Raw genomic sequence first — 224,517 nt, forward strand, 5'->3', positions numbered from 1 at the left:
GCAGGGTTCGCGTTTCACGGCGTTGGCCTGCGGCAGCATCTCCTTGATCATGGCGATGCCCTTGGCCACGGTCTTGGCCGTGCCGCCCGTGTCCTGGATGCTGAAGACGCGCAGGGTTTCACCCTCGCGCAGGCTGCCGTGGGCCAGCCAGGCGTTGATCTGGTTGGACTCGCAGCCCAGGCCTACCACCAGCACGCCCGCGAAGTTGGGGTGCGTGGCATAACCGGTCAGCGTGCGCTGCAGGATCTGCAGGCCCAGGCCGTCGGAGTCCATGCCGCAGCCCGTGCCGTGCGTGAGCGCGACCACGCCGTCGACGTTGGGAAAGTCTTTCAGCGCCGAGGGGTTGTTCTGCCGCGAAAAATGGTCGGCGATCGCGCGCGCCGCCGTGGCCGAGCAGTTGACGCTGGAGAGTATGCCGATGTAATTGCGCGTGGCCACGCGGCCGTCGGGCCGCTTGATGCCCATGAAGGTCGCCTCGCGCCTGGCGGGCGCCGGCTTCACGTCGGCGCCGAAGGCGTAGTCGCGCGCGAAGTCGCCTTTGTCGGGCCCCATGTCGAGGTTGTGCGTGTGCACATGCTCGCCGGGCGCAATCGGCTTGCTCGCGAAACCGATGATCTGGTTGTAGCGCCGCACCGGCTCGCCCGCGGCCAGCGCGCGCGTGGCGATCTTGTGGCCGGAGGGGATCAGGCCGCGCACGGTGATGTTTTCGACCTGGGTGCCGCCCACCAGCTGGGCTCGGGCAATCAGGACGTCGTCGGCGGGATGGAGGCGAATAAAGGGCGTGGTGGTCGTCATGGAAATCATCGTGGAGGTGATGGGGCGTTGTATCCCCGGTTGTATCGCATTCAGTAAAACATCTTCGGCAACCAGAGTACCAAGCGGGGGAAGTAGGTGATGATGCCCAGGCTCAATAGCAGCGGCACCAGCCAGGGCAATATGGCCACGGTGGTGCGCTCCACCGAAAGATTGGCCACGCGCGCCAGCACAAACAGCACCATGCCCATGGGCGGGTGCAAGAGGCCGATCATGAGGTTGAGCACCATCACCAGGCCGAAATGCACAGGGTCTATGCCCAGCTGCGCGGTGATGGGCAGCAGGATGGGCACCAGGATGGTGATGGCGGCGGTGGGCTCCAGGAAGCAGCCCACAAACAGCATCAGCAGGTTGGCCAGCAGCAAAAACACCCAGGGGCTCTGGGTAAAGCCCAGCACCCAGGCGGCGATCGCGGTGGTCACGCCGGTGGCTGTCAGCATCCAGCCGAAGATGGACGCGGCCGCCACGATGAACAGCACGGTGGAGGTGGTCTCGACGGTGTCCAGGCAGACCTTGACGAACATCTTGAACTTCAGCGCCTTGTACCACCAAAAGCCCAGCACCATGGCCCAGACGCAGGCCGCGATCGCGCCCTCGGTGGGCGTGAAGAGGCCGGTCGTCATGCCGCCTATCAGCAGCACCGGCGTCATGATGGGCAGCACGGCCTCGAATTTAAAAATCTTGTCGAGCACAAACAGTGCCACCAGCCCGGCAATCACCGTGGCCTGCGCGGGCGCGCCCGCCATGGTGATCAGCGCCCACAGCACCAGCGGCCAGGCCGCCACGACTGCCAGCTCGACCAGGGCCTTGGCCAGCTTGCTGCCCGAGAACTTGATGTCGGCGCCCCATTTGTTCTTGTGGGCGAAGTAGGCTACCGTCAGCATCATCAGCACCGCCATCAACAGGCCCGGCAGCAGGCCGGCCAGGAACAAAGCGCCAATCGACACATTGGCCATCATTCCGTAGATCACAAAAGGCAGGCTGGGCGGGATGATGGGGCCCAGCGTGGCCGAGGCGGCTGTCACGCCGACCGCGAATTCCGAGGAATAACCGTGCTCCTTCATGGCCTTGATTTCAATGGTGCCCAGGCCGGCCGCATCGGCGATCGCCGTGCCGCTCATGCCGGCAAAGATCACCGAGCCCAGCACGTTGACGTGGCCCAGGCCGCCCTTGAGCCAGCCCACCAGCGCCAGCGCGAAGTTGTAGATGCGGGTGGTGATGCCGGCGTTGTTCATCAGGTTGCCGGCCAGGATAAAGAAAGGCACGGCCAGCAAGGGGAAGCTGTCTATGCCCGACACCATGCGGTGTATCACCACAAAAGGCGGCAGGTTGCCGGTGACCAGGATGTAGACCAGCGAGGCGCCCGCCATGGCGACGGCGACCGGGATGCCGGCGCCCATGAAGATCAGGAAAAATATTTTGAGCATGATGGTGAGGGGTCTGTCGCGTTCAGCGGTCTTGCATGGTGGATTCGGGGCGCTCCAGCACGCTGTAGCCGCGGCGGTAATGGATCAGCGCCACTTGCAGTGACCGGACCAGCATGGCCGCAAAGCCCAGCAGGCACAGGCCGTAGACGATGTTCATGGGCAGGTCCACGATGGTCATGCGGGTCTGGTTGCCGATCTTGGCCATCATCTGCCCGGTCATGAACACCGCCGCGCCGTAAAAGGCGATGCGCAGCAGGTCCGTCAGCGTGGACATGGCGCGGCCCATCTTTGCCGGCATGTGGCGGTAGAAAAAATCCACCTGGATGTGGTTGTTCTTGGCCACGCCTATGGCCGCGCCTATGAAGACCACGGCGATCAGCTCGTAACGCGCGATCTCCTCGGTCCAGGCGGCCGAGTCGTTGAAAACATAACGCGTGACGAACTGGTACAGCACCGTGGCGCCCAGCAGCCAGAAAAATGCCAGGGCCACCCAGCCCTCGGCCGTGGTGGTGGACAGATCCACCGCCTCGTCCTCGGTGTGGAATGAACCGTCGTCGCTGATGATTTTTTCGGTCATCGTGTTTCCTTAATCTTTCTCTTTGTGCAGCAGGGCGCCGGTAGTCACCCGGAAAGCGTAGCGAGCGGCCAGAGGTCGCGTCGAGAAGCGCAGCCGTACTTCCGTACGGCGAGCATCACAGGCGCGAGATCTGGCCGCGCAGTAGCTTTACGGGTGGCTACCGCAGATTGATGATGCGGTCGTAGTCTGCCTGGCGGTAACCCTGGTCCGCAGGCGTGGTGCTCTTGAGCACCGCCGCGCGGAAGGCGTCCTTGTCGACCGTGATCACGTTGTTGCCCTTCTTTTTGAACTCATCGACCAGCCGGGCCTCGGAGGCGATGATCTCGCGGCCGGTCTTTTCGGCGGCTTCCAGCATCACGTCGCTGAAGATCTTTTTCTCGTCGGCGGTGAGCTTGCCCCAGAGCTGGCCCGAGACCACGGTCAGCAGCGAATCGACGATATGGCCGGTCAGCGAGATGTTTTTTTGCACCTCATAGAACTTCTTGGCTTCTATGGTCGGCAGCGGATTCTCCTGCGCGTCCACCGTGCCGTTTTGCAGCGCCAGGTAGACCTCGGCAAAGGCAATCGGCGTCGGGTTGGCGCCCAGCGCCTTGGGAAAAGCCATATAGGCCGGCGCGTCGGGCACGCGGATCTTCAGGCCTTTCATGTCTTCAGGCTTGGTGATGGGGCGGGCCGCGCTGGAGGTCACATGGCGCGCGCCGTAATAATTGAGCGCGGTGATGTGGTTGCCGCTTTTCTGGTCGTAGCCGGCGGCCAGCTCCTTGAACACGTCGCTCTTGGCGAACTTGAGCTGGTGCTCGGCGTCGCGGAAGATGAAGGGGAAGTAACCGATGGCCAGCGGCTGGTAGGTGCGGCCGGCAAAACTCGCGCCGGTGAGGATGATGTCCACCGTGCCCAGGGTCAGGCCCTGGTTGATGTCGGCCTCCTTGCCCAGCGTGGAAGCCGGGAACACCTGGATCTCGTACTTGCCGTTGGTGCGCTTCTTGATTTCGTCACCGGCCCAGACCGACCATTTGTGGAAGGGCTCCGAAGTTTCATAGACGTGCGCCCATTTCAGCTTCGTTTGCGCCGAGGCCATGCCGGAAAAGCCCAGGGCGCTTGCCATCAGCGCGCAGGCGGCCAGGGTTTTGACGGCGAATCGTTTGGTGTGGAAGGTATTCATGGTTGTCTCCTCAAAGGGTGTGCTGGCATGAAAGGGAAAACCGGCCGTGCGCGCCAGCGCGCAGGCCGTGAAGCCTGCTGCCTCAGTTCTTCAGGTTGAGCTTGGTCACCAGTTGCTTGAAGGTGTCGTTGTCGCGCACCATCTGCGCCTTGAAGGCGGGGCCGTCGGCATAGGCATAGCCCAGGTTGAGCTTGTCCATGACTTCTTTCATGATGGGTTCGTCGGCGGCCTTTTTGGTCATGGCGCGTATGTAGTCCACCACTTCCGGCGGCGTGCCCTTGGCCACGCCCAGTCCGCGCCAGGTGCCTATGGACAGGTCTATCTTGCGTTCCTTCATCGTGGGCACGTTCTCAAAGCCCTTGACGCGCTGGTCGGCCATCACGCCCAGGATCTTGAGCTTGCCGGCGGCCACGTGCACCGCGACTTCGGCCGGGCTCACGCCCACGGCGTCCACGTGGCCGCCCAGCAGGGCCAGCACGGCGGGGCCCGCGCCCTGGAAGGGAATGTGGTTGAACTTGGCGCCGGTTTTCTCTTCGAGCGAGGCGGCGGCCAGGTGCCAGATGGAGCCGTTGCCGGCGTTGCCGACCTTCACGTCGCTGCCGGTCTTTTTGGCGGCGGCGAGGAAATCCTCAATCGTGTTGTAGGGCGAATCGGCGCGCACCGTGATGGCGGCCGGGTCGGCGTTGAGGCGGGCGATCGGGATGAAGTCGTCCTGCGTGATCTTGGTGATGCCCATGTGCGGGAGGATGGTCACCTCGACGAAGAGCATGGCGATCTTGTAGCCGTCGGGCTTGGCGTTCACCACATCGGCCAGGCCTATGGCGCCGCTGGCACCGGGCTTGTTATAGACCACCAGCGACTGGGTGGTGTATTTTTTGGCTGCTTCGGCATAGGCGCGCGCCAGCGAGTCGGTGCCGCCACCGGGCTGGAAGGCCACCATCACTTCAATCGGCTTGTTCGGGTAGGGCTGGGCCGTGGCGATGGCACACAGGCCCGTGGACAGCAGCAGCGCCGCGGCCAGTCGCTTGGTGTGGGTCAGGAAATTCATGTTTGTCTCGCTTTCTTTTGTTGTAGTGCCAAGTTGCGGTTGAGGGAAATCTCCGGGGGCGGGAATGCTTCTTCTTATTTTTTGGGAGTCTTCTGGTGCTTGGTCCGGCGCCAGCTCACGCTGAAGCGTTTGTGCGAATGGTCCATGTGTTCATGCATGGCCGCGCGCGCGGCATCGGGGTTGCGGTCGCGCACGGCTTCAAAAATTGCCTGGTGCTCCGCAATGGCCGATCGCCAGGATTCCACGGTTTCAAAATGGCCGCCCAGGCGTTCGAACAGCGGGCCGCGCCGCGAATCCCAGAAGCGCTGTACGGTTTCGATCAGCACCACATTGCCGCAGGACTCGACGATGGCGCTGTGGAAAGCCCGGTCGCCTTCCAGTGGCAGCACGCCCCGGTCGGCGTCGGCCTGCATGCTGGCGATGGCCTTGGCCATCGCCTCTATGTGCTTGCGCTTGGCCTGGGTGGCGGCCATGGCGGCGACTTCGCCCTCCACCACGCGGCGCGCGCGTATCAGTTCCAGCGGGCCCCATTCGTCGGGGGGTATCTCGCCGGCCCGGCCGTTGCCGGTACTGGGCGCGCCGCTGCGGTCCAGCACATAGACGCCGGAGCCGGTGCGCACCTCGACCCAGCCCTCGACTTCCATCGCGATCAGCGCCTCGCGCACCGAGGGCCGGCTCACACCAAGCTGGCGCGCCAGGTCGCGCTCGGCCGGCAGGCGCGCGCCCACGGCCCACTCACCGGCGGAGATCAGCGTGCGCAGCTGCTCGGCGATCTGGCGGTACAGGCGTTGCGGTTCGACGGTCTGCAGGGGCATGGAAGGCGATGCGAAAGGGGGTAAAGAGAAGAATGGGCGGCTTAAGGGTAAGCCAGAATTGGACAAGTGGTCAGACCAATTGATAATCCCATGAAACCCCCGGGACAACATCCGGCAAAACCCTGTAGGAGCACTGATGAGACTTGAAGGAAAGAAGGCACTGATTACCGCAGCCGGCCAGGGCATTGGGCGCGCCAGCGCGCTGGCGCTGGCGGCTGAAGGTGCGCAGGTCTGGGCCACCGACCTGAACCCCAAGCTGCTGGAAAGCTACAAAGGCGTGGCTAACATCACCGCGCTGCCGCTGGACGTGCTCGACAAGGCCGCCATCCACAAGCTGGTGGGCGGCCTGCCGGCACTGGACGTGCTGTTCAACTGCGCGGGCTTTGTGCACGGCGGCACGGCGCTGCAGGCCACCGACGAAGAACTCGAGTTCGCCTTCCAGCTCAATGTGCGCGCGCAGTTCTGGATGATCCAGGCCGTGCTGCCGAAAATGCAGGCCCAAAAACGCGGCAGCATCATCAACATGGCCAGCGTCTGCGGCAGCATCAAGGGCCTGCCCAACCGCTTTATCTACGGCACGACCAAGGCCGCGGTGATAGGCCTCACCAAAAGCGTGGCGGCGGACTTTGTGGCCGACGGCGTGCGCTGCAACGCCATCTGCCCCGGCACCGTCGACACGCCCTCGCTGCAGGACCGCATCAACGCCAATGCCGACCCGGTGGAGGCGCGCAAGGCCTTTATCGCGCGCCAGCCGCTGGGACGCCTGGCCCAGGCGCATGAAATCGCGCCGCTGGTGACCTTCCTGGCCAGCGACGAATCCGCCTTTGTGACCGGCCAGGCCTACAACATCGACGGCGGCATCACCATATGAACCAGCTCGACCTGAAAGGTCGGCACGCGGTGATCACGGGTGGCGCGGTCGGCCTGGGTTTTGCGATCGCAGAGCGCATGCTGGCCTCGGGCGCAAGCGTCACCTTGTGGGATATCAAGCCCGAGGCGCTGGAAAAAGCGAAGTCCGGCCTGGGCGCCGGTGTGCACACCGTGGCGGTTGACGTCGGCAGCCATGCGAGCGTGGTGGAGGCGGTCAAACAGACGGTTGCCCACAATCCGGTCATAGACGCGCTGGTCAACTCGGCCGGCATCACCGGCCCCAACGTCAAGCTCTGGGACTACCCGCCCGAGCAATGGATGCAGGTGCAGCAGGTCAACCTCAACGGCCTGTTCTTCTGCTGCCGCGAAGTCCTGCCGCACATGCGCGCGCGCAACTACGGGCGCATCGTCAACATCGCCTCGGTCGCCGGCAAGGAGGGCAACCCCAATGCCAGCGCCTACAGCGCCAGCAAGGCGGCGGTGATCGCACTGACAAAATCGCTGGGCAAGGAGCTCGCCGACACCGGCGTGCGCGTCAACTGCGTGACGCCGGCCGCGGTGAAAACCCCGATTTTTGAGCAGATGACACCCGAGTTCATCCAGTTCATGCTCTCGAAAATCCCCATGGGCCGCTTCGGCACGCCCGATGAGGTGGCGGCCATGGTCAGCTGGCTGTGCACCGAGGATTGTTCTTTTTCGACAGGCGCGGTGTTTGACCTCTCCGGCGGCCGTTCAACATATTAACTTTTAACCTGATTCATCCAAAGGAAAAACCATGAAACTCGTTCGTTATGGCAACCCCGGCAAGGAAAAACCCGGCCTCATCGATGCCAATGGCAAGCTGCGCGACCTCAGCAGCGTCATCAAGGACATAGGCCCCGACCAGCTCGGCGACGCCGCGCTGGCCAAACTGGCCAAACTCAAGACCGACAAGCTGCCGCTGGTCAAGGGCTCGCCGCGCTACGGCAGCCCCATCACCGGAACGCGCAAATTCATCGCCATAGGCCTGAACTACGCCGACCACGCCGCCGAATCCGGCTTGCCGATTCCGGCCGAGCCCGTCGTCTTCATGAAGGCCACCAGCTGCATCCAGGGCCCCAACGATCCCATCATGCTGCCCAAGAACTCGGTCAAGACCGACTGGGAAGTCGAGCTCGGCGTGATCATCGGCAAGCAGGCGCGTTACGTCTCGCAAAAAGAGGCGCTCAACCACGTGGCCGGCTACTGCACCATCAACGACGTCAGCGAACGCGAATTCCAGATCGAGCGCGGCGGCACCTGGGACAAGGGCAAGGGCTGCGACACCTTCGGCCCCCTGGGCCCCTGGCTGGTCACGCGCGACGAAGTGCCGAACCCGCAAAAGCTGTCCATGTGGCTGGAAGTCAACGGCAAGCGCGTGCAAAACGGATCTACCAAAACAATGATCTTCAGCGTGGCCAAGATCATCAGCTACGTGAGCCAGTTCATGACCCTGGAGCCCGGCGACGTGATCACCACCGGCACCCCGCCCGGCGTGGGCCTGGGCATGAAGCCGCCGGTTTTCCTGAAAAAGGGCGACACGATGTCGCTGGGAATTGAGGGCTTGGGCGAGCAGCACCAGACGGTGGTGGCGTTCAAGCTTTAATGGTCTTGAGTCTGCGCTAGGAATCTAGTGCTTTTGAGCGGTGAGTTCGCGAGCGCGAACTCACTCAATGCCAAAGGCCATCCCGGCGAGTTCGGGGGTCTCGATTTTTGATTGAATGTCCCATGGTTCGCGCATCCTTTGCGCGTCCACGGACTCGTCTTTCCTGACGGAAATCCAGGCCCGCCCTTTGCACATCACAAAGAGCTCTGACTTTGTCAGCTTGGGAGCGACGGCTTTGTTGATATAAATCGGCTCTGCGTAGGTGTATGTCTCCTGTTTCGCGAGAAACATGTCTTTGCGAAGAAACAAGTAGTCTGTCTGCGATTTCCCGTTCTCTCCATAGTCCGTCCGACGCAGGAAAGTCACTCGGCCCCGTTCGCTTTTGATGAGCCAGGACGCGCCTTCGGTGGAGTTCACTTCACTCGCGGCGAGTACGCGGCCTCGGGTTTTCGGTTCATTCAGACTCAATATTCGCGCGACCTCCTTCGCGGTACAGCCGGCCCTTCCCAAGGACAGCGCTTGTGTCGGGAGAGTCGCGAGCATGACCAGTAAGCAGAGTGAAATTCCTCTGCTCATACTCAGCACGATCGCAGGACAAATAGCGAGATTTGAGGTCATTGAATAACTTGCTACCGGGTACGAACTTTCCGTTCGAAGTGCGGTTGGTCTTTAAACGACTTCCAATTTCCACCCCACTCGAAGTCGTATCTATTCAGAACTGCGTTGACTGCACCATAGTTGATTGACCAGCTAATGCTACCGCCTGCCATCCGTCCGGCAACGTCGAACGCCAGTCCATAGTTGTGGTTGCTTCGTCCGCCCGGAGCCATTGTGACGATAGCGCCGGGCTTTGTTCGGCCTGAAGCGTACAGATCGTCTTGCTCTTGCCATGTACGAAAACCTTGAACAATGCGTAGGTCGACCCCCATTTCACTAGCGACTGCATTGATACCGGAAACCGTATCAATTTTCATGCTGGGATCAAAATTCCAAGGGTCAAGTTTCCAAATTCGCGCGTTGGTAATCTCGTCGTTGGTTGCATAGCCCGCAGAGTAGTACCGTTGATCCGTCGTTCCTGCTGTGTGTTGCAATTCGTTATAGAGATATCCAAAAGCCGCGGTCACGGCCCCATTCTCAAACTTCCCGCCACCAAGCACCGAAGCACTACCACCGATAACGGCACGTGCTGCCACATTGGCCGCGCGGGTATCGAACTTGACATACGGCGTAGCCAGCTCAGCAACCCCTGCAGACAGTGCACCCGATTTGCAATTACTGCCACTGGCGACACTGGAGACGCAACCCACAGCCGCATGGGCGGCAATGTTTTCAGGCGTACCGGCACCAAGCTGCATGCCGCCAACGGCAATGAATGCCTGCGCCGTTCCGTAACTGACTGCTGCAGCCTTCAACCCTTGCTTTAAAGATCCTGTTTCATAGGTAGTGCGTGCGCCTGTATATATTGCTGCGGCTTCCGGGCCTACGGTCGTGGCAATGAAGATTGTCGCCACCGCCTGAAAAAGCGTGCTGCGCCAGACATCACGCCAGGCACTTGCCAGGGCGCTTCCCAAATTAAAATAACCGCTAGGGTCCGTGTAGGCCAAGGGATTGTTCATCACATAGGCATACCGGTTGTGGCTCTGCAAGTCTTCCGGGCTTTGAATGAAGGGATCGGCACTCATGAACCGTCCGATAAGTGGGTCATAGACCCGCCCATTCATATGAATCACCCCCATCTCGTCAAGGTGCTCATGCAGGGTGTAGCCGCGGTCGGTGTTGAATCCGACGATGGAGTCCAGCACGTCCGGCGTGCCGTTCACAAAGCGCCGCTTGCCCCAGGGATCAAAGGCCATGCGCTCGACCACGGCGCCCGTCTGGTCGCTGACCGCCACAATGCTGCCCAGATGGTCGTGGTGGAAGTAACTGGTGGCCGTCGCGGGGCTTGAGCCCAGCGTTCCCGTTCTTTGGGTGAACAGCGCAAACACCAGGCCGCCGGCGCTCACGTAATGTTTGTTTTCCGTGATGCCCGTGGCCTTGACCTCTTTTTCGTAGGAGAGGCCCAATGAGTCCTCGCCATTCAAGTACCAGGTGGTGCCCGGATTCGGCCCGCCCGTGACAGTCTGTTTGATGCGCTGGTGCTCAGGGCCGTAAACAAAGGCCAGGCTCTTGTCGGTGGTGGTGGCCGTGGGATTGGCCGCATTGACCAGGGCGCCAAACTCGATCCTGGCGGGCATGTTGAAACTGGTATAGCCCTCCCAGCGCACGGTCCGCCTGTTGTTCACCGCATCCTGGCTGACCGTGTACCAGAGGTTGCCGTTGCCCAATGCCGTTCCATTGACCGTTTGCGCCCCGCTCTTGTAGTCATCAAAGGCATAGGCCAGGGCCCGGGTTCCTGTCAGCGCCACCTGCGCACCCGGCGCCGTCTCCAGCGTGATACCGGTCATGCGGTTGGGCCGCGCGCCGTCATACCAGTAGCGGCCCACATCGCTTTTGTAGCTGATGTTGCCCCTGGCGTCGTACATCACCTCCGTCGTGCTCGGCGGGCTCACGGCCCCGCCCAGCACGGTTGCCAGCGTCAGCCGGTTCAAGCTGTCATAAGCAAAGCTCTCCTGGGTGCCCACGCCGGGCGAGTTGTCGGCCCGGGTCTTGAGGTTGCCCAGGGAGTCATAGGTATAGCTCTGGCTCAGCACATTGCCGCTGGCCTGTCCGTCCCGGGTGGCGGTCTGGCCGGTCAATTTGCCGGTGGCCTCGTTGTAGGCCCTGACGGTGCTGACCTGGTTGCCCTGCCTGTACTGGGTGATATGGCCCTGGGCATCCATGGCCAGCACTTCGTAGCTGACGGTCTGGGTAAAGCCATTGCTGCCGCCGCCGTTGACTTGTTTCAGGTAGCCGGTGGCGCTGTAGACATAGCTGGCCTGGTAGCCCGTGGGCCAGGTCTTGCCGGCCATGCGGCCGGTGACGGCGTCATAGGCAATGCTGACCACCGCTGGCGTGGCTGGGTTGTCCAGCACGGTGGCGGTGCTGCTCGGGCGGCCGAGTGCATCATAGGTGTGCACGCGTTTGTAGCCGTTGTCGGCGGTGGCCTCGCAGAGTTTGCCGACGCCCTTGCCGCAGGCATTGCCGTCAAACCTGGTGTCGTAGCTCCAGCGGCTGACCAGGTCGGGCTCGCTGCGCTGGGTCATGCGGCCCAGGCTGTCGTAGGCCATGGTGACGACCTGGCCCAGGCTGTCGCGCTGCCAGACGAGCTCGCCAAAGGCGTTGTAGCGGTACTCCCAGGCGCCCATGGCGGGGTCGGCCATGCTGGTCTTTTGCCCGCGCTGGTTGTAAGCCAGGGTGGTGATGGAGCCGGCGGCGTTGGTCTGTATCAGCTGGCCCAGCGCGTCATAGGTGTAGCTGACGATGTTGCCTTGGGTGTCTCTTACCTCAATCACCTGGCCCTGGGCGTTCCTGGTGGTGGTTCTGGTTTGGCCTTTGCTGTTGGTGACCACCGTGGTCAGGCCGCTGTAGCTCTGGGTGGTGACGGCGATGCCGCCCGGGGCGTCGGGGTCGGGGGATTCTTCGCGAATCACGCGGCCGAGTGCGTCGTAGGTGTAACTTGCCCAGTAGGCGATGCCGCCGACCAGTTTGTAGACATTGGATTTGCGGGCCACGCGGCCCAGGGCGTCGTATTCGGTGTCCTGGACCAGGGTGGGAGCGGCGCCTGTGCCGTCAAAGCCCGCTGTCTGGCTGCGCACGACGCGGTTCAGGGTGTCGTAGTAAGCGCGCTTCTCGGGGGCGTTGACGGTGGCGTTGGCCGCATAACTTTGTTCGATGGCGACCCACTTGAGCACAGCCCCGCCCAGGGGGCCGGGGCAGCTGATGCCGGCGTCGGTGCAGAGTTTGTAGGCCCAGCTGGTGTAGGTGCTGTCGGCACGGGTTTCTTTGCTTTTCCTGCCGAAGTCGTCGTATTCCCAGCGGGTGGCCAGGTTGTTGGGGCCGATGAGGCTGGACGTCGCGCCGAAGCGGGCGTCGTACTGCTTGGTCTCGCTTTGCCCCAGGACGTTGCTGGTGCTGAGCGGAAAGCGGCCATCGCTGCCGTAGCTGCTGCTGGCGCTGCGCGGTGTGGTGGCGCTGGAGATTGCGTAGCCTGTTGCGCCCGCGCAGGCCGATGTGGTGACGCTGCTCTTGTTGCCGAAGCTGTCGTAGCCGTAGCTGGTTTGCAGGCAGTCGTTGGGGCTGCCCGGTTCGACCACTTCCTTGACCAGCAACCCGCTGGCGTCGTATTCGAAGCTGCTGGCGCGGACTTTGGTGTCGGCCCAGGCCGCCTGGCTCCCGCCGAGTGCGGCCAGCATGGCAGCGGCGGCAACGCCCCTGTGAATGTGCTGTTTCATCTTTGCTCCCTGCCCTCTTTTACTTTTGACTGGTTCGGTTTTGGCCCGTGGATTATTCGGGCCTGGGCGGGGCAGTTCAGACGTGTTTGCCCGCGGCCGGACAATGTCTGTACAAAATCTCAAATCACGGGTGGCGCTTATCCAAAGCCTTGCGTCCCTCGGCCTGGCGCAGTGAGAATTGCCTGACCTGTGCGTTGCGCGCAGGCTGTCGCGCCTCTGAAGGCGGCCAAGGGTTTACCCGTGCCACGGTTAGTACGGGGCCCCTATAAGCAGGCAGCCAACAACCCCGGCTTGCCCATGGTCATCAAAGTGTTGCAAAATAGAACGACCGTTCGTTTTATTTTGTAGTACCTCATGCCCGTCACAGAACTTCCCGCCAAAGCCTCCCGCGTCCCCGTCGCGGGCAGCGCCGTAGCCAAAAGCCAGCAAAAAGGCCAGCAGACCAAGGCGGCCATTGTGGATGCGGCCCTGGGCCTGGCCACGCAGATCGGGCTGGAGGGCCTGAGCATAGGCGCGCTGGCCGAGGTCATGCGCATGAGCAAGTCCGGCGTGTTCGCCCATTTTGGCTCGCGCGAGGAATTGCAGATCTCGGTGATCCGCGAGTACCACGTGCGTTTCGAGGAAGAAGTCTTCTTCCCGGCCCTGCAGCAGCCGCGCGGCCTGCCGCGCCTGGCGGCGCTGTTCCACAACTGGATGAAGCGCACCTCGCTGGAAATCGATTCAGGCTGCCTCTACATCAGCGGCGCCGTCGAGTTTGACGACAGGCCGGGCCCGGTGCGCGATGCGCTGGCCGGCTCGGTGCGCACCTGGCTGGCGGCCATGTACCGCGCGGTGGTGCAGGCCAAGGAAGCCGGCCATCTGCGCCCCGACGCCGACGAGCACCAGATGGCTTTTGAAATCCACGGCCTGATCCTGGCGCTGCATTACGAGGCCCGCTTCCTGAAGACGCCGGGCTCCATGGACCGCGCCAACACGGGCTTTGCCAACATCCTGGCCCGCTACGGCGACGCAACGGCCGCTTCTTCCACTCCTTCTACCGCTTCGCCCAAAAAATCTTCGGGCAAAGCCTCCCCTTCCAAACCGGTTTAACGCTAAAGGACCTACCGACCATGCCCCAGTACAACCCACCCTTGCGCGACATGCAGTTCGTCATGCACGAAGTGCTCAAGGTCACCGATGAATTCAAGGCCATCCCCAAGCATGCGGAGGTCGATGCGGACACCATCAACGCGGTGCTCGAGGAAGCCGGCAAATTCGCCGCCGAAGTGACCTTCCCGCTGAACATCAGCGGCGACGAAGAGGGCTGCAAGCTCGACAAGGCCACCCACGAAGTCACGCCGCCCAAGGGTTTCAAGGAAGCCTATGCCAAGTACGTTGAAGGTGGCTGGGCCGCGCTGAGCTGCGACCCGGAATACGGCGGCCAGGGCCTGCCTTTTGTGGTGAACCAGTGCCTGTATGAAATGCTGAACTCGGCCAACCAGGCCTGGACCATGTACCCGGGTCTGTCGCACGGCGCCTACGAAGCCCTGCATGCCCACGGCACCGACGAGCAGAAAAAACTCTACCTGCCCAAGCTGACCAGCGGCGAATGGACAGGCACCATGTGCCTGACCGAGCCGCACTGCGGCACCGACCTGGGCCTCCTGCGCACCAAGGCCGAGCCGCAGCCCGACGGCACCTACCGCCTGACCGGCAACAAGATCTTCATCAGCGCCGGTGAACACGACATGGCTGCCAACATCGTGCACCTGGTGCTGGCCCGCCTGCCGGACGCGCCCCAGGGCAGCAAGGGCATCAGCCTGTTCGCCGTGCCCAAGTTCAACATCGGCAAGGACGGCGCCATCGGTTCGCGCAATGACATCTACTGCGGTGGCCTGGAGCACAAGATGGGCATACACGGCAACGCCACCGCGCAGATGGTGCTGGACGGCGCCGTGGGCACCATGGTGGGTGCGCCCAACAAGGGCCTGGCCGCGATGTTTGTGATGATGAACGCCGCCCGCCTGGGCGTGGGCAACCAGTCGCTGGGCCTGACCGAAGTGGCTTACCAGAACGCGCTGGCCTACGCCAAGGACCGCATCCAGATGCGTTCGCTGTCAGGCGTCAAGGCCAAGGACAAGCCGGCCGACCCCATCATCGTGCACCCCGACGTGCGCAAGATGCTGCTGACGGCCAAGGCCTATGCCGAAGGCGGCCGGGCCCTGGCGATCTACTGCACGCTGCTGCTCGACAAGGAGCTGAACCACCCCGACGAGAAGGTGCGCAAGGACTCCGGCGAGATCGTCGCCCTGCTCACGCCCATCGTCAAAGCCTTCCTGACCGACAACGGCCACATTGCCACCAATGCCTGCATGCAGGTTTTCGGCGGCCACGGCTTTATCAAGGAATGGGGCATGGAGCAGTTCGTGCGCGACAACCGCATCAACATGATTTATGAAGGCACCAACACCATCCAGTCGCTGGACCTGCTGGGCCGCAAGATCCTGGGCAACAACGGCGCCACGCTGAAGAAGTTCGGCAAGGTGATCGCCGCGCTGATCGCCGAGGAAGGCGTCAACGAGAAGATGGCCGAGTTCATCAACCCGCTGGCCTACCTGGCCGACCAGATGACCAAGTTCACCACTGAACTGGGCTTCAAGGGCTTCCAGAACCCCGACGAAGTGGGTGCCGCCGCCGTCGACTACCTGCGCGTGGCCGGCCACCTGGTGTTCGGTTACTTCTGGGCGCTGATGGCGCAGACCGCGCTGCGCGAAATCGCCGCCGGCAACACCGACAAGTTCTACGTAGCCAAGCTGCAGACCGCGCGTTTTTACTTCGCCAAGCTGTTCCCCGAAACCGCGACGCTGATGCGCACCGCGCGCGCCGGCAGCAAGTCGCTGATGGACACCGACGAAGCGCTGGCCTGAGCCTCTTGAACAGATCGACGGGAGAGACCATGAAAAGAAAATTGTTGATGATCGTTCTGGGCCTGATGGCCATCCCGGCCTTGGCCCAGAACACGCCAGTGGGTTTGTGGCGCGGCTTCGACGAAAAAACCGGTGATCCCAAATTCGAGGTCCGTATCACTGAAGCCGGCGGTGTGCTCAATGGCAAAGTCGAAAAACGCATGTCCCCCGGCGTCAAGCCCGACGACATTTGCACCGAATGCACCGATGACCGCAAGGACAAGCCACGCCTGGGCCTGGAAATCATTCGCGGCGCCAGGAAGTCGCCCGACGGCGATGTCTGGGAAGGCGGCAAGATCCTGGATCCGGACAGCGGAAAAAGCTACTCCCTCAAGATGACCCCGATTGAAGGCGGCAAAAAGATGGAAGTGCGCGGGTCCATCGGTCCCTTCGGCCGTACCCAGACCTGGACGCGTTTGCCATGAATGCCATAAAAGCGAGGGGCTGCCATGGGTGAAGCAATTTCCCGCCTGCGGTCCATGACTTTTGGCGACGCTGCAAGCAGCCCGCCGGCCGCGCGCCGCTGGTATGGGCATTACCTGCTCAAGAAGCCGTTTTTCGGCCGCTTCATGAAACCCTGGCGCTGGCCCGCCGACGTGCCGCAGGAAGGCTGGGAGCGGGTGCACATCACCAGCCGCAGCAGCAGCCGGCTCGAGGCCATCGTGGCGCGCACGCCGCTGCCTCCGCGCGGCGTCGTGGTGTGCGCCCATCCCATGGGTTATGCCTGCAAGGGTTTCTGGCTGCGCCACGGCCATGCCCAGGCACTGCTCGATGCCGGCTTTCATGTGGTGGCTTTCGACTTCAACGGCTTTGGCGAAAGCCCGTCGACCAATTTTGATTTTCCCGGCGATGCGTTGTCGGTGGGTAATTGGGCACGCGGCGCGTTTGCCGGCCTGCCGGTGCATGCGCTGACGGCCTCCTTCGGCGCGATGAACACGCTGAGCGCGATCGCCGAAGCGGATTTCCCCTACGACAAGGTGGTGGCTGAAGGTTGCTCGCCCACGCTGCCCGATTTCTGGAAAGCTTACCCCTTTGCCCACGCGGTGCTCAATATCAGCCGGCGTATCAGTCCGCAGGCCGAGCTGCGCCTGCGGCCCGTGCACCACCTCGCCAATATGCGCGACGTGGACGTGTTGCTGATCCACAGCCGGGCCGACCGCTGGACGCCGGTGCATTTCGGCGACGCCCTGCAACAGGCCGCCTCCAGGCCGGAGCGCATCCAGCGCGTGATCCTCGACAAGGCCGAGCACACCCACGGCATGCGCGACGAGCCGCAGCGCTACTGGAGCGCGGTGCTCGAATTTTTCAACCAGTCATCCCCAACAAGGTCTTAACCATGTCACGATTCCAAGTCAAAAAAGTCGCCGTGCTCGGCGCCGGCGTCATGGGCGCGCAGATCGCCGCCCACCTGGTCAACGTCAAGGTACCGGTGATCCTGTTCGACCTGCCCGCCAAGGAAGGTCCCAAGAACGGCATCGTCATCAAGGCGGTCGAGGGCCTCAAAAAGCTCAAGCCGGCCCCGCTGGGCGTGCCCGAGGACGCGGCGCTGATCCAGCAGGCCAACTACGAAGAGAACATGGAGCTGCTGCGCGAATGCGACCTCGTCATCGAGGCGATTGCCGAGCGCATGGACTGGAAGACCGACCTGTACCACAAGATCGCGCCCTTCATCGCCGACGGCGCCATCGTGGCCAGCAACACCTCGGGCCTGTCCATCACCAAGCTCAGCGAGGCCTTGCCCGAGTCCATCAAGCCGCGGTTTTGCGGCATCCACTTCTTCAACCCGCCGCGCTACATGACGCTGGTGGAACTGATCAATACGCCGACCACCGAACCCAAGGTGCTGGACGACCTGGAAGCCTTTGTCACCAGCGCGCTGGGCAAGGGCGTGATACGCGCCCACGACACCCCCAACTTCATCGCCAACCGCGTGGGCATCGCCAGCATGCTGGCCACCATCAAGGAAGCCGAAGCCTTCAAACTCACCTACGATGTGGTCGACGACCTGACCGGCAAGAAGCTGGGCCGCGCAAGCTCGGGCACTTTCCGCACCGCCGACGTGGTGGGCCTGGACACCATGGCCCATGTCATCAAGACGCTGCAGGACAACCTGGGCCCCGGCAAGGTCGAAGACCCGTTCTCGGACATCTACGGCACGCCGCCTGTGCTGGCCAAGCTGCTGGAATCCAAAAGCCTGGGCCAGAAGACCGGCGCCGGCTTTTACAAAAAACAGGGCCGCGACATCCTGCGCCTGGACCCGGAGAGCATGGAGTACGTGCCCGCCGGCGCCAAGGCCAATGAAGTTGTCGGCCGCATGCTCAAGAAGCCCGCGGGCGAACGCCTGAAGCTGCTGCGCGAAGCAGAGGGTGCGGAAGCGCGCTTCCTCTGGGCCATACTGCGCGACCAGTTCCATTACGCCGCAGTGCACCTGGAAAGCATTGCCGAAACCGCGCGCGACATCGACTTCGCGATGCGCTGGGGCTTTGGTTCCAAGCAGGGCCCGTTTGAGCTCTGGCAGCAGGCCGGCTGGAAGCAGGTCGCCACCTGGATACAGGAAGACATTGACGCCGGCAAGGCGCTGTCCAAGGCGCCGCTGCCCGAGTGGGTGTTCAAGGGCCCGGTGGCCGAGGCCGGCGGTGTGCACACGGCCGAAGGCTCGTGGAGCGCGTCGGCCAAAAAATTCATCCCGCGCCGCAAGCTGCCGGTGTACGAGCGCCAGTTTTTCCCCGAGGACGTGCTGGGCTCGAAGGCGCCCGCGTTCGAAACCGCCGGCACCACCTTGCATGAGGACGACGCGATACGCCTCTGGACGCTGGGCGGTGCGAACGATGATGTGCTGATCGCCAGCATCAAGACCAAGATGCACGCCATCAGCCCCGACGTGGCCGAGGGCCTGGCCATGGGCGTGGACCTGGCCGAGAAAAGCTACAAGGGCATGGTCATCTGGTCCAACGACGAGATGTTCTCGGCCGGCGCCGACCTGCAGGCCATGCTGCCGGCCTTCATGATGGGCGGCGCCAAGGCGATTGAGGGAGCCGAGGCCGAACTGCAGAACGTGATGCTCAAGCTGCGCTATGCGGCCGTGCCCGTGGTGTCGGCGATTCGCGGCATCGCACTCGGCGGCGGCTGCGAAATGGCGGTGCATTCGGCCAAACGGGTGGTCGCGATGGAAAGCTATATCGGCCTGGTGGAAGTCGGTGTGGGCCTGGTGCCCGGCGCCGGCGGCCTGGCTTACATCGCGCGCCGCGCCGCGGAAAACGCCAGCACTTCGACCAACAAGGACATCCTGCCTTTCCTGACCGAAGGCTTCACGGCCGCCGCGATGGCCAAGGTCGGCACCAGCGCGATTGAAAGCCGCAAAATCGGCTATTTGCTCGACAGCGACGTGATCGTGCCGAACAAGGATGAATTGCTCTTCGTCGCGCTCAACGAGGCGCGCGCGCTGTTCAACTCGGGCTACCGCGCGCCGCACAAACGCCAGTTTCCCGTGGTGGGCCGCAACGGCCTGGCCACCATCAAGGGCCAGCTGGTCAATATGCGCGACGGCGGTTTTATCAGCGCCCATGACTTCCACATCGCCGGCCTGATCGCGGGTGTGGTCTGCGGCGGCGACGTCGATGCCGGCAGCCTGGTGACGGAAGAGTATTTGATGACGCTGGAGCGCAAGGCTTTCTGCTCTTTGCTCGAACACCCGAAAACGCAAGAGCGGATCATGGGAATGATGAGCACCGGCAAACCGGTCCGTAACTGATGAACGATCAATCACCCAACCGCCTGGCGCGGCAACTGCAGCGGCTCGATGAAGTGCCGGCTTTTGCCCGCCCCTGGTTTCGCAGCGTGGTGCTGCGCCGCGCCGTGCCCTTCACCGGTACCGCCGGCCTGGACTTCCTCGAGATGGGCACGGGCCGGGTCGAGATCGGCATCAGGAACGAGAAGAAGGTGCAAAACTACATAGGCGGCGTGCACGCCTCGGCCATGAACCTGCTGGCGGAAACCGCCACCGGCATGGTGGTGGGCATGAATGTGCGCGACGACTGCATCCCGCTGGCCAAGGAACTCAAGATGGCGTTCAAAAAGCGCGCCACCGGCGCCCTGCGCGCCGTGGCGACGCTGAGCGATGAGCAGCGCGCAGCCATGCGGGCCAGCGACAAGGGTGAAGTCAAGGTGCCGGTCGTGGTGACCGATGAGGCCGGTGTGAACCCGGTGGAATGCGAATTTGTCTGGGCCTGGATTCCCTCCGGCCCGCGGAAAAGTTAACCGAGAAATTGAAGGAAACCATCATGGCCAAACAAGTCCAGGAAGCCTACATCGTCGCCGCCACGCGCACGCCCATAGGGCGCTCGCACAGGGGCTATTTCCGCAACACGCGGCCCGACGACCTGCTGGTCAAGGCGCTGCAGGCCGCGCTCGCGCAAGTGCCCTCGCTGGACCCCAAGGCGATTGAAGACATCATTTGCGGCTGCGCGATTCCCGAAGGCCCGCAGGGCTTGAACGTGGCGCGCATAGGCGCGGTGCTGGCCGGCCTGCCGACCAGTGTGGGCGGCATCACCGTCAACCGTTTCTGCGCCTCGGGCCTGTCGGCCATCCAGATGGCGGCCGACCGCATCCGCGTGGGCGAAGCCGACGTGATGATTGCCGCCGGCACCGAAAGCATGAGCATGGTGCCGATGTCGGGCAACTCGCCTTCGCTGTCGCCCAATATGTTCATGAACGACGAAAACGTCGGCATTGCTTACGGCATGGGCCTGACGGCCGAGAAGGTGGCCCAGCAGTGGAAGGTCTCGCGCGAGGCGCAGGACCAGTTCGCGCTCGAGTCGCACCTCAAGGCGATCAAGGCCCAGCAGGCCGGCGAGTTCAGCAATGAAATCACGCCCGTCGAAGTGACCGACCGCACGGCCAACCTGGAAACTGGTGAAGTGGTCGCCAAGACCCGCACCGTGAGCCTGGACGAGGGCCCACGCCCCGACACCTCGCTCGAAGGCCTGGCCAAGCTCAAGACGGTGTTTGCCGCGCGCGGTTCGGTCACCGCCGGCAACAGCTCGCAGACCTCCGACGGCGCGGGCGCGCTGGTGCTGGCCAGTGAAAAAGCCGTCAAACAGTTCGGCCTCAAGCCGCTGGCGCGTTTTGTGAGTTACGCCGCCAAAGGCGTGCCGCCTGAAATCATGGGCATTGGCCCGATTGAGGCGATTCCCGCCGCACTGCGTTATGCCGGCCTTACGCAGGACGACATGGACTGGATCGAGCTGAACGAAGCCTTTGCCGCGCAGTCGCTGGCCGTGATCAACACGCTCAAGCTGGACCCGGCCAAGGTCAACCGCATGGGCGGCGCGATTGCGCTGGGCCATCCGCTGGGCGCGACGGGAGCGATCCGGGCGGCTACCGTGATTCATGCTTTGCACAGGCATCAACTGAGATACGGCATGGTGACCATGTGCGTGGGGATGGGACAGGGCGCAGCCGGCATCTTCGAGCGCGTGTAGCGTGGGGCTACTGCGCGGGCGCATTGCGTCGTTGCAGCCCAAAGAAAATCCTCACGACCCTGAAGGTCGCTCCGGTTTTCTTCGGGCACCCGCGCCTCGCACTGCATCCCGCTCGCTACGCCCTTGAGGCTGTTGCGGGGGGGCGTGGCGCCGAGTTAGTTGACGGTAATTGCTGATACTTTCAGGAGACATCGATGCAAATCCAGACTCTGGCCACCGGCACCGCGCAGCTCTCGCTGCGGGTTTATGACGTCACGCAAGCCGCCCACACCAGCGTGGTGATAGGCGGCGCCATGGGCGTGCGGCAGCATTACTACGCGCCGTTTGCGCAGTGGCTGTCCAGCCAGGGTTTTCGTGTCACGACCTTTGACTACCGCGGCTCGGGCGACTCGTTGCCGGCCACGGCCGGTGGCAGCCTGCGCGGCTTCAAGGCCGACCTGCTGGACTGGGCCGGCGACTACGAGGCCGTGGTCGATGCCGCCAAGGCGGCCTTGCCCGATGCGCCGCTTTACCTTTTGGGCCACAGCCTGGGCGCGCAACTGCCGGGTTTCTTCAAGAACCAGCACAAGGTTGACGGCATGGTCAGCATTGCGGCGGGCAGCGGCTACTGGCGCGACAACGCACCCCAGCTCAGGCGCATGATTCTGTATTTCTGGTACGTGCTGGTGCCGCTGGCGACGCGGCTTTTCGGCTATTTCCCGGGCCGCTCGCTGCGCAAGGTCGGCGACCTGCCGGCCGGCGTGATGATGCAGTGGCGCAAGTGGTGTTTGAACCCGCAGTACAGCGTGGGCGCCGAGGGCGAAAGCGCGCGCCTGAGTTACGGCAAAGTCAGCTTTCCGGTCACGGCGCTGTCCATCGCCGACGATGAACTGATGACCTGGCGCGGCACGCAAAACCTGATCAACCTGTATGCCAATGCGCCGCGCACCTTTGAGCGCATCACGCCGGCGGACCTGAAGGTCAAGCGCATAGGCCATTTCGGATTCTTTCGCGAGCAGTTCAACAACACCCTGTGGCCGCGCGCCCAGCAAATCATCGAAGGCATGGCCGGCGTCGCCAGGACGACGGCCTGAGTCGCGAAGTTCGTGCAAACTTGCCGGCATGACAAGCATGCATTCTTTTGACCAGGCGCTGCGGCTAACAGCCGCCGGCGCCGACAGGCCGGACACCTGGCTGGGCCACAGCAGCCCCGACTACTGGAACATGGTGGGGCCCTTCGGCGGCACCACGGCTGCCACGGCCCTGCGTGCCATCCTGCTGCACCCGGCCTTGCTGGGCGAGCCGGTGGCGCTGACGGTGAACTATGCGGCGGCCATGGCCGAAGGGCCTTTCAGCGTGACGGCCAGACCGGCGCGCACCAACCGCTCCACCCAGCACTGGACGGTGGAGCTGTCGCAGGACGGCGATGCCGCCGGTGCCGTGATGACAGCCACGGCCGTCACGGCGGTGCGCCGCGAAACCTGGAGCCTTGACGACACACCCATGCCCGCGGTGACGCTGGCCGATGCGACGGGCCGCTTGCGTTTTGCCACGTCGGCCTGGACCAACCGCTACGACATGCGGCCGGTGCGCGGCGTGATTCCGCAGGTCTGGGACGGCAGCGGCGTGGACAGCCTCACGCAGTTGTGGGTGCGCGACGACCCGCCGCGCCCGCTGGATTTCCCGGCGCTGGCCGCCATGTCCGATGTGTTCTACCCGCGCGTCTGGCTGCGCCGCGCCACGCGCGTGCCGGCCGGCACGGTCTCCATCACGACTTACTTCCATGCGGACAGCCGGCAGCTTGCCGAATGCGGCGACGGCTTTTTGCTGGGCCAGGCCAAGGCCCAGGCCTTTCGCAACGGCTTTTTCGACCAGACGGCGCAGCTGTGGAGCGAAGCCGGCGTGCTGCTGGCCACCAGCACGCAGGTCGTCTATTACAAGGAATGAGACACTTGAGGTCTTGACGGAAACACCATGAACACTCCCACCCCTATCCCCGAAATCCTGAGCCATGTCGACGCCGGCGTGATGACCATCACGCTGAACCGCCTGGACAAGAAAAACTCCATCACCTCCGCCATGTACGGCGCCATGGCCGACGCGCTGGAAGCCGCCAACCACGACACGGCGGTGCGCGCCGTGGTCATCCAGGGCCATGAGACGATTTTTTCGGCCGGCAACGACATTGCCGACTTCCTGAACAAGCCGCCCGCGACGCAGGACTCGCCGGTGTTCCGCTTCCTGCGCGGCATCAGCAGCTTTCCCAAGCCGCTGGTGGCCTCGGTGTGCGGCCCGGCCGTCGGCATAGGCACCACGCTGCTGCTGCATTGCGACCTGGTGTACGCGGGCGACAATGCCGCTTTCTCCATGCCTTTTGTGAACCTGGGCCTGTGCCCCGAGGCGGCGTCCAGCCTGCTGGTGCCCCAGCTCATGGGTTACCCGCGCGCGGCCGAGGCGCTATTGCTGGGCGAACCCTTCATGGCGGAGACCGCGCTCGAAATCGGCTTGATCAACCGCATCGTGCCGCCCACCGAAGCCAATGCGCTGGCGCAAAGGCAGGCGCAAAAGCTGGTCGCCAAGCCGCTGAGCGCGCTGATGGAAACCAAGCGCCTCATGAAAAAAGGCAACGCCACCCTGGTGGCCGAGCGCATGGCCGAAGAAGGCGCGAGTTTTGGCCGCATGCTGGGTGAGCCGGCTGCGCGCGAGGCGTTTTCGGCCTTTCTTGAAAAGCGCCGGCCAGACTTCAGCGCAGTCTGAAGTCTGCGTCCGAAGGACGGCCGCGAAGCGGGCTGGCGGTTTCGTTAAAAGCGCCGGCCAGACTTCAGCGCAGTCTGAAGTCTGCGTCCGAAGGACGGCCGCGAAGCGGGCTGGCGGTTTCGTTAAAAGCGCCGGCCAGACTTCAGCGCAGTCTGAAGTCTGCGTCCGAAGGACGGCCGCGAAGCGGGCTGGCGGTTTCGTTAAAAGCGCCGGCCAGACTTCAGCGCAGTCTGAGGTCTGCGTCCGAAGGACGACCGCGAAGCGGGCTGGCGGTTTCGCTACAAGCGCAAGCCGGATTTCAGCGCAGTCTGATTCTTGCTCCTTTCCCCAGCGGGGGAAGGACTCACGCCACGCTGCGCCGCCTGGCCGCCGGCTTGCGAGCCTTGGCCTGCGGATCGGATTGCCGGATGGATTCCGCGGTCAGGCGCAGGCAGGCCATCAACTGCTCGCTGCTGGGCGTCAAGCGCCGGCCCCGCACGGTGATGAGCCCTATGGGCGGCAGTTCGATCGGAACCTCGATAGCCAGGACGTCGAACAAACCTTCCCGCTGGAAGTGCAGGGCGACCGAGCGCGCCAGGAATCCGGCCGCGTCACGCTGCTGCACAAAGGTGCTGAGCGCCAGGAAGGACGATGTCTCGATGATGTCGCTGGGCGGGTTCAGGCCGTGGCGAAAAAAAGTCTGTTCGAGCTTCACGCGCAGCGATGCCCAGGGCGGGGGCAGCACGCAGGGCATGCCGGCCAGGTCGTTCCAGCCCGGTTTTTTCTGGCGCATGAGCGCATGGCCGTGTTTGACCACGGCCACCATGGGCTCGTCGAACAGCGCCTCCGTCACCAGGTCGGGGGCGGCGTAGCCTGGCTCCAGGCGGCCGACGAACAGGTCCAGCTCGCCCATGCGCAGCCGCGGCAACAGCCGCGTCAGGTCACCTTCCTCGACCAGCACGGTTGCCAGGGTTGAACGCTGCTTGAGCAGCTTGACGGCGCCCGCCAGCAGCACGGGCATGGCCACCACCATGGCGCCCACACGCGTGCGTCCGGCCGCGCCGCTGGCCACCGCGGAAATCTCGTCGCGCGTGCGCTCATATTCGGCCAGCACCGAGCGGGCAAACCGGATCAGCGCCTGGCCGCTGGAGGTCGGTTCTGTCCCTCGGGTGGAGCGGTCGAACAGGGTGAGCTCGAGCATGCTCTCGACCTCGGAGAGCATTTTCGAGACGGCGGGCTGGCTGACCGACAGGAACTCGGCGGTCCGGCCCAGGTGGCGGAACTGGTCCAGCGCCACCAGCAGCTGCAGATGGCGCAGCTTGATGTTGGAACGCAGGGCGCGGTCTATCTGGGTCATGAATCATGTTAACCGAAAGGCTATGAAGCGATTCTGAAATTCGATTAGATTGTTATGAGGAAGCCGACAAGAATCGGGGCACAAGAAATGCGCAAAGCAGCAGCCATCGCCGTGGCGAATACCGCGCACATCCACCCAGAGGCAGACAAACCCGATGAAAACGACCCCCCAGCTTCCCCTTGTTCCCGTCAACACCAGGCGCCGCAGCCTGCTGATCGGCGGCGCCGCGCTCGGCGCCGTGGCGCTGGCCAAACCCCTGGGTGCCGCGGCCCAGGGCTATCCCGAGCGGCCCCTCACCTTCATCTGCCCCTGGCCCGCGGGCGGCACCGCCGACCAGTCCATGCGCGCCCTGTGCCAGGTCGCTTCGCGCGTGCTGGGCCAGGCCATCGCGGTGGAAAACAAGGCGGGCGCTTCCGGCATGATCGGCACCCGGGCCATGGCCTCCGCCAAGCCCGACGGCTACACCATCGGCCAGATCCCGATTTCCGTCACGCGCTTTTCGCAGCTGGGCACACTGCAATTGGACCCGCTCAAGGATTTGACCTACTTGGCCCGCACCTCGGGCCAGACTTTCGGCATGGCCGTCCCCGCGGAATCGCGCTTCAAGTCCTTGCAGGAGCTCGTCGCCTTTGCCAAGGCCAACCCCGGCAAGCTGACTTATGCCCACGCGGGCGTCGGCGGCGCCACGCACGTGGGCATGGAAGAGTTCGCGCTGGCCGCGGGCATCCAGTTCAACCATGTCCCCTACAAGGGCGGCGCCGAGGCCCTGCAGGCCGTGCTCGGCGGGCATGTGGACCTGCTGGCCGATTCCAGTTCCTGGGCGCCGCATGTTGAGGCGGGCAAGCTCAGGCTGCTGGCCACCTGGGGCGAACGCCGCGCTTCGCGCTTCAAGGACGCGCCCACGCTCAAGGAGTTGGGCTACAACGTCGTGGTCGATGCGCCCAACGGCATAGGCGCGCCCAAAGGCCTGGACCCGGCCGTGGCCATGAAGCTGCGCGAGGCCTTTCGCGTGGCCGTGGCCAGCCCCGAGTTCAGGCAGGTGGCCGACAGGATAGATGCGCCCGTGCTGTATCTCGACGGCCCCGACTACGAAAAATACGTGGCCGCCATGTACCAGAAAGAAACCACCCTGATCGATAAGCTCAAGCTCAAGGAATTGATGAAGAGCTAGAAGCCCGGCGCCGAGCGCCGAAAGAAACCATGACCACCACCACGACCGCTTCTCTCCCCGGCTCCCCCGCCGCCAGCCCGCTGATACGCCTGCACGCCAACGACAACGTGCTGGTCGCCAAAACCGCGCTGTCGCTGGGCCAGGAACTGCCGGAAGCCGGCGCGCGCGCGCGGGCGCAGGTGCCGGCGGGGCACAAGGTCGCGGCCCGCCGCATCGCGCGGGGCGAGCGCATCCTGAAGTACGACACGGTGATCGGTGTGGCCGCCCGCGACATCGAGGCGGGCGACTATGTGCATTCGCACAATATGGCGCTGGTGGATTTTGAGCGCGACCCCGCTTTCGGGCAGGACGTGCGGCCGGTGGACTATGTGCCGCAGGCCGAGCGCGCCAGCTTCATGGGTTTTGTGCGCCCCGACGGCCGCGTCGGCACCCGTAATTTCATCGGCATCCTGTCCTCGGTCAATTGCTCGGCCACCGTCATCAAGAATATCGCGGCCCACTTCACGCCTGAGCGGCTGGCGGCCTTCCCCCATGTGGACGGCGTGGCGGCCTTCGCGCAGACCAGCGGCTGCGGCATGTCGTCCCCCAGCGAGCATTTCGACGTGCTGCGCCGCACCCTGGCCGGCTATGCGCGCCACCCCAACCTGGCCGGCGTGCTGATCGTCGGCCTAGGCTGCGAGCGCAACCAGGTGTCGTCGCTGGTGGAGTCGCAGGGCCTGGAGACCAGCAAGCTGATGCGCACGATGGTGATGCAGGAGGTCGGCGGCACCCGCGCCACGATAGAGGCCGGTATCGCCGCCGTTCTGGAGATGCTGCCTGAAGCGAATGCGGCCAGGCGCCAGCCTGTGCCGGCGAGCCACCTGAAGATAGGCCTTGAGTGCGGCGGCTCGGACGGTTTTTCCGGCATCACGGCCAACCCGGCGCTGGGCGCGGCCATGGACATCCTGGTGCGCCACGGCGGCACCGCCATCCTGTCGGAGACCCCTGAAATCCACGGCGTCGAATACATGCTCACCCGCCGCGCCGTCACGCCCGAAGTGGGGCAGAAGCTGCTGGACCGGCTGGCCTGGTGGGAAAAATACACGGCGGGCCACAACGCGCAGTTCAACGGTGTGGTCGGTCACGGCAACCAGGCCGGCGGGCTGGCCAATATTTTCGAGAAGTCGCTGGGCTCGGCCATGAAGGGCGGCACCACGCCGCTGCAGGCGGTCTATGAATATGCCGAGCCTATCACCCAGAACGGCTTTGTCTTCATGGACTCGCCCGGCTACGACCCGGTGGCCTCGACCGGCCAGATTGCCAGCGGTGCCAACCTGATCTGCTTTACCACCGGCCGGGGCTCCATGTTCGGCTCCAAGCCGGCGCCCACGATCAAGCTGGCCAGCAACACGGCCATGTTCAAGCGCCTCGAGGAGGACATGGACATCAACTGCGGCGCCATCCTGGACGGCGAGCTCGACGTCGCGCAGATGGGCCGGCGGATTTTTGAGGAGATCCTGCGCCACGCCTCGGGCGAGCCGACCAAGAGCGAGGCGCTGGGCCTGGGCGACCACGAATTTGTGCCCTGGCACCTGGGCATCGTCAGCTGAGTGGCGCAACAGCTGTCGACTGCGCTTGAAGCATCCCGCCAGGGGCTGCCCGACGGGCGGCACATGGCAAGCGGCCGGAGGGCCGGCCGAGGCGATCCGCCTGAAAGGCCCTCGAAGCGCCAGACCGTTTGAAAAATACACAAGGAGACAATGACCATGCCAAGCCTTACTCCCACCGTGCGGCGCATCGCCCGCCGCATGCTGCTGCTGGCGGCCCTGGCCGCCTGCGCGCTGAGCCCGGCGGCCCACGCGCAAAGCGACTATCCCAGCAAGCCGCTGACCCTGCTGGTGCCATACCCTGCCGGCGGTGCCAACGATGCCGTGGCACGCCTGGTGGGGCAAAAGATGGGCGAGAGCCTCAAGCAGCCGGTCGTCATCGACAACCGCCCCGGTGCCGGCACCACCATCGGCACCGCCGCGGCGGCCAAGGCCGCTCCCGACGGCTACACGCTGGTGCTGGGCTCGCTGGCGAGCCACGCGGTCAGCCCGCATCTCTATGCCAAGCCCGGTTATGACGCCATCGCCGACTTCACCCCCGTGGGCACCATAGGCGTGGTGCCCATGGTGCTGATCGTCGCCAAGGAGTCGCCCTACACCGACCTGCGCTCGCTGGTCGAAGCCGCGCGGCGCCAGCCGAATACGCTGAACTATGGTTCCGCCGGCAACGGCTCGCCGCTGCACCTGGCGGCCGAGCTGTTCAAGCAGAGCGCGCATATCCAGATCAGCCATGTGCCCTACAAGGGCGGCAACGCGCACACCATGGACCTGTTGGGCGGCCGGCTCGACATGATCCTGGATACCTTGACCAGCGCCGCGCCGCTGATCAAGGGCGGCAAGGTCCGGGCCCTGGCTGTCGCGGCGCCCTCACGCCTGCCCGAGCTGCCGGGTGTCCCCACTTTTTCGGAGGCGGGCTACCCCGGCTTTGAAGTCAATGCCTGGTATGCGCTGTACGCACCCGCCAAGACCAGCAAGGAAGTCATCAGCCGCCTCAACGCGACGCTTGTCGCCGTGCTCAAGCAGCCCGACGTTCTGGAAAAATTCGGCAACCTGGGCGTGCGGACCCAGCCCGGCGCGCCGCAAGACCTGGCCCGCTTTACCCAGGACGAATGGGACCGCTATGGCAAGCTCATTACCGCCAGCGGCATCCGCATAGACTGAGCCCATGGATTCCAACTTCCAGGTTCTCGTCACCGCTGCCCACTGGGCCTCGTCCGCGCAAGACATCGTGCGCGGCGCGGGCGGGCAGATCACTTTTCTGCCCGATCCCGTCACTGAAGACGTACTGGCGGCTCAGCTGGCGGCCACAGGCGCGCAGGCTGTGGTGCTACGGGGCTCCAAGCCCATTTCGGCGCGCGTGCTGGCCGCCGCCCCGGCGCTGAAGATCGTCGCCAAGAACGGCGCGGGCGTGGACAGCGTGGACCTGGCCGCCGCCCGCCAACGCGGCGTCGCCGTCGCCGTGGCGCCCGCCGCGAATGCCGATGCCGTGGCTGAGCACGCGCTGGCGCTCATGCTCTCGCTCACACGGCAATTGCCTTTGCTCGACAACATGGTGCGCGGCGGTCGCTGGGCCGACGGCAGTTGGCAAGGGCGCGATTTCCGCGGTGCCGTGGTTGGCATCGTGGGCTACGGCAGCATAGGCCGCAGCACGGCGCGGCTTGCCGCCGCGCTGGGCGCCCGGGTGCTGGTGTTGCGCCCCCATGGGCAGGCGGACAGCCATGCCACAGAGCCCGACCTGGACCGCTTTCTGGCACAGGTCGACATCCTGAGCCTGCACTGCCCGCTGACCGAACGCACACGCGGCCTGATAGGCCGGCGCGAGCTGTCGCTCATGCGGCGCGGCGGCCTGCTCATCAATACGGCGCGCGGCCCCGTCGTGGACGAAGCGGCGCTGCTGGAGGCCTTGCAGTCCGGCCAGCTGGAGGGTGCCGGGCTGGATACCTTTGACACCGAGCCGCTGCCGGCCGGCCACCCGCTACTGGCGTTGCCCAATGTGCTGCTCACGCCGCATGTCGCGGGCGTCACCCGCGACGCGGCCCTGCAGGTGGCGAACATCACCGCGCGTAACATCGTGGATTACCTGGCCACCGGCACCTTGCCCGCCCATCACCTCGTGGCGGCTTGAGCCGGTCCGGCCGCTCCTTTATTTCCCGACCCGACCCGACACTTCCATGCCCGCCAACAATCCCTTCAAAACCGCTCTCGCTGCCCGCCGGCCCCAGGTGGGTCTGTGGCTTTCCATGGCCGATCCCTACCTCGCCGAGGTCAGCGCCACGGCCGGCTTCGACTGGCTGTTGATCGACGGCGAACATGCACCCAACGATGTGCGTAGCACACTGGCTTCGCTGCAGGCCGTGGCGCCCTACCGCGCGCAGCCCGTGGTGCGCGCGGTGGCCGGCGAGGTGCCACTGATCAAGCAATTGCTGGACATAGGCGCACACAACCTGCTGATTCCCATGGTCGACACGGCCGAGCAGGCGCGCGCCATGGTCAGCGCCACACGCTATCCGCCGCTGGGCATCCGCGGCGTCGGCAGCGCCGTGGGGCGTGCTTCGCGCTGGAGCGCGCGCACCGATTACCTCGACGCAGCGGACGACGAAGTCTGCCTGCTGGTGCAGGCGGAAACCGTGACAGCCCTGGGCAACCTGGAGGCGATTTGCGCGGTGGAGGGCGTGGACGGCGTTTTTATAGGACCGGCCGACCTGGCCGCCTCCATGGGCCACCGCGGCAAGCCTGGCCACCCCGAGGTGCAGGCTGCGATCGAGGGTGCCATGAAAACCATCATCGCTTCGGGCAAGGCGGCGGGCACACTGACCTCGGACCCGGCGCTGGCCAGGCGTTACCTCGCGCTGGGCTGCACGTTTGTGGCCGTCGGCGTCGACGTCCTGGTCTATGCCAACGCCGCCAGGCGCCTGGCTTCGGACCTTGTGCCATCCGGCGCCGTGCAGCCGGCCGGGCCCGGCGCGGCCTACTGACTAGATATCAAATATCAAAGCGTATGCCCTGGGCCAGCGGCAGGCTTGAGCCGTAGTTGACGGTATTCGTCGCGCGGCGCATATAGGCCTTCCACGAATCGGATCCCGACTCGCGGCCGCCGCCGGTTTCTTTCTCGCCGCCGAAGGCGCCGCCTATCTCGGCGCCGCTGGTGCCTATGTTGACGTTGGCGATGCCGCAGTCCGAGCCGCGCGCCGAGGTGAAGAGCTCGGCCTCGCGCAGGTCCTGCGTGAAGACGGCCGATGACAGGCCGTGCGCCACCGCGTTGTTCATCGCGATCGCGTCCTCAAAGCTGTCGTAAGGCACGACGTAGAGGATGGGCGCGAAGGTCTCGTGCAGCATGGGGCCGGCCTGCTCTTTCAGTTCCACAATCGCAGGGCGCACATAGTGGGCCGTGCCCTCGCCGGGCTGCTTGTCGCCGAAGTGCACCTGGGCGCCCAGCTTTTTGGCTTCGGCCAGGGCAGACTGCATGGCGTCGAACGCGCGGCCGTCTATCAGCGGGCCGACCAGCGTGCCGTCTTTGAGCGGGTTGCCTATGGGCAGGCGTTCAAACACGGCGACCAGGCGTTTGACCAGTTCCGGGTAGATGGAGCGGTGCACGATGAGGCGGCGCAAGCTGGTGCAGCGCTGGCCGGCGGTGCCGGCGGCCGCGAAGGCTGCGCCGCGCACCACGAGTTCCAGGTTGGCCGAAGGGGCGACGATGGCCGCGTTGTTGCCGCCCAGTTCCAGCAGCGAGCGCTTGAACAGGCCCGCGCAGGTGATGGCCACGTTTTTGCCCATGGCGGTGGAGCCGGTGGCGCTGACCAGTTTCACATGCGGGTGATTCACCAGCGCCTCGCCGGTGGCGCGTTCGCCTATCAGCAACTCGCTCAGGCCTTCGGTGGCCAGGCCCAGGTCTTTGGCCGTCTGCAGCAGCAGGCCGTTGAGCGCGATGGCCGACAGCGGGGTTTTTTCCGAAGGTTTCCAGGCCAGGGTGTTGCCGCAGACCAGGGCCAGCGCGGCATTCCAGGCGAATACCGCCATCGGGAAGTTAAAGGCCGAGATGATGCCGACCACGCCCACGGGGTGCCAGGTTTCCAGCAGCTTGTGGTCGGGGCGCTCGCTGGCAATCGTCAGGCCGTACAGCTGGCGCGACAGGCCCACCGCGAATTCGCAGATGTCTATGACCTCCTGCACCTCGCCCAGGCCTTCCTGCAGGATCTTGCCGGTTTCCAGCGAGATCAGCTGGCCCAGCTCGGCCTTGTGGCGGCGCACGGTTTCGCCGAAGGCGCGCACCAGCTCGCCGCGCTTGGGCGCGGGCACGTTGCGCCACTGGAGAAAACGCTGCTGGGCGGTGTTGAGCGCGCTGTCCACCTCGGCGGCGCTGTGCACGGCCACGCGGGCCAGCTGGCTGCCGTCTATGGGTGTGGCCACGGTGATGGCCGAGGCCGCCTTGCTGTTCAGTTCAGCGGCGAGGCCCAGGGCTTTGAAGAGGGATGAAACGTCGTTGGCGTGACTCATGATGAAGTCCTTTCTTGGTGTGTCTTGAAATCAGTTGTTCGCGGCTTTGGCGGCAAGCTCGCGCAGGCCGCGGCCCAGGCGTTCGGCGCCCTGCCGCAGCGCCTGGTGCGCGGGGTTGGCAAAACTCAGGCGCAGCCAGGGCTGTGCGGCGCCGCTGATGCTGAAGGCCGCGCCCGGCACCACCAGCACCTGGTTGGCGAGGCCGAAGTCCACCCAGGCCTGGGTGGACAGCAAGGGCATGCTCGCGGGCAGCTTTGCCCATATGAACATGCCGCCTTGCGGCTTGTCAAATTCAAGCAAGCCGCCGCAATGCGTGCGCAAGGCCTGGTCCAGCGTATCGCCTTTCGCGGCATACGCCGGGCGCAGCATGTCCAGGTGCGATGCCAGGCGTCCGGAAGCCAGCATGAGCGCCAAGGTCAATTGCTCCAGCGATCCGCTGTGCACATCGGCCGCCTGTTTGGCCAGCACCACGCCGCGCGCGATGTCGGTCGGCGCAAGCAGCACACCCAGGCGCAGGGCCGGGGCGACCACCTTGGAGTAGCTGGTCATGTAAGCGACCTGCGCGGGCGAGCCGGCCTGCTGGTTCAGTTGCGCGAGTGAGGGCGGCGGCGCCGCGCCAAACCAGAGTTCTCCGTAGGGATCGTCCTCGAGCAGCGTCACGCCGTATTGCGCGGCCAGTTCCAGCAGGCGCAGGCGGCGCGCCAGCGGCATCACGGCGCCGGTCGGATTGGCGAAGTTGGGAACCACATACAGCACGCGCGGGCTTTCGGCCCGCAGCAGGGCTTCGAGCTTTTCGACGTCCATGCCTTGCGCATCGGTCGGCACTTCCACGAGGCGCGCGCCCGCGAAGCGAAAAGCCTGCAGTGCGGCGGGATAGTTAAAGGATTCCACGGCCACGCCTTCGCCGGGCTCGACCAGCACCCGCGCGAGCAGGTCTATGGCCTGCTGCGAGCCGGTGGTGATCAGCACGTCCTCCGTTTGCGCCGTGAGGCCGCGTCCCTGCAGCAGCGCCGCGCTGGCTTCGCGCAGCGCGGGCAGGCCTTCGGTCGCGCCGTATTGCAGGCTGCGGCCTTGCAGCGTGCCCGCTACTTCCAGCAGCGATTCGCGCAGCCACTCGGCCGGCAGCAGCGCCGGGTCGGGGTGGCCGCCGGCCAGCGACACCATGCCCTCACGGCCGGCCAGCGCCAGCATGGCGCGTATCGGCGAGCCGCTGGCCTGCGCGTAGAGCGGGCGCAGCGGCCCGCGCGCGGCCGTCATGCGCGGGCGGCCGTCATGCCAAAAATGCCGGTGGCATTGCCGGCGTCAAAGGCCAGGTCCAGGCGCGGCTGCACCGGGTCGTTGGCCGCGCCGGCCGTGTGCAAGGTATCACGCGTGATGAATTCATAAAACGAGCCGGGCACTTCGCGCCAGACGCGGCCTTCGGGCGTGATGAAGTCGCGCTGCACGCCCGCGGCGCGAAAGGCCGTCTGGCGCACGCGGCCGCTGGCGGAGACTTCGACCTTGTCCTTGATGGGCCGGCCCAGCGCGCGCTGGCGTGCCGCCACCGCGTCCACGTCGTCTACGCGGTCGGTCGCGTGGTTGAAGGCATTGCCCTCGGTGGAAATCCAGGCCATCTCGGCGGATTCGGCCAGCAGCAGTTCGTAGTCGTCCATCGCGAACACGCCGTGCTGGCGGTCAAAGCATTGCAGCAGCTGCGGCAGCAGGCGCAGCGCCTGCGCCAGCGGCAGCACGCCGTCGCGCGTGAGCTGCTCCAGGTCGGCAATGTCCTGCGGGCCCAGCGGGTCGCGCGAGGTCGACAGCACGCGCGTGACGGCGGACTGGAAGGGCGCGGAGAACTGCTCGGGATGCAGCTCGGAGACAAAAAACTGCGCGATCTCTTCGGGGAAATCGCGGTGGCTGTAGGCGCGGCCCGTCATCTTCAGGCGCGGCAGCGGGTAGGTGCCCTGCAGCTCAAAACCCAGCGGGCGCAGCACGCGCGTGAAGGCCGCCTCGCCGGCCGGCAGGGCGCCGCTGGGCCAGCGCACGGTGCGCAGCGCGCCGTGGTCGAACACCACCTTGCGCTGCTGGCCCAGCACGTCGCTGGCGATGTAGTCCTGCCCGGCCGGCACCCGCTGCACCAGGCCGTGGAACAGCGCCATATTCAGTGCCTGGGCCAGCTCCGCGCGGCTTACGCTGCCCGTCGCGGCTTGCTGCAGGCCGGGATGGACGTACATCTGTTCATGGATGGCTTGGACGGCTTCGGGCGGAAGGCAGGCGGCGAGCAGCTTCTGGAGGTGGGTCATGTCAGGCGTATTTATGGTGGGTGAAAGCCGGATTTTCGGCAGTTTCAACCATGCGCACAAAGGATCAATTTCGATGGATGCATGAGATATATTCATGTCATGCGCCGAAAAATCCCCTCCACCCAGGCCCTGCTGGCCTTTGAGGCAGCCGCCCACCGCGGCAGCTTTACCCTGGCGGCGCAAGACCTGTCGGTCAGCCAGAGCGCGGTCAGCCACCAGATCCTGGGACTGGAGCAGGAACTGGACGTGAGCCTGTTCCGCCGCCTGCCGCGCCAGCTGGAATTGACCGACGCCGGCCGCTCGCTGCTGGCGCGGGTCAGCCCGGCGCTGGATGCGCTGGAAGCCGCGATGCTGGACCTGGTCTCGTCCAAAGGCGAGGGCGGCACGCTGGAGCTGGGCGTGGTGCCCACTTTTGCGACCAAGTGGCTGATCCCGCGCATGCCGTCTTTCCTGAAGGCGCATCCGCATGTGACTTTGAACCTGGCCACGCGCTTGCAGCCCTTCGACTTTTCATTGACGGGGCTGGACGCCGCCATCCACTACGGCCGGCCCGACTGGCCGGGCACGGAATCGGAATACCTGATGGGCGAGGACAGCGTGGTGGTCTGCAGCCCGGCATTGATCAAGGAGCGCCGGCTGCGCGAGCCGGCCGACGTGCTCAATTTCACCCTGATCCACCAGAGCACGCGCCCGCACGCCTGGCGCGACTGGTTCCAGCTGGCCGGCATTGACGACGCGCAGGGCGCCGGTGCCGGCCCCAAGTACGAGCTGTTCTCCATGATCGCGCAGGCCGTCAAGGCCGGCCTGGGCCTGGCCGTGCTGCCGCGCTTCCTGGTGGCCGACGACATCGCCGACGGCACGCTGGCCGTGCCCTTTGAGCTCTCGCTGAGTTCGGACTTCGCCTACTACCTGGTCTGGCCTTCGCAAAAGACCAGCTGGCGGCCCTTGGTGCAGTTGCGAGAATGGCTGCGCGAGCAATCGGCTTCGTTGAAGTGAACGAACGGCGAGCAGGTCGCCGCGTGCCTGGGCCGGTCTTTAATCGGCTTTCTTTCCCGATGTCCATAACTGCACGAGGCCGAGCATCAGCAGCAGCGTCCCCAGGGCCATCCAGATCCCGACAAGTCCACGCGGCCCCATCACCTCGAAAGTCCAGGTTTGTGTCCAGGCCCATTTACCCATAAAGGGCGGAACGGAAGGTGTGAGCCATTCCGCCCAGGCCAGGCAAAACGAGATCGCCGCAAGCCCCAGCTTGAAGACTGCCCATTCTTTGACTGAAAGGATCGCACGTTGCTGCTTGGCGAGTTTGTTGTCGTTATCCATGAGGCCTTTCCATTCTTAGTGGCGTGGAGAAGGATTGCAACGTCAAGAGTGTCTCAGGCCTTGTCGGCCGGGGCCAAACTCTGCGCGGGCCGCCGCAAGGTGCTGTCAAACGGATTGATCTGCGCGCCTATGGCCGTGGCCTCGCGCTTGAGCAACTCCACCACCGTGGGCAGGCGGTCCGGGCTCAGGCGCGAGGAAATCGTGCCCACGCTGAGCGCGGCGACGGCGCGGCCGTCGCGATCCAGCACCGGCACGCCGACGCCGGCCATGCCGTCCAGCAGGTTGGTGTTGCGCCCGGCGTAGCCGAGCTCGCGCACGCGCTCGATCTCGGTGCGCAGGTAGACCTCGTCATACACGCCGAACTCGCGCACGCGCGGCAGGTTGTAGCGGATCACTTCCTCGCGTTCGGTTTCGGGCAGAAAGGCCAGGATGGCCAGGCTGCCCTGGCCCATGCCCAGGGCCACACGCCCGCCTATGTCGCCGGTGAAAGAGCGTATCGGGAAGGGCCCCTCGCTGCGGTCCAGGCAGACCGCGTCAAAGCCGCTGCGCACCAGCAAAAAGATGGTGTCGCCCAGGCTGGCGCACAGGCGCAGCATGGACGGCCGGCACAGGCCGCGCAGGTCCATGGCGTTGCCGGCCTGGGCGGCCAGCGCAAAAAATTCGATGCTCAAACGGTAGAGCTTGGAGCCGGCTTCCTGCTCCACCACACGCTCGGCCACCAGGCTTTGCAGGATGCGGTGGGTGGTGGCCTGGGTCAGGCCCGTGGACTTGGCGATGTGGGTGATGCGCCCGCCCTTGGCCTGGGTCGCCGCCAGCGCGCGAATGATGGAAAAGGCGCGCTGCACGCTGCTGGAGCTATTGTCTTCGTCTTTCACAGCCTCTCCTTTGGCGGAATCCGTATTGTCCCAAGTGTATATAAATTCCGTTAAACGGAATAAATCAAATAAAGATATCTCTATACGGAATAACCTATTGACGATTTTTTCGTACATGCCCTAGCATGAAGTCATCAAGGTGTCACCGTTTTGTACGTCGTTTGGTACGTGCGGCGCTGGCCACCCCCTTGTTGCAGAGGTGCTCCCCATGTCCTTTTTGACCCTGGCGAATGTGAACAAGTCCTATGGCGCGACGCGTGCCGTGGCCGACATGAACCTGTCGGTGGACAAGGGCGAATTCGTCTCGCTGCTGGGCCCCTCGGGCTGCGGCAAGACCACCACCTTGCAGATGATCGCGGGCTTTTGTGAGGTCACGTCCGGCCAGGTCACGCTGGACGGCCGCGACATCACCCATGCCAAACCCAATTCGCGCGGCCTGGGCATCGTGTTCCAGAGTTATGCGCTGTTCCCGCACATGAGCGTGTACGACAACGTGAGCTTCGGCCTGGAGATGCGGCGGGTTCCCAAGGAAGAGCGCACCGAACGCGTGAAGGCCGCGCTGGCCCTGGTGCACCTGGAGGGGCACGCTCATCGCTACCCGCGCGAGCTTTCGGGCGGGCAGCGCCAGCGCGTGGCCTTGGCGCGCGCCCTGGTGATTCAGCCGCCCGTGTTGCTGCTCGACGAGCCGCTGTCCAACCTGGACGCCAAGCTGCGCGAAGAAATGCAGTTCGAGCTGCGGCAGATCCAGCGCAAGGTCGGCACCACCACCATCATGGTCACGCACGACCAGACCGAGGCCATGTCCATCAGCGACCGTGTGGTCGTCATGGAAGCCGGCCGCGTCACGCAGATCGACCAGCCGCACCGGCTCTATGAACACCCGCAGACCCGCTTTATCTCGAACTTTGTCGGCAAGGCCAATTTGCTCGAAGGCCGCGTAGCGGCCACCGGCCCCTGGACCACGGTGAATGTGGGCGGCAATGTGCCGGTCGAAGTCGAGGCCGCCGGCGTGTCGCAGGGCGATGCGGTGGTGCTGAGCCTGCGCCCCGAAAAAATCCGCCTGGTGCACGAGGCCCAGGGCCGCATAGGCGGCACGGTCAAGGAGCGCTTCTTCCTGGGCAGCCAGTGGCTCTACCAGGTGTCCACCGCGGCCGGCCAGCTTGCGGTGGTCTGCCCCAACGACGGCACTGCGCCGGCCGAAGAGGGCGCCAACGTGGGCCTGGACTGGGCCGCGCAACAGGTGCGCCTGCTGCCCGGCGCGCAAGGGGTGCCGGCATGAGCGGCGCCGCCGCGGCTGCTGCGCCCCGGGCAAGCGCCTCGCGCGCGCCCTGGCTGCTGTCGGCGCCGGCTTTCACGCTGTTCGCCTGCCTGCTGCTGGTGCCGCTGGCGCTCACGGCGGTGCTGTCCTTCCAGGTCTTCGACCACGCCACCGGCGTCAAGAACAGCTTCACGCTGGCGCATTACGCCGCCGTGCTGACGGACGACTATTACCACGGCATCTTCTGGCGCACGCTGTGGATTTCGGCGCTGACCACGCTGATCTGCGTGCTGGTGGGCGCGCCCGAGGCCTATGTGCTGAGCCGCATGCGCAGCCCCTGGCGCTCGATTTTGCTGCTGGTGGTGCTGGCGCCGCTGCTGGTCTCGGTGGTGGTGCGTGCCTTCGGCTGGAGCATGCTGCTGGGCCCCGAGGGCGTGGTCAACCAGCTCATGCGCGCCGTCGGCCTGCCGTCCATGCGCATCCTTTACACCGAAGGGGCCGTGGTCATCGCGCTGGTGCACGTGATGCTGCCTTTTATGGTGATCCCGGTGTGGACCTCGCTGCAAAAGCTGGACCCGGGCGTGGAAGACGCGGCGCTGTCGCTGCAGGCCTCGCACTTCACCACCTTGCGCCGCATCATCTTTCCGCAGGTGCTGCCGGGCGTGCTCTCGGGCAGCCTGATCGTTTTCGGCCTGAGCGCCAGCGCCTTCGCGATCCCGGGCCTGCTGGGCGGGCGGCGCCTGAAGATGGTGGCCACCGTGGTCTATGACGAATACCTGCACGAACTCAACTGGCCGCTGGGCGCGGCGATCGCGCTGACCCTGCTGCTGGCCAACCTGGCCATCATGCTGAGCTACAACCGCGTGCTCGAGCGCTCCTACAAAAAATCACTCGGATAAGGAGCGCGCCATGTCCAAAAACGGTCCCCTCGCGCTGCTCTTCAATGCGCTGGTCATCGCCTTCATGCTGGCGCCGCTGGTCATCGTCTGCGTGGTGGCTTTCACGCCGGGCAACACGCTGGCCATCCCGACCACGGAGTTTTCCCTGCGCTGGTTCCGCGCGGTGTTCGCGCATTCGGACTTTGTGCAGTCCTTCAAGAACAGCCTCTGGCTGGCCTCGATTTCGGCCACGCTGGCGACCGTGCTGGCCGTGCCGGCCGGGCTGGCGATCGCGCGCCATACTTTCCCCGGCCGCGATTTCCTCAACGGCCTGTTCCTCTCGCCGCTCATCATTCCGCACCTGGTGCTGGGTGTGGCGCTGCTGCGCACCTTCTCGCTGATAGGCGCGACCGGCAGCTTCTTCTGGCTGGCGCTCGCGCACGTGGTCATCATCACGCCCTATGTGCTGCGCCTGGTGCTGGCCTCGGTGGAGGGCAGCGACCGCAGCGCCGAGCAGGCGGCCCTCTCGCTGGGCGCGAGCCAGGCCACGGTGTTCACCCGCGTCACGCTGCCCATGATTTTGCCCGGCGTCACCGGCGGCTGGCTGCTGGCCTTTATCAACAGCTTTGACGAGGTGACCATGTCCATCTTCGTCACCGCGCCTTCCACCGTGACGCTTCCGGTGCGCATGTATATGTACGCGACCGAGTCCATAGACCCGCTGATGGCGGCGGTCTCCGCGCTCATGGTGGCGCTGACCGCGGTGGCCATGCTGGTGCTGGACCGCATCTATGGCCTTGACAAGATTCTGGTGGGACACAAATGACGCCATCCGACGAAACCCCCGGTGCGGCCGGGAAATCCAGGGCATTGCTGCAGCGCGTGGCCGAAGGCGGCCGCAAGCCCGTGGGCTTTGTGCTCAACGGCCAGCCGCTCACGGCGCTGGCCGGCGACACGGTGCTGACGGCGGTGCTCACGCACAGCGCGCGGCTGCGTTTCAGTGAATTCAGCGGTGAGCCGCGCGCCGGCTTTTGCCTGATGGGCGCCTGCCAGGACTGCTGGGTCGCCACCGAGTCGGGCAAGCGCCTGCGCGCCTGCGGCACCTTCATCGAAGAAGGCATGCGGCTGGTGACCGGCGCGGAGGGGCTGGCATGAGCGTGCGGCCTGTCATTGTGGGTGCCGGCCCGGCCGGCGTGCGCGCGGCCCAGGCCCTGGTGGCGCACGGCCTGCGGCCGGTGGTGGTGGACGAAGCACCGCGCTGGGGCGGGCAGATTTACCGCCAGCCGCCCGAGGGGTTCACGCGGCCCAAAGAGGCGCTTTATGGTTTTGAGGCCGGGCGCGCCCATGCGCTGCACGGCGCGATGGCGGCCATCCTGGACAAGGTCGACTACCGGCCCGACACCCTGGTCTGGAGCGCCGAAGGCGGCAAGCTGGACCTGTTGCACCAGGGCGCGATGAGCACCTTGCCCTATAGCCATCTCATCGTCGCCACCGGCGCGACGGACCGCGTGCTGCCCTTTCCGGGCTGGACGCTGCCCGGTGTCTACACGCTGGGCGCCGCGCAGGTGGCGCTCAAGTTCCAGGGCTGCGCCATCGGCTCGCGCGTGGTCTTTGCCGGCACCGGACCGCTGCTGTACCTGATCGCCTACCAATATGCCAAGGCCGGTGCCAAGGTCGCGGCGGTACTCGATACCGCAAGCTTCGCGGACAAGGCCGCCGCCGTGCCCGCCATGCTGCGCCAGCCGGCGCTGCTGGCCAAGGGCCTGTATTACCTGGGCTGGCTGCGCGCACACGGCATTGCGGTGCACCAGGGCGTGGAGCTGGCCGCTGCCGAGGGCGGCGAGCGCGTGCAGGCCATGCATTGGCGCAAGGCCGGCCGCGAGCACCGCATCGCCTGCGACGCCGTGGGCTTTGGCTACGCGCTGCGCTCGGAGACACAGCTGGCCGACCTGCTGGGCTGCCGCTTTGCCTATGACGACCTGCAGCGCGGCGCGCTGCCCGAGCGCGATGCGGCCGGGCGTTCCAGCGTGGCCGGCGTTTACCTGGCCGGCGACGGCGCCGGCATCATGGGCGCCGATGCGGCCGAGTGGGCTGGCGAGCGCGCGGCGCTGGCCCTGCTGGCCGATACCGGGCAGCTCATGGACAACTCGCGCGCCTTGTGGCTGGAGCAGCGCCTGGCGCGCGTCGCCGCGTTTCGCCGGGGGCTGGAGCGCGCCTTTCCTTTTCCGGACGGCTGGGCCGCGGCCGCGCCCAATGAGCTGGTGGTGTGCCGCTGCGAGGAAATCACGGCGGGGCAATTGCGCCGCTGCGTGGCCGATACCGGCGCGCGCGAGATGAACCGCCTCAAGGCGCTGACGCGCGTCGGCATGGGCCGCTGCCAGGGCCGCAGCTGTGGTGTCGCGGCCGCCGAGATTCTTGCGCAGGCTTGCGCCGTACAGCCAGGTGCCGTGGGCCGCCTGCGCGGCCAGTCACCGATCAAGCCCTTGCCGTTTTCGGCCATGGCCGCGCCGGCGCCCCGGCAGGAGGCCGCATGATGGAGCGCATCACGGCTGACGTGGCGATTGTGGGCGGCGGCATCATGGGTGCGTCGGCCGCGCTGTTCTTGCGCCGCATGGGTTTTACGGTGGTGCTGCTCGAGCGCGACCTTTGCGGCTCGCGCTCCAGCGGCGTGAACTACGGCGGCGTGCGCCGCCAGGGCCGGCCGGCCAGCCAGCTGCCGCTGTCGCAGCGCGCGCAAGGCCTGTGGGCGCGCCTGCCCGAACTGATAGGCACGGACGGCGAATACATCCAGTCCGGCCACCTGAAGATCGCACGCAGCGAGGCCGATCTGGCTTCGCTGGAAAGCTACCGCGAGCGCACCCAGGAATTCGGCATGGATTTGCGCATGCTGTCCACGCGCGCCTTGCGTGAGCGCTGCCCCTGGCTGGGCCGGGCCGCCGTCGGCGCCTCGCTGTGCCCGGGCGACGGCCAGGCCAACCCGCGCCTGGTGTCGCCGGCCTTCGCGCTGGCCGCGCACAGGCTGGGCGCCCACATCCGCGAGCAGACCCGTGTGGACGAGGTCGCGCGCGACGGGGAGGTTTTTGTGCTGCGCTCGGGCGATGCGCTGGAAGTGCGCGCCAAACATCTGCTCAACTGCGCCGGCGCCTGGGCGGACCGCATCGCCGCGCAATTCGGCGAGACCGTGCCCATGGAGTCCGGCCACCCCGAGATGGCGGTGACTGAGCCGCTGCCCGTCTTCATGGACCTGAGCCTGGGCGTGGAAGGCGGCGGCGTCTACGCCCGCCAGGTGGCGCGCGGCAACTGCGTCATAGGCGGCGGCCGGGGTTATGCGCTGGACGACCAGCGCGCCCGCGTGCAGCGCAGCGGCCTGGCCGGCCTGATGCAGCAGACCGTCGAGCTGCTGCCGGCGCTGAAGAACGCCCACATCATCCGCACCTGGAGCGGCACCGAAGGCTACCTGCCGGACCGCCTGCCGGTGCTGGGCCCCAGCGCCACCACACCGGGCCTGATTCATGCATTCGGTTTTGCCGGCGGCGGCTTCCAGCTGGGGCCGGGGGTTGGTGCGGTGCTGGCCGACCTGGTCTGCGAAGGCCGCAGCGCCACGCCGATAGACGCTTTTTCGATTCAACGTTTTTCCGCCAGCCCGCGTGCGGCAACCACCGGGCCTGCCTCTTTCACTGTTGTCTAGTTTTTTCTTCACCCACGCCACCAGGAGTTTTCCATGAACATCTTCCCGCGATTCCCGACCGCCCGCGCCACCGCCGTGTCGCTTGCCGTTCTTGCCGGCCTGGCCGGCGGCAACGCCATGGCCCAGACCAAGACGCTGTACATAGGCATGAACGGCGGCACCATGGAAAAAACCTATACCGAGCATGTTTTCGGCGCCTTCGAGAAAGCCAACAACGTCAAGGTCGTGGTCGTGCCCGGCACCTCCTCGGACATCCTGGCCAAGGCCCAGGCCAACAAGGACAACCCGCAGATGCACGTGATGTTCCTGGACGACGGCATCATGTACCGCGCCATCGGCATGGGCTTGTGCGAAAAAATGCAGGCCAGCCCGGCGCTGAACGACCTGTTCCCGACCGCGCGCTTCAAGGGCGACATGGCCGCCGGCGTCAACATCGGCATGACCGGCATCGCCTACAACAAGAAGATGTTCAGCGAAAAAGGCTGGGCGCCGCCCACCTCGTGGATGGACATGGCCAACCCCAAGTACAAGGGCAAGGTGGTGTTCCAGTCGCTGTCCTCGTCGACCTTCGGCCTGCACGGCTTCCTGCTGTTCAACCGCATCCAGGGGGGCAACGACAAGAACGTGGAGCCCGGCTTCAAGGCCTGGCCCACCACCATTGGCCCGAATGTGCTGGAGTACATCCCGAGCTCGGCCAAGCTCGCCGAAATGGTGCAGACCGGCGAAGCCGCGATGTTCCCGCTCACGCCCACCGCGGTCGGTGTGCTCAAGGACAAGGGCCTGCCCGTGGAATACGTGCAGCCCAAGGAAGGCTCGGCCGTGCTGACCGTCGGTGAATGCGTGATCGCCAAGAACAGCGAACCGGCGCTGGCCCACAAGCTGGCTCAGTACCTGCTGTCGCCCGAAGCCCAGGCCGCCGCGCTGGAGTTCGGCGACCAGATCCCGTCCAACCCCAAGACCAAGGCCGGCGGCAAGGCCGGCGCGCTGGTGGCGCAGATGAACGAGTACATGAAGACCGCGACCACGGTGGACTGGGACGCGATCAATGAAAACCGCCCGGCCTGGAACGCGCGCTGGAACAAGACGGTCGAGCGCTAAGCTTTCAGCCGGGACCCGCCTGTTTCACAGGTGAAGAAAAACCCGGAGCGGCATGCCGCTCCGGGTTTTTCTTTGAGCCCTTCTTTCTTTATTTCTTCTTTAAGCCCGCCGGCGCAGCAGCCGCAAGCCGTTGCCCACCACCAGCAGGCTGGCGCCCATATCGGCGAACACTGCCATCCACATGGTGGCCGTGCCGAACACGGCCAGGACCAGGAAGATACTTTTGATGCCCAGCGCCAGGCTGATGTTCTGCCACAGGATGGCGTGCGTGCGCTGCGACAGGCGCACGGTTTCGGCCACGCGCTCCAGCTTGTCGTTCATGATGACCACGTCGGCCGCTTCCATGGCGGTGTCGGCGCCGGCCCCGCCCATGGCAAAGCCGATGTCGGCCTGGGCCAGCGCGGGCGCGTCGTTGATGCCGTCGCCCGCCATGCCGGTGGCGCCGTAGCGCTGCTGCATCTCGCGAATCGCCTCGAGCTTGGCTTCGGGCAGCAGGTCGCCGCGGGCGTCTTCGATGCCGGCCTGGGCTGCAATCGCGCGTGCCGTGGCGCTGTTGTCGCCGGTCAGCATCACGGGCGTGACGCCCAGCGCCTTGAGCTCGGCAATCGCCTGGCGCGAGCTTTCCTTGAGGGTGTCGGCCACCGCGAACAAGGCCAGCACGCGGCTCTCGTCGGCCAGCAGGGTGACGGTGCGGCCCTGCTGTTCGTGGCGGGCCAGTTCGGCTTCCAGTTCCGCGCCGCACAAACCCATTTCATGGATGAGCCGGTGGTTGCCCAGCACCAGGCGCCGGCCGCCGGCTGCGCCCGAGGTGCCGCGCCCCGGCAAGGCCTTGAAGTCCTGCACATCGGCGGCTTCGCTGTTCAAACCGGCCGCGATGGCTTTGGACACCGGGTGGTCGGAGCGCGCGGCCATGCCGGCGGCCAGCTGCGTGAGGTTCGCGGGGCCGGCGCTGCCCCAGGCGCGCCAGTCCACCAGCTGTGGTTTGCCTTCGGTGATGGTGCCGGTCTTGTCGAGTGCGACGGCCCTGAGCAGGCGCGCCTGCTCAAGATAGGTGCCGCCCTTGACCAGGATGCCGCGCCGCGCGGCGGCCGACAGGCCGCTCACGACGGTGACCGGCGTGGAAATCACCAGCGCGCAGGGGCAGGCAATCACCAGCAGCACGAGTGCCTTGTAAAGCGACTCCTGCCAGTTGATGCCCGCGAGCAACGGCATCAGCAGGGCAACCGCGACGGCGATGGCAAACACCGCGGGTGTGTAAACGGCTGCAAAGCGATCGACAAAACGTTGCGTGGGCGCGCGGCTGCCCTGGGCCTGCTCGACGGCATGGATGATGCGCGCCAGCGTGGTGTTGCCGGCCGCCGCGGTGACGCGGATGCTGATTTCGCCGGTTTCATTGATGGTGCCGGCAAACACCGCGTCGCCGATATCCTTGTCGACGGGAATGCTTTCGCCGGTGATGGGGGCTTGGTTGACGGCGCTGCTGCCCTGGGTGACCACGCCGTCCAGCGGCACACGCTCGCCAGGGCGTATGCGCAGCACTGCCTGCAATGGCACGGCGGCCACCGGCGTGACAGTCCACGTGCCGTCCTCGCTTTGCATCAGCGCCTCTTCGGGCGCCATGTCCAGCAGGCCCTTGATGGCGTTGCGGGCGCGGTCCACCGCGCGTGCTTCGATCAGCTCGGCAATCGCGTAGAGCGCCATCACCATCGCGGCTTCCGGCCATTGCCCTATCAGGAAGGCACCGGTGACGGCCACTGACATCAGCGCGTTGATGTTGAGCTTGCCGCGCAGCAGGGCGGCCAAGCCTTTTTTGTAGGTGTCCAGGCCGGCCAGGGCAATGGCCAGGGCGGCCACCGCCATGCCGGCGATTTTCCAGGCCAGCAGGTCCGGGGCGAAAAAGGACAAGGCCTCGGCGCCCGCGGCCAATACCAGGGCCGCGACCAGGCGGGTCGCGCCGCCAAAGGGGCTGCCATGGCTGTGCGCATGGCCGTGGTCATGGCCTTCATGGCTACCCGTTTGCGAGGCGGTGGACTGGGCCGGCTGCGGGTCAAAGCCCGCTTTGCGGATCGCGTCCAGGGCAGGTGCATAGGCTTCTTCGCCGGCGTCTATGCGCAGTGTGCGCGCGCCCAGCTGGAAGCCCAGCGAGCGTATGCCGGCGATGGGCTCCAGTGCGCGGCGTATGTCTGATTCCTCGGCGCTGCAGTCCATGGTGGCGATGCGAAATAGCCGGCCCGCGGCACCGGCCGCCATGGGCGCCGGGGCATGTGCGGCATGGGTGCTGCCGCAGCAGTCGCCGGTAGGGGCATCCAGGGTGGAAACAAGGTGTTTTTCAGATTTCATGGCTTAATTGGAAACCCTGTAGCGGCCTTAGAGTCAAGTGACCCTGACGCCGTGTGGGACGGTATTGAAGGAGGTCGCCATGAAAATCGGGGAACTGGCCAAAACCGCGCAAACCCAGACGGAAACCATACGCTACTACGAGCGCGAGGGCTTGCTGCCCGAAGCGGCGCGCACCGGCTCGAACTACCGCATTTACGACGAAAGCCATCTGCAGCGCCTGGCCTTCATACGTCACTGCCGCTCGCTGGACATGACGCTGGCCGAGATCCGCACGCTGCTGAACTTCAAGGACGCACCGGCCGGCAGCTGCACCGACGTCAACACCTTGCTTGATGAGCACATCCACCACGTCGCCACGCGCATACGCGAGCTCAAGGCGCTGGAAAAAGACCTCAAGCTGCTGCGTGAGCAATGCGCCAGCGGCCAGGCCGCCGGCGACTGCGGCATCCTCAGCGGCCTGGAAAAAGCCGCGCTGCAGCAAAGCCGGAACCGCGCGCCGGCCGAACGCGGCCCTGCGGCGCACATCCACGGCGCGCACCCGCAGGTGGGCGCGCCCGCCGGCGGCAAGGCGGGCGGTTCACACAGGTGAGCCGGGCCGGCCTGCGGTATTTTTACAAAGCGCTTGCTTGCTAAAAATAGTGGATTTTGCTATGGTCCATCCTCATGGACAAACCCGCCGCGCGTTCGCGTACCGCCGCACGCGCCCCTCGCCCTTCAAAAACGCCCGCTGCCGCCGCTGAAAAACGCCCGCGCGGCCGCCCACGCAAAACCCTGGACGAACGCGACGACGGCAATCGCCGGCTCGAACTCATCACGGCCGCCGCCCGGCTGTTCCGCAAAAAAGGCTTTGACGCCACCAGCACGCGCGACATCGCGGCCGCCGTCGGCATGCACAGCGGTTCGCCCTTCTACCATTTCAAAAGCAAGGGCGCGCTGCTCCATGCGGTGATGGAGGAGGGCATGCGCTCAGCCCTGCAGCGCCAGGCCCAGGCGCTGCAATCGGCCGGGCTGCCCGATGGCGATGCGCCGGCGCTGCTGCGGCTGCTGGTGCGCAACCACTTCGGTGTGCTGCTGGGCCCCGGCAGCGATTTCATCCCGGTGATGCTCTATGAATCGCGTTCCATCACGGCCCGCCAGCGCGCCGTGCTGACCAGGCTGCAAGGCGACTATGAAGCCGTCTGGGAGCCCGTGCTGCAGGCGCTGGCCCGGGCGGGGCAGCTCAAGGGCCCGGTGAAGCTGGCGCGCCTCTTGATGTTCGGCGCGCTCAACTGGTCGGTGCAGTGGTTTGACGCGAAAAAGCCTGCCACGCTGGACGACCTCACCGACGCGGCCATGGCGCTTTTTATCCACGCTCCCGCGCAGGGAAAATCTTCAAAGGCTTTGGCATGAGCTACCAATCCGTTTTCCGGCCTGGCCTGTTTGCCGGCCAGGTCATCGTCGTCACCGGCGGCGGTTCGGGCATAGGCCGCTGCATCGCGCACGAACTTGCTGCGCTGGGCGCGCATGTGGTGCTGATAGGCCGCAAGATCGACAAGCTGCACGCCGTCGCCGGTGAAATCGTGGCGCAGGGGGGGCGGGTCAGCTTCCACCCCTGCGACATACGCCAGGAAGAAGCCGTCAAGACCACCATCACCGCCATCGTGGTGGCCCAGGGCCGTATCGACGGCCTGGTCAACAATGCCGGCGGCCAGTACATCACGCCGCTGGAAGCCATCAGCGCCAAGGGCTGGGAGGCCGTCATCAACACCAACCTCACGGGCGGCTTCCTGATGGCGCGCGAGTGTTACCTGCAGGCCATGCAGGACAAGGGCGGCAGCATCGTCAACATCGTGGCCGACATGTGGGGCTCCATGCCCAGCATGGGCCACAGCGGCGCGGCGCGCGCCGGCATGGTGAGCTTCACCGAAACCGCCGCGGCCGAGTGGGCCAAAAGCGGGGTGCGCGTGAATGCGGTGGCACCGGGTTATATCGCTTCCAGCGGCATGGACCACTACCCGCCCGAGGCTGGCCCCATGCTGCGCGAGATGCGAAACACCGTGCCGCTGGGCCGCTTTGGCACCGAAAGCGAAACCTCGGCTGCCGTGGTGTTTCTACTCAGCAAGGCCGCGAATTTCATCAGCGGCACAACGCTGCGCGTGGACGGCGCCAGGCCGCAGGTGCGCATGGGCTGGCCCATGCAGCGGCCCGATGCTCAGGCGCTTCAGCGCGATGCCGTCAAGCCCTTTGACGGCTTTCACCTGGCCGAAACGCCGAAAGTCTTTCAGCCATGACGCTGTTCCAGTCGGCGTGGAATGCGCAGTCGCCGCAGGCCTTGCGGCGGCGTGAGGCCATGCTGGCGCGCATCGCGGCGCTGCGCGCGCTCGAAGAACGCAGCGCCGCCGCTTCGGCCACGTCGCGGCCCGCCTTCGACAAGCGCGGCCAGCTCTTGCCGCGCGAGCGCGTGGCGCTGCTGCTGGACGCCGGCGCGCCCTGGCTGCCGCTGTGTTCGCTCGCGGGCTATCTGCAGGACAACAAGGACGCGGCGCAGTCGGTGCCGGGCGGCGGTGTGGTGGCCGGCATAGGGTTTGTCAGCGGCGTGCGCTGCATGGTGGTGGCCAGCGACTCGGGCATAGAGGCCGGTGCGGTGCAGGCCATGGGCCTGGAAAAAATCCTGCGCGTGCAGGAGATCGCCTTGCAGGGCAAGCTGCCCTTTGTCCACCTGGTGGAAAGCGCGGGCGCCAACCTCATGCGCTACCGGGTCGAGGGTTTTGTGCAGGGCGGTGCGCTGTTTCGCAACCTGGCGCGCCTGTCGGCGGCCGGCATTCCCGTCATCACCGTGCAGCACGGCTCGGGTACGGCCGGCGGCGCCTACATGCCGGGCCTGAGCGACGTGGTCATCATGGTGCGCAACCGTTCGCGCGCCTTCCTGGCCGGCCCACCGCTGCTGATGGCCGCCACAGGCGAAGTAGCAACGGAAGAGGAACTGGGCGGCGCGCTGATGCACAGCGCGGTGTCCGGCCTGGGCGAGCAGCTGGCTGAAGACGACCGCGAGGCACTGGGCCTGGCGCGCGAAGTTGTGGCCCGCACCGGGTGGGCGCAGGCCGCTGCCAGGGACAAGGCACCAGACCCGCTGTACCCGGCGGATGAATTGCTGGGCCTGGTGCCCGACGACCTGCGCCAGCCGCTGGACATGCACGAAGTGATCGCGCGGCTGGTCGACGGTTCGGATTTTTTGCCCTTCAAGGCGCTTTACGGCGCGGCCACGGTCTGCGTGCAGGCGTCCATCAGCGGGCATGCCGTCGGCATCCTCAGCAACAACGGCCCCATCGACGTGGCCGGTGCCAACAAGGCCGCCCATTTCATCCAGCTGATGTGCCAGCTGGGCCACCCCATCCTCTACCTGCAGAACACCACGGGCTATATGGTGGGCAAGGAAAGCGAGCAGGCCGGCATGATCAAGCACGGCTCCAAGATGATCCAGGCGGTCACCAACGCCACGGTGCCGCAGATCACCCTCCAGTGCGGCGCCTCCTTCGGCGCGGGCAACTACGGCATGTGCGGCCGTGGCTACGCGCCGCGCTTTCTCTTCAGCTGGCCCAGCGCCAAAACGGCGGTGATGGGCGGCGAGCAGGCCGCGCGCACCATGCAGATCGTGGGCGAGGCGGCGATGGCGCGCAAGGGCATCGCGCCCGACCCGGCCCAGTCGCAGGCCCAGTACGACAAGATCGTCGCCATGTTCGAGGCCCAGGCCGATGTGTTCTACACCTCGGGCCTGGTGCTGGACGACGGCGTGATAGACCCGCGCGACACGCGCGCCGTGCTGGCGCAGTGCCTGGACATCTGCGCCCGGGCCGAGGCGCGGCAACCCAGGCCCATGCAGTTCGGCGTGGCGCGCATGTAGGCCGCGCGAAACAAAAAAAGACGGAGACAAAAAATGCAATACAGCCACGAACACCTGGAAATCCAGAAAACCCTCAAGCGCTTTATAGATGCCGAGATCAATCCGCACGTCGATGAATGGGAGGCGGCCGAGATATTTCCCGCGCACGAGGTTTTCAAGAAACTCGGAAACCTGGGCCTGCTGGGCTTGACCAAACCCGAGGCGTTTGGCGGTGCCGGCCTGGATTACTCCTACGGCATGGCCATGGCCGAAGCGCTGGGCCATATAGACTGCGGCGGCGTTCCCATGGCCATAGGCGTGCAGACCGACATGTGCACGCCGGCGCTGGCGCGCTTCGGCAGTGACGAGCTCAAGCGCGAGTTCCTGGCGCCCGCGATTGCCGGCGACACCGTGGGCTGCATAGGTGTGAGCGAGCCCGGCGCGGGCAGCGACGTGGCCTCCATCAAAAGCCAGGCGCGCAAGGACGGCGGCGACTATGTGATCAGCGGCCAGAAGATGTGGATCACCAACAGCCTGCAGGCCGACTGGATGTGCATGCTGGTCAATACCGGCGAGGGCCCCGCGCACAAGAACAAAAGCCTGGTGATGGTGCCCATGCGCGAGAACGGCAAGCTGCGCAAAGGCATTGAAGCGGCGAAGAAGATCAAGAAGATCGGCATGAATTCGTCCGACACCGGCCTGATCTACTTTGACGAAGTGCGCGTGCCGCAGCGTTACCTGATAGGCAGCGAAGGTTCGGGTTTTGTCTACCAGATGATGCAGTTCCAGGAAGAGCGCCTCTGGTGCGCGGCCAGCTGCATCCAGTCGCTCGCCAACTGCATTGAATGGACGGTGGAGTGGGCGCATGAGCGCAAGCTCTTCGGCGCCGCGCTGGCAGACCAGCAATGGGTGCAGTTCAAGTTGGCCGAGATGAAGACCGAGGTCGAAAGCCTGCGCGCCATGACTTACCGCGCCTGTGAGCTCTATGTGCAGGGCCAGGATGTGACCGAGCTCGCCTCCATGGCCAAACTCAAGGCCGGGCGGCTCAACCGCCTGGTGCCCGACACCTGCCTGCAGTTCTGGGGCGGCATGGGCTACACCTGGGAGAACAAGGTGGCGCGCATGTTCCGCGACGGCAGGCTGGCCTCCATAGGCGGCGGCGCCGACGAAGTCATGATGGGCATCATCGCCAGGATCATGGGCGTGGCCAAGTCCGGCAAGAAACCCGCCTGAAACGGGCGGCCGCATGACAAAAAGCATCAGGACCCTGCTGGTCGCCAACCGCGGCGAGATTGCCCGCCGCATCCTGCGCACCGCCCACGCCATGGGCATGCGGACGGTGGCCGTGTATTCGGACCCCGATGCCGGCGCCCTGCATGTGCGCGAGGCCGGTACGGCCTGTGCGCTGGGTGGGGACAGCTCGGCCGATACCTATTTGCGGATTGACAAGCTCATTGCCGCGGCGCAAGCCTGCGGTACTGATGCGGTGCATCCCGGCTATGGCTTTCTCAGTGAGAACGCGGCCTTTGCCGAAGCGGTGATCGCGGCGGGACTTGCCTGGGTGGGGCCGCCGCCGGCCGCGATCCGGCAACTGGGCAGCAAGTCGGCCGCCAAGCAGCTGGCGCAGGCGCAAGGTGTTCCCTGCCTCCCGGGCTACCAGGGGGCGGACCAGTCCGACGCGCGTTTTGAGGCTGAGGCGGGCCGCATAGGCTATCCCGTCATGGTCAAAGCCGTGGCTGGTGGCGGCGGGCGCGGCATGCGGCTGGTAGAGGCTGCGGGGAATTTGCGGGCGGCTTTGCACAGCGCGCGCTCGGAAGCTGCATCGGCGTTCGGCAGTGAGGAGCTGTTGATTGAAAAAGCCTTGCTGAACCCCCGCCATGTCGAGGTGCAGGTGTTTGCCGACGCACACGGCCGCTGCATCCACCTGGGCGAGCGCGATTGCTCGGTGCAGCGGCGCCACCAGAAACTCATTGAGGAAACGCCAAGCCCCGCCGTCGACGCGGCCCTGCGCGCGCGCATGTGCGGCGCTGCTGTGGCGCTGGCCCAGGCGGCAGGTTATGTGGGCGCCGGGACGGTGGAGTTTCTGGTTGAGGGCTCGGAGTTCTTCCTGATGGAAATGAACACGCGCCTGCAGGTGGAGCATCCCGTGACCGAGGCGGTGACCGGGCTGGACCTGGTCGAGTGGCAGTTGCGTGTGGCGCAGGGCGAGGCCTTGCCGCTCGCGCAGGACGAGGTGGTATTTACCGGCCATGCCGTTGAAGTGCGCCTGTGCGCCGAGGATGAGGACTTCAGGCCCTACACCGGGGTGGTCCAGCGCTTTCGCGAGCCGGGCGGCATCCGCTTTGACCATGCACTGTTTGACGGTCTGGTGGTGCCGCCGCACTATGACTCCATGCTGGGCAAGCTGGTGGCGCATGCCGCGACGCGGGGTGAGGCCGTGGACAAGCTTGTCGCGGCGCTGGGCCGCACCGAAGTGCTGGGCCTGCCGACCAACCGGGCCTTTCTGGCCCGCTGCCTGGGCCATCCGGTGTTCAGTGCCGGCGATGCGCTGATTCCTTTTTTGGCCGAGCAGGGCGCCGGATTGCGGGAAGCACTGCAAAAGGAACAGGCGAAGGCGATGGTGCCGCTGGGGCTGGCGGCGCTTTTCCACGGGACGGCCTCCGATTTGCCTTGCCCCTTTCCCAAACCGCTGAGGTTGCGGCATCGCGGCGAGCTGCTGGACCTGCGCGTGCGCGAGCAGGGCCGGGGGCGCCTGGAAGTCGAGGCCGGCGGCCGGATGCTGCAGCTGGCGCTGGCGATGGAGCCTGGCGATGCCGTCACGGTGCGTATGGGCCAAACGCAGCAGCGCGTGGCGGCCGTGCGCCTTCAGGGCGCCGTGGGACAGGCCGCCAGGCGCTGGCATGTGCAGGCGGACGGAGTGGACCTGTTCCTGGAAGACGCGAGCTTTGACGCCGCAGCTTCGGGCGGCGCGGCGGCCTTGCAGGAGCTGCGCGCGCCCTTTAACGGCAAGGTCATCACGGTGCATGCCGCGCCCGGCCAGGCCGTGCGGCGCGGCGACACCTTGCTGGTGATCGAATCCATGAAACTGGAACACGCGATCAACGCCCCGCATGACGCGGTGCTGGCGGCCGTGATGGTGGAGGCCGGCCAGCAGGCCGCGCCCGGCCAGGTCTTGCTGAAGTTTGAGGCATGAGCGCGCCCCACCCAATCCCTGGCGAGAGTGGAGAAACGATCGCCGCCATGGCCGATGCCGTACGGCGCTTTGCCGAGCGCGAGATCGCGCCGCATGCCACGGCATGGGACGAAGCCGGCGAGTTTCCGCGCGCGCTTTACACGCAGGCGGCCGGCCTGGGATTGCTGGGCCTGGGCTATCCCGAGGCCTTGGGCGGCACACCGGCCTCCTGGCGGCTGCGCAATGCAGTCACGCTGGCCCTGTGCCGTCATGGCGGCAGCGGCGGTGTCATGGCCAGCCTGTTTTCCCACAACATCGCGCTGCCGCCCGTGCTGCGCCATGGCAGCCCGGCATTGCAGCAGGAAGTCATCACACCTGTGTTGCGCGGTGAAAAAATCGCCGCCCTGGCGATTACCGAACCCGGCGGCGGCTCGGATGTGGCCGCGCTGTGCACCACGGCGCGGCGCGACGGCGGCGATTATGTGATCGAAGGCGAAAAAGTTTTTATCACCTCGGGCATGCGCGCCGACTTCCTGACCGTGGCCGCGCGTACCGGTGAGGCCAAAGGCCCCGCCGGCATTTCCCTGCTGGTGGTGCCGGGCGATGCGGCGGGCCTGTCGCGCAGCCTTTTGCAAAAAATGGGCTGGTGGTGTTCGGACACGGCGCAGCTGCGTTTTGACAATGTGCGTGTGCCGGCCCGCTACCTGATCGGCGAAGAAGGCGCGGGCTTTCGCATGGTCATGGGCAACTTCAACGGGGAGCGCCTGGCGCTGGCCGTGGCCGCGCTGGGTTTTGCTGAGGCTTGTTATGACGAGGCCCTGGACTGGGCGCGCCAGCGCAAGACTTTTGGCGCGGCCCTGGTTGAGCGCCAGGCGGTGCGCCACAAGCTGGTGGACATGCAGATGCGCATCGCTTCCACCCGCGCCTGGGCCGACGCGCTGGCGCTGCGCGCCGATGCGGGTGATGAGGTCTCAGGCAACCCTGACTGGGTGGCCCAGGTCTGCCTCTTGAAGAACCACGCCACACAAACCATGCAGTTCTGCGCCGACCAGGCGGTGCAAATCCTGGGCGGCATGGGTTATATGCGCGGCACCAAAAGCGAACGCATTTACCGCGAGGTCAAGGTCATGATGATAGGCGGCGGCGCCGAGGACATCATGAAGGACCTCGCTGCACGACAATGGGGACTATGAGCAAAACACAGCCCACCCCCGCAGGCGCGATTGAGTTCGAGCCGGAGTTCGTCGCCGGCCTGAAAGACCTGTTCGAGGAAAAAATCGTTTTTAACAAGCTGCTGGGACTCAGGATCACTTCCGTGACGGCCGAAAGGGTGAGCGCCCGCATAGACATGCGCAACGAACTGATAGGCCACTACGCCCACAACCGCATACACGGCGGCGTGATCAGCGCCGGGCTGGACGCCATGGGCGGGCTGGCCGTGATGGCGGCCATAGGCGCGCGCCACATGGACGAGCCGCCGCTGCAGCGGCTGCATCGCTTTGCCAAGCTGGGGACGATTGATTTGCGCATCGACTACCTGCGGCCGGGGATCAGCGAGTACTTTGAACTGCGGGCTGAGGTGATGCGGCTGGGATCGCGCGTGGCGAGCACGCGCATGGAGTTTCTGGGGGCCGACGGCAAGCTGTTTTCGACTGGCGCCGGGGCCTATATCGTTTCTTAGCCGGGTCTTGCTCCGGCGGGTGCGCCTCCCCCTCCCCACCTTTCTTCCTTCACCGCCCTCTGCTCGGACCTGCTGGCCGGGGGTTGCCCGGCGGCAACTCACTTTTCTTTTGCTTCGCCAAAAGAAAAGTAAGCAAAAGAAAAGGCGACCCTGGTTGCTGCGTCCCTCCGCTTCGCTGCGGGCAACCTGCGGTGCTCGGTCCAGCCGGGGTCTGGCTAAACTCGCTACGCTGCGCTTCGCTCAGACAACGCCAGCCCTGATCCGTCTGGCCCTGCGCTCCTCGGCGCATCCACAAGGGGTGGGAGAAAAATACCAATACCGAAAACAACAAGGACACGCCACGGCGTGTCCTTGTTTGTATTTATCTTCTTGGTATTTCGGTATTCGGTTCCCGTACCCGATTGCCCCGTCCTGGCTGGGCCGAGGAGCGCAGACGTAGGCGGATCAGGGATCGCGCTTGTCTGAGCCGAAGGCGAGTTTGCGCGAGACCCCGCCGTAGTCGAGCACCGCAGGTTGCCCCGTAGCGAAGCGTAGGGGACCCAGACTGCGGGTCGCCTTTCTTTTGGGTACTTTTCTTTGGCGAAGCAAAGAAAAGTACCTCGCCCGCCGGGGCGAGTCCCGGCCAGCCGCCCTCAGCAGAGCGGGCAGAAAGACGAAGAGAGGAGAAGGAGAGAAGAGGGAGAGCGCGCCCGCCGGAGCAAGACCCGGCTCAAACCCCGGCATCAACTAAGCCGGCCCCTCAAAACCTAACGCATTCAAAAACTCCCTCCGCCACCAATGCACATCATGCTCACGGATGTTCTTGAGCAGCTTCTGGTGCCGCGCCTGGCGTTCCTCCAGCGGCATCTGAAGCGCGCGTTGTATGGTGTCGGCCGTGCCGTCGATGTCATAGGGATTCACCAGCAGCGCGTCCTCTAGCTGCTCGGCCGAGCCCGCGAAGCGCGAGAGCACCAGCACGCCCGGGTCGGCCGGGTCCTGGGCGGCGATGAATTCCTTGGCCACCAGGTTCATGCCGTCGCGCAGCGGCGTGACCAGCGCGACCCTGGCCACGCGGTACAGGCCCGGCAGGCGTTTGCGCGCCACGTTGCGGTGGATGTAGCGTATCGGCATCCAGTCGAGCTCGCCAAAATTGCCGTTGGTGGCGCCGCACAGGCTTTCGAGTTCCTGCAGCAGATCGGTGTAGGTGCCCATGTCTTCGCGGCTGGGGGCGGCGATCTGGATCAGGGTGGCGCTGCGGATGTTTTCCGGGTACTTCGTCAGCAGGGCTTCAAAGGCTTTCAGGCGTTGCGGCAGGCCCTTGGAATAGTCGAGCCGCTCCACGCCCAGCAGCAGCTTGCGGCGTGAATACTCCTCTTTCATGCGCTCGTACATGTCGCGCGCGTCCTGCGCATGCGTGAGCGCGGCGAATTCGTCCACGTCTATGCCTATGGGAAAGGCGCCCGCGCGCACCGTGCGGTGAAAGGCCCTGAAGCGGTTGCCGCCCAGTGCCACGGCGCCGGCCTCGGCCTGCACATAACGCGAGAAGTGCAGCAGGTCGTTCTCGCTCTGGAAGCCCACCAGGTCGTAGGCGAACAGCGCGCGCATCAGCCACTCGTGCTGGGGAATGGCGGCCAGGATCTGCTGCGGCGGCAGCGGGATGTGCAGGAAAAAACCGATGCGGTTGTTGCAGCCCATGGCGCGCAGCTCGGCGGCCATGGGGATCAGGTGGTAGTCGTGGATCCAGATGATGTCGTCGGGCTTGAGCAGGGGCATCAGCTTGTGCGCGAACAGCCGGTTCACGCGGCGGTAGGCCTCGATAAAACCCGTGTCGAAACGCGCCAGGTCCAGCCGGTAATGGAACACCGGCCAGAGCACGCCGTTGCTGTAGCCCAGGTAATAACCGGCATGGTCCTCGGCCGACAAATCCACCGTGGCAAGTTTGACGTTGCCGGCCTGCTGCACATGCAGCTCGCCTTCCCCCGGCGCGCCGCCTTCGACGACGTTGCCGCTCCAGCCGAACCAGAGCCCGCCGGTGGCGCTCAGCGCATCGCCCAGTGCGACGGCCAGGCCGCCGGCGGCGGCCTTGCGGGGATCCGCCACGCGGTTCGAGACGACCACCAGCCGGCTCATACTTGGGATTCCCAGGGCGTGGATAACCTTACCGCCGCGTTAATGATGCCGACCATGGAATAAGTCTGCGGAAAATTACCCCACATCTCGCCGGTCAGGGGATGGGTGTCTTCCGACAGCAGGCCCACATGGTTGCGCGCGGCCAGCATGGTGTTGAAGATTTCGCGGGCCTGCTCCTTGCGGCCTATGCGGGCCAGCGCGTCTATGCGCCAGAAGGTGCAGATGTTGAAGGCGGTTTCGGGTTTGCCGAAGTCGTCGGGCGCCTCGTAGCGGCGCATATAAGGGCCGTCGCACAAATGGGTTTCCAGCGCGTCCACCGTGGCGATGAAGCGCGGGTCTTTCGGGTCGATAAAACCGACCTCGATCATCAGCAGCACGCTGGCGTCCAGGTCGCGCCCGCCGAAGCTTTCGGCAAAAGACTGGCGTTCCTCGCTCCAGGCCTCGCGCAGTATGCGTTCCTGCATGACCGAGGCATGGCCCTGCCAGTAGGCGGCGCGCTCCGGCTGCTTGAGCACCAGCGCGATCTTGGCCAGCCGGTCGCAGGCGGCCCAGCACATCAGGGCCGAGGAAGTGTGGATGCGCGCGCGCGTGCGCAACTCCCACATGCCGGCATCGGGCTTGTCGTAGTTGCGCACGGCCTGCTCGCCGACGTCCTCCAGCCGCTTGAACTCGGCAAGGCCCGCGCGGTGCAGCAGGCGGTGGTCGTGGAAGGACTGGGCCGCGCCCAGCACCACATTGCCGTAGACGTCATGCTGGAAGTGCTCCTGCGCCTGGTTGCCGACACGCACCGGGCCCATGCCGCGGTAGCCGCCCAGGTGCACCATGATGGATTCGGGCAGCTCGCGCTCCAGGCCTATGCCGTAGAGCGGCTGGATATGCCCGCCCTTGGACTGCACCACCACATTGCTGAGCCAGCGCAGGTAGTCCTCCATGGTGCCGACTTCCGAAAGGCTGTTGAGCGCGCGCACCACAAAAAAAGCGTCGCGCAGCCAGCAGTAGCGGTAGTCCCAGTTGCGCTGGCTGCCGGGCGCCTCGGGAATGCTGGTGGTCATGGCGGCGACGATGGCGCCGGTGTCTTCAAACAGCGAGAGCTTGAGCGTGATGGCCGCGCGTATCACGGCCTCTTGCCACTCCAGCGGAATGTGCAGGCGCTGGCTCCATTTCTTCCAGTAGGAAATGGTCTCCTGCTCAAACAGGCGCGCGGTGTCGGCAATGCCGTCGGTCAGCGATTCGTCGGCGCCCAGCAGGAAATTGTGCTCGCGCGTCAGCACAAAAGGCTGTTTTGACAGCAGGTGCGAAAGCGAGGCATCGGTGTTCAGGCGCAGCGTAAGTTCATCGCCCACATAGCGCAGGTGGTTGCTGCCCTGGGTGACCAGCGGCTTGCGCCGGCCCCAGTCGAAGCGGATGTCCAGCGCCACGCGTATGCGCGGCGCGCCGTTGATGGGTTTGACCCGGCGCACCAGCGTCATGGGTCTGAAAAAGCGCGAGCGGCTGAAAAACCGCGGCGCGAAGTCGGTGATCTCTATGCCCTGGCCGCGCTTGTCGAAGAGCTGGGTGCGCAGCACGGCGGTATTGGGTTCATACCACTGCCTGGCTTCGGCGAAGTCCTCGATCTCGATGGCGAAGGCGCTGGACTGCGAGTCCTGGATGCCGGGCATGGTGGTTTCGCCTTGCTCCGGCTGGGGTTCGAGCAGCGCGTTGAAGACCGGGTCGCTGTCAAAGCGCGGCAGGCAGCACCAGACGATGCGCCCGCGCGCGTCAATCAGGGCGCTGAAGCCGCAGTTGCCGATCACGCCCATGGCCAGGGAGGGCTTGGCGGGTGATGTGAAGTGCAGGGAATCGGCGGCGACGTTCATGGGCGGCCTCCCGGCATGGCGGCCGGCGCATCATCAGTTTCCAACGACCTGCCGCCAAAGGCCGCGTGCAGCCATTCGCGCAGCGCGTCGGGCGATGCGCAGCGGTGGCGCGCCACGGTCGCGCCTTCGCCGACCTTGATGCCTTCACCGCCCAGCGACTGCACGGCGGCAAAGCCGGCTTCGTCGGTGGTGTCGTCGCCGGCGAACAGCGGCAGGCGGCCGGAGAACGGGGACTCGCGCATGAAGGCCTTGATCGCCAATCCCTTGCTGACATTGGCCGGTTTGACTTCAAACACATACTTGCCGCACAGCAACTCGACGCCGGGTGTGCGGTCGGCGGCTTCCTGCATGACCCGCAGGCACAGCGATTCCAGCTCGGGCGCATGGCGGTAGTGCAGTGCGACGGCGGCCTGCTTGATTTCAATGCGCAGCCCGTCGTGCTGGGCTGCGAATTCGGCGGCGCTGCGCGCGAGTTCGCTCAGGTCGGGCTCCGCGAGGCTGACGATCCGGCCTTGTATGTCGCGGCGCTGCGCGCCATGCTCGCTGGCCAGCGGTAGCTGCAGGGGCGCAAGAAAGCCATCCAGGTCGGCCAGCCTGCGGCCCGACACAATCGCCAGGGCGCCGCCCAGCTGGCCCGACAGCCTGAGCAGGGCCGGGATCACGCCTGACACCAGCTGGACCGCGTCGGGTTCGGGCGCCAGGTCGGCCAGTGTTCCGTCAAAGTCCAGGAAGAGGGCTGTCCGCGCGCCTATGGCCGGCAGCTGCCCGGGAGGCGCCGAACACGATGAAGGCGGGGCCGGCGATGGGGAAGGTGATAACTGCATCGCCATTCACCTTAGCAGGGCCCCTGTCAAATCGCTGTAGGCCGGCTTCGCTTTTTCAGCTTCCGGGGGCTGGTGGCTGCTGTGTCGCGGTGCCGGCCAGGCTGTCTTGCACCGCTTTGACGCGCGACCTGTGGATGACCTCGCCAATCTGCTTGCCGCCGTGCCCCGCGGCCTGCGCCGCTTGCGCCAGCGGCTGCGTTTGCACCGCCTGGGCCGCGGCCAGGGCCGCCAGCAGGCGCGGGCGCTGCGGGTAGGGTGAATCGTGCAGGCCCAGGCGTCCGCGCGCATCGCATTCGCAGGCCAGCAGGATGTCGGCGAAGCGCTGGGGCTTGCGAAACGCATCGCAGCGCTCCAGCAGCCGCACCAGGGCTGCGGCGCCCAGGCTTTCGCTGCGGTGCACATTGCCGTGCTCGCGCGCCACCACGTCGGCAATCTCGCGGCAGTCCACCGGAACGCGCAGGCGTTCGCACACGCCTTTCAACAGGCGTGCGCTGCGCTCTTCATGACCGATGTGGCGCGGCAGCACGTCGGCCGGCGTCGTGCCCTTGCCCAGGTCGTGGCACAGGCAGGCAAAGCGCGCGGCCAGGGGCGCCTGGAGCTGCGCCGACATGTCCAGCACCATCATCAGGTGGACGCCGGTGTCGACCTCGGGGTGATGGGCGGCGGGCTGGGGCACGCCCCAGAGGCGTGCCACCTCGGGCAGCAGTTTTTCGAGCGCACCGCTGTCGCGCAGCACCTCGAACATGCGCGAGGGCTTGTCCTCCATCAGCCCGCGCGCGAGCTCCTGCCACACGCGTTCGGGCACCAGCGCATCGACCTCGCCCTCGGCCGCCATGTCCCGCATCAACGCCAGGGTTTCAGGCGCCACCGAAAAGTCGGAGAAGCGGGCGGCAAAGCGGGCCAGCCGCAAAATGCGCACCGGGTCTTCGCGGAAGGCGCCGGTGACATGGCGCAGGACTTTGGCCTGCAGGTCTTTTTGCCCGCCGAAGGGGTCTATCAGCGCGGCAAAGTCGGGCTCGAAGCGGCCGGGCGCGTCGTCGCCGCGGGCCGGGGCGGCGATGGCATTGATGGTCAGGTCGCGCCGCGCCAGGTCCTGCTCCAGCGTCACGTCAGGCTCGGCATGCACCGCAAAGCCGCGGTAGCCACGCGCTGTCTTGCGCTCGGTGCGGGCCAGCGCGTATTCCTCGCGGGTCTCGGGGTGCAGGAAGACCGGAAAGTCCTTGCCGACGGGCAGGTAGCCCTGGGCCGCCAGTTCCTCGGGCGTGGCGCCCACGACCACCCAGTCGTGGTCCTGCACCGGCAGGCCCAGCAAGGCATCGCGCACCGCGCCGCCGACCATGAATATTTCCATGAAGCCAGTTTAGCGGCTAGTGGCCGGATCGAAGCCGGCCTTTAACTTCAGGAAAACACCGGCCGGAAGAAGCTGCGCTCGTAGCTGATGATGCAGCCTGTGGTTTCGGCGTACTTGAAGGCAGCCAGGCATTCCTGGTCCGCAAACGAACGCTGGCGGTAGCTCTCATAGGCCGCCAGGCTGTCGAAGGTGAACAGAGCCAGCGCGATGTTGTTGGCGCCTTCGCTGGGCATGAAGTAGCCGTGGTGCTTGCCGCCGAATTTTTCGACCAGTGGAATCCACAGTTTGCCGTAGTGCTCGAACTCCTTGAGTTTTGCGGTGTTGAGCACGTAGCGCAGGTAAATCGTGACCATGGGAGCTCCGGCTTCAGCGCTTGACGCGGTAAGGCTCTTCAAATTCGCGGAAATCGTTCTCGGCGAGCGCGTCGTCTATCCAGGCCTTGACGCCGGGCAGCGCGCTGACACGCTGGATGTAGGCGCCGATGGCCGGCGGAACGGGGAGGGCATAGCGGCTCAGGCGCATGCAGACAGGTGCGAAGAAGGCATCTGCAATGCTGAACTCGCCAAACAGCATCGGCCCCTTGTGCTGCTCCAGCAGCTCGGTCCACATCTCGACGATGCGCTGAACGTCGGCGCGCACGGCCGATTTATCGCGCCAGATCAGCTGGCCCATGTCGGACAGGTCGGCCTCGATGTTCATGGGGCAGGCCGAACGCAGCGCGCTGAAGCCGCTGTGCATCTCGGCGCAGATGCTGCGCGCCCGCGCGCGGGCCTTGGCCTCCTGCGGCCAGAGTTTTTTCTCGGGAAAGCGCTCGGCCAGGTATTCGGCGATGGCCAGCGTGTCCCAGACCACAAAACCGTCGTCGTCCAGCGCCGGCACGCGGCCGGCCGGGTTCACGCCGCCGATTTTTTCCTTGAAGCTCGAGTTGGCGTCGAAGGAGTCGAAGCGCAGCTTGATTTCTTCAAAGGGAATGCCGGCCTGTTTGAGGAGTACCCAGGGGCGCATGGACCAGGAGGAGTAGTTTTTATTGCCGATGTAGAGCTTGAGCATGGAATCCCCGTCTGCTGGTGATGATGGTGAAGGTCAAAATGAAACGACCTGTGATGCTACAACCCCGCTGGCGCGCCATTGATGCAAAAAAACCGCAAAATTGATGCTGCTCCTGGCGGCGCAAGGCGACAGCCCGCCACCCCCCTGCGTTGGCCGCCAGTAAAGGATTTTGACGTGCAAATCGCGCTACAGTGAGCACACTGTCAACCCGTCGGTAGCTGCTGCCGGTAAAAAAGGTTTAACCATGATTCTGGGCGATTTGTTGCGCGCGCTTTGGAGTGAGATGTTCCGGGGCCGCCGCCGGGGCGCACCCTCAAAACAGGCTGTTTCCGGCCCACTTCCCATTCTTCCGAAGTATTCGGCACCCGAAAAAAGCAATGTGCCCAGTTTCTTTTTTCCCCTTTTCTGGGGCACGACCGACGACCGTGGGGTGTCCGAAAGCATGAAGTCGGTGACCCAAAAACTGGTGGGCGGCTACTACTTCGCCGACAACCTGCTGACCTGGGCGCGTAACCTGTCCATGTTCGATGATCGCCCGTTCGTGGAAGCATGGCAGGACAACGTTGAGAGCGACTCCGACAAAGCCATCGTGTGGCGGCGCTATGTGCTGGCGTGCGCGGCCTACCATTGCGTGCACCTGGACGGGGATTTCGTGGAGTGCGGCGCCTATACCGGGGTGGGGGTCAAAACGGTCGTCGACTACCTCGGAGGCCCGGCGTTCCCGAAAACCTTCTGGTGCTACGACCTCTTTGAGCACGATAGCAGCATGCTCAACCACGCGATGCCGGAGCACGGCAAAGACCTGTATGCGCGCGTCTGCAAGAAATTCATGCATTACCCCCAGGTCCAGGTCATGCGGGGGAAAATCCCCGAAGTGTTTGCGAGCGGTTGCCCGGAGCGCATTGCCTACCTGCACATCGACTTGAACCAGGCACCCGCCGAGATCGCGGCGCTGGAGCATTTGTTCGACCGCATGGTTCCGGGCGGTATCCTGATCCTCGACGACTATGAATGGGCCGGCGCCTACCGCGGGCAAAAGCTCGCCGAGGACGCCTGGTTTGACGCGCGGCAGTACCGCGTGATGCCGCTGCCCACAGGTCAGGGACTGGTCATCAAGCGTTAGCCTCTCAGGGGTTGCACTCTTAAAACCTTCCCGCCGTCTTGCGCTTGGCCGTCAGCCCGCTGCGCAGACCTTGTTCGCCCAGGTAGGAAGGCCCCACCGCCTCGAGTGATGCCGGTCGTATGCCCAGCGCCTGCAGGCCGGGCAGCTTGCCGGTGGCCACGTTGTCGCTGACCATGGCATCGAGGTTGTCCCGGCTCAGCATGGGTTCGCCGGGGGCTAGTTCCATGAGGCCGGCCTGCAGCCGGGCCAGCGGCGCGGGCAGCGCGATCACGGGCCGGCCCTTGCCGCCGTTGACGCCGGCGTAGCGGCCCGCCAGCTTCACGAGCTGCCGCAGCGTGAACACCTCCGGCCCGCAGACTTCGTAAATCTGCCCCACGGTGTCGGCATCCCGCAGGCAGTGCACGATGGCGTCCGCCACGTCCTCCACCCAGACGGGCTGGAAGCGCGCATCGGCGGCGGCCAGCGGGATCATGGGGAATACCTGCTGCAGCCGCGCGAAGGTGTTGAGGAATTTGTCTTCGGCGCCGAAGATCACGCTGGGCCGCAGCACGGTCACGTCCAGGCCGGTGCTCAGCATCACGGCCTCGCCGCGCGCCTTGCTGCGCTGGTACATGGACGGCGAGCCGGGCGAAGCGCCGAGCGCGCTGATGTGGACAATGCGCCGCAGGCCGCTGGCCTCGCAGGCGCGGGCCAGTTCCAGCGGCAGCTGCACATGCGCCTTGTCGAAGGCGGCCTGCGAGCCGTGCAGGATGGCGACCAGGTTGACAACGGCATCGTGGCCGGCCAGCAGCGGTGCCAGTGAGCTGCTGTCGTGGGCGTCGGCTTCGACCACGTCGACCAGCGGCAGCATCTGCAGGTGGCGGGCCTTATCCTGCCGGCGCGTGACCACGGTGACGCGGCATTGCAGCCGCGCGAGTTTTTCACACACATGGCGTCCGACAAAACCGGTGCCGCCCAGAAGAAGAATTTTGTTCATAGGCCCCTAATTTAGCGCTTTTGCCTTGCCTTGCGCTGAAATCCGGTCTTGGCCTACACGCCCGGGACGGCCGGCTCCGCATACTTTACCGATGAATATCTTTGAAGCACTGCGAACCAGTCACGACGTCCAGCGTGCCCTGGCCGACCACCTGGTGAGGACGCAAGGCGATAGCCAGGACCGGAAATCCCTGTTCAAGGAACTCAAGCGCGAACTGGCGGCGCATGCGGCGGCCGAGGAGCGGTTTTTTTATGTTCCCCTGATCGCGCACGACATGACCCAGGAACCTTCACGGCACGGCATCGCGGAACACCACCAGATGGACAAACTGGTGGAAACGCTGGAGAGCACCGACTTCAGCTCGTCGGCCTGGCTGGCCACGGCCAGGGAACTGCACCACAAGATCCACCACCATCTCGAGGATGAAGAGCAGGGCATCTTCCAGCTCGCGGGCAAGGTGCTCAGCGAGGCCGAAAAGCTGTCGCTGGCCAAGGGCTACGAAGGCGAATTTGTCTCGCAGCGCACCAAGGGCTGAAGCGATATGGCATGCAGGCCGCGTCCCTTGCGGCGCTGCCGCTTCGGCCGTTTTCAGGGATAGATTTTTTCACCACGCTGCAGCATGGCGAAAAACAGCGCGAGCCGGCGTTCGCGCGTCTCGGCTTTTTTGGCGGTCTGCAGCCTGAACAGGATGGCGAAGCGGTTGCGCGAGTCCAGGGATTCAAAAAACGCCCTGGCCTTGGGCTTTTTCGCCAGCAGGGCCGCCAGGTCCTCGGGCACGGTGATCTTGCTCTGCGCGTCATAGGCCGCGTCCCAGCGGCCGTCGGCCTTGGCGCGTTCGACTTCGGCCAGGCCCGCGGGCTGCATGCGGCCAGACGCGATCAGTGCCATGGCCTTGTCGCAATTGATCTTGGACCAGGTGCTGCGCGCGCGTCGGGGCGTGAATTTCTGCAGGAAGAACTGGGCGTCCATCGCGTTGCGCTGGCCGTCTATCCAGCCCTGGCAGAGCGCGGCCTCCAGCGCCTCGGCATGCGTGGTGGAGGCGATGCCCGAATCCTTTTTGGCGATCTGCAGCCAGACGCCGGGGCTGCTGGCATGGTGCCTGGCCAGCCAGGTTTCCCAGCTTTTGGTGGTTTTGCAGTGGAGTGTGGCGAGGGTGTCGGGTGAGACGGGCATGCGGCATTGTGCGTGACGCGTCCGCACGGCGGCAAGCCCAGGGCGCATGAAAAAACCGCCCGAAGGCGGTTTTGCGTGAAGCCGCAAAGGCCGGTCACGGCGCTCAGTGCGTGATGTAGTCCGACACCACTTTCCAGCGCCCGTCCTGCAGCAGGGACAGGCGCGACTGGTTGTTGCCCAGGCGTTTTTGCGGGCCGAACTTGCCTTCGGCGCTGCCGAAGATGTCGGCCGGGATCACCATGGTGTCCATGGCCTTGATGAAGCTGTCGGTGCTCAGGTTGGCACCGGCTTTTTGCGAGGCGCGGATAAAGCTGTCGACCACCGTGTAGCCATAGACCGAGAACACCGTGGGGTCTTCATTGAAGGCGGTCTTGTACTTGTTGGCCCAGAAGCGTATCGGCTGCGAGGCCTCGTCCAGGTAGGGGTTTTGCACCGTCATGGTGGCGTAGAGCCCGTCCATGGCCTTGCCGCCCAGCTTGTGGATCAGGTCGGTGTAGGCGGCGCTGGAGCCCAGGAAGACCGGGTTGTAGCCCAGCTTGCGCGCCGTGCCTATGCCGCCTATGGTTTCGCGGATGATGGTGCCCAGCACCACGAGGTCGCATTCGGAAGCCTTGAGCTTGGCGACCTGCGACGAAAAATCGGTGGCGCCGCGCTTGAAGGAGGTTTTCTCGACCATGGTCATGCCCAGGGTCTTGAGGCCGTCGTCGGCGCCGCGCTGCACTTCCAGGCCGAACTCATCGTCCTGGTACATGGAGCAGACCTTCTTGGCGTTTTTTTCCTTGACCAGCTTGGGCACGGCGGCCTTCATCTGGTCGTAGTAGGTGGCGGCAAACGAATACTTGAGCTTGTGGAAGGGCTCGTACATCTCGCGGGCGGCCGTCACCGGGAAGAAGTTGATGACGTTTTTCTCGAATTGCACCGGCATGGCCGCCAGGTTTTGCGCCGTGCCCAGGTGGCCCACCATGGCGAAGATCTTGTCCTGGTTCACCAGCTTCTGCGCGGCCAGCACCGCCTTCTTGGGGTCGTAGCCCGAGTCTTCGACGATGAGCTTGATCTTGCGGCCGTTGATGCCGCCCTGTTCGTTGAGCTCGTCCACGCGCAAGGTCATGCCGTTGCGTATCTGCTTGCCGAAGCCCGCCAGCGGCCCCGACAGGTCCTGGATGGAACCCAGCGTGATTTCGGTTTTGCTCACGCCCTGGCTTTGCGCCAGCGCCGGCGACGCGGACAGGGCGGCGGCGCAGGCCAGCGCGGAAAGGGCGGCGATTGACTTCAGCTTCATGGTTGTCTCCTTAAAGGTTTTTTATCCACTCGGTGCTCAATACATGGCCTCGATGTGCGGGGCGTATTTTTGTTCTACGAGCTTGCGCTTGAGCTTCATGGTCGGCGTGAGTTCTTCGTCCTCCGCCGTGAGCTGCGTGTCGAGCAGGAAAAATTTCTTGATCTGCTCGACCCGCGCAAACTTCTTGTTGACCCGGTCGATCTCCGACTGGATCAATTCTTGCACTTCGACCGCCCGCGTCAAGCTGGCGTAATTACTGAAGGGTATGTCCGCATCCTGGGCGAATTTCTCGACGTTTTCCTGGTCGATCATGATGATGCAGGTGAGGTAGGGCCGCTTGTCGCCTATGACCACCGCGTCGGTGACATAGGGCGAAAACTTGAGCTCGTTCTCAAGCTCGCTGGGCGTCACGTTCTTGCCGCCGGCCGTGATGATGATGTCCTTCATGCGGTCGGTGATCCTGAAATAGCCGTCCTCGTCCACCACGCCGACGTCGCCGGTGTGCAGCCAGCCCTCCGCATCCAGGGTTTCGGCGGTTTTTCCGGGCTGGTTCAGGTAGCCCATGAAGATGTTGGCGCCGCGCACCAGGATCTCGCCGGTAGCCGGGTCCAGGCGCATCTCGTTGTAGCCGGCCGCCGGGCCTATGGAGCCGGGCTTCATGCGGCTCGCCGGCACGCCGCTGGCGGCGCCGCAGGTTTCCGTCATGCCCCAGACCTCCAGCATGGGCACGCCCAGCGCCATGTACCACCTGACCAGGTCGGGTGAAATCGGCGCCGCGCCCGTCACGCAAAAGCGCGCGCGGTGTATGCCGATCAGCTTTCGCGTGTTGTTGAGCGCCAGCCAGCGCGCCAGCGTGAATTGGAGCTTGAGCCCGGCGCCGACGGTCTTGCCCGCCAGCACGGTGTCGGTGATGCGCATGCCCACGCCTATGCTCCAGGCGTAAGCGGCCTGCTGCAGCCAGCTGGCTTCCTTGAGTGCGATCATCACGCCGGAATAAAACTTTTCCCACACCCGGGGGACGGCGGTGAACACCGTGGGCGCGATCTCGCGCACGTTCTCGGGAATGGTCTCGGGGTTCTCGACGAAGTTGAGTTTGGCGCCCGCATACAGCGAAAAATACTCGCCACCCATGCGCTCGGCGATGTGGCACAGCGGCAGAAAGCACATGCGTTCGTCGTTCTCGTCCTGCGCCACCAGCGTGTTGTAGCCGCGTGCGGTAAACACCAGGCCGCGCTGGCTGTGCATGGCGCCCTTGGGCTTGCCGGTGGTGCCCGAGGTATAGACCAGGATGGCGAGGTCTTCCGGCTGGCACTCGGCGGCGCGTTCTTCCACCGCATCGGGGTGCGCGGCCAGGTAGGCGCGGCCCAGCGCGCGCAGCGCGTCCAGGCTCATCACGCCCGGGTCGTCCAGCTCGCGCAGGCCCTCCATGTCGAACACGATCACCTGGCGCAGCAGCGGCAGCTGCGGCCGCACCTCCAGCGCCTTGTCGAGCTGCTCGTCGTCTTCGACAAACAGCAGCGTGCTGCGCGAGTCCTCGCACAGGTAATGCACCTGGGAAGCCGCGTCGGTCGGGTAGATGCCGCTGCAGACGCCGCCACAGCTCAGCACGGCGAGGTCGGCCAGCACCCAGTCGACCACGGTGTTGGAGAGGATGGAGGCGCACTCGCCGCGCGCAAAGCCCAGGCTCAGCAGGCCGGCCGCGATCTCGCGCACGGCGTCGCCGGTCTGCGTCCAGCTCCAGCTGCGCCAGATGCCCAGCTTTTTCTGCCGCATCCAGGTCTTGGGGCCGCGCTGCTCCACCGCGTTCCAGAAAATCGCGGGAATCGTCTCGCCCGGCATGACGATGTCATATTCGGGCTGGATATGGCTCAAATCCCAAAGGTTGCTCATTCAAACCTCCATTGCCGCGACCCAACTGAGTGCGTGCAAGGATGCCGCGGAACCGGCTTTGCCGGGCCGCCAGCATCGTCCCCCAGTGGGGGGAGGCGGCCGAAGGCCGCTAGGGGGGGCGTCGTAATCATCGCCAGGTTTTCTTCTTTTTCCAGCGTCGTTCCCCGCGTACCCCGTCTTCCTTCATGCCGAGGTAGAACTCCTTGATGTCGTCCTTCTCGCGCAGCCGGGCGCAGGTGTCTTCCATCACGATGCGGCCGTTTTCGAGCACATAGCCGTAGTCGGAGGCGTTGAGCGCCATGTTGGCGTTCTGCTCGACCAGCAGGATGGTGGTGCCGCGCTCGCGGTTGATGCGCACCACGATCTCGAAGATCTCCTTGGTGAGCTTGGGCGACAGGCCCAGGCTGGGCTCGTCGAGCAGGATCAAATCGGGCGAGGCCATCAGCGCGCGCGAGATCGCCAGCATCTGCTGCTGGCCGCCCGAGAGCAGGCCGGCGTCCTGCAGCGCGCGCTCCCTGAGGATGGGAAAGTAGCCGTAGACCGCTTCCATGTCCAGCGCCACACCGTCGCGGTCCTTGCGGGTGTAGGCGCCCATCAGCAGGTTGTCGCGCACGCTGAGCAGGGGGAACACCTCGCGGCCCTCGGGCACATGGCTCAGGCCCTGCTGCACGATGAAAGCCGGGTCCTGCGCCGTGATGTCCTGGCCCTTGAAGTCGATGGAGCCCTTGCGCGGGTCCAAAATGCCCGAGATGGTTTTGAGGATGGTGGACTTGCCCGCACCGTTGGAGCCCAGCACGGTGGCGATCTCGCTGCGCCGCACCTGCAGGCTCACGCCGCGTATGGCCTTGATCGGGCCGTAGGCGCTCTCGACGTTGAGCAGCTTGAGGACCGGCTGGTCGCTGACGGGCGGCGGGACCGCGCTCATGCTGTTCTCCTCAGGGAAGACACTTCGTCGACCGAACCCAGGTAGGCCTCGATCACGCCGGGGTCGGTCTGCACCTCGCGCGGCGTGCCCACGGCCAGCACCTCGCCCTGGTTCATGGCCAGCACACGGTCGGAGACGCGCGAGACCAACGACATGTCGTGCTCGACCATCAGCACCGTGATGCCCAGCTCGTGCTGGATGTCCTGTATCCAGAAGGCCATGTCGCCGGTTTCCTCCAGGTTGAGGCCCGATGAGGGCTCGTCGAGCAGCAGCAGCCGCGGTTCGGTGCACAGCGCGCGTGCCAGCTCCACCACCTTGCGCACGCCGTAAGGCAGGCCCGCCACCATGGCGTCGCGGTGGTGCTGCAGGTCCAGGAAGTCGATCACCTGCTCGGCTTTTTCGCGTGCCTGCAGTTCCGCCTCGCGCGCCTTGGCGGTGAAAAAAAGGTCATGCAGCAGGCCGGTCTGGCGGTGCGTGTGCCGGCCTATCAGCAGGTTGTGCAGCACGGTGGCGTGTTCGAACAGCTCGATGTTCTGAAAGGTGCGCGCAATACCCAGCGCGGCGATCTTGTGCGGCGGCTGGGCCGTGAGCTTTTCGCCGCGGTATTCGATCTCGCCGCTGGTCGGCGTGTAGATGCGGCTGATCAGATTGAACACCGTGGTCTTGCCCGCACCGTTGGGGCCTATCAGCGTGAAGACTTCGCCTTCTTTCACGTCAAAGCTCACCTTGTTGACGGCCAGCACGCCGCCAAAGCGCACGCTGAGGTTTTGGGCGGAGAGGAGTGTCGTGCTCATAGATTGAGCGACGCTGGGCCGCCCCAAGTCGCGAGGGCCCCCTCGGGGGGCAGCGTAGTACACGAAGTGACAAGCGTGGGGGTCATTTCAGGCGGTCCGACTTCTGGAAGGATTTCTGCCGCTTGAACAAGCCCTTGCGGTAGAAAGGAAACAGCTGGAAGTAGGTGCGCACCTTGAGCCAGCGGCCGTAAAGCCCCAGCGGCTCGAACAGCACAAAAGCGATCAGCACGATGCCGTAGACGGCCGCCTGCAGGCCGGGGGCCTGGCCTATGGCGGCGGGCAGGTGGTCCTTGCTGAGGGCGATCACCTGCGGCATGGAGATCAGGAAGATGGCGCCCAGGAAGGCGCCGTGCACCGAGCCCACGCCGCCTATGACGATCATGAGCAGCAGGTCTATGGACTGCAGGATGTTGAACTGGTCGGGCGAGATGAATTGCAGCTTGTGCGCATAGAGCGCGCCGGCAATGCCGGCCAGCGCCGCCGACAGCGCGAAGGACAGGGTCTTGTAGCGCGCCAGGTGTATGCCCATGCTTTGCGCCGAGATTTCGGAATCGCGTATCGCCACAAAGGCCCGGCCCGTGGGCGAGCGCAGCAGGTTGAGGATGGCCAGCGTGGCGGCCACGGTGATCAGCAGGCAGAGGAAATAAAAGGACTCGCCGCTGGCGAGCTTCCAGCCGAACATGTCGGGCACCTTGATGTGGATGCCGGCATTGCCGCCGGTCACGCTTTCCCAGCGCGCGAACACCTCTTCAACGATAAAACCGAAGGACAGCGTGGCCATGCCCAGGTAGATGCCCTTGACGCGCAGCGCCGGCAGGCCCACAACCAGGCCCACGGCGGCCGAGAGGCCGGCGGCGCAGGCCAGTGCAATTGGAAAGGGCAGGCCCGCGTTGGTCAGCACGGCCTGGGTATAGGCGCCCACGCCCAGGAAGGCGGCATGGCCCAGCGAGAACAGGCCGGTAAAACCCGCCAGCAGCATCAGGCCCAGGCCGGCGATGGCGTAAATCATCACAAAGGTCAGCTGCGCGAGCCAGTACTCGGCAACCAGCCAGGGCGCGGCCAGCAGCGCCAGCATCAGCGCGCCATACCAGAACACATGGCCCGGGTGTTTGGCAAGCTTGATGTCCTGCGCATAGTCGGTTTTAAAAATGAAGCGCATGACGGGTCAGACTTTCTTGCGCAGCTTCTCGCCGAACAGGCCGCTGGGCTTGACCATCAGCATGATGAGCACCACCACATAGGCGGCGACGTCCTTGAAGCCGTCCGGCAGGTAAAAACCCGAGAGCGATTCGACCAGCCCTATGACCAGGCCGCCGACGATGGCGCCCGGCAGGCTGCCGAAGCCGCCGACCACCGCGGCCGGGAAGGCCTTGAGCCCGATAAAGCCCATGTTGGCGTGCACAAAGGTGATGGGCGCCAGCAGCAGGCCGGCAATCGCCGCCACGGCGGAAGCCAGGCCCCAGACCAGGCCGTTGAGCCGCTTGACGGGAATGCCCATGTAGTAAGCGGCCAGCTGGTTTTGCGAAGAGGCCTGCATGGCGATGCCCAGCTTGCTGTACTTGAAGAGCGCGAACAGCGCCAGGCACAGCACCGCGGTGCTGGCGATGATGGCGACCTGCTCGACGTTGATGACCAGCGCGCCGGCGCTCCAGATCTGGTCCTTGTACGGCACGGGCAGCACATAGGTTTCGGTGCCTATGCCGGGAATCATGGTGATCAGGCCGCGCGCCGTGTAGCCCACGCCTATGGTCAGCATGACGATGGAAAAAGCCGGCTGGCCGAGGATGGGGCGTATCACGAGGCGTTCGAGCAGCATGCCGAACAGCGCCATGCCGGCGATCGCGCTGAGCACCGCGAGCCAGAAAGGAAAACCCAGCAGGCTCATGCAGGCCAGGCCGGCGAAGGCGCCCAGCATCATCAGCTCGCCCTGCGCAAAACTGACCGTCTCGGTGGCTTTGTAGATCAGTACAAAACCCAGCGCGATCAGCCCGTAGATACAGCCTTGGGCGATTCCGCTGATGATCAGCTGCAGAAGTTGCAAATCGCGTCCCCCGTAATGAGCTTTGGTTATAGCTGTCGCCTAAAGCTCTGTCGCTAGGGGTTGTTCCGAATACGTGTCGCATTGGCGATCAAGCGTAATCCCCTACATGAGAGGAAATGTCCGGATAGGCGCAGGCCTGGGTTTCTACGGCGACGCGTGGGAACCTGTGGCCGCGAGCATAGAGCGCGGCGGCGTGCATTACATCGCGAGCGACCATCTCGCGGAACTGACGCTGGCCATCCTGCAGAAAGACCGGCAGCGCGATGCGGCGCTGGGTTATGCGCGCGACGTGGTCCCCATGCTGATGAGGCTGTGGTCCTTGATGCAGGCGCGCGACGTCAAATTCATCTGCAATGCCGGCGGCCTGAACCCGGCCGGCGCGGCGGCGGCCCTGCGCGCGGCGTTCGCGGCCAAAGGCTGGAAGGCGCGCATCGCGGTGGTCACCGGCGATGAAGTCCTGCCGCGGCTGGCGGCGCTGGCGCCGCCGCATATGTTCAATGCGCAGCCCTATGAGACGGTGCGCGAGCGCATGGTGTTTGCCAACGCCTACCTGGGCGCGCGGCCCATCGTGTCGGCGCTGCAGCAGGGCGCCGACATTGTGGTCACCGGCCGCGTGGCCGACGCGGCGCTGTTTCTCGCGCCGCTGGTGCATGAGTTCGGCTGGAAGCTTGAGGACGCCGCCACGCAGCCCGAGCTGGGCCGGCTGGCCCAGGGGCTGGCGGTCGGGCATTTGCTCGAGTGTTCGGGCCAGGGCAGCGGCGGCAACTTCGGCAGCCAGGGCGCATGGAAGTCGATTCCCGACCTGGCGCACATCGGCTACCCCATTGCCGAGGTCGGCGAGGACGGCTCGGCGCTGATCACCAAGGCCCCGGGGACGGGCGGGCGCATCAACTTCGACACCGTGCGCCAGCAGCTGCTTTATGAGGTTCACGACCCGACACGCTACATGTCGCCCGACGTGGTGCTGGACCTGTCGGCGTTGAAGCTGGAGGACCTGGGTGAGGACAGGGTGCGCATGACGGGCGCGCGCGGCCATCCGCGGCCCGCGCAGCTCAAGCTGGTGGGCGGCTTTCGCGAGGGCTACAAGGCCGAGGTGACCTGGGGTTTCAGCTGGCCCGATGCCTGGGACAAGGCACAGGCGGCCGTCGCCATGGTGAGGGCCCAGCTGGCCGACAGGCGCATGGCGCATGACGAGCTTTTCGTCGAATATCCGGGGCTCAACTCCGCCCACGGGCCGCTGGCGCCGCTGCCCGCGCCCGAGGCGCTGGCCGAGCTCAACGAAGTCTGGGTGCGCCTGGTGGTGCGCACGCCGGACAAGGCGGTGGCCGACGGTTTTGGCCGGCTGTTTCCGTGGATGGCACTGAGCGGGCCGGCTTATACCTGCGGCTTTCACGGCTTGAACAACAGCAGCGAGCTGCTCGGCATCTGGCCCGCGCTGGTCGGCCGCGAGGCGGTCGAGGCGGCGGTGCGTGTGGAGCTGCTGTCCGCATGAAAGTGCAGCTTGTCAAACTCGCGCATGCGCGCAGCGGCGACAAGGCCGACTGGGTGGATTTTGGGCTCTTTGCCTGGAATGAGGCGGGCTACCGCCTGATCGCGCGCGAAGTCACGGCCGAACGCGTGCAGGCGCATTTCGCGCCCTGGCTGCCCGGCACGGTGCAGTGCTGGGCCCTGCCCAACATCCTGGCGCTCAAACTTGTGCTTCAGGGCGCGCTGCAGGGCGGCGGGGCGCGCAACCTGCGCATGGACAACCTCGGCAAGGCCATGGCGGCGGCCTTGCTGCGCATGGAGATCGAGGTCAGCGCCGCCGAATTCGCCGAAGCCTGCGCCGCGCCGCGTGTGGGCTGGTGGCCGGAGGCGCCATGAGCATTCATCTATCAAAGGAAGGGCCCGTCACCGTGGTCACGCTGGACCGGCCCGAGGTGCGCAACGCGGTGGACGCCGAAACGGCGCGCGCGCTGCACGAAGCCTTCATCGCCTTTGACGAGGATGAAGAAGCGCGCGTGGCGGTGTTCCACGGCGCCCACGGCCATTTCTGCGCGGGCTGGGACCTGCAGGCCGGCGCGCGCCTGGCCGGGCAAACCGGTGGCGACCAGCTGTTGGGACAACTCGACTTTTCGCCTGGCGACAACAAGCCGCCGGCGCCCATGGGCCCGTCGCGGCTGCTGCTGTCCAAGCCGGTGATTGCCGCCGTCAGCGGCGCGGCCGTGGCCGGCGGCATGGAGCTGGCGCTGTGGTGCGACATGCGTGTGATGGAGGAAGACGCCTACTTCGGCATCTATTGCCGCCGCTTCGGCGTGCCGCTGATAGACGGCGGCACGGTGCGCCTGCCGCGCCTTATCGGCATGGGCCATGCGATGGATTTGATCCTGACCGGGCGCAAGGTGGAGGCGACCGAGGCTTTACGGATGGGGCTGGCCAACCGCGTGGTGCCCACGGGCAGCGCGCGCGATGCCGCGCTGGCGCTGGCGCGGCAGCTCAGCGGCTTTCCGCAGGCCACGCTGCGGGCCGACCGCCTGAGTGCTTACCGGCAGTGGGACCTGCCATTGGAGGAGGCCTTGCACCAGGAGTGGGAGCGCGGCAAGCAGCGCCTGCCGGATGCTTTTGCCGGTGCCGCCCGTTTTGCCGCGGGGCAGGGGCGGCACGGGGGGGTTGAATAAGCCTCAGTCCTTGGCGATCTTGCGGGGTTTGCCGAAGTCGTCAATTGCCACATAGGTCAGGCTGGCCTCGGTGACCTTGATGTAGCGGCCCTGGGCCCGGAAGCGCTCGGCATAGACCTCGACCTGCACCGTGATGGAAGTGGTGCCTATGCGGGTGAGGCTGGAGAAAAACGACAGGATGTCGCCCACACGCACCGGCTGCTTGAAGATGAACTGGTTGACCGCCACCGTGGCCAGCCGGCCGTCGACATGGCGTGCCGGCACGACGGAGCCGGCCAGATCGACCTGGGCCATGACCCAGCCGCCGAAGATGTCGCCGTTGGCGTTGCAGTCGGCCGGCATGGGGATGACCTTGAGCACCAGCTCCTTGTCGGTGGGCAACTGGACGTTCAGGGCGTCCTCGGCGTGAATGTCCGTATGGGAGCTTGATTCGGTAGACATAGGCACAATCTAAAAAGTCAAAAGTTATTACAACAACATTCACGATTGTCCCCTATGCGCTCCCGAGCTACCGCCGCCGATTCTTCCCTTGCCCTGCCCGTGGCCGCGACGGCCGGCGACGGCAAGGCGCCGGTGCCCCGGCGGTCCGACTGGGATACCCTCAAACGGCTGTTTCCCTACCTCTGGGACTACAAATGGCGAGTGCTGGCGGCGCTGATCTTCATGGTGGGCGCCAAGCTGGCCAACGTGGGTGTGCCGCTGCTGCTGAAAAACCTGGTCGACACCATGAGCTTCAAGCCCGGCGACGTGCAGGCCGTGCTGGTGGTACCGGTGGCGCTGCTGATGGCCTACGGCCTGCTGCGCCTGTCGACCACGCTGTTCACCGAATTGCGCGAGCTGGTGTTCGCCAAGGCCACCGAAGGCGCGGCGCGGCGGATCTCGCTGGAGGTGTTTCGCCATCTGCACGCGCTCAGCCTGCGCTTTCACCTGGAGCGGCAGACCGGCGGCATGACGCGCGACATCGAGCGCGGCACGCGCGGCGTGCATTCGCTGATTTCATACTCGCTTTACAGCATCATCCCGACGCTGATCGAGGTGACGCTGGTGCTAAGCCTGCTGGCCGTCAAGTTCGACGTCTGGTTCGCCGCCATCACCGGCATCGCGCTGGTGTTCTATATCTTCTTCACCGTCACGGTGACCGAATGGCGCACGCAGTTCCGCAAGACCATGAACGAGCTCGATTCGTCGGCCCACAGCCGCGCCATCGACTCGCTGCTCAACTACGAAACCGTCAAGTATTTCAACAACGAGGAGTTCGAGGCCGCCCGCTACGACGAAAACCTGCTGCGCTACCGGCGCGCCGCCATCAAGAGCCAGAACACCCTGAGCCTGCTCAATGCCGGACAGCAGCTGATCATCGCCATCGGGCTGGTCGCCATGCTGTGGCGCGCCACGCAAGGCGTGGTCGACGGCCGCATGACGCTGGGCGACCTGGTCATGGTCAATGCCTTCATGATCCAGCTCTACATCCCGCTGGGCTTCCTGGGTGTGATCTACCGCGAGATCAAGCAAAGCCTGACCGACCTCGACAAGATGTTCGTGCTGATGGAAAAGGAGCGCGAAATCGCCGACCTGCCGAACGCCCGGCCCATTGCCATCGAGGGTTCGCCGGCGGTGCGCTTTGAGAACGTGAACTTCGCCTACGACCCGGCGCGCCCCATCCTGCACAACGTGAGTTTTGAGATCCCGCCGGGCAAGACCGTGGCGGTGGTGGGCTCCTCGGGGGCCGGCAAGTCCACGCTGGCGCGGCTGCTTTACCGCTTCTACGACGTGCAGCAGGGCCGCATCACCATCGCCGGCCAGGACATCAAGCAGGTGACGCAGTCCAGCGTGCGCCAGGCGATCGGCATAGTTCCGCAGGACACGGTGCTGTTCAACGACACGGTGGAATACAACATCGCCTACGGCAAGCCGGGCGCCACCCACGAAGAGGTCGAGGAGGCCGCGCGCGCGGCGCGCATCCACGGCTTCATTGCCTCCACGCCGCTGGGCTACCGGACCATGGTGGGCGAGCGCGGGCTCAAGCTTTCGGGCGGCGAGAAGCAGCGCGTGGCCATTGCCCGCACCCTGCTGAAAAACCCGCCGGTGGTGATTTTTGACGAGGCTACCTCGGCGCTGGACTCGGCCAACGAGCGTGCCATCCAGACCGAGCTGCGCGCCGCCGCGCAGAACAAGACCACGCTGGTGATCGCACACCGGCTTTCCACCGTGGTCGACGCGCATGAAATCCTGGTGATGGACGGCGGGCGCATCGTCGAGCGCGGCACGCACGCGCAGCTGCTAGAAACCGAAGGCGCTTATGCACGCATGTGGGCGTTGCAGCAGAGTTCTTCCGAGGCCTGAGCGGCGCGCCGCGAGCGGGTTTGTATTTCTGAGGACATTTCGCGCCGGGTATTTGCGGCGAATGCGGCTCCATCGCCCGGCCATGGGATTCCCCGTAGGCCGAAATGCCTCACGGGCTCGCATAATCGGAGGACCCGGCGGCCGATGTTGACCGCTTGGTTTGCCTTTTGGAGCCTGCATGAGCCTTCACGCCAGTGACTTTGAACGCCCGCGCCCCGTTTTGCCGGCGCGCGCCATGACGACCCGCCCGGGCGCGTCCAACCGCGGTCGTTAGGTCTATGGAAACCAAATGGCTGGAAGATTTCGTCAGTCTGGCTGAAACCCGCAGTTTCAGCCGCTCTGCCCAACTGCGCCACGTCACCCAGCCGGCGTTTTCACGGCGCATCCAGGCGCTGGAAGCCTGGGCCGGCACCGACCTGGTGGATCGAAGCTCTTATCCCACGCGCTTGACGCCGGCCGGCGAAACCCTGTACAGCCAGTCGCTGGAAATGCTGCAGGGCCTGCAATCCACCCGCGCCATGCTGCGCGGCCACACCTCGGCCGGGCAGGACGTCATCGAGTTCGCCGTGCCGCACACGTTGGCTTTCACCTTTTTTCCGGCCTGGGTCAGCAGCCTGCGCGAGAAATTCGGCCCCATCAAGAGCCGGCTGATCGCGCTCAATGTGCACGACGCGGTGCTGCGCCTGGTCGAAGGCAGCTGCGACCTGCTGATCGCCTACCACCATGATTCCCAGCCCTTCCAGCTGGACCCGGACCGCTATGAGATGGTGTCGCTGGGCCAGGAAGTGCTGGCGCCCTTTGTGCGGGCCACCGCCTCGGGCGACCCCGAGTACAGCCTGCCGGGGCGTGCCGGCCAACCGCTGCCTTACCTGGGTTATGCGCCCGGCGCCTACCTGGGCCGCATGGTGGACATGCTGCTCAAGCAGTCCAGCACGGCCATCCACCTGGACCGCGTCTATGAGACCGACATGGCCGAGGGCCTCAAGGCCATGGCCCTGGAAGGCCACGGCATCGCGTTTTTGCCGCTCAGCGCCGTCAAAAAGGAGCTGCGGGCCAAAAAACTCGTGAGCGCCGGCGGCAACCTCGAAATGACCATGGACGTGCGCGTTTACCGCGAGCGGCCGACCTCCCGGGAATCCGCCAAAAGCCACGCCCAGGCCTTGTGGAGCTACCTGCAGGCGCAAACCAGCAGCCGGGAAAAAGCCGCATCGCGAGGGGGCGCCGGACCGGTCGCCCGATAGCATTGGATACATACACTAGTAGTAACCCTAGGTGGTTATAAGAAAAATGCATGGAAGATCGTTGAAACAGCATTGGTGTTTTGAGACCCGCAAATTTACAGTTCGTGACGTTCAAAATTTGATGGTTGCCCGTGCCCCCAGACTCCTCCCTCACCCCGCTTGCCGAGCCCGCTCCCACTCCCGCGGCGGCCACGCGCACCGAGCACGACTTCCTCGGTGAAAAGCAGATCCCCGTAAGCGCGTACTGGGGCGTGCACACGGCCCGCGCGGTCGAAAATTTCCCGATCTCCGGCACCCGCATCTCGGCCATGCCCGACCTGATACGCGCGCTGGGCTTTGTCAAGAAGGCCGCGGCGCGCACCAACCAGCAACTGGGCACGCTGGACGCCAGGCGGGCCGCCGCCATCATGAGCGCTTGTGAAAAGCTCATTGCCGGCCAGTACCACGACCAGTTCGTGGTCGACGTGATCCAGGGCGGCGCCGGCACGTCCACCAACATGAACGCCAACGAGGTCATCGCCAACCTCGCGCTCGAAAAGTTGGGTGTGGAAAAGGGCCGCTACGACGTGCTGCACCCCAACGACCACGTCAATGCCTCGCAAAGCACCAATGACGTCTACCCCACGGCGGTGCGCATCGCCCTGTGGTTTGCCATCGAGCGCCTGCTGGCCTCCATGGCCGTCCTGCGCGGCGGCTTCGAGGCCAAGGCGCATGAGTTCCGGGACGTGCTCAAAATCGGCCGCACCCAATTGCAGGATGCCGTGCCCATGACGCTGGGCCAGGAATTCCTCACCTATGCGGTGATGATCGGCGAGGACGAGGCCCGCCTGCGCGAAGCGCGCGCGCTGATCCAGGAAATCAACCTGGGCGCCACCGCCATAGGCACCGGCATCAACGCGCCGGCCGGCTACGCCGACATCGTCTGCCGCCATCTCGCCGAAGAGTGCGGCGTGCCGGTCGAAAAAGCCGCCAACCTGATCGAGGCCACGCAGGACACGGGCGCCTTCGTGCAGCTTTCCGGCGTGCTCAAGCGCGTGGCCACCAAGCTCAGCAAGATCTGCAACGACCTGCGCCTGCTCTCCAGCGGTCCGCAGGCCGGCTTCGGCGACATCCGGCTGCCGCCGCGCCAGGCGGGCTCGTCCATCATGCCCGGCAAGGTCAACCCGGTGATCCCCGAGGTCATGAACCAGGTTGCCTTTGAAGTGATAGGCAACGACATGACCGTGACCATGGCCTCCGAGGCCGGCCAGCTGCAGCTCAACGCCTTTGAGCCCATCATGGGATGGAGCCTTTTCAAGAGCATCGAACACCTGAGCCAGGCCTGCCTCACGCTGCAGACCCATTGCGTGGCCGGCATAGAGGCCAACCGCGAACTGCTGGCCAAACGCGTGCGCGAATCGGTGACCCTGGTCACGGCGCTCAACCCCATCATCGGCTACGAAAAGGCCGCGCTCATCGCCAAGACGGCCATCGCCACCGGCGCGCCGATTGCCGAGATCGCGGAGTCGCTGGGCATCATGACGCAGGCCGAGGTCGAAGCCCTGCTGGTGCCCGACAAGCTCACGCAACCCCTTCCGCTGGTCGCCTGAGAGGCTGGCACAAAGACTGCTTGTATCTGCCGTATAGTTCCGGACTTCTTGTGCGCGCACCACTTTGGAAAAACCCGGGAATCGCCGCTTCGCGCGGGTTTGCCGCCAAGCACCGCCCGCGCAGTCCGCTTTCCCCCGTGTGAGAGGCCGGGTAAACCTAGGCCAGTCCCGGGTACCATCTCTCTAGAATAGTTCGCTAACCGTTTCATTCATTACAGGAGATTCCATGAAACTCAAGCTTGTCGCTCTGTCCGTCGCCTTGCTCGCCACCGGCGCCGCATTTGCCGACACCCTTGCCAAAGTCAAGGCTTCCGGCGTTGTCACTATGGGCGTTCGCGATTCTTCGGGCGCGCTGTCCTATACCCTGGGTGACGGCAAATACACCGGCTACCACGTCGAGATCTGCCAGCGCATCCTGGCCAACCTTGAGAAGGCCGCCGAACGCAAGCTGGAAGTCAAATACCAGCCCGTGACCTCGCAGAACCGCATCCCCCTCGTGCAGAACGGCACGGTCGACATCGAGTGCGGCTCCACCACCAACAACGCGACCCGCCAGAAAGACGTGGCTTTCGTCGTGACCACCTTCGTCGAGGAAGTCCGCATCGCCGTGAAGGCCAATTCCGGCATCACCTCGGTGGCCCAACTGAGCGGCAAGACCGTGGCGACCACCACCGGCACCACCTCCGTGCAGACGCTGCGCAAGAACAAGCGCGCCACCGGCGTCGAGTTCAAGGAAATTTTCGGCAAGGACCACTCCGACAGCTTCCTGCTGCTCGAGTCGGGCCGCGCCGATGCCTTCGTGATGGACGGATCCATCCTGGCCGGCAACATCGCCACCGCCAAGAAGCCTTCGGACTTCAAGATCGTCGGTGAAGTGCTGAGCGTTGAGCCCATCGCCATCATGATCCGCAAGGACGACCCTCTGCTCAAGCGCCTGGCCGACGACACCGTCAAGGGCATGATCAAGTCGGGTGAAATGAACAAGCTGTGGACCAAGTGGTTCCTGTCGCCGATTCCTCCGAAGAACACCAAGGTCGGCCTGGCCCTGAGCGCCAGCACCAAGGCGGCTTGGGACAACCCGAACGACAAGCCCATGGAAGAATACGCACAGAAGTAATTCTGGCCAGGTAAATTGAAATAACCCCGCCGGTCGCCTTGCACTGGCGGGGTTTCCCGTTTACCGTCGCAGGGAAAACAACACAACAACCATTTGCTGGAGCCGTGATGACTTGGGATTGGCAGGTATTTTTGAATGATGACGGTAGCGGTCGAACCTACCTGCAGTGGATGTTTGATGCCTGGGGCTGGACACTGTCCGTCGCCGGCGCATCCTGGGTGATCGCCATGCTGTTTGGCGCGATCATCGGCACGCTGCGCACCTTGCCGAGCAGCCCCTGGCTTGTGCGTTTCGCCAATGCCTGGGTCGAGCTGTTCCGCAACGTTCCCCTGCTGGTCCAGATTTTCATCTGGTACTTCGTGGTTCCCAAGATTTTCCCCGCCATGAAGGAGCTGCCCAGCTTCATCCTGGTGGTGTTTGCCCTGGGCTTTTTCACTTCGGCGCGTATTGCCGAGCAGGTCAGGGCCGGCGTGCAGGCGCTGCCGCGCGGCCAGCGTTACGCCGGCATGGCCATGGGTTTCACGACCCTGCAGACCTACCGCTACGTAATCCTGCCCATGGCTTTTCGCATCATCATTCCGCCGCTCACCAGCGAGTCGATGAACCTTTTGAAGAATTCCTCCGTGGCTTTCGCGGTGTCCATCGCGGAGCTCACCATGTTCGCCATGCAGGCGCAGGAAGAGACCTCGCGCGGCATTGAAATCTACCTGGCGGTGACGGCGCTGTACGCCGTCTCGGCCTTCGCGGTCAACCGGGTCATGGCCTTTGTCGAGAAGCGGGTGCAAATCCCGGGCTTCGTCGTCGCCGGCTCAACGGGCGGAGGTCACTGACATGCTTGGACTCGACATGAGCTTCCTGAACTGGGACATGATCTCCCAGTTCGTCGTCAAGGGCTTTATTTTCAGCATTGAATTGACCGTGATCGCCACCATAGGCGGCATCATCTTCGGTACCGTGCTGGCCCTGATGCGCCTTTCCGGCAAAAAATTTCTGACCATCCCCGCGACCTTTTACGTCAACGGCATGCGCTCGATTCCGCTGGTCATGGTGATCCTGTGGTTCTTCCTGTTGGTGCCGGCGTCGTTTTACAGCCTGATTCCCGGCGGCAGCAACTACCGCGCCGAAATCTCGGCCATCATCACCTTCGTCGCTTTCGAGGCCGCTTATTTCAGCGAAATCATGCGCGCGGGCATACAGTCCATCTCGCGCGGCCAGGTCAACGCCGGGCGCGCCCTGGGCATGACATATGCGCAGAACATGAAGCTGATCATCCTGCCGCAGGCTTTCCGCAACATGGTGCCCATCCTGCTGACGCAGACCATCATCCTGTTCCAGGACACCTCGCTGGTTTACGCGATCGGCGCTTACGACCTGCTCAAGGGCTTCAGCACCGCCGGCAAGATCTACGGCCGTCCTGAAGAGGCCTACCTGCTGGCCGCCGTGATTTATTTCGTGATCTGCTTCGGGCTGTCCTATATGGTCAAGCGCCTGAACAGCAGAATCGCCATCATTCGCTGAGAGCGCGCTTCGTCAAGACACGCAAATCTCAAAGAGCACACCGGAGAAGAACATGATTGAGTTGAAAGAAGTTTCCAAATGGTACGGCGACGTGCAGGTCCTCAACAGCTGCACCACCAGCATCAAAAAGGGTGAAGTGGTTGTGGTCTGCGGGCCTTCGGGTTCGGGCAAGTCCACCCTGATCAAGACCATCAACGCGCTGGAACCCTTCCAGAAGGGCCAGATCTTCGTCGACGGCAAGGCCGTGCACGATCCCAAGACCGACCTGCCCAAGCTGCGCAGCCGCGTCGGCATGGTGTTCCAGAACTTCGAGCTGTTCCCGCACCTGAGCGTCACGGAAAACCTGACGCTGGCGCAGGTCAAGGTGCTGGGCCGCAAGGTCGACGAGGCCAAAAAACACGGCCTCAAGTACCTGGACCGCGTGGGCCTGATGGCGCACAAGGACAAATTCCCCGGCCAGCTCTCGGGCGGCCAGCAGCAGCGCGTGGCGATCGCCCGCGCGCTCAGCATGGACCCTATCGCCATGCTGTTTGACGAACCCACTTCCGCACTGGATCCCGAAATGGTCGGCGAGGTGCTGGATTGCATGATGGGCCTGGCCGTCGAAGGCATGACCATGATGGTGGTGACCCACGAAATGGGTTTTGCCCGCAAGGTCGGCAGCCGCGTGATTTTTATGGACGTGGGCGGCAAGATCCTGGAAGACTGCTCCAAGGACGAGTTCTTCAACCATCCTGAAAACCGCAAGGCGCGCACCAAGGACTTCCTCAACAAGATCCTGTCCCACTGAAAAAAAAGCACGGGGCGCGCTGAAAGATCACCGCAACTGCCAAAAAAGAAGAAAAAACCAAAAAAGCCCCGCATGCGGGGCTTTTTTCATGGCGAGTCGTACCGGCTTTGGCGGCCCCGGGCGGTGCGACAATTCAGGCCATGACCTCCGCCCGTACCCCCGTTTCCACCCTGACCCTGACCCGCCCCGACGACTGGCACCTGCATGTGCGCGACGGCGAGGCCTTGCTGACCGTGGTGCCGCACACTGCCGCGCAATTCGGCCGCGCCATCATCATGCCCAATCTGCGCCCGCCGGTGACCACCGCGGCCCAGGCCGCGGCCTACCGCGAGCGCATTCAGGCGGCCGTGCCAGCCGGTGTGAAGTTCGAGCCGCTGATGACGCTGTACCTCACCGACAACCTGCCGCCCGAGGAAATTGCCCGCGCCAGGGACGCTGGCGTGGTTGCGGCCAAGCTCTACCCGGCCGGTGCCACCACCAACAGCGACGCCGGCGTGACCGACTTGCGCAAGACCTATAAAACGCTGGAAGCCATGCAAAAAGCCGGCATGCTGCTGCTGGTGCACGGCGAGGTGACTTCATCCGACATCGACCTGTTCGACCGCGAGGCCGTGTTCATAGACACCCAGCTGATTCCGCTGCGCCGCGATTTCCCCGAACTCAAGATCGTGTTCGAGCACATCACCACCCGGGAAGCGGCGCATTATGTGCGCGATGCGGGCAAGTTCACGGGGGCGACCGTCACGGCCCACCACCTGCTCTACAACCGCAACGCGATCTTCACGGGCGGCATACGCCCCCACTACTACTGCCTGCCGGTGCTCAAGCGCGAAACCCACCGCCTGGCGCTGGTCGAGGCCGCCACCAGCGGCAACCCGCGCTTCTTCCTGGGCACCGACAGCGCGCCGCACCCGGCCCACCTGAAGGAGCACGCCACCGGTTGCGCGGGCTGCTACACCGCCCATGCCGCGATGGAGCTGTACGCCGAGGCTTTCGATGCGGCCGGCGCGCTGGACAAACTCGAGGCCTTCGCGAGTTTCAATGGCGCCGACTTCTACGGCCTGCCGCGCAATACTGGCAGCATCACCCTCAGGAAGGAAAGCTGGCATCCGCCCGAAAGCTATGCCTTCGGCGAGGCCGAACTCAAGCCCCTGCGCTCGGGCGAAAGCCTGCCCTGGAAGCTGGATGCCCCGACGCGGGCATGATGGACCGCCAAGCTGTCAGGACCTGAGCACCATGGCAAGCCCGCCGCTGCCCCCTATCGACTGGGAACGCCCCTGGCTGCAGGCCTGGCGCGAACCCGGCCAGCGCGCGGCCTGCGCGGTCACGGCGGGCGTTGCGCTGCACCAGGCGCTTAACGCGGTGCAGCCGGCGCCGGTGTGTTTCGCGCCCCAGTGCAGCCTGCCTTCCGGCGAGGCCTACGAGAGTTTTATCGCCAGGACCCGCCTGTGCCCGACGCGCGAGGGCGCCCACGATTTTTTCAACGGCCTGTGCTGGATGCGTTTTCCGGACACCAAACGCAAACTCAACCAGCTGCAAGCCGCCGAGATCGATGCCGCGGGCATAGCGCCCGTGCGCGGGCCGGTGCGCGACGCCCTCACCGTGTTTGACGAAAACGCCGCCTTCCTGTCGGCGCCACAGCCGCTGTGGGACGCGCTGCTTGCTCGCGACTGGAAAACCCTTTTCATCACCCACAGGGCGCTGTGGCAGCAGGCCAGGCTGGTGCTGTTCGGCCATGCCCTGCTGGAAAAGCTGCTCACGCCCCGCAAAGCCATCACCGCCCACGTCTACCTGGCGCAGCCGCCCATGGGCACCCTCGCCGAGCTGGACGCCTGGGTGGCGGCCGACCTCAGCGCGGCCAGGCTGGCCGCCAAGCCTTTTGCGCCTTTGCCGGTGCTGGGCGTGCCCGGCTGGTGGCCCGAGAACGAGAACTTTTCCTTTTATGATGACTCCCTTGTATTCCGGGCACCGAGGCGGTCATAAATAACAGATAAAAATCAGCGACTTAGGCGCGGGCGCCGCTTGAACCGGGCCCGCGGGCCCTCATATCCTGCGCAAGGCGGGCTTTTTTACCGACCCCACGGAGAACCCATGAAACGTATTTTCCTGTTTGTCCTGACCAATATCGCCGTTGTGGCGGTGCTGGGCATCGTCGCCAGCCTGCTGGGCGTGAACCGCTACCTCACGGCCAACGGCCTGAACCTGACGGCGCTGCTCGGCTTCGCACTGGTCATGGGCTTTGGCGGCGCCATCATCTCGCTGCTGATCAGCAAGCCGGTCGCCAAATGGAGCGCCGGCGTGCGCCTGATCAACGAGCCGCAGAACGCCGACGAGGCCTGGATCGTCGAGACCGTGCGCAAGCTGGCCGAGAAGGCCCAGATCGGCATGCCCGAAGTCGGCATTTTTGAAGGCGAGCCCAACGCTTTTGCCACCGGCGCCTTCAAGAACTCCTCGCTGGTGGCTGTCTCCACCGGCCTGCTGCAAGGCATGACCAAGGAAGAAATCGAAGCCGTGCTGGGCCACGAGATCGCCCACGTCGCCAACGGCGACATGGTCACCATGACCCTGATCCAGGGCGTGATGAACACCTTTGTGGTTTTCCTCTCGCGCGTGATCGGCTACGCCGTCGACAGCTTTTTGCGCCGCGGCAGCGACAACAATTCCGGCCCCGGCATCGGCTACTACGTCAGCACCATCGTGCTGGACATCGTGCTTGGCTTTGCCGCGGCCATCGTCGTGGCCTGGTTTTCGCGCCAGCGCGAGTTCCGCGCCGATGCCGGCGCCGCGCAGCTGATGGGCCGGCGCCAGCCCATGATGAACGCCCTGGCCCGCCTGGGCGGCATGCAGCCCGGCGAGCTGCCCAAGGCCGTGGCGGCCATGGGCATCACCGGCAGCATAGGCAAGCTGTTTGCCACGCACCCGCCGATCGAAGAGCGCATCGCGGCCTTGCAAAACAGCCAGGCTTGAATATCAAATCAAAGGGCGCCCCGCACAGGGCGCCCTTTTTTTCTTCACAGGAGTGAAAGCATGAAAAGCTGGCTCAGGCAGAACCGCAGTTTTCTGGTGTTGCTGTTGTTGTTCGGGCTGTTCCGCACCGCGATCGCGGACTGGAACCCCATTCCCTCGGGCTCGATGCGGCCCAACCTGCTCGAAGGCGACGTGGTCTTCGTCAACCGGCTGGCCTACAACGTCAAGATCCCGCTGACCGACACGGTGCTGGCGCGCACCGCCGACCCGAAGCGCGGCGACGTCGTCACCTTTTCCTCGCCGGTGGACGGTGTGCGCCTGATCAAGCGCCTGGTCGCCGTGCCGGGCGACGTCGTGGAAATGCGCGCCAAGGTGCTCATCATCAACGGCCAGGCGGCGCGCTATGAGGCGCTGGACACGGCGCTGGAGCCGGCCGGCCCGGTGGGTGTGCTGGTGGCCACGCACCTCAAAGAGACCACGGCCCAGGGCCAGCATGAAATCCAGTGGCTGGCCGGCGTGAAAGCCAAGGACGACTGGGGCCCGATCACCATTCCCCCCGACCAGTTCCTGATGCTGGGCGACAACCGCGACAACAGCGCCGACTCGCGCTACATAGGCCTGGTGCCGCGCCAGCTGCTGATAGGCCGGGCCGAACGCATCCTGGTGTCGGCCGACATTCTTGAAAAGTGGCAGCCCCGCTTCGAGCGTTTCGGCCGCTCGCTGTATTGACCGGGCCTTATTGAGGCTGGGCCGCGCCGGCCCGCCGCGTGCGCTCCACGGCCTGGGCGACGTCGGCCGGGTTCATGCCGTACATCTCGGCAAACTGCTCCACGGTTTTGCCGCTGGCCTCGAAGGCGCGCATCAGCGCTTCACGTTTCGCCGTCTGCACCGCTAATTCGGCAAAGGCCTCATCGAGCAGCGCATTGGCGGCCTCATCCTGGGTGCGGGTGCGCTCGGCGTATTCCTCGCGGCTCAGGCCCGAGGCCTCGATGGCGGCGACCAGGCGGGCGCGCACCTTGGGGCGCAAATCATCTTTGGAGCGCGCCTGGCGGCGCCGGAACACTTCCATGATGGCATGGTGCACATGTTCGGGCGCCACCGGCTCCACGGGCTCACCCTGCAGGTTGTGGCGCGGAAGGCCGGCCGCCACGCACTCGAGGTAGCGGGTGGAGCGCGCGTGCAGGCCCAGCGCGATTTTCAGCTCGTCGCGCTTGAAGGCGTCCGGGTTCTCGGCGAGCAGGTCCTGGAAGGCGCCCAGCTTGAGCGGCAGGAACTGTGCGCCGAACATTTTCGGATAGAGCTCGAACAGCTTTTCCAGCACCGGGTGGACTTCGCGCGTGCGCTGCGGCGGCGAGGCGGCGGGCCGGGAGCGCTGCTGCTGGCTGCGGGGGCGCTTGGCGCGCGGGGTGGGTGTGGTGGTGTCGGTCATGTGTGTGGGATGAAAAGGTGGAATGCCGGGTGTTCAGGCCGCTAGCGCGGCCTGAACATGCGAAAGAGGTTGTCGGGGGTGACGGCGAAATAATCGGCCGGCCCGCCGCCGCGAAGAATGGGCTGGGCGGCCGCCGTGTCGTAAATGCCGTCCTTGAGCAGCTGCCTTGCAATGTACACGCCCACGACTTCGCCCAGGACCAGCCAGGTGGGCACAGGCACGCCGTCGGCGCCCTGCAGCTGCAAAATCTGGGTCAGCTTGCACTCGAAGGACACCGGGCTTTCCAGCACGCGCGGCGCGGCGATGCGCTGCGAGGCTGTGGGCGTGAGGCCGGCCAGTTCAAATTCATTGACTTCGGGCGGCACCATCGCGCAGGACTGGTTCATGGCCTCGGCCAGCGGCCGGGTCGCCAGGTTCCAGCCGAATTCGCCGGTTTCGCGGATGTTGCGCAGGCTGTCCTTGGCGCCAATGCTGGCAAAACCGATGATGGGCGGCGTGTAGTTGAAGGCGTTGAAAAAACTGTAGGGCGCCAGGTTGAGCCGGCCCTTGGCATCGCGCGAGGAAATCCAGCCTATGGGCCGCGGCCCCACCATGGCGTTAAAGGGGTCGTGCGGCAGGCCGTGGCCTTTGGCCGGCTCGTAATAGTGAAAACCTTCAGATCCGCTCACAAAACCCTCCTGGCGTTGTTGCGCCGCCTTGCCGTGCTGGTGCACTGTCTGCGGCGGACGCGCCTAGCCAGGACCGCTTCGCTGGGTTTTGTGAGCGGCTCTGGGTAGCCATCATGCGGCCACCCGCTGCCGCTCGGTGTCCTGCAGCACGCTGCGCGCCACGGCTTCGGCGACCTTGATGCCGTCCACGCCGGCTGACAGGATGCCACCCGCGTAGCTGGCGCCTTCGCCGGCCGGGTAAAGGCCGCGCACGTTGATGCTTTGCAGGTCGTCGCCGCGGCTGATGCGTATCGGTGAGGAGGTGCGTGTTTCCACGCCGGTCAGCACCGCGTCATGGGTGTCAAAGCCCTTGATCTTTTTGCCGAACACCGGAAAAGCTTCGCGCATGGCGGCAATCGCATAGTCGGGCAGTGCCGACGACAGGTCGCCCAGGGTCACGCCCGGCTTGTAAGACGGCGTGATGCTGCCCAGCGCGGTCGAAGGGCGGCCGGCCAGGAAGTCGCCGACCAGCTGCCCGGGGGCGCGGTAGTCGCCGCCACCCAGCACAAAGGCGTGCGACTCGAGCCGGCGCTGCAGCGCGATGCCGGCCAGCGCGTCGCCTGCCTCAAAGCCGGGGTAGTCGCGCGGGTCTATGCCGACCACGATGCCGGCATTGGCGTTGCGCTCGTTGCGCGAGTACTGGCTCATGCCGTTGGTCACCACGCGGCCGGGCTCTGAAGTGGCCGCCACCACCGTGCCGCCCGGGCACATGCAAAAGCTGTAGACCGATCGGCCGTTGCTCGCATGGTGCACCAGCTTGTATTCGGCCGCGCCCAGCGAAGGGTGGCCGGCATGGCGGCCCCAGCGCGCGCGGTCGATGATGCCCTGCGGGTGTTCCACCCGAAAGCCGATGGAAAAGGGCTTGGCCTCGATGTACACGCCGCGCGCATACAGCATGGCGAAGGTGTCGCGCGAGCTGTGGCCCAGCGCCATCACCACCTGGTCGGCGCGCATTTCGTGGCTCTGGCCCGTGGCCTGGTCCAGCACCGTGAGGCCGCGCAGCTGTTTGCCCTCGGGTCCGTCCTCGATCAGCACGTCGGTCACGCGCTGCTCGAAACGGATCTCGCCGCCCAGCGCGACGATTTGCGCGCGCATGTTTTCGACCACCTTCACCAGCTTGAAGGTACCTATGTGCGGATGCGCCTCGAACAGGATGTCGGCCGGCGCGCCGGCCTTGACAAATTCGTTCATCACCTTGCGGCCCAGGTGGCGCGGATCCTTGATCTGGCTGTAGAGCTTGCCGTCGGAAAAAGTGCCGGCGCCGCCTTCACCAAACTGCACGTTGGACTCCGGGTTGAGCACGTTCTTGCGCCACAGGCCCCAGGTGTCGCGGGTGCGCTGGCGCACCGTCTTGCCGCGCTCCAGCACGATGGGCTTGAAACCCATTTGCGCCAGCAGCAGCGCCGCGAACATGCCGCAGGGGCCGAAACCGACGACAACGGGGCGCAGCGGCAGGCCGGCGGGCGCCTGGCCCACGGTGCGGTAGGCCATGTCGGGTGTGGGCAGGATGTGCGGGTTGCCGGCAAATTTGGCCAGCAGCGCGCTTTCCTGGGCGGCGTCGGCCAGCGTGACGTCGACGATGTAGACCTTGAGCAGGTCCGCCTTGCGGGCGTCGAAGCTGCGTTTGTGGATGTGGATGTTCTGCAGGGCGGCCGCGGCGACGCCCAGGGTCTGGGCCACCAGGGTGGGCAGGGCATCTTCCGCGTGGTCCAGCGGAAGTTTGAGTTCGGTCAGGCGAATCATGGCAAGGGGCTCGTGTTGATCAAGCAGCCCGCATTTTAAAGGGCGCCACGCCATGGCGTCTTGCTGGCGGATAATAGGCCCCGTGAAGCACGCCAGGCCGCCGCTGGTGCAATCTGGGAAACCAGGCACTGGAGGAACGTCCGGACTGCACAGGACAGCGTAGGAGGTAACACCTCTCCACCGTGAGGTGAGGATCAGAGCAACAGAGACGAGTCGGCCTTGGGGTAACCCCAGGCCGGGTGAAACGGGCAATCTCTACGCGCAGCAATACCAAGTAGGCCAGCGTTGATGTGGTTCCGCAGAGCTGGCGGGTAGGTAGCATTGAGCCGTGGGGGCGACCCCCGGCCCAGATTAATGGCGGTCACGCCGGGCTTTCTCCAAGGGGGTCCGGTGCACAGAATCCGGCTTATCGGCGGGCTTCACACTTTATTTGCACGGCCTTGGCGGCCTCGGCGCATCCAGAGCTGGAACGCCAGGAAACCCACAACGCCCACATTGAGCAGCAGCACGCCGGCGTTGATGGCGCCGGGCCGGTGCGCCAGGTGGGCCACTTCGAGCGGGATGTAAAGCGCGCCCGACAGCGCGCCCAGCCATTCGGCCCAGGTCTTTTCCTTCCACAGTCCCCAGGCTTCCAGGAAGCGCACGGCGATATACGCCAGCGCCACCGGCGCGAGCGTGCGCAGGTTGATCGCACTCAACAGGTCGGCGTAGTGCAGCAGCAGGGTGGGGTAGGGCAGCGCCGGGTCGAGGTGAAAGCGCCATAGCAGTGCGACAGCCAGCCGGTGGATGTCGTGGTGCAGCAGCTCCAGCAGGCCTATGCCGGCCGCCAGCGCGGCCAGGCCCTTGGCGGCCTCAAAAACGGCAATGGCGCGCAGGGCGCGCCTGCGGCCGGACGGCGGGATCGTATTGCCGGGAGTCATGCAGGCGCCGCGCAGGGGTAAAACCGGCGGCGCCTGAGGCGAGTGGCCTTATTTCGAGGCGGCGGACGCGGGGGCCTTGGCGGCTGCCGCGGCAGGTGCGCCGAAGTACTGGGTGTAGATCTTGTCGTAGGTGCCGTCGGTCTTGATGTCGGCCAGGCCCTTGTTGAGTTTTTCCAGCAGTTCGGTATTGCCCTTCTTGACGGCCAGGCCGTACTGCTCGGCGGCGAAGCTGGCATCGCTGATGGTCTTGAAGTTCGCGCCGCTGTTGTTGTTGACGTAGTGCACCACCACGCCGTTGTCGGCCACCACGGCGTCCACGCCGCCGGCTTCGAGTTCTTTCAGCGCCAGCGGCGTCGATTCAAAACGCTTGATGTTGGCGCTGTCCTTGCCTTGCAGCTTGGACACCACTTCATCGCCCGTGGTGCCGTTCTGCACGCCGACCTTGAGTTTTTTCAGGTCGTTGAACTTGGCGATCTTCGAATCCTTCTTCACGGCGATCAGCTGCTGCGCGTCGAAGTAGGGCGTCGAAAAATCCATGGTCTGCTTGCGCTCGGCCGTGATGGTGATGGACGACACCAGCAGGTCGCGGTCGCCCTGGGCGAGGGTGTTGAAGATGCCTTCCCACGGCGTGTTCACGAATTTCACTTCGATACCGGCTTTTTGCGCCACGGCCTTGACGACCTCGATGTCGAAACCGACGATCTCGCCTTTTTCGTTCTGCGATTCAAAGGGTGCGTAGGCGGCGTCGGTGCCCACCAGGTAGACCTTGGCAGCCGGCGCGGGCGCGGAGGCTGCGGGCGCCGATGCGCCGGCGGCGGGCGCTGGGGGTTCCTGCTTGCCGCAGGCTGCCAGGACCAGGCCGGCCAGCAAAATGCCGGCGCTTTGAAGGAAATGTCGGGTCGAGATGGAAGACATGAAAACCTCGCTGAGTGTTGAAATATGTGAGTTCAAATCCCGCGGAAAGACGGGCTGGTGGCCCGGTTCCCGGCAGGTATGAGAAAAAAAGTATAAACCGTGACCGCCAAAAGCCAAGCAATTGGTGTGCCTGAGGCGACTGGCAGGCTTGCGGGAGCGGTCGCGCAGCCTACACCTACAGATTGGCAAAGCCCTGCGCCTCAATGCGCTCCACGTGCGCGAGCAGCGAGCGTTTGGCCACCGGCCAGATGCGCGGGTCCACGTCGTCGTAGGCGGCCGCGACCCAGTCGTCCATCGTGCCGTCCGGCCGGGCCCGCATCACGCCGATGATCTTGGCCTCGCGCTTGAGGCGGTGCGCCTTGAGCTGGGCAATCGCGGTTTTGGCCGCGCCGATCACATAACCGTGCGCCGGGGCGATGAATTCAATCCGGTGTTCGTCGCAGGCCGCGCTGAGCGCATCCAGCGACTCGAGGTAGGCGTTCATGTCGCCGTCCGGCGGGTCGATCACGGTGGTGCTGCCGTTGAGGATGTGGTCGCCGCTGAACAGCAGGCCGTCTTCCTCCAGCACCAGGCAGACATGGTTGGCCGCATGGCCGGGCGTATGCAGCGCTTTCAGCGTGTGGGTGGTTGTTTCACCGTCCGGCCCTTTTCCTGAGAGCGTGAGGCGTTCCCGGTGTTGCAGCGCCCTGTCCGGCGTGAAGGCGCTGGCGCTGCGCGCGGTGGGCGCCGAAGGCAGGCCCAGGATGGGCGGGGCCGTGCGGCACAAGGCCTGCAGCGGTTTGGCCCCGGGGGAATGGTCGGGGTGCGAGTGCGTGCAGACAATCATGCGGATATCGCCGCCGGCCGCCTGCCAGAGGCGCTGCAGGTGTTCGTGGTCGGCCGGGCCCGGGTCGATCACGATGTAGCCGCTGCCTGGGTCGCCGACAAGGTAGCTGTTGGTGCCCGGCCCGGTCATCACCCCCGGGTTGGGGGCGGTCAGGCGGCTCACATTGCGCAGCAGCGCCACCGGCTGCGCGCTTTGCCAGTCCAGCGTGTGCACGATCTGCCCGTCGGGGCAGGTCAGCGCGAGTTCGCCATAGGGCGCCTCGTGTTCCATATAGCGCGCTTCCTTGCCCGCCAGCAGGCCGGCGCGCGGGCAGGAGGTCCAGAGCGGGATTTCAGACGCGCAGGCGGCCAGCACGGCGTCGACGTCGGCATGGTGCTGCAGCTTCTCCAGCGTGCGTATGGTGGGAAAGATGATGAAAAAGTCGCCCGCCGCGTGCCGCGCCAGCGCCTCGGCCGGCCGCACCCAGACCGGCTCGAACTGCTCGGCCTCGTCGGCCACCGGGCTCTGGCCCTCGGGCATGCGCGCCACCAGAAAAGGCACGTCAAAACGCCGCGGCAAGTCGCGGTCGGTGATCCAGTGCGCCAGCACAAACACCTCGTCACCCGCCAGCGTGAGGCCGCGCTCGCGGCACTGCGCGGCAAACGGCGCCTTGCGATCCAGGGCCGCGATGTCCGCCGTGCTGGCATGGCTGCCATCCGCATGGCGCGCCAGCAGCACGCCCAGTTCCTCAAAACTTTCCCGTATCGCCGCGATGGCCTGGGTCAGGTGCAGATCGCTTTGCGTGGCCCGCCGCGTCGACTGGGCGTGCGCCTGCGCGTCCGCCGCATCAATACCGCCGCCGGGGAAGACATAGGCGCCAGGCGCGAAGCTGGCCGTCATGGAGCGGCGCGTCATCAGCACCTCGATGCCCTGGGGCGTGTCGCGCAGCAGCAGGACGGTGGCTGCAGGGCGCAGCGGGGCGGGGTCGCGGTGGGGGTGGAGTTGTTGAGAGGGGCGGGGCATGGTTTGGATTATGGCTTTTGGAGGTGGTTCTTGCTGTGGCGGGGCGCTCCCGGCAGAGAAGCACAGATAATCCGAAGAATGCGAATCCGATTCACCAAAATGCAAGGCGCGGGCAACGATTTCGTCATGCTCGACGAAACCCGGGGCCCCCTGGGCCTGAGCACCGCCCAGTACCGTTTCCTGGCCGACCGCCATTTCGGCGTGGGCGCCGACCAGATCCTGACGGTGCGGCCTTCGCCCGCGGAAGGCATTGATTTCGAGTATGTGATCCACAACGCCGACGGCGGCGAGGTGGAGCAGTGCGGCAACGGCGCGCGCTGCTTTGTGCGTTTTGTGCGCGAGCAGGGGCTGACGAGCAAGGACGTCGTGAGGGTCAAGACCCTGAGCGGCATCATCGAGCCGCGTATGCAGGCCGATGGGCGCGTCACGGTCGACATGGGGGCGCCGGTGTTTGAGCCGGTACGCGTCCCGTTTGACGCTGCCGGCCTGGCGCCCGTGGCGCAAGGTTCATGGGAGAAATGGCCGCTGGCATTGCCGGGGCAGGCGCAGGCGGCGCCGCTTTTCATAGGCGCGCTGTCTATGGGCAACCCGCACGCGGTGCAACTGGTGGATGAGGTCGATACCGCGCCGGTGCTGCAGACCGGCCCGCTGATCGAGAACCATGCACGCTTTCCGCGCCGCGTGAACGCCGGCTTTATGCAGGTGGTCTCGCGCGGGCAGATTCGCCTTCGGGTGTTTGAGCGCGGCGTGGGTGAGACGCTGGCCTGCGGCACGGGCGCCTGTGCGGCCGTGGTGGCGGGCATACGCTGGGGTCTGCTGGATGCGAAAGTGGATGTCATGACGCGGGGCGGCCAGCTGACCATCGAATGGCCGGGCACGCTCGATGCGCCTGTCATGATGACGGGGCCGGCGACCACGGTGTTCGAGTCCGAGATCGAAATTCCCGACGGAGTCTGAAAACGGTCTTTCCACGAAAGCGGATGTAACGCGGGCACCCTGCGCCTTTGCGTTCGCCACAAAACTGAGGACAATCCCCGACATGAATCCAACCGAACATCCCATCACCGAAGACGACATCGCCAATTTCCTGGCCAACACGCCCGACTTCTTTGAGCGCCACGCCGAGTTGCTGGCTTCGGTGCAGCTGTCCAGCGGCCACGGCAACCGCGCCGTCAGCCTGCAGGAGCGCCAGGCGCTGATGCTGCGCGAAAAAATCAAGGGCCTGGAAACACGCATGGTCGAGATGATCCGCCACGGCCAGGACAATGTCGGCATCGCCGACAAGATGCAGCGCTGGACGCGCAAGCTGCTGCAGGCCGCGCAGGCGCGCGACCTGCCGGGCGCGGTGGTCGAGGGCATCACCACCGAGTTCCTGATCCCGCAGGCCGCGATCAAGGTCTGGGACGTGAACGGCATTTTTTCGGACGAAAGTTTCGCCACCGGCGTGAGCGAGGACGCCAAGGCCTTTGCCTCCTCGCTGGGTGCGCCTTATTGCGGCGTCAATTCGGGCTTTGAGGCCGCCGGCTGGCTGCCTGAGCCCGCGGTGGCGCTATCGATGGCGATGATCCCGCTGCGCGCCGCGCCGGGCGCGGAGGCCTCCGGCTTGCTGGTGCTGGCCTCGCCCGACCCCGAACGCTTTCACAGCGGCATGGGCACCGACTTCCTCGAGCGCCTGGGCGAACTCGCCAGCGCGGCGCTGACGCGGCTTCGGCCCCAGCCGGCGGCCGCCGAATAAACACCACGGCCATGGCGCAGGCACCCTCTCCCGCGCCGGACATTGCGTCCGAAGCCGGCGGCCCGGTGCCGCCCTCACACCCGCTGGTCGAGCGCTACCTCGAGCATGTGCGCGTCGAAAAACGCCTGGCCTCGCGCACCGTGGAGCTGTATGCGCTGGACCTGCAAAAACTCGAGGCCAACGCCGGCCAGGCCGGCGTGGCGCTGACCGAGGTGCAAAACATCCATATGCGGCGCTGGGTGGCGCAAATGCACGGCGCCGGGCGCAGCGGCCGCGGCATCGCGCTCATCCTCTCGGGCTGGCGCGGTTTTTATACCTGGCTGGGCCGCGAGGGCCTGATCAAGGGCAATCCGGTGCAGGACGTGCGCGCCCCCAAGGCCGCCAAGCCCCTGCCCAAGGCGCTGAGCGTGGACGAGGCGGTGCAGCTGGCCGCCTACAACGCCGACGCCGCCCAAGGCGACCCGATGCTGGCGCTGCGTGACCAGTGCATCACCGAGCTGCTCTACGGCTGCGGGCTGCGCATCGCCGAGCTTGTGGGGCTGGATGTGCAGGCCAGTGCCCAGGCGCGCGGCTGGGTAGACCTGGATGCGGCCGAGGCCCATGTGCTCGGCAAGGGTTCCAAGCGGCGCAGCGTGCCGGTGGGCCATGCGGCCTTGCAGGTGCTGCGGCAGTGGCTGACGGCGCGCGCCGGCTGGGCGCGCGAGGACCACGCCCTGTTCATCAACCAGCGCGGGACGCGCCTGACGCCGCAGCACATACGCGTGCGCCTGAAGCAGCGCTCGCTGAAGGCCGGGCTGGCCACGCCGGTGCACCCGCACATGCTGCGCCATTCCTTCGCCAGCCACGTACTGCAATCCAGCGGCGACCTGCGCGCGGTGCAGGAATTGCTGGGCCACGCCAACATCACGACCACGCAGGTCTACACGCGGCTGGATTTCCAGCACCTGGCCAAGGTGTATGACGCGGCGCATCCGCGGGCGGTGTCCAAGGCCGGCACGGGCATGCCGGCGCCGGCGCTGCCTGTTGAAGCCGGCCATGCCCCGACAGCGGCCCAAAAAGCCGCGAGCCCGGCCAAGGGCAAAACCTGAGCGGGCCGTTCAGGCCGCCTTGGGCCGGTCGCGCCGCACCGGCCGCAGGGGCTGCGGCTCCCCGAGCATGAACACTGCGCGCTTGCCCTCGGCGGGCGCGGCGGCCAGGCGCTCTTCAAGCTGCGTCAGCAGGCCCTGCGCATTGGAGCCCTGGTAGGGCACCAGCGCATAGGCCACGTGCACCTGCGCCACGCAGTCCACATGCAGGCCCTTGTAAGGCATCAGGCAGCGCGCCACGATGCGCGGGCCCAGCGTGCCGGCGTCTTCGGCGTTGAACGGGCCTTCGACCAGCATGCCGAAGCGTCGCTCCGACAGCCGCGCGGCGCTGTCGATTTCGCGCGCGGTGGACAACAGCCGCTCGGCCACGCGCAGCGGCAGTTCCTCGGCCGCCTTGCGCCCGAAGTCGCGCTGGATCTGCTCGGTGTTGACCAGGTCGATGATCATCACCGCGCTCTGGTGGCGCAGCCGCTCGGAGCGCGCGATCATGCGGATCAGTCGCTCGGCGAACACATGGCCGTTGATCAGGCCGGTGGCCGGGTCGACCCGGTCCAGGCCCTGGATGCGGCGTATGTTTTCGCGGCGCTGCTGGCTGCGCAGCATCAGCACCAGCATGACGATGGGCAGGTGCAGCGCCACGCCCAGCTGCATGCCGTGCTGGGTCAGAAAGCCTATGGGCACCAGCTCGGCGTTGCGCGCCATGGTCCAGCCGGCGGCGACCAGCACGGGCACATAGGCCAGCATCAGCCAGGGCGCAAAGCGGTCGCCGCGCCGCCAGGCCCAGCCCATGACCAGCATGCCGCTGAACTGCAGGATCAGCATGATGGGGATGAACACGTCCATGCGGGAGGCGGCCGGCAGCAGTGCCAGCAGCACCGCCACCAGCGCGCCCAGCGCGGCCTGGCCCACCATCAGCCAGTGCAGGCGCGGCGAGCGTTCGGGCAGGGCCACGGCCGCGGAAATGAAGAGCAACGTGGCCGAGACCGTCAGCATGGGCAGCACCGAGGTCGCCACGTCGCTCCAGCCGGGCCAGGCCGGCCACAGGTGCAGGCCGGCGATGCCGGTGACGGTGGCCTGGGTCAGTGCCAGCAGGGTCACGCACAAGGCGTAAAAGCCATACGCCGTGTCGCGCAGCGATACGGCGCCCAGCGCGGAAATCAGCGCGGCCAAGCCGGCCAGGCCGAAGAAAATGCCCAGGATCAGCGAGACACGCTGCTCGGAGTAGCTGAGCCGGCCTTCGCTGATGAACTGCAGCGGGGCGCTGAAGGCGTGGCCGTTTTCCAGGCGCAGCAGGTAATTGGAGGGGGTTTCAGCCGACAGCGCGATGGGCAGCAGCGGGTGGCGGTGCGGCACCGGCCATGTGTTGACCGCCACCAGGTCGCCGGCGCGCTGCTCGTTCCACTGGCCGGCGCCGTCCAGCGTATACAGCGACGCGCGGTCTATGGACGGGTAGGGCACCTCGAGGTACCAGCGCTCGCTGTCGGGCGCGGGCGGCACGTTGAAGCGCACCCACATCGAGGAACCGCTGGTGACCGGGTAGATCGCGTCGGCGCGCGTCGGCTTCCAGGGGATGTCGGGCGCGGCGGCGACCTGCTCGGGCGTGAACTTGCCCGTGCTGTCTATCCAGTAGTCACCCCAGTCCTGCAGGGCCACCGGCTGTATCTGGGCGTCCAGGTCCAGCACCGTGCGCGAGCGGGCGTCCAGGCTGGTGAGCGCCAGCAGCGAACCCATCAGCAGGCTCATCGCCAGGCCCAGCAACAGGGTGCGTAGGGCCGCGGGCCTGCGAACCACAGCGCCCGTAAATGGCCTGGTTTTCTTGAGTTGCAGAAAAAAGTAATCAAAAATCATTAATTTACGATTGTCGCAAACTTTCCGGAAAACGACCGCCACGAGTTTAGAGAGCTGTTTCGATGGCTGTTTGTGCGAGGGATGGCGCGGTCGCACAGGGCTTGTATAGCCTGCCGCGACAATAGCACCATGAAAACACTTCGATTGCGCGATGGCAAGGAGCGCTCCCTGCTGCGGCGCCACCCCTGGATTTTTGACGGCGCCATCGCCAAGGGCGGCGGTGATGCCGGTGAAACGGTGCGGGTGGAAAGCCACGCCGGCCAGTTCCTGGGCTGGGCGGCCTTCAGCCCGGCCTCCAAGATCCGCGCGCGGGTCTGGAGTTTTGACGAGGCCCAGCGCATAGACGCGGCGTTTTTCGCGGCTCGCATTGCCCAGGCCCTGAAGGCCAGGGAGCGCTTCGACATCCAGAGCGACGGCCTGCGCCTGGTCCATGGCGAATCCGACGGCCTGCCGGGCCTGGTGGTGGACCGCTACGGCGACACCCTGGTGGCCCAGTTTTCCAGTTGCGGCGCGGAAAAGTGGAAAAGCGTGATCGTCGACGCCTTGCTGGCCCAGACCGGGCTGACCCGCCTCTATGAGCGTTCCGACGCGAGTTCCCGCGCGCTGGAGGGCCTGCCGGAAGTCACCGGCTGGCTGAAGGGCTCGGGCGAAACCGGCATCACCATCACCGAACACGGCTGGAGGCTCAGCCTGGACATCGCCGAAGGCCATAAAACCGGTTTTTACCTGGACCAGCGCGACAGCCGGCAGAAGTTCGCCGCCTATACGCGGCGGTTGCAGTTCGGCCAGGTGCTCAACTGCTACTGCTACACCGGCGGCTTCACCGTGGCCGCGCTGGCCGGCGGCGCCGGGCACGTCACTTCCATTGATTCGTCAGCCCCGGCGATTGAGCGGGCCCGGGCCAATGTGGCGCTCAACGGCTTTGACGCCGGCCGCACCACCTTGCTCGACGCTGACGTGAACGCCTCGCTGCGCCAGTACCAAAAGGAGGGCCGGACCTTCGACGCTATCGTGCTGGACCCGCCCAAGTTCGCGCCCACCGTGACGCACGCCGAACGCGCCGCACGCGCCTACAAGGACATCAACCGCCTGGCGCTGTCCATCCTGTCGCCGGGCGGCGTGCTGTTCACCTATTCGTGCTCGGGTGGCATCAGCGCCGACCTGTTCCACAAGATCGTGGCCTCGGCCGGCACGGACGCCGGCGTGGATGCCTTTATTTCGGAGCGCATGGGCGGCGCGCCCGACCACCCCATGACGGTGGCCTTCCCGGAGGGCGAATACCTCAAGGGGCTGGTGCTGGTGAAGCGGGCGGCTGGCTAGGGCTTGACAGCCTCTGTAAAGTAACTGTTAGCCGAGGTGGTATTCGCCGCGCCCCTGTGAAGGGCTTGAAGCCACCGCTAAACTCCCCAGCTTGGGTTTTCGCGGCCCGCCCGCCTTCCCGCAACCTTCCGTTTTTAGGTAGACACCATGAGCTTGATCCCCGTCACCATACTCACCGGCTTTCTGGGCTCCGGCAAGACCACGCTGCTCAAGCGCGTGCTGACCGAGGCGCACGGCCAGAAGATCGCCGTCATCGAGAATGAATTCGGCGAGGAAAACATCGACAACGACATCCTGGTCAACGACACCACGGAAAACATCATCCAGATGAACAACGGCTGCATCTGCTGTTCCATCCGCGAAGACTTGCGGGAGACGCTGCAACTGCTGGCCGCCAAGAAGCGCAAGGGGCTGCTCGACTTCGACCGCGTGGTGATAGAAACCACGGGCCTGGCCGACCCCGGCCCGGTGGCGCAGACCTTTTTCATGGACGAGGAAGTCGCCGAGCAGTACCTGCTGGACTCCATCCTGACCCTGGTGGACGCCAAGCACGCCGCCGGCCAGCTCAACGACCGCCAGGAGGCCCGCCGCCAGGTCGGTTTCGCCGACCAGATCTTCATCAGCAAATCGGACCTGGTCGCCAAGGACGAGGTCGACGCCCTGATGCACCGGCTCAAGCACATGAACCCGCGCGCCCCGCAGACCGCGGTGCATTTCGGCGAGGTGGCGATCAAGGACGTATTCGACCTGCGCGGCTTCAACCTCAACGCCAAGCTGGACATAGACCCCGATTTCCTCAAGGAAGACGAGCACGCCGGCCACGACCACGACCATGAACACGGCGAGCATTGCGACCACCCCTCCCATGCCCATGACGGGCATGAGGGCCACGGCCACCATCACCACCATGACGACGACGTCAAGAGTTTTGTCTTCCGCTCGGACAAGGCCTTCAGCCCGGCCAAGCTCGAGGATTTCCTGGGCGCGGTGGTCAATATCTACGGCCCGCGCATGCTGCGCTACAAGGGCGTGCTGAACATGGAGGGCACCGACCGCAAGGTGATCTTCCAAGGCGTGCACCAGCTCATGGGCAGCGACCTGGGGCCCGCCTGGGCCGAGGGCGAGAAGAAAAACAGCAAGATGGTGTTCATCGGCATCGACCTGCCCAAAGATATTTTTGTGCAGGGCCTGGAGCAGTGCCTGGTTTGAGGTAGGCTGTCCGCCTGTAGCCTAATAAAAGGCGGAGGGCTTCATGTTTGTCTCGATTCTCCAACGATTTGTTTTTTGGGTGTCACAGGCCGCTGGCGAGCCGCTACAATCGCGCGCCGACCAAAATACCCGAAAAATCGAATCGGGAGGCCAATCAGGTACAAAACCGGTTAAAAAGCGGGTTGAGGGCCGCGATTTAGCGGTTTTCAGGACTGGCTGGCGGCAGACAAACCAGGAAATCTGGCTACAGCTAGGGTTGGACTGCCGCACTGCGGCAGTCTGGCCAGGAAGCCGCCCTAGAGGCCTCAGGGCCGTTCCAAGGCTGCTTTCCAGAGGAGACACATTGTGAAAGCCCCAGCGAAGAAGACCAAGACACCCGCCAAGGCTGCAGCCAAACCGGCCGCCAAGACAGCCGTGAAAGCCAAGCCGGCGCCCAAAGCAGCCGCCAAGGCCGTGAAAAAAGTTGCCAAGCCTGTCGCCAAAGCCAAGCCGGCGCCCAAACCCGCCGCGAAGAAGGCCGTCAAGCCGGTACCCAAGGCTGCAGCCCCCAAAAAACCTGCCGCAGCCGCCAAGAAAACCGCTGCCAAGCCTGTGCCTTCCAAGGCCAAGGCCGTCGCCAAACCCGCAAAGCCAGTGCTCAAAACCACACCGAAACCCGCCGCAAAACCGGTAGCCAAACCCCCTGTGGTGAAAGCCGCCGCCAAACCCGCGGCCAAGCCAGCCGTGGTTGCCCCCGTGCCGGCGCCGGCTCCCGCTCCCGCGGTGTCCGGGCTCATGGCCCCGCCTCCCCTGAAACCCGGGCGGCGCAGCTCGGCCCGGGTTGCCACCCAATCACCCCCTCCCGCACCCATGGTGCCAACCCATGCGCCCGACGCAGCCAAAGCCAGTTACTCCACAATGACCGAACGCGTGATCGCGCCGCCACCCCAGGCGGCGGCCAAAAAAGACCCCAAGCTTGCCAACAACTGGAAGACCAAATCCGCCGAGCAGCTGACGGACGACGAAGTCAAGGCCATGCCCGACTCCGAGTACATGAACGAAAAGCAGCTGGCCTTCTTCCGCCACAAGCTGTCGGTGCTCAAGCAGGACATCCACAACAGCGCCGGCGAAACCACCGAGCACCTGCGTGAAGACACCGTCGTGGTGCCCGACCCGGCCGACCGCGCCACCATCGAGGAAGAGCATGCCCTTGAATTGCGCACCCGCGACCGCGAGCGCAAGCTGCTCAAGAAAATCGAGCAATCCATCGCCCGCATCGACTCCGGCGACTATGGCTACTGTGACGAGACCGGCGAGCCCATCGGGGTGGGCCGGCTGATCGCCCGCCCCACGGCGAATCTGTCCCTGGAAGCCCAGCAGCGCCGGGAACTCAAGCAAAAGATGTTTGGCGATTGACGCCAGGCTACCAATAGAAGTATTTTTAGTCGTCCGACCATGTCCAAAGAAGATACCGCTTCAGGCCTGCTGTCCAAGATGGTGAAGTTCGTCCGGAATCCGGCCACGAACTGGGCCGACCTGGACGCGGCGGCCACGGACCGGGACGATGCCATGAGCAAGCAGCTGCTCAAGGAAATGATAGAGCGCAAGCGGCAGAACGATTTCGTGCGCAAACGCGAATTCGACATGCTGCGCAAGATGCGCAAGCGTGAGGCCATGGTGGGCGTGGGCCAGGATCCGACCGGGCGGCCTTCCTTCTTCCAGAGCAGCATGCCGTCCAAGCCGGACGACAGGGCCACCACGCTCAAGAAGATCGACGAGATCGAAGCGCAGATGTCCATGCAGTGGTGGAAAACCAAGAATGGCGGGATTCCAGACAGCACTCCTCCGCATGCCTCGCCCACGGGCGCCAGGAACCCCTCGGTGCAGGCGCCGCTGCTGGACAACGCCTTGCCGACCGCTTATCGGGCCACGGCCCCGGCGGGCCTGCAAACCCCGGGCTTTAAAAAACCCGAGCCGACGGAAGCCGCGCCGCTGGACGCTTCGCCCACCGCGCCCGATTCCTTGTCCATCGCGCTTGCGGAAGCGCGTGCCGGCGGTGCGTCAGCGGCCAGGCCGCCCGCCCCAAGCCCCGCTCCTGCCCCCGCCGCTCCTCCCGCGCCCGTTGGCTTGCCCGGTGGGCTGGCGGGTATCAGCGCCCGCAGCGACGACGGCAGCTCCGGTTTTTCGCATTCCAAATTCAGCGCCGTCGATGTCGATGAAGGGGTCGAGCATGACGCCGAACTCGAAGAGGCGGCCATCCGCTTTGCCAATGGCGACGACGCCGGGGCCGAAGCCGGACTGCTCGAAATCCTGGCCCCGAACGGTTCGCGCGCCGGCCATGCCGATACCTGGCTGACGCTGTTCGACCTGTACCGCGCGACGGCCCAGCAAGACAAGTTCGAAACAGCCGCTATCCAGTTCGTCGAGCGTTTTGACCGGTCGGCGCCGCAGTGGTTTTCCATGCCCGACATGGTGAAAAAGCTCACCGAACCGGCAGGCGGCAAGTCCAGCAACGGCCCCGCCGCCGACTGGGTATGCCCTTCCACACTGGGCATACAGACGGTGGCCACGCTCAAGGCGGCCATGGCCAAGGCGCCCATGCCGTGGCGGCTGGACTGGAAAAACCTCAAGACCATCGAGGCTGCCGCGGTGGAGCCGCTGTACAAGGTTTTCAGCAGCTGGGCGGCCCAGCCCGTCCAGCTGCGCTTCATGGGCGATGCGCAGCTGCAGAAGGTGCTGCAGGACGCCACGCCCTCGGGCAGCCGCGACACGGTCCAGGCTTGGTGGCTTTTGCGCATGGAGGCGCTGCGTGTCACGCACCGGCCCGACGACTTCGAACTCGCGGCGCTCGACTTCTGCGTCACCTATGAAGTCTCCCCGCCGGCCTGGGACAGCGCACGCTGCGAATACAAGCCCATAGACGCCCAGGGCGGCGTTTTGAGCGGCCAGGCCATCATCGGCGACGTCTACCGCGATTCGGTGCCTTCCAGCCTCAGCGCCATCGAGGGCGACACTCAGATGGATGCGCCGAGTTCGCAGATGAGCAACCTGCTGTCGGTGGAGTTGTCCGGCCAGGTGCAGGGCGACGCGATCGCGGTGCTCGACAAGCTCGAGGCCAAGCTGATGGGCGCGGACATGATGCTGATCTCCTGCTCCAAGCTGATCCGCGTTGATTTTTCCGCGGCGGGGACGCTGCTGAACTGGGTGTCGGCCCGCGAAGCCGAGAACCGCGCCGTGCAGTTTTCCGATGTCAACCGCCTCGTGGCCGCTTTCTTCAATGTGATCGGCATCACCGAGCACGCCAGGGTCATGGTCCGCGTCGACTGACGCAGTCCACGGTGTCTGGAGCCCCTGCGCAGGGGCTGTTCAACCGGCTTTGACGGCCCGAGTCACCCGCAGTGAGCCTGGCGCTGCCCGGGCTTTCCCTCTTTCACTCCTGATGGCGCGCCTCGCGCCGTGTTTTTTCGCGCTTGCCCGCGGCTGTCGCGCGCTATATGGCCGCGAAAAGGGAAATAGTCCCGCTTTGCGCACCGTTGTCTCCGCCTGGGGACTCCTGCCTTAAAGCAATACTTTCATTGCATCGGCTAAGTGCTTAATTTAGAACACTTTTTGATTTTGACTTCGCATCCAAAGAAGCTTCTAAGTCCTTGATTTCATTGAAAAAATTTGTTTCAAATCCCTTGTTTGCAAATGGTTTCCTGCTAAAGTGGGAAGAAGTGCAATTTAGTGGTGAAAAGTGTTTTCCAAAGGTTTGTAGCAGTGTTTCAAGGCGCCTCATCGTTAGCTCTCGATACCAAGGGTCGGCTCTCCGTGCCGACCCGGCATCGTGACGTGCTGAGCGCCACCGCTTCCGGCCAGCTCACCATCACCAAACATCCGCACGGTTGCCTGATGATTTTCCCTCGCAACGAGTGGGAAAAATTCCGCGAGCGTATCGCCTCGCTGCCGATGCAGGCACAGTGGTGGAAGCGCATCTTTCTCGGCAACGCCATGGACGTGGACATGGACGCCACCGGCCGCGTGCTGGTGTCGCCCGAACTGCGCGCGGCGGCGGGCATCAGCAAGGATACGGTGCTGCTGGGCATGGGCAGCTACTTCGAGCTCTGGGATGCCGCCACCTACGCGGCCCAGGAAGCCGAGCAGATGAAGGGCGAAATGCCCGATGTCTTCAGAGACTTTTCGTTCTGAAAGAAGACGGTGAACGGCACATGGATACACCGTACCGTCCTGTTGAACGAAGCCATAGCGGCGCTTCTTGTCAACCCGGACGGCCACTACGTCGACGCGACCTTCGGGCGCGGCGGCCATTCACGGCTGTTGCTGTCGCAACTCTCGCCCCAAGGGCGGCTCACCGCCTTCGACAAAGACCTCGACGCCATCGCCGAGGCGCAGACCATCACCGACCCGCGCTTTTCCATCCGCCACGAGGGTTTCATGCAACTGGGCCAGTTGCCCGCCGCCAGCGCGGACGGCGTGCTGATGGACCTGGGCGTGAGCTCGCCGCAGATCGACAACCCGGAGCGCGGATTTTCGTTTCGGCAGGAGGGGCCGCTGGACATGCGCATGGACACCACGCGTGGCCAGAGCGTGGCCGAGTGGCTGGCGGATGCATCCATAGAAACCATGGCGGAGGTGATTCGTGAATATGGCGAAGAACGGTTTGCTCAACAGATTGCAAAGGCGATTGATCGTCGCCGACAGGAACGGGGCCCTCTTCGAACCACCGCTGAGCTGGCCGAAGTCGTGGCTGGCGCGGTCAAAACCCGCGAGCCGGGCAAGGACCCTGCAACGCGCACATTTCAGGCTCTTCGGATTTTCATCAACGCCGAGCTTGAAGAGCTGCAACAGGCGCTAGCCGCGTCGCTGAAAGTTCTCCGACCGGGAGGCCGTCTGGTGGTGATCAGTTTTCATTCGCTCGAAGACCGCATCGTCAAACAGTTCATCGCCGCGCATTCGCGCGAGGTGTTCGACCGCCGCGCGCCTTTCGCCGAACCCAAGGCCATGCAGCTCAAGGCCCTGGGCCGCACCAAGCCCAGCGAGCAAGAGGTGGAAGGCAACCCGCGTTCGCGCAGCGCGGTGATGCGCGTTGCCGAACGCACCGAGGTGGCCGCATGAAAGCCGGAGCACAGTCATGGCCAGGCTGAACCTCGTGCTGCTCCTTGCCGTGCTGGCCAGCGCGCTGTATCTCGTGCGCACCCAGTACGAGTCGCGCCGCCTGTATGTCGAGCTTGAAAAGGCGACGGCCGAGGCGCGGAAAATCGAAATGGACAACGAACGCCTGCAGGTGGAAAAGCGCGCCCAGGCCACGCCCCTGAAGGTCGAGAAGCTGGCCAAGGAGCGCCTGCAGATGCGCACGGTGACGCCGGCCATCACCCAGTACGTGACCTACAAGGACGCCCCGGCCGCTGCGGCCGTGGCGGCCTCCGCAGCGGAAGGCACCAAGCCATGAGCCGCAGCGTGCTTTATTCGTCCAGCCCCCTGCTGGCCAGCAAGACACCGGTCTGGCGCAGCAAGTTCATCGTGGCCGGCATCGCGCTGGCCTTTGCCGGGCTGGCCGGCCGGGCGGCCTACATCCAGATTTTCGGCAATGAGTTCTTCCAGAAACAGGGTGAGGTGCGTTTTGCCCGCACGCTGGAGCTGCCCGCCAACCGCGGCCGCATCCTGGACCGCAACGGCCTGATCCTCGCGTCCAGCGTGCCGGCCTCCAGCATCTGGGCCATTCCCGAAGACGTCCAGGCCAGCAAGGCGCAGCTTGCCGAGCTCGCCACGCTGCTGGAAATGCCGCTGGCGGACGTCAACAAGAAGCTGGGCGACGAGGACAAGACCTTTGTCTGGCTCAAGCGCCAGGTCGACGAACCGGTGGCGCAAAAAATCCACGCCATCGGCATCAAGGGCATTTACCAGCGCAAGGAATACAAGCGCCAGTATCCCGAAGGTGAAACCACGGCCCACGTGGTGGGCTTTACCAACGTCGAGGACCGCGGCCAGGAAGGCATTGAGCTGGCCTTCAACAAGGACCTGGCGGGCAAGGCCGGTTCGCGCCGCGTGATCAAGGACCGCCTGGGCCGTGTCGTGGAGGACGTCGGCGAGCAGATGCCTCCCGTCGAAGGCAAGGACATCCAGCTCAGCATAGACAGCAAGGTGCAGTTCTTCGCCTACCAGAAGCTGCGCGACGCGGTCATCGCGCGCAAGGCCAAGGCCGGCAGTGTCGTGGTGCTGGACTCCACCACCGGCGAGGTGCTGGCGCTGGTGAACTATCCCAGTTACGTGCCCGACAGGCGGAAAAACCTGACCGGCGAGCAATTGCGCAACCGGGCCCTCACCGACACCTTCGAACCCGGCTCCACGATGAAACCGATCACGGTGGCCATGGCGCTGGAAGCCGGGCGCATCAAGCCGCAAACCATCATCGAAACCGGTCCCGGCCGCTACAACCTGGGCGGCTTCACCATCAGCGACACCCACAACTACGGGACGCTGACGGTGGAGGGCGTCATCCAGAAATCCAGCAACGTCGGGGCGCTGAAGATCGCCCAGAAGATGAGCCCGCAGGAAATGTGGGAAACCTATATGGCGCTGGGTTACGGACAAAAACCGCAGATCCAGTTCCCCGGCGCGGTCACGGGGCGTGTGCGGCCCTGGAAAACCTGGCGTCCTGTCGAGCAGGCGACCATGGCCTACGGCTACGGGCTGTCGGCCTCGCTGTTCCAGATGGCGCACTCTTACACCGCGTTCGCGCACGACGGCCAGATCATTCCCGTCACCATGCTCAAGAGCAGCGAGCCCGCGGTGGGCGTGCAGGTGTTTTCCGCGGCGAATGCGCATGCCGTTCGCCGCATGCTGCAGATGGCCGCCGCCCCCGGCGGCACCGGCCCGCTGGCGCAAACCGTGGGCTATTCGGTGGGCGGCAAGTCGGGAACCGCGCACAAGCAAGTCGGCAAAGGTTATGCCACCAACAAATACCGCGCCTGGTTCACCGGCATGGCGCCCATAGAGGCCCCGCGCATCATCGTCGGCGTGATGATCGACGAGCCCAGCGACGGCAACTACTTCGGCGGCGTGGCCGCCGCGCCTGTTTTCAGCGAGGTCGTGCAGCAGACCCTGCGCATGATGGGCGTGCAGCCCGACATGAGCGTCAAGCCGCAAATCACCACCCAGGCCGTGGAGGAGTCGTTTTGAGCACGCAGCTCCACACCCCTGAGCAGGCCGCCGGCTGGCTGCGCGAGCGCGTGAGCGGCAGCCTGCGCACGGACAGCCGCAAGCTGGCCCGGGGCGACGGTTTTATCGCCTGGCCCGGCGCCGCCACCGACGGGCGAAAATTCGTGGGCGCCGCGCTGGAAGCGGGCGCCGCTGCCTGCCTGGTCGAGCAGGAGGGCGCAGCGGCCTACGGCTTCCAGGACGCCAAGGTCGCGGAATATGCCGGCCTCAAGGCCGCCACCGGTCCCATCGCCGCGGCTTATTTCAATGAGCCCAGCCGCCAGCTGCGCATTTGCGCCGTCACCGGCACCAACGGCAAGACCTCCACCGCCTGGTGGTTGGCGCAGGCCCAGGGCCGCCTGGGGCGCAAATGCGGCCTGATCGGCACGCTGGGCACGGGCGAGCCCGGCGCCATGGTTTCCAACGGCCTGACCACGCCCGACCCGGTGCTGCTGCAGCAGGAATTGCGGCGTTTCGCCGACCAGGGTTTTGTCGCCTGCGCGCTCGAAGCCTCCTCCATAGGCGTGGTCGAGCACCGCCTGGACGCGACCGCCATCGAGGTCGCCATCTTCACCAATTTCACGCAGGACCACCTCGACTACCACGCCTCCATGGAGGCCTATTGGGAGGCCAAGGCCGCGCTGTTCGGCTGGCCCGGCCTGAAGGCGGCGGTCATCAACATCGACGACGCCAAGGGCGATGAACTCAAGGATTCCCTGGCCGGCAGCGGCCTGGATATCTGGACCGTCTCCTGCACGGAGCCGGCCCGCCTGCAGGCGCGCAAGATAACGCACGGCAGCGACGGCCTGAGCTTTGAAGTGGCCGAGGGCGCCGAAAGTTATATGCTGGCCACGCGGCTGGTGGGCCAGTACAACGTGTCCAACCTGCTGGGCGTGCTGGGTGCCTTGCGCGCCATGGGGGTGCCGCTGGCCGACGCGGTGAAGGCCTGCACCGACCTGCTGCCGGTGCCCGGCCGCACCGAGACCCTGGCCGTACCAGGCCGGCCGCTGGTGGTCATCGATTACGCCCACACGCCCGACGCGCTCGAGAAAGTGCTGCTGGCGCTGCGGCCGGCGGCGGTGCGCCGCGGCGGCCAGCTCTGGTGCGTGTTCGGCTGCGGCGGCGACCGCGATGCCACCAAGCGCCCGCTGATGGCGGCCGTGGCCGAAAAAAATGCCGACCAGGTGGTGGTCACCAGTGACAACCCGCGCAGCGAGAACCCGCTGGCCATCATCTGCCAGGTGCTGCTGGGCCTGAGCCACCGCGACGCCGTGCATGTGCAGGCCGACCGGGCGGCAGCCATCAAGCACGCCTTGAGCCTGGCCGGTCCCGACGACGTGGTGCTGCTGGCGGGCAAAGGCCACGAAAGTTTCCAGGAAATCGGCGGCGCCAAGCTGCCATTCTCCGACCGCGAACATGCGCAGGCGGCACTCGATGCCCTGGCCGCGGCGCCGCAAGGGGGCCGGCCATGATGCGCCTGCAGCAAGCCCTGGATTGGCTGCCCGGTGCCCGGCTGGTGGGCGATGCCGGCGTGCAGGCCTTGCGCGTCAACACCGATACGCGCAGCCTGCAGGCCGGCGACCTGTTTGTGGCGCTCAAGGGCGAACGTTTTGACGCGCATGACTTCCTCGCCCAGGCCAAGGCGCAAGGCGCTGTCGCGGCCGTCGCCCACCATGGGCTGGCGCAGGCCGGCTTGCCCGGGCTTGAAGTGGCCGACACGCGCCTGGCGCTGGGGCAACTGGCGGCCGGCTGGCGCTCGCAGTTCCGCCTGCCGCTGGTGGCGGTCACCGGCAGCAACGGCAAGACCACCGTCACGCAAATGATCGCGGCCATCCTGCGTGCCTGGAAAGCCGACAAGGCCTTCGCTACCGAAGGCAACCTCAACAACGACATCGGCGTGCCGCTCACGCTGCTGCGCCTGACCGCCGCGCACGAGGCGGGCGTGGTCGAGCTCGGCATGAACCACCCCGGCGAGATCGCCTACCTGGCCGAACTCAGCAAGCCCACCGTCGCGCTGGTCAACAACGCGCAGCGCGAACACCTGGAATTCATGGCCACGGTGGAAGCGGTGGCGCGAGAAAACGGCTCGGTGTTCCAGTCGCTGGATGCGGCCGGCACGGCGGTCTTCCCGGCGGACGACGATTACACCCCGCTGTGGCGCGAACTCGTGGGCCAGCGCAAGGTGCTGAGCTTCGCGCTCTCGGGCCCGGCCGACGTCACCGGCAGCGCGCAATGGGAAAACGGCTGCTGGAAGGTGGCCGCCGCCACGCCGGCCGGTGCGGCGGAATTTTCGCTGCACATCGCCGGCCGGCACAACGTCAAGAACGCGCTGGCCGCCACGGCCTGCGCACTGGCGGCCGGTGTGCCGCTGGCCGCCATCTGCGCGGGGCTCTCGGCCTTTGTGCCGGTCAAGGGCCGCTCGCGCGCGATTGCCGTGGCCCTGCCGGGCCGGGTGCTGACGCTGGTCGACGACAGCTATAACGCCAATCCCGATTCCATGCACGCTGCGCTGGAAGTCCTGGCCGAGCTGCCCGGCCCGCGCCTGATGGTGATGGGCGACATGGGCGAGGTCGGCGACCAGGGGCCGCAGTTCCACGACGAAGCCGGGCGCCATGCGCGCGCGCTGGGCATTGAAAAACTCTTCACCCTGGGCGAGCAGTCGAAGCAGGCCGCGGCCGCTTTCGGCGGCGCGCAGGTTTTTGCCGGCATGGATGAACTCGCCGCCGCCGTGCTGGCTGAGTTGCCCCACACCGGCAGCGTGCTGGTCAAGGGCTCGCGCTTCATGAAGATGGAGCGTGTGGTCCAGGCCATCACGGCCCACGCAGATCAAACACATTACCAAAACAAGGGAGGGCCCCATGCTGCTTAGCCTGGCCCAATGGCTTCAGTCGATTTCGCCCGAGTTCGGGTTCTTCCGGGTGTTCCAGTACCTGACCTTCCGCGCCGTCATGGCCGCGCTCACGGCGCTGCTGATAGGCCTGCTCGCCGGTCCCTTTGTGATCCGGCGCCTGATTTCGCTCAAGATCGGCCAGCCCATACGCCAGTACGCCATGCAGACGCATCTGAGCAAAAGCGGCACGCCCACCATGGGCGGTGTGCTGATCCTGCTGGCCATAGGCATTTCCACATTGTTGTGGTTCGACCTGTCCAACCGCTTTGTCTGGATCGTGCTCATCGTCACGCTGGGTTTTGGCGCCATCGGCTGGGCGGACGACTGGCGCAAGGTCGTGCTCAAGGACCCGGAAGGCATGCGCTCGCGCGAGAAATACCTGTGGCAGTCCCTGATCGGCCTGGTCGCTGCGCTGTACCTGGTGTTCAGCATTTCCGAGAGCTCCAACCTGCGCGTGCTCGAACTGTTCTTCAGCTGGGTGCAGTCGGGCTTTGACGTGAACCTGCCCCCCAAGGCCGGCCTGCTGGTGCCCTTTGTCAAGGAAATCAGCTATCCGCTGGGCGTTTTCGGTTTTGTGATCCTGACCTACCTGGTGATCGTGGGCTCCAGCAATGCCGTCAACCTGACCGACGGCCTGGACGGCCTGGCCATCATGCCGGTGGTCATGGTGGGCTCGGCGCTGGGTGTGTTCGCCTATGTCACCGGCAGCTCGGTTTATTCCAAATACCTGTTCTTCCCGCACATCCCCGGCTCCGGCGAACTGCTGATCTTCTGCTCGGCCATGGCGGGCGCCGGCCTGGCCTTCCTGTGGTTCAACACGCACCCGGCCCAGGTCTTCATGGGCGACGTGGGCGCGCTGGCCCTGGGCGCCGCGCTGGGCACCATCGCCGTCATCGTGCGCCAGGAAATCGTGCTGGCCATCATGGGCGGCATCTTCGTCGTGGAGGCGCTCTCCGTGATGATGCAGGTGACCTGGTTCAAGTACACCAAGAAGCGCTACGGCGAAGGCCGGCGCATCCTCAAGATGGCGCCGCTGCACCATCACTTCGAGAAAAGCGGCTGGAAAGAAACCCAGGTGGTGGTCCGTTTCTGGATCATCACCATGCTGCTGTGCCTCATAGGCCTTTCCACCTTGAAGCTCAGGTAAACAGGCATGCGGCATTTACAAGACCAAACCGTATTGATCCTGGGGCTGGGCGCGTCCGGCCTGGCCATGGCGCGCTGGTGCGCCCGCCATGGGGCGCATGTGACGGTCGCCGACACGCGCGAAGCGCCGCCCTTGCTGGCCACGCTGCGCGAGGAATTGCCGGGCGTCGCTTTTGTCGGCGGCGCCTTTACGCCGGAACTCGTGCAGGGCACGGCCGTGCGCGCCGTCTACCGCTCGCCCGGGCTGGCGCCCGCGACCATCGCCCCCGTGGCCGATGCCGCGCGCGCCATGGGCCTGCCCGTGGGCGGCGAGCTGGATTTGTTCGCGCGGGCCTTGGCGGATTTGCGCGAGCCGTCGGCCGCCGAAGCGGCCGAATCGCCCGCCGAATCGCCTGCATCCCCCGAGGTGCCAGCCGAGGCTCCCTCGCCTGATGCAGCCGATGTGGCTGCCATGCCCGAAGCGGCCGAGGCGGTTGGCGAAAGCGCCCCGCCGGTTGAGGCTCCTGATGTAGCGGATGAGCCTGAAGGCGAGGCCGCCCTGGCAGCCGAGGTTTCGGGCGACACGCATGAAGCCAGCATGGCGCTTGCCGCGGATGCCGTTCCGGCTCCCGATGAAGCCGGCGAAGAATCGGCGCTGCCCGCCCTGCTGGCATTGGCCCAGGTTGAGCCCGAGCCGGGTTACCGGCCGGCGGTGCTGGCCATCACCGGCACCAACGGCAAGACCACCGTGACCTCGCTGCTGGGCCAGCTGGTGCAGCGCGCCGGCAAGACCGTGGCCGTGGCGGGCAATATAGGCCCGACGCTGCTGGACACGCTGTCGGCCCACATGGATGCGCAAACCCTGCCGCAGGTCTGGGTGCTGGAGCTGTCCAGTTTCCAGCTGGCCGACGTGCAGGGCTTCGAGCCCACGGCCGCCGTGGTGCTCAATATCACGCAGGACCACCTCGACTGGCACGGCGACATGGATGCTTACGTCGCGGCCAAGGCCAAGGTGTTCGGCAACAGCACCTTCATGCTGCTCAACCGTGACGACCCGCGCGTGATGGCCATGCTGCCGCCGCCCGTCAAGGTGCGCCTGAAAGCGCCGCAGCTACGCCCCCATGCCACCTTCGGCGCGGGCGAGCCGCAACGCCCCGGCGACTACGGCATTGAGACCGTCAACGGCATGACCTGGCTGGTACGTGCCGCCGAAGCCGACGAAACCATCAAGCGTCGCAAGGACGAAGAGGTGGAGCTGCACGTGCAGCGCCTGATGCCCATCGAGGCCCTGCGCATACGCGGGCGGCACAACGCCACCAACGCCCTGGCGGCACTGGGCCTGGCCGTGGCCGCGAGCTGCACCCTGGCGCCCATGCTGCACGGCTTGCGCGAATACCGCGGCGAGCCGCATCGCGTGGAGTCGGTGGCCGTGGTCAAGGATGTCGAGTACTTCGACGACAGCAAGGGCACCAATGTGGGCGCCACCGTGGCGGCGCTCACGGGGCTGGGCCTGGAACGCAAGCTGGTGCTTATCCTGGGCGGCGAAGGCAAGGGGCAGGATTTCTCGCCGCTGGCCGACCCGGTGCAGCGCCATGTGCGCGCCGTGGTGCTGATAGGGCGCGACGCGCCCCTGATCAAGGACGTCCTGCCGCGCAACATCCCGACGTTCGATGCCGCGTCGATGGAGGAGGCCGTCACCCTGGCGGCGCAGCAGGCCCAGACCGGCGACGCCGTGCTGATGTCGCCGGCCTGCGCCAGCTTCGACATGTTTGACAACTACGAGCACCGCGCGCGCGTCTTTTGCGATGCGGTGCAGGCGCTGGCCCGCGACCAGGGGGAGGTGCTGTGACGGCTGCCGCGCGCCTTTCCGGCCGGTTTTCGGGCTGGTTCTCCGGCTTCGGCAAGGCCGCGGCCGACGTGCTGCCGGTGCGCCTGGGCGGGCAGAGCCTGTCGCGCACGCTGGCGGCGCCGCCCGTGCGCATGGCCGGCTTTGACCAGGCGTTGCTCTGGGTCACGGTGGCCCTGCTGATGTGGGGCCTGGTCATGGTGTATTCGGCCTCCGTGGCCATGCCCGACAACCCCAAGTTCGCGCGGTATGCCCACACCCATTTTGTGGTGCGCCATATGCTGTCGCTGGTCGTTGCCTTCATCGCCGCCGTGCTCGCCTTCCAGGTGCCGCTGGCGACCTGGGAGAAGCTCGCGCCCTGGCTGTTCGTGGTCTCCCTGCTGCTGCTGATCCTGGTGCTGGTGCCCTTCATCGGCAAGGGCGTCAACGGCGCCCGCCGCTGGATCTCGCTGGGCATCATGAATTTCCAGCCCTCGGAACTCGCGAAGTTCGCGGTGCTGCTTTATGCGGCCGACTACATGGTGCGCAAGATGGAAGTCAAGGAGCGCTTCTTCCGCGCCGTCATGCCCATGGCGATTGCCATCGCCATCGTCGGCCTGCTGCTGCTGGCCGAGCCCGACATGGGCGCCTTCATGGTGATCTCCGTCATTGCCATGGGCATCCTGTTCCTGGGCGGCGTCAATGCACGCATGTTTTTTGTCATCGCGGCCGTGGTGGTGGTGGCTTTCAGCCTGATGGTGATGCTCAGCGAATGGCGGCGCGAGCGGATTTTTGCCTACCTCGATCCCTGGAGTGATAAATATTCCATGGGCAAGGGTTACCAGCTCTCCCACTCGCTGATCGCCTTCGGCCGCGGCGAGATCTTCGGCGTGGGCCTGGGCGGCAGCATTGAAAAGCTGCACTGGCTGCCCGAGGCGCACACCGACTTCCTGATGGCCGTCATCGGCGAGGAGTTCGGCCTGCTCGGCGTGCTGGCGGTGATAGGCCTCTTCATGTGGATGACGCGCCGCATCATGCACATAGGCCGCCAGTCGATCGCGCTGGATCGCCTCTTCGCCGGCCTGGTGGCGCAGGGCGTGGGCATCTGGATGGGTTTCCAGACCTTTATCAACATCGGCGTGAACCTGGGCGCCTTGCCGACCAAGGGCCTCACGCTGCCCTTGATGAGTTACGGCGGTTCGGCCATTTTGATGAACCTGGTGGCGCTGGCGGTGGTGCTGAGGATTGACTACGAGAATCGCACCCTCATGAGGGGAGGCCGCGCATGAGCAAGCAACACTGCGCTCTTGTGATGGCCGGCGGAACCGGCGGCCACATCTTCCCGGGCCTGGCTGTGGCCGAGGCCCTGCGCGATCGCGGCTGGCGCGTGCACTGGCTGGGCGGCCTGGGCAGCGCAAGCCGGCCCAGCATGGAGAGCCAGCTGGTGCCGCCGCGCGGCTTCGCGTTCGAGCACATCGATTTTTCCGGCGTGCGCGGCAAAGGGCCGGCGACGCTGGTGTTGCTGCCGCTGCGCCTGCTCAAGGCCTTCTGGCAAAGCATACAGGTGGTGCGCCGCGTCAAGCCCGACGTGGTGGTGGGCCTGGGCGGCTACATCAGTTTTCCGGCCGGCATGATGAGCGTGCTGCTGGGCAAGCCGCTGGTGCTGCATGAGCAGAACTCGGTCGCCGGCATGGTCAACAAGGTGCTGGCCGGCGTGGCCGACCGCGTCTTCACGGCTTTCCCGAATGTGTTCCGCAAGGGCGAATGGATAGGCAACCCGCTGCGGCCGGCCTTCACGCGCCAGCCCGGCCCGGTCCAGCGTTTCACCGACCGGGGCGGCCCGCTCAAGCTGCTGGTGGTGGGCGGCAGCCTGGGCGCGCGCGGCCTCAATGAACTCGTGCCCAAGGCACTGGCGCTGATTCCCGCCGGTGAGCGCCCGCAGGTCACGCACCAGAGCGGCGCCCAGCAGATCGACGAGTTGCGCGCCAATTACGCGGCCGCCGGCGTGCAGGCCGAACTCACGCCCTTTATTGAAGACACCGCGCAGGCTTTTGCCGATGCCGACCTCATCATCTGCCGCGCCGGCGCCAGCACGGTGACCGAGATCGCGGCCGTGGGCGCGGCCGCGATCTTTGTGCCTTTCTCGGCCGCCGTGGACGACCACCAGACCGCCAATGCGAAGTTCCTGGTGGACCAGGGCGGCGGCTGGCTGATCCAGCAGCGTGAACTCACGCCGGAGAAGCTGGCGAACATCCTCAAAACCACTGGGCGCTACACCCTTCTGGAACGCGCCCTTCAGGCCAAGACCATGCAAAAAACCGAAGCCACCGCCCGTATGGTGGCTGCCTGCGAGGAACTGGCGAAATGAAACACGCTATCAAGAACATCCATTTCATCGGCCTGGGCGGCGCCGGCATGTCCGGTATTGCCGAGGTGCTGCACAACCTCGGTTACGCCATCTCCGGTTCCGACCTGTCGGACAGCGCCACCTTGCAGCGCCTGGCAAAACTCGGCATCAAGACTTTTGTCGGCCATGCGGCGGGCAACCTCGCCATGGTCGACGCGGTGGTGACCTCCACCGCGGTGCAGCCCGACAACCCCGAGGTGCTGGCGGCACGTGAAAAACGCATTCCCGTGGTGCCGCGCGCGCTGATGCTGGCCGAGCTGATGCGCCTGAAGCAAGGCATCGCCATCGCGGGCACGCACGGCAAGACCACCACCACCAGCCTGGTGGCCAGCGTGCTGGCCGAAGGCGGCCTGGACCCGACCTTTGTGATCGGCGGGCGCCTGAACAGCGCGGGCGCCAACGCCAAGCTCGGCTCGGGCGACTACATCGTGGTCGAGGCCGACGAGTCCGACGCCTCCTTCCTGAATCTGCTGCCGGTAATGGCCGTCGTCACCAACATCGACGCCGACCACATGGAGACCTACGGCCACGACTTCGGCAACCTCAAAAAGGCTTTTGTCGACTTCCTGCACCGCATGCCGTTTTACGGCACGGCCATCCTGTGCACCGACGACCCCGCCGTGCGCGACATCGTGCCGCAGGTCTCCTGCCCCATCACCAGCTACGGCTTCGGCGAGGACGCGCAGGTGCGCGCCGTCAACGTGCGGCCCGTGGGCGCGCAAATGCATTTCACGGCGCAGCGGCGCAACGGCGTCACCCTGCCCGACCTGGAGGTGGTGCTCAATCTGGCGGGCGAACACAACGTGCTCAACGCGCTGTCGGCGATTGCCATCGCGGTCGAGCTCAATGTGCCCGACGCGGCGGTGCAAAAAGCGCTGGCGGATTTCCGCGGCGTGGGCCGGCGCTTCCAGAGCTACGGCGACATGCCGGCCAAAGGCGGCGGGCAGTTCACCGTGATCGAGGACTACGGCCACCACCCGGTGGAAATGGCCGCGACGCTGGCCGCCGCGCGCGGCGCCTTTCCGGGCCGCCGCCTGGTGCTGGCCTTCCAGCCGCACCGCTACACGCGCACGCGCGACTGCTTTGAGGATTTCGTCAAGGTCATAGGCCAGGCCGACGCCGTGCTGCTGTCCGAGGTGTATGCCGCCGGCGAGCCGCCCATCGTCGCGGCCGACGGCCGTTCGCTGGCGCGCGCGCTGCGCGTAGCCGGCAAGGTCGAGCCCGTCTTTGTGGACGAGATCGAAGCCATGCCGCAGGCGATTGTGGACAACGCCCTGGGCGGCGACGTGGTGATGTGCATGGGCGCCGGCTCCATAGGCCAGGTGCCCGCCAGGGTGGCCGAGATGCTGGAAGGAACGCGGGCATGAAACAGAACTCTCCCAATTTTGGCAAGGTCGCCGTCCTCATGGGCGGCCAGTCGGCCGAACGCGAGGTCTCGCTGATGTCGGGCAGCGGCGTGCTCAAGGCGCTGCGCTCGCGCGGCGTGGACGCCCATGCCTTCGATCCGGCGGAGCGCGACCTCGCCGAGCTCAAAAAAGAAGGCTTTGAACGCTGCTTCATCGCCCTGCACGGCCGCTTCGGCGAAGACGGCACGGTACAGGGCGCGCTGGAACTGCTGGGCATTCCCTACACCGGCTCGGGCGTCATGGCCTCCAGCATGGCCATCGACAAGGTCATGACCAAGCGCGTGATGATTTCCGAAGGCTTGCCGACGCCCCAGTACCGTCTGCTGCGCCGCGGCGCTTACGGCGCGGCCGATATCGCCGCCGTGCCCGATGCGCTGGGGCTGCCGCTCATCGTCAAACCCGCGCGCGAGGGTTCTTCGATAGGCCTGACCAAGGTCACCCGCCGCGAAGGCATGGCCGAGGCCGTGGCCCAGGCCGAAAAACTCGATGCCGACGTGCTGTGCGAGCAGTTCATCAGCGGCGACGAAGTGACCTGCCCGGTGCTGGGCACCGGCGCCGGCGCGCATGCGCTGCCGGTGATACGCATCGTCGCGCCGGACGGCAACTACGACTACCAGAACAAGTATTTCACCGACACCACGCAGTACCTGGTGCCCTGCGGGCTTCCCGAGGGTGAAGAGGCCGTCATCCAGCAGCTGGTGCTGGATGCTTTCCGCATCCTCAATTGCCGCGGCTGGGCGCGTGCCGACGTGATGATAGACAAGGCCACGCGCAAGCCCTACCTGCTGGAGATCAACACCTCGCCCGGCATGACCGGCCACTCGCTGGTGCCCATGTCCGCGCGCGCGGCCGGCATTTCTTACGAAGACCTGTGCGTCGAGGTGCTCAAGACCGCCACGCTGGACCACCAGAAACAGGGGGGAGGCGCCACTTGAAGCGCAGAACGCCTATGCCCACCGCCATGCCGCTGGACGTCAAGCTCATGAACACCTTCTCGGTGGTCCTGGGCCTGGCGTTTGCCGCCATGGTCGTGGCGCTGGGCGTCGCCTGGGTGCTGCGCCAGTCGCTGTTCAGCCTGAGCGCGATCCGTGTGCAGGGCGATCTGATGCACAACAACGCGGTCACGCTGCGCGCCAACGTGGCGCCGCGGCTGGCCGGCAATTTCTTCACGGTGGACCTGGCCGCCACGCGCGCGGTGTTCGAGTCCGTGCCCTGGGTACGGCGGGCGCTGGTGCAGCGCGAATTCCCGAATCGCCTCAAGGTGGTGCTGCAGGAACACAAGCCGGTGGCCTTCTGGGGCGCCGAAGGTGACGCGCGGCTGGTCAACAATTTTGGCGAGGTGTTCGAAGCCAACCAGGGCGACGTGGAGTCGGAAGACCTGCCGTTGCTCAACGGCCCGCCCGGACAGGCGCCCTTGGTGCTGCAGGCCTACCAGACGCTGGGGCCCTTGTTCGACGAGACGGACGCCACGCTGGAGCAACTGCAGCTCAGCGGCCAGGGCGGCTGGCGTGCGCAGCTCGACAGCGGCGCCGTGATCGAACTCGGCCACGGCTCGCTGCCGGAAATCGAGGCGCGCACGCGCCGCTTTATCGCCACGGTGACGCAGGTGTCGTCGCGCTACGGAAGGGACCTGGAGTCCGCCGACCTGCGTTACGCCAACGGTTATGCGATCAGGCTCAGGGGGGTGACCACGGGCAACCCCGCCGACAAAGAAGACGGAAAGAAAAAAAGGTAAACATATGGCCAAGGAATACAAGGATCTGGTGGTTGGGCTGGACATCGGCACCAGCAAGGTCATGGCCGTGGTGGCCGAGGTCATGCCGGGCGGCGAGCTCAAACTCGCGGGCCTGGGCATCGCGTCCAGCAACGGCTTGAAGCGCGGCGTGGTGGTCAACATCGACGCCACGGTGCAGAGCATCCAGCAGGCCTTGAAGGAGGCCGAGCTGATGGCCGACTGCAAGATCGCCCGTGTCTATACCGGCATCACCGGCAGCCACATACGCGGCATCAACTCCAGCGGTATGGTGGCGGTCAAGGACAAGGAAGTCACCCAGGCCGACGTGGCGCGCGTGATCGAGACGGCCAAGGCCATCAACATCTCGACCGACCAGCGCCTGCTGCTGGTCGAGCCGCAGGAGTTCGTCATCGACGGCCAGGACGTGCGCGAACCCATAGGCATGAGCGGCATACGCCTGGAGGCCAAGGTGCACATCGTGACCGGCGCGCAGAGCGCGGCCGAGAACATCATCAAGTGTGTGCGGCGCTGCGGCCTGGAAGTGGACCAGCTGATGCTCAACCCGCTGGCCTCCAGCCTGGCGGTGCTCACGCAGGATGAGCAGGAGCTCGGCGTGGCGCTGGTCGACATAGGCGCGGGCACCACCGACGTCGCGATTTTCACCGGCGGCGCCATCCGGCACACCGCGGTGATCCCGATCGCCGGCGACCTGATCACGAGCGACATCGCCATGGCGCTGCGCACGCCCACCAAGGACGCCGAGGACATCAAGGTGGAAAGCGGCTACGCCAAACAGCTGCTGGCCGACCCGGACACCCAGGTGGAAGTCCCGGGCCTGGGCGACCGCGGCCCGCGCATGCTGAGCAAGCAGGCGCTGGCCGGCGTCATCGAGCCGCGCATCGAGGAGATTTTCTCGCTGGTCCAGCAGGTGATACGCGAGTCGGGCTATGAAGAGGTGCTGTCTTCCGGCATCGTCATCACCGGCGGCAGCGCCGTCATGCCCGGCATGGTGGAGCTCGGCGAGGACATTTTCCTCAAGCCGGTGCGTCGCGGCATACCGCGCTACTCCAGCGCGCTGTCGGACATGGTGGCGCAGGCGCGGGCCTCCACCGTCATGGGCCTGCTCGAAGAGGCCCGGCTGGCCCGCATGCGGGGCTACAAGGTGTCGCAAAAGGCGGGCAGCGTGCACAACGCCTTCGGCCGCGTCAAAGACTGGTTTGTGGGGAACTTCTGACCATGAAAACCTATTCCACTTTTATCGGCAGGCCCTCGCGTTGCATGCATTCGGGCGGGGCGGACCCCCCTGCGTGAGACAGCCGTGTCAACCATAAATACAAATTTCCAATTATTGGCAACTGCAGTTTATTGATTAGGAGGCTCCCAATGAGCATCGAAATGATTGAAATCGAAGAATTCAACCAGGGCACACAGATCAAGGTGATCGGTGTGGGCGGCGGCGGCGGCAATGCCGTCGGGCACATGATCGAATGCGGCGTGCAAGGCGTCGAATTCATCTGCGCCAACACGGACGCGCAGGCGCTCAGCCGCGGCAGCGCGCACAAGACCATCCAGCTGGGCAGCAGCGGCCTGGGCGCGGGCAGCAAGCCCGACAAGGGCCGCGACGCGGCCGAAGTGGCGGCGGACGACATCCGCAGCGCGATCGACGGTGCGCACATGCTGTTCATCACCGCCGGCATGGGCGGCGGCACGGGCACCGGTGCCGCGCCGGTGATCGCGCGCATCGCCAAGGAGATGGGCATCCTGACGGTCGGCGTGGTGACCAAGCCTTTCGAGTTCGAAGGCGGCCGCCGCATGACGAATGCCGACCTGGGCCTGGCCGAGCTCGAGGCCAACGTCGACTCGCTGATCGTGGTGCTCAATGAGAAGCTGCTCGAAGTGCTGGGCGACGACGTGACGCAGGACGAGGCTTTCGCGCATGCCAACGACGTGCTCAAAAACGCCGTGGGCGGCATTGCCGAAATCATCAATGTGCCCGGCCATGTGAACGTCGACTTCGAGGACGTGCGCACCGTGATGGGTGAGCCCGGCAAGGCCATGATGGGCACGGCCAAGGCCAACGGCCCTGACCGTGCGCGCATCGCCGCCGAGCAGGCCGTGGCCTGCCCGCTGCTGGAAGGCATAGACCTCTCGGGCGCCAAGGGCGTGCTGGTGCTGATCTCGGCGGCCAAGGGCTCGCTCAAACTGAGCGAATCCAAGCTCGCGATGAACACCATACGCGCTTACGCCTCGCCCGATGCGCACGTGATCTACGGCACGGCTTATGACGACGAGCTGGGCGACGAGATCCGCGTGACCGTGGTCGCGACGGGCCTGTCGCGCCAGGGCATGCGCCGCCATGCGCCGCCGCTGCAGGTGCTGCGCACCGGCACCGACAACGTGCCTTTCAACGTGCCCACGCTGAACACGGCGGCCGGTGCTACCGGCGCGCCGCAGATGGCCACGGGTGCGGCCCAGCCGGATTACGGAAATATGGCTGTGCCTAGCGTGTGGCGTACGAATCGGACGCAGGCGGCGGCCAAGGTGGATGCACTTGCTTCGGGAGGCATGGACGACTTCGAGATCCCGGCCTTCCTCCGCAAACAAGCCGATTAATGGGTGTAAAGCTACTGCGCAACCCGATCTTGAGGCTGTGGTGCTCACCGTACCTGAGTACGGTTCCGCTCCTCGCCTCAACCTCGGGCTGCTCGCTACGCTTTCCATCCCATTAATCGCAGCCGGAGGAGCATGCTTCGCTCTCCTTGCTTCCATTCGATTAATCGCCGTTGGGTAGTGGGCCGGGCGCGCTTCGCTGAGGTCACTGAGCCGTGGCCAATGCACTGTGCCTATGCCCGGCATTGCTATCCCCTACCCTTGAAATGGCCTTAGGCCAACTAAAATGAGCAGGATGCTTGCCCAAAGAACCCTTAAATCACTGACCAAAGCCGTGGGCGTGGGCCTGCACAGCGGGCAGCGGGTGGAATTGACCTTGCGCCCCGCTGCGCCGGATACGGGCATTGTGTTTCGCCGTGTGGATCTGCCGCAGCCGGTGGACATCGCGATTTCGGCGCAATCGGTGACGGACACGCGGCTGGCGTCCACCATCTCCAGCGGCAGCGCCAAGGTACATACGGTGGAGCATTTGATGTCGGCCTGCGCGGGCCTGGGCATTGACAACCTCTACGTCGACATCACGGCCGAGGAAGTGCCCATCCTGGACGGCTCGGCCTCGTCCTTTGTGTTTTTGCTGCAGTCGGCCGGCATCGAGCTGCAGGCCGCGCCCAAGCGTTTTATCCGTGTGATCAAGCCTGTGGAAGTGCGCGAAGGCGAGGGCGCCAGCACCAAGTGGGCGCGCCTGTCGCCTTATGAAGGCTACAAGCTCAGCTTTGAAATTGATTTTGACCACCCGGCGGTGGACTCCACCGGCCAGCGCGTGGAGTTCGACATGGGCTCGGGCGCCTACTCGCGCGATATCGCGCGGGCCCGCACCTTCGGTTTCACCAAGGACGTGGAGATGATGCGCGCCAACGGCCTGGCCCTGGGCGGCGGGCTGGACAACGCCATCGTGATGGACGACTACAAGGTGCTCAACAGCGACGGCCTGCGCTACAACGACGAGTTCGTGAAGCACAAGATCCTCGACGCCATGGGCGACCTCTACCTGCTGGGCAAGCCGCTGCTGGCCGCCTACAGCGCGTTTCGCTCCGGCCATGCGATGAACAACAAGCTGCTGCGCGAGCTGCTGGCGCACAAGGACGCCTACGAAGTCGTCACCTTTGAAGACGAGAAAAAAGCGCCCCGGGGTTTCGCCACACTGGCGCGCGCCTGGTAGGCGCGGCACTGCCAAGGGCCGCTCATGCTGCTGTTCCGCTGGCTCATCCTGCTGTTTTTGCTGGCCGCCGTGGTGGCCTTCATGTTTTACGCGGGCACCGGGCAGGCGCGCTACAAGCGCTTTGGCCTCATCATCCTCAAGTGGACGCTGATTGCCGCCTTCGGTTTTTTCGCGGTGCTGGTGCTTGAGCGCATCGCGTAGCGTAGCCCCTCAGCGGCTGCGCCCGCCGCGGTAATTCCCCGTCATCTTCGCGCCCGTGCCGCCGGCCTGGGCCAGCCGCGCCATGGCGCTGCCCACGTGGGCATGGGTGATGGCCAGGCCCAGCGCATCGGCCGCATCCTTGCCGGGCAGCGAAGGCAGCTTGAGCAGGCGCATGACCATTTCCTGCACCTCGGCCTTGCCGGCCTTGCCGTAGCCGGCCACGGCCTTCTTGAGCTGCAAGGCGGTGTATTCGGCCACCGACAATTCGCGCGAGACCAGCGCGGTGATGCAGGCGCCGCGCGCCTGGCCCAGCAGCAGGGTGGCTTGCGGGTTGACGTTGACAAAGATGATTTCAACCGAGGCCGCGTCGGGCTTGTAGCGCTCCACCACCTCACACACGCCCTCGAACAGCACCTTGAGCCGGCCAGGCAGGTCGGCGCGCTCCAGGTGCGTGGTCTTGATGGTGCCGCTGGCCACATAGCGAAGATGCGGGCCGTCCACGTCGACCACGCCGAAGCCGGAGGTCTGAAGGCCTGGGTCTATGCCTAGGATGCGCATGGCAATTGCCCGGCCTAGAGGCCGAAATACCAGCGGACCGAATGGAAGAAGATGGGCGCGCCGAAGCACAGCGCGTCGACCCGGTCCAGCAGGCCGCTGGCCCCGGTCACGCCCACGCCGCGTTTGCCCCAGTTGGGAATGCCGCGGTCGCGCTTGAGGGCCTTCATCACGAGGTGGCCCAGCGAGCCCGATACGCAGGCGATAAAGGCCATGGCCACGGCCTGCGCGGGCTTGAAGGGCGTGAGGCCCGCGAGCAGGCCGCCCAGCAGGCTGGCCGCCACCACGGCGATCAGCCAGCTGGTCCAGTTGAAGCTCTTGCTCACATTGGGCGCGCTGGGCGGGCGCTGCAGTCTGCGGCCGACCAGGTACTCCACGATCATGCAGCTTTGCACCACGAACACCAGGAAGAACACCAGGAAGGCGTTCTTGCCTTCATAGTTGGGAAATTTCAGCAGCATCAGGGCCGGCACGTGGCTGATGCCGTAGACGCAGACCATGATGCCCCATTGCAGCTTGGCGTTGCGCTCCAGGAAGCGCTGCGGGTCGTCGGCCAGCGCGCTGACCACCGGAATCGCCAGGAAGACGTAGACGGGGATGAACACGGTGACCAGGTCGAAGCGCCGCGTGATCACGAGCGCGAACTGCACCGGCAGCACCACGAAGAAGGCCAGCACCAGGCTTCGGTGGTCGCCCTGGCGCGTGGGCGAGAGCGTGATGAACTCGCGCAGCGCGAAAAACGCGACCAGCCCGAACAGCACGGTGGCCACGGTTTCACCCAGCGTCCAGCCTATCCAGAACACCGTGGACATCAGCCAGGAAGTGCGCAGGACGCCGTTGAACTCCTTGAGCTTCTGGGTGTGCAGGTCGTCCTCGTGCGTGTCCTTGAGCGACATCACGAAGGCGGCCACGCTGATGGCGGTCAGGATGCCGAAGACCAGCACGAACAGCAGGCCGACCTGCTGCGAGGGCGAGAGGTTGCGCAGAAAGGTATTCATCAGGAATCCCGCAGGTCCATCACCGCCTGGCGCGCGCGGGCCAGGAATTCGCCGCGGTCCTCACCGGCGCCCAGGGCAATCGGCGCGCCGAAGGTGACCGAGCACAGGATGGGCACCGGCACGACCTCGCCCTTGGGCATGACGCGCTGCACGTTGTTGATCCAGGCCGGCACCAGCACCACGCCCGGGAACTTGAGCGCCAGGTTGTAGAGGCCGGCCTTGAATTTTTGCGGCTCCTCGTGGTTGCCGCGCGTGCCTTCCGGGAACAGGATGATGGAGTCGCCGTGGGTCAGCGCCTCGATCAGCGGCTCCAGCGGGTCCTGGTCGCCGGTCTTGGCGCGGTCCACATAAATCGCGTTGAACACCGCCGTGGTGATCCACTTTTTGAACGGAGTTTTGGTCCAGTAGTCCTTGGCCGCGATGGGCCGCGTGATGCTGCGCAGTTCTTCGGGCAGGGCCGCCCACATCAGCACCAGGTCGGCATGGCTCTGGTGGTTGGCGAAATAGATGCGCTGCTCGGCCTTGGGCGGGCAGCCTTGCCAGCGTGCCTGCGCGCCGGTCAGCGTGCGGATCAGGCCCAGCAGGAACAGGCCCATGAGCTTGGCCAGCAGGGGAGAAAGCTTGTCGTTCATGGGCTGCTGGCCTTTGGGTGCCTCAAGGCAGTTCCACGCCGCCCATGCGGGCGACGATGGTGCCGGCCCGCGAGGCCAGGTAGCCTGAGTTGGGCCGGGTCTCAAAGTACTTGGGCCGCGGCAGCATCACGGCCAGGCGCGCGGCCTCGTACGCGCTCAGCCTGGCCGCGGGCTTGCGGTAATAGTGCTGGGCGGCCGCCTCGGCGCCGAAAACGCCTTCGCCCCATTCCACGCTGTTGAGATAGATCTCCAGGATGCGCTCCTTGCCCAGCAGCGCTTCCAGCAGCAAGGTCAGCACCAGCTCCTGGCCCTTGCGCAGCAGCGTGCGCTCGCCCGACAAAAACAGGTTTTTGGCCAGTTGCTGCGTGATGGTGGAGCCGCCCACGATCTTCACGGGTTTGGCCGGCGCGGCCGCCGCCCTGGCGGGCGCCAGCCGGCTGGCCGACTGCGCGGCGCGCTGTTCGGCCTTGGCGTTTTTGTCCCAGGCTTTTTCCAGCGCCTCCATGTCGACACCGTCATGCTCGGCAAAGCTGGCGTCTTCGGAGGCGATGACCGCGCGCTTGAGACTGTCGGGCAGCTCGCTATAGGGCACCCATTGCTGGCGCCATTTCAGGGTGCCGGTATTGCGCGCGACCAGGTAGGCTTCAGAGCGCTGGAAGGCGGTGGACTCCGGGTCCACTACGGCCATCAAGGCGATGCGCGCCACAAAAAAAAGCTGCAAGGCCAGGCCGGCCAGCAGGCCCAGCCCGATCAGCCTGAAGAGCGCCTTCATGCCAGCGATGCCCGCATTTCCCGCAGCACCTGCGCCGAAGGCGGGCGTACCTTGCGCCACAGCTCGAAGGCCTCGGCGGCCTGTTCGACCAGCATGCCCAGGCCGTCGCGTGGCACGGCGCCGTTGTCGCGGGCCCAGGCCATGAAGCTGGCGGCCGCGGGGCCGTACATCATGTCGCAGGCCAGCGCGCCGGGTTTGAGCACATCGGCGGCGACCGGCACGCCGGCGCCCGCCAGGCTGCTGGCGCTGGCGTTGATGACCACGTCGAACGCGCCTTGGAGGCCTTCCAGGTCCTGGGCCAGCAGCTCGGTGGCCTGCAGCAGGGGCTGCAGGGACGCGTGCGCCTTGTGGCGCTTGACCAACGCATCGGCCCTGGCCCGTGTGCGGTTGACCAGCACCAGCCGGCGCGGCGCGGCCGCCAGCAGCGGCGCCAGCGCACCGGCGCCCGCGCCGCCCGCGCCTATCAGCAGCACGTCGCGCCCGGCCAGCGAAACGCCGGCGTTGTTCTGGATATCGTTGACCAGGCCCACGCCGTCGGTGTTGTCGGCATGGACGGCGCCGGCCTGCAGCAGCAAGGTGTTGGCCGCCTGCGCGAGCTGCGCCCTGTCGCTGCGCGTGGCGGCGGCCTCAAAAGCATCAAGCTTGAAGGGCACGGTGACGTTGCAACCCTTGACGCCGTCCCGCTGCAGCTGTGCCAGGGTGGCCGCGAAGGATTCCAGCGGCACCAGCAGGCGCTCGTAGCGCAGGGACTGCCCGGTCAGCTCGGCAAAGCGGGCGTGGATCAGCGGCGACTTGCTGTGAGCGATCGGGTTGCCCAGGACGTAGTACTGATCCATGGGAACCTAGCGGCTTGTGAGTTTGGTTTCCAGCGTGTCGTCGCGCGTGAACTTGAAGCGTGACACCACGACGATCTGGTCGGCCTTGCGGCGCATGGCGTCGTTGAAGCGGCCGAAGGGCCCGGTGCCGCGCACAATGCTCTGGGCGCGCCGGTCCAATGTCAGGTTGCCAGAGGTCTGCACCACTTCCGTGTCCAGCACGGTGCCGTCGAAGTTCACGGTGACGATCATGGTGAGCTCGCCGTACAGTTTTTTGCCGGCCTGCTCGGGGAAGTTGACGGTGCCCTTGTCCTCGATCTTGCGGCGCAGCTCATCGTAATAGACGGCGTAGACCTCTTCTCGCGTGGCCGGGCTGATGTAGCGTTTTTTGGGTCGCGCGTTTTCTTCGTTGATGCGGCGTTCGATCTCAGCCAGGATCTTGACCAGGGCCTTGCGTTTTTCCTCGCGCTCGGCCTGGGCCGGGCTGTTGGCGGGTTGGGTCAGGTCGGGCGGCGGCATGGAGGCCAGCTGCTTTTTGATCTGCGCCAGCAGCTGGGTTTGCTGCTCCTGCAGCGACTCGACCTTGCGCTGCGCGTCTTCGGTGGCGTCGCCGAGTTCCATCAGGGCCGAAGGCGGCAGGGGCGAGGTGGCCCGGCCTTTTTCGGCCTCGCCGCCGCCGGCCAGCGAGGCCTGCGCGATCGCCTTGGCGAAGTCGGGCTTTTCATTGGACTTGGCGTTGACCAGGATCACTTCCAGCGGGGTGTCCTGGAACACGCGGTTAAAGCGCTCGGGGTCGACAAAACGCACCGTCAGCAGCACCGCGTGCACGGCGATGGACACGCCCAGGGCAATTTGCAGTGTGCTTGGGTTCTTCACAGAAAGAGATTATCGGGGTTTATGCGCGAAATCCGGTGTCAACCCGCCACCGGAGCCGCGGCGGCGGCGTCGGTTTGTGGCTCATTGACATCGACCGCGATGGAGATCGGGCCGGCGGCCATCTCGGTCTCGCCGTCGTCCTCACCGAGCGGGTCGGGCGATTCGTCAAGTTCCACGTCCAGCCGCTCGGTGACCGTGCCCGACACGTCCAGCGTGATCTCGTCGATCTCGCCCAGCCGCACGCGCACTTTCGCGCCGCGCGGCAAGCCCTGCGCGCCCACGGCCGTGAGCACCAGCGGCAACTCATCGGCGCGCACCAGGTTGTCCTTGAAGGCGGTGGCCACCAGCTCGGTGATGCCGTTTTGCTGCAGGTATTTGAGTGTCCAGTAGCGCTCTATGCCGGCCTGGAAGCCGTTGTAGGCGCTGTAGGCTGCGTCAAAGCCCGAGATGATGGAAAACAGCTCGGCGTCCTTGGGCTTGAAGGGCGCGGCCAGCGCGGCCGTGCGGCCGTGGCGCGCGCAGGCGATGATCTGCCACTGGTTGACCAGGTCGGTGTAGCGGCGCAGCGGCGAGGTGCTCCAGGCATAACTCTTGACGCCTATGCCCGCATGCGGCAAGGCCTTGGTGCCCATGCGCACCTTCACGCCGGGCGCGAGGCTGGCCTGGCTGCGGTAGATGCCGGGCACGCTGTGCTCGGCCAGCCACTGGCCCCAGGTGCTGTTGGCCAGGATCATGGCCTCGGCCACGATCAAATCCAGCGGCGCGCCGCGCTGGCGTGTGCTGATGCTGACGGTTTCGTTGCCTTGGGGTTCGCCGCCCGTGGGGTTGTCCAGGCGGAAGTTGTAATCGGGTCGGTTGAAGTTCTCGGGCTTGCCGCGCACGATTTCACGCTGCGCCTTCAGGTGTTTGGCCAGCCGGTGCAGAAAGGTCAGCTCCACGCCCCACTGCACGCCGGTGGGCGGGCTGCTTTGCGCCGTTTCAAAAAAGGCTTCGGTGAAGGTGCTGTCCAGCATGTCATGGCGCAGGTTGCTGACAATGGGCACCTGTTCCAGCCGCGTGACGCTTTCCTTGATCTCCAGTGTGGCTTCATCGAGCGTGAGGTAGAGCGACAGGGCCGGGCAGTTGCGGCCTTCCTGCAGCGTATAACTTTTGACGATTTCGTCGGGCAGCATGGTCAGCTTGTAGCCTGGCATGTAGACGGTGGACAGCCGCGCGCGGCCCACCGCATCGATGGGGCTGCCGGGCAGCACGGCCAGGCCGGGCGCGGCGATGTGTATGCCCAGGGTGACGGTGCCGCTGCCCAGGCCTTGCACCGACAGCGCATCGTCGATCTCGGTGGTGGCCGAGTCGTCGATGGAAAAGGCCTTGACCTCGGCCAGGGGCAGCTCGTCCTTGACTTCGGGCGCCTGCAGCGCAGGAAAGCCCGTGCCCTTGGGAAAGTTCTCGAACAGGAAACGTTTCCAGTGGAACTGGTAGGGCGAGGCGATGGCGCCGGCCTTCTGCAACAGGTCCAGCGGCGCGGTGTGCGTGGCGCGCGAAGCCTCGACCACGGCCTTGTACTCGGCGCTGTTTTTGTCGGGCTTGAACAGGATTTTGTAGAGCTGCTCGCGCACCGGCGCCGGGCATTCGCCGCGGCCCAGTTCCTCGGCCCAGGCAGTGATTTGCGCCGCCACCTGTTTTTTCTTCTCGATGGCGGCCAGCGCCTGCTGCAGGATGTCGGCGGGCGCCTTCTTGAAGCGGCCCTTGCCGGCGCGGCGGAAGTAGTGCGGCGCATCGTAAAGGCGGAACAGCGCGGCGGCCTGCTGCTCCAGCGTGGCGGGTTTGCCGTCGGCGCTGAAGTAGTCGCGGGCCAGGTCGGCAAAGCCGAATTCGCCTTCGCCGGCGAATTCCCAGGCCAGGTCCAGCTCGATGTCGGCGCTCAGTTTTTGCCCGGCGGCGATGAGCTCGGCGGGTGAGGGTTTCTCGAATTTCAGCAGGGCGTTGACGCCCTTGACCTTGACGCGCTTGCCCGAGTCGAGCTCCACCTGCAGCGAGGCGTCGCTCTCGGACAAAATGCGGCCGGCCAGAAACTTGCCGGCTTCTTCAAACAATACAAACAAAACGGGATCCCTTTGGTGTCTTTGATGACTTGGGGCTAGTGTAATCAGCCCCGTCCAGGGGCAGTTTCAGGCCAGGGCGAGGAAATCCAGGATTTCGGGCACATGCGTGTCGAAGTCGCTCAGCGCATGGTCGCCACCGTCGAGGATGCGCAGCCGGCTGCCCGCATAGCGGGCCGCCATTTCACGCCAGTCCAGCACCTCGTCGCCCTTGGCGACGATGGCCAGGTAGTTTTCAGGCGTTTTCAGCGGCCCGGCGTGCTGGGCTTTGAGTTCATCGACAAAACGCGGCTCGAAGAAAAAGTGCTGGTCCGGGTCGTGCCAGGCGGTTTGCTCGCCGATGTAGCGGGCCAGGTCGCGCGCCGGCTCCACGGCCGGGTTGAGCAGCACGGCTTTGCAGCCCATGCGTTCGGCCACGGCGGTGGCATAAAAACCGCCCAGCGAGGAGCCGACCACGGCCAGGCTCTGGTAGCCGGCTTGCCGTGGCCAGCCGGCGATTTCATCCATGACCCCGCGTAGCGCGGCCTCGGGTGAAGGCGGCAGCTGCGGACACCACCAGTGGACGGCGGGATGGCGCTGCCGCACGATGGCCGCCATTTTCTGGGCCTTCATGGACTGCGGCGAAGAGCGAAAGCCGTGCAGGTAGAGCAGGTGGGTGGTGCGCATGCCGCCATGGTAGACGGGCGCCCACGGTCTTTGGCTCCGGGCCCCCTGGCGGATAATCCCCGGCATGGCTGCCGTTTTCGACAAACCCTCTCTTTACCAGCGAACTTTGCCCCTGCTGCAGGGCTTTGACGGCCTGCTGGCGTTTGCCGTCTTCCTGCTGGCTTGCGCGGGCCTCTTGATCATGTATTCCTCGGGCTATGACCACGGCAGCCGCTTTGTCGACCACGGCCGCAACATGCTGATCGCCGGGGCCATCATGTTTGTGGTGGCACAGGTGCCGCCGCAGCGCCTGATGGCCTTTGCCGTGCCGCTCTACATCGTGGGGGTGACCCTGCTGGTGGCGGTCGCGGTGTTCGGTGTGACCAAAAAAGGCGCCAGGCGCTGGCTCAATGTGGGCGTGGTGATTCAGCCCAGCGAAATCCTCAAGATCGCCATGCCGCTGATGCTGGCCTGGTGGTTCCAGAAGCGCGAGGGCCAACTGCGGCCCCTGGACTTCGTGGCCGCCGTGCTGCTGCTGGCCATGCCGGTGGGCCTGATCATGAAGCAACCCGACCTGGGCACCTCGCTGCTGGTGCTGGCGGCCGGCCTGGCGGTGATCTTTTTCGCGGGCCTGAGCTGGAAGCTGATCCTGCCGCCGGTGCTGCTGGGCCTGGTCGGCGTGTTCCTGGTGGTCTGGTTTGAGCCGCAGATCTGCGCCGACGGCGTGCGCTGGCCCATACTGCACGACTACCAGCAGCAGCGCATCTGCACCCTGCTAGACCCGTCGCGCGACCCGCTGGGCAAGGGCTTTCACATCATCCAGGGCATGATCGCGATCGGTTCGGGCGGCATCACCGGCAAGGGCTTCATGGCCGGCACGCAAACCCACCTGGAGTTCATTCCCGAGCGCACCACCGACTTCATCTTCGCCGCCTATTCCGAGGAGTTCGGCTTGCTGGGCAACCTGCTGCTGATCGCTGGTTTTATCTTCCTGATCCTGCGCGGGCTGGCCATCGCGCTGGAGGCTTCGACCCTGTTCGCGCGCCTGCTGGCGGGGGCGCTGACCATGATCTTTTTCACCTATGCCTTCGTCAATATGGGCATGGTCAGCGGCATCCTGCCGGTGGTGGGCGTGCCCCTGCCCTTTATCAGCTACGGCGGCACCGCCATGGTCACCCTGGGCCTGGCCATAGGCATGCTGATGTCCATTGCCAAGGCCAAGCGCCTGGTGCAGACCTGAGGCCGCCCGCGTGAACGCCCGCAGGGTGACCGTGATCGGCGTGGGCAATATGGGCGGCGGCATGGCGGCCAACCTGCTGGCCAAAGGCTGGGATGTCCAGGTTTGTGACATCGATGCGGCCAAGGCCGCGGCCATGGTGCAACTGGGTGCCACGGCCATTGCCAGCCCCGCGGATGCCGCGGCGGAGTCACAGGCTTTTATCGTCTGCGTGGTCGACGCGGCGCAAACCGAAGAGGTGCTGTTTGGCGTGCAAGGCCTGGGCCGCGTGCTGCGGCCCGGCCATGCCGTGATGCTGTGCCCCACGATTTCTCCGCAGGACGTCGAATCCTTCGCCGCCCGGCTGGCCGAATGCGGCGTGCACACGCTGGACGCCCCCATGTCGGGCGGCCCGGCCCGCGCGCGCGACGGCTCCATGAGCCTGATGCTGGCCTGCACCGGCGAGGTGTATGCCCGGCAGGCCGGCTTGCTGCGGGACCTGTCGGCCAAGGTGTTCCACATCAGCGAAAAACCCGGCGACGGCGCCCGCACCAAGCTGGTCAACAACCTGCTGGCGGGCATCAACCTGGTGGGCGCGGCCGAGGCGCTGGCGCTGGCCGGGAGCCTGGGGCTGGACCTGGCGAAAACCCTGGACGTGATCGAGCAGTCCAGCGGGCAGAGCTGGATAGGCTCGGACCGCATGCGCCGCGCGATTGCCGGCGACTACGCGCCGCGCGCGCATGTGACGCTGCTTGAAAAAGACACGCGGCTGGCCATGGCGGCGGCCCGCGCGGCCGGCTTCGAAGGCCCGCTGGGCGAGCGCGCCAGCCGGGTCTTTGCCGAGGCCCACCGGGCCGGGCTGGCGGCCGAGGACGATGCCGCGCTGTTCAAGCACCTGGGCGGCAAGGGCGGCTGAGCGGGTTTTCGCCCGGTTTTCCCTTGCCTGCGGGCAAAACCCCGCCGCCCCCGGCCCACAGGCAGACTGCCTACAATGGCCGCATGACCTCACTTCGCTCCACCACCGCCTCCGCCCCCAACAAGTCCACGGTCTCTTCGGCCGCCCGGCCTACGGTGGAGTCGACCTCGGGGCGGCTGGAGATCGCGCAGAAACTGTTGCTGGCGCCCTTCGGCCTCACGCAGGCGCACCTGGGCCGCGCGCTCGGTGAAATCACCTCCCATGGCGCGGACGACGCCGACCTGTATTTCCAGTACACCCGCAGTGAAGGCTGGAGCCTGGAAGAGGGCATCGTGAAAACCGGCTCCTTCAGCATCGACCAGGGCGTGGGCGTGCGTGCCGTCAGCGGCGAGAAAACCGCTTTTGCCTATTCCGACGACATTTCCGAAGCCTCGCTGCTGGACGCGGCGCGCACGGTGCGCAGCATTGCCGCCGGCGGCAAAAGCGCCCGCGTGAAGACGCCGGCCGGCCGCATCGCCGGCAGCCGCTCGCTCTACCAGGGGCTGGACCCCATCGCCACGCTGGACAGCACCGCCAAGGTCCAGTTGCTGGAAAAGGTCGAAAAACTCGCCAAGGCCAAGGATCCGCGCATCGTGCAGGTCATGGCGGGCCTCGCCAGCGAATACGACGTGGTCATGGTGGCGCGCGCCGACGGCACGCTGGCCGCCGACGTGCGCCCGCTGGTGCGCCTGAGCGTGACGGTGATCGCCGAGCAGAAAGGCCGGCGCGAAGTCGGCTCGGGCGGCGGCGGCGGCCGTTTCGGCCTGGCCTATTTTGACGATGCGCAGGTCGCCGAATACGTCAATGACGCGGTAAAAGCCGCCCTGACCAACCTCGACGCGCGCCCCGCGCCGGCCGGCGAGATGACGGTGGTGCTGGGTTCGGGCTGGCCCGGCATCCTGCTGCACGAAGCCATAGGCCACGGCCTGGAGGGCGACTTCAACCGCAAGGGCTCCAGTGCCTTTTCCGGGCGCATAGGCCAGCGTGTGGCGGCCAAGGGAGTCACGGTGCTGGATGACGGCACGATTGCCGACCGCCGCGGTTCGCTCAACGTCGACGACGAGGGCAACGCCAGCCAGCGCAACGTCCTGATCGAGGACGGCATCTTGAAGGGCTACATCCAGGATTCGCTGAACGCCCGCCTGATGAAGGTCAAGCCCACCGGCAACGGGCGGCGCGAGAGCTACGCCCACGTGCCCATGCCGCGCATGACCAACACTTACATGCTGGGCGGCGACAAGCAGCCAGAGGAAATCGTGGCCAGCATCAAGAAGGGCCTGTACGCCACCAACTTCGGTGGCGGCCAGGTCGACATCACCTCGGGCAAGTTTGTGTTCTCGGCCAGCGAGGCCTTCTGGGTCGAAAACGGCAAGATTTTGTATCCCGTCAAGGGCGCGACGATTGTCGGCAACGGCCCCGACGCGTTGACCCGCGTCACCATGATGGGCAACGACATGGCCCTGGACAGCGGCGTGGGCACCTGCGGCAAGGAAGGCCAGAGCGTGCCGGTCGGCGTCGGCCAGCCGACCCTGCGCATCGACGGTCTGACGGTGGGCGGAACGGCCTGAACCGGCCGTTTTCGGGGCTTTCGCGGACCTGTGCTACATTCCAGCTTATGAATTTCGGCAAGTTTTATTTTGCTTACTTTTGGTTCTCCAGCGCTTTCGGCGGTAGAGAGATCAAGGCGTGACCCGATAAAACGCACCGAATCTCCAAAAACCGCCGGCTCCCGGCGGTTTTTTTTTGCCCGATTTGTTTGCTGAATGTTTGTACCGAAACCTGAATTGCCCGACTGACACCTGACACCCTAGAAAAGGAAGATTGCGATGAATGCCAAAGCCACCTCCGCCAGCGACAACTGGTATGCGACCGTCGAAAAGACCAGCCAGACCGACGACGAACGCATCAAGGACATCACCGTGCTACCCCCTCCCGAGCATCTCATCCGCTTCTTCCCCATCCGCGGCACCGCCGTCGAGACGCTGATCAGCAAGACCCGCAAGGGCATCCACAACATCATCCAGGGCAAGGACGACCGCCTGCTGGTGGTCATCGGCCCCTGCTCCATCCACGATCCCGCGGCGGCGCTGGAGTACGCCCGCAAGCTGGTCGAGCAGCGCAAGAAATACGAAGGCACGCTGGAAATCGTGATGCGCGTCTACTTCGAAAAGCCGCGTACCACGGTGGGCTGGAAGGGCCTGATCAACGACCCTTACCTCGATGAAACCTTCCGCATCGACGAAGGCCTGCGCATTGCGCGCCAGCTGCTGATCGACATCAACCGCCTGGGCCTGCCTGCGGGCAGCGAATTCCTGGACGTGATCTCGCCCCAGTACATCGGCGACCTGATCTCCTGGGGCGCGATAGGCGCGCGCACCACCGAAAGCCAGGTGCACCGCGAACTGGCCTCGGGCCTGTCGGCGCCCATAGGCTTCAAAAACGGCACCGACGGCAATATCCGCATCGCCACCGACGCCATCCAGGCGGCGGCGCGCGGCCACCATTTCCTGTCGGTGCACAAAAACGGCCAGGTCGCGATCGTGCAGACCAACGGCAACAAGGACTGCCATGTGATCCTGCGCGGCGGCAAGACCCCCAATTACGACGCGGCCAGCGTCGCGGCGGCCTGCAAGGAACTGGAAGCCTCCAAGCTGCCGGCCACGCTGATGGTGGACTGCAGCCACGCCAACAGCTCCAAGCAGCATGAAAAGCAGGTCGAGGTGGCGCGCGACATCGCGGGCCAGGTGGCCGGCGGTTCGCGCCATGTGTTCGGCCTGATGGTGGAGAGCCACCTGAACGCCGGCGCGCAGAAATTCACCCCCGGCAAGGACGACGCGAAAGCGCTGGACTACGGCAAGAGCATCACCGATGCCTGCCTGGGCTGGAACGATTCGACGGACGTGCTGGAAATCCTGTCGGCCGCCGTGCTCAAGCGCCGCGCCAATAAATAAGCGAATAAACGCCATCGGCCGCTTGCGGGTTTGTGCGAATAGCCGCGCTACCCGCAAGTCGCCGACCATGGGCGCCTGACCAGGAGCACATCATGCGCAGCGAAGTCACCGTGAGCTTCAAGGACGGCCCGCCCGTGCGGCTGGACCTCAACGAAGTGCAGCCCATGCCGCACGACGTGGCGCGTTGGTGGCTGGACGACCAGTTCACGCAGATGGGCTGCGAGCCGCTGCGGCCAACCGGCAAACTGCTGACCGCCGACAAGGTCGTGGTGGTGGCCCAGGCTGCCGGGCCGGCGAAATTCGCCGAGGCCAAATGGGCGCAGGAGTTTGCCCGCGCGGCCAGCGCGGCCCTGGCCAAGCCGGTGGTTCACATCGACGTGGCGACGCTGAGCATCACCTATTAATTAGTGGGGCCCCAGGCGTTCTGGGCAAAGTCAGGCCTTGAGCGCCTCCAGCAATTTGGCGTGAATCCCGCCAAAACCCCCGTTGCTCATGCACAGCAGGTGGTCGCCGGGCCGGGCCGCCGCCTTGACCTGGTCCAGCAGCTGGTCAATGGTGCCGGCGACCTGGGCGCGCTCGCCCATGGGCGCCAAGGCGGCGCGCGCGTCCCAGTCCAGCCCGCCCGCGTGGCAGAAGGCCAGGTCGGCCTGCTCCAGGCTCCAGGGCAACTGGGCCGTCATGGCGCCCAGTTTCATGGTGTTGCTGCGCGGCTCGAAGATGGCAAGTATGCGTTCACCGCCGCGGCCGGCGCTTTGCAGCTGGCGGCGCAGGCCGTCCACCGTGGTGTGGATGGCCGTGGGGTGATGGGCGAAATCGTCATACACCGTGATGTCGCCGCCCTTGCGCGGGATCACGCCGCGCACTTCCATGCGCCGCTTGACGTTCTGGAATCCCGCCAGCGCCCGCGCCGCGGCCTCGGGCGCCACGCCCACGTGCTCGGCCGCCGCGATGGCTGCCAAGGCATTGAGCTGGTTGTGCACGCCGCTGATGCCCCACTTCACGTGGGCCACGGCCTCGCCGGCCTTGAGCACGTGAAAGTCATGCGGCTCGCCATGGGCGGTAAACCCGGCTTTGTTCAGCAGGCCGTTGCCAAAGAGTAGCTGCTCACTCCAGCAACCCTGGGCCAGCACGCGCTGCAGGCTGGCCTCGGCCGCATTGACGACCACCCGGCCCTGCGAGGGCACGGTGCGCACCAGGTGGTGGAACTGCCGCTCTATGGCCGCCAGGTCGTCAAAGATGTCGGCATGGTCGAACTCGAGGTTGTTCAGCACGGCGGTGCGCGGCCGGTAGTGCACAAACTTGCTGCGCTTGTCGAAAAACGCCGTGTCGTATTCGTCGGCCTCGATCACAAAGGTGTTGCCCTCGCCCAGGCGGGCCGAGACGCCGAAATTGAGCGGCACGCCGCCGACCAGGAAACCCGGCTTCAGCCCGGCATGCTCCAGGATCCAGGCCAGCATGGCCGTGGTGGTGGTTTTGCCGTGCGTGCCGGCCACGGCCAGCACGTGGCGCGGTCCGGTCGCGTGGTGGGTGGGATGGTGCAGCACATGGCCCGACAGCCACTGCGGGCCGCTGGTATAGGGCTTGCCGCTGTTCAAGATGGCTTCCATGAGCGGGTATTTGGGCGTCCCGTCGGCCAGCCGGGCGCGCGAGATCACGTTGCCGACCACGAACACATCGGGCTCGAAAGCCATCTGGTCGGCGCCGTAGCCCTCGATCAGTTCGATGCCCAGGCCGCGCAGCTGGTCGCTCATGGGCGGGTAAACGCCCGTGTCGCAGCCCGTGACTTTGTGTCCCGCCTCCCGCGCCAGGGCGGCCAGGCCACCCATGAAAGTGCCGCAGATTCCCAGAATATGTATGTGCATGGGGCTGTATTCTAGGAGGCCGGGTTTCGCGGGCCCGGCCCCGCCAGGGTGGCCGGCCGCGCCAGGCGCTGAACTTTGGGCCACATCGGGAACCTAACCGGGGCACAATCGCTTCGCCGCTCTTTTCTTCTCTTCTCCCTTCTGGCTCCCGGGCCTGCCGACCTTGACCCCACACACCCTCAAATCCGAAATTGCCGCCACCGCCGCCGCGCTGGTGGTCGAGGAAGGGCTGGAATACGGCCCCGCCAAGCGCCGCGCCGTCAAACAGCTGGCGCTGCCGGCCCGCACCGAGCTGCCCGGCAACGACGAGCTGGAAGACGCGGTGCGCGAATACATTGCGCTGTTCTGCGCCGACACCCAGCCCGCCGAGCTGGCCGCCCTGCGCGAGCTGGCCCTGGTCTGGATGGAGCGGCTGGCGCAGTTCCGGCCCCATCTGGGCGGCGCGGTCTGGCACGGCACGGCCACGCGGCTGTCCGACATCTATATCCAGCTTTTCTGCGATGACCCCAAATCGGCCGAAATCGCGCTGATTGAGCACAATGTGGACTACGAGCCGCGCACCGTGACCGGTTTTACCGGCGACAGCGTGGAAGCGCTCAGCCTGCGAAGTGTGTGCAAACCTTTGAATGAAACCGTGGGCGTGCACCTGATGGTCTACGACCATGACGACCTGCGCGGTGCCTTGAGGCCCGATAGCAAGGGCCGCACGCCCCGGGGCGATATCGCCGCCGTGCAAAAATTATTGATCCCCCAAGCTGGAGCTTCAGACACGTGAATCGCAGAAACATGCTTTATGGCGCGGCCGCCGCGGTGGCCGGCCTGGCCGGCGCCAGCGTCGCCTGGTGGAAGTTCCAGCCGCACAAGGTCGCACCCGGGCCGGCTGAAACAGGGGTGGTGGGCGCGGCGGGCAGTGCCTCCGACGCCTTCTGGCGCCTCAGTTTTGACACCCCGGACGGCAAGAACCTGTCCATGAGCAGCTTTCGCGGCAAGCTCCTGCTGGTCAATTTCTGGGCCACGTGGTGCCCGCCCTGTGTCGAGGAACTGCCTTTATTGGATTATTTCTACCAGGAAAATCGCGATAAAAACCTGCAAATAGTGGGTTTGGCCGTCGATCAGCCCACTGCGGTACGGACCTGGCTGCAAACCAAGCCCCTGCATTTTCCGGTGGGTATGGCCGGCCTTGGCGGGACTGAGCTCAGCAAATCGCTGGGCAACCTCGCCGGCAGCCTGCCCTTCACGGCGGTGTTCAGTGCCTCGGGAGAGTTGCTGCACCGCAAGATCGGCAAGGTCCTGCCTGAAGACCTCGCGCAGTGGGCCAAGCTGGTCTAAGAGGCCCATGCGGGGTTTTGCACGAAAACCCGGCCAACCTGCAGCAATACGCTTCTAACAGCATTGTCTGAAGGGGATTTAGGGAAATCGAGGCCAACCGCCAGACGGTTTGGAATGGCCTCCGGCTTGATGTACACTCTGCGCTTTCCCGGGGAAAGCCGCCTGGCTCCTCCCCGCAGTAGTTAACTGATAAGCGCTTTAAAGCGTAAAAGCAGAAAGTAAGTGAAAAAAGAAGGAAGATCGGTGGCGGCATCCCCTGCGCCCTGTTTCCGGCCTTTCAGTCAAAAGCTGCGCCGAGATCCCGCGCCAGCATCTACCGTCGTTGGAGAGAACCCATGGATTTAAGAAAACTCAAAACCCTGATCGACCTCGTCTCGGAGTCCAACGTCTCCGAACTGGAAATCACCGAAGCCGAGGGCAAGGTACGCATCGTCAAATCCAGCGGCGCTCCCGTCGTGATGCAGCAGCCGGTTGCCATGGTAGCAGCTCCCGCGGGGGCCCGGGCCGCCGGCGCCCCGGCTGCTCCGGCCCCTGAGGCGGCGCCCGCCGCCCCGGCCGGCCATGCCGTCAAGTCGCCCATGGTGGGCACTTTCTACCGCTCGGCCAGCCCCGGCGCCAAGCCCTTTGTGGAAATCGGCAGCGTGGTCAAGGAAGGTGAGACCATCTGCATCATCGAGGCCATGAAGATCCTCAACGAGATCGAAGCCGACAAGTCGGGCACGGTCACCAAGATTCTTTCGGAAAACGGCCAGGCTGTCGAATACGGCCAACCCCTCTTCATCATTGAATAAGCGGGGCGCAGCGCCTCCTTTTCAAACCAGGCTTACCGACGCATGTTCAAAAAAATTCTGATCGCCAACCGCGGGGAGATCGCTTTGCGCATCCAGCGCGCCTGCCGCGAACTCGGCGTGAAGGCCGTGATGGTCTATTCCGAGGCCGACCGCGAAGCGAAATACATCAAGCTGGCGGACGAGTCGGTCTGCATAGGCCCGGCGCCCTCCAAGGACAGCTACCTCAACATGCCGGCCATCATCTCGGCGGCCGAGGTGACGGATGCCGAAGCCATACACCCCGGCTACGGCTTCCTGAGCGAAAACGCCGATTTTGCCGAGCGGGTCGAGAAAAGCGGCTTCAAGTTCATAGGCCCTTCGCCCGAATCCATCCGCATCATGGGCGACAAGGTGTCGGCCAAGCAGACCATGATCAAGGCCGGCGTGCCCTGCGTGCCCGGCTCGGAAGGCGCCCTGCCTGACGACCCGGTCCTGATCAAGCGCACCGCCAAGCAGATCGGCTACCCCGTCATCATCAAGGCGGCCGGCGGCGGCGGCGGGCGCGGCATGCGCGTGGTGCACACCGAGGCGGCCCTGCTGCATGCGGTGCAGACCACCAAGGCCGAGGCCGGGGCGGCTTTCGGCAATCCCGAGGTCTACATGGAGAAATTCCTGCAGAACCCGCGGCATATCGAAATCCAGATCCTGGCCGACCAGCACAAGAACGCGGTCTGGCTGGGCGAGCGCGACTGCTCCATGCAGCGGCGCCACCAGAAAGTCATGGAAGAGGCGCCGGCGCCCGGCATTCCGCGCAAACTGATCGAGCGCATCGGCGAGCGCTGCGTCGCGGCCGTCAAGAAGATAGGCTACCGCGGCGCGGGCACTTTCGAGTTTCTCTACGAAAACGGCGAGTTCTATTTCATCGAAATGAACACCCGCGTGCAGGTGGAGCACCCCGTCACCGAGTGGATCACCGGCGTGGACATCGTGCGCACCCAGATCATGGTGGCGGCCGGTGAAAAACTGCCCTTCGCCCAGCGCGACATCGAACTCAAGGGCCATTCCATCGAATGCCGCATCAACGCGGAAGACCCCTACAAGTTCATTCCCTCGCCGGGCCGCATCACGACCTGGCACACGCCGGGCGGGCCGGGCGTGCGGGTGGACTCCCACATTTACGCCAATTACTTCGTGCCGCCCAACTACGATTCCATGATCGGCAAGATCATCGTCCACGGCGACACGCGCGAGCAGGCCCTGGCCCGCATGAGCACGGCGCTGGCCGAGACCGTGGTCGAAGGCATCAACACCAACATCCCGCTGCACCGCGAACTGATGGTGGACGCCAAGTTCATGGACGGCGGCACCAACATCCACTACCTGGAAGAGTGGCTGTCCAAACGTGAACGGTGACCGCTGCCGGGGCGCGCGATGAGCATGTTTGAACTGATCCTGCTGGCGCCCGTCGACGAGGTTGAGACGCTCAGCGAGGCGCTGGACGCGCTCGACGCGCTCAGCGTTTCGGTGGAAGATGCCGACGCGCAGACGCCGGCGGAGCAGGCCTTGTTCGGCGAGCCCGACATGCCGCCGCCCAAGGCGGGCTGGGAACGCTCACGCATCGTGTCGCTGTTTGCCACCGAAGCCCTGGCGCGTGACGCGGCCCATGTGCTGGCGGCACAGGACTTTTTCACGGGTTGCCGCGTCGTCGCTGTCCAGCCCGTGCCCGAGCAGGACTGGGTGCGCCTGACCCAGTCGCAGTTCTCGCCCGTGGACATCACACCCGAATTCTGGATCGTACCGACCTGGCACGAGCCGCCGGCCGAGGCCAAACAGGTGATTCGCTTGGACCCGGGCCTGGCTTTCGGCACGGGCACGCACCCGACCACCCGCATGTGCCTGCGCTGGATCGCAGGCCGTAGCGGGCAAGACCTGGGCCGTGTGCTGGACTACGGCTGCGGCTCCGGCATCCTGGCCATCGGTGCGGCCAAGTTCGGCGCGGCCGACATCGACGCCGTGGACATCGATCCGGCCGCGGTCGAATCGACGCTGGCCAATGCCGAGGCCAACCATGTGGCGCTCAAGGCCGGCCTGCCCGAGACTGCGTCCGGCCAGTACCGCACCGTGCTGGCCAACATCCTGGCCACGCCGCTCAAGGTGCTGGCGCCCTTGCTGTGTTCCCATGTCGAGAAAGGCGGGCACCTGGTGCTCGCCGGCATCCTGGAGCGCCAGGCCGACGAGCTCAAGCAGGCCTACGCCCCCTATTGCCAGCTCAAGGTGCACGATGCGCAAGAGGGCTGGATCCTGATGACCGCCGGCTTCTAGGCCGTCCCGCGGGGCGCGGCCCCTACAATACAGCGCTAAATGAGCCTGATTACGCGCTGTCCCGCATGCGGCACGATGTTCAAAGTCGTGACCGACCAACTCAAAGTCTCACAAGGCTGGGTGCGATGCGGCCATTGCGCTGAAGTGTTCGATGCGTCGGCCCATCTGCTGCCGCGCGATATGTCCGCGCTGACCGCGCCTGCACCCCTGGCAACGGCCACGCTGGCCGCCGCCCCAGAGCCCCCGCCGGAATTCGACCGCCCCACCGAGCCCCAAAGCCTGCCCGCTGCGGACCCGCCGGTGGAGCCGTCCCGGCAGGAATGGGCGCCGGCCCGCTCGTTTGCCGACAGGATGCCGCTGCGGCCGTCCAGCCCCGGCTGGGACGACGCCCAGGACAGCGCCGCCGACTTCGACCCCGTGCGCTGGAAGCAGGCGCAGCAGGAACGCCAGCTCGATCCGCTGGAGCTGCCCGCCGAATCGCTGCCTGCCGAGCTACCCTTGCCGCGCCAGCCGGCCATGGTTCGCCAGGCCGTCGAGGACGATTCCAGCTTCGCCTATTCGGACGTGGATTCCGGCATGCCGGGGCGGCCGATGGAGCACGATGTGTCCTTTGTGCGGGATGCGCGGCGCAAGGCCTTCTGGCGAAAACCGCTGACGCGCCTGTCGCTGTCCCTGCTGTCCCTGCTGCTGCTGGCCGCGCTGGTGGCCCAGTGGGCCGTCCAGCAGAGGGACATGCTGGCCGCGCTGGAGCCCCGGCTGCTTCCGGCGCTGCAGGCCTTGTGCGGCCCGCTGCGTTGTGAAATCCGCCCGCCTCGCCATATCGAGGCGCTGGTGATCGACAGCTCCACCTTCAACCGCATCGCGCCCGACGCCTACCGCCTGAGCTTCACCCTCAAGAACACCGGCGTGGCGACGCTGGAAATGCCCTCGCTGGAGGTGACCCTGACCGACACCCAGGACCAGGCCGTGGTGCGCCGCGTCCTGGCGCCGGCCCAGTTCGGCGCCAAGGCTGCGACGCTGGCGGCCCAGTCCGAGCTGGCGGGGCTGGTCATCATGAAAGTCTCGGGGGATGCGGCCGGCGGGTCACCCCCTTCCTCCTCATCTTCTTCCGCTTCCGCGGCCGCGCCCCTGCGGGTGGCGGGCTACCGTGTCCTGGCTTTTTATCCCTGATTGAAACGAGAAAAAATCAATGTCCGCTGTTATCTGTGGCTCCCTGGCGTTTGACACCATCATGACTTTCGAGGGGCGCTTTTCCGAGCAGATCCTGCCCGACCAGCTGCACATCCTCAATGTGTCCTTCCTGGTGCCGGCGCTGCGCCGCGAATTCGGCGGCTGCGCCGGCAACATCGCCTACAGCCTGCGGCAGCTGGGCGGCACGGCCCTGCCCATGGCGACGGTCGGCAGCGACGGCGCCGAGTATGTGGATCGCATGAAGACGCTGGGCATCAGCACCGAGTTCGTGCGCCAGGTCGAGGGCACCTACACCGCGCAGGCCATGATCATGACCGACCGCGACAACAACCAGATCACGGCTTTCCATCCCGGCGCGATGATGCAGGCCCATGTGACCCGCATCGCGGCGCGCGGCGACATCAAGCTGGGCATCATTTCGCCCGACGGCCGCGATGCCATGCTGCAGCATGCCGAGCAGTTCAAGGCCGCCGGTATCCCCTTTGTGTTCGACCCGGGCCAGGGCCTGCCCATGTTTGACGGCAAGGAACTCGCGCATTTCGTCGAGCTGGCGACCTGGGTGACGGTCAACGACTACGAAGCCAAAATGCTCTGCGACCGCACCGGCCTGTCCTGCGCCGAATTGTCGCGGCGCGTGCAGGGCCTGGTGGTGACCTTGGGCGCCGAAGGCTGCGAAGTCTGGATAGACGGCGAAAAAACCCTGGTGCCGCCCGTGAAGGCCGAGGCTGTGGTGGACCCGACCGGCTGCGGCGACGCCTTTCGCGGGGCGCTGCTGTTCGGCCTGGAACAAGGCTGGCCGCTGGCGCGCTGCGCCGCGCTGGGCAACCGGGTCGGCGCGCTCAAGATCGCGACGCGCGGCGGCCAGAACTACACACTGTCGGCCGAACAAATCTCGGCTTAAAGAGCGCCCCTCAGGCGGGTGGGCCGTCCTGGCCCAACGCTTTCACCAGCTCATCCCAGGCGGCGCGGCCGGCCGCAGCGGCATTCACGCGCAGCTGCTTGCGCCTGGAGCTCTCCCCGCGCGCCAGCGTGACCGCCTGCTGCGGCACACCGAGGCAGCCGGCCAGCCATTTCACGAGTGCCTGGTTGGCCTTGCCGTCCACCGGCGGCGCCTGCAGCCGCAGGCGCAGCGCGAGCTGGCCGGCTTCGCCGTGCAGGCCCACGACCTGGGTTTTGGCGGCATTCGGCACCACGTGCACATCGACCAGCACGTCGCCGTTCTTTTCCATTCGCAGAAAGGCAAGCTCAGGCAGTGGCATGGGCGGGATGATGGCGGGCGTGGGGAGCGGGGCGGGCATGAAAAAAGCCCGACATCTTTCGATATCGGGCTCTAAGCAGAATTACCTTACTGCTTACGGCTTGCTGGCGGTCGGAAACGGCCAGGCAGCTTGCGGGTTCAGAGTAGTCTGAGCCGCAGGGGCAGCCGCTGCAGCGGGTGCTTTCGCAGCTTTGGCAGCAGGTTTTTTCGCGGCTTTCTTCGCAGCGGGCTTTTTCGCTGCTTTCTTGGCGGCAGGCTTCTTCGCAGCGGCTTTCTTGGCCGCTGGTTTCTTCGCTACCTTTTTCGCGGCCTTCTTGGCTGCTGGCTTTTTCGCTGCGGCTTTCTTCGCCGCTGGCTTCTTGGCCGCTACCTTCTTGGCTGCTGGCTTTTTCGCTGGCGATTTTTTCGCAGCTGGCTTCTTGGCCGCTACTTTTTTCGCTGGAGCTTTTTTAGCCGGAGCTTTTTTCGCTGCTACTTTTTTAGCAGGAGCCTTCTTAGCTGCTGCCTTTTTAGCAGGAGCCTTCTTCGGAGCAGCTTTTTTAGCCGCAGTTTTTTTCGCAGTTGCCATAGTTTTCTCCTTGATCACGTTGCAAAGAGCACTTCACGGTTGGAGTACGTAAAGCGATTCACGGCGTTGGGCCCCGGATAAACCGGTCCCAGCGCCGCGAACACAGGAGCAAAGCCCAGCGCGCACTCTGCGGTGTCGTCGTTGGTCGTTGCAATTCTAGAAATCATTGTCGGCTTGTGTTGCGCGTCTTGTTCAATCAATCCCAGGAAAGGGCACCACCGGACTGGTACTCGATCACACGGGTTTCAAAGAAGTTGCGTTCTTTTTTCAGGTCGATCATTTCGCTCATCCACGGGAATGGATTCTCCTCGTTGGGGAAGAGAGTTTCAAGTCCGATCTGCGTGGCGCGGCGATTGGCGATGTAGCGCAGGTAGCCTTTGAACATGGAGGCGTTCAGGCCGAGCACGCCGCGCGGCATGGTGTCCTCGGCGTAGCGGTATTCCAGTTCGACGGCCTTCATGAACAGGGCCTTGATCTCGGCCTTGAACTCCGCCGTCCAGAGGTGCGGGTTCTCCAGCTTGAGCTGGTTGATCAGGTCGATGCCGAAATTGCAGTGCATGGACTCGTCGCGCAGGATGTACTGGTACTGCTCGGCGGCGCCGGTCATCTTGTTCTGGCGGCCCAGGGCGAGAATCTGCGTGAAGCCGACGTAGAAGAACAGGCCCTCCATCAGGCAGGCGAAGACGATCAGCGACTTGAGCAGGGTCTGGTCGGCCTCGGGCGTGCCGGTCTTGAAGTGCGGGTTGGAGATGACTTCAATGAAAGGGATCAGGAACTGGTCCTTGTCCTTGATGGACTGGACTTCGTTGTAGGCGTTGAAGATCTCGCTTTCGTCCAGGCCCAGCGACTCGGTGATGTACTGGTAGGCATGGGTGTGGATGGCTTCCTCGAAAGCCTGGCGCAGCAGGAACTGGCGGCACTCGGGCGCCGTGATGTGGCGGTAGGTGCCCAGCACGATGTTGTTGGCGGCCAGCGAGTCGGCGGTCACGAAGAAACCCAGGTTGCGCTTGACCAGGCGGCGTTCGTCCTCGGTCAGGCCGTTCGGGTCTTTCCAGAGCGCGATGTCGCGCGTCATGTTCACTTCCTGCGGCATCCAGTGGTTGGCGCAGGTGGCGAGGTATTTTTCCCAGGCCCATTTGTATTTGAAGGGCACCAGCTGGTTGACGTCGGTCTGGCCGTTGATGATGCGCTTGTCGGAAGCTTTGACGCGCTGCGCCTTGGCGGGTTCGGCGGAGACGGGAGCCGAAGGGGCCGCAGCTTGCGCAGGTGCGAAGGCGCCGTCGTTGAGCATGCGCACTTGCGCCTGGGGTTGCTCGGCGGCGTTAAAAGAAAGAGGCGGAAGTTCCATCGAGCGGCCTTCGGGCGAGCCGCTGTTCTGAGGTGTTTGCAACGATGGTTTGACTTCTTCGTCCCAGGTCAACATAGAGGTTTCCAATACTGTGGGATTATGAAAGCAGCGATACAAAATGAAAAGTGTTCATTCACATCGCTACAAAATTGTGTTGCTCATATACATCGAATCGCGCGGCCGGGTGGCCGCGCGATCCGGTGTTTTTTTATTGGCAGGCCTCGCATCCCGGGTCATCGATCGCGCAGAACTTGATGTCGGTGGCGGGCGTTGCATTCATCTGCGCCTGCGCCGCGGCGGCCGCCGCTTCGAGCGCGCTCATGCCGCTGCTCGCGGGCGTGGAGCCGGATGACACCGAGTTCATCTTGCCCGCGGTCACGGTCGATTTCTCGGCGTGCGTCGCGCTCTGGGTGCGCAGGTAGTACGTGGTCTTGAGGCCGCGCAACCAGGCCAGCTTGTAGGTGTCGTCCAGCTTCTTGCCCGAGGCGCCCGCCATATAGATATTGAGCGACTGCGCCTGGTCTATCCATTTCTGGCGGCGCGCCGCCGCTTCGACGATCCAGGAGGTCTCGATTTCGAAGGCCGTGGCGTACAGCGCCTTGACGTCCTGGGGCACACGGTCGATGGGGCGCAGGGAGCCGTCAAAGTGCTTGAGATCCACCACCATCACGTCGTCCCACAGGTTCAGGCGCTTGAGGTCGCGCACCAGGTAGTGGTTGATGACCGTGAATTCGCCGGACAGGTTGGACTTGACCGAGAGGTTGCCGAAGCAGGGCTCGATGCAGGCATCCACGCCGATGATGTTGGAGATGGTGGCGGTCGGGGCAATGGCGACGCAGTTGGAGTTGCGCATGCCGTCCTTGGCGATCTTCTTGCGCAGGGCTTCCCAGTCCAGCGTGGCGGAACGGTCGATCTCGACATAGCCGCCGCGCTGCTCGGCCAGCATGTCCAGCGTGTCCAGCGGCAGCACGCCCTTGTCCCAGAGCGAGCCCTTGTAGCTGGCGTACTTGCCGCGCTCTTTGGCCAGCTCGGTGGAGGCCCAGTAGGCGTGGTAGCAGACGGCTTCCATGGACTTGTCGGCGAACTCGACGGCTTCCTGGGAGGCGTAAGGCACGCGCAGCTCATACAGGCAGTCCTGGAAGCCCATGATGCCCAGGCCCACGGGGCGGTGGCGCATGTTGGAGTCGCGGGCCTTCTTGACGGCGTAGTAATTGATGTCGATCACGTTGTCCAGCATGCGCATGGCCGTGGTGATGGTCTTCTTGAGCTTCTCGTGGTCGACCGCGCCGTCTTTCAGGTGCTGGACCAGGTTGACGGAGCCGAGGTTGCAGACGGCGGTTTCGGTGTCGCTGGTGTTGAGCGTGATCTCGGTGCACAGGTTGGAGGAGTGCACGACGCCGGCGTGCTGCTGCGGCGAGCGCACATTGCAGGCGTCCTTGAAGGTGATCCAGGGATGGCCGGTTTCAAACAGCATGGACAGCATCTTGCGCCACATGTCGGTGGCCTGCACCTTGCGGGACGGCTTGATCTCGCCGCGCTCGGCCTTGGCTTCGTAGGCGGTGTAGATCTTCTCGAAATCCTTGCCGAACTTGTCGTGCAGGTCGGGCGTGTCGGACGGCGAGAACAGGGTCCAGCTGCCTTTTTCCATCACGCGGCGCATGAACAGGTCGGGAATCCAGTTGGCGGTGTTCATGTCGTGCGTGCGGCGGCGGTCGTCGCCGGTGTTCTTGCGCAGTTCCAGGAACTCTTCGATGTCCAGGTGCCAGGTTTCCAGGTAGGCGCAGACGGCGCCCTTGCGCTTGCCGCCCTGGTTGACGGCGACCGCCGTGTCGTTGACGACTTTCAGGAAAGGCACTACGCCCTGCGATTCGCCGTTGGTGCCCTTGATATGGGCGCCCAGGGCGCGCACGGGCGTCCAGTCGTTGCCCAGGCCGCCGGCGAATTTGGACAGCAGGGCGTTTTCCTTGATGGCATCGTAGATGCCGCCCAGGTCGTCGGCGACCGTGGTCAGGTAGCAGGACGACAGCTGCGAGCGCAGGGTGCCGGCGTTGAACAGGGTGGGCGTGCTCGACATGAAGTCGAAGGACGACAGGATTTCGTAGAACTCGATGGCGCGCTCTTCGCGGTCGATTTCGTTGAGCGACAGGCCCATGGCCACGCGCATGAAGAAAGCCTGGGGCAACTCGATGCGCTGCTTGCGCACGTGCAGGAAATAGCGGTCAAACAGGGTCTGCAGGCCGAGGTAGTCGAACTTCAGGTCGCGTTCGGGCTTGAGCGCGGCGCCCAGTCGGGCCAGGTCGAACTGCTGTAGTTTTTCGTCGAGCAGCTCGTTCTGCACGCCCTTGGCGATGAACTGCGGGAAATATTCGGCATAGCGGATCGCCATGTCCGCCTGGGTGACTTCCTCGCCCAGCACTTCGCGGCGGATGGTGTGCATCAGCAGGCGCGCGGTGGCGTAGGTGTAGTCGGGGTCTTTTTCAATCAGGGTGCGCGCCGCCAGGATGGAGGCCTTGTAGACCTCGTCGATGGGAACGCCATCGTAGAGGTTGCGCATGGTTTCCGCGACGATGGGGTCGGGCTTGACGTCGGCGCCCAGGTTGGCGCAGGACGCTTCGATCAGGGCCTGCAGGTTGCGGATGTCCAGGGCAACGCGGTTGCCGCGGTCGGTCACGTGGATCAGGGGGGCCGCAGGCGCCTGGGTCTGGGGCTGGCGTGCGCGCTCCTGCGTGCGTTTTTCGCGGTACAGCACATAGGCGCGGGCGATCTCGTGGTGGCCGCCGCGCATCAGGCCGAGCTCGACCTGGTCCTGCACGTCTTCTATATGAAAGGTGCCGCCGCCCGGGCGCGAGCGCATCAGCGCGCGGATCACCGCCTGGGTCAGGCCGTCGACCGTTTCGCGCACGCTGGCCGAGGCCGCGCCCTGCGTTCCGTGAACGGCCAGGAAGGCTTTCATCATGGCCACGGCGATCTTGTTGGGCTCAAACGGCACCACGCCGCCGTTGCGGCGGATGATCTGGTAGTGGGCAAGCGGATTGGACTGGGTGTTGGGTTCGCTGGCTGCCGGGTTGCCGGCGGCCAGACCGGGTGTTGCGGGCACTGCGTGCTGTGCTGTTTGCATGACTTCCTCTTTGCTTTGTTTTATGACTGGCTGATGTGCTGTTGCGGGCAATCCGTTTGGCGGGAGCGGTTCAAAAACATGAACCAATTTCTCACCGCCGGGGCCCGAATTACATCAATCTTGAATTAGGGCTTAGGCACTATACCTAGGGTATTGGGGGAATACAAGCCACTACAGGTAGTGTACCGCCGACTTTATGGACCGTTACGTTTTGTGGCTTTTTCATTCCACTTCGGACCCCTCGCCTAAGGCCTTTGTGTTCGTGCCGCTCATCCCGCGCAAAGCCTGATTTCATCAGGCCTGCGGGCATTGCGCGACGCTGCGGCGCGCCTTGTCGCGGGCTTTGGCCCGCCAACACAAGCCCATGTTAGCGCGGTAAAAATAACGGAAAATTTTCCGCGGCAAAGCGCACCACACTGGTGTGGTTTTGTGCCGCGCGCCGCTCAAACAGTTTCGGGAAAGTACCTAGCCGGCAAGGCCAGCGAGTCTTGCAGCAAGGGCCAGTCGAAACCCGCACCGGGGTCCTGCTTGCGGCCCGGCGCGATGTGTTCATGCCCCGCGATGTGGGCGATGGGATAGGCCTCGAGCAACGCGGCGCACAGCCCGGCCAGTGTTTCGTACTGCGGCGCTTCGAAAACGCCGCCTTCCAGGCCTTCGAGCTCAATGCCGATGGAGTCGTCGTTGCAGTTGCCGCGTCCGCGGTACTTCGATTCCCCGGCATGCCAGGCGCGGTCGCCGCAGCCGACGAACTGCCACAGGGCACCGGAGCGGGCAATGAAGAAATGCGACGACACCTGCAGGCCGCGTATGCCCTGGAAGTAAGCGTGGGCTTCCCAGTCGAGCTGGTTGGTGAAGAGCCGCTGCACGTTGCCGTTGCCGAATTCACCGGGCGGCAGGCTGATGGAGTGAATCACCACGAGGTCGATCTGCACGCCTTCCGGCCGCGGGCCGAAATTGGGCGATGCCAGCGCGCGCGCATAGCGGTACCAGCCGTCCCGCCATAAAGAGAGCGGGGCATCGGCGCCCCGGCTTTCAGGCGGGGTCATCGGCGGCGTCGAGTCCATCGGCGGGGTCTTCGCTGCCCGGCGTGACGATATTGAGGCGGGCGATGCGGTAGCGGATCTGGCGCAGGCTCAGGCCCAGCCTGGCGGCCGCCGCGGTGCGGTTGAATCCGTTTTCCAGCAGCACTTTCGTGAGGATGCTGCGCTCCTGCCGGTCCAGGTAATCCTGCAGATTTTCCGGAACGGCGACCTGCTCTTCGGCCGGTGCGTCGAAATGCAGCTCGCTGCCGTCGCCCAGCGCCACCGCCCGGTGCAGGGTGTTTTCAAGCTCGCGGACGTTGCCGTTGAAGGGCAGGGCGCGCAGCTGGGCCAGCACGGACTCGGTCAGTTCGGGCACGGGAAAGCCGGACTCCTGGCAGATCCTGGCGAGCAGGGCTTTGCACAGGTCGGGCAGGTCTTCGCGGCGCTCGCGCAGGGCCGGCACGTGGATCTCGATCACATTGAGCCGGTAATACAGGTCCTGGCGGAAAGTCCCCGCCTGGACTTCGGCCACCAGGTCCTTGTGGGTGGCGCTGACGATGCGCACGTCCACCGGGTCCTCCTGCGCCGAGCCCAGCGGGCGCACGGTGCGCTCCTGGATGGCGCGCAAGAGCTTGGACTGCATGGCCAGCGGCAGGTCGCCGATCTCATCGAGGAACAGGGTCCCGCCTTTGGCCGCCTGGAAGTAGCCCTGTCGGTCCTGGGCCGAGCCGGTGTAAGCGCCCTTGCGCGCGCCGAAGAACTCCGCTTCCAGGAGGTTTTCCGGGATGGCGCTGCAGTTGACAGCCACAAACGGGCCTGCCGCGCGGTGGCTGCAGCCGTGCACGGCGCGCGCGACCAGTTCCTTGCCGGTGCCCGACTCGCCCTGGATCAGCACGGGCGCCATGCTGCCGGCCACCTTGACGATGCGCGACTTGACGGCGCGCATGACGGCCGATTCGCCGACCAGCTTCTGCAGGATCAGCGGGGTCTCGGCGGCCATCGGCAGGGGCAGCGACAAAGGGGCGATGCCCGAGTCTGGCGTGCCGCGCTGGGTTTTTTCGGCGGCCGGCGCCGGATGTTTGGCACCCTGCACGGCCGACGCCACCACGCTGCGGAACTGTTTGAGGTCGACCGGCTTGGTGAGGTAGTCAAAGGCGCCGGCCTTCAGGGCCTCGACCGCGTTTTCGGCGGAGCCGTGCGCGGTGATGACCACGCAGCGCTCGCTGCGCTGCTGGCTCACCATGTCGCGCAGCAGCTCCAGGCCCAGGCCGTCCGGCAGGCGCATGTCGGTGATGACCGCGTCAAAGCGGTTTTCGCTGAGCTGCTGGCGGGCCTGCAGCAGATCGCCGGCGGCTTCCACCCGGTAACCCTCCCTGAGCAGGGTCAGCTCATAGAGGGTGCGCAGGTCCGGCTCGTCGTCGATGACGAGGATGCGGGCTTGCTGGGGAACGGGGGCTTGCATGCTCATGGTGTCAGCTGGGCATTGTGGCAAAAGAAGGCGAGGGCGTGTTCGGGGATTGCGTGGAGGGCCTGAACATGACGAAAAATTCGTTGCCGTCGGTGCCTTCGCGCAACACGCGCTGGTAGCCGATCATGGCGCCGTAGCGTTCGCACAGCTCGCGGCAGATATACAGGCCCAGCCCGCTGGAGCGGCTTTCCGATGAGAAAAAAGGCTCGAACAGGTGGGTCTGCACGGTCTGCTCCAGCGGCTGGCCGTCGCTCCAGACGGACAGGCGCGCCTGCCCCGGCGCCACGTTCTGGGTCGCGACCTCGATCGCGCCGGCGCAATCGCTGGCATAGCGCAAGGCATTGTCCAGCAGGTTGATCATCAGGCGACGCAAATGCTCGGGCTCAAAAACCACGACGGCGTTGTCCGAGGCCGTCGTGACGCGCGTGCGCGCGGCGGCCGCGGTCTGCCCCGCCCAGTCGGAGGTGATTTTCTGGACGGTGTCGTCCAGCGGCAGCGTGGTGGTTTGCGGTGAAGGCAGCTGCGCCTGGGCCCGCGAGATATTCAGCACCTCGTCGACGATGCGCGCCAGCCGCTGCGCGTTTTGCCTGACCATGGCGGTGAGCTGGCGCTGCCCCGCGTCCTGCAAGTCCTCCTCGAGCAGTGCATTGGCTTGCGAAATGGCGGCCAGCGGGTTGCGGATTTCATGGGCCACCGCGGCCGACATGCGGCCCATGGCCGCCATTTTTTCGGTCCGTACCCGCGCCTCCATTTCGCGCAGGTCTTCCAGGAACATCACGCACAGGCTCTCATGCGTGCCGTTCGGCGATGCGGCCAGCCGCGTGCGCACATGCAGCCGCCGGGTGTTGCCGCCCGCATTGCCCAGGCTGACGTCCTCTTCCTGCGGTGATTGCGCCGCGAAGGTGCGGTGCGTCAGCTCGGCAAGGGGTTGCCAGGCGGCTTCCGTGGCCAGGATGAAGGGGGCGCTGCGCACCGCGTCGCCGGCCGCCAGCAGGCGGCGCGAAGCCGGGTTGGCAGAGCGCACGATGCCGTTGACGTCGACCACCAGCACGCCGTCGGCCAGGGCTTCAATGACCAGTTCATTCACCTGGGTTTGCATGCGCGCGGCCGACTGGCTGCGTTTGGCCAATTGCTCTTCCCTGGCCAGTCGCAGGGCCAGGTGGTTGGCAAGCAGCGCGACGAGGAAGAAGCCGGAGCTGCTCAAGCCCGCCTGCAGGAAACGCGCGTTGGAGTCGCCCAGTCCTTGTAGCGAGTTCCACCAGGCATCGGCCAGCAGCAGCAGCGTCACGCTCGAAGCGGTCCCGAAGGCCAGCAGGATGGGGCCGAGGATGGAGGACAGCAGCACCGGCAGTGCGAACAGCGGGGTGTAATTGATACCGCCTGACTGCAGGAAGTTCAGCGCCGAGAAGGCGACGACGTCCACGCCTATGGTCAGCACCCATTGCGCGTCAAAGGTGCTGCCGGGCGGCCGCGGCCGCGACCAGACCCGCACGGCCAGGGTCGCGCACAGGTAGGTGATGCAGGTTGCGATGGACCAGTGGTTGGTGATGTTGCCCAATACGTAGATGAAGGCCTGCAGGACGACCAGCACGGCGGCGATGGCGACGCGCGCTGTCATGAAAACATGCCAGAGGCGGCCGAAGGAGCCGGGCCCGGACGTGATTTCCCAGCTGCCTGAGCCCTTGTCGCCGCCGGTTTCAAACCAATGGGACGGCGTACTCATCTAGCCTCCGGCCTGGCGCCGATGCGCGTCGCTGCAGTAAATGCCTTTGCTGCCGATCAGCGCTTCAGTTTTCGGTAAATGCACGCCGCAAACCTCGCAGGCGACGATTTCAGTGATGGCGGGCCCTGGTTTTTGCGGGGCCGGCTGGCGGGCCGGCGCGGCCTCGCCTCGTTCTGTTTCACGGTTGTGCCGCCAGATCCAGAACACCACCAGCACCAGGCCCATGACCAGCAGGTATTTCATGCCCGCCTCAGGATGACTTCAAGCACAAAGCGCGAACCGGCATAGCCCAGCAGCAGCAGGCCGGAGCCCAGGTACAGCACATGCACCGCCTTGCGGCCGCGCCAGCCCAGGCGCGCCCGGCCGATCAGCAGGCCGGCAAAGGTCAGCCAGGCCAGCACCGAGAACACGGTCTTGTGGTTCCACTTCCAGGCCAGGCCCGGCCCGTAAAGCGTTTCGGCGAACAGCCAGCCCACGAACAGCGTGGCCGACAGCAGCACAAAGCCGGCTTCGACGAAGCGAAAGGTCAGGCGCTCCAGCGTCATCAGCGGCACGCCGGCGTCGGTTTGCGCGGCCAGCCGGATGGAGCGCTCCGAGCGCGTCATGAGCCAGCCGTGCACGACCGCCGCGGCAAACAGCCCGTAGGACGCAATGCCCAGGGCCCAGTGCAGCGGCAGCCAGGGCGATGCGATGGCATGGTAGGTGGTGCCGGGGAAAACGGCTGCCAGGATGACCGCCACGCTGCCCAGGCCCGCCAGTGCCCAGTGCGCATGCAGCTGCGGAAACAGGCGGCTTTCAATCGCGTACACCGTGAGCACCAGCCAGACGGTCATGGACAGCGCGGGCGCAAAACCGAAGCGCGGCGGCTCGCCCAGCAGGCCGTCGGCCAGCGCCAGCGCGTGCAGCAGCCAGGCCGCCAGCAGCAGGCCGCGTACGGCGGCGGCACCCAGGCGCGGCGCGGCCCGCGCCAGGACGGCATAGGCGACGGCGGCGCCAGCCGCCGCCGCAAGACCCCACCAGTCGCTCAAAGCTAAAATCATGGCTAGAGTTTAGCCTTTACTGCTTTCCCGGCGGCTTTCCCCGCCGGCCTCCTGGCGGCTTTTGGCAGCCTTTCCCTTCCCACCTAACTGCCCCACGCCCGTGGCGCCTCCCCATGGCCTCAGCCCTCACCGACAAGTTATCCCGCCTCGTCAAGGAAATGCGAGGCCAGGCCCGCATCACCGAATCCAATGTGCAGGACATGCTGCGCGAAGTGCGCATGGCGCTGCTGGAAGCCGACGTGGCCCTGCCGGTGGTGCGCGACTTCATCGCCCGGGTCAAGGAAAAGGCGCTGGGCCAGGAGGTGATGGGTTCGCTCTCGCCGGGCCAGGCACTGGTCGGTATCGTCAACAAGGAACTCGCCGCCACCATGGGCGAGGGCGTGAGCGACATCAACCTGGCGGCGCAGCCGCCGGCGGTCATCCTGATGGCAGGCCTGCAGGGCGCGGGTAAAACGACTACCACCGCCAAGCTGGCCAAGCACCTGATTGAAAAGCGCAAGAAAAAAGTCCTGACGGTCTCGGGCGACGTTTACCGCCCGGCCGCCATCGAGCAGCTCAAGACGGTCACCAAACAGGCCGGCGCCGAATGGTTTCCCAGCACGCCCGAGCAGAAACCGGCCGACATCGCCCGCGCCGCCATCGACTACGCCCGCAAGCACTTCTTTGACGTGCTGCTGGTCGACACGGCCGGCCGGCTCGCCATTGACGAAGCCCTGATGGCCGAAATCAAGGAACTGCACGCCATCCTGAACCCGGTCGAAACCCTGTTCGTTGTCGACGCCATGCAGGGCCAGGACGCGGTCAATACCGCCAAGGCCTTCAAGGAGGCGCTGCCGCTGACCGGCATCATCCTGACCAAGACCGACGGCGATTCGCGCGGCGGCGCGGCGCTCAGCGTGCGGCAGATCACCGGCGCGCCCATCAAGTTTTCAGGCACCAGCGAGAAGATCGACGGCCTGGAGGTGTTCGACGCCGAGCGCCATGCGGGACGCATCCTGGGCATGGGCGACATCGTGGCGCTGGTCGAGCAGGTCGCCGCCGGCGTGGACGTGGCGGCGGCGCAAAAGCTGGCCGCCAAGATCAAGTCGGGCGACGGTTTTGACCTCAACGACTTCCTGGGCCAGCTGCAGCAGATGAAGAACATGGGCGGCCTGTCCAGCCTGCTGGACAAGCTGCCGGCGCAGATGACCGCCAAGGCCGGCCAGGTCGACATGGACAAGGCCGAGAGGGACATCAAGCGCAAGGAAGGCATCATCCAGAGCATGACGCCGCTGGAGCGACGCAAGCCCGAACTCATCAAGGCCACGCGCAAGCGCCGTATCGCGGCCGGCTCCGGCGTGCACGTTCAGGAAGTCAACCGGCTGCTCAACGAGTTCGAGCAGATGCAGGGCATGATGAAGAAGATGAAGGGCAGCGGCATGATGAAGATGATGAAGCGCATGGGTGGCATGAAAGGCATGCCCAAGTTCTGAAAAACCGGGACCATAAAAAAGCCGCTTGATCAAGCGGCTTTTTATTTGGGAAGGGAATTTCAGGCCGCCTTCAGCCGCGGCTGGGCCAGCCGGCTGGCATGCAGCCAGGCGCGGCGCAGCACCGCGGGGGAGCGGGTCTCTTCCGGAATCAGCAGGTAGTTTTGCGCGCGCAGGGCCGTGCCCACGCCGACCTTGCTGGTGAGCACCGTCATCGGGATGGACAGCAGCAGCGGCAGGCCCACCGGGATCAGCCAGACCAGTGCGCGCGCGTCGATCACGGCGATGCCGACGGCCAGCAGCGCGATCACGCCCGACATGGGTGCCAGCTGCGCCAGCGCATGGCGCCAGGGCACCGCGGCCGCTTCGCGCGGGGGCGATTTCCATTCGAGCTTCAGGCCCGTCAGCGCCACCACCACGAACAGCGAGTGCGCCAGCATGCGGATGGGGGCCTGCAGCAGGGCGATCAGGGTTTCCAGCAGCGCGCTGCGCAGCAGGCTGGCGGTGCCGCCGTAGGACTGCTGCTGGCGGTTGATCAGCACGGCGGCGATGCCCAGGATGCGCGGCAGGAACAGCATGCACAGCGTCCAGGCCCACAGCGACATCAGCTCACCCGGCAGCAGGGTCCAGTCGGCGATCATGGGCGAGCCCGACAGCCACAGCGCGGTGCCCAGGGTCAGGAAGCACAGCCACAGCGGCGCCGACAGGTAGGCCATGGCGCCGGTGCCGAACATGGAGCGGTGCACCGGGTGTATGCCCGGCTCGGCGATCAGGCGCGAGTTCTGCAGGTTGCCCTGGCACCAGCGGCGGTCGCGCTGCAGCTCGGCCAGCAGGTCGGGCGGCTGCTGCTCGTAGCTGCCGACCAGGTCGCCCACCAGCCAGACGTGGTAGCCGGCGCGGCGCATCAGCGCGGCTTCGACAAAATCGTGCGACATGATGCTGCCGGCCATGCCGCCCGTGCCCGGGATGTGGGCCAGCGCGCAGTGTTTCATGAAGGGTTCTATGCGGATGATGGCGTTGTGGCCCCAGTAGTGCGACTCGCCCATCTGCCAGAACTGCATGCCCAAGGTGAACAGGCGCCCCGTCACGCGCGAGGCGAACTGCTGCGCGCGCGCATGCAGGGTCACATGGCCTATGGCCTGGGTGGCGGTCTGGATGATGCCGGCCCTGGGGTTGGCTTCCATCAGCTTGACCATGGAGACCAGGCAGTCGCCGCTCATCACGCTGTCGGCATCCAGCACCACCATGTAGCGGTAGTCCTTGCCCCAGCGGCGGCAGAAGTCGGCCACGTTGCCGGCCTTGCGGTCGGTGCGGCGCCTGCGCAGGCGGTAATAGACCTCGATCTGCGGCTGGTCGGGGTGGCCGGCCAGCTGGGCGCGCAGGTCTTCCCAGGCGGCGCGCTCGGCCTGGATGATGTCCGGGTTGTTGCTGTCGGACAGCACGAACACGTCGAAGCTCCGCACGTGGCCTGTCATGGCCACCGACTCGCAGGTGGCGCGCAGGCCGGCGAACACGGTGCGCACGTCCTCATTGCAGATGGGCATGATGATGGCGGTGCGCGTGGACGCATCCAGCGGGTAGTGCTGGACTTTTTTCGCCGACAGCGCGTGCCTGTCGCCGAAGAGAGTGACGTAAAAACCCATCATCGCGGTCATGAAGCCGGTCACCACCCAGGCTGAGAGCAGCGCAAACAGGCTGATCTGGCCATATTGCAGCCAGGCGTTGTCGTAGTCGGGCTGCATGTCGGCAAAGATGCTGGTCGCCAGCACCGTGCTGACCAGCGTCAGCAGCAGGAACACCGCGCGGCGGCGCCTGGCCGCGCGCTGCCAGGGCGCGGGCCGGGCGGCGGGCAAGGGGCGCAAGGCCGCCGGGTCGCCGGCCTTGAACATGGACATCAAGGGCAGCAACAGCGCGGTTGCCATGCTGTTCCAGAAACCGCGCCAGGGGCGCGGCACCATGGAGCCGCGGTTCAGCGGCGGCGCCGTGACCGAATTCGGATGACGTTCCTCGCGCAGCAGGCTGCGCGCGCCGGACGGTATCAGGGTGTGATCAGGTTGGTCCATGTTTCGCTTACGGTGTGGTTGTCGTGATTTCGTGAATGCGTACCGAATCGCCATGCCGGTCGACGCGGAAAAAGCTCGCCTCATAAGGCCGTTTGTCGGCGCGCCACAGCGTGTTGGCGGCGTTGAAGCGGATGTCCCGGTAGTTGTCGTAGGCCATCCTGGCCAGTTCGGCGGGCACGGCGTGGGAGGCTTCGCGCCAGGGCGTTAACGAGCGCTGGCGGGCCATTGCGGCCACATCGTCGAGGTTGAATGCCTGGGCCTGCGCCGTTGCGAACAGCAACGCCGTGAGGCCGGCGCTGGCCGCAAAGCGGGTCGGACGCAGGGCCGGCAAACCGCTTTGGAGAGACTGAAAAAAGGCTGGCATGCCATGACTAGGGCAAACCCTGTGCCAGTTTGGAAAAGCTGTTTTAAATCAACAGCTTGAGTGTGATACCTCACTTAACAAGATGTAATCCGACTCAAAAGCGCCCGGAATCGCCATTTTTGTCGCCAGTGAGCGACAACTTCCGGAAGTGGTTCGGTTAACTTGTTTTAAATCAAGGGCTTACGGGTGTCGCTGCTCAGCGACGGCGCGCAGCGAGCTGGGACAGGCTCAGCTTGCCGTGCCGGAATTCTCGGCCTTGAAGTGACCCGGCGTGAGGCCGTGTTTTTGCATCAGCCGGTAAAACTCGGTGCGGTTGCGGTCCGCCAATCGGGCCGCGTCCGCCACGTTGCCGTCGGTCAGCTTGAGCAGGCCCACCAGGTAGTCGCGCTCGAAACGCTGCCTGGCCTCGGCAAACGTGAGCACCTGCACGCTGGGTGAGCGCAGGGCCCGCTGCACCAGCGCCAGCGGCACCAGCGGCGTGGTCGACAGCGCGCAGACCTGCTCCACCACGTTGTAGAGCTGCCGCACATTGCCCGGCCAGGCGGCCGTGCTCAGTGCCTTGAGGGCCTCGGGCGCGAAGCCGCTCAGGCGCTTGTCGTATTTGGCGGCCAGCTTGAGCAGGAAGTGGTTGGCCAGCAGGGGAATGTCCTCGCGGCGCTCCGACAGCGGCGGCAGGGTCAGCGTGACGACGTTGAGCCGGTAATAGAGGTCGGCGCGAAACTGGCCCTCGGCCATGGCGGCGTCCAGGTCGCGGTGGGTGGCCGAGATGATGCGCACGTCCACCGGAATCGACTGGCTGGAGCCCAGCGGCCGCACCACGCGTTCCTGCAGCACGCGCAGCAGCTTGATCTGCAGGGCAGGCGGCATGTCACCGATTTCGTCGAGCAGCAGCGTGCCGCCGTCCGCCGCCTGGAACAGGCCCTTGTGGTTGGCCACCGCGTCGGTGAAGGCGCCCTTGACGTGGCCGAAGAGCTCGGATTCGAGCAGGGCTTCGGGGATGGCGCCGCAGTTCACCGCGACAAAGGGCTTGCTGGCGCGCGGGCCGGCCTGGTGGATGGCCTGGGCCAGCAGTTCCTTGCCGGTGCCGCTCTCGCCGCGCAGCAGCACGCTGGCGTCAGACTGCGCCACCATGCGCGCCTCGGCCAGGGCCTCGGCCATGCGGCTGGAGCGGCTGATGATTTGGCTCTGCCAGGCTTCGGGGCTGCCGCGTTTGGCCGGGCTGGCGGGGGCGCTCAAGGCCAGCGCCTGGGCGATCTTGTCGAGCAGGCCCTTGCCGTCAAAGGGCTTGGTGAGGTAGGTGAACACGCCGCGCTCGGTGGCCTCCACCGCGTCGGGAATCGTGCCGTGCGCGGTCAGCAGGATCACCGGCAGTGAAGGATGCTGCCGGCGGATTTCGTCGAACAGCGCCAGGCCGTCCTTGCCGGGCAGGCGCACGTCGCTGAGCACCAGTTGCGGCCGCTCGATGTGGAGCTGGGTCAGTGCCGCTTCGGCCGAGGTGGCGGCCGTGACGCGGTAGCCCGCCGCGGTGAGCCGCATGGTGAGCAGGCGCAGCATGTCCGCATCGTCGTCCACGACGAGCAGGTGGGGCGAAATGGCGCTGCCGATGTCGTTCATGGCGTAGCGGGGCGAGGCTTGCCGGCGGCGGGCGCCGAGGCCGGCGCCGCGGGCGGGCGGCTGGTGAGGCTGCGTTCAATCGCCTTGAGCGCTTCCAGCCGTTCGTTGGTCTGGTCCAGCCGGCGCTGCACGTCGCGCAGTTGCTGGTTCTGCTTTTCCAGCTGTTCCTCGAGCCGGCGCTGCTCGCTGTAGCGCGACGCCAGCAGGCGGGCCAGCGGGTGCAGCGCCTGGGCGTCGGCATTGCCGAGCACGCGCGCAAGCAGTTCCTGGGCGCGTATCAGCTCAGGCAGCTGGCGCAGCTGGCTCAGCACCAGCGAGAGCTGCAGCTGGGCTTCGGGGCTGGCGGCGTCGCCGAGCCGGCTGGCTTCCTGGCCGAGTTCGGCCGGCGGCATGACGCGCACGCGTTCGGCGTAGGCCAGCATGCGCAGCGTCATGCCGCTGGCAAACACCACCGCTTCGGGAAGCGGCGTGGTTTGGCCGGCGCCGGCGCGCGCGGTGTCGGCGGCGGAGGCCGCGGCCCGGGTGGGCTGGACGGCCGCGGTGTCGGCGCCGCGCTCAGGGGCGCGGCCGCCGCTGCCGCACGCGGCGAGCAAGGCCGATGCCATCAGGGCCGGCAGCCAGCCGGGGAGGCGGGCGGCCAGCGCGGAAGGGGAGAAATCACTGCTTGGAAACATGGGGAAGCTCTATTCTGAAGTGTGCACCAGGCTGGTCCGGCATCAGGGTGATGCTTCCGCCGTGTGCGGCAATGTATTCATGCACGATTGAGAGGCCGATACCGCTGCCGCGGACCACGTCGGCCGGCTGGCGTTCACCGCGGTAAAAGGGCTCGAAAATCCGTTCCCGGTCGGCCATCGCCACGCCCACGCCCTGGTCGTGTACGTCGATGCGCACAAAACCCCGCATCGCGCTCAGCTCCAGCCGGATCATGCCTTTGGCCGGCGAGTAGCGGATGGCGTTGGACAGCAGGTTGGCCAGCGCGGTGCCGATTTTTTCGGCGTCTATTTCCATCACCAGCGGCTCGCCCACGACGGTGACCGTCAGCTCGCGCGCGCGCCACTGCAGGCGCTGGGCATAGACCTGTTCTTCCGTGAGCTGCAGCAGGTCCACGCTTTGCCGGTGCAGCTGGCGCGCTTCGAAGGCCGCGGTGTTAAAGCGCAGCAGGTCCTCGATCTGGCTTTGCAGGACGCCGGTGTTGTGCTTCAGGATTTGCGCGATCTCGCGCTGGTCGTTGCTCAGCGCGCCGGCCACGCCGTCTTCCAGCAGCGATACGCCTTCGCGCAGCGAGGCCAGCGGCGTCTTGAGCTCGTGCGAGATGTGGCGCAGAAAGCGCGACTTGTCGGCGTCCAGCTCGACCAGCCGCAGGCGCAGCCAGTTCAGCCGCTGCCCGACCAGCGCCAGGTCGGCCGGGCCCTGGATGGCGATCACCTGGCCGAGCCGGTTTTCGCCTAGGCCCACGATGGCGTTTTCCAGGCGGCGCAGCGGCAGCGTGAACCACACACCGAAAGCCAGGGCCATGGCGACCGCCAGCACGATGGCCCAGGTCACCTGCTGCGTCAGGCGCTGCCGGCTGGCCTCCAGCTTGCCTTCCAGCGATTTGTTGCGCTGCTGGATGGCTTGCTGCACCTGCACCGCGATGGCGGCGTTGATGCCCTCCAGTTCACGGAACTCCTGTGCCAGCTGGCGCTCGCGGTCCAGTGCGGTGTCGGCCGGGCCGGTCAGCAGGCCGGCAATCGTCTGCAGGTGGGCGCGCCATTGCCGGGCCCTGACGGCGGGGATGTCCTCGCGCGCCAGCACCGCCAGGATGTCGCCGGCTTCCTTCAGTTCTTCGGCAAAACGCTCCCTGAGCACCCGGTCGTCGAGCACCACCGACTGCCGCGAAGTGCGCTCCATGGAAACGCTGCGCTCGCTGAGCGATTGCGCGGCGCGGCTGAGGTCCAGCGCCCGGGCGGCATTGTCGCGGCTTTGCAGCGAAAGCTCTTCCAGGGTGAACAGCGCCCGCAGCGAGGCGGCGCCCAGCAGCGCGGCAATCAGCAGGAAAGCGATGACCAGCAGTTGCCGGAACGAAAATCGCTGCAGCATGCGCGTCGGGTAGTGGAGCAAGGACGGCTTCAGGCCGCCACGGGGACGTCCCGCGTCAGGACTTCGCCGCGCAGCGAACGCTGCGTGGCCTGGGTGATGGTGATGTCGACCATCTGGCCGATCAGCCGCGGCTGGCCCTTGAAGTTGACCACGCGGTTGCATTCCGTGCGGCCCATCAGTTCGGTCGGGTCCTTGCGTGAGGCGCCTTCGACCAGGATGCGCTGCACCGTGCCCTGGCGGCTGGCGCTGATGGCGCGCACGCTGTCGTCGAGGGTGGCCTGCAGGTGCTGCAGCCGCCGCAGCTTGACCTCGTGCGGCGTGTCGTCGTGCAGCGCGGCGGCGGGCGTGCCGGGGCGCGGGCTGTAGATGAAGCTGAAGGAGGTGTCGTAGCCGATCTCGTCGATCAGCTTCATGAGCTTGTTGAAGTCGTCCTCGGTTTCGCCGGGAAAGCCGACGATGAAGTCGCTGCTCATGGCCAGGTCGGGGCGGATGGCGCGCAGCTTGCGCACCGTGCTCTTGTATTCCATGGCGGTGTAGCCGCGCTTCATCGCCATCAGGATGCGGTCGGAGCCGTGCTGCACCGGCAGGTGCAGGTGGTTCACCAGCTTGGGCAGCCTGGCGTAGGCGTCGATCAGGCTTTGCGTGAACTCGTTGGGATGGCTGGTCACGTAGCGGATGCGCTCGATTCCCGGGATGTCGGACACGTATTCAAGCAGCGTCGCGAAATCGGCGATCTCGGCGGTGCCGCCCATGGGACCTCGGTAGGCGTTGACGTTTTGCCCGAGCAGGGTGACTTCCTTGACGCCCTGGTCGGCGAGGCCCGCGACCTCCACCAGCACGTCCTCAAAAGGCCGCGACACCTCTTCGCCGCGGGTGTAGGGCACCACGCAGTAGCTGCAGTATTTGGAGCAGCCTTCCATGATGCTCACAAAGGCGCTGGCGCCCTCGACGCGCGCCGGCGGCAGGTGGTCGAATTTTTCGATCTCGGGGAAGCTGATGTCGACCTGCGGCTTGCCCAAGCGGGCCCGGCTGGCCAGCATTTGCGGCAGGCGGTGCAGGGTTTGCGGGCCGAAGACCACGTCGACGTAGGGCGCGCGCTGGATGATGGCCGCGCCTTCCTGGCTGGCCACGCAACCACCCACACCGATCAGCACGCCTTTTTCCTTCAGGTGCTTGACGCGGCCCAGGTCGCTGAAGACCTTTTCCTGCGCCTTTTCGCGCACCGAACAGGTGTTGAACAAAATCAGGTCGGCCTGCTCCATGTCCTGCGTGGGCTCGTAGCCCTCGGCCGCGTGCAGCACGTCGGACATCTTGTCCGAGTCGTACTCGTTCATCTGGCAACCAAAGGTTTTGATAAAGACTTTTTTACTCATGATCTGCTGGCGCTGGGCCGTAGGATTCGCCGTTAAAGGGGGAGGGGGCCCGGGCCCCGTGAAGAAGGGGGAAATGCCGTGGAAACGGCGAATGCCCGGGCGGGGAACTCAGCGCTTGTAGGCGGGCAGCTGGTCGTACGGCGTCTTGCCGTTGTCCGCCGGCGCCTTGCTGGCGCTGTCGGTCGTGAAGTTGAACAGCGTGGCGGTGCCGCCCGGCCGCTTTTCCTTGGCCTCTTCCGCGTTGAGGATCCAGACTTCATGCACCAGGCCGGTGTTGTCGCGCACATAGTTCACCAGCAAGGGCTTGTTCAGCAAGGGCGCGGACAGCGTGAAGTGGTTGTTGGTGTCGCGTATGCGCGCGCCCACCGAGAGCCGTTCCCGCTTGCCGTCGATGGAAATCACCGGTGGCGCCAGCACCACCATTTCGCCGCGCACGGCCTTGGCGGGGAACTGCCTGACGTTGGGTTTGACGGCTTCGGTGGAAGACGTGGCCTGGACGGCCTGGGGGCTCTGGTCGGTTTGGGCCAGGGCGGGCAGGGCGGCAGAGACGGCCAGTGCCAGGAGGAAGGGAGTCGGACGGAAGTTGCAGCGGTTCATGGTATGTGTCCAGAGGCTGTTGAATATCAAAAGGATAGCAAAGAACGGCCGAAGCGCGCCACAAAAGACCCGCAAAGGCCAAGAACACAAAGAACAAAGCCCCAGGGGAGGGGACCCTCTGGGGCTTTGAAAGTATTCTTGGTGGTCGTAGGTGGACTTGAACCACCGACATCAGCATTATGAATGCTGCGCTCTAACCAACTGAGCTATACGACCGACAGCCTCATATTATAGCCAAAACTGAGGGTATAAATCCACCCCCGTCCAAGCTCACTGCGTGTAGCTTGTTCCCGCCTCGAGGGGGCGGCGCCTGCGGTCTGGCAAAGCCAGTCCCGCGGCCCCTACTGGTTGGTGCTCACTTGTGTTTAAAAACCGGCTTGCGCTTGTTCACAAAGGCGTTCATGCCTTCTTTCTGGTCTTCGGTCGAAAACAGCGCGTGGAACAGGCGGCGCTCGAACATCACGCCGTCGCTGAGGCCGCTTTCAAAGGCGCGGTTGACGGCCTCCTTGGCGGCCATGAGGCTGGTCTGGCCGAAGCCGCAGATCATGAGGGCGGCGCCCAGGGCCTCGTCCATCAGCTTGTCCAGCGGCACCACGCGGCTCACCAGGCCCGAACGCTCGGCCTCCTGGGCGTCCATCATGCGGCCGGTCAGGGCTAGGTCCATGGCCTTGGACTTGCCCACCGCGCGCGGCAGGCGCTGCGTGCCGCCGGCGCCCGGGATGATGCCCAGCTTGATCTCGGGCTGGCCGAAGCGCGCGTTGTCGGCGGCGATGATGAAGTCGCACATCATGGCCAGCTCGCAGCCGCCGCCCAGGGCGAAGCCGCTGACGGCCGCGATCACCGGCTTGCGCACGCTGCGGATCTGCTCCCAGTTGCGGCTGATGTAGTCCTTGTTGTAGACGTCGGCAAAGGTGTAAGTGGCCATGGCGCCTATGTCGGCGCCGGCCGCAAAAGCCTTTTCGCTGCCGGTCAGGATGATGCAGCCTATGCCCTCGTCGGCGTCAAAGCCCTTGAGCGCCTGGCCCAGTTCGTCCATCAGCTGGTCGTTCAGGGCGTTGAGCTGCTTGGGCCGGTTCAGCGTGACGATGGCGACCTTGCGGCCGTCCGGGCCTTCGGTGCGGGTTTCAATGGTTTCGTAGGTCATGAAAGAGGTCCTTTGCCGGGAATACGGAAAAATGCTGGGGCAATGATGCCATGAGCCGGGACCCTGCTCGCCCCGCCGCGGGTGCTAGATTCGAGGCAGGAGAGCCCCGCCATGACCGATATCGCTTCCACCGCCGACCCCGTTGTTCTGTATGCCACGCAAGGCGCCGTGGCCGTCGTCACGCTGAACCGCCCGCAGGCGCTCAACAGTTTTACGCGGCAAATGCACCGCGAGCTCTGGGCCGCGCTGGACCGGGCCGAGGCCGACACGCAAGTGCGCGCGCTGGTGGTCACCGGTGCCGGCCGCGGCTTTTGCGCGGGCGCCGACCTGTCGGAATTTGATTTCGCGCCCGGCCCCAGCCTGGTCGAACGCGCCGACCCGGGCCCGCTGATCGACCAGGCCTTCAACCCCACGGCGCGCCGGCTGCTGGGGCTGCGCGAGCCCACGGTGGCGGCCGTGAACGGCGTGGCCGCGGGGGCGGGCGCTTCGCTGGCCATGACTTGCGACATGGCGGTGGCCGCCCCCGGCGCCAGCTTTATCCAGGCTTTCAGCAAGATAGGCCTGGTGCCCGATGCGGGCAGCAGCTGGCTGCTAGCGCAAAAGCTGGGGCTGGCCCGGGCCATGGGCCTGGCGCTCACGGGCGATAAGCTGCCGGCGGCGCAGGCCAAGGAATGGGGGCTGGTCTGGGAAGTGGCGGACGACGCGCTGGCCGCCGCCACGGCCCTGGCGCAGCGGCTGGCCGCGCTGCCGACGCGGGCCCTGGTGGCAACCCGGCAGCTGATGCGCGAGGGCCTTACGCGCACCCTGCACCAGCAGCTGGATGCGGAGCGCGACATGCAGTCGGCCCTGGGCCGCACACACGATTATTTTGAGGGCGTGGCCGCTTTCCTGGAAAAGCGGCCCGCGGTTTTCAAAGGCGAATAGATCAGGCCTTGGGCCCCAGCCACTGGTCCATCAGCGCCGCGTCCTGCACCGCCAGGCGCCAGGTGGTCAGCGCCGGCGGCATGGCCAGCTCCAGCCGCATCAGGCGCTTGTCGCGCGACACCAGGGCAATGACTTTTTTGGCGTCGCCGGCGTAGTGCGTGAGGTCGTCGAGCCGGCTCATGCGCCAGCCGCCGTCCATGCCCCGCGCCGCGGCCTTGGCGGCGGGTTCCAGCCCCAGCCATTCATCGCCGGCCGCAAAGCCGGCCCGCTCAGCCGCACCGCCGCGCAGCACCGTCTTGACCTGCACCACACCCTGGCTTTCGCCCACGCGCAGGCCCAGCCGGTGGGCCAGCTGCGCGGGCTCTTCCAGCACCGCTACGCCGTGCTGCAGCAGCAGCGCCTTGAGCGGCAGCTCGTCGCGCCCGTGGACCCAGCGGGCGAGTTCCGCCGCGTACGGCCTGTGCCCGGCCGCCGCGAGTTCTTCCGCGAAATCGGCCTCGCGCATGGGGCCGGCCCCGCAGCGCAGCCAGAGGGCGCGCATCACGTCGTCCAGCGTGCCGGCCTTGGCGCGCCGGTGTTCCCTGGCCTCGGCGCGCAGCGTGAGGTCAAAGCACAGCGCCACCAATGAGCCCTTGGTGTAGTAGCTCACCGTGGCGTTGGGCGTGTTTTCATCCTGCCGGTAGTACTTCACCCAGGCGTCGAAGCTGGCCTCGGCCACCGACTGCACCAGCCGGCCCGGGGTCTGCATGACCTGGTTGATGGTCTTGTTGAGCAGCTTCAAGTAGCCGGCGTTGTCCAGCAGGCCTGCGCGGCGCAGGAAGAGGTCGTCGTAGTAGCTGGTGAAGCCCTCGAAAAACCACAGCATCCGGGTGTAGTTTTCCCCGGTGTAGTCGTAGCTTTCAAATTCCGCGGGGCGCAGGCGCTTGACGTTCCAGGTGTGGAAGTACTCGTGGCTGATCAGGCCGCGCAGCGTGGTGTAGCCCTCGGTGCTGCGCGCCTCGCCCACACGCGGCAGGTCCTGGCGCTTGCAGATCAGCGCGGTGGAGTTGCGGTGCTCCAGTCCGCCGTAGCCGTCGTCGACGGCATTGAGCATGAACAGGTAATGGCGGAAGGGCGCTTTTTTGGCGCCATGCCAGAAGCGGATTTCGGTTTCGCAGATTTTCTGCGTGTCGGCCAGCAACCTGGCGCCGTCGAAACTCGCCGTGGCGCCCGCCACCACCACGCGGTGCGGCACGCCGCGCGCCGTGAAGCTGCCGCTCCAGAAGGCACCCATTTCCACCGGGCAATCGACCAGCTCGTCGTAGTCGGCCGCCGCATAGCTGCCAAAGCCCTGTTTGTTGGTGTCGCGCGGCGCCAGGCCGGTGGCCAGCGACCAGCCTTTGAGTGACTTGGGCGCCGGGACCTCCAGCAGGTGTTCGGCCTTTTCCCGGCCCTGCACCCTCAGGCACAGGCTGGTGCCGTTGAAAAAACCGCGGTTCGCATCCAGCCAGGCGGTGCGCACCGAGTTGTCGTTGGCATACACCTCGTAGCGCAGCACCAGCGGCTTGGCGGGCGAGCATTGAACTTGCCAGCTGCATTTGTCGAGCTGCTCCACCGGTAGCGGCGTGTTGCCGGCCTGCCGGGCCTCGAGTTTTTGCAGATTTTTGGAGAATTCCCGCACCAGGTAGCTGCCGGGAATCCAGACGGGCAAGGAAACCCGCTGCAGTGCATCGGGCTGGGCGATGGTGAGGGTGACGCGAAAGAGATGGGCGTGAAGGTCGCCGATTTCGACGCGGTAGTGAACGGGGGGGCGGGTATTTCGTGTGGGGCCTGGCATCTTGTGCACAGAATACCCCAGGTTCCGTCCCAGCGGCCTTAGCGCGGTTTTGCGGCGGCCAGTTGTTGCTCTACCTGCTGCGCGTTGATGGCGCCGGGGACACGCGAACCGTCTTCAAAAAACAGCGTGGGCGTGCCGGTGATCTTGTGTTTCCTGCCCAGGGCCAGGTTGCGCTCCAGCACGGAGGTGTCGCAGCTGCCCTTGGCGACCGGCTGGTCGCGCACCATCAGGTCAACCCAGGCCTTGCCCTGGTCCTTGGCGCACCAGACGTTTTTGGCCTTGTCGGTGGAGTCCGGGCTCAGGATGGGAAAAAGAAACATGTAAACGGTGACGTCGTTGACCTTTTGCAGGTCGCGCTCGAAACGTTTGCAATAACCGCAGTTGGGGTCTTCAAACACCGCCAGCTTGCGCTTGCCGTTGCCGCGCACGATGGTGAAGGCATCCTTGATGGGCAGGGCGGCAAAGTCGATGGCGCTGAGTTTTTCCACGCGCTCTTCGGTCAGGTTGCGTTTGGCCCGCACGTCGATGAGGTTGCCCTGGATCAGGAAGTTGCCCTCGGCGTCGGTGTAAAAAATATCGCTGTCGTTGATCCGGACTTCGTAGAGGCCGTTGATGGGCGTCTTGCTGATTTCATCGATCTTGGCGAAGGCGGGCATTCTTTCCGCCAGGTTTTTGCGGATCGCGGCTTCCTGCGCCAATGCGGAGCCCAAGCCGCAGGCCAGCAGGCCCAGGACGGTGATGGTTTTCAGAATTCTCATGGTCATTCCCGGTGTGTCGGCATTTTTCGGCCGGCCTGTTTCACAAAATTCAATAACTCACAAACCCGCAGCCTGCCGCGTCAGCCAGTTTTTCAGGAAACCGCTGCGTTCAAAGCCCTTCATACCCCAATTGCGCAAAGCCTGCCAGCGCCCGTCGGTCTGCGCAAAAAGCCCGTGCAACCCATCGGTCACCGCGCCCATGGCCGCGACGTCGGCCTTGCGGGCCCTTTCATAGCGGCGCAGCAGTTTTTCGTCACCCAGCCCGCGCCAGTATTCACGCTGCGCCAGCACACCGGCCAGGCAGGCCGCGTCGGCCAGGCCCAGGTTCAGGCCCTGGCCCGCCAGCGGGTGCACCGTGTGCGCCGCATCGCCGGCCAGCGCCCAGCCCGGACCTACCCAATGCCCTGCACTTGACAGCGACAGCGGCCAGCTGGCCCGCTCGCTGGTCAGCCGAAGCTTGCCAGCTTCCTGGCCGCACACGGCCTCCAGGGCCTTGCAGAATTCTTCAGGCGACAGTTTTTCCAGCGCGCCGGCCCGCTCCACAGGGACTGACCACACCAGCGCCGCCAAGTTCCCCTGGTCGCCGGATAAGGGCAGCAAAGCCAGGATATCGCCGCCGGCGAACCACTGGCGTGCCACGCCGCCGTGGGGGATGTCCAGCTCCAGCCGGGCGGCAATGGCTTTTTGCGGATAGGGTTTGACCGTCCAGTTGACCGGCCGCAGCCGGCCGAATTCGTCGCGGCTGGCGCTTTTCTGGCCTTCGCAGATCACCTGCAGCGCGGCTTTGGCCGGTTCGGCCACGGTTTCAATCTGCGGCTGGTAGCGCACCGCCTGCACCAGTTGCTGCTCCAGCGCCGGGACGTCCACAATCCAGGCCAGCGCGTCCTGGCCCACGCTGCGCGCGGTGAAATCGAGCTTGCCGCCGTCGTCGCCCCAGACCTGCATTTCCAGCACCGGCGTGGCAAAGGCTGCCTCGGGCCAGGCGCGCAAGGCTTCCAGCACGCCGCGCGAGGCGCTGTTCAGGGCGTAGGCGCGTACATCGGCGGGCTGCGCTCCCGCGGCTTTTTCAGGACGGGCGACCAGCGCAACGCGCAAACGCTCACGCGCCAGCAGCAGGGCCAGCGTGCGGCCTACCACGCCGTCGCCGCGGATACAGACATCAAAAGTCTTGGACATGCCCCATTTTAGAAGGCAGGGCAAAATCGGCGTTCCGGGCCAGCCCTTTTCCCTCCTTTCCCGCATTCACAAGGATTTGACGACGTGAGCCACGCATTGAACGACACACCGGCAAGCCCCGCCATGGCCGATGCCGCTTTTGACCTGAACGCGGTGATCTCGCGCCTCTATGTGTATCCGGTCAAATCCTGCGCCGGTGTCCAGGTGCAGGAGGCCTTGCTGACCGAGACCGGGCTGGAATTCGACCGCGCCTGGATGGTGGTGGACGACAAAGGGCATTTCCTCACGCAGCGCGAACTGCCGCGCATGGCGCTGATCAAGCCGCAGCTCAGGTACCACGACATGGTGCTGCGCGCGCCCGGCATGCTGGCCCTGCATATCGCCCTGGACCAGGTCGAGGAACCGGTGCGCGTGAAGGTCTGGAAGGACGAGGTCCAGGCCTACGACATGGGCCCCATCGCCGCCCAGTGGTTCAGCGACTTCCTGGGCCGCACGGCGCGCCTGGTGCGTTTCGATCCCGAACACAAGCGGGTCTGCAACACCGAGTGGACCGGCGGCCTGGAGGCGCTCAACCAGTTCAGCGACGGCTATTCGCTGCTGGTGCTCAGCGAGGCCTCGCTCGCGCAGTTCAATGAAAAGCTTGTTGCCGCGGGTGCGGCCGCCGTGGGCATGGAGCGCTTTCGTCCCAACATCGTGCTGGGCGACGCGGCCGGCGACCAAGGCCTGGCGCCGCATGACGAGGACCGCGTCGACCTGCTGCAGATCGCGACGGAGCAGGGCCCGGCGCAGCTCAAGCCCGTCAAGCCCTGCCCGCGCTGCCCGATTCCCAATATCGACCCGGCCACGGCGACCAGCAGCCCCGAGGTGGGCGACATGCTGCAGACCTACCGGCAGGACCCGCGCGTCAACGGCGCGCTGACCTTCGGCATGAACGCCATTGTGCTGGCCGGCATTGACCACCAGCTCAAGGTGGGCCAGGCCGTGGGCGCCAGCTACCGGTTTGAGTGACTTTTGACCGCCCGCAGCGGCGCATGGGCTGCGTGGGCTGCATGGGGCGTGTCGGGGGCTGCTGCGGGCGCTTGCGGCCCGGAATCGGCGCCGTCAAAGCCTGAGTCGGTCGCCAGCGGCATGGGATGTGTCGATTCCGGCTCCAGAAACCGGATGGGCCGGCGGGTACGCGCGGCCATGCTGTGCAGCAGGTCGGCCAGGGCCGCGGAAATTTCTTCATGGCTGCCCAGGCGCTCGCTAAAGAGCACGCCAGCGACATGGAACTGCAGCACCACCTCCGGTTTCAGGCCCTTGAGCGGCATCAGGCCGGCGGCGATCAGGCGAGCCGCCAGGTCGGTGACGGGCGCGCGCGATGAAACGCCTTCGAGGATCAGGCCGAAGCGGGCTTCGTCGATGCGCCCCACCGTGTTGACGTCGCGCAGGATGCGGCGCAACTTGATGACGCTGCGCAGCAGGCTCTGCTCGGCCACGGCCGTGCCCCAGGTCTTCTTGATGTAGCGGTAGTTGACCAGTTCGATGTAGACCACCGCGGCCGGCTCCTTGTGGCGCTGTGCCCGGCCCACCACCTGCTTGAAGCGGTCGTGGAAAAGGTGGGCGGCCAGCAGGCCGGTGAGCGCGTCCTGGCTGGACATGGCCTGCTCGCGCGCTTCCACCGCGTGGCGTTCGCGCGAACGCATGTTCAGCGCCACCAGCAGCAGGGGCACTTCAATCGCCAGCGCCGCCATCAAGCCGTATTGGGACAGCCACGACACCGAAAACAGCCCGAGGATGCTGGTGACGGTCATGAGCGTCACCAGCCCCAGCGGGACAAAGGCCGCCAGCACCCAGAAGCCGACGACGTCCTGGCGCCGCCACGTCATGAAGGCGCGGCTGATCCCCATGACCACCACCGCCACCAGGTAGGCGCTGATGAGGCGTACGCCCAGCCCGCGCTCCAGAACGAGATAGACCAGGGCCAGCGGCACGCCGGCCGCGCCGGTCCAGTAGGCCAGGCGCTCAAACCACCTGTGGCGCGAACCCGCGCCGCACAGGTGATGCACCACCAGCAGCGCCGAGCCGCCGCCCAGGATGGCCAGGCAGCCCTGTGCCATGTTGTTCCAGGCGCTGAAGTTGCTCCACAGCAAATGGCCGGCCACACCGGTCCAGGCCGCCACCACCAGCGCCATGATGGATGCGTAAACGGCATACCAGCCGTAGGCCTTGTCGCGGTAGACCCAGCTTTGGACGACGCAGGCGACGATCAGCAGTACCAGCGCGCCGAACACCACGCCTATGGCCAGGTATTCCAGCTGCAGCCGCTGCGCCAGGCTGCTGCGCGTGCTGACCTGGACCGGGATGCTGACTTCCGTCTGGTGCTGTATGCGCACGTAGACGTCGTACACGCCGTCGTTCGGCAGGTTGAGCTCGAACTGCCCGTAGCGGCCGGGCTCGGGCCAGCTGGAGACCGCCAGGGTGTCGCCGGCGGTCTGGGAAGTCCAGCCGCCCGTTGCGCTCGCACGCTGGTATACGGTCGCCAGGTCCAGCAAGGGCAGGGGAAAGGCCAGCAGCCAGTCCTGGTGCGAGCCGGAAGACCGGGCAAAGCGGTAATGCAGCCACAGCGCCGCCTGTGGGCCCAGCGAATGAATGGAGTCCGCGGCCGGCGGCACGAAGGCCGCGCCCGCCTTGCCCCCGCCGGCGACTTGTTCAATGCTGGCCTGGCCGCTGGCATCTATCCACATGAGGCCGCTGGTGCGCGCGTCCATGACCGGGTTCGCGTCGTTCAGGGCCATGACCGGCTGGGCCTGCGCCGGCCCGGCCTGCAGCAGCAAAGACCCGCCCAGCAAAAGGGTGGCGAAGGCCTGCCGTAAAACACCCCAACCCTGGCCGAACGCGCATCGAATACACTTCTCAGCCTGTTTTTGAAGGTTTCTCATGAGTTTGAAGTGCGGCATTGTAGGCTTGCCTAACGTCGGAAAATCCACCCTTTTCAACGCGTTGACCAAAGCGGGGATCGCGGCCGAGAACTACCCTTTTTGCACCATAGAGCCGAATGTCGGCATTGTGGAAGTGCCCGATCCGAGGTTGGCCCAATTGGCGGAGATCGTCAAGCCCGAACGCATTGTTCCGGCCATCGTCGAGTTTGTGGACATCGCCGGCCTGGTGGCGGGCGCCAGCACGGGCGAAGGCCTGGGCAACAAATTCCTGGCCCACATCCGGGAAACCGATGCCACCATCAATGTGGTGCGCTGCTTTGAAGACGACAACGTCATCCATGTGGCGGGCAAGGTGGACCCGATCTCCGACATCGAAGTCATCCAGACCGAGTTGTGCCTGGCCGACCTGGCTGCCGTCGAAAAAGCTCTGCAGCGCGTGACCAAGGTCGCGCGCTCGGGCGACAAGGAGTCGGCCAAGCTGGTCGTCATTCTCGAAAAATGCCAGGCCGCTCTCAACGAGGGCAAGCCGGTGCGCACCCTGGACTTCAGCAAGGAAGAGCTGCCGCTGCTCAAGCAGTTCTTCCTGATCACCGCCAAGCCCGCCATGTTTGTGGCCAATGTGGCCGAAGACGGCTTTGACAACAACCCGCTGCTGGACCGCCTGAAAGCCTACGCCGAAGCCCAGAAAGCGCCCGTGGTGGCGATCTGCGCCAAGATGGAGGCCGAAATGGCCGACATGGAAGAGGAAGACAAAAAAATGTTCCTCGCCGAGATCGGCCAGGACGAGCCGGGCCTGAACCGCCTGATCCTGGCGGCCTACAAGCTGCTGGGCCTGCAGACCTACTTCACCGCGGGCGTCAAGGAAGTGCGCGCCTGGACCATCCATGTCGGCGACACCGGCCCGCAGGCGGCCGGCGTGATCCACACCGATTTTGAGAAAGGCTATATCCGCGCCCAGACCATCGCGTTTGCCGACTACATTGCCTACAAGGGTGAGCAGGGCGCCAAGGACGCCGGCAAGATGCGCAGCGAAGGCAAGGAATACGTCGTCAAGGACGGCGACGTGATGAACTTCCTGTTCAGCAGCTGAGCGGCGAGGCTGCCGGCGTGCGCCGGCAGCGCATAAGGCCCCATGGCCGGCGGCGCGATGCAAGTCGCGCCACAATGCACAAGACGGCCCGCGCCAGGGCTGTTTGAAATCGGGCGCCCGGCGGCGCCGTCCCCGGCTTGTTGAACAAGCCGTCCCGTTAAACACTCGCTTTGAAAGAGAACACCATGTCCATCCAACGCATCGAAACCGGCCCCCGCATGTCCCAGGCCGTCATCCACAACAAAACCGTTTACCTCGCGGGCCAGGTGGCCGGTGATGACGCCGGCCCCGGCGTCTACGAACAGACCCGCAGCATCCTCGCCAATATCGACCGCCTGCTGGCGGCCGCCGGCAGCGACAAGTCGCGCCTGCTGAGCGCCACCATCTGGCTGACCGACATGGACAGCTTCGGTGACATGAACCGCGCCTGGGAAGCCTGGGTGGTGCCGGGCGCCACGCCGGCGCGCGCCACGGTCATGAGCCCGCGCCTGGCGGCGGCCAAGTACCACGTGGAAATCGGTGTGGTGGCGGCGCAGGGCTGATTTCCCCTTCACGCCATGACGGCATCGCCGCGATGACAGAACCCGTTCGCCTCGCCAAGCGCCTGGCCGAAATGCTGTCCTGCTCGCGCCGCGAGGCCGAGCAGTACATCGAGGGCGGCTGGGTCAGCGTCGACGGCGTCCTCGTTGAGGAGCCGCAGTTCCGCGTGCTCGACCAGCAGATTGTGCTGGCCAAGGACGCCAGCCTGCTGGCGCTGGCACCCGTGACCTTGCTGCTGCACAAACCCGCGGGCTATGAGGCCGGGCAGGACGGCAGTGCGGCCTCCCTGGCTGCCTTGCTATCGCCTGCCACGCAATCACCCGGCGACAGTTCCGGCATCCGTCCGCTCAAAAAACATTTCTCGTCGGTGGAACTGGTGACGCCGCTGGCCACGCCGGCCAGCGGGCTGGTGGTGCTGACGCAGGACTGGCGCGTGACGCGCAAGCTGCGCGAAGACGCCCGTGTGATGGAGCATGAAGTCGTCGTCGATGTCGCCGGCGATATCAAGCCCGGCGGCCTGGAGCGGCTCAACCGCGTGGACCACGGCTTCACCTACAAGGGCGCGCTGCTGCCGCCGGCCAAGGTCAGCTGGCAAAGCGAAACCCGCTTGCGTTTTGCCCTCAAGGGCGAAGTGCCGGGGCAGATCGCCTATATGTGCGAAAGCGTGGGCCTCACGGTGCAAGGCATGAAGCGACTGCGCATAGGCCGTGTGGCGATGAGCCAATTGCAGCCCGGCCAGTGGCGCTATTTGCTTGCGCACGAGCGCTTCTGATTTATCCGGTCACCACGCCCGGAAACGCCCAGATCAGGCTGCCTGTCATTAGCAAGTAGCGCGCGAATTTTCCAACCGCCATGTAAGCCAGGCAAGGCCAGAACGGAAATTTGAGCCAGCCCGCGACCGCGCACAGCGGGTCGCCCACCACCGGCAGCCAAGCCAGCAGGCAGGCCTTCGGCCCCAGCTTCTCCAGCCAGCGTATCGCGCGGCCGTGGTGCGAGGAATGTTGGTACTTGTCCACCACCTTGTGGGCGCCGTAGCCCATCCACCAGTCAAGCGCGCCGCCCAGCGTGTTGCCCGCGGTGGCGACCAGCACCGCCGGCCAGAACATGGCGGGATTGAGTTTGACGAGCCCGAAGACCACGGGCTCCGAACCGAGCGGCAGCAGCGTGGCTGAAATGAAAGACACCACGAAGACCGTGCTCAGGCCGTACTCGGGCAAGGCCAAAATTTCTATCAGGCGGTGAATCCAGGCTTCCATATATGCATTCGAGTATAGGCAGAGCTGAACGCCCCGGCTTGTCGGGAAGACACTTACAAGTCCGCGCGGAAATTTCAATTGCTGAAATTTTGGGCAGGTACAATCGTGCCTCCTTTTTCAGCAAGCCCCAGTCCCTCATCCCATGAACATCGGCCCCTACGCTTTGGCAAACAACCTGTTTGTCGCGCCCATGGCCGGCGTGACGGACCGGCCGTTCCGCCAGCTCAGCAAGAAGCTGGGCGCGGGCTACGCCGTCAGCGAGATGGTGACCTCGCGCAAGGACCTGTGGGACAGCCTGAAGACCTCGCGCCGCGCCAACCATGAAGGCGAGGCCGCTCCCATCGCCGTGCAGATCGCCGGCACCGACGCGCAGATGATGGCTGAAGCTGCCGCCTACAACATAGACCGCGGCGCGCAGATCATCGACATCAACATGGGTTGCCCGGCCAAAAAAGTCTGCAACAAGTGGGCCGGCTCGGCCTTGATGCAGGACGAAACCCTGGCGCTGCAGATCGTGGAGGCCGTGGTCGCCGCATGCGCGCCGCAAGGGGTCCCGGTCACGCTCAAGATGCGCACCGGTTGGTGCCAGGCCGAAAAAAACGCGCTGGCGATTGCCCGCGCCGCCGAGAACGCCGGTGTGCAAATGGTCACCGTGCACGGCCGCACACGCGAGCAGGGATACAAGGGCGCGGCCGAATACGACACCATTGCCGCCGTGAAGGCCGCGCTGCGCATTCCAGTGGTGGCCAACGGCGACATCAACAGCCCCGAGAAAGCCCGCGACGTGCTGGCCCGCACCGGCGCCGATGCCGTGATGATTGGCCGCGCGGCCCAGGGCCGGCCCTGGATTTTCCGCGAGGTGGCGCATTTCCTGGCCACAGGCACGCATCTTGCGCCGCCTTTGGTGGCCGAAGTGGAGCGCCTGCTGGTCGACCATTTGCGCGACCACTACGATTTGTACGGTGAGTTCACCGGCGTGCGCACCGCGCGCAAGCACATCGGCTGGTACGTGAAGTCCTTGCCCGGCGGCGAGGCCTTTCGCGCGCGCATGAATTTGCTGGAAGACTGCGAGGCCCAGCTGCGCGCGGTCAGTGGTTTTTTTGAGGGCCTGGGCACGCAGATGGACCGTATCCCGGCCGCTACTGCCGGGGCCGGCGAAGATGTTGAAGAGGGCGTGCCAGGGCAGGCACGGGCGAACAAAGATAAAAATCAGGAAGAAGCTGCTGCATGAGCAAGAAACACATCGAAGAGTGCGTACGCACCAGTCTGGAAGGCTATTTCAAGGACCTGCGCGGCACCGAGCCCGACGGCATGTACGACATGATGGTCAAGGTGGTGGAAAAGCCCCTGCTGGAGGTCGTCATGCAGCACGCCGAACAAAACCAGTCGCGCGCCGCCGAATGGCTGGGCCTGAACCGCAACACCCTGCGCAAGAAGCTGGTCGAGCACAAGCTCATCAAATAACAATTCCCGCCGCCCGGACCTTTCCGGGCTTTCGAACCGGCTCCCTTTTGAGAACACCACCATGAACGCACTGATTTCCGTTTCCGACAAAACCGGCATCCTCGAATTCGCGCAGGCGCTGCACGCCCTGGGCATCAAGCTGCTGTCCACAGGCGGCACGGCCAAGCTGCTGGCCGACGCCGGCCTGCCGGTGACCGAAGTCGCCGACCACACCGGCTTTCCGGAAATGCTGGACGGCCGCGTCAAGACCCTGCACCCCAAGATCCACGGCGGCCTGCTGGCCCGGCGCGATGTGCCCGAACACATGGCGGCGCTGGCAACCCACGGCATAGACACCATAGACCTGCTGGTGGTCAACCTCTACCCCTTTGAGTCCACCGTGGCAAAGCCCGGCTGTACGCTGGAAGACGCGATCGAGAACATCGACATCGGCGGCCCGGCCATGGTGCGCTCCGCCGCCAAGAACTGGAAGGACGTCGGCGTGCTGACCGACGCCTCGCAGTATGCGGGCGTGCTCGCCGAACTGAAAGCCGGCGGCAAGCTCAGCGACAAGACCAAGTTCGCCCTCTCGGTGGCCGCCTTCAACCGCATCAGCCAGTACGACGGCGCCATCAGCGACTACCTCTCCGGCATCCAGGCCGACGGCAGCCACGGCATGTTTCCCGGCCAGGCCAACGGCCGCTTCATCAAGGTGCAGGATCTGCGCTACGGTGAAAACTCGCACCAGCAGGCGGCGCTGTACCGCGACCTGTATCCCGCGCCCGGCTCGCTGGTCACGGCCAAACAGCTGCAGGGCAAGGAGCTCTCGTACAACAATATTGCCGACGCCGATGCCGCCTGGGAATGCGTCAAGAGCTTCGACCTCATCAAGGACGGCGCCGCCTGCGTGATCGTCAAGCACGCTAACCCCTGCGGCGTGGCCGTGGGCAAGGACGGCCTGGAGGCCTACAGCAAGGCCTTCAAGACAGACCCGACCTCGGCCTTCGGCGGCATCATCGCCCTCAATTGCCCGCTCGACGAGCGCGCCGCGCAGCAGATCTCCAAACAGTTTGTCGAAGTGCTGATGGCGCCCGCCTTCAGCCCGGAAGCGCTGGAAGTCTTCAAGAGCAAGGTCAATGTGCGCATCCTGCAGATAGACCTGCCGCCCGGCGGCGACACCGCCTGGAAACAGGGCCGCAACCTGATGGACGTCAAGCGCGTGGGCTCGGGCCTGCTGATGCAGACCGCCGACAACCACGAACTGGCCATAGGCGACCTCAAGGTCGTCAGCAAGCTGCAGCCCACGCAGGAACAGCTGCACGACATGCTGTTTGCCTGGAAGGTCGCCAAGTACGTCAAGTCCAACGCCATCGTGTTCTGCGCCGACGGCATGACGTTAGGCGTGGGCGCCGGCCAGATGAGCCGCATCGACTCGGCCCGCATCGCCTCCATCAAAGCCGCCAATGGCGGCCTGACCCTGCAGGGCTCGGCGGTCGCGAGCGACGCCTTTTTCCCCTTCCGCGACGGCCTGGACGTGGTGGTGGACGCCGGCGCGACCTGTGTGATCCAGCCCGGCGGCAGCATGCGGGATGATGAGGTCATTGCCGCCGCCAATGAGCGCGAGGTGGTGATGGTGTTGACTGGAGTCAGGCACTTCCGGCACTGAAATCCTCATTGCTGCGATGCGGCAATGAAGTCGTCAATGCCCGCTGCTCTTGAACCTCTCGCGAGCCCTTGAGAACATGTTAGTCGTGACAGGCAAACAATAGACTCTTGGACCGTGCTTCGACTCGCCGGAGACGAGCCTTGAAATGGTGACGATGGCGTTGATCTCAGGTCCCGGGTCTTTCGGGGGGTAATCGTTCAACAGAGGCACTTGCCATGTGACGGTTTGCCGGGGCAAGAGCCATTTGCGCTGCAGGCAAGGGAACGCGCTTTCCATATCCTTGGCATTGATCGCGCCGCCATTCTTTGCGCGTAGGGCGTCTGTGAGCCCAGGCGCCAGCAAGTCCGCGAGGTCGTACGCGCCGATGGAGAGAAAGGGAACCGGGAAAACAGTGGTGTTCACCACTTTGACTGTGCAGCTTCTTAAATGGTCCGGCGCGAAATGAACCTCCACCGCCATGGCTTTGAGCGGCACGGGCTCCATGATTCGTTGCATTACAAGGGAAGACGCCAGCAAGGCGTTCTTGAACCTTGCCTGCCCGATAAACCAGAACCTGAAAACATAATCACCGTCGTACCGGTTCAATCGCCAACAAAGCCATGTGCCTGACAGGATAAGCGCCCAAACAGGAACGTTTGCTTCCATCCATGCCCGCGCCAGGAGCCCGCCCAGCGCGACCAGGGCAATCAGCGGGCTTGTTAGAAAATCGCGCAGTCTTGCAAGCTTGGGCTTTTGCTTGGCCCACCACGTCGTGGCTTTTTCCCGCCAGTAGAGTTTGGAGTACCGTTGGGGAATGAGGATCCAGCGAGCTTTCTCAAAATTGACGCCGGTTTTTCCGAGATACCAAAATGCGAATGGCTTTTCCTGGTTGTAGGCAACCAGAGCATCTTTGATCAGGCTCTGTATGTCGGAGCGTTTTGCATCAAGCTGTTCCGGAATGGTCAGTGTCGTGATGTCAATTGTCTGTTGGGTTGAATCGGACGCGCGCATGGCACGTGTCACATCGAAGCGGACAATCTGTTTGTCTTGAACAAGCGCAAATGTTCGGCCGTGCCCCATCCCGAATCCCTGGATGTAGTACAGCGCCGCACCGCGCGCTCTGTCAATGAAGCGCTGGTTCAGATAGTCAAGGCATCCCCAGTGCGGATGGCGCTGCAGAAGATCGACTAAACACTGGTGTTCCGCAACCAGCTCCGTGGGCCCACCGGGTGGGCAATTGTCAACTTCAAAAGCCATGAATAGCTTTTTTCTCTTGGCTGACAGCTCTCGCCTTTTTCAGTTCCCGGCAAAGAACTTCGCCGCGGCATCCACCGTGGCGTCGATATCCGCCGCCGTGTGCGCCGAGCTGACGAAACCCGCTTCATACAGCGCGGGCGCGTAATAAACCCCGCTCTCCAGCATCGCATGGAAGAAGCGGTTGAACGACGGCCCATCGGTGGTCATTACCGTGGCGTAGTTCTGCGGCAATTGCCCCATCAGGAAAAAGCCGAACATGCCGCCTTCGCTGTCGCCGCAAAACGGCACGCCGGCCTTGGCGGCCGCTTGGGTGAGGCCGGCGACCAGGGTGCGGGTGCGTTCGCTGAGTGCTTCGTAAAAACCGGGCTTGGCGATTTCGCGCAGGGTTGCCAGGCCGCAGGCAGTGGCGACCGGGTTGCCTGAAAGGGTCCCGGCCTGATAGACCGGGCCCAGAGGAGCCAGTTGCTCCATCACGGCGCGGGTGCCGCCAAAGGCGGCCAGCGGCATGCCGCCGCCTATGACCTTGCCCATGACCGTCATGTCGGGCTTGAAGCCGGGGATGCCGCGGGCGTAGACGCTTTGCGCGCCGCCCAGGGCCACACGAAAACCGGTCATGACTTCGTCGAACACCAGCAGCGCGCCGTGCTGCGTGCACAGCTCGCGGCAGCGCTTCATGAAAGGCAGGCTGGCGCGCACGAAGTTCATGTTGCCGGCGATGGGTTCAATCATCAGGCAGGCGATGTCCTTGCCGTGCAGGGCAAAGGCTTCTTCAAGCTGGGCCAGGTGGTTGTATTCGAGCACCAGGGTGTGCTGCACCACTTCGGGCGGCACGCCGGCGCTGGTCGGGTTGCCGAAGGTGGCCAGGCCCGAGCCGGCCTTGACCAGCAGGGCGTCGGCATGGCCGTGGTAGCAGCCCTCGAACTTGATGATCTTGCTGCGCCCGGTGGCGCCGCGCGCCAGGCGGATGGCGCTCATGGCGGCTTCCGTGCCCGAGCTGACCAGCCGCACCATTTCGAGCGAAGGCACGAGCCGCACGATTTCTTCGGCCAGCTCGACCTCGCGTTCGGTGGGCGCGCCATAGGAAAAGCCCTCCAGCGCGGCTTTTTGCACGGCCTCGAGCACCGCCGGGTGGCCGTGGCCCAGGATCATGGGACCCCAGGAACCGATGTAGTCGATGTAGCGTTTGCCGTCGGCATCCCAGAAGTAGGCGCCCTGCGCGCGCTGCACGAAGCGCGGCGTGCCGCCCACGGCCTTGAAGGCCCGGACCGGGGAATTGACCCCGCCGGGGATCAGCTTTTTGGCGCGTTCAAAGAGGGCGTCGTTTCGGGAGGCTGCCTGGGGGGTTGCGGGCTTAGTGTTTGGTGGTTCCATTGGGGGGCAGGTCAAGAGAGGGTTTGGACGTCAGCTCGACGTCGTCATTGGCGTCGCCCGCTTCCTCCCCGGATTCGTCGTCTTCGGGGTCAACGTCGGCCTGCGCCCAGAACAGGCGGTCCGGCACGATATTGCCCATGCCGGGGTGAAAACCGGCGTCCAGGCTGTGGTCCAGGAAGGTCAGGGCTTCGGCGGTGGCCGCCTGCAGGTCGTGGCCGTTAGCCAGCAGGGCCGAGAGCGCGGCGGACAGGGTGTCGCCGGCGCCGGCGAACACGGCCTCGAAGCGCTCGAATTTTTCGCTGTAAAGCACCGCCTGCGGCGTGGCCAGCACGTTATCGATGAACTGGTCGGGCATGGGAACGCCGGTGACCAGGGTATAGGGCACGCCGAGGTCGGCGGCGGCTTTGGCGATGTCGCGGGCCGTGGGATTGCGCTCGCCCGGCCAGTCGGGCAGCAGCCAGCGCCACAGGCTGCTGTGGTTGCCGACCAACACCGTGGTTTGCGGCAGCATCAGCTCGCGAAAGGCGTCCAAATAGCTGTCGATTTCGCTTTCTTCCCACCAGGAGAGGTTGGGCATGTAGGCAATCAGCGGCACATCGGCATAATCCGAGGCGATTTCGGCGATGGTGGAGATGTTTTCGGGGCTGCCGACAAAGCCGACCTTGATGGCCGACACCGGCATGTCTTCCAGCGCCGAGCGGGCCTGGTCTGTTACAGCTTCTTCGTCGAAGGCGAAGTGGTCGAAGATTTCGGCCGTATCGCGCACATAGGCGCCTGTTACAACCGCCAGCGCATGCGCGCCGGCCGAGGTGATGGAGGCGATATCCGCCGTCAGCCCGCCGGCTCCGCTGGGGTCGTTGGCATTGAATGTCATGACGCAGGCCGGTGATGCGTCGGTGTCCTCGATTTGGAGCTGTCGGCTGTCCAGTTGAGGTGTTTTGGGGTTTGCCATAGGCTGCGATTTTGCCTTGTACGCGAATAAGCAACGCCGCCTCGATACAATTGTTGCATTCTATTCGAAGGCAACTTAAGCTGTGACTCAATCAACGACGTGGATGTGTTTAATTTGTGGCTGGATTTACGACGAAGCTGCCGGCGCGCCCGAACATGGCATTGCTCCCGGGACGCCATGGGCCCAAGTGCCCATGAACTGGACCTGCCCCGAATGCGGCGCGCGCAAGGAAGACTTTGAAATGGTTCAGATCTAAAAATGTCCGGATACCAGCCTGGACAATCGCAGACCGGCGCCAGCCGCCGGTGCCTGCAACATGAGGAGCATAGGCAGTGAGCATTCCCAGTTCCGGACTGAAGGTTTTGGTCATCGATGACAGCAACACCATCCGGCGTAGCGCCGAGATATTCCTGAAGCAGGGCGGGCATGAAGTGCTGTTGGCCGAAGATGGGTTTGATGCCCTTTCCAAGGTCAACGACTACGAGCCCCACCTGATCTTCTGCGACATCTTGATGCCCCGCCTCGACGGCTATCAAACCTGTGCGATTATCAAGCGCAATGTGAAGTTTTCCAACGTTCCCATTGTGATGCTGTCCTCCAAGGACGGCGTTTTCGACAAGGCACGCGGTCGCATGGTGGGCTCTCAAGACTACCTGACCAAGCCTTTTACCAAAGATCAGCTGCTGCAGACCGTTCAGGAACTGGGCAGCGCCAAACAAGGAGTAGTGTGATGGCAATCAAGAAAATACTGGTAGTTGACGACTCCAAAACCGAATTGATGTTTCTGACCGATCTGCTGGTCAAGAACGGTTTCACGGTCAAAACTGCTGAAAATGCGGAAGATGCGTTCCGGCGCCTCGCAGAAGACAAACCCGAGCTGATCCTCATGGATGTGGTGATGCCGGGCCAGAACGGCTTCCAGCTCACGCGTGCCATCACGCGCGATCCGCTGTACTCCGATATCCCCATCATGATGTGCACCAGCAAGAACCAGGAAACCGACCGGGTCTGGGGCATGCGCCAGGGCGCCCGCGACTACATCACCAAACCGGTGGATGCGGATGAGCTGATGGCCAAGATCAAGGCCCTCGGCTGATTTACGGCGTAAAACCAAAGCATGGCGAACAGACAAGCCCTTAGAGAACTACAAACCCGGCTGGCCGACAGGTTGCAGATTGCGCGTACGCAAGGCGTTGCCGCGTCCTGGCTGGCCGTGGAAGCGGGCGGAAAAAAATACCTGTTTCCCCTGAGCCAGTCCGGTGAAATTTTCCCCTGGGTCAACACGCAGCCTGTTCCGTACACGCAAAACTGGTTCGCCGGCGTTGCCAATCTGCGGGGCGGCCTGTTCGGCGTGGTGGACCTCGCCAGCTACGTGAGCGGCCAGGCACCTCCCCCCAAAAATGAACTCGCGCGCACCGACTCCCGCCTTGTGGCGCTCAACAGCGCGCTGGAAGTCAACTGCGCGCTGCTGATCGACAAGCTCTCCGGGCTGCGCAACCAGGACGCCTTCAGCGATTTCTCCGAAAAAGCGCCCGACGCGCCCGATTTCTTTGGCAACCAGTACGTCGACCTTAACGGCGCGACCTGGCAGGAAATCAACCTTCAGTTGCTTGCACAGCAAGCGCATTTTTTGACGATAGGCGCATAGCGCACACTGTTTCTCCCCGGAAGGCTCACCATGTCTGTAATTGAAAATATCCAGAAGCTGTTTAAAACAAAGTCCGTCCAGCCCGAGGACAGCATGGACATGGCTTCCGTCGGCACGCCGGACCCCCTGGCGACCGGCGCCATGGATGAGGCCTCCCTGCAGACCGCCACGGTGCGGCAGGCGGACGGCAATGATGATGCGTTTGGCTCCAGCCGCATCGCGAGCGCCGAGGAATCGGCGTCCGTCGCCAATCCCGAGCTCCTGAGCCTGCCCCTGCTGGGCCGCAAGACCATGGGCCAGCACCAGCGGATTCTGGTGTTTTTCCTGGCGGTGTCGGTAGCGGTGCTGGGTACGGTGACCTTCCTGGCGCTGAACCAGGCGGACAAAGTGGCTCAGCAGGTGGCGGCAACCGGCCAGTCCCTGATGCAGTCGCAGCGTCTGGCGAAATCGGTGTCGCAGGCGCTGGTGGGTAGCGCCCAGGCCTTCCCCGACGTGCGCGAAAGCTCCGACGTGCTGGCCAAAACCGTGCGCGGCCTGAAGGCCGGTGAAGACAGCCTGCGCCTGGCGCCGGTGAGCGAAGACCTGCAGCCCGACGTCGAAAAAGTCACCCCCTTCATGGAGCGCGCCGAAAAGAACGCCAAAACCGTGATGGGACAGCAAAACATCCTGACCCAGGTGGGTAACGCTCTGCGCACGATTAACCGCCAGTCCTCGGACCTGCTGGAAATCGCCGAAACCGTGTCCTCGCTCAAGCTCCAGCAGAATGCGGCGCCTGCCGAAATTTCCGCCTCCGGCCAGCTGGTGATGTTGACCCAGCGTATCGGTAAATCCGCCAACGAGTTCTTGACCATGGAGGGTGTGAGCCCCGAAGCCGTGTTCCTGTTGGGTAAGGACTTGAACTCCTTCAAGGAAATCGCCCAGGGCCTGCAGGAAGGCAGTCCCGAACTGCGACTGGCCGGCTCCAAGGATCCGCAAACCCGCGAACGCCTCGAGGCCCTGATGGCGCTCTACGAGCAGACGCGTGTGCAGGCCGGCGCCATTCTGGGCAACTTGCAGGGCCTGGTGTCCGCCCGTGAAGCGCAATCCTCCATCATTGCCGACAGTGAGCCGCTGCGCCGGGGCCTGGAAGACCTGCAGAGCAAGCTGTCCTCCCAGACCGGCCTGGGCGCCACCGCCCTGACGACCCTGGTGGTCGCCGCCGTCTTTGCACTGCTGTGCGCCGCGGGACTGGCCAAACTGCAGGTGGAGGACAGCAAGCAGCGCCAGGCCGTTGCTGAAACCCAGCGGCAGGAAGCGAAAGGGCAGGAACAGGACGCCAAGCGCGTCAACGACGCCAACCAGGCCGCCATTTTGCGTTTGATGAATGAGTTGCAGACAGTGGCTGAAGGCGATTTGACGCAGGAAGCAACCGTGACCGAGGACATCACCGGCGCTATCGCCGACTCGGTGAACTACACGGTGGAAGAGTTGCGACAGCTGGTGGGTAACGTGCAGAACACGGCAACACGCGTGGCGCAAACGACGGCTCAGGTGGAAAGCACTTCCACCGAACTGCTGGCGGCGTCCACCGAACAGCTGCGCGAGATTCGCGAAACCGGCCAGTCGGTGCTCGACATGGCGTCCCGAATCAATGAAGTGTCCACGCAGGCGCAGGAATCTTCCCAGGTGGCCCGCCAATCGCTGACCGCCGCAGAATCCGGCCTGCAGGCCGTGCAGAACGCCATCGGCGGTATGAACTCCATCCGCGACCAGATCCAGGAAACCTCCAAACGGATCAAACGGCTGGGCGAATCGTCCCAGGAGATTGGTGAAATTACCGAGCTGATCTCGGACATTACCGAACAGACCAACGTGCTGGCGCTGAACGCGGCCATCCAGGCGGCGTCAGCCGGTGAAGCCGGACGAGGCTTCTCGGTGGTTGCGGAAGAAGTGCAGCGACTGGCTGAACGCTCCGCGGACGCCACGCGCCAGATTTCGGCCCTGGTGAAAGCCATTCAGACCGACACCCAGGATGCCGTGGCCGCTATGGAACGCTCCACGCAGGGTGTGGTGGAAGGGGCCAAACTGTCCGATAACGCGGGTACCGCGCTGACCGAGATTGACCAGGTGTCACGCCGCCTCGCCGACCTGATTGAGCAGATTTCCAACTCCGCCTCCCGCGAAGCCGCTTCGGCCAACGTGGTGGCCGGCAACATCCAGCACATTTTCGCGGTGACGGAGCAAACCGGAGAAGGTACCCGTTCCACGGCGCAGCAGGTGCGCGATCTTTCCCGCATGGCTGAAGAGCTGCGCCAGTCGGTGTCCCGATTCAAGATCGCCTGATGCTGATGCCTGTTTGCCCGTCATGCGCTGACCGCCGCCTTAGCCTCTGACACCGATTCCAGAACCGGCCCGCTATTTATGCAATCCAACGTCCCGAACTCAACCGCTGCCGAGCTCGATCTTGCCGTCAACGACCTAGGCCCTCTCGCATGGGTGCTTGACGAACTTCGCAAGTCGCTCGATGGCGCTGCCAAGGCGCTCAAGCGTTTCGTGCGGGATGCCGAAGCCGCTCGCGGCTCCGACCTCGCGGCGGTGGACGCCAGCCAGCTGCGGATTGCCCGCCAGCAGCTGCACCAGGCGGTGGGCGCGCTCGAGATGGTGGGCCTGGCCGGTCCCGCGCTGGTGCTGCGCGCGATGGAAGCGGCGGTGCAGAAGTTCGTGCAACAGCCCGAGCAATGCAACCAGGAAGCCGCCGGCAAGATCGAACGGGCCAGCTTTGCCCTGACCGAATACCTCGAGGGTGTGCTGGCCGACAAGCCGATCTCGTCCGTGTCCCTGTTCCCCCAATACCGCGACGTGCAGGAATTGCTGCGCGCCGACCGCATCCATCCCGCGGACCTCTGGCCTTTCGAATGGCGCTGGCTGGAGCCCGAACTGGCGGCCGCCAGCGAGCCGCGCAACTACGACGACAGCGCGCGCGCCGTGCTGGACCAGTCGGTGCTGCAGATCATGAAGGGCAAGGCGCCGCAAGCCGCCAAAAGCCTCAAGGAACTCAGCCTGGGATTCGCGGCCCGGCAGGCCGACCGCCAGCCCCGCATCTTCTGGAAGATAGCCGCGGCTTACTTTGAAGCGGTCGCCAACGACTTGCTCGGCTCGGACCTGTACGTCAAGCGCGCCGCTTCGCGCGTCCTGATGCAGTACGCCTCGCTGGCCAAAGGCGACACCTCCGTCTCCGAGCGCCTGGCGCAGGATTTGCTGTTCTTCTGCTCGCAGGCGGTCTCCGCGCGCGCCAGCGATACGCCGGTGCTGTCGGCGGTGCGCTCGGCCTACGGCCTGAACCGCTTCAAGCCTGTCGACTACGAACTCGTCCAGTTCGGGCGGTTCGATCCGGCCCTGCTGGCCCAGGCGCGCAAGCGCATCACCTCGGCCAAGGAAACCTGGTCGGCGCTGTCCGCCGGCGATGCCAACAAGTTCAAGTTGGTCAGCGACCAGTTCAGCCTGGTGACCGACTCCCTGCTCAAGCTCCATCCGCCCAGCGAGCCGCTGGCGCAGGCGCTGAGCAAGGCCGTCGAGACCGTGGTGCGCTCGGGCCAGGCCCCCGGCATTGAACTGGCCATGGAAGTGGCCACCTCGGTGCTGTACCTGGAGGCCGCGTTTGACGACCTGGACCCCAACGACCCGCAACTGGCGGTGCGCACGGCCAATCTCGCGGAGCGCCTGGAGGGCGTGCGGGCCGGCGGGCAACCCCAGCCGCTGGAAGGCTGGATGGAAGAGCTGTACCGCCGCGTCAGCGACAAGCAGACCATGGGCAGCGTGGTCGGTGAATTGCGCGTTTCCCTCGGCGAGCTCGAAAAATCGCTGGACGTGTTCTTCCGCAATCCGCAGGACAAGGTGACGCTGCAGGCGGTTCCCGGGCAGCTGTCGCAGATGCGCGGCGTGCTGTCCGTGCTGGGCCTGGACCAGGCCTCGCACGCGGTGCTGCGCATGCGCGACAGCGTCGAGCAGATGCTGGTCACCGAAATCGACGAACAGCAGGCGCGCGCCGCCGGCACGTTTGAGCACCTGGGCAACAACCTGGGCGCCCTGAGCTTTCTGATCGACATGCTGAACTACCAGCCCGCGCTGGCAAAGAAGCTGTTTGTCTACGACGACCAGAAAGGCGAGCTCCGGCCGCTCATGGGACGTGCGCAGAATGCGGCGAGCGCCGCTTCGGCCGTCACCGTCAACAGCGACATGCTGTCCCAGGAAGTCATTGCCGTGGTGCAGGACGCCGGCCAGGGCGAAGCCGATGCCAGCCTTACCATCAAGCTCGACACGTTGGCGACCCATGCGGCGCTGGCCGAACAGCCGGCCCTGGCGCAAACCGCCCGCGAGGCCGCCGTGGCCGTGTCCGCAAGTGATGCAGATGCCGCCGCCACCGCACTTACGACGCTGGCGTTCACCGTGGCCCCGGCACCGGCCGCGCCTGAACCCGCGGCCGAGTCCGACGATTTTGAAGAAGACGACCTGCGCGACATCTTCCTGGAGGAAGCGCGCGAGGTGATAGGCAACGGCCGGGAAGCCCTGGCCGCGCTGGCCTCCGATCCGGCCGATGTTTCGCAGCTCACTGTGCTGCGGCGCGCTTTCCACACCCTCAAGGGCAGCTCGCGCATGGTGGGGCTCAACGAGTTCGGCGAAGCCGCCTGGTCGCTGGAGCAGATGCTCAACACCTGGCTGGCCGACCAGAAGGCCACCACCGACGAGTTCAGGGCCCTGTCCGGCGAGGCTATGAGCGGTTTCGCCGACTGGATCGCCGACATCGCTGCCAACAAGGACGGCGCCTGGTCCGCATCGGTCTTCCGCGCCAGCGCCGATGCCATGCGCACCGAAGGCCGCTACGTACCGCTGGTGCTGGGCGCCAGGGCGGCCGCTGCCGCGCCTGTCGCAGCTCCCGCCGCTGAACCGGCTGCCCCCGAAGCCTTTTCCCTGCCCGACTTCGAACTGGATGCCGGCGCGCCCGAGGCCGCCGGCCCGGCGACCGCCGAAGCAGCCGCACCCGCCGGTGACCTGGACTTTGACCTGGTGTTCGGCGATGCCGCCGCGCCGGCCAAGCCTGCTGAACCGGTAAACGCGCCTGCGGCCGAGATGGAGATTGCGGGCATCGATTTCGACAGCTTGTCGGCGATTTCCGTGGATGCCGGCGTTCCGGCAGCCCCCGCCGCCGCGGAGCCCGTTGCGGCAGCCGACGCCGGACCGGCGCTCGAACTGAACGGGGTCGAAGATATCGAACTGTCCGACGCGGATTTTGAGAAACACTTCCACGCCGAAACGGCCGAGCCCGCCAAAGCCGAGCTGGCCGACGACCTGAACTTCGATTTCCCGGTTACGCCGCCGCAAGCCGCCGTGAGCGAGCCCGCTCCCAGCCTGCCGCAGGTCGAAGCGCTTGATGCCCTGGACCGCGTCGAAGCCACCGACAGCGCGATGTCGGCCGAGGGCGGCGATGAGCAGGTCAAGGTCATAGGCGCTTTGCGCATCAGCATCCCGCTCTACAACGTCTACCTCAACGAGGCCGACGAGTGGTCGCGCCGGCTGGTCACGGAAGTGGCCGAATGGTCGCTGGAGCGCAACCAGCCCGTCAGCGATTCCACCGTGGCCCTGGCGCACTCCCTGGCCGGCAGCTCCGCCACGGTCGGGTTCGACGCCCTGTCCGAAATGGCCCGCGCGCTGGAACAGGCCTTGCAGCAATCCCGCGCGCATCACCGCAATGGCGCCGCCAAGTATGGCCAGGTGTTTGTGGATGCGGCGGAAGATATTCGCCGGCTGCTGCACCAGTTTGCCGCCGGTTTCCTCAAGGAGCCGGACGCCGGCGTTCTTGATCGCCTCAAGCAGCTTGATTTCTCCGACTCGGTCCTGCCGCCAGGCACCGACTTCTCTGAGTACGATTTCGAATCCGAGTCCGTCCTGCCGCAGGAGCCGGCCGTGGAACCCGAGCCGTTGCCGGAACCCGAGCCCGAACCGGTAGTGATGCAGGTCGTCGAGGAAGCGCCGCTTATCGAGGTTCCAGCACCGGCACCAGCGCCCGTGCAGGCCGCGCCTGTGCCGCCGCCTGTCGCGTTTGTAGCTCCCCCCGTGGCCGTCACCCCACCGGTGCGCTTGGCCACGCCGGCGCCCACGGCCCAGAACTTCGAGGACGAAGAGGACGAGGAAATCGACGCCGTCGATGCCATCGACCCCGACCTGTTCCCGATTTTTGAGGAAGAAGGCGCCGAGCTCATGCCCCAGCTGGGTGGCGCGCTGCGGCAGTGGTCCGCGCGGCCCGACAACCAGGGTGCGCGCATGGAGGTGCTGCGCGCGCTTCACACGCTCAAGGGCAGCGCCCGGCTTGCCGGCGCCCTGCGCCTCGGTGAAATGGCGCACCGGATTGAATCCGAAATCGAGTTCCTCGGCTCCGACGCCGCGGCCTCGGCGGAGTTCGACGCCCTGATCAACCGTTTTGACGCGATGGAAGCCGCGTTCGAGGCGCTGCGCAACGCCGATGCGGCGGCCGCCGCCGCGCCCGTGCAGCTGGCCCCCCTCGCCGCCGCGCAGCCCGAGCCCGTCTCCGCACCGGCGCAAGCCGACGCAACGCCCGACGCTCCCGAGGCGGCTGCGGACAGCCCCGCGCCGGCTGCTGCTCCTGCCGCTGGCGGTTCCCGCAAGCTCTCCGTGCCGGCGCCGCAGGCCATGGCCATGCAGCCCTTGCGGCAAGCGGCCAACGCCTCGATACGCGTGCGCTCCCAGCTGCTGGACCGCATGGTCAACCAGGCCGGCGAGGTCATGATCACGCGCTCGCGCCTGGAGGCCGAGCTCAGCCAGCTGCGCGGTTCGCTCAACGACATGAGCGGTAACTTGAACCGCTTGCGCCAGCAGCTGCGTGACATCGAACTGCAGGCCGAAACCCAGATGCAGTCGCGCCTGGCACAGGCCAAAGAAGCCCAGGCCGGGTTCGACCCGCTCGAGTTCGACCGTTTCACGCGCGTGCAGGAACTGACGCGCATGATGGCCGAATCCGTGAACGACGTGGCAACCGTGCAGCGCACCTTGCAGCGCACGGTGGAAGCCACCGAGGACGACTTGATCGCCCAGGCCCGCCAGACCCGTGAGCTGCAGCGCGACCTGCTGCGCACGCGCATGGTGGAGTTTGAAGGCATCTCCGAGCGCCTGTACCGCGTGGTGCGCCAGGCCTCCAAGGAAACCGGCAAACAGGTGAAGCTGGACCTGCTGGGCGGCACCATCGAAATGGACCGCGGCATGCTGGACCGCATGACGCCCGCCTTCGAACACCTGCTGCGTAACTGCGTGGCCCACGGCATTGAAAGCACCGAGGTTCGCACCAGCGCCGGCAAGGACCCGGTCGGTGTGATCACCGTCCACCTGCGCCAGGAAGGCAATGACGTGTCGGTCGATTTCAGCGATGACGGCGCCGGCCTGAACCTGCACCGCATCCGTGAAAAAGCCGTCAGCCTCGGCATGATCGCGCCGGACCAGGCCATTGAAGACAGCGACGCCGCCAACCTGATTTTTATGCCCGGTTTCTCCACCGCGGCCCAGGTGACCGAACTGGCCGGCCGCGGCATCGGCATGGACGTGGTCCGCTCCGAGGTCAACGCGCTGGGCGGCCGGATTGAAACCTCCACCGTGGCCGGCAAAGGCACCCACTTCAAGCTGGTGCTGCCGCTGACCACGGCCGTGACGCAGGTGGTGATGATCCGCGCCGGCAACCTCTCGGTGGGCGTGCCCGCCAACGTGGTGGAAACCGTGCGCCGCGCCTCCGCCAAGGAGTTGCAACAGGCCTACAACACCGGCGCGCTGGAGATCGCCGGCGAAACCATGCCTTTCTTCTGGTCGGGCGCGCTGCTGCAGGCTTCGCAGCACAGCGGCGAAGTCCAGGGCAAGACCACGCCTGTCGTGGTTTTCCGAAGCGCCGCGCAGCGTATCGCGCTGCACGTCGATGAAGTTCTGGGCAACCAGGAAGTTGTGGTGAAGAACCTCGGGCCGCAGCTGTCGCGCCTGCCCGGCCTGGCCGGCATGTCCGTGCTGGCCTCCGGCGCGGTGGTGCTGATCTACAACCCGGTGGCGCTGGCTTCGGTGTACGGCCAGCAGGCCCGCGCCTGGAGCACAGACCGCGCCGAGCCGCACATGCTCGAAGGATCGGGCGCCACGGCGGCAAGCGCCGCCGCGGGCACCGGCAGCGTCGCGAAAGCACCGGCCGCCATGCCTGCCGCACCGCAGATTCCGCTGATTCTGGTGGTCGACGATTCCATCACGGTTCGCCGCGTCACGCAGCGCCTGCTGCAGCGTGAAGGCTACCGCGTCACCCTGGCGGCCGACGGCCTGCAAGCGCTTGAACGCCTGCAGGAAGAGCGGCCGGCGGTGGTGCTGTCGGACATCGAAATGCCGCGCATGGACGGCTTCGACCTGGCGCGCAACATCCGCGGCGACGTACGCCTGAACAACCTGCCCATCATCATGATCACTTCGCGCATCGCTGAAAAGCACCGCGAACATGCCAAGGAACTCGGCGTCGACCACTACCTGGGCAAGCCGTTCTCGGAAGAAGAACTGATGAGCCTGGTGCGGCACTACTGCGCCGCCGAGACCGCGATCTCCGCCTGATCCTGCAGCCGCTCTCCGCGTGAGAGCGGCGAGAACAGGTTCTTAGGCTTTTTTCACCACCGCATAACGCTGCAGCGTCAGCGCCCGGGCTTCGTCGTGCTGCACGATGGGCCACGGGTAGTCCTTTCCCATCACCACGCCAGCGGCCGCCAGTTCCAGTGGTGTGGCCAGCCAGGGGCTGTGGATGGCGGAGGCGGGCAGCCTGGCCAGCGCCGGCACATAGCGGCGGATGAAGCTGCCGTCGGCATCGAATTTCTCGCTCTGGCTGACCGGGTTGAAGATACGGAAATAGGGCTGCGCGTCGCAGCCCGTGCTGGCTGCCCACTGCCAGCCGCCGTTGTTGGCCGAGAGGTCGAAATCATTGAGTTTTTCGGCGAAGTAGCGCTCGCCCCGGCGCCAGTCGATGCCCAGGTCCTTCACCAGGAAACTCGCCGTCACCATGCGCAGGCGGTTGTGCATATAACCGGTCTGGTTGATTTGCGCCATCGCGGCGTCGACCAGCGGATAGCCGGTTCGGCCCTCGCACCAGGCCAGGAACAGCGAATCGGCCTTGGCACCACTTTCCCACTCGATCGCGTCGTATTCGGGCTTGAACGCGCCGTGCACCGCATGCGGGAAGTTGCTGAGGATCTGCGCGTAAAACTCCCGCCAGATCAATTCGCTGAGCCAGGTGGCCGCGCCTTCGCCGCCCCTATGTTCGGGGCTCAGGGCCGCTGCGGCCATCTGCCGAATGGACAGCGTGCCAAAACGCAGGTGCACGCCCAGGTAGCTGGGGCCCTTGACGGCCGGAAAGTCGCGTGCCGCCTTGTAGTTCGCCATGCGGCCTTTGAACGCCTCAAAAAGCCGCTCTCCGCCTTCGCTGCCGGTGGCTATCTTGAGTGCGGACAGGTTGGTTTTTTCAAAGCCGAGTTCGGCCAGCGAGGGGATGGCGCGCCTGCTCGCCGGCACAGCCGCCAGCGCCGCGCCGTAGCGCTCCACAGAGTAGGGCTTGAGGTAAAAATCGTCCACCTTCTTGAGCCAGGCGTTTTTGTAGGGTGTGAACACGGTGTAGGGCTTGCCCGCCAGCGTCAAGACTTCCTGGCGCTCAAAGATGACATGGTCCTTGAAGCTGTGAAAGGCCACGCCCCGGCCTTCCAGCGCGGCCTGCACCGTGGCGTCGCGCGCCAGGGACTGGGGTTCATCGTCATGGTTGGCAAAAACCGCATCGACCGCCAGTTCGGCGGCCAGCCGGGGCACGGCCTCGCCGGCCTGCCCATGCACCACGATGAGGCCCGCCTGCGGATTGCCGTGTGCCGCACCCAGCCGCTGCAACTGGCCGTCCAGGCTCAGCACGGATCCGCGTATGAACTCCACGCGGCGGTCGGCGCGGGGCAGGGCCTCCAGGATGTCCCGGTCAAACACAAAAACACAAAACACCTGCTTACAAGCTTTCAGCGCGTGGTGCAGCGCGGCGTTGTCCTGGGCGCGCAGGTCGCGCCTGAACCACATCAGGCCGGCGCGGTATTTCTTTTGCATGATGGGATGGTAGCGAAAGCGCCCCCAGGTACCCGCCGCGGCCTTCCATGCGCGTAAAATCCGCGTATGGCCACGGATTCCGCATCGATCAACCTCACGCACCACTTCCTCATCGCCATGCCGGGGATGGACGACGAAGCGTTTGCCAAGAGCGTGGTTTACATGTGCGAACACAGCGACCGCGGCGCGCTGGGGCTGGTCATCAACAAGCCCAGCGACATCAACCTCAAAAACCTGTTCGACAAGGTCGAGCTGCCGCTGCGCCGCGACGACCTCACGCAGGCCCCGGTATTCCAGGGCGGCCCGGTCCAGACCGAGCGCGGTTTTGTGCTCCACGAATCCATGATGCCCGGCAATGAGTCGGTCTATGCCTCGACCATGACGATTCCCGGCGGCCTTGAAATGACCACCTCCAAGGACGTGCTGGAGGCGCTGTCCACGGGCGCCGGCCCGCGCCGGGTGTTTGTCTCGCTCGGTTATTCGGCCTGGGGCGAAGGCCAGCTCGAATCCGAGATTTCTGACAACAGCTGGCTTACCGTCGCCGCCGACGTCGGCGTGATCTTCGACACACCCGTTGAGCAGCGCTACGACAAGGCGCTGATGCTGCTGGGCCTGCAGAGCTGGATGCTCTCTCCCGAGGCCGGCCACGCATGAGCCTGGCGGCCATGCCTTCTCCTCAGGCCACTCGCCTCCAAACCTTTCTGGCTTTCGACTTCGGTCTCAAGCGTACCGGCGTGGCGACCGGCAATGTGCTCACGCGCACCGCCTCGCCGCAGGCGACCATCGCGGCCGAGGGCAGCGACGCCCGCCTCAAGGCGGTTGAGGCGCGCATCAAGGAATGGCAGCCCGATGCGCTGGTGGTCGGCATTCCCTTTCATCCCGATGGCGCCAGCCACGAAAATACCGTGCGCGCGCAGAAATTCGCCCGCCAGCTTCGCGGCCGCTTCGGCCTGCAGGTCTTCGAGGTCGACGAGCGCTACAGCACCACCGAGGCCCTGGCCGGCGGTGCGCATGACGCCGACGCGGCTTCGGCCTGCATCATCCTCGAGCAATTTTTAAGGAGTCTTCCATGAGCAGCCTGACACTGGACGCCGAGGCGCTGTACAGCGACCTGCTGCGCGGCATGCGCCAGCAGCTGGCATCGTATCCCCAGCCGCCCATGCTGGTCGGCGTGGCCTCGGGCGGCGCCTGGCTGGCGCAGCGCCTGCAAAAAGACCTGGGTCTGGCCGGCGAGGCCGGCATCCTGTCGTCCTCCATGCACCGCGACGATTTTTCGCAGCGCGGCCTGGCCTCCAGCGGGCAGACCCTGCTGCCCTTCGACGTCAACGGTGCCCACCTGGTCGTGGTCGACGACGTGCTCTACACGGGCCGAACCATCAGGGCGGTGCTCAACGAGCTGTTCGACTACGGCCGCCCCGCCAGCGTCAAGCTGGTGGTGCTGGTGGACCGCGGCGGGCGCGAGCTGCCGGTGCAGCCCGACCTCGCGGTGGCGCGGGTGGCCCTGCCGGCCTCGCAGTCGCTGGAGCTGGCGCGCGCCGAAGACGGCAAGTTCAGCTTCCAGGTGCAGGATCACCAGGCCTAGTCCCATCAAAAAGCCATCCAAAAATACGAGACCCATAAGAGAACAAGAGGAGTCCACACCGTGCTGTACCGACGAAACCCGCAACTCAATAAAAACGGCGAGCTGATCCACCTGCTGTCCATCGAAGGCCTGCCCAAGGCCACGCTGACGCAAATCCTCGACACCGCCGCCAACTTCGTCAGCGTCAACAACCGCGAGGTCAAAAAGGTTCCGCTGCTGCGCGGCAAGAGCGTTTTCAACCTGTTCTTTGAAAACTCCACGCGCACCCGCACCACCTTCGAGATCGCCGCGACGCGGCTGTCGGCCGACGTGATCAACCTGGACATCGCGCGCTCCTCGGCCTCCAAGGGCGAGTCGCTGCTGGACACCATCGCCAACCTGAGCGCCATGGCGGCCGACCTCTTCGTGGTGCGCCACAGCGAATCGGGCGCGCCCTACCTGATCGCCCAGCATGTGGCCCCGCATGTGCACGTGATCAACGCCGGCGACGGCCGCCACGCGCATCCCACGCAGGGCCTGCTGGACATGTACACCATACGGCACTACAAAAAGGACTTCAGCAAGCTCACGGTCGCCATCGTCGGCGACGTGCTGCACTCGCGCGTGGCGCGCTCCGACATCCACGCGCTGACCACGCTGGGCTGCCCCGAGGTGCGTGTGGTCGGCCCCAAGACCCTGGTGCCGGCCGACATGGCACAGATGGGCGTGCGCGTCTGCAACACGCTCGAAGAAGGCATCAAGGGCGCCGACGTGATCATCATGCTGCGCCTGCAGAACGAACGCATGTCGGGCGCGCTGCTGCCCAGCAGCCAGGAGTTTTTCAAGAGCTTCGGCCTGACCCCCGAGAAGCTGCAGCTGGCCAAACCCGACGCCATCGTGATGCACCCGGGGCCCATCAACCGCGGCGTCGAGATCGACTCGGCCGTGGTCGACGGCACACAGAGCGTGATCCTGCCGCAAGTGACCTTCGGCATCGCGGTCCGCATGGCGGTCATGAGCATAGTCGCCGGAAACGAAGCCTGAGCGGAGAAAAAAAGAATGAAGATACTCATCAAGAACGGCCGCGTCATCGACCCAGGCTCGAACTTCGACGAAACCTGCGACGTGGCGATTGCCGCGGGCCGCATCGTCTCGCTCAAAAGCACGCCCGCCGATTTCGCGCCCAACAAGACGATTGACGCCACGGGCTGCATCGTGGCTCCCGGCCTGGTTGATCTTTCGGCCCGTTTGCGCGAGCCCGGCCATGAGCATGAAGGCATGCTCGAAAGCGAACTGGCCGCGGCTGTAGCCGGCGGTGTGACCAGCCTGGTCTGCCCGCCCGACACCGACCCGGTGCTCGACGAGCCCGGCCTGGTGGAGATGCTCAAGTTCCGCGCCGAGAAGCTGCACCAGTCGCGCGTGTTCCCGCTGGGTGCTTTGACCCGCGCGCTCAAGGGCGAGACGCTGACCGAGATGGTCGAGCTGACCGAGGCCGGCTGCGTGGGCTTCAGCCAGGCCGAGGTGCCGCTGGCCAACACCCAGGTCATGATGCGCGCGCTGCAATACGCCGCCACCTTCGGCTACACCGTGTGGCTGCGGCCGCAGGAGCTCTACCTGGGCCAGGGCGTGGCCGCCAGCGGCGCGCTGGCCACGCGCCTGGGCCTGAGCGGCGTGTCCGTCGCGGCCGAGACGATCGCGCTGCACACGATTTTTGAACTGATGCGTGCCACCGGCGCGCGCGTGCACCTGTGCCGCATCAGCAGCGCGGCGGGCGTGGCGCTGGTCGCCAAGGCCAAGGCCGAAGGACTGGCTGTCACCTGCGATGTCAGCATCAACAGCCTGCACCTGACCGACGTGGACATCGGCTACTTCGACAGCCGCATGCGGCTGGACCCGCCGCTGCGCCAGCAGCGCGACCGCGACGCCATACGCCAGGGCCTGGCCGACGGCACCATAGACGCGCTGGTGTCCGACCACACGCCGGTCGATGAAGACGCCAAGACCCTGCCTTTCGCAGAGGCCGAGCCGGGCGCCACCGGGTTGGAGCTGCTGCTGGGCCTGGCCTGCAAGTGGGGCACCGACAGCCAGGCCGGCCTGGTCCGCGCGCTGGCGGTGCTGACCAGCGAGCCCGCGCGCGTGCTGGGCGACGCGCTGGGCACCTTGCAGGGCAGCTCGGGCCGTCTCGTCAAGGGTGGTGTGGCCGACATCTGTGTGTTCGACCCCAAGGGCGAATGGACCGTCGAGCCGGCCGCGCTGCGCAGCCAGGGCAAGCACACGCCCTTCAGCGGCCACCAGATGCCGGTGCGCGTGCGCTGGACGGTGGTGGGCGGGCAGCTCGCCTATGAAGCCTCGCACTGAAGCACGCGCAAGCCCATGAGATGGCTTAGGTTCTGCTGGACCCTGCTGCGCGCCACTGGGCACGCGGTGCAAGGCTTCTGGACGATCAAGACCGTGTTTCCCAAGCTGGAGCAGGCCGACCGGGAGGCTCGTGTGCAGGTGTGGGCCGGGGCCATGCTGCGCATCGTCGGCATCGAACTGGTGGTCAAGGGCAAGCCGCCCGCCGGCGGCCCGGTGCTGCTGGTGGCCAACCATATTTCCTGGCTGGACATCCTGGTGATGCATGCCTCGCGCCACTGCCGTTTTGTCTCCAAGTCGGATGTGCGGAGCTGGCCTTTTGTGCGCACCCTGTCCGACGGCGCCGGCTCGCTGTACATAGAGCGCGAGTCGCGCCGGGACGCGCACCGGGTGGTCACGCAGATGGCCGAGCGCCTGCAGGCAGGCGACATCCTGGCGGTGTTTCCCGAAGGCACGACGGGTGACGGCATCACACTCAAGCACTTTCATGCCAACCTGATCCAGGCGGCCATTGAAGCCTCGGTGCCGGTGCAGCCGCTCGCGCTGAAATTCATCGACGCGGCCAGCGGCGCCGTCAGTTTTGCGCCCAGCTATGTGGACGACGAAACCCTGGCGGGCTCGATCTGGCGCACGCTCACGGCGCCGCCGATCAGGGCTGTGGTGGTTTTCGGCGAACCGCAGCCGCCGCAGGGGCAGACCCGGCGTGCCTGGGCGCAGAGCTTGCGCGAAGACATAGAGCTTCTGCGGCAGCAGGCTTAGACGTTTTCTTCCCGCGGAAAGGTCACCACATGGTCGACCTCGGCGCGTATGCCTATCCATTCGCCGATTGCGTGGTTGTGGTGTGAAGGCACATGCGCCATCACCGTCTCGCCTGTCTGCAGCTTGAGGGTGTACAAAAATTCCGAGCCGCGAAAGGCCTTGCGCAGGATCTGCGCTTTGACCGGCGCGTTGTCGTCATGCACGATGTCGTCGGCCCGCAGCAGAACGTCGCACAGGCCGTCGGCATAAGCGCCCGGCAAGGGGCATTCCAGCATGTCCGTGAGGTCGCCGAGCGCGGTGTGCACGACCACGTCCTCGCCGCGCTGCTCGATATGGGCCTGCGCGAACACGCCGTGGCCTATGAAGTCGGCCACAAAGCGGGTGGCGGGGCGGTGGTACAGCGCATAAGCGTCGTCCCACTGGTGCAGGCTGCCCTGGTGCATCACGCCTATGCGGTCGCCGATGGCGAAGGCCTCGAGCTGGTCGTGCGTGACGAACAGCGCTGTCGCCCCGGCGGCCTTGAGGATGCCGCGCACCTCGTGCGCCAGGCGCTCGCGCAGGTCCACGTCCAGGTTGGAAAAAGGCTCATCCAGCAGCAGCAAACGCGGCTGCGGCGCCAGGGCCCGCGCCAGCGCCACACGCTGCTGCTGGCCGCCCGAGAGCTCATGCGGGTAACGCTTGTGCACATTGCCCAGGCCGACGAGCTCCAGCACCTCGCCGGCGCGCTGCTGGCGCTGGGCGGCCGGCAGGTGGGTGAGGCCGAAAGCCACGTTGTGGGCCGCGTCAAGGTGCGGAAACAGGGCGTAGTCCTGGAACACCATACCGATGCGGCGCGATTCGGCCGGCACATGGACGCCAGCACTGCTGACCAGCTGCCGGGCCAGCGTGATGCTGCCGGCATTGGCACGCTCCAGGCCCGCGACGGCCCGCAGCAGGGTGGTTTTGCCGCAGCCCGAGGGGCCGATCAGGACACCGATCTCCCCCGCCTGGAGGCTGAAGGACACGCCGTCGACCGCGGGTTTTGAACGGCCGGCATAGTGCACGCCCAGCTGGGAGATATCCAGAAACATGGGCTCGATTGTAGGGCCCTGGATGCTTACAATTCTCATTTGCAGTGACCGCTGCAATACCACGGCGCAAGCAGCCGGAGGCCAGGCCTCTTTCTGCAGAGGCCTTTTTCCGGGTCCCCATGCTGCGCCGCTTTTTTTCCGCCATTCCTTCCGTCGTGCCTTCCGCCGTGCTTTTCCTGCTGGTGGCCCTGCTCACGCTGCCGGTGGTGGCCGTGGGGCTGTCCTGGCTGCAGTTCGATGCGCAGGCGCAATCCATCCTGGTCCAGATGCTGCAGACGGTGCTGCCCGACTACACCGCCACCTCCCTGCTGCTGTGCCTCAGCGTGGCCCTGGGCGTGGCGCTGGTGGGCATGGCAACGGCCAGCGCGGTGACGCTGTTCGAGTTTCCGGGGCGCAAGGTGTTTGAATGGGCGCTGCTGTTGCCACTGGCCATGCCGGCCTATGTGCTGGCCTACGCGTACACCGACTTCCTGCAATACGCCGGCCCGCTGCAATCCTGGCTGCGCGCGTCTTTCGGCCTGCAGGGCCGGCTGCTGCCCGAAGTGCGCAGCCTGGGTGGCGCGGTGCTGGTGTTCACCGTGGCGCTTTACCCTTACGTCTACCTGCTGGCGCGTACCGCCTTGTCCGAGCGCGCCGTGCACCTGATGGAAGCGGCCCGGCTGCTGGGCGCGCCGCTGTCGCGCCGCATTCGCGGTGTGGCCTTGCCGCTGGCGCGGCCAGCCGTGGCCGCCGGCGTTGCGCTGGCGCTGATGGAAACCCTGGCCGACTTTGGTGTCTCCAGTTATTTCGGCATCCAGACCTTTACCGCCGGCATCTACAAGGCCTGGCTGTCCATGGACAACCGTATCGCCGCCGCCCAGCTGGCCACGGTGCTGCTGTTTTTTGTCGCGCTGCTGCTGTGGGTGGAGCATGGCGCGCAAAAGCGCATGCGTTTTGCCACCGGCCGCGGCGCGCGCGCCGGCGCGCAGGACGCGGCGCCGGTGCAACTGCAGGGCGGGCGCGCCCTGTCGGCCTGGCTGGTGTGCGCCGTGCCGATTGCGCTGGGTTTTGTGCTGCCCGTGCTCTTCATGCTGCGCCCGCTCATCCTTGGTTGGGACAACCTGCTGTGGGACAAATTCTTCGGCTGGGCCCTCAACAGCGTCTGGCTCGCGGGCCTGAGTGCGCTGCTGGCCACGGGCCTGGCCTTCGGCCTGGCCTTTGCGGTGCGCCGCAAGCCGCATGTGCTGGCGCGCGCGGCGCTGCAACTGGCCAGCCTCGGTTATGCGGTGCCCGGCGCGGTCATCGTGGTAGGCCTGCTGCTGCCCGTGGGCTGGCTGCAGGCGGCCGCGCCGCAAACCGGCGTGGGCTACTGGGTCACCGCCACCGTGCTGGGCATTGTCTGGGCCTACCTGGTGCGCTTCTGTGCCGTGGCCTTGCAAAGCCTGCAAAGCGGCTATTCGCGCATTCCCGCGAGTTTTGACGACAGCGCGCGCATGCTGGGCACGCCCGGCCTGGGCATACTCGCGCGCGTGCATTGGCCGCTGCTCAAGCGCTCGGTCGCGGCGGCCGGCCTGCTGGTGTTTGTCGACGTCATGAAGGAGCTGCCCGCCACGCTGGTGCTGCGGCCCTTCAACAGCGATACCTTGGCGGTGGTCACCTACCAGCTTGCGCGCGACGAGCGCCTGGGCGAAGCCGCCTTGCCCGCACTGGCCCTGGTGCTGGTGGGCCTGCTGCCCGTCGCGCTGCTGAGCCGCACGCTGCGCTCCAAACAATGAGCGGACTCAGGCCTTGGCCTTGATGTAGCGGTATTCCTGCGTGAGGCCGCCAAAGCCGTAGGCCTCCGCGCGCACGTCGTGCACGTAGATGTAGCTTTCCTCGTGCACATTGCCCAGCAGCTTGCTGAAGGCGGAAAAGGCCTCGGCCACGTATTGCGCTTTCTCGTCCTTGGTGTTGGTGCCGTCCACCACCTTGATGTCGAAATAAAAACTGTTCTTGCCCTGGCTGGCCAGCGTGCTGCCGCCCACGATCCAGTGCTCGGGCGGCACGAAGTCGATGGCGATGGCGGTGAGTTCGCGTTTCTTGCGCAGGATGCGGGTGGTCAGCTCCAGCAGGGTTTCGGCGATGGCGTTCGTCAGTTGGGGGCTGGCGGGCTGGCTGACTTTGACGTTGAGGATGGGCATGTGATTTCTCCGGTGGGTTAAAAATAATTAGTTAGCTATGCAACTATTTGGGCAAAAAAAAGAAACGTGATGGGACGGTTTATTTGAGCGCGGAAGACACGCTCCTGACGCGGGCTACGGTTTCATCGAAGTTCTCCTTTCCGATCTGTTGCTGGATGCGGCGCGTCACCTCGCCGCTGGCCTTGTTGATGCCGGCATGCATGGCCTCGGCCTGCGCCGTGGGAAACACCGCCCAGTGGCGGCCGTCGGATTCCAGGCTCCTGCGCTCCACCAGGCCCAGCGCCTGCAGGCCGTCGAGAAGGCGCGTGGCCGTGGGGCGCGAGATCGTCAGTTCGTCGGCGATCTCGTGCTGCGGCATGCCGGGCTGCTTGAGCACCAGGCGCAGCATGAAACCCTGGGAGGGCGTGACGCCGAAAGGCTTGAAGGCCAGCGTCCACTCCTTGTCGACCAGGCGGGCCAGCGCGGTGGTATTGAAATAAAGGCAGTGGTCAAACATGGAAGTCATCGTAGCAGAAATTAATTAGCTATGCAACTACATGCAAACCCACCGCCGCAACAGGGCTGTAAGCATGAACCTACGCCCATCGAATACGCGGGCCTACGGCGGCCGGACGGGATAACTCCTAAGGTGAATCCATGCCGCCCGTTGCCTGCAAGCGTGCTTGCGGATTCCGGGCGAATTCGTCAACCCTTTCGAGGAGAAAGCCATGAACCAGGAACGCATGCAAGGCAATTGGCGCCAGTTCAAGGGCAAGGTCAAGGAACAGTGGGGCAAGCTGACCGATGACGACCTTGAGGTGATCGCCGGCAAGCGCGAACAGCTGCTCGGCAAGATCCAGGAGCGCCACGGCATCAGCAAGGAGGAGGCCGAAAAGCAGGTTGCCGTCTGGAAAGACCGCAACCCGACGGACTTCTTCGAGCGCTACTGAGCCGCCTTCCCCCTTACCCGAAACCACCATAACGATTCACACCATCCCAAGGAGCTACCCATGAATACCAGACTGCTGATGCTGACCGCCGTGATGTCCTGCGCTTTCGCCGGCAACGCCATGGCGCTGACCAAGCAAGAGTACAAGGCCCAGGAAGACCGCATCTCGGCCGACTACAAGGCCAGCCGCGACAAATGCGGCACGCTGAAGGACAACGCCAAGGACATCTGCATCTCGGAAGCCAAGGGCGTCGAGAAGGTCGCCAAGGCTGAACTCGAAGCCCAGTACAAGCCCAGCCCGCGCAACACCGAAAAAGTCGCCTTCGCCAAGGCCGATGCCGCTTACGACACGGCCAAGGAAAAATGCGACGACCAGAAGGGCAACGCCAAGGACGTCTGCATCAAGGACGCCAAGGCCGCCCATGTGAAAGCCAAGGAAGACGCCAAGGTGGTGAAGACCTCGGCCGACACCAGCAAGGACAAGAGCGAAAAAATGGCCGATACCCGCAAGGAGGCCAACTCCGAAAAACGCGAGGCCGAGTACAAGGCCGCCAAGGAGCGTTGCGACGCGCTGACCGGCGCGGCCAAGGACGGCTGCCAGAATGACGCCAAGGCCAAGTACGGCATGAAGTAATCCTGGGCCGCGCCAGCGGCACCCGCGGGGCGTGCCCCCCAAGAAAATCCCGGTCCTGCCCCGCAGGCCGGGATTTGTCACATCTGGCGCGCCCCGGTGCCGCGGGCCGGCGGCTTTCCCAAGCAAGGCGCTGGGACAAGGGTGCCGTCCCCGGCCCGTTTTGGGCCACGCTCCTAGAATGGGCGCTTCGCGGCGGCCGGGATTCCCTTTGCCGCCCGCCCCTACCAAAGGCCTTAATGCTTGTTCAGGATGGTTTGCCCGCGGGCCAGCGACTGCCTGCGCTGCTGGTCATCATTCTCGGCATCGTCATGGCGGTGCTCGACGGCACCATCGTCAACCTGGCGCTGCCCGACATCACGCGCGAGCTCAACGCCACGCCCGCGCAATCCATCTGGGTCATCAATGCCTACCAGGTCGCCACGCTGGCCCTGCTGCTGCCCCTGGCCACCCTGGGCGACATCGTCGGCTACCGCCGCGTCTACCTGGTGGGCCTCGCGGTGTTCACGCTGGCCTCGGCCGCTTGCGCCATGGCCGATTCGCTGACCACGCTGGCGCTGGCCCGCGTGCTGCAAGGCCTGGGCGCGGCCGGCCTCATGAGCGTGAACACGGCCCTGGTGCGCCTCATCTATCCCAGGCACCTGCTGGGCCGCGGCATCGCGATCAACTCGCTGGTGGTGGCCACGGCCTCGGTGGCCGGCCCCTCGGTTGCGGCGGGCATTCTTTCGGTGGCTTCCTGGCCCTGGCTGTTCGCGCTCAACGTGCCTTTCGGCCTGCTGTCGGTGTGGCTGGGCCGCAAGGCCCTGCCCGACAACCCGTCCAGGGCCGAGGGCTTGCGCCTGGCCCCGCTCGACGTGCTGCTCAATGCGCTGATGTTCGGCCTGGTGTTCCTCGGCGTGGACGGCCTGGGCGTGCGCGCCGAGGCCGTGCCGGGTGGCGCGCCGGCCGCTTCGCTGTGGTTGCCGCTGGCTGAGCTGGCCGCGGGCATTGTGGTCGGCGTGATCTATGTGCGGCGCCAGCTGGCCCAGCCGCTGCCCTTGTTCCCGCTGGATTTGCTGCGCATTCCCGTCTTCGCGCTGTCCATGGGCACCTCGATCGGCGCTTTCTGCGCGCAGACCCTGGCCTATGTGGGCCTGCCTTTCCTGCTGCTGGGCCACTACGGCTTCAGCCACCTGCAGGCCGGCCTGTTGCTCACGGCCTGGCCGCTGGCCATTGTGGTGGCGTCGCCGGTGGTGGGGCGGCTGATAGGGCGCTACTCGGGCGGCCTGCTGGGCAGCCTGGGCATGGCCTTGCTGGCGCTGGGCCTGGCCCTGCTGGCCGTGCTGCCGCCGCATCCGTCGCAGCTCGACATCGTCTGGCGCATGGCGCTGTGCGGCGTGGGCTACGCCCTGTTCCAGTCACCCAACAACCACACCATCATCACCTCGGCGCCACCGCATCGCAGCGGCGGCGCCAGCGGCATGCTGGGCACGGCGCGCCTGACCGGCCAGACCCTGGGCGCGGTCCTGCTCGCGATGATTTTTGCGATGTTCGACCCGCAGGGCGGCCATGGCTCCTTTGTGGCGCTGTGGCTGGCGGCCGGCTTCGCGGCGCTGGCCGGCGTCTGCAGCGGCCTCCGGATGCGCCAGGTTTAAGTGCGCGCGACCGCAGCGGCCTGCTGGATGCTTTGCAGTGTCACGCGCCCCAGGGGCTGGCCCTGCTCACCCACAATCGCGGCCTCGTTCGCGCCCGCATCCAGCATGGCCGACAAGGCATCGCGCAGCGGCGTGGTGGCCGGCAGGCGCGGCGCGCCGGCGGCGGGCGTTCCGCTTTCCACATAGGGGCCGGCTGTCAGCAGGGCCAGCCGCTTGAGCGAGCGGTCACCGCCCACAAAGGCTTCGACAAAGGCATCGGCCGGGTGCGAGAGGATGCGCTCCGGCGTGTCGTACTGCACCACCTTGCCGCTGCGCAAAATCGCAATGCGCGAGCCCATGCGTATGGCCTCGTCGATGTCGTGCGTGACAAACACAATGGTCTTGCCGAGCTCACGCAGTATGCGCAAAAACTCGTCCTGCAGGAGCGCGCGCGTGATCGGGTCTATGGCGCCGAAGGGCTCGTCCATCAGCATCACCGGTGGGTCCGCCGCCAGCGCCCGCGCCACGCCCACGCGCTGCTTCTGCCCGCCCGAGAGCTCGCGCGGAAAGCGGTTGCGGTAAACGGCCGGGTCCATATGGACCAGCGCCAGCAGCTCGTCCACCCGTTTGGTGATGCGGGCAGAATCCCAGCCCAGCATCCTGGGCACGGTGGCCACGTTCTCGGCCAAGGTCATGTGCGGGAACAGGCCCACCTGCTGGATCACATAGCCTATGGAGCGGCGCAGCTCCACCGCGTCTATCTTGGTGACGTCGCGCCCGCCCACTTCGATGCGGCCCGAGTCGGGCTCGACCATGCGGTTGATCATGCGCATGGTGGTGGTCTTGCCGCAACCGGATGGGCCAATCAGCACGCAGATTTCGCCGGTGTTGACGGTCAGCGACAGTCCGTCGACGGCCGACTGGGCGCTGCCGCCGAAGGACTTGGTGAGGCGGTCCAGTGTGATCATGCGCGAAGCCCTTGCGGAGTCATGCGGCGCTGCAGCGCGCCAAAAAGAAAATCGGTGCCCAGCGCCAGCAGCGCTACCGGGATGGCGCCCACCAGCAGCTGGGGAACGGCCATCATGGCGATGCCGGCGGTGATGAAGTCGCCCAGCCCGCCGCCGCCGATAAAGGCCGCCAGCACGGCGCCGGAAATGATTTGCACCGCCGCCGTGCGCAGGCCGGCAAAGATCACCGGCATGGCCATGGGCAGCTCGACCCGCCACAGCAGGGCGGCGCGCGTCATGCCCATGCCGATGGCGGCATCGACTGCATCCGCATCCACGCCGCGCATGCCGACGATGGTGTGCGTCACGATGGGCGGCAGCGCGATCAGCGTGAGGGCGAACAGCGCCGGCGCGAAGCCCGTGCCCAGTATCGGCATCACCAGCGCCAGCACGGCCAGCGAGGGCAGGGTGCGCCCCACGTTGGCGGCATTCACCACGGCCAGCGACAGGCCGTTCTTGCGCGCGACGGCGATGCCGGCCGGAATGCAGACCAGCGCGGCGATCAGCAGCGCCGAGGCCGACAGCGCGACGTGCACACCCAGCGCGCGGTAAAACTGCGCGGGGTGCGACAGGACATAGTTCCAGGCGTCGGCAAGCATCAAGGCCTCTTGGTGTTCAGGCTGCGCGCCGGTTTTTAAGCCGCCGCTCAAGCAGGGCCAGGCTCAGGTCAACGATGACGGAGAGCAGGCAGACCGTCAGCGCGCCGGTCCAGATCTTGGCCGGGTGGTCGCTCGCGATGCCGTTGAAGATCAGCGTGCCCAGCCCGCCCGCATTCACGTAGGCAGCCACCACCGTCACGCTGATCACGGTCACGGCCGACACGCGCAGGCCGGCCACGATCAGCGGCAGGGCCAGCGGCAGCTCTATGCGCCGCATGATTTGCGCCTTGTTCATGCCCATGCCGCGCGCCGCGTCGATGATGTCGGCCGGCACCTCGCGTATGCCGGTGGCTACGCTGCGGATCAGGATCATCAGCGAAAAGGCCACCATGGTGATGATGGCGTTGGCGCGGCCCAGTCCCACCACGGGAATCAGGAAGGCCAGAAAGGCCAGCGTCGGAATCGTGTACAGAAACCCCGAGACCGTCATGACCGTGCCGTAGAGCTTTTCACGCCGCGCGGCGACGATGCCGATCACCAGCGAGAGGGCGAAAGCGATGGCCAGGGCCGTCAGCGAGATCGCGACGTGCTCCCACAGCGAGTGCAGCACGTCGGGCCAGTTGCGCAGAAACCAGTTCATGCGCCCGCCGCCTTGGCGCTCTCAGGGCCGAACACGCCCGCGGCGACGGCGCTCTGGATGCGGTCTATGTCCGGGCCCAGCGGGCGGTCTTGGTCCAGCATGGGAACCAGCTTGCGCACCTGCTCAAAGGTGCGCCGCGTGCCTTCGCCCATCTGGCCGGGCTTGAGTTCGCGCAGGTCCACCGCCTGGGCCGCGACCAGCAACTCGATGGCGATCAGGTAGCGCAGGCGCTCCACCAGTTCACCGAGTTTTTCCGCCACGCCCAGCGCCATGCAGGCATGGTCTTCGAGTGCTTCGGACACCGGCAGGTAATCAAGCGAGCCGGGGTTGGCGCGCAGCCGCACCTCGGCCCAGAGCGCGGTCAGGGTTTTCTGCACCGTCGCAAAACCCGAATGGGCCGGGCCGTGGCGCGTGAGTTGCAAGGGCAGGCCGGTCAGCGCCGGTGACATGAAACGCTGGCTGCGCGAGACCGACATGCTGGCGGCTTGCGCCAGCGCGATCGCCGAGGCGTCCAGCGCCAGTGCCAGGGCCGGCACGTGGAAGTTGCCGTTGGAAAGCATCACGCCTTGCTCGCTGAGCACCAGCGGGCTGTCGGCCGCGCTATTGAGTTCGATCTCGACCTGCGCGCAGGCCGTGTCCACCATGTCGCGCGCAGCGCCATGCACCTGCGGCACCACGCGCATGGACACCGGGTCCTGCACGCGGCGCGCGGCATCCGGCTCCAGCAGCGCGCTGCCCTTGAGCAGCTCGCGCAGCCGGCGCGCCACTTCCACCTGGCCGGCGGCGGGGCGGGCCGCCACCGCGTCGGGGTGCAGCGGCGACAGGTTGGCCCTGAAACCTTCATAACCGAGCGCCACGGCGGCCAGCCAGGCGTCCAGCGCCACATTGGCGTCATGCAGCACCAGCGCGGCGCGCGCCGTGGTCGCCGCGTTGGAACTGATCAGCGCCAGGCCGTCCTTGGCGCCCAGGGCCACGGGCTGCAGGCCCGCGCGTTCCAGCGCGGCGGCGCCATCCAATACTTCACCGCGCACCTCGGCCTGGCCCTCGCCGAACAGCGGCAAGGCCAGGTGCGAAAGCTGTGGCAGGTCGGCCACGCCGATGGAGCCGAAGCGCGGCACCACCGGATGCACCTGGAAATTCAGCAAGTTGATGCAAGCGTCCAGCACTGCCGGCGAGACACCCGAGCCGCCGCGTGAGAGTCCCGCAATGCGCGCGAACTGCATGGCGCGCACGGACGTTTTGTCATAGGCCGGGCCCACGGCCACGGCCCGGGCGCGCACGGCGCGGCGCTGGTAGTCCTCAAGGTCGCCTTCGGCCAGCACGGCACCGGTATTGGCACCCAGTGCGGAATTGAGGCCGTAGATGGCCTGGCCCGAGGTGGCCAGGCGCATCACCAGCTCACGCGCCGCGACGACACGCTCGCGTGCCTGGGGTACCAGCGAAACGGGTTCACCGCTGCGCGCCACGCGCACCAGGTCGCTGATGCCCAGCCATTGTTCCCCGACCGCGACTGTCATGGCGTACGAACTTTCACGGTGATGGTGCGGGGAGCGTCAAAGAAAGAAGGCTTACTTGACCAGTCCCTTGGACTTCAGGAAGTCCCGCGCCACGTCCTTGGGCTCTAGCTTGTCCCCGTCAACCTGGTAGTTCATCTGGGCCATGGATGCTTCGTCGAGCAGGGCGCTCACGCGGTTCAGCACTTCACCGATCTTGGGGTTGGCGTCCAGCACCTCCTTGCGGATCACTGGCACCACAAAATACGGCGGCCACAGGCTCTTGTCATCGCGCAGGCGCTTGAGCTTCATTGCGCTGATCATGCCGTCGGTGGAGTAGCCGTTGACGACCTGAATCTGGTCGTTCTTGAGGGCCTGGTAGCGCAGGCCTATGGCCATCTGCAGGTCTTCACCGAAGACCATGTCGTACTTGGCCTTCAGGCCCGGCAGGCCGTCCTTGCGGTCGCGGAACTCGGGGCCGGCGCCGACCTTCAGGTCTTTGGCCGCCTTGGCCAGGTCGGACAGGGTTTCAAGCTTGAGCTTTTGCGCGGTGTCCTGGCGCACCACCATCACATAGCCGTTGTTCAGGTTGGACTGGTTGAGCAGCACAAAACCCATCTTGGCGTAGCCTTCCTTGACCTTGTCGTACACCGCCTTGGCGTCGGTCATGGGCTCCTGCTTGAGCACGGCCAGCAGCATGGTGCCGGTGTACTCAGGGTAGAAGTCGATCTGCTTTTCTTCCATGGCTTTCTGGGCGATCAGCGTGCCGCCCAGGTTGAGCTTTTTCTCGGTCTTGATGCCCGCGGCATCCAGCGCCTGCGCGTAGATCTCGGCCAGCACGAACTGCTCGGTGAAGTTTTTGGAGCCGACGCGCACAGCCTGCTGGGCGTGGGAGGCGAGCGGCGCGAAGGCGGCCATCGCGAACGCGGACAAGGCCAAAAGTTTGCTGATCTTCATGGAGGTCTCCGGATAGGTTGCGGCGAACTGAAACAAGGAATCTTCTGGCCTGTTGCATGCACATCCCGTGCCTGAAAAGCACGCCATCTTGGTGCCATTAGCACCTCAACTTGTATATACAACCTAATAATAGTAGCATATGGAAATAGTGCGTGCAAGACGGAAAATCACCCGGTGATAACCATTTCCCGCATAAGCCAGACAACAGCCGGAAGCCCTGCCGCCGGCATTTTTTTGCCCCATTCCCGGTCTAGGCCCCGGCCCTACCTCCAGTGTCTTTTCTTCCTTCCGTTTCCCTCCTGAAAGCCAGCGTGCCTGGCGCCATGGTGTGTGTGGTCATCGCGCTGGCGGCGACCTTTCTGTCCGAGCATTACGGCGGGCCCCAGCTGCTGTATGCGCTGCTGATAGGCCTGGCCTTCCACTTCCTCAACAGCAATCCCAAGGTCAAGACCGGCGTGGATTTTTGCGGCCGCACCCTGCTGCGCGTCGGCGTGGCACTGCTGGGCGCGCGCATCACGCTGACGCAGGTCGCCAAGCTCGGTGTCGAGACGGCGCTGGTGATCGTGGCGGCGGTGGCGCTGACCATCGCCTTCGGCCTGCTGCTGGCGAAATGGCTGAAGCGCCCGCGCGAGCAGGGTGTGCTCTCGGGCGGCGCCGTCGCCATCTGCGGCGCCTCCGCCGCGCTGGCGATTTCCTCGGTGCTGCCGCAGACCAAGGAGAACGAGCGTTTTACCCTGCTGGCCGTGGTCGGCGTCACGGTGCTCTCCACCCTGAGCATGATTCTGTACCCCTTTGCCTTGAAGCTCATAGGCCTGGCGCCCGCGCAGGGCGGCATCTTCCTGGGCGGCACCATCCACGACGTGGCGCAGGTGGTGGCGGCCGGCATGATGCTGGGCCCCGAGGTCGGTGACACGGCCACCGTGGTCAAGCTGTTCCGCGTGATGCTGCTGATGCCCATCGTGCTGCTGATCGCCATCAGCTACCGCAAGCACCCCGACGCCAAGGCGGTGGACGAGGAAGTGCCGCTGGTCCCCGGTTTCCTGCTGGCCTTTATCGTGCTGGTGCTGCTGGCCACCATAGGCGCTTTCACGCCGGCCATGACCCAGGCCGCCAGCGACACCTCGCGCTGGCTGCTGGTCACCGCCATCGCGGCGGCCGGCATCAAGACCAGTTTTGAAGACCTCATGAAGCTGGGCTGGCAGCCCGTGGCCATGCTGGTGGGCGAGACGATTTTTATCGCCGCGCTGGTGCTGGGCGCGGTGATGGCGCTGCGGCTGGGCCTGTAAAAAAGTCAGGCGGCCGGGGCCTGCAGGCCCGCCGCGCGGTGCACTTCCACACGGATTTCTTCGGTCAGCCGCGCCTTGAGTTCGGTGAACACCGGCGTGGTCTTGACCGAGTAGTGGCGCGGGTGCGCCAGCGGCACGGCGACGTCGCACTTGATGCGGCCGGGCCGCGCGCTCATCACCACCACGCGGCTGCCCATGAAGATGGCCTCGTCGATATCGTGCGTCACAAACAGCACGGTTTTCTGCTCGGCCTCCCAGATGCCTTGCAGCAGTTCCTGCATCAGCTCGCGTGTCTGGTGGTCCAGCGCGCCAAAGGGCTCGTCCATCAGCAGGATGCGCGGGTTGTTGGCAAGGGCCCGCGCCAGCGCGGTGCGCTGCTGCATGCCGCCCGAGAGCTGCTTGGGGAAGTGGTTCTCAAAACCCTGAAGCCCCACCTTTTTGATGAACTGGTGCGCGATGTCCAGCTGCGCATCCAGCGCCAGGCCTTTTTCGCGCAGGCCGAAGCAGACGTTTTGCAAGATGCTGAGCCAGGGGAACAGCGTGTAGCTCTGGAACACCATGCCGCGGTCGGCGCCCGGGCCTGTGATGGGTTTTCCGTCCAGCACAATGCTGCCGCTGCTGGGCGTGTCCAGACCGGCCACCATGCGCAGCAGCGTGGATTTGCCGCAGCCCGAGGGGCCGAGGATGGTGATGAAGTCGTTTTCGGCGACGCTCAGGTCGGTGGCTTGCAGAGCCACTGTGCCTGGCCCTTTGCTGGCAGCAAATGTTTTCGATAGCTGCGTGATGGTCAGGATGGGATTGGAGGATGTCATCGGCCTAACTGTGCCCACGGGAAAAGTTTGCGGTTCAGTGCCTTGAACGCCAGGTCGGTCACCAGGCCGAAGACACCGATCACGATGATGCCGAAGATGATCTGGTCGGTCGCCAGCAGTGCCTGGCTGTCGGTGATCATGTGGCCTATGCCGCTCGATGCGCCAATCAGCTCCGCGACGATCACATAAGTCCAGGCCCAGCCCAGCACCATGCGCAGGGTCTCGGCGATCTCGGGCGCGGCGCTGGGCAGCAGCACACGCACCACGATGCCGCGGTCGGCCGCGCCCAGGGTGTAGGCCGCCTCCACCAGGTCGCGCCGCGTGTTGCCCACGCTCACGGCAATCATCAGCACCAGCTGGAAGAAGGAGCCGATAAAAATCACCGACAGCTTTTGCGCCTCGCCAATGCCGGCCCACAAGATCAGCAGCGGAATGAAGGCCGACGCCGGCAGGTAGCGCGCAAAGCTCACAAAGGGTTCAAAAAAAGCCTCGACCGGTTTGTAGGCGCCCATCATCACGCCCAGCGGCACGGCCAGCAGTGCGGCAATCGCAAAACCGCCCAGCACGCGCCAGACCGTCATGCCGATGTCCTTGATGAAACCCTGGTTCACCAGCAGCTCGTAGCCCGACCTCACCATGGTGATGGGGTCGGCCAGGAATGTCTTGGAGACATAGCCGCCCAGCGTGAAGGCGGCCCACACGGCAAAGAACAAAACGAAAAAACTCACACCCAGCGCGATGCGCGCGCCGGGGGAGACGGGTTGCAGGGGCCGCATGCGTACGCGTGCTTATTTCAGGAATCGCGTGTCGGCCAGCTTGCCCATATCGGGCAACGACTTGATGATGCCCGCTTCCATCAGCAGTTCGGCGGCTTCCTTGCTGAAGGCGGCGTGTTCGCCGGCAAAGAACTTCTGGTTGGCGGCGCGGTCCTGCCAGCGCAGGTATTTGGAAGAGGCCTCAAAGGCTTCGCCGCTCTGCTTCACGTCGGCGCCCATGATCTCGAAGCTTTTCTTGGGCTCTTTCTGGATCATCTCGACGGCGTCGAAGTAGCTGTCGGCCAGGGCCTTGGCGGCCTTGGGGTTTTCGCTCAGGAACTTGGGCGTGCAGCCAAAGGTGTCCATCACCATGGGGTAGTCGAGTGTGGTGGCGAGTATCTTGCCGGCTTCGGGCTTGGCGCGCACCGCGCCCAGGTAGGGCTCGTAGGTCATCGCGGCATCAATGCCGTCGGTGCCGGCGATCATGGCGTTGGCCGCGGCCTGCGGCTCCAGGTTGACGACCTTCACATCCTTGGTGCTCATGCCGTTTTTCTTGAGCATCCAGGCCAGGGCGAAGTAAGGCGAGGTGCCGGGCGCGCTGGCGGCCACGGTCTTGCCCTTGAGGTCGCTGATCTTGGCGATGGCGGGTTTCACCACCATGCCGTCGGCGCCGTAGCTTTTGTCGAGCTGGAAGATCTGCGTGGTGGCCACGCCGTTGGCGTTCCACACCACCCAGGTTTCCACCGTGGTCGCGGCGCACTGCACGTCGCCCGAGGCAATCGCGAGGTGCCGGTCTTTTTGCGGGATCTTCTTGATGGACACGTCCAGCCCGTTCTTCTTGAAGATGCCGGCTTCCTTGGCCAGGGTCAGCGGGGCGAAACCCGTCCAGCCCGAAATGCCGATGGCGACCTTGGTTTCCTGTGCATGGGCGGCGCCCATGGCCAGGGTGGTTGCGGCGGCGATCAGTGAAAGGGCAAGCTGTTGCTTCATGAAAAGGCTCCTGTTAGATAGCGGTGTAGGTATCGCTAATGTATGCAGGCTTCATGCCAGCCGCAAGGCGGTTAACTCGGTGATTTGCGCCTCTCCGGCCAGGCCTATGCGCCCGCCCGCCACCAATTGGTGCACGCTTTCGATGTCGGGCGCCAGGCTGCGGTCATGCATCATGGCCGGCGAGACCTGGCGCACCAGCTGCAGCACGCCTTCGAGCACGGCGGAGCTTTTCAGCGGGCGCAAAAATTCAATGCCCTGCGCCGCGGCCAGCAGTTCAATCGCCACGATGTATTCGGTGTTGCGCAGCATGGGCTGCAGCCGGCGCGCCGCGAAGGTGGCCATGCTCACATGGTCTTCCTGGTTGGCCGAGGTGGGCAGGCTGTCCACGCTGGCCGGGTGGGCCAGCGACTTGTTTTCGGAGGCCAGCGCGGCGGCAGTGACGTGCACGATCATGAAGCCGGAATTGAGGCCGGGCTCGGGCGTGAGAAAGGCCGGCAGGCGCGAGGCCACGGTGTCCACCAGCATGGCGATGCGGCGCTCGGTGATGGCACCGATTTCGGCAATCGCCACGGCCAGCGCATCGCAGGCCAGCGCCACAGGTTCCGCGTGGAAGTTGCCGCCCGAGAGCAGCGTCTCGTCCTCGGCAAACACCAGCGGGTTATCGGTCACCGCATTGGCTTCGCGCATCAGCACCTCGGTGGCGTAGCGCATCTGGTCCAGGCAGGCGCCCATGACCTGCGGCTGGCAGCGCAGGCAATACGGGTCCTGCACACGGTCGTCGCCTTCGAGGTGCGAGCGGCGTATCTCGCTGCCCACCATGATGGCGCGGTAAGCGGCGGCGCAGGCAATCTGGCCCGGCTGGCCGCGCACCGCGTGGATGCGCGGGTCAAAGGGGCCGTCGCTGCCGCGCGCGGCATCCAGCGTGACCGCGCCCGAGATCACGGCCGCTTCAAACAGCCGGTCGGTTGCCAGCAGCGCATCCAGCGCCAGCGCGGTCGAGACCTGCGTGCCGTTGATCAGCGCCAGGCCTTCCTTGGCCGAGAGCTTGACCGGCGTGATGGCGGCTTGCTTGAGCGCATCGGCGGCAGCAATCCGCTTGCCCTTGTAGAAGACTTCGCCTTCGCCAATCAGCGGCAGGCAGAGATGAGCCAGTGGCGCGAGGTCGCCGGACGCACCCACCGAACCCTGACAGGGGATCACAGGTGTCAGGCCCTTGTTGTAAAGCGCCATCAGCATGTCGATGACGACCTCACGCACGCCCGAGAATCCACGTGCCAGGCTCGCGGCCTTGAGCAGCAGCACCAGGCGCACCACGCGCTCGGGCATGGGCTCACCCACACCCACGGCATGCGAGCGCAGCAGGTTGAGTTGCAGGGTCTCCAGATCGGCCTGCGCGATACGCTGGTTGGCCAGCTTGCCGAAGCCGGTGTTCACGCCGTAGACGGCATCGCCACCATGCGCGGCTTTTTGCACCAGGGCCGCGCTGGCGCGTATGCCGGCCGTGGCGGAAGGGTCGATCGCGAGCGTCTGTGGCTGGGTGTGGATGTCGCGCAGCTGGGCCAGGGTCAGCCGGCCGGGTTGGATGGTGAGGGTCATGGTGTTGCCAAGGTAAAAAATGAGAGGGGGAGGCGCGCTTATTCGGGCTTGATGTTTTTCTGCCGTATCACCTCGGTCCAGCGCTGGGTGTCGGCCTGGATCGCGGCGGCCAGCTCGGCGGGCTTGCCGGGTGCGGCATCCATGCCCAGCGCGGCCAGTTTTTCCTTGAGCGTGGGCGTTGCGAAGAGCTTGCCGGTTTCCGCATTGAGTTTGTCGATGACGGCGCGCGGTGTGCCGGCCGGCACCATGAGCGCATACCAGGACACGGCCTCAAAGCGCGGCAGGCCCTGCTCGGCAATCGTCGGTGTCTCCGGCATCACGGGTGATCGCTTGAGGCTGGCGACGCCGAGCGCGCGCAGCTTGCCGCTCTTGATGTGCGGCAGCACCGAGGACATTTGCGCGAACATCATGGTGACCTGGCCGCCCAGCAAATCATTGAGCGCCGGGCCTATGCCTTTGTAGGGCACATGCAGCAGCTGTACGCCGCCGTTCAATGCCAGCAGTTCCCCGGCCAGGTGGGCCTGGCTGCCGGCGCCCGGCGAGGCAAAGCTGATGCTGCCGGGTTTTTGCGCGGCCAGCGCGAGCAGCTCCTTGAGCGAGCGTGCCGGCACGGCGCTGTTGACCACCAGCACGTTCTCCACCGTGGCCAGCATGGTGACGGGCGCGAGGTCGGCGGCCTTGTAGGGCAGGTTTGGGTAGAGCGCCGGGTTGACTGCGATATTGCCCAAAGGGACTATGGCCAGGGTGTAGCCGTCGGGTGCGGCCCTGGCGGCTTGGTCCATGCCTATGTTGCCGGCGGCGCCCACCTTGTTCTCGACCACGGCCGGCTGGCCCATGGCTTCCGAGAGGCCTTGCGCCAGCACGCGGCCCAGCACGTCGACCGGGCCGCCCGGTGGGAACGGTGCGATGACATGCAGCGGCTTGGATGGATAGGTCTGTGCCGTGGCGCCGAATGAGGCGGCGCAAAGCAGCAATACCAGGAACGCGGATCGTGTGAACAGCGGCATCAAATCTCATCCAGCGCGGGCGCGGGCCCGCCGTCCATAGCCGCCAGCGGCGTGTAGTCGTCCGGGTCGGGAAACGCAAAACCCGCGAGCAGCAGGCGCTGCATCAGCGGGGCGAGCTCGGCCGCCGTGGCGCTGGCCAGCAAGGCGGCGCGCAAGGCTTGCAGTGTTTCAGCCGGCAAATCGGCGGTGGCCACCAGCGGCGGAATCGGCAAGGCCGCCGTGCTGGCAAGCGTGCGCACCTGCGCTGCGAAAGCCGGGTCATGCGCCTTGAGCAGGTCGTGGTAATAGCTGTCCAGCGGGCCGGCGTCTATGCGGCCTTCGGCCAGCGCCGCGATCACGCCGCGCGCATTGATGAGTTCGCCCACGGCTTGGCGGTAAAGGCGCGAGCCCTTTGCCTGGCGGTAAGGAGCGAGGTGGTGGCGCAGCGCCACGCCGCCCGACATGGAATCGGCCAGGGTGTAGCCGATCACGCCGCCGAAAGTGTCTTCGAGCGTGCGGTAGGGCGCATCGGCGCGCACCACGATGTCCGTGAAGTACACCGGCCTGCCGCCGTAGCGCGCCGGCGAAGGAATCGGCGCGGCCACCAGCGTGGGCCGCTCGCCGCGCTGCGCAAAGGGCAGGCCGCACATCATGGCCAGGCCCAGGTCGCCGCGCGCCCACAGCACCGAGAGCGGTGCCGGCGCGTCGTAGTCGATCAGGTCCCAGGGCAGGCCGGCGTGCGCCAGCACCCAGGCCAGCAAGGCCTTCCAGTCGGCCTTGACCGCCGGCGTGGCCGAGTACATGCGGGCATTGGCGATCAGCGCCTGCGTGGCCTGCGGGGATTTCACGGCGTCCACCATGCGGCCCTTTCAGCGAAAGCGCAGCTTTTGCCCCAGGCCCATGCGCTTGGCTTTTTCCAGCATGAAGGCACCGAGTGCGATGTCCGACAGCGAGAGGCCGCGGTGCCAGAACAGATTGGTCTCGTCGTCGCTTTCGCGCCCGGGCTTGAGGCCCGCGACGATCTGGCCCAGCTCGGCATGCAGCGTGGCCTCCGACAGCTTGCCGGCGTCCACATGGGCGCGCAGCGCGCCCAGCGGCCCGGCTTTGGCCTGGCCCCAGTCGTCCATCACCATCTTGTCCATGATGTCGGTCAGCGAAAGTTCGACCGCGCTCATGGTGCCGTAGGGAATCACACAAGCGCCTTTTTTGATCCACTCGGTCTTGAGCATGGGCGTGGGTTTTTCCAGGCGCGAGGCCTCGACCACGATGTCGGCGCCGCGCACGCAGGACTCCCAGTCCTCGGTCACGGTGATTTTTTTGCCCAGGTCTTTTTCGAGTCTGGCGGCAAAGGCATTGCGGCTTTCCGGCCGGCGCGAATGCACGCGGATCTCGTCGAAGTTGTAAATCGAGTCGAGCAGGCGCACGTTCCAGTAGGAGGTGCCGCGCGCGCCTATGTGGCCCAGGATTTTGGAGTTCTTGCGCGCCAGGTGTTTGGCGCCCAGCGCGGTGATGGCGCCGGTGCGCATGTCGGTGATGTCCGAGGCATCGATGATGGCGATCGGCGAGCCGTTCTTGGGGTCGAACAGGTTGAGCACGGCCAGCTCCGAGGGCAGGCCGATTTCATAGTTCTTGTAAAAATCGCCTACCACCTTCACGCCGGCCAGGCCCAGCGGGCGTATATAGCCGCGCAGCACATTGAAATGGCCGGGGTAGTCTTTCTCCGGCACCAGGTGCATGCGCGGCTCTATGGTCGTCTGCTTGTTGCCTTGCGCATGCAGGGCCTGCTCGACGGCGGCGATGATCTCGGCATCGGTCAGGGCCAGGGCCTGGACGTCGGGATGGTTCAGATAGGTGAGATGGATCTCGGCGGTGCTGTCGGACATATCGGTTCAGCTTCCCATCATGGGCAGGTTCAGCCCGTTGTCTTTGGCGCTTTGCTTGGCGATGTCGTAGCCCGCATCGGCATGACGCATCACGCCGGTCGCCGGGTCGTTGAACAGCACACGGTTCAGCTTTTCAGAGGCCTCGGCCGTTCCGTCGCAGACGATGACCACGCCCGAATGCTGCGAATAGCCCATGCCGACGCCGCCGCCATGGTGCAGGCTGACCCAGGTCGCGCCGCTGGCGGTGTTGAGCAGGGCATTGAGCAGCGGCCAGTCGCTCACCGCATCGCTGCCGTCCTTCATGGCTTCGGTCTCGCGGTTCGGCGAGGCGACGGAGCCGCTGTCCAGGTGGTCGCGGCCTATCACGATGGGGCCCTTGAGCTCGCCGCTTTTGACCATCTCGTTAAAAGCCAGGCCCGCGAGGTGGCGCTCGCCCAGGCCTATCCAGCAGATGCGCGCCGGCAGGCCCTGGAAAGCGATGCGCTCTTCGGCCATGTCCAGCCAGCGGTGCAGGTGTTTGTTGGCCGGGAAGAGCTCTTTCATCTTCGCGTCGGTCTTCTTGATGTCTTCCGGGTCGCCCGAAAGCGCCACCCAGCGGAAGGGGCCGACGCCGCGGCAGAACAGCGGGCGGATATAGGCCGGCACAAAACCGGGGTAGTCAAAAGCCTGGGCCACGCCGAAGTCTTTGGCGACCTGGCGCAGGTTGTTGCCGTAGTCCACCGTGGGAATGCCCATCTCATGGAAAGCCAGCATGGCCTTGACGTGCACCGCGCAGGACTCGCCGGCCGCCTGCGTCAGCGCCGCATGCTGGGCCGGGTCTTTTTGCGCGGCCTTCCATTGCGCGACCGTCCAGCCGGCCGGCAGGTAGCCGTTGATGATGTCGTGGGCCGAGGTCTGGTCGGTCACGATGTCGGGGCGTATGCCGCCGGCCTTGGCGCGTTTGGCGAGTTCGGGAACGATCTCGGCCGCATTGCCGCACAGCGCGATGGAGACCGCCTCCTTGCGCGCGGTGTGGTGCTTGATCATCTCCAGCGCTTCGTCAAGATCCTTGGCCTGCTTGTCGACGTAGCGGGTGCGCAGGCGGAAGTCGATGCTGGACTGCTGGCATTCGATGTTGAGCGAGCAGGCGCCGGCAAAGGTCGCGGCCAGCGGCTGCGCGCCGCCCATGCCGCCCAGGCCGGCGGTCAGCACCCAGCGGCCCGCGAGGTCGCCGTTGTAGTGCTGGCGGCCGGCTTCCACAAAGGTTTCATAGGTGCCCTGCACGATGCCCTGGGTGCCTATGTAGATCCAGCTGCCGGCCGTCATCTGGCCGTACATCATGAGACCGGCGCGGTCCAGCTCGTTGAAGTGCTCCCAGGTCGCCCACTTGGGCACCAGGTTGGAGTTGGCGATCAGCACGCGCGGCGCGCCCGGGTGGGTGCGGAACACGCCCACCGGCTTGCCCGACTGCACCAGCAGGGTTTCGTCGGCCTTGAGCTTGCGCAGGGAGTCGAGGATGGCGTCAAAGGCCGGCCAGCTGCGCGCGGCCTTGCCGATGCCGCCGTAGACCACGAGTTCGTCGGGGTTTTCGGCGACTTCCGGGTCCAGGTTGTTCTGGATCATGCGGTAGGCCGCCTCGATCTGCCAGTTGGCGCAGCTCAGCGTGCTGCCGCGGGGCGCCCGCACGGGGCGGGCCTTGCTGTCGAGAAACGGGGTTTGGGAAAGGTCGGACATGGGGCTGCTCCGGAAATAAAAACAAAAAAATTCGGGCGTGTTCAAAACATGGCGGGATAAGCGACTGGTATAAATCGTAGTTGTCTATACAACTTGTGTCAACTGGCGTAAGCTACAGTTTGTGCGCGCAAGGCCTGCCCGGCGGCTTTTTGCGTGACAATGTTTTTTTCTTACACCCGCGAACATTGCGCTGAACCATGGCCACCACACCCCTGCCCGCCTACGGCCAAGTCAAGGCATTCATCAAAAAGCGCATCAGCGCCGGCACCTGGAAGCCCGGCGACCCGGTGCCCAGCGAAGCCGTGCTGATGGAGCAGTTCGGCGTGAGCCGCATGACGGTGAACCGCGCACTGCGCGAGCTCATGGGCGAGGGCCTGGTCACGCGCATCCAGGGATCCGGCACTTTTGTCGCCGAGCTGCACCGTATTTCCTCCACGCTTACCATTCGTGACATCCACGAGGAAGTGGCCGAGCGCGGCCATGTGCACACCTCGCGCGTGCTGCTGGCCGAATCCGAAAAAGCCAGCGCCGACCTGGCGCGCACCCTGGGCCTCAGGCCGGGCGGGCGGGTGTTCCACACCATCCTGATCCACCTTGAAAACGGCGTGCCTATCCAGTACGAGGACCGCTACGTCAACCCGGCCGCGGCGCCTCGCTACCTGGAGACCGATTTCAGCGAAACCTCGCCCACGCACCACCTGCTGGCCGAGGCCCCGCTGACCGAGGCCAGCTATTCGATAGAAGCCTGCCTGCCCTCCGCGCTGGAAGCCAAACACCTCGAAATCAAGCAGGGCGAGGCCTGCCTGGCCATGATGCGGCGCACCGTGAGCGGCGCCAACATCGCCAGCGTGGCGCGCCTGGTCTACCCGGGCTCGCGCTACAGCTTTGCCGGGAAGTTTCAAGCATGAGCTGGAATATTGTGCAGTTGGCCGACATCCCCGCCACGCCCTGGCGCAATGGCGGCGGCGTCACGCGCGAACTCGCCATGTGGCCCGACGCCAGCGACTGGGCCTGGCGCATGTCGGTGGCCGACGTGGACGCAAGCGGCCCCTTTTCCAGGTTCGAGGGCATAGAGCGCTGGTTCGCGGTACTCGAAGGCGCGGGTGTGCAACTGGACGTGGCGGGTGTGCCGCACCGTGTGACCACCGCCGATGCGCCTTTGTTCTTTGACGGCGGCGCGGCGACGGGCTGTGAGTTGATAGACGGCAAGACGCGCGACTTCAACCTCATGGTGCGCAGGGGCCCAAAGCCCTCGCGCATGCGGCGTGTTGAAGGGCGGTTTGCCGAAACCCTGCATGCCGGCACCACCATCGCCGTTTATGCCCACAGCTCGGCCGCCACCGTGCTGTTTGATGAGGAAACGCTGCAGCTGGCCCCCGCCAGCCTGGCCTGGCGCACGGTGGCGGCCAGCGCTGCCGTGCGTGTTGCAGGGCCAGCCCTCTGGATGGAGATTCCCACATGAGCCTGCAACTCTGGACACATTGCAATGCCGCCACGCTGCAGGCCGGCGCCGACCAGCCCTATGGCTTGATCGAGGACGCCGCGCTGGTGGTGGAAGGCGAATCCATCGCCTGGATAGGCCCGCGCGCGGATGTGCCGGCCGATTTGCTGGCGCGCTGCACGGTGCGGCATGACGCGGGCGGGGCGCTGATGACGCCCGGCCTGATCGACTGCCACACCCACCTGGTCTATGGCGGCGACCGTGCCTATGAATTCGAATTGCGCCTGAACGGGGTCAGTTACGAAGAAATCGCCCGTGCCGGCGGCGGCATCGCCTCCACTGTCAAGGCCACGCGCGCCGCGAGCGCACAGCAGTTGCAGGCACAAAGCGCGCCCAGGCTCAAACAGCTTATCGCCGAAGGCGTGACCACGCTGGAGATCAAGTCCGGCTACGGCCTGGCGCTGGAGCATGAGCGCAAGACGCTCTCGGTCGCGCGCGCGCTGGGGCAGGCCCATGCGGTGGACATACGCACCACCTTTCTGGGCGCGCATGCCGTGCCCGCCGAATTCGCCGGCCGCACCGACGCCTACGTCGATGCCGTGCTCGAGATGTTGCCGCTGCTGCAGGCCGAGGGCCTGGTCGATGCGGTCGATGCCTTTTGCGAACGTATCGCCTTCAGCCCCGCGCAGACCGAACGTGTCTTCGCCGCGGCCAAGGCCCTGAACATCCCGGTCAAACTGCATGCCGAACAGCTCAGCGACAGCGGCGGCGCGCAACTCGCGGCGCGTTATGGCGCGCTCAGCTGCGACCACCTTGAGTGGCTCTCGCCCGAAGGCGCGCAAGCCATGGCGGCGGCCGGCACGGTGGCGGTGCTGCTGCCCGGCGCGTTCTACTTTTTGCGCGAAACCAGATTGCCGCCCGTGGCCCTGCTGCGCGAGCAGCGCGTGCCCATGGCGATTTCCACCGACTGCAACCCGGGCAGCTCGCCCTGCACCTCCTTGCTGCTGATGCTCAACATGGCTTGCACGCTGTTTCGCCTCACGCCCGAAGAGGCGCTGGCCGGCGTCACGCGCCATGCGGCGGCGGCCCTGGGCCTGCACGACCGGGGCCAGCTGGCGGCCGGCAAACGGGCCGACTTTGTGCTGTGGGGCGTGCAGCGGCCGGCCGAGCTCAGTTATGCCCTGGGCGCCAACCCGCGCCTGCAGACCGTCTTCAAAGGCCGGTTGCTATGAGTGTTGCCATACGCCGGTGCACCGCGCCGGCATGTGGACCGTCACGCGCCGGCGCCTGAGCGGGTGGCCATGGCGCGGCGCCCGCCTGCCGGACGCCAAAAAAGAAACAGGCATTCCCAGCCAATGAGAAATAGTGCTTTGCGCGTACAGGCAAGAACCGGATACTGACGCGATGTCGCCCGATGCTCCCGCTGTTTCCGCCCCTTCCGCCGTGGACCGCGCGCTGGTGGTGCTGGCCACACTGGCGCAGCAGGGCCGCCCCATGACGGCGGTGGAGCTGCTGGGCAGGACGGGCTTGAGCCAGAGCACGCTGTACCGCCAGCTCAATTCGCTCAAGCGCTGGGGCTTTGTGCTTGAAACGGACGGCCGTTATGCGCCCGGCCCCCTGAGCCTGCAACTGGCCCTGGGTTATGACATGGCCTCCCATCTGGCCCAACAGGCGCGCCAGGAAATGCTGGCGCTGGCGCAGCAGTCACAGGAAAGCGTCGGCCTGGTTGTCGCGGTCAACGGCCAGGCCGTGTGTATCGACATGGTCGAGAGCCGGCAGGCCTTGCGCTGCTCCTTTGAAAAAGGCCGCAGTGTGCCTCTGGAAAAAGGCGCTTCGGCGAAATGCCTGATGGCCCACATGCCGGCCGCGGCACTGAGCGCCGCGCTCGGCCCCGATCGCCAAAGCCCTGAATTGCTGGCTGAACTGGCCGAAATCCGCAAGGCCGGTTTTGCCGTCAGTGACAGCGAGGTGGATGCCGGTGTCTGGGGCGTGAGCGCGCCGCTGTTCGCCCTGGGGCAGCAAGCCGTAGGCGCCCTGACCCTGATGGCGCCCAGCGTGCGCATTGAAGGCAAACACCCGCCCCTGATCCAGATGGCGGTGGTGACCGCCGCCCGCATTTCCCGAAGCTTGAGCAGCTGACAGCCCGGCAGCCGAGTCCCTGAACCGTCGAATTGACTTAACCCCCTGGAGAAAACCCCATGAACTTTCGCCGCCAATTCCTTGCTTCCTGCTTTGCCGTCCTCGGACTGGCTACCCTGGGCGCGCACGCGC

205 protein-coding genes, 1 tRNA gene and 1 other RNA gene (2 of these 207 only partly in view) are annotated in these 224,517 nt (G+C 65.4%); 118 read left to right on the forward strand and 89 right to left on the reverse strand.

Going from position 1 to position 224,517, the window contains the following annotated elements:
- From ACEN9P_RS14585 to ACEN9P_RS14610, 6 genes are all read right to left on the reverse strand, one after another.
- Positions 1-795, reverse strand: the 5' portion of a protein-coding gene (locus tag ACEN9P_RS14585) for a UxaA family hydrolase (RefSeq protein ID WP_495619651.1). The gene continues 741 nt to the left of window position 1, outside the view; the window shows 795 of its 1,536 coding nt (coding positions 1-795); the start codon lies at positions 793-795; its stop codon lies beyond the left edge, outside the window.
- Positions 796-845: 50 nt separating this feature from the next.
- Positions 846-2,240 (reverse strand): TRAP transporter large permease, encoded by a 1,395-nt coding sequence (locus ACEN9P_RS14590; RefSeq protein WP_495619652.1) that lies wholly within the window; start codon positions 2,238-2,240, stop codon positions 846-848.
- 22 nt (positions 2,241-2,262) lie between these two features.
- Positions 2,263-2,817 carry a TRAP transporter small permease gene (locus tag ACEN9P_RS14595; RefSeq protein WP_495619653.1) on the reverse strand — a complete coding sequence of 185 codons (555 nt, stop codon included), beginning with the start codon at positions 2,815-2,817 and terminating at the stop codon, positions 2,263-2,265.
- Between the two features lie 157 nt (positions 2,818-2,974).
- Positions 2,975-3,979, reverse strand: a complete 1,005-nt coding sequence (locus ACEN9P_RS14600) for a sialic acid TRAP transporter substrate-binding protein SiaP (protein ID WP_495619654.1) — start codon at positions 3,977-3,979, stop codon at positions 2,975-2,977.
- A gap of 82 nt (positions 3,980-4,061) precedes the next feature.
- Positions 4,062-5,027 (reverse strand): tripartite tricarboxylate transporter substrate binding protein, encoded by a 966-nt coding sequence (locus tag ACEN9P_RS14605; protein ID WP_477663233.1) that lies wholly within the window; start codon positions 5,025-5,027, stop codon positions 4,062-4,064.
- Positions 5,028-5,101: 74 nt separating this feature from the next.
- The gene (locus ACEN9P_RS14610; RefSeq protein ID WP_477663234.1) at positions 5,102-5,842 is read right to left on the reverse strand and encodes a FadR/GntR family transcriptional regulator; all 741 of its coding nucleotides are present in this window, start codon (positions 5,840-5,842) and stop codon (positions 5,102-5,104) included.
- A gap of 136 nt (positions 5,843-5,978) precedes the next feature.
- Here ACEN9P_RS14610 and ACEN9P_RS14615 point away from each other — a divergent pair, with 136 nt between their 5' ends.
- The 3 genes from ACEN9P_RS14615 to ACEN9P_RS14625 are packed head-to-tail and all read left to right on the forward strand — an operon-like array spanning position 5,979 to position 8,336.
- Entirely contained in the window at positions 5,979-6,713 is a 735-nt protein-coding gene (locus ACEN9P_RS14615) for an SDR family oxidoreductase (protein WP_477663235.1), read from the forward strand.
- Complete coding sequence (locus ACEN9P_RS14620; protein ID WP_495619655.1) at positions 6,710-7,456, forward strand: SDR family NAD(P)-dependent oxidoreductase; 747 nt, start codon at positions 6,710-6,712, stop codon at positions 7,454-7,456. Before ACEN9P_RS14615 ends, ACEN9P_RS14620 begins: the two co-directional genes overlap by 4 nt.
- A 31-nt stretch (positions 7,457-7,487) precedes the next feature.
- Complete coding sequence (locus ACEN9P_RS14625; RefSeq protein WP_495619656.1) at positions 7,488-8,336, forward strand: fumarylacetoacetate hydrolase family protein; 849 nt, start codon at positions 7,488-7,490, stop codon at positions 8,334-8,336.
- A 60-nt stretch (positions 8,337-8,396) separates the two neighbouring features.
- On the opposite strand, the gene ACEN9P_RS14630 is transcribed toward ACEN9P_RS14625, so the two are convergent.
- Together ACEN9P_RS14630 and ACEN9P_RS14635 are read right to left on the reverse strand one after the other, a co-directional pair.
- Entirely contained in the window at positions 8,397-8,954 is a 558-nt protein-coding gene (locus tag ACEN9P_RS14630) for a hypothetical protein (RefSeq protein ID WP_495619657.1), read from the reverse strand.
- An 11-nt stretch (positions 8,955-8,965) separates the two neighbouring features.
- Positions 8,966-12,706, reverse strand: coding sequence for an RHS repeat-associated core domain-containing protein (locus ACEN9P_RS14635; protein ID WP_495619658.1), 3,741 nt, complete (start codon positions 12,704-12,706; stop codon positions 8,966-8,968).
- Positions 12,707-13,060: 354 nt separating this feature from the next.
- Here ACEN9P_RS14635 and ACEN9P_RS14640 point away from each other — a divergent pair, with 354 nt between their 5' ends.
- The 10 genes from ACEN9P_RS14640 to ACEN9P_RS14685 all read left to right on the forward strand — a co-directional run bounded on the left by ACEN9P_RS14640 (position 13,061) and on the right by ACEN9P_RS14685 (position 23,867).
- Positions 13,061-13,795, forward strand: a complete 735-nt coding sequence (locus ACEN9P_RS14640; RefSeq protein ID WP_495619659.1) for a TetR/AcrR family transcriptional regulator — start codon at positions 13,061-13,063, stop codon at positions 13,793-13,795.
- Between the two features lie 20 nt (positions 13,796-13,815).
- Positions 13,816-15,612, forward strand: coding sequence for an acyl-CoA dehydrogenase C-terminal domain-containing protein (locus ACEN9P_RS14645; protein ID WP_495619660.1), 1,797 nt, complete (start codon positions 13,816-13,818; stop codon positions 15,610-15,612).
- 29 nt (positions 15,613-15,641) lie between these two features.
- On the forward strand, positions 15,642-16,076 hold the full coding sequence (locus ACEN9P_RS14650) for a DUF2147 domain-containing protein (protein WP_495619661.1): 435 nt from the start codon (positions 15,642-15,644) through the stop codon (positions 16,074-16,076).
- A 24-nt stretch (positions 16,077-16,100) separates the two neighbouring features.
- Positions 16,101-16,985 (forward strand): alpha/beta hydrolase, encoded by an 885-nt coding sequence (locus ACEN9P_RS14655; RefSeq protein ID WP_495619662.1) that lies wholly within the window; start codon positions 16,101-16,103, stop codon positions 16,983-16,985.
- A 2-nt stretch (positions 16,986-16,987) separates the two neighbouring features.
- The gene (locus ACEN9P_RS14660; RefSeq protein ID WP_495619663.1) at positions 16,988-19,402 is read left to right on the forward strand and encodes a 3-hydroxyacyl-CoA dehydrogenase/enoyl-CoA hydratase family protein; all 2,415 of its coding nucleotides are present in this window, start codon (positions 16,988-16,990) and stop codon (positions 19,400-19,402) included.
- Positions 19,402-19,908 (forward strand): DUF4442 domain-containing protein, encoded by a 507-nt coding sequence (locus ACEN9P_RS14665; RefSeq protein WP_495619664.1) that lies wholly within the window; start codon positions 19,402-19,404, stop codon positions 19,906-19,908. Before ACEN9P_RS14660 ends, ACEN9P_RS14665 begins: the two co-directional genes overlap by 1 nt.
- A gap of 23 nt (positions 19,909-19,931) precedes the next feature.
- The gene (locus tag ACEN9P_RS14670) at positions 19,932-21,131 is read left to right on the forward strand and encodes an acetyl-CoA C-acyltransferase (protein WP_477663244.1); all 1,200 of its coding nucleotides are present in this window, start codon (positions 19,932-19,934) and stop codon (positions 21,129-21,131) included.
- A gap of 194 nt (positions 21,132-21,325) precedes the next feature.
- Positions 21,326-22,204, forward strand: coding sequence for an alpha/beta hydrolase family protein (locus ACEN9P_RS14675; RefSeq protein ID WP_495619665.1), 879 nt, complete (start codon positions 21,326-21,328; stop codon positions 22,202-22,204).
- Positions 22,205-22,232: 28 nt separating this feature from the next.
- Complete coding sequence (locus ACEN9P_RS14680) at positions 22,233-23,057, forward strand: acyl-CoA thioesterase (RefSeq protein WP_495619666.1); 825 nt, start codon at positions 22,233-22,235, stop codon at positions 23,055-23,057.
- A gap of 27 nt (positions 23,058-23,084) precedes the next feature.
- Entirely contained in the window at positions 23,085-23,867 is a 783-nt protein-coding gene (locus ACEN9P_RS14685; protein ID WP_495619667.1) for an enoyl-CoA hydratase, read from the forward strand.
- A 343-nt stretch (positions 23,868-24,210) separates the two neighbouring features.
- On the opposite strand, the gene ACEN9P_RS14690 is transcribed toward ACEN9P_RS14685, so the two are convergent.
- On the reverse strand, positions 24,211-25,203 hold the full coding sequence (locus ACEN9P_RS14690; protein WP_495619668.1) for a LysR substrate-binding domain-containing protein: 993 nt from the start codon (positions 25,201-25,203) through the stop codon (positions 24,211-24,213).
- Between the two features lie 154 nt (positions 25,204-25,357).
- Here ACEN9P_RS14690 and ACEN9P_RS14695 point away from each other — a divergent pair, with 154 nt between their 5' ends.
- From ACEN9P_RS14695 to hpaI, 5 genes are all read left to right on the forward strand, one after another.
- A complete protein-coding gene (locus ACEN9P_RS14695) occupies positions 25,358-26,374 on the forward strand; it encodes a tripartite tricarboxylate transporter substrate binding protein (RefSeq protein WP_495619669.1) in 1,017 nt (338 codons plus the stop codon).
- 29 nt (positions 26,375-26,403) lie between these two features.
- Positions 26,404-27,963 carry a UxaA family hydrolase gene (locus tag ACEN9P_RS14700; protein ID WP_495619670.1) on the forward strand — a complete coding sequence of 520 codons (1,560 nt, stop codon included), beginning with the start codon at positions 26,404-26,406 and terminating at the stop codon, positions 27,961-27,963.
- Positions 27,964-28,119: 156 nt separating this feature from the next.
- The gene (locus tag ACEN9P_RS14705; protein WP_495619671.1) at positions 28,120-29,121 is read left to right on the forward strand and encodes a Bug family tripartite tricarboxylate transporter substrate binding protein; all 1,002 of its coding nucleotides are present in this window, start codon (positions 28,120-28,122) and stop codon (positions 29,119-29,121) included.
- 4 nt (positions 29,122-29,125) lie between these two features.
- Positions 29,126-30,085, forward strand: coding sequence for an NAD(P)-dependent oxidoreductase (locus ACEN9P_RS14710; RefSeq protein WP_477663252.1), 960 nt, complete (start codon positions 29,126-29,128; stop codon positions 30,083-30,085).
- 46 nt (positions 30,086-30,131) lie between these two features.
- Positions 30,132-30,935 carry a 4-hydroxy-2-oxoheptanedioate aldolase gene (gene hpaI / locus ACEN9P_RS14715; protein WP_495619672.1) on the forward strand — a complete coding sequence of 268 codons (804 nt, stop codon included), beginning with the start codon at positions 30,132-30,134 and terminating at the stop codon, positions 30,933-30,935.
- A 7-nt stretch (positions 30,936-30,942) separates the two neighbouring features.
- Here the strand turns inward: hpaI and amaB are convergent, their stop codons facing one another.
- Genes amaB through ACEN9P_RS14730 form a run of 3 tightly spaced genes read right to left on the reverse strand, consistent with a single transcriptional unit; the run spans position 30,943 to position 34,736 of the window.
- Entirely contained in the window at positions 30,943-32,454 is a 1,512-nt protein-coding gene (gene amaB / locus ACEN9P_RS14720; RefSeq protein WP_495619673.1) for an L-piperidine-6-carboxylate dehydrogenase, read from the reverse strand.
- Between the two features lie 30 nt (positions 32,455-32,484).
- Complete coding sequence (locus ACEN9P_RS14725) at positions 32,485-33,711, reverse strand: aminotransferase-like domain-containing protein (RefSeq protein ID WP_495619674.1); 1,227 nt, start codon at positions 33,709-33,711, stop codon at positions 32,485-32,487.
- The gene (locus tag ACEN9P_RS14730) at positions 33,708-34,736 is read right to left on the reverse strand and encodes a DUF1338 domain-containing protein (protein WP_495619675.1); all 1,029 of its coding nucleotides are present in this window, start codon (positions 34,734-34,736) and stop codon (positions 33,708-33,710) included. The genes ACEN9P_RS14725 and ACEN9P_RS14730 overlap by 4 nt, the downstream gene beginning before the upstream one ends.
- 99 nt (positions 34,737-34,835) lie before the next feature.
- Between ACEN9P_RS14730 and ACEN9P_RS14735 the strand changes: the two genes are divergently transcribed.
- Positions 34,836-35,732, forward strand: a complete 897-nt coding sequence (locus ACEN9P_RS14735; protein WP_477663257.1) for a LysR family transcriptional regulator — start codon at positions 34,836-34,838, stop codon at positions 35,730-35,732.
- 39 nt (positions 35,733-35,771) lie between these two features.
- Here ACEN9P_RS14735 and ACEN9P_RS14740 read toward each other — a convergent pair whose 3' ends face one another.
- Complete coding sequence (locus ACEN9P_RS14740; RefSeq protein ID WP_495619676.1) at positions 35,772-36,056, reverse strand: hypothetical protein; 285 nt, start codon at positions 36,054-36,056, stop codon at positions 35,772-35,774.
- A gap of 53 nt (positions 36,057-36,109) precedes the next feature.
- Entirely contained in the window at positions 36,110-36,931 is an 822-nt protein-coding gene (locus tag ACEN9P_RS14745; RefSeq protein WP_477663259.1) for an IclR family transcriptional regulator, read from the reverse strand.
- Between the two features lie 208 nt (positions 36,932-37,139).
- Here ACEN9P_RS14745 and ACEN9P_RS14750 point away from each other — a divergent pair, with 208 nt between their 5' ends.
- Genes ACEN9P_RS14750 through ACEN9P_RS14780 form a run of 7 tightly spaced genes read left to right on the forward strand, consistent with a single transcriptional unit; the run spans position 37,140 to position 43,853 of the window.
- Complete coding sequence (locus ACEN9P_RS14750) at positions 37,140-38,210, forward strand: ABC transporter ATP-binding protein (protein ID WP_477663260.1); 1,071 nt, start codon at positions 37,140-37,142, stop codon at positions 38,208-38,210.
- On the forward strand, positions 38,207-39,088 hold the full coding sequence (locus tag ACEN9P_RS14755; RefSeq protein ID WP_477663261.1) for an ABC transporter permease: 882 nt from the start codon (positions 38,207-38,209) through the stop codon (positions 39,086-39,088). Before ACEN9P_RS14750 ends, ACEN9P_RS14755 begins: the two co-directional genes overlap by 4 nt.
- Positions 39,089-39,098: 10 nt before the next feature.
- Positions 39,099-39,893, forward strand: a complete 795-nt coding sequence (locus tag ACEN9P_RS14760; protein ID WP_495619677.1) for an ABC transporter permease — start codon at positions 39,099-39,101, stop codon at positions 39,891-39,893.
- Positions 39,890-40,222, forward strand: a complete 333-nt coding sequence (locus ACEN9P_RS14765; protein ID WP_477663263.1) for a (2Fe-2S)-binding protein — start codon at positions 39,890-39,892, stop codon at positions 40,220-40,222. The genes ACEN9P_RS14760 and ACEN9P_RS14765 overlap by 4 nt, the downstream gene beginning before the upstream one ends.
- Positions 40,219-41,601: an FAD/NAD(P)-dependent oxidoreductase gene (locus tag ACEN9P_RS14770; protein ID WP_495619678.1), complete on the forward strand. Its 1,383-nt coding sequence runs from the start codon at positions 40,219-40,221 to the stop codon at positions 41,599-41,601. The genes ACEN9P_RS14765 and ACEN9P_RS14770 overlap by 4 nt, the downstream gene beginning before the upstream one ends.
- On the forward strand, positions 41,598-42,755 hold the full coding sequence (locus ACEN9P_RS14775; RefSeq protein WP_477712493.1) for an NAD(P)/FAD-dependent oxidoreductase: 1,158 nt from the start codon (positions 41,598-41,600) through the stop codon (positions 42,753-42,755). Before ACEN9P_RS14770 ends, ACEN9P_RS14775 begins: the two co-directional genes overlap by 4 nt.
- A gap of 33 nt (positions 42,756-42,788) precedes the next feature.
- Entirely contained in the window at positions 42,789-43,853 is a 1,065-nt protein-coding gene (locus tag ACEN9P_RS14780) for an ABC transporter substrate-binding protein (RefSeq protein ID WP_477663266.1), read from the forward strand.
- A 99-nt stretch (positions 43,854-43,952) separates the two neighbouring features.
- Here ACEN9P_RS14780 and ACEN9P_RS14785 read toward each other — a convergent pair whose 3' ends face one another.
- Positions 43,953-46,193 (reverse strand): heavy metal translocating P-type ATPase, encoded by a 2,241-nt coding sequence (locus ACEN9P_RS14785; protein WP_495619679.1) that lies wholly within the window; start codon positions 46,191-46,193, stop codon positions 43,953-43,955.
- Positions 46,194-46,272: 79 nt separating this feature from the next.
- On the opposite strand from ACEN9P_RS14785, the gene cadR reads away from it, so the two are divergent.
- The 8 genes from cadR to ACEN9P_RS14825 all read left to right on the forward strand — a co-directional run bounded on the left by cadR (position 46,273) and on the right by ACEN9P_RS14825 (position 54,905).
- Complete coding sequence (gene cadR, locus ACEN9P_RS14790) at positions 46,273-46,782, forward strand: Cd(II)/Pb(II)-responsive transcriptional regulator (protein ID WP_477663268.1); 510 nt, start codon at positions 46,273-46,275, stop codon at positions 46,780-46,782.
- A 74-nt stretch (positions 46,783-46,856) separates the two neighbouring features.
- Positions 46,857-47,582 carry a TetR/AcrR family transcriptional regulator gene (locus ACEN9P_RS14795; protein WP_495619680.1) on the forward strand — a complete coding sequence of 242 codons (726 nt, stop codon included), beginning with the start codon at positions 46,857-46,859 and terminating at the stop codon, positions 47,580-47,582.
- Positions 47,579-48,463: an SDR family oxidoreductase gene (locus ACEN9P_RS14800; protein WP_477663270.1), complete on the forward strand. Its 885-nt coding sequence runs from the start codon at positions 47,579-47,581 to the stop codon at positions 48,461-48,463. The genes ACEN9P_RS14795 and ACEN9P_RS14800 overlap by 4 nt, the downstream gene beginning before the upstream one ends.
- The gene (locus ACEN9P_RS14805; protein ID WP_495619681.1) at positions 48,460-50,073 is read left to right on the forward strand and encodes an acyl-CoA carboxylase subunit beta; all 1,614 of its coding nucleotides are present in this window, start codon (positions 48,460-48,462) and stop codon (positions 50,071-50,073) included. Before ACEN9P_RS14800 ends, ACEN9P_RS14805 begins: the two co-directional genes overlap by 4 nt.
- Before the next feature lie 33 nt (positions 50,074-50,106).
- The gene (locus tag ACEN9P_RS14810) at positions 50,107-51,285 is read left to right on the forward strand and encodes an acyl-CoA dehydrogenase family protein (RefSeq protein ID WP_495619682.1); all 1,179 of its coding nucleotides are present in this window, start codon (positions 50,107-50,109) and stop codon (positions 51,283-51,285) included.
- Between the two features lie 25 nt (positions 51,286-51,310).
- Positions 51,311-53,245, forward strand: coding sequence for an acetyl/propionyl/methylcrotonyl-CoA carboxylase subunit alpha (locus ACEN9P_RS14815; RefSeq protein WP_495622183.1), 1,935 nt, complete (start codon positions 51,311-51,313; stop codon positions 53,243-53,245).
- Positions 53,246-53,292: 47 nt separating this feature from the next.
- Positions 53,293-54,417 (forward strand): acyl-CoA dehydrogenase family protein, encoded by a 1,125-nt coding sequence (locus tag ACEN9P_RS14820; protein ID WP_495619683.1) that lies wholly within the window; start codon positions 53,293-53,295, stop codon positions 54,415-54,417.
- Positions 54,414-54,905 carry a thioesterase family protein gene (locus tag ACEN9P_RS14825; protein ID WP_477663274.1) on the forward strand — a complete coding sequence of 164 codons (492 nt, stop codon included), beginning with the start codon at positions 54,414-54,416 and terminating at the stop codon, positions 54,903-54,905. The genes ACEN9P_RS14820 and ACEN9P_RS14825 overlap by 4 nt, the downstream gene beginning before the upstream one ends.
- A 726-nt stretch (positions 54,906-55,631) precedes the next feature.
- On the opposite strand, the gene otsA is transcribed toward ACEN9P_RS14825, so the two are convergent.
- Genes otsA through ACEN9P_RS14855 form a run of 6 tightly spaced genes read right to left on the reverse strand, consistent with a single transcriptional unit; the run spans position 55,632 to position 62,095 of the window.
- A complete protein-coding gene (gene otsA, locus ACEN9P_RS14830; protein ID WP_477664733.1) occupies positions 55,632-57,014 on the reverse strand; it encodes an alpha,alpha-trehalose-phosphate synthase (UDP-forming) in 1,383 nt (460 codons plus the stop codon).
- The gene (locus ACEN9P_RS14835) at positions 57,011-58,870 is read right to left on the reverse strand and encodes a glycoside hydrolase family 15 protein (protein ID WP_477664734.1); all 1,860 of its coding nucleotides are present in this window, start codon (positions 58,868-58,870) and stop codon (positions 57,011-57,013) included. Before ACEN9P_RS14835 ends, otsA begins: the two co-directional genes overlap by 4 nt.
- A complete protein-coding gene (otsB, locus tag ACEN9P_RS14840; protein ID WP_477664735.1) occupies positions 58,867-59,694 on the reverse strand; it encodes a trehalose-phosphatase in 828 nt (275 codons plus the stop codon). The genes ACEN9P_RS14835 and otsB overlap by 4 nt, the downstream gene beginning before the upstream one ends.
- Positions 59,695-59,749: 55 nt before the next feature.
- Positions 59,750-61,045 (reverse strand): multifunctional CCA addition/repair protein, encoded by a 1,296-nt coding sequence (locus tag ACEN9P_RS14845; RefSeq protein ID WP_495619684.1) that lies wholly within the window; start codon positions 61,043-61,045, stop codon positions 59,750-59,752.
- A gap of 47 nt (positions 61,046-61,092) precedes the next feature.
- Positions 61,093-61,398 (reverse strand): NIPSNAP family protein, encoded by a 306-nt coding sequence (locus ACEN9P_RS14850; RefSeq protein ID WP_007864673.1) that lies wholly within the window; start codon positions 61,396-61,398, stop codon positions 61,093-61,095.
- Positions 61,399-61,411: 13 nt separating this feature from the next.
- Positions 61,412-62,095 (reverse strand): glutathione S-transferase family protein, encoded by a 684-nt coding sequence (locus ACEN9P_RS14855; protein WP_477700911.1) that lies wholly within the window; start codon positions 62,093-62,095, stop codon positions 61,412-61,414.
- A 379-nt stretch (positions 62,096-62,474) separates the two neighbouring features.
- Here ACEN9P_RS14855 and ACEN9P_RS14860 point away from each other — a divergent pair, with 379 nt between their 5' ends.
- Positions 62,475-63,218: a class I SAM-dependent methyltransferase gene (locus ACEN9P_RS14860; RefSeq protein WP_495619685.1), complete on the forward strand. Its 744-nt coding sequence runs from the start codon at positions 62,475-62,477 to the stop codon at positions 63,216-63,218.
- Between the two features lie 19 nt (positions 63,219-63,237).
- Here the strand turns inward: ACEN9P_RS14860 and ACEN9P_RS14865 are convergent, their stop codons facing one another.
- Entirely contained in the window at positions 63,238-64,194 is a 957-nt protein-coding gene (locus ACEN9P_RS14865) for a complex I NDUFA9 subunit family protein (RefSeq protein WP_495619686.1), read from the reverse strand.
- Between the two features lie 91 nt (positions 64,195-64,285).
- On the opposite strand from ACEN9P_RS14865, the gene ACEN9P_RS14870 reads away from it, so the two are divergent.
- A complete protein-coding gene (locus tag ACEN9P_RS14870; RefSeq protein ID WP_495619687.1) occupies positions 64,286-64,729 on the forward strand; it encodes a hemerythrin domain-containing protein in 444 nt (147 codons plus the stop codon).
- 53 nt (positions 64,730-64,782) lie between these two features.
- Here the strand turns inward: ACEN9P_RS14870 and ACEN9P_RS14875 are convergent, their stop codons facing one another.
- The 7 genes from ACEN9P_RS14875 to ACEN9P_RS14905 form a co-directional block, all read right to left on the reverse strand.
- Positions 64,783-65,367 (reverse strand): YdeI/OmpD-associated family protein, encoded by a 585-nt coding sequence (locus ACEN9P_RS14875; RefSeq protein ID WP_495619688.1) that lies wholly within the window; start codon positions 65,365-65,367, stop codon positions 64,783-64,785.
- Between the two features lie 103 nt (positions 65,368-65,470).
- On the reverse strand, positions 65,471-66,646 hold the full coding sequence (locus tag ACEN9P_RS14880) for an ABC transporter substrate-binding protein (protein ID WP_477664743.1): 1,176 nt from the start codon (positions 66,644-66,646) through the stop codon (positions 65,471-65,473).
- A 36-nt stretch (positions 66,647-66,682) separates the two neighbouring features.
- A complete protein-coding gene (locus tag ACEN9P_RS14885) occupies positions 66,683-68,536 on the reverse strand; it encodes an AMP-dependent synthetase/ligase (protein ID WP_495619689.1) in 1,854 nt (617 codons plus the stop codon).
- Positions 68,537-68,663: 127 nt separating this feature from the next.
- On the reverse strand, positions 68,664-69,461 hold the full coding sequence (locus ACEN9P_RS14890) for an ABC transporter ATP-binding protein (RefSeq protein WP_074576124.1): 798 nt from the start codon (positions 69,459-69,461) through the stop codon (positions 68,664-68,666).
- On the reverse strand, positions 69,458-70,255 hold the full coding sequence (locus ACEN9P_RS14895) for an ABC transporter ATP-binding protein (RefSeq protein WP_495619690.1): 798 nt from the start codon (positions 70,253-70,255) through the stop codon (positions 69,458-69,460). Before ACEN9P_RS14895 ends, ACEN9P_RS14890 begins: the two co-directional genes overlap by 4 nt.
- 82 nt (positions 70,256-70,337) lie before the next feature.
- Positions 70,338-71,414, reverse strand: a complete 1,077-nt coding sequence (locus tag ACEN9P_RS14900; protein WP_074576128.1) for a branched-chain amino acid ABC transporter permease — start codon at positions 71,412-71,414, stop codon at positions 70,338-70,340.
- A 6-nt stretch (positions 71,415-71,420) separates the two neighbouring features.
- Positions 71,421-72,296, reverse strand: a complete 876-nt coding sequence (locus tag ACEN9P_RS14905; protein WP_477664747.1) for a branched-chain amino acid ABC transporter permease — start codon at positions 72,294-72,296, stop codon at positions 71,421-71,423.
- A 106-nt stretch (positions 72,297-72,402) separates the two neighbouring features.
- On the opposite strand from ACEN9P_RS14905, the gene ACEN9P_RS14910 reads away from it, so the two are divergent.
- From ACEN9P_RS14910 to ACEN9P_RS14920, 3 genes are read left to right on the forward strand one after another with little or no spacing between them, the layout of a single operon-like run.
- The gene (locus tag ACEN9P_RS14910; RefSeq protein WP_495619691.1) at positions 72,403-73,788 is read left to right on the forward strand and encodes an acyclic terpene utilization AtuA family protein; all 1,386 of its coding nucleotides are present in this window, start codon (positions 72,403-72,405) and stop codon (positions 73,786-73,788) included.
- Positions 73,785-74,159, forward strand: a complete 375-nt coding sequence (locus ACEN9P_RS14915) for an AtuA-related protein (RefSeq protein WP_477661466.1) — start codon at positions 73,785-73,787, stop codon at positions 74,157-74,159. The genes ACEN9P_RS14910 and ACEN9P_RS14915 overlap by 4 nt, the downstream gene beginning before the upstream one ends.
- Positions 74,156-74,953, forward strand: a complete 798-nt coding sequence (locus ACEN9P_RS14920) for a crotonase/enoyl-CoA hydratase family protein (protein WP_495619692.1) — start codon at positions 74,156-74,158, stop codon at positions 74,951-74,953. Before ACEN9P_RS14915 ends, ACEN9P_RS14920 begins: the two co-directional genes overlap by 4 nt.
- A 3-nt stretch (positions 74,954-74,956) precedes the next feature.
- On the opposite strand, the gene ACEN9P_RS14925 is transcribed toward ACEN9P_RS14920, so the two are convergent.
- Positions 74,957-75,394: an acyl-CoA thioesterase gene (locus ACEN9P_RS14925; protein WP_495619693.1), complete on the reverse strand. Its 438-nt coding sequence runs from the start codon at positions 75,392-75,394 to the stop codon at positions 74,957-74,959.
- Positions 75,395-75,448: 54 nt separating this feature from the next.
- Between ACEN9P_RS14925 and ACEN9P_RS14930 the strand changes: the two genes are divergently transcribed.
- The 11 genes from ACEN9P_RS14930 to lepB all read left to right on the forward strand — a co-directional run bounded on the left by ACEN9P_RS14930 (position 75,449) and on the right by lepB (position 87,247).
- Positions 75,449-77,296 (forward strand): ABCB family ABC transporter ATP-binding protein/permease, encoded by a 1,848-nt coding sequence (locus tag ACEN9P_RS14930; protein WP_495619694.1) that lies wholly within the window; start codon positions 75,449-75,451, stop codon positions 77,294-77,296.
- Positions 77,297-77,574: 278 nt separating this feature from the next.
- Positions 77,575-78,537 (forward strand): LysR substrate-binding domain-containing protein, encoded by a 963-nt coding sequence (locus ACEN9P_RS14935; RefSeq protein ID WP_477661462.1) that lies wholly within the window; start codon positions 77,575-77,577, stop codon positions 78,535-78,537.
- A 227-nt stretch (positions 78,538-78,764) separates the two neighbouring features.
- Positions 78,765-80,126: an aspartate ammonia-lyase gene (locus ACEN9P_RS14940; RefSeq protein ID WP_495622184.1), complete on the forward strand. Its 1,362-nt coding sequence runs from the start codon at positions 78,765-78,767 to the stop codon at positions 80,124-80,126.
- 226 nt (positions 80,127-80,352) lie between these two features.
- Positions 80,353-81,243 carry a transporter substrate-binding domain-containing protein gene (locus ACEN9P_RS14945; protein WP_413330902.1) on the forward strand — a complete coding sequence of 297 codons (891 nt, stop codon included), beginning with the start codon at positions 80,353-80,355 and terminating at the stop codon, positions 81,241-81,243.
- Positions 81,244-81,350: 107 nt separating this feature from the next.
- Positions 81,351-82,073: an amino acid ABC transporter permease gene (locus ACEN9P_RS14950; protein ID WP_477661460.1), complete on the forward strand. Its 723-nt coding sequence runs from the start codon at positions 81,351-81,353 to the stop codon at positions 82,071-82,073.
- 1 nt (position 82,074) lies between these two features.
- Positions 82,075-82,761, forward strand: coding sequence for an amino acid ABC transporter permease (locus ACEN9P_RS14955; RefSeq protein ID WP_007864719.1), 687 nt, complete (start codon positions 82,075-82,077; stop codon positions 82,759-82,761).
- Between the two features lie 52 nt (positions 82,762-82,813).
- A complete protein-coding gene (locus ACEN9P_RS14960; RefSeq protein WP_074576141.1) occupies positions 82,814-83,551 on the forward strand; it encodes an amino acid ABC transporter ATP-binding protein in 738 nt (245 codons plus the stop codon).
- Positions 83,552-83,691: 140 nt separating this feature from the next.
- Entirely contained in the window at positions 83,692-84,756 is a 1,065-nt protein-coding gene (gene pyrC / locus ACEN9P_RS14965) for a dihydroorotase (RefSeq protein ID WP_495619695.1), read from the forward strand.
- A gap of 31 nt (positions 84,757-84,787) precedes the next feature.
- On the forward strand, positions 84,788-85,534 hold the full coding sequence (locus ACEN9P_RS14970; protein WP_495619696.1) for a DUF3025 domain-containing protein: 747 nt from the start codon (positions 84,788-84,790) through the stop codon (positions 85,532-85,534).
- Positions 85,535-85,642: 108 nt separating this feature from the next.
- Positions 85,643-86,518, forward strand: a complete 876-nt coding sequence (gene htpX / locus ACEN9P_RS14975) for a protease HtpX (protein ID WP_074576146.1) — start codon at positions 85,643-85,645, stop codon at positions 86,516-86,518.
- A gap of 60 nt (positions 86,519-86,578) precedes the next feature.
- Complete coding sequence (lepB, locus tag ACEN9P_RS14980; RefSeq protein ID WP_477661457.1) at positions 86,579-87,247, forward strand: signal peptidase I; 669 nt, start codon at positions 86,579-86,581, stop codon at positions 87,245-87,247.
- Between the two features lie 7 nt (positions 87,248-87,254).
- Here the strand turns inward: lepB and ACEN9P_RS14985 are convergent, their stop codons facing one another.
- From ACEN9P_RS14985 to ACEN9P_RS14995, 3 genes are all read right to left on the reverse strand, one after another.
- Complete coding sequence (locus tag ACEN9P_RS14985) at positions 87,255-87,947, reverse strand: ProQ/FINO family protein (protein ID WP_477661456.1); 693 nt, start codon at positions 87,945-87,947, stop codon at positions 87,255-87,257.
- Positions 87,948-87,988: 41 nt separating this feature from the next.
- A complete protein-coding gene (locus tag ACEN9P_RS14990; RefSeq protein WP_495622185.1) occupies positions 87,989-88,540 on the reverse strand; it encodes a flavin reductase family protein in 552 nt (183 codons plus the stop codon).
- A gap of 186 nt (positions 88,541-88,726) precedes the next feature.
- Positions 88,727-90,397, reverse strand: a complete 1,671-nt coding sequence (locus tag ACEN9P_RS14995; RefSeq protein ID WP_495619697.1) for an NAD(P)/FAD-dependent oxidoreductase — start codon at positions 90,395-90,397, stop codon at positions 88,727-88,729.
- Positions 90,398-90,481: 84 nt separating this feature from the next.
- Here ACEN9P_RS14995 and rnpB point away from each other — a divergent pair.
- Positions 90,482-90,822, forward strand: an RNA gene (gene rnpB, locus ACEN9P_RS15000) — RNase P RNA component class A.
- On the opposite strand, the gene ACEN9P_RS15005 is transcribed toward rnpB, so the two are convergent.
- The 3 genes from ACEN9P_RS15005 to ACEN9P_RS15015 all read right to left on the reverse strand — a co-directional run bounded on the left by ACEN9P_RS15005 (position 90,817) and on the right by ACEN9P_RS15015 (position 94,060).
- Entirely contained in the window at positions 90,817-91,317 is a 501-nt protein-coding gene (locus tag ACEN9P_RS15005) for a DUF2127 domain-containing protein (RefSeq protein WP_477661453.1), read from the reverse strand. The genes rnpB and ACEN9P_RS15005 overlap by 6 nt on opposite strands.
- Before the next feature lie 48 nt (positions 91,318-91,365).
- Entirely contained in the window at positions 91,366-92,232 is an 867-nt protein-coding gene (locus ACEN9P_RS15010; RefSeq protein WP_074576160.1) for a basic amino acid ABC transporter substrate-binding protein, read from the reverse strand.
- 175 nt (positions 92,233-92,407) lie between these two features.
- Positions 92,408-94,060, reverse strand: a complete 1,653-nt coding sequence (locus tag ACEN9P_RS15015) for an MBL fold metallo-hydrolase (protein ID WP_495619698.1) — start codon at positions 94,058-94,060, stop codon at positions 92,408-92,410.
- 78 nt (positions 94,061-94,138) lie between these two features.
- Between ACEN9P_RS15015 and dapF the strand changes: the two genes are divergently transcribed.
- From dapF to ACEN9P_RS15030, 3 genes are all read left to right on the forward strand, one after another.
- The gene (dapF, locus tag ACEN9P_RS15020; protein WP_495619699.1) at positions 94,139-95,017 is read left to right on the forward strand and encodes a diaminopimelate epimerase; all 879 of its coding nucleotides are present in this window, start codon (positions 94,139-94,141) and stop codon (positions 95,015-95,017) included.
- Positions 95,018-95,099: 82 nt separating this feature from the next.
- Positions 95,100-95,795 carry a DUF484 family protein gene (locus ACEN9P_RS15025; protein WP_495619700.1) on the forward strand — a complete coding sequence of 232 codons (696 nt, stop codon included), beginning with the start codon at positions 95,100-95,102 and terminating at the stop codon, positions 95,793-95,795.
- 11 nt (positions 95,796-95,806) lie between these two features.
- Complete coding sequence (locus tag ACEN9P_RS15030) at positions 95,807-96,883, forward strand: tyrosine recombinase XerC (protein WP_495619701.1); 1,077 nt, start codon at positions 95,807-95,809, stop codon at positions 96,881-96,883.
- A gap of 9 nt (positions 96,884-96,892) precedes the next feature.
- Here ACEN9P_RS15030 and ACEN9P_RS15035 read toward each other — a convergent pair whose 3' ends face one another.
- The gene (locus ACEN9P_RS15035; RefSeq protein ID WP_495619702.1) at positions 96,893-98,671 is read right to left on the reverse strand and encodes a sensor domain-containing diguanylate cyclase; all 1,779 of its coding nucleotides are present in this window, start codon (positions 98,669-98,671) and stop codon (positions 96,893-96,895) included.
- Positions 98,672-98,857: 186 nt separating this feature from the next.
- Here ACEN9P_RS15035 and ACEN9P_RS15040 point away from each other — a divergent pair, with 186 nt between their 5' ends.
- The 21 genes from ACEN9P_RS15040 (at position 98,858) to ACEN9P_RS15140 (ending at position 123,851) form a co-directional block, all read left to right on the forward strand.
- Positions 98,858-100,048 (forward strand): class I SAM-dependent rRNA methyltransferase, encoded by a 1,191-nt coding sequence (locus ACEN9P_RS15040; protein ID WP_495619703.1) that lies wholly within the window; start codon positions 98,858-98,860, stop codon positions 100,046-100,048.
- Between the two features lie 147 nt (positions 100,049-100,195).
- Positions 100,196-101,257, forward strand: coding sequence for a CobW family GTP-binding protein (locus tag ACEN9P_RS15045; RefSeq protein ID WP_007864763.1), 1,062 nt, complete (start codon positions 100,196-100,198; stop codon positions 101,255-101,257).
- Between the two features lie 345 nt (positions 101,258-101,602).
- Positions 101,603-102,652 (forward strand): RNA polymerase-binding protein DksA, encoded by a 1,050-nt coding sequence (gene dksA, locus ACEN9P_RS15050; protein ID WP_477661446.1) that lies wholly within the window; start codon positions 101,603-101,605, stop codon positions 102,650-102,652.
- Positions 102,653-102,691: 39 nt separating this feature from the next.
- Positions 102,692-104,563 (forward strand): STAS domain-containing protein, encoded by a 1,872-nt coding sequence (locus ACEN9P_RS15055; protein WP_495619704.1) that lies wholly within the window; start codon positions 102,692-102,694, stop codon positions 104,561-104,563.
- Between the two features lie 432 nt (positions 104,564-104,995).
- Entirely contained in the window at positions 104,996-105,424 is a 429-nt protein-coding gene (gene mraZ, locus ACEN9P_RS15060) for a division/cell wall cluster transcriptional repressor MraZ (protein ID WP_074576178.1), read from the forward strand.
- 9 nt (positions 105,425-105,433) lie between these two features.
- Positions 105,434-106,351 (forward strand): 16S rRNA (cytosine(1402)-N(4))-methyltransferase RsmH, encoded by a 918-nt coding sequence (gene rsmH, locus ACEN9P_RS15065; protein ID WP_477661444.1) that lies wholly within the window; start codon positions 105,434-105,436, stop codon positions 106,349-106,351.
- A gap of 16 nt (positions 106,352-106,367) precedes the next feature.
- Positions 106,368-106,685 (forward strand): cell division protein FtsL, encoded by a 318-nt coding sequence (ftsL, locus tag ACEN9P_RS15070; RefSeq protein ID WP_477661443.1) that lies wholly within the window; start codon positions 106,368-106,370, stop codon positions 106,683-106,685.
- The gene (locus ACEN9P_RS15075) at positions 106,682-108,415 is read left to right on the forward strand and encodes a peptidoglycan D,D-transpeptidase FtsI family protein (RefSeq protein WP_477661442.1); all 1,734 of its coding nucleotides are present in this window, start codon (positions 106,682-106,684) and stop codon (positions 108,413-108,415) included. Before ftsL ends, ACEN9P_RS15075 begins: the two co-directional genes overlap by 4 nt.
- Entirely contained in the window at positions 108,412-109,905 is a 1,494-nt protein-coding gene (locus tag ACEN9P_RS15080; protein WP_495619705.1) for a UDP-N-acetylmuramoyl-L-alanyl-D-glutamate--2,6-diaminopimelate ligase, read from the forward strand. The genes ACEN9P_RS15075 and ACEN9P_RS15080 overlap by 4 nt, the downstream gene beginning before the upstream one ends.
- Positions 109,902-111,302, forward strand: coding sequence for a UDP-N-acetylmuramoyl-tripeptide--D-alanyl-D-alanine ligase (locus tag ACEN9P_RS15085; RefSeq protein WP_495619706.1), 1,401 nt, complete (start codon positions 109,902-109,904; stop codon positions 111,300-111,302). Before ACEN9P_RS15080 ends, ACEN9P_RS15085 begins: the two co-directional genes overlap by 4 nt.
- Positions 111,292-112,470 carry a phospho-N-acetylmuramoyl-pentapeptide-transferase gene (mraY, locus tag ACEN9P_RS15090; protein WP_074576190.1) on the forward strand — a complete coding sequence of 393 codons (1,179 nt, stop codon included), beginning with the start codon at positions 111,292-111,294 and terminating at the stop codon, positions 112,468-112,470. Before ACEN9P_RS15085 ends, mraY begins: the two co-directional genes overlap by 11 nt.
- Positions 112,471-112,476: 6 nt before the next feature.
- On the forward strand, positions 112,477-114,297 hold the full coding sequence (gene murD / locus ACEN9P_RS15095) for a UDP-N-acetylmuramoyl-L-alanine--D-glutamate ligase (RefSeq protein WP_495619707.1): 1,821 nt from the start codon (positions 112,477-112,479) through the stop codon (positions 114,295-114,297).
- Positions 114,294-115,562, forward strand: coding sequence for a putative lipid II flippase FtsW (gene ftsW, locus ACEN9P_RS15100; RefSeq protein ID WP_074576195.1), 1,269 nt, complete (start codon positions 114,294-114,296; stop codon positions 115,560-115,562). The genes murD and ftsW overlap by 4 nt, the downstream gene beginning before the upstream one ends.
- Positions 115,559-116,641 (forward strand): undecaprenyldiphospho-muramoylpentapeptide beta-N-acetylglucosaminyltransferase, encoded by a 1,083-nt coding sequence (gene murG / locus ACEN9P_RS15105; RefSeq protein WP_495619708.1) that lies wholly within the window; start codon positions 115,559-115,561, stop codon positions 116,639-116,641. The genes ftsW and murG overlap by 4 nt, the downstream gene beginning before the upstream one ends.
- Positions 116,638-118,047, forward strand: a complete 1,410-nt coding sequence (gene murC, locus ACEN9P_RS15110) for a UDP-N-acetylmuramate--L-alanine ligase (protein ID WP_477661437.1) — start codon at positions 116,638-116,640, stop codon at positions 118,045-118,047. The genes murG and murC overlap by 4 nt, the downstream gene beginning before the upstream one ends.
- The gene (locus ACEN9P_RS15115) at positions 118,044-119,021 is read left to right on the forward strand and encodes a D-alanine--D-alanine ligase (protein ID WP_477661436.1); all 978 of its coding nucleotides are present in this window, start codon (positions 118,044-118,046) and stop codon (positions 119,019-119,021) included. Before murC ends, ACEN9P_RS15115 begins: the two co-directional genes overlap by 4 nt.
- A 14-nt stretch (positions 119,022-119,035) precedes the next feature.
- The gene (locus ACEN9P_RS15120) at positions 119,036-119,821 is read left to right on the forward strand and encodes a cell division protein FtsQ/DivIB (protein WP_477661435.1); all 786 of its coding nucleotides are present in this window, start codon (positions 119,036-119,038) and stop codon (positions 119,819-119,821) included.
- A gap of 4 nt (positions 119,822-119,825) precedes the next feature.
- Positions 119,826-121,055, forward strand: coding sequence for a cell division protein FtsA (ftsA, locus tag ACEN9P_RS15125; protein ID WP_007864797.1), 1,230 nt, complete (start codon positions 119,826-119,828; stop codon positions 121,053-121,055).
- Positions 121,056-121,204: 149 nt separating this feature from the next.
- Positions 121,205-122,434 (forward strand): cell division protein FtsZ, encoded by a 1,230-nt coding sequence (gene ftsZ / locus ACEN9P_RS15130; protein WP_477661434.1) that lies wholly within the window; start codon positions 121,205-121,207, stop codon positions 122,432-122,434.
- Positions 122,435-122,726: 292 nt separating this feature from the next.
- Positions 122,727-123,650, forward strand: a complete 924-nt coding sequence (gene lpxC, locus ACEN9P_RS15135; RefSeq protein ID WP_007864807.1) for a UDP-3-O-acyl-N-acetylglucosamine deacetylase — start codon at positions 122,727-122,729, stop codon at positions 123,648-123,650.
- A 24-nt stretch (positions 123,651-123,674) separates the two neighbouring features.
- Positions 123,675-123,851, forward strand: coding sequence for a hypothetical protein (locus tag ACEN9P_RS15140; RefSeq protein ID WP_007864810.1), 177 nt, complete (start codon positions 123,675-123,677; stop codon positions 123,849-123,851).
- Positions 123,852-123,860: 9 nt separating this feature from the next.
- On the opposite strand, the gene ruvC is transcribed toward ACEN9P_RS15140, so the two are convergent.
- The 8 genes from ruvC to ACEN9P_RS15180 form a co-directional block, all read right to left on the reverse strand.
- The gene (gene ruvC / locus ACEN9P_RS15145; RefSeq protein WP_477661433.1) at positions 123,861-124,409 is read right to left on the reverse strand and encodes a crossover junction endodeoxyribonuclease RuvC; all 549 of its coding nucleotides are present in this window, start codon (positions 124,407-124,409) and stop codon (positions 123,861-123,863) included.
- Positions 124,410-124,423: 14 nt separating this feature from the next.
- A complete protein-coding gene (locus tag ACEN9P_RS15150) occupies positions 124,424-125,404 on the reverse strand; it encodes a phosphatidate cytidylyltransferase (protein WP_477661432.1) in 981 nt (326 codons plus the stop codon).
- Complete coding sequence (locus ACEN9P_RS15155) at positions 125,404-126,036, reverse strand: lysophospholipid acyltransferase family protein (RefSeq protein WP_477712431.1); 633 nt, start codon at positions 126,034-126,036, stop codon at positions 125,404-125,406. The genes ACEN9P_RS15150 and ACEN9P_RS15155 overlap by 1 nt, the downstream gene beginning before the upstream one ends.
- A 22-nt stretch (positions 126,037-126,058) precedes the next feature.
- Positions 126,059-126,808, reverse strand: coding sequence for a transglycosylase domain-containing protein (locus tag ACEN9P_RS15160; RefSeq protein WP_477661430.1), 750 nt, complete (start codon positions 126,806-126,808; stop codon positions 126,059-126,061).
- Positions 126,805-127,644, reverse strand: coding sequence for a shikimate dehydrogenase (gene aroE / locus ACEN9P_RS15165; protein WP_495619709.1), 840 nt, complete (start codon positions 127,642-127,644; stop codon positions 126,805-126,807). The genes ACEN9P_RS15160 and aroE overlap by 4 nt, the downstream gene beginning before the upstream one ends.
- Before the next feature lie 6 nt (positions 127,645-127,650).
- A complete protein-coding gene (locus tag ACEN9P_RS15170; protein ID WP_477700916.1) occupies positions 127,651-128,499 on the reverse strand; it encodes a TonB family protein in 849 nt (282 codons plus the stop codon).
- A 38-nt stretch (positions 128,500-128,537) separates the two neighbouring features.
- Positions 128,538-130,598: a ribonuclease catalytic domain-containing protein gene (locus ACEN9P_RS15175; RefSeq protein ID WP_495619710.1), complete on the reverse strand. Its 2,061-nt coding sequence runs from the start codon at positions 130,596-130,598 to the stop codon at positions 128,538-128,540.
- Positions 130,599-130,664: 66 nt separating this feature from the next.
- Entirely contained in the window at positions 130,665-131,261 is a 597-nt protein-coding gene (locus ACEN9P_RS15180) for a YqiA/YcfP family alpha/beta fold hydrolase (RefSeq protein ID WP_495619711.1), read from the reverse strand.
- 64 nt (positions 131,262-131,325) lie between these two features.
- Here ACEN9P_RS15180 and rodA point away from each other — a divergent pair, with 64 nt between their 5' ends.
- From rodA to ACEN9P_RS15205, 5 genes are all read left to right on the forward strand, one after another.
- Positions 131,326-132,480 (forward strand): rod shape-determining protein RodA, encoded by a 1,155-nt coding sequence (rodA, locus tag ACEN9P_RS15185; protein WP_477661425.1) that lies wholly within the window; start codon positions 131,326-131,328, stop codon positions 132,478-132,480.
- Between the two features lie 10 nt (positions 132,481-132,490).
- Positions 132,491-133,372 (forward strand): NAD(P)-dependent oxidoreductase, encoded by an 882-nt coding sequence (locus ACEN9P_RS15190; protein WP_495619712.1) that lies wholly within the window; start codon positions 132,491-132,493, stop codon positions 133,370-133,372.
- An 83-nt stretch (positions 133,373-133,455) separates the two neighbouring features.
- Positions 133,456-134,979, forward strand: coding sequence for a metalloprotease TldD (gene tldD / locus ACEN9P_RS15195; RefSeq protein ID WP_495619713.1), 1,524 nt, complete (start codon positions 133,456-133,458; stop codon positions 134,977-134,979).
- A gap of 258 nt (positions 134,980-135,237) precedes the next feature.
- Entirely contained in the window at positions 135,238-136,362 is a 1,125-nt protein-coding gene (locus ACEN9P_RS15200; protein ID WP_477661422.1) for a 3-deoxy-7-phosphoheptulonate synthase, read from the forward strand.
- A 92-nt stretch (positions 136,363-136,454) separates the two neighbouring features.
- A complete protein-coding gene (locus ACEN9P_RS15205; protein WP_477661421.1) occupies positions 136,455-136,766 on the forward strand; it encodes a hypothetical protein in 312 nt (103 codons plus the stop codon).
- A gap of 30 nt (positions 136,767-136,796) precedes the next feature.
- On the opposite strand, the gene mpl is transcribed toward ACEN9P_RS15205, so the two are convergent.
- Positions 136,797-138,224 (reverse strand): UDP-N-acetylmuramate:L-alanyl-gamma-D-glutamyl-meso-diaminopimelate ligase, encoded by a 1,428-nt coding sequence (gene mpl / locus ACEN9P_RS15210; protein ID WP_495619714.1) that lies wholly within the window; start codon positions 138,222-138,224, stop codon positions 136,797-136,799.
- Positions 138,225-138,387: 163 nt separating this feature from the next.
- On the opposite strand from mpl, the gene ACEN9P_RS15215 reads away from it, so the two are divergent.
- From ACEN9P_RS15215 to ACEN9P_RS15245, 7 genes are all read left to right on the forward strand, one after another.
- Positions 138,388-138,999 (forward strand): hypothetical protein, encoded by a 612-nt coding sequence (locus tag ACEN9P_RS15215; RefSeq protein ID WP_495619715.1) that lies wholly within the window; start codon positions 138,388-138,390, stop codon positions 138,997-138,999.
- Positions 138,996-139,553 (forward strand): TlpA disulfide reductase family protein, encoded by a 558-nt coding sequence (locus tag ACEN9P_RS15220; protein WP_495619716.1) that lies wholly within the window; start codon positions 138,996-138,998, stop codon positions 139,551-139,553. Before ACEN9P_RS15215 ends, ACEN9P_RS15220 begins: the two co-directional genes overlap by 4 nt.
- A 335-nt stretch (positions 139,554-139,888) precedes the next feature.
- Positions 139,889-140,344: an acetyl-CoA carboxylase biotin carboxyl carrier protein gene (accB, locus tag ACEN9P_RS15225; protein WP_495619717.1), complete on the forward strand. Its 456-nt coding sequence runs from the start codon at positions 139,889-139,891 to the stop codon at positions 140,342-140,344.
- A 42-nt stretch (positions 140,345-140,386) separates the two neighbouring features.
- On the forward strand, positions 140,387-141,736 hold the full coding sequence (gene accC, locus ACEN9P_RS15230) for an acetyl-CoA carboxylase biotin carboxylase subunit (RefSeq protein WP_074576243.1): 1,350 nt from the start codon (positions 140,387-140,389) through the stop codon (positions 141,734-141,736).
- 24 nt (positions 141,737-141,760) lie between these two features.
- Entirely contained in the window at positions 141,761-142,645 is an 885-nt protein-coding gene (gene prmA / locus ACEN9P_RS15235) for a 50S ribosomal protein L11 methyltransferase (protein WP_477661471.1), read from the forward strand.
- A 39-nt stretch (positions 142,646-142,684) separates the two neighbouring features.
- Positions 142,685-143,815 carry a DUF3426 domain-containing protein gene (locus tag ACEN9P_RS15240; RefSeq protein ID WP_477661415.1) on the forward strand — a complete coding sequence of 377 codons (1,131 nt, stop codon included), beginning with the start codon at positions 142,685-142,687 and terminating at the stop codon, positions 143,813-143,815.
- A 19-nt stretch (positions 143,816-143,834) separates the two neighbouring features.
- Positions 143,835-144,737 carry a carbohydrate kinase family protein gene (locus ACEN9P_RS15245; RefSeq protein WP_477661414.1) on the forward strand — a complete coding sequence of 301 codons (903 nt, stop codon included), beginning with the start codon at positions 143,835-143,837 and terminating at the stop codon, positions 144,735-144,737.
- 10 nt (positions 144,738-144,747) lie between these two features.
- On the opposite strand, the gene ACEN9P_RS15250 is transcribed toward ACEN9P_RS15245, so the two are convergent.
- The 9 genes from ACEN9P_RS15250 to ACEN9P_RS15290 form a co-directional block, all read right to left on the reverse strand.
- Entirely contained in the window at positions 144,748-145,134 is a 387-nt protein-coding gene (locus ACEN9P_RS15250) for a DUF167 domain-containing protein (RefSeq protein ID WP_495619718.1), read from the reverse strand.
- Positions 145,135-145,188: 54 nt separating this feature from the next.
- Positions 145,189-145,662 carry a histone H1-like DNA-binding protein gene (locus ACEN9P_RS15255; RefSeq protein WP_036837576.1) on the reverse strand — a complete coding sequence of 158 codons (474 nt, stop codon included), beginning with the start codon at positions 145,660-145,662 and terminating at the stop codon, positions 145,189-145,191.
- Between the two features lie 196 nt (positions 145,663-145,858).
- Positions 145,859-147,085 carry a ribonucleotide-diphosphate reductase subunit beta gene (locus tag ACEN9P_RS15260; protein WP_477661412.1) on the reverse strand — a complete coding sequence of 409 codons (1,227 nt, stop codon included), beginning with the start codon at positions 147,083-147,085 and terminating at the stop codon, positions 145,859-145,861.
- A 133-nt stretch (positions 147,086-147,218) separates the two neighbouring features.
- Positions 147,219-150,128 (reverse strand): ribonucleoside-diphosphate reductase subunit alpha, encoded by a 2,910-nt coding sequence (locus ACEN9P_RS15265; RefSeq protein ID WP_495619719.1) that lies wholly within the window; start codon positions 150,126-150,128, stop codon positions 147,219-147,221.
- 443 nt (positions 150,129-150,571) lie between these two features.
- Positions 150,572-151,174, reverse strand: a complete 603-nt coding sequence (gene ampD / locus ACEN9P_RS15270; RefSeq protein ID WP_495619720.1) for a 1,6-anhydro-N-acetylmuramyl-L-alanine amidase AmpD — start codon at positions 151,172-151,174, stop codon at positions 150,572-150,574.
- Entirely contained in the window at positions 151,161-152,618 is a 1,458-nt protein-coding gene (locus ACEN9P_RS15275) for a sigma-54-dependent transcriptional regulator (RefSeq protein WP_495619721.1), read from the reverse strand. Before ACEN9P_RS15275 ends, ampD begins: the two co-directional genes overlap by 14 nt.
- A 4-nt stretch (positions 152,619-152,622) precedes the next feature.
- Positions 152,623-154,341 (reverse strand): sensor histidine kinase, encoded by a 1,719-nt coding sequence (locus tag ACEN9P_RS15280; RefSeq protein ID WP_495619722.1) that lies wholly within the window; start codon positions 154,339-154,341, stop codon positions 152,623-152,625.
- Complete coding sequence (locus ACEN9P_RS15285; protein ID WP_477661407.1) at positions 154,342-154,584, reverse strand: PP0621 family protein; 243 nt, start codon at positions 154,582-154,584, stop codon at positions 154,342-154,344. It abuts the gene before it with no gap.
- Positions 154,581-155,381, reverse strand: coding sequence for a cytochrome C assembly family protein (locus ACEN9P_RS15290; RefSeq protein WP_495619723.1), 801 nt, complete (start codon positions 155,379-155,381; stop codon positions 154,581-154,583). Before ACEN9P_RS15290 ends, ACEN9P_RS15285 begins: the two co-directional genes overlap by 4 nt.
- Before the next feature lie 113 nt (positions 155,382-155,494).
- Between ACEN9P_RS15290 and ffh the strand changes: the two genes are divergently transcribed.
- Positions 155,495-156,853 carry a signal recognition particle protein gene (gene ffh / locus ACEN9P_RS15295; RefSeq protein WP_413325546.1) on the forward strand — a complete coding sequence of 453 codons (1,359 nt, stop codon included), beginning with the start codon at positions 155,495-155,497 and terminating at the stop codon, positions 156,851-156,853.
- Between the two features lie 59 nt (positions 156,854-156,912).
- On the opposite strand, the gene mdoH is transcribed toward ffh, so the two are convergent.
- The 9 genes from mdoH to ACEN9P_RS15340 form a co-directional block, all read right to left on the reverse strand.
- Positions 156,913-158,913 (reverse strand): glucans biosynthesis glucosyltransferase MdoH, encoded by a 2,001-nt coding sequence (gene mdoH / locus ACEN9P_RS15300; protein WP_495619724.1) that lies wholly within the window; start codon positions 158,911-158,913, stop codon positions 156,913-156,915.
- Positions 158,914-158,920: 7 nt separating this feature from the next.
- Entirely contained in the window at positions 158,921-159,277 is a 357-nt protein-coding gene (locus ACEN9P_RS15305; protein WP_495619725.1) for a glucan biosynthesis protein, read from the reverse strand.
- Positions 159,278-159,505: 228 nt separating this feature from the next.
- Positions 159,506-160,891 (reverse strand): sigma 54-interacting transcriptional regulator, encoded by a 1,386-nt coding sequence (locus ACEN9P_RS15310; RefSeq protein WP_495619726.1) that lies wholly within the window; start codon positions 160,889-160,891, stop codon positions 159,506-159,508.
- Positions 160,888-161,565, reverse strand: a complete 678-nt coding sequence (locus tag ACEN9P_RS15315) for a hypothetical protein (protein ID WP_495619727.1) — start codon at positions 161,563-161,565, stop codon at positions 160,888-160,890. The genes ACEN9P_RS15310 and ACEN9P_RS15315 overlap by 4 nt, the downstream gene beginning before the upstream one ends.
- Positions 161,549-162,970, reverse strand: coding sequence for a sensor histidine kinase (locus ACEN9P_RS15320; RefSeq protein WP_495622186.1), 1,422 nt, complete (start codon positions 162,968-162,970; stop codon positions 161,549-161,551). Before ACEN9P_RS15320 ends, ACEN9P_RS15315 begins: the two co-directional genes overlap by 17 nt.
- A 29-nt stretch (positions 162,971-162,999) precedes the next feature.
- Entirely contained in the window at positions 163,000-164,343 is a 1,344-nt protein-coding gene (gene miaB / locus ACEN9P_RS15325) for a tRNA (N6-isopentenyl adenosine(37)-C2)-methylthiotransferase MiaB (RefSeq protein WP_477661401.1), read from the reverse strand.
- A 108-nt stretch (positions 164,344-164,451) separates the two neighbouring features.
- A complete protein-coding gene (locus ACEN9P_RS15330; protein WP_477661400.1) occupies positions 164,452-164,940 on the reverse strand; it encodes a hypothetical protein in 489 nt (162 codons plus the stop codon).
- A 139-nt stretch (positions 164,941-165,079) separates the two neighbouring features.
- A tRNA-Met gene (locus ACEN9P_RS15335) sits at positions 165,080-165,156 on the reverse strand.
- Between the two features lie 139 nt (positions 165,157-165,295).
- Positions 165,296-166,084 carry an enoyl-CoA hydratase gene (locus ACEN9P_RS15340; protein ID WP_495619728.1) on the reverse strand — a complete coding sequence of 263 codons (789 nt, stop codon included), beginning with the start codon at positions 166,082-166,084 and terminating at the stop codon, positions 165,296-165,298.
- Between the two features lie 111 nt (positions 166,085-166,195).
- Between ACEN9P_RS15340 and ACEN9P_RS15345 the strand changes: the two genes are divergently transcribed.
- The gene (locus tag ACEN9P_RS15345) at positions 166,196-167,008 is read left to right on the forward strand and encodes an enoyl-CoA hydratase-related protein (protein ID WP_495619729.1); all 813 of its coding nucleotides are present in this window, start codon (positions 166,196-166,198) and stop codon (positions 167,006-167,008) included.
- A gap of 1 nt (position 167,009) precedes the next feature.
- On the opposite strand, the gene ACEN9P_RS15350 is transcribed toward ACEN9P_RS15345, so the two are convergent.
- From ACEN9P_RS15350 to ACEN9P_RS15360, 3 genes are read right to left on the reverse strand one after another with little or no spacing between them, the layout of a single operon-like run.
- Positions 167,010-168,824: a M61 family metallopeptidase gene (locus ACEN9P_RS15350; protein ID WP_495622187.1), complete on the reverse strand. Its 1,815-nt coding sequence runs from the start codon at positions 168,822-168,824 to the stop codon at positions 167,010-167,012.
- A gap of 38 nt (positions 168,825-168,862) precedes the next feature.
- A complete protein-coding gene (locus tag ACEN9P_RS15355) occupies positions 168,863-169,582 on the reverse strand; it encodes a DsbC family protein (protein WP_495619730.1) in 720 nt (239 codons plus the stop codon).
- 57 nt (positions 169,583-169,639) lie between these two features.
- Positions 169,640-170,758 carry an FAD-dependent monooxygenase gene (locus tag ACEN9P_RS15360; protein WP_477661396.1) on the reverse strand — a complete coding sequence of 373 codons (1,119 nt, stop codon included), beginning with the start codon at positions 170,756-170,758 and terminating at the stop codon, positions 169,640-169,642.
- Positions 170,759-170,881: 123 nt separating this feature from the next.
- Between ACEN9P_RS15360 and ACEN9P_RS15365 the strand changes: the two genes are divergently transcribed.
- The gene (locus ACEN9P_RS15365) at positions 170,882-171,766 is read left to right on the forward strand and encodes an MOSC domain-containing protein (protein ID WP_477713113.1); all 885 of its coding nucleotides are present in this window, start codon (positions 170,882-170,884) and stop codon (positions 171,764-171,766) included.
- Here ACEN9P_RS15365 and ACEN9P_RS15370 read toward each other — a convergent pair.
- Positions 171,751-173,679: a sensor domain-containing diguanylate cyclase gene (locus tag ACEN9P_RS15370; RefSeq protein ID WP_495619731.1), complete on the reverse strand. Its 1,929-nt coding sequence runs from the start codon at positions 173,677-173,679 to the stop codon at positions 171,751-171,753. The two genes, ACEN9P_RS15365 and ACEN9P_RS15370, sit on opposite strands and share 16 nt — an antisense overlap.
- Here ACEN9P_RS15370 and ychF point away from each other — a divergent pair.
- From ychF to ACEN9P_RS15385, 3 genes are all read left to right on the forward strand, one after another.
- Positions 173,678-174,769, forward strand: coding sequence for a redox-regulated ATPase YchF (gene ychF, locus ACEN9P_RS15375; protein ID WP_074576293.1), 1,092 nt, complete (start codon positions 173,678-173,680; stop codon positions 174,767-174,769). The two genes, ACEN9P_RS15370 and ychF, sit on opposite strands and share 2 nt — an antisense overlap.
- 185 nt (positions 174,770-174,954) lie before the next feature.
- The gene (locus tag ACEN9P_RS15380; protein WP_074576817.1) at positions 174,955-175,311 is read left to right on the forward strand and encodes a RidA family protein; all 357 of its coding nucleotides are present in this window, start codon (positions 174,955-174,957) and stop codon (positions 175,309-175,311) included.
- A gap of 32 nt (positions 175,312-175,343) precedes the next feature.
- On the forward strand, positions 175,344-176,081 hold the full coding sequence (locus ACEN9P_RS15385; RefSeq protein WP_495619732.1) for an rRNA pseudouridine synthase: 738 nt from the start codon (positions 175,344-175,346) through the stop codon (positions 176,079-176,081).
- 1 nt (position 176,082) lies between these two features.
- Here ACEN9P_RS15385 and ACEN9P_RS15390 read toward each other — a convergent pair whose 3' ends face one another.
- Positions 176,083-176,565, reverse strand: coding sequence for a YqaA family protein (locus ACEN9P_RS15390; protein ID WP_477661393.1), 483 nt, complete (start codon positions 176,563-176,565; stop codon positions 176,083-176,085).
- A 142-nt stretch (positions 176,566-176,707) separates the two neighbouring features.
- On the opposite strand from ACEN9P_RS15390, the gene dusB reads away from it, so the two are divergent.
- The 3 genes from dusB (at position 176,708) to purH (ending at position 179,674) form a co-directional block, all read left to right on the forward strand.
- Positions 176,708-177,796 carry a tRNA dihydrouridine synthase DusB gene (gene dusB, locus ACEN9P_RS15395; RefSeq protein ID WP_477661392.1) on the forward strand — a complete coding sequence of 363 codons (1,089 nt, stop codon included), beginning with the start codon at positions 176,708-176,710 and terminating at the stop codon, positions 177,794-177,796.
- Complete coding sequence (locus tag ACEN9P_RS15400; protein WP_007864972.1) at positions 177,793-178,029, forward strand: Fis family transcriptional regulator; 237 nt, start codon at positions 177,793-177,795, stop codon at positions 178,027-178,029. Before dusB ends, ACEN9P_RS15400 begins: the two co-directional genes overlap by 4 nt.
- A gap of 61 nt (positions 178,030-178,090) precedes the next feature.
- Positions 178,091-179,674 (forward strand): bifunctional phosphoribosylaminoimidazolecarboxamide formyltransferase/IMP cyclohydrolase, encoded by a 1,584-nt coding sequence (gene purH, locus ACEN9P_RS15405; RefSeq protein ID WP_477661391.1) that lies wholly within the window; start codon positions 178,091-178,093, stop codon positions 179,672-179,674.
- Between the two features lie 33 nt (positions 179,675-179,707).
- Here purH and ACEN9P_RS15410 read toward each other — a convergent pair whose 3' ends face one another.
- From ACEN9P_RS15410 to thiD, 3 genes are read right to left on the reverse strand one after another with little or no spacing between them, the layout of a single operon-like run.
- Positions 179,708-180,910, reverse strand: a complete 1,203-nt coding sequence (locus ACEN9P_RS15410) for a hypothetical protein (RefSeq protein WP_495619733.1) — start codon at positions 180,908-180,910, stop codon at positions 179,708-179,710.
- Positions 180,911-180,949: 39 nt separating this feature from the next.
- Entirely contained in the window at positions 180,950-182,281 is a 1,332-nt protein-coding gene (gene hemL / locus ACEN9P_RS15415; protein WP_477661389.1) for a glutamate-1-semialdehyde 2,1-aminomutase, read from the reverse strand.
- On the reverse strand, positions 182,262-183,233 hold the full coding sequence (gene thiD, locus ACEN9P_RS15420; protein WP_074576306.1) for a bifunctional hydroxymethylpyrimidine kinase/phosphomethylpyrimidine kinase: 972 nt from the start codon (positions 183,231-183,233) through the stop codon (positions 182,262-182,264). The genes hemL and thiD overlap by 20 nt, the downstream gene beginning before the upstream one ends.
- A gap of 82 nt (positions 183,234-183,315) precedes the next feature.
- Between thiD and ACEN9P_RS15425 the strand changes: the two genes are divergently transcribed.
- The 6 genes from ACEN9P_RS15425 to ACEN9P_RS15450 all read left to right on the forward strand — a co-directional run bounded on the left by ACEN9P_RS15425 (position 183,316) and on the right by ACEN9P_RS15450 (position 193,497).
- Entirely contained in the window at positions 183,316-183,489 is a 174-nt protein-coding gene (locus ACEN9P_RS15425; RefSeq protein WP_074576308.1) for a rubredoxin, read from the forward strand.
- 76 nt (positions 183,490-183,565) lie between these two features.
- Positions 183,566-183,964 carry a response regulator gene (locus ACEN9P_RS15430; RefSeq protein WP_007864980.1) on the forward strand — a complete coding sequence of 133 codons (399 nt, stop codon included), beginning with the start codon at positions 183,566-183,568 and terminating at the stop codon, positions 183,962-183,964.
- The gene (locus tag ACEN9P_RS15435; RefSeq protein WP_007864987.1) at positions 183,964-184,329 is read left to right on the forward strand and encodes a response regulator transcription factor; all 366 of its coding nucleotides are present in this window, start codon (positions 183,964-183,966) and stop codon (positions 184,327-184,329) included. Before ACEN9P_RS15430 ends, ACEN9P_RS15435 begins: the two co-directional genes overlap by 1 nt.
- Positions 184,330-184,350: 21 nt before the next feature.
- A complete protein-coding gene (locus ACEN9P_RS15440) occupies positions 184,351-184,881 on the forward strand; it encodes a chemotaxis protein CheW (protein ID WP_007864988.1) in 531 nt (176 codons plus the stop codon).
- Between the two features lie 30 nt (positions 184,882-184,911).
- A complete protein-coding gene (locus ACEN9P_RS15445) occupies positions 184,912-187,203 on the forward strand; it encodes a methyl-accepting chemotaxis protein (protein ID WP_477661387.1) in 2,292 nt (763 codons plus the stop codon).
- Positions 187,204-187,281: 78 nt separating this feature from the next.
- Positions 187,282-193,497, forward strand: a complete 6,216-nt coding sequence (locus ACEN9P_RS15450) for a hybrid sensor histidine kinase/response regulator (protein WP_495619734.1) — start codon at positions 187,282-187,284, stop codon at positions 193,495-193,497.
- A 42-nt stretch (positions 193,498-193,539) separates the two neighbouring features.
- Here ACEN9P_RS15450 and ACEN9P_RS15455 read toward each other — a convergent pair whose 3' ends face one another.
- Positions 193,540-195,012, reverse strand: a complete 1,473-nt coding sequence (locus ACEN9P_RS15455; RefSeq protein WP_477661385.1) for a cryptochrome/photolyase family protein — start codon at positions 195,010-195,012, stop codon at positions 193,540-193,542.
- Positions 195,013-195,078: 66 nt separating this feature from the next.
- Between ACEN9P_RS15455 and ACEN9P_RS15460 the strand changes: the two genes are divergently transcribed.
- Genes ACEN9P_RS15460 through ACEN9P_RS15485 form a run of 6 tightly spaced genes read left to right on the forward strand, consistent with a single transcriptional unit; the run spans position 195,079 to position 199,687 of the window.
- Positions 195,079-195,666 carry a YqgE/AlgH family protein gene (locus tag ACEN9P_RS15460; RefSeq protein WP_007864998.1) on the forward strand — a complete coding sequence of 196 codons (588 nt, stop codon included), beginning with the start codon at positions 195,079-195,081 and terminating at the stop codon, positions 195,664-195,666.
- Positions 195,663-196,085 (forward strand): Holliday junction resolvase RuvX, encoded by a 423-nt coding sequence (gene ruvX, locus ACEN9P_RS15465; protein WP_495619735.1) that lies wholly within the window; start codon positions 195,663-195,665, stop codon positions 196,083-196,085. Before ACEN9P_RS15460 ends, ruvX begins: the two co-directional genes overlap by 4 nt.
- Positions 196,082-196,594 (forward strand): bifunctional pyr operon transcriptional regulator/uracil phosphoribosyltransferase PyrR, encoded by a 513-nt coding sequence (pyrR, locus tag ACEN9P_RS15470; RefSeq protein WP_477661383.1) that lies wholly within the window; start codon positions 196,082-196,084, stop codon positions 196,592-196,594. The genes ruvX and pyrR overlap by 4 nt, the downstream gene beginning before the upstream one ends.
- Before the next feature lie 60 nt (positions 196,595-196,654).
- Entirely contained in the window at positions 196,655-197,617 is a 963-nt protein-coding gene (locus tag ACEN9P_RS15475; RefSeq protein WP_413325482.1) for an aspartate carbamoyltransferase catalytic subunit, read from the forward strand.
- 15 nt (positions 197,618-197,632) lie between these two features.
- Positions 197,633-198,931, forward strand: a complete 1,299-nt coding sequence (locus tag ACEN9P_RS15480; protein WP_477661381.1) for a dihydroorotase — start codon at positions 197,633-197,635, stop codon at positions 198,929-198,931.
- A 15-nt stretch (positions 198,932-198,946) separates the two neighbouring features.
- Positions 198,947-199,687 carry a lysophospholipid acyltransferase family protein gene (locus ACEN9P_RS15485; RefSeq protein ID WP_495619736.1) on the forward strand — a complete coding sequence of 247 codons (741 nt, stop codon included), beginning with the start codon at positions 198,947-198,949 and terminating at the stop codon, positions 199,685-199,687.
- On the opposite strand, the gene ACEN9P_RS15490 is transcribed toward ACEN9P_RS15485, so the two are convergent.
- Entirely contained in the window at positions 199,684-200,757 is a 1,074-nt protein-coding gene (locus tag ACEN9P_RS15490) for an ABC transporter ATP-binding protein (protein WP_477661379.1), read from the reverse strand. The two genes, ACEN9P_RS15485 and ACEN9P_RS15490, sit on opposite strands and share 4 nt — an antisense overlap.
- A gap of 119 nt (positions 200,758-200,876) precedes the next feature.
- On the opposite strand from ACEN9P_RS15490, the gene ACEN9P_RS15495 reads away from it, so the two are divergent.
- The gene (locus ACEN9P_RS15495; RefSeq protein WP_495619737.1) at positions 200,877-202,511 is read left to right on the forward strand and encodes an ABC transporter permease; all 1,635 of its coding nucleotides are present in this window, start codon (positions 200,877-200,879) and stop codon (positions 202,509-202,511) included.
- 6 nt (positions 202,512-202,517) lie between these two features.
- Here ACEN9P_RS15495 and ACEN9P_RS15500 read toward each other — a convergent pair whose 3' ends face one another.
- Complete coding sequence (locus tag ACEN9P_RS15500) at positions 202,518-202,916, reverse strand: tautomerase family protein (RefSeq protein WP_495619738.1); 399 nt, start codon at positions 202,914-202,916, stop codon at positions 202,518-202,520.
- 79 nt (positions 202,917-202,995) lie between these two features.
- Positions 202,996-203,412, reverse strand: a complete 417-nt coding sequence (locus ACEN9P_RS15505) for a MarR family winged helix-turn-helix transcriptional regulator (protein WP_074576328.1) — start codon at positions 203,410-203,412, stop codon at positions 202,996-202,998.
- Positions 203,413-203,623: 211 nt separating this feature from the next.
- Here ACEN9P_RS15505 and ACEN9P_RS15510 point away from each other — a divergent pair, with 211 nt between their 5' ends.
- The 3 genes from ACEN9P_RS15510 (at position 203,624) to ACEN9P_RS15520 (ending at position 206,109) form a co-directional block, all read left to right on the forward strand.
- Complete coding sequence (locus ACEN9P_RS15510) at positions 203,624-203,845, forward strand: CsbD family protein (RefSeq protein ID WP_074576330.1); 222 nt, start codon at positions 203,624-203,626, stop codon at positions 203,843-203,845.
- Between the two features lie 60 nt (positions 203,846-203,905).
- The gene (locus tag ACEN9P_RS15515; protein ID WP_495619739.1) at positions 203,906-204,478 is read left to right on the forward strand and encodes a hypothetical protein; all 573 of its coding nucleotides are present in this window, start codon (positions 203,906-203,908) and stop codon (positions 204,476-204,478) included.
- Between the two features lie 236 nt (positions 204,479-204,714).
- Complete coding sequence (locus tag ACEN9P_RS15520) at positions 204,715-206,109, forward strand: MFS transporter (protein WP_495619740.1); 1,395 nt, start codon at positions 204,715-204,717, stop codon at positions 206,107-206,109.
- Here ACEN9P_RS15520 and ACEN9P_RS15525 read toward each other — a convergent pair.
- The 5 genes from ACEN9P_RS15525 to ACEN9P_RS15545 are packed head-to-tail and all read right to left on the reverse strand — an operon-like array spanning position 206,106 to position 210,784.
- A complete protein-coding gene (locus ACEN9P_RS15525; RefSeq protein ID WP_495619741.1) occupies positions 206,106-207,056 on the reverse strand; it encodes an ABC transporter ATP-binding protein in 951 nt (316 codons plus the stop codon). The genes ACEN9P_RS15520 and ACEN9P_RS15525 overlap by 4 nt on opposite strands.
- Positions 207,053-207,694 (reverse strand): ABC transporter permease, encoded by a 642-nt coding sequence (locus tag ACEN9P_RS15530; protein ID WP_074576340.1) that lies wholly within the window; start codon positions 207,692-207,694, stop codon positions 207,053-207,055. Before ACEN9P_RS15530 ends, ACEN9P_RS15525 begins: the two co-directional genes overlap by 4 nt.
- A 16-nt stretch (positions 207,695-207,710) precedes the next feature.
- A complete protein-coding gene (locus ACEN9P_RS15535) occupies positions 207,711-208,334 on the reverse strand; it encodes an ABC transporter permease (protein WP_495619742.1) in 624 nt (207 codons plus the stop codon).
- The gene (locus ACEN9P_RS15540; protein WP_495619743.1) at positions 208,331-209,851 is read right to left on the reverse strand and encodes an HAL/PAL/TAL family ammonia-lyase; all 1,521 of its coding nucleotides are present in this window, start codon (positions 209,849-209,851) and stop codon (positions 208,331-208,333) included. Before ACEN9P_RS15540 ends, ACEN9P_RS15535 begins: the two co-directional genes overlap by 4 nt.
- A gap of 51 nt (positions 209,852-209,902) precedes the next feature.
- Positions 209,903-210,784, reverse strand: a complete 882-nt coding sequence (locus ACEN9P_RS15545) for a glycine betaine ABC transporter substrate-binding protein (RefSeq protein ID WP_495619744.1) — start codon at positions 210,782-210,784, stop codon at positions 209,903-209,905.
- A gap of 323 nt (positions 210,785-211,107) precedes the next feature.
- Between ACEN9P_RS15545 and ACEN9P_RS15550 the strand changes: the two genes are divergently transcribed.
- Entirely contained in the window at positions 211,108-212,070 is a 963-nt protein-coding gene (locus ACEN9P_RS15550; RefSeq protein ID WP_495622188.1) for a YeiH family protein, read from the forward strand.
- A 5-nt stretch (positions 212,071-212,075) separates the two neighbouring features.
- Here the strand turns inward: ACEN9P_RS15550 and ACEN9P_RS15555 are convergent, their stop codons facing one another.
- The 8 genes from ACEN9P_RS15555 to hutU are packed head-to-tail and all read right to left on the reverse strand — an operon-like array spanning position 212,076 to position 220,805.
- The gene (locus tag ACEN9P_RS15555; RefSeq protein ID WP_495619745.1) at positions 212,076-212,882 is read right to left on the reverse strand and encodes an ABC transporter ATP-binding protein; all 807 of its coding nucleotides are present in this window, start codon (positions 212,880-212,882) and stop codon (positions 212,076-212,078) included.
- Entirely contained in the window at positions 212,879-213,658 is a 780-nt protein-coding gene (locus tag ACEN9P_RS15560; RefSeq protein ID WP_477661370.1) for an ABC transporter permease, read from the reverse strand. Before ACEN9P_RS15560 ends, ACEN9P_RS15555 begins: the two co-directional genes overlap by 4 nt.
- A 12-nt stretch (positions 213,659-213,670) precedes the next feature.
- Positions 213,671-214,627 carry an ABC transporter substrate-binding protein gene (locus tag ACEN9P_RS15565; protein ID WP_477661369.1) on the reverse strand — a complete coding sequence of 319 codons (957 nt, stop codon included), beginning with the start codon at positions 214,625-214,627 and terminating at the stop codon, positions 213,671-213,673.
- A 51-nt stretch (positions 214,628-214,678) separates the two neighbouring features.
- Positions 214,679-216,223 (reverse strand): histidine ammonia-lyase, encoded by a 1,545-nt coding sequence (hutH, locus tag ACEN9P_RS15570; protein WP_477661368.1) that lies wholly within the window; start codon positions 216,221-216,223, stop codon positions 214,679-214,681.
- A 38-nt stretch (positions 216,224-216,261) separates the two neighbouring features.
- Complete coding sequence (locus ACEN9P_RS15575) at positions 216,262-217,230, reverse strand: Bug family tripartite tricarboxylate transporter substrate binding protein (RefSeq protein ID WP_495619746.1); 969 nt, start codon at positions 217,228-217,230, stop codon at positions 216,262-216,264.
- Positions 217,230-218,057, reverse strand: a complete 828-nt coding sequence (locus ACEN9P_RS15580) for a phosphate/phosphite/phosphonate ABC transporter substrate-binding protein (protein WP_495619747.1) — start codon at positions 218,055-218,057, stop codon at positions 217,230-217,232. Before ACEN9P_RS15580 ends, ACEN9P_RS15575 begins: the two co-directional genes overlap by 1 nt.
- Before the next feature lie 21 nt (positions 218,058-218,078).
- Entirely contained in the window at positions 218,079-219,092 is a 1,014-nt protein-coding gene (locus ACEN9P_RS15585; RefSeq protein ID WP_477661365.1) for an ornithine cyclodeaminase family protein, read from the reverse strand.
- Between the two features lie 6 nt (positions 219,093-219,098).
- Entirely contained in the window at positions 219,099-220,805 is a 1,707-nt protein-coding gene (gene hutU, locus ACEN9P_RS15590) for a urocanate hydratase (protein ID WP_495619748.1), read from the reverse strand.
- 197 nt (positions 220,806-221,002) lie between these two features.
- Between hutU and hutC the strand changes: the two genes are divergently transcribed.
- The 5 genes from hutC to ACEN9P_RS15615 all read left to right on the forward strand — a co-directional run.
- Positions 221,003-221,713 (forward strand): histidine utilization transcriptional repressor HutC, encoded by a 711-nt coding sequence (hutC, locus tag ACEN9P_RS15595; RefSeq protein WP_477661363.1) that lies wholly within the window; start codon positions 221,003-221,005, stop codon positions 221,711-221,713.
- Complete coding sequence (locus tag ACEN9P_RS15600; RefSeq protein WP_477661362.1) at positions 221,710-222,267, forward strand: HutD/Ves family protein; 558 nt, start codon at positions 221,710-221,712, stop codon at positions 222,265-222,267. Before hutC ends, ACEN9P_RS15600 begins: the two co-directional genes overlap by 4 nt.
- Entirely contained in the window at positions 222,264-223,478 is a 1,215-nt protein-coding gene (gene hutI, locus ACEN9P_RS15605) for an imidazolonepropionase (protein WP_495619749.1), read from the forward strand. Before ACEN9P_RS15600 ends, hutI begins: the two co-directional genes overlap by 4 nt.
- A 172-nt stretch (positions 223,479-223,650) precedes the next feature.
- The gene (locus tag ACEN9P_RS15610; RefSeq protein WP_477661360.1) at positions 223,651-224,385 is read left to right on the forward strand and encodes an IclR family transcriptional regulator; all 735 of its coding nucleotides are present in this window, start codon (positions 223,651-223,653) and stop codon (positions 224,383-224,385) included.
- 59 nt (positions 224,386-224,444) lie between these two features.
- Positions 224,445-224,517: the start of a transporter substrate-binding domain-containing protein gene (locus tag ACEN9P_RS15615; RefSeq protein WP_477661359.1), read on the forward strand. Its footprint extends 677 nt past the window's final position; only the first 73 of its 750 coding nucleotides appear in the window; it begins with the start codon at positions 224,445-224,447; its stop codon lies off the right edge, out of view.

Source organism: Polaromonas sp. Polasp52, from assembly GCF_059491565.1.

Bases quoted from the DNA above. Each gene is read 5' to 3' on its own strand.
- ACEN9P_RS14590 (WP_495619652.1), bottom strand. From the start codon at position 2,240: ATGCTCAAAATATTTTTCCTGATCTTCATGGGCGCCGGCATCCCGGTC.
- ACEN9P_RS14595 (WP_495619653.1), bottom strand. From the start codon at position 2,817: ATGACCGAAAAAATCATCAGCGACGACGGTTCATTCCACACCGAGGAC.
- ACEN9P_RS14600 (WP_495619654.1), bottom strand. From the start codon at position 3,979: ATGAATACCTTCCACACCAAACGATTCGCCGTCAAAACCCTGGCCGCC.
- ACEN9P_RS14605 (WP_477663233.1), bottom strand. From the start codon at position 5,027: ATGAATTTCCTGACCCACACCAAGCGACTGGCCGCGGCGCTGCTGCTG.
- ACEN9P_RS14610 (WP_477663234.1), bottom strand. From the start codon at position 5,842: ATGCCCCTGCAGACCGTCGAACCGCAACGCCTGTACCGCCAGATCGCC.
- ACEN9P_RS14615 (WP_477663235.1), top strand. From the start codon at position 5,979: ATGAGACTTGAAGGAAAGAAGGCACTGATTACCGCAGCCGGCCAGGGC.
- ACEN9P_RS14620 (WP_495619655.1), top strand. From the start codon at position 6,710: ATGAACCAGCTCGACCTGAAAGGTCGGCACGCGGTGATCACGGGTGGC.
- ACEN9P_RS14625 (WP_495619656.1), top strand. From the start codon at position 7,488: ATGAAACTCGTTCGTTATGGCAACCCCGGCAAGGAAAAACCCGGCCTC.
- ACEN9P_RS14630 (WP_495619657.1), bottom strand. From the start codon at position 8,954: ATGACCTCAAATCTCGCTATTTGTCCTGCGATCGTGCTGAGTATGAGC.
- ACEN9P_RS14635 (WP_495619658.1), bottom strand. From the start codon at position 12,706: ATGAAACAGCACATTCACAGGGGCGTTGCCGCCGCTGCCATGCTGGCC.
- ACEN9P_RS14640 (WP_495619659.1), top strand. From the start codon at position 13,061: ATGCCCGTCACAGAACTTCCCGCCAAAGCCTCCCGCGTCCCCGTCGCG.
- ACEN9P_RS14645 (WP_495619660.1), top strand. From the start codon at position 13,816: ATGCCCCAGTACAACCCACCCTTGCGCGACATGCAGTTCGTCATGCAC.
- ACEN9P_RS14650 (WP_495619661.1), top strand. From the start codon at position 15,642: ATGAAAAGAAAATTGTTGATGATCGTTCTGGGCCTGATGGCCATCCCG.
- ACEN9P_RS14655 (WP_495619662.1), top strand. From the start codon at position 16,101: ATGGGTGAAGCAATTTCCCGCCTGCGGTCCATGACTTTTGGCGACGCT.
- ACEN9P_RS14660 (WP_495619663.1), top strand. From the start codon at position 16,988: ATGTCACGATTCCAAGTCAAAAAAGTCGCCGTGCTCGGCGCCGGCGTC.
- ACEN9P_RS14665 (WP_495619664.1), top strand. From the start codon at position 19,402: ATGAACGATCAATCACCCAACCGCCTGGCGCGGCAACTGCAGCGGCTC.
- ACEN9P_RS14670 (WP_477663244.1), top strand. From the start codon at position 19,932: ATGGCCAAACAAGTCCAGGAAGCCTACATCGTCGCCGCCACGCGCACG.
- ACEN9P_RS14675 (WP_495619665.1), top strand. From the start codon at position 21,326: ATGCAAATCCAGACTCTGGCCACCGGCACCGCGCAGCTCTCGCTGCGG.
- ACEN9P_RS14680 (WP_495619666.1), top strand. From the start codon at position 22,233: ATGACAAGCATGCATTCTTTTGACCAGGCGCTGCGGCTAACAGCCGCC.
- ACEN9P_RS14685 (WP_495619667.1), top strand. From the start codon at position 23,085: ATGAACACTCCCACCCCTATCCCCGAAATCCTGAGCCATGTCGACGCC.
- ACEN9P_RS14690 (WP_495619668.1), bottom strand. From the start codon at position 25,203: ATGACCCAGATAGACCGCGCCCTGCGTTCCAACATCAAGCTGCGCCAT.
- ACEN9P_RS14695 (WP_495619669.1), top strand. From the start codon at position 25,358: ATGAAAACGACCCCCCAGCTTCCCCTTGTTCCCGTCAACACCAGGCGC.
- ACEN9P_RS14700 (WP_495619670.1), top strand. From the start codon at position 26,404: ATGACCACCACCACGACCGCTTCTCTCCCCGGCTCCCCCGCCGCCAGC.
- ACEN9P_RS14705 (WP_495619671.1), top strand. From the start codon at position 28,120: ATGCCAAGCCTTACTCCCACCGTGCGGCGCATCGCCCGCCGCATGCTG.
- ACEN9P_RS14710 (WP_477663252.1), top strand. From the start codon at position 29,126: ATGGATTCCAACTTCCAGGTTCTCGTCACCGCTGCCCACTGGGCCTCG.
- hpaI (WP_495619672.1), top strand. From the start codon at position 30,132: ATGCCCGCCAACAATCCCTTCAAAACCGCTCTCGCTGCCCGCCGGCCC.
- amaB (WP_495619673.1), bottom strand. From the start codon at position 32,454: ATGAGTCACGCCAACGACGTTTCATCCCTCTTCAAAGCCCTGGGCCTC.
- ACEN9P_RS14725 (WP_495619674.1), bottom strand. From the start codon at position 33,711: ATGACGGCCGCGCGCGGGCCGCTGCGCCCGCTCTACGCGCAGGCCAGC.
- ACEN9P_RS14730 (WP_495619675.1), bottom strand. From the start codon at position 34,736: ATGACCCACCTCCAGAAGCTGCTCGCCGCCTGCCTTCCGCCCGAAGCC.
- ACEN9P_RS14735 (WP_477663257.1), top strand. From the start codon at position 34,836: ATGCGCCGAAAAATCCCCTCCACCCAGGCCCTGCTGGCCTTTGAGGCA.
- ACEN9P_RS14740 (WP_495619676.1), bottom strand. From the start codon at position 36,056: ATGGATAACGACAACAAACTCGCCAAGCAGCAACGTGCGATCCTTTCA.
- ACEN9P_RS14750 (WP_477663260.1), top strand. From the start codon at position 37,140: ATGTCCTTTTTGACCCTGGCGAATGTGAACAAGTCCTATGGCGCGACG.
- ACEN9P_RS14755 (WP_477663261.1), top strand. From the start codon at position 38,207: ATGAGCGGCGCCGCCGCGGCTGCTGCGCCCCGGGCAAGCGCCTCGCGC.
- ACEN9P_RS14760 (WP_495619677.1), top strand. From the start codon at position 39,099: ATGTCCAAAAACGGTCCCCTCGCGCTGCTCTTCAATGCGCTGGTCATC.
- ACEN9P_RS14765 (WP_477663263.1), top strand. From the start codon at position 39,890: ATGACGCCATCCGACGAAACCCCCGGTGCGGCCGGGAAATCCAGGGCA.
- ACEN9P_RS14770 (WP_495619678.1), top strand. From the start codon at position 40,219: ATGAGCGTGCGGCCTGTCATTGTGGGTGCCGGCCCGGCCGGCGTGCGC.
- ACEN9P_RS14775 (WP_477712493.1), top strand. From the start codon at position 41,598: ATGATGGAGCGCATCACGGCTGACGTGGCGATTGTGGGCGGCGGCATC.
- ACEN9P_RS14780 (WP_477663266.1), top strand. From the start codon at position 42,789: ATGAACATCTTCCCGCGATTCCCGACCGCCCGCGCCACCGCCGTGTCG.
- ACEN9P_RS14785 (WP_495619679.1), bottom strand. From the start codon at position 46,193: ATGAAATCTGAAAAACACCTTGTTTCCACCCTGGATGCCCCTACCGGC.
- cadR (WP_477663268.1), top strand. From the start codon at position 46,273: ATGAAAATCGGGGAACTGGCCAAAACCGCGCAAACCCAGACGGAAACC.
- ACEN9P_RS14795 (WP_495619680.1), top strand. From the start codon at position 46,857: ATGGACAAACCCGCCGCGCGTTCGCGTACCGCCGCACGCGCCCCTCGC.
- ACEN9P_RS14800 (WP_477663270.1), top strand. From the start codon at position 47,579: ATGAGCTACCAATCCGTTTTCCGGCCTGGCCTGTTTGCCGGCCAGGTC.
- ACEN9P_RS14805 (WP_495619681.1), top strand. From the start codon at position 48,460: ATGACGCTGTTCCAGTCGGCGTGGAATGCGCAGTCGCCGCAGGCCTTG.
- ACEN9P_RS14810 (WP_495619682.1), top strand. From the start codon at position 50,107: ATGCAATACAGCCACGAACACCTGGAAATCCAGAAAACCCTCAAGCGC.
- ACEN9P_RS14820 (WP_495619683.1), top strand. From the start codon at position 53,293: ATGGCCGATGCCGTACGGCGCTTTGCCGAGCGCGAGATCGCGCCGCAT.
- ACEN9P_RS14825 (WP_477663274.1), top strand. From the start codon at position 54,414: ATGAGCAAAACACAGCCCACCCCCGCAGGCGCGATTGAGTTCGAGCCG.
- otsA (WP_477664733.1), bottom strand. From the start codon at position 57,014: ATGAGCCGGCTGGTGGTCGTCTCGAACCGCGTGGCGGATCCCCGCAAG.
- ACEN9P_RS14835 (WP_477664734.1), bottom strand. From the start codon at position 58,870: ATGAACGTCGCCGCCGATTCCCTGCACTTCACATCACCCGCCAAGCCC.
- otsB (WP_477664735.1), bottom strand. From the start codon at position 59,694: ATGCAGTTATCACCTTCCCCATCGCCGGCCCCGCCTTCATCGTGTTCG.
- ACEN9P_RS14845 (WP_495619684.1), bottom strand. From the start codon at position 61,045: ATGGAAATATTCATGGTCGGCGGCGCGGTGCGCGATGCCTTGCTGGGC.
- ACEN9P_RS14850 (WP_007864673.1), bottom strand. From the start codon at position 61,398: ATGGTCACGATTTACCTGCGCTACGTGCTCAACACCGCAAAACTCAAG.
- ACEN9P_RS14855 (WP_477700911.1), bottom strand. From the start codon at position 62,095: ATGCTCAAGCTCTACATCGGCAATAAAAACTACTCCTCCTGGTCCATG.
- ACEN9P_RS14865 (WP_495619686.1), bottom strand. From the start codon at position 64,194: ATGAACAAAATTCTTCTTCTGGGCGGCACCGGTTTTGTCGGACGCCAT.
- ACEN9P_RS14870 (WP_495619687.1), top strand. From the start codon at position 64,286: ATGAATATCTTTGAAGCACTGCGAACCAGTCACGACGTCCAGCGTGCC.
- ACEN9P_RS14875 (WP_495619688.1), bottom strand. From the start codon at position 65,367: ATGCCCGTCTCACCCGACACCCTCGCCACACTCCACTGCAAAACCACC.
- ACEN9P_RS14880 (WP_477664743.1), bottom strand. From the start codon at position 66,646: ATGAAGCTGAAGTCAATCGCCGCCCTTTCCGCGCTGGCCTGCGCCGCC.
- ACEN9P_RS14885 (WP_495619689.1), bottom strand. From the start codon at position 68,536: ATGAGCAACCTTTGGGATTTGAGCCATATCCAGCCCGAATATGACATC.
- ACEN9P_RS14890 (WP_074576124.1), bottom strand. From the start codon at position 69,461: ATGAGCGCGGTCCCGCCGCCCGTCAGCGACCAGCCGGTCCTCAAGCTG.
- ACEN9P_RS14895 (WP_495619690.1), bottom strand. From the start codon at position 70,255: ATGAGCACGACACTCCTCTCCGCCCAAAACCTCAGCGTGCGCTTTGGC.
- ACEN9P_RS14900 (WP_074576128.1), bottom strand. From the start codon at position 71,414: ATGCGCTTCATTTTTAAAACCGACTATGCGCAGGACATCAAGCTTGCC.
- ACEN9P_RS14910 (WP_495619691.1), top strand. From the start codon at position 72,403: ATGAGAGGAAATGTCCGGATAGGCGCAGGCCTGGGTTTCTACGGCGAC.
- ACEN9P_RS14915 (WP_477661466.1), top strand. From the start codon at position 73,785: ATGAAAGTGCAGCTTGTCAAACTCGCGCATGCGCGCAGCGGCGACAAG.
- ACEN9P_RS14920 (WP_495619692.1), top strand. From the start codon at position 74,156: ATGAGCATTCATCTATCAAAGGAAGGGCCCGTCACCGTGGTCACGCTG.
- ACEN9P_RS14925 (WP_495619693.1), bottom strand. From the start codon at position 75,394: ATGTCTACCGAATCAAGCTCCCATACGGACATTCACGCCGAGGACGCC.
- ACEN9P_RS14930 (WP_495619694.1), top strand. From the start codon at position 75,449: ATGCGCTCCCGAGCTACCGCCGCCGATTCTTCCCTTGCCCTGCCCGTG.
- ACEN9P_RS14935 (WP_477661462.1), top strand. From the start codon at position 77,575: ATGGAAACCAAATGGCTGGAAGATTTCGTCAGTCTGGCTGAAACCCGC.
- ACEN9P_RS14945 (WP_413330902.1), top strand. From the start codon at position 80,353: ATGAAACTCAAGCTTGTCGCTCTGTCCGTCGCCTTGCTCGCCACCGGC.
- ACEN9P_RS14950 (WP_477661460.1), top strand. From the start codon at position 81,351: ATGACTTGGGATTGGCAGGTATTTTTGAATGATGACGGTAGCGGTCGA.
- ACEN9P_RS14955 (WP_007864719.1), top strand. From the start codon at position 82,075: ATGCTTGGACTCGACATGAGCTTCCTGAACTGGGACATGATCTCCCAG.
- ACEN9P_RS14960 (WP_074576141.1), top strand. From the start codon at position 82,814: ATGATTGAGTTGAAAGAAGTTTCCAAATGGTACGGCGACGTGCAGGTC.
- pyrC (WP_495619695.1), top strand. From the start codon at position 83,692: ATGACCTCCGCCCGTACCCCCGTTTCCACCCTGACCCTGACCCGCCCC.
- ACEN9P_RS14970 (WP_495619696.1), top strand. From the start codon at position 84,788: ATGGCAAGCCCGCCGCTGCCCCCTATCGACTGGGAACGCCCCTGGCTG.
- htpX (WP_074576146.1), top strand. From the start codon at position 85,643: ATGAAACGTATTTTCCTGTTTGTCCTGACCAATATCGCCGTTGTGGCG.
- lepB (WP_477661457.1), top strand. From the start codon at position 86,579: ATGAAAAGCTGGCTCAGGCAGAACCGCAGTTTTCTGGTGTTGCTGTTG.
- ACEN9P_RS14985 (WP_477661456.1), bottom strand. From the start codon at position 87,947: ATGACCGACACCACCACACCCACCCCGCGCGCCAAGCGCCCCCGCAGC.
- ACEN9P_RS14990 (WP_495622185.1), bottom strand. From the start codon at position 88,540: ATGGTGGGGCCGCGGCCCATAGGCTGGATTTCCTCGCGCGATGCCAAG.
- ACEN9P_RS14995 (WP_495619697.1), bottom strand. From the start codon at position 90,397: ATGATTCGCCTGACCGAACTCAAACTTCCGCTGGACCACGCGGAAGAT.
- ACEN9P_RS15005 (WP_477661453.1), bottom strand. From the start codon at position 91,317: ATGACTCCCGGCAATACGATCCCGCCGTCCGGCCGCAGGCGCGCCCTG.
- ACEN9P_RS15010 (WP_074576160.1), bottom strand. From the start codon at position 92,232: ATGTCTTCCATCTCGACCCGACATTTCCTTCAAAGCGCCGGCATTTTG.
- ACEN9P_RS15015 (WP_495619698.1), bottom strand. From the start codon at position 94,060: ATGCCCCGCCCCTCTCAACAACTCCACCCCCACCGCGACCCCGCCCCG.
- dapF (WP_495619699.1), top strand. From the start codon at position 94,139: ATGCGAATCCGATTCACCAAAATGCAAGGCGCGGGCAACGATTTCGTC.
- ACEN9P_RS15025 (WP_495619700.1), top strand. From the start codon at position 95,100: ATGAATCCAACCGAACATCCCATCACCGAAGACGACATCGCCAATTTC.
- ACEN9P_RS15030 (WP_495619701.1), top strand. From the start codon at position 95,807: ATGGCGCAGGCACCCTCTCCCGCGCCGGACATTGCGTCCGAAGCCGGC.
- ACEN9P_RS15040 (WP_495619703.1), top strand. From the start codon at position 98,858: ATGAAAACACTTCGATTGCGCGATGGCAAGGAGCGCTCCCTGCTGCGG.
- ACEN9P_RS15045 (WP_007864763.1), top strand. From the start codon at position 100,196: ATGAGCTTGATCCCCGTCACCATACTCACCGGCTTTCTGGGCTCCGGC.
- ACEN9P_RS15055 (WP_495619704.1), top strand. From the start codon at position 102,692: ATGTCCAAAGAAGATACCGCTTCAGGCCTGCTGTCCAAGATGGTGAAG.
- ftsL (WP_477661443.1), top strand. From the start codon at position 106,368: ATGGCCAGGCTGAACCTCGTGCTGCTCCTTGCCGTGCTGGCCAGCGCG.
- ACEN9P_RS15075 (WP_477661442.1), top strand. From the start codon at position 106,682: ATGAGCCGCAGCGTGCTTTATTCGTCCAGCCCCCTGCTGGCCAGCAAG.
- ACEN9P_RS15085 (WP_495619706.1), top strand. From the start codon at position 109,902: ATGATGCGCCTGCAGCAAGCCCTGGATTGGCTGCCCGGTGCCCGGCTG.
- mraY (WP_074576190.1), top strand. From the start codon at position 111,292: ATGCTGCTTAGCCTGGCCCAATGGCTTCAGTCGATTTCGCCCGAGTTC.
- murD (WP_495619707.1), top strand. From the start codon at position 112,477: ATGCGGCATTTACAAGACCAAACCGTATTGATCCTGGGGCTGGGCGCG.
- murG (WP_495619708.1), top strand. From the start codon at position 115,559: ATGAGCAAGCAACACTGCGCTCTTGTGATGGCCGGCGGAACCGGCGGC.
- murC (WP_477661437.1), top strand. From the start codon at position 116,638: ATGAAACACGCTATCAAGAACATCCATTTCATCGGCCTGGGCGGCGCC.
- ACEN9P_RS15115 (WP_477661436.1), top strand. From the start codon at position 118,044: ATGAAACAGAACTCTCCCAATTTTGGCAAGGTCGCCGTCCTCATGGGC.
- ACEN9P_RS15120 (WP_477661435.1), top strand. From the start codon at position 119,036: ATGCCCACCGCCATGCCGCTGGACGTCAAGCTCATGAACACCTTCTCG.
- ftsA (WP_007864797.1), top strand. From the start codon at position 119,826: ATGGCCAAGGAATACAAGGATCTGGTGGTTGGGCTGGACATCGGCACC.
- ftsZ (WP_477661434.1), top strand. From the start codon at position 121,205: ATGAGCATCGAAATGATTGAAATCGAAGAATTCAACCAGGGCACACAG.
- lpxC (WP_007864807.1), top strand. From the start codon at position 122,727: ATGCTTGCCCAAAGAACCCTTAAATCACTGACCAAAGCCGTGGGCGTG.
- ACEN9P_RS15140 (WP_007864810.1), top strand. From the start codon at position 123,675: ATGCTGCTGTTCCGCTGGCTCATCCTGCTGTTTTTGCTGGCCGCCGTG.
- ruvC (WP_477661433.1), bottom strand. From the start codon at position 124,409: ATGCGCATCCTAGGCATAGACCCAGGCCTTCAGACCTCCGGCTTCGGC.
- ACEN9P_RS15150 (WP_477661432.1), bottom strand. From the start codon at position 125,404: ATGAATACCTTTCTGCGCAACCTCTCGCCCTCGCAGCAGGTCGGCCTG.
- ACEN9P_RS15155 (WP_477712431.1), bottom strand. From the start codon at position 126,036: ATGAACGACAAGCTTTCTCCCCTGCTGGCCAAGCTCATGGGCCTGTTC.
- ACEN9P_RS15160 (WP_477661430.1), bottom strand. From the start codon at position 126,808: ATGAAGGCGCTCTTCAGGCTGATCGGGCTGGGCCTGCTGGCCGGCCTG.
- aroE (WP_495619709.1), bottom strand. From the start codon at position 127,644: ATGGATCAGTACTACGTCCTGGGCAACCCGATCGCTCACAGCAAGTCG.
- ACEN9P_RS15180 (WP_495619711.1), bottom strand. From the start codon at position 131,261: ATGCGCACCACCCACCTGCTCTACCTGCACGGCTTTCGCTCTTCGCCG.
- rodA (WP_477661425.1), top strand. From the start codon at position 131,326: ATGGCTGCCGTTTTCGACAAACCCTCTCTTTACCAGCGAACTTTGCCC.
- tldD (WP_495619713.1), top strand. From the start codon at position 133,456: ATGACCTCACTTCGCTCCACCACCGCCTCCGCCCCCAACAAGTCCACG.
- ACEN9P_RS15200 (WP_477661422.1), top strand. From the start codon at position 135,238: ATGAATGCCAAAGCCACCTCCGCCAGCGACAACTGGTATGCGACCGTC.
- ACEN9P_RS15205 (WP_477661421.1), top strand. From the start codon at position 136,455: ATGCGCAGCGAAGTCACCGTGAGCTTCAAGGACGGCCCGCCCGTGCGG.
- mpl (WP_495619714.1), bottom strand. From the start codon at position 138,224: ATGCACATACATATTCTGGGAATCTGCGGCACTTTCATGGGTGGCCTG.
- accB (WP_495619717.1), top strand. From the start codon at position 139,889: ATGGATTTAAGAAAACTCAAAACCCTGATCGACCTCGTCTCGGAGTCC.
- accC (WP_074576243.1), top strand. From the start codon at position 140,387: ATGTTCAAAAAAATTCTGATCGCCAACCGCGGGGAGATCGCTTTGCGC.
- prmA (WP_477661471.1), top strand. From the start codon at position 141,761: ATGTTTGAACTGATCCTGCTGGCGCCCGTCGACGAGGTTGAGACGCTC.
- ACEN9P_RS15240 (WP_477661415.1), top strand. From the start codon at position 142,685: ATGAGCCTGATTACGCGCTGTCCCGCATGCGGCACGATGTTCAAAGTC.
- ACEN9P_RS15245 (WP_477661414.1), top strand. From the start codon at position 143,835: ATGTCCGCTGTTATCTGTGGCTCCCTGGCGTTTGACACCATCATGACT.
- ACEN9P_RS15250 (WP_495619718.1), bottom strand. From the start codon at position 145,134: ATGCCCGCCCCGCTCCCCACGCCCGCCATCATCCCGCCCATGCCACTG.
- ACEN9P_RS15255 (WP_036837576.1), bottom strand. From the start codon at position 145,662: ATGGCAACTGCGAAAAAAACTGCGGCTAAAAAAGCTGCTCCGAAGAAG.
- ACEN9P_RS15260 (WP_477661412.1), bottom strand. From the start codon at position 147,085: ATGTTGACCTGGGACGAAGAAGTCAAACCATCGTTGCAAACACCTCAG.
- ACEN9P_RS15265 (WP_495619719.1), bottom strand. From the start codon at position 150,128: ATGCAAACAGCACAGCACGCAGTGCCCGCAACACCCGGTCTGGCCGCC.
- ampD (WP_495619720.1), bottom strand. From the start codon at position 151,174: ATGACCCCGCCTGAAAGCCGGGGCGCCGATGCCCCGCTCTCTTTATGG.
- ACEN9P_RS15275 (WP_495619721.1), bottom strand. From the start codon at position 152,618: ATGAGCATGCAAGCCCCCGTTCCCCAGCAAGCCCGCATCCTCGTCATC.
- ACEN9P_RS15280 (WP_495619722.1), bottom strand. From the start codon at position 154,341: ATGAGTACGCCGTCCCATTGGTTTGAAACCGGCGGCGACAAGGGCTCA.
- ACEN9P_RS15285 (WP_477661407.1), bottom strand. From the start codon at position 154,584: ATGAAATACCTGCTGGTCATGGGCCTGGTGCTGGTGGTGTTCTGGATC.
- ACEN9P_RS15290 (WP_495619723.1), bottom strand. From the start codon at position 155,381: ATGATTTTAGCTTTGAGCGACTGGTGGGGTCTTGCGGCGGCGGCTGGC.
- ffh (WP_413325546.1), top strand. From the start codon at position 155,495: ATGGCCTCAGCCCTCACCGACAAGTTATCCCGCCTCGTCAAGGAAATG.
- mdoH (WP_495619724.1), bottom strand. From the start codon at position 158,913: ATGGACCAACCTGATCACACCCTGATACCGTCCGGCGCGCGCAGCCTG.
- ACEN9P_RS15305 (WP_495619725.1), bottom strand. From the start codon at position 159,277: ATGCCAGCCTTTTTTCAGTCTCTCCAAAGCGGTTTGCCGGCCCTGCGT.
- ACEN9P_RS15310 (WP_495619726.1), bottom strand. From the start codon at position 160,891: ATGAACGACATCGGCAGCGCCATTTCGCCCCACCTGCTCGTCGTGGAC.
- ACEN9P_RS15315 (WP_495619727.1), bottom strand. From the start codon at position 161,565: ATGTTTCCAAGCAGTGATTTCTCCCCTTCCGCGCTGGCCGCCCGCCTC.
- ACEN9P_RS15320 (WP_495622186.1), bottom strand. From the start codon at position 162,970: ATGCTGCAGCGATTTTCGTTCCGGCAACTGCTGGTCATCGCTTTCCTG.
- miaB (WP_477661401.1), bottom strand. From the start codon at position 164,343: ATGAGTAAAAAAGTCTTTATCAAAACCTTTGGTTGCCAGATGAACGAG.
- ACEN9P_RS15330 (WP_477661400.1), bottom strand. From the start codon at position 164,940: ATGAACCGCTGCAACTTCCGTCCGACTCCCTTCCTCCTGGCACTGGCC.
- ACEN9P_RS15340 (WP_495619728.1), bottom strand. From the start codon at position 166,084: ATGACCTACGAAACCATTGAAACCCGCACCGAAGGCCCGGACGGCCGC.
- ACEN9P_RS15345 (WP_495619729.1), top strand. From the start codon at position 166,196: ATGACCGATATCGCTTCCACCGCCGACCCCGTTGTTCTGTATGCCACG.
- ACEN9P_RS15350 (WP_495622187.1), bottom strand. From the start codon at position 168,824: ATGCCAGGCCCCACACGAAATACCCGCCCCCCCGTTCACTACCGCGTC.
- ACEN9P_RS15355 (WP_495619730.1), bottom strand. From the start codon at position 169,582: ATGAGAATTCTGAAAACCATCACCGTCCTGGGCCTGCTGGCCTGCGGC.
- ACEN9P_RS15360 (WP_477661396.1), bottom strand. From the start codon at position 170,758: ATGTCCAAGACTTTTGATGTCTGTATCCGCGGCGACGGCGTGGTAGGC.
- ACEN9P_RS15365 (WP_477713113.1), top strand. From the start codon at position 170,882: ATGGCCGATGCCGCTTTTGACCTGAACGCGGTGATCTCGCGCCTCTAT.
- ychF (WP_074576293.1), top strand. From the start codon at position 173,678: ATGAGTTTGAAGTGCGGCATTGTAGGCTTGCCTAACGTCGGAAAATCC.
- ACEN9P_RS15370 (WP_495619731.1), bottom strand. From the start codon at position 173,679: ATGAGAAACCTTCAAAAACAGGCTGAGAAGTGTATTCGATGCGCGTTC.
- ACEN9P_RS15380 (WP_074576817.1), top strand. From the start codon at position 174,955: ATGTCCATCCAACGCATCGAAACCGGCCCCCGCATGTCCCAGGCCGTC.
- ACEN9P_RS15385 (WP_495619732.1), top strand. From the start codon at position 175,344: ATGACAGAACCCGTTCGCCTCGCCAAGCGCCTGGCCGAAATGCTGTCC.
- ACEN9P_RS15390 (WP_477661393.1), bottom strand. From the start codon at position 176,565: ATGGAAGCCTGGATTCACCGCCTGATAGAAATTTTGGCCTTGCCCGAG.
- dusB (WP_477661392.1), top strand. From the start codon at position 176,708: ATGAACATCGGCCCCTACGCTTTGGCAAACAACCTGTTTGTCGCGCCC.
- ACEN9P_RS15400 (WP_007864972.1), top strand. From the start codon at position 177,793: ATGAGCAAGAAACACATCGAAGAGTGCGTACGCACCAGTCTGGAAGGC.
- purH (WP_477661391.1), top strand. From the start codon at position 178,091: ATGAACGCACTGATTTCCGTTTCCGACAAAACCGGCATCCTCGAATTC.
- ACEN9P_RS15410 (WP_495619733.1), bottom strand. From the start codon at position 180,910: ATGGCTTTTGAAGTTGACAATTGCCCACCCGGTGGGCCCACGGAGCTG.
- hemL (WP_477661389.1), bottom strand. From the start codon at position 182,281: ATGGAACCACCAAACACTAAGCCCGCAACCCCCCAGGCAGCCTCCCGA.
- thiD (WP_074576306.1), bottom strand. From the start codon at position 183,233: ATGGCAAACCCCAAAACACCTCAACTGGACAGCCGACAGCTCCAAATC.
- ACEN9P_RS15435 (WP_007864987.1), top strand. From the start codon at position 183,964: ATGGCAATCAAGAAAATACTGGTAGTTGACGACTCCAAAACCGAATTG.
- ACEN9P_RS15440 (WP_007864988.1), top strand. From the start codon at position 184,351: ATGGCGAACAGACAAGCCCTTAGAGAACTACAAACCCGGCTGGCCGAC.
- ACEN9P_RS15445 (WP_477661387.1), top strand. From the start codon at position 184,912: ATGTCTGTAATTGAAAATATCCAGAAGCTGTTTAAAACAAAGTCCGTC.
- ACEN9P_RS15450 (WP_495619734.1), top strand. From the start codon at position 187,282: ATGCAATCCAACGTCCCGAACTCAACCGCTGCCGAGCTCGATCTTGCC.
- ACEN9P_RS15455 (WP_477661385.1), bottom strand. From the start codon at position 195,012: ATGCAAAAGAAATACCGCGCCGGCCTGATGTGGTTCAGGCGCGACCTG.
- ACEN9P_RS15460 (WP_007864998.1), top strand. From the start codon at position 195,079: ATGGCCACGGATTCCGCATCGATCAACCTCACGCACCACTTCCTCATC.
- ruvX (WP_495619735.1), top strand. From the start codon at position 195,663: ATGAGCCTGGCGGCCATGCCTTCTCCTCAGGCCACTCGCCTCCAAACC.
- pyrR (WP_477661383.1), top strand. From the start codon at position 196,082: ATGAGCAGCCTGACACTGGACGCCGAGGCGCTGTACAGCGACCTGCTG.
- ACEN9P_RS15480 (WP_477661381.1), top strand. From the start codon at position 197,633: ATGAAGATACTCATCAAGAACGGCCGCGTCATCGACCCAGGCTCGAAC.
- ACEN9P_RS15485 (WP_495619736.1), top strand. From the start codon at position 198,947: ATGAGATGGCTTAGGTTCTGCTGGACCCTGCTGCGCGCCACTGGGCAC.
- ACEN9P_RS15490 (WP_477661379.1), bottom strand. From the start codon at position 200,757: ATGTTTCTGGATATCTCCCAGCTGGGCGTGCACTATGCCGGCCGTTCA.
- ACEN9P_RS15495 (WP_495619737.1), top strand. From the start codon at position 200,877: ATGCTGCGCCGCTTTTTTTCCGCCATTCCTTCCGTCGTGCCTTCCGCC.
- ACEN9P_RS15500 (WP_495619738.1), bottom strand. From the start codon at position 202,916: ATGCCCATCCTCAACGTCAAAGTCAGCCAGCCCGCCAGCCCCCAACTG.
- ACEN9P_RS15505 (WP_074576328.1), bottom strand. From the start codon at position 203,412: ATGTTTGACCACTGCCTTTATTTCAATACCACCGCGCTGGCCCGCCTG.
- ACEN9P_RS15510 (WP_074576330.1), top strand. From the start codon at position 203,624: ATGAACCAGGAACGCATGCAAGGCAATTGGCGCCAGTTCAAGGGCAAG.
- ACEN9P_RS15515 (WP_495619739.1), top strand. From the start codon at position 203,906: ATGAATACCAGACTGCTGATGCTGACCGCCGTGATGTCCTGCGCTTTC.
- ACEN9P_RS15520 (WP_495619740.1), top strand. From the start codon at position 204,715: ATGCTTGTTCAGGATGGTTTGCCCGCGGGCCAGCGACTGCCTGCGCTG.
- ACEN9P_RS15525 (WP_495619741.1), bottom strand. From the start codon at position 207,056: ATGATCACACTGGACCGCCTCACCAAGTCCTTCGGCGGCAGCGCCCAG.
- ACEN9P_RS15530 (WP_074576340.1), bottom strand. From the start codon at position 207,694: ATGCTTGCCGACGCCTGGAACTATGTCCTGTCGCACCCCGCGCAGTTT.
- ACEN9P_RS15535 (WP_495619742.1), bottom strand. From the start codon at position 208,334: ATGAACTGGTTTCTGCGCAACTGGCCCGACGTGCTGCACTCGCTGTGG.
- ACEN9P_RS15540 (WP_495619743.1), bottom strand. From the start codon at position 209,851: ATGACAGTCGCGGTCGGGGAACAATGGCTGGGCATCAGCGACCTGGTG.
- ACEN9P_RS15545 (WP_495619744.1), bottom strand. From the start codon at position 210,784: ATGAAGATCAGCAAACTTTTGGCCTTGTCCGCGTTCGCGATGGCCGCC.
- ACEN9P_RS15550 (WP_495622188.1), top strand. From the start codon at position 211,108: ATGGTGTGTGTGGTCATCGCGCTGGCGGCGACCTTTCTGTCCGAGCAT.
- ACEN9P_RS15555 (WP_495619745.1), bottom strand. From the start codon at position 212,882: ATGACATCCTCCAATCCCATCCTGACCATCACGCAGCTATCGAAAACA.
- ACEN9P_RS15560 (WP_477661370.1), bottom strand. From the start codon at position 213,658: ATGCGGCCCCTGCAACCCGTCTCCCCCGGCGCGCGCATCGCGCTGGGT.
- ACEN9P_RS15565 (WP_477661369.1), bottom strand. From the start codon at position 214,627: ATGAAGCAACAGCTTGCCCTTTCACTGATCGCCGCCGCAACCACCCTG.
- hutH (WP_477661368.1), bottom strand. From the start codon at position 216,223: ATGACCCTCACCATCCAACCCGGCCGGCTGACCCTGGCCCAGCTGCGC.
- ACEN9P_RS15575 (WP_495619746.1), bottom strand. From the start codon at position 217,230: ATGCCGCTGTTCACACGATCCGCGTTCCTGGTATTGCTGCTTTGCGCC.
- ACEN9P_RS15585 (WP_477661365.1), bottom strand. From the start codon at position 219,092: ATGTCCGACAGCACCGCCGAGATCCATCTCACCTATCTGAACCATCCC.
- hutU (WP_495619748.1), bottom strand. From the start codon at position 220,805: ATGTCCGACCTTTCCCAAACCCCGTTTCTCGACAGCAAGGCCCGCCCC.
- hutC (WP_477661363.1), top strand. From the start codon at position 221,003: ATGGCCACCACACCCCTGCCCGCCTACGGCCAAGTCAAGGCATTCATC.
- ACEN9P_RS15600 (WP_477661362.1), top strand. From the start codon at position 221,710: ATGAGCTGGAATATTGTGCAGTTGGCCGACATCCCCGCCACGCCCTGG.
- hutI (WP_495619749.1), top strand. From the start codon at position 222,264: ATGAGCCTGCAACTCTGGACACATTGCAATGCCGCCACGCTGCAGGCC.
- ACEN9P_RS15610 (WP_477661360.1), top strand. From the start codon at position 223,651: ATGTCGCCCGATGCTCCCGCTGTTTCCGCCCCTTCCGCCGTGGACCGC.